The 230,686-nt window shown below is 48.8% G+C and carries 205 protein-coding genes and 1 tRNA gene (2 of these 206 cut by a window edge); 96 read left to right on the top strand and 110 right to left on the bottom strand.

The window, feature by feature from the left end:
* From alaS to ugpQ, 3 genes are all read right to left on the bottom strand, one after another.
* Positions 1–375, bottom strand: the beginning of a protein-coding gene (gene alaS / locus ACO0LB_RS01765; protein ID WP_423045862.1) for an alanine--tRNA ligase. 2,238 nt of this gene lie to the left of the window's left edge; the window shows 375 of its 2,613 coding nt (coding positions 1–375); its start codon is at positions 373–375; its stop codon lies beyond the left edge, outside the window.
* Positions 376–695: 320 nt separating this feature from the next.
* Entirely contained in the window at positions 696–1,037 is a 342-nt protein-coding gene (locus ACO0LB_RS01760) for a hypothetical protein (RefSeq protein WP_423045860.1), read from the bottom strand.
* A 385-nt stretch (positions 1,038–1,422) separates the two neighbouring features.
* Positions 1,423–2,172: a glycerophosphodiester phosphodiesterase gene (gene ugpQ / locus ACO0LB_RS01755; RefSeq protein ID WP_423045859.1), complete on the bottom strand. Its 750-nt coding sequence runs from the start codon at positions 2,170–2,172 to the stop codon at positions 1,423–1,425.
* A gap of 33 nt (positions 2,173–2,205) precedes the next feature.
* Between ugpQ and ACO0LB_RS01750 the strand changes: the two genes are divergently transcribed.
* The 5 genes from ACO0LB_RS01750 to ACO0LB_RS01730 all read left to right on the top strand — a co-directional run bounded on the left by ACO0LB_RS01750 (position 2,206) and on the right by ACO0LB_RS01730 (position 7,347).
* On the top strand, positions 2,206–3,447 hold the full coding sequence (locus ACO0LB_RS01750) for a CaiB/BaiF CoA transferase family protein (protein ID WP_423045857.1): 1,242 nt from the start codon (positions 2,206–2,208) through the stop codon (positions 3,445–3,447).
* Between the two features lie 328 nt (positions 3,448–3,775).
* Positions 3,776–4,942, top strand: a complete 1,167-nt coding sequence (locus ACO0LB_RS01745) for a sensor histidine kinase (protein ID WP_423045855.1) — start codon at positions 3,776–3,778, stop codon at positions 4,940–4,942.
* A 102-nt stretch (positions 4,943–5,044) separates the two neighbouring features.
* Positions 5,045–5,872, top strand: a complete 828-nt coding sequence (locus ACO0LB_RS01740; RefSeq protein ID WP_423045854.1) for a LytR/AlgR family response regulator transcription factor — start codon at positions 5,045–5,047, stop codon at positions 5,870–5,872.
* A gap of 34 nt (positions 5,873–5,906) precedes the next feature.
* Complete coding sequence (locus ACO0LB_RS01735; RefSeq protein ID WP_423045852.1) at positions 5,907–6,380, top strand: GNAT family N-acetyltransferase; 474 nt, start codon at positions 5,907–5,909, stop codon at positions 6,378–6,380.
* A 55-nt stretch (positions 6,381–6,435) separates the two neighbouring features.
* The gene (locus ACO0LB_RS01730; protein ID WP_423045850.1) at positions 6,436–7,347 is read left to right on the top strand and encodes a sulfurtransferase; all 912 of its coding nucleotides are present in this window, start codon (positions 6,436–6,438) and stop codon (positions 7,345–7,347) included.
* Between the two features lie 372 nt (positions 7,348–7,719).
* On the opposite strand, the gene ACO0LB_RS01725 is transcribed toward ACO0LB_RS01730, so the two are convergent.
* Both ACO0LB_RS01725 and ACO0LB_RS01720 read right to left on the bottom strand, forming a co-directional pair.
* Positions 7,720–8,289, bottom strand: coding sequence for a flavodoxin family protein (locus ACO0LB_RS01725; protein ID WP_423045848.1), 570 nt, complete (start codon positions 8,287–8,289; stop codon positions 7,720–7,722).
* Between the two features lie 330 nt (positions 8,290–8,619).
* Entirely contained in the window at positions 8,620–9,321 is a 702-nt protein-coding gene (locus ACO0LB_RS01720) for a pirin family protein (RefSeq protein WP_423045847.1), read from the bottom strand.
* Between the two features lie 109 nt (positions 9,322–9,430).
* On the opposite strand from ACO0LB_RS01720, the gene ACO0LB_RS01715 reads away from it, so the two are divergent.
* The gene (locus ACO0LB_RS01715) at positions 9,431–10,348 is read left to right on the top strand and encodes a LysR family transcriptional regulator (RefSeq protein WP_423045845.1); all 918 of its coding nucleotides are present in this window, start codon (positions 9,431–9,433) and stop codon (positions 10,346–10,348) included.
* 90 nt (positions 10,349–10,438) lie between these two features.
* Positions 10,439–11,464 carry a tRNA glutamyl-Q(34) synthetase GluQRS gene (gene gluQRS / locus ACO0LB_RS01710; RefSeq protein ID WP_423045844.1) on the top strand — a complete coding sequence of 342 codons (1,026 nt, stop codon included), beginning with the start codon at positions 10,439–10,441 and terminating at the stop codon, positions 11,462–11,464.
* A gap of 106 nt (positions 11,465–11,570) precedes the next feature.
* Here gluQRS and ACO0LB_RS01705 read toward each other — a convergent pair whose 3' ends face one another.
* Positions 11,571–12,854, bottom strand: coding sequence for a glycosyltransferase (locus ACO0LB_RS01705; protein WP_423045842.1), 1,284 nt, complete (start codon positions 12,852–12,854; stop codon positions 11,571–11,573).
* Positions 12,855–13,061: 207 nt separating this feature from the next.
* Here ACO0LB_RS01705 and ACO0LB_RS01700 point away from each other — a divergent pair, with 207 nt between their 5' ends.
* On the top strand, positions 13,062–13,514 hold the full coding sequence (locus ACO0LB_RS01700; RefSeq protein ID WP_423045840.1) for a hypothetical protein: 453 nt from the start codon (positions 13,062–13,064) through the stop codon (positions 13,512–13,514).
* Positions 13,515–13,705: 191 nt separating this feature from the next.
* Here ACO0LB_RS01700 and ACO0LB_RS01695 read toward each other — a convergent pair whose 3' ends face one another.
* Positions 13,706–14,530: a DUF2189 domain-containing protein gene (locus ACO0LB_RS01695; RefSeq protein WP_423045838.1), complete on the bottom strand. Its 825-nt coding sequence runs from the start codon at positions 14,528–14,530 to the stop codon at positions 13,706–13,708.
* 356 nt (positions 14,531–14,886) lie between these two features.
* Here ACO0LB_RS01695 and ACO0LB_RS01690 point away from each other — a divergent pair, with 356 nt between their 5' ends.
* Positions 14,887–15,681: a type IV pili methyl-accepting chemotaxis transducer N-terminal domain-containing protein gene (locus ACO0LB_RS01690; protein WP_423045836.1), complete on the top strand. Its 795-nt coding sequence runs from the start codon at positions 14,887–14,889 to the stop codon at positions 15,679–15,681.
* Between the two features lie 33 nt (positions 15,682–15,714).
* Here ACO0LB_RS01690 and ACO0LB_RS01685 read toward each other — a convergent pair whose 3' ends face one another.
* Genes ACO0LB_RS01685 through ACO0LB_RS01675 form a run of 3 tightly spaced genes read right to left on the bottom strand, consistent with a single transcriptional unit; the run spans position 15,715 to position 17,930 of the window.
* On the bottom strand, positions 15,715–16,326 hold the full coding sequence (locus ACO0LB_RS01685) for a TMEM175 family protein (RefSeq protein ID WP_423045834.1): 612 nt from the start codon (positions 16,324–16,326) through the stop codon (positions 15,715–15,717).
* A 56-nt stretch (positions 16,327–16,382) separates the two neighbouring features.
* Positions 16,383–16,763, bottom strand: a complete 381-nt coding sequence (locus tag ACO0LB_RS01680; protein WP_423045833.1) for a tautomerase family protein — start codon at positions 16,761–16,763, stop codon at positions 16,383–16,385.
* Between the two features lie 57 nt (positions 16,764–16,820).
* Positions 16,821–17,930: a DUF2855 family protein gene (locus tag ACO0LB_RS01675; protein WP_423045831.1), complete on the bottom strand. Its 1,110-nt coding sequence runs from the start codon at positions 17,928–17,930 to the stop codon at positions 16,821–16,823.
* 280 nt (positions 17,931–18,210) lie between these two features.
* On the opposite strand from ACO0LB_RS01675, the gene ACO0LB_RS01670 reads away from it, so the two are divergent.
* The 4 genes from ACO0LB_RS01670 (at position 18,211) to ACO0LB_RS01655 (ending at position 22,069) form a co-directional block, all read left to right on the top strand.
* On the top strand, positions 18,211–19,563 hold the full coding sequence (locus tag ACO0LB_RS01670; protein WP_423045829.1) for a hypothetical protein: 1,353 nt from the start codon (positions 18,211–18,213) through the stop codon (positions 19,561–19,563).
* A 286-nt stretch (positions 19,564–19,849) separates the two neighbouring features.
* Positions 19,850–20,446 carry an RBBP9/YdeN family alpha/beta hydrolase gene (locus tag ACO0LB_RS01665; protein WP_423045827.1) on the top strand — a complete coding sequence of 199 codons (597 nt, stop codon included), beginning with the start codon at positions 19,850–19,852 and terminating at the stop codon, positions 20,444–20,446.
* On the top strand, positions 20,443–21,303 hold the full coding sequence (locus ACO0LB_RS01660; RefSeq protein WP_423045826.1) for an EAL domain-containing protein: 861 nt from the start codon (positions 20,443–20,445) through the stop codon (positions 21,301–21,303). Before ACO0LB_RS01665 ends, ACO0LB_RS01660 begins: the two co-directional genes overlap by 4 nt.
* A 196-nt stretch (positions 21,304–21,499) precedes the next feature.
* The gene (locus ACO0LB_RS01655; RefSeq protein WP_423045824.1) at positions 21,500–22,069 is read left to right on the top strand and encodes a hypothetical protein; all 570 of its coding nucleotides are present in this window, start codon (positions 21,500–21,502) and stop codon (positions 22,067–22,069) included.
* Between the two features lie 66 nt (positions 22,070–22,135).
* Here ACO0LB_RS01655 and ACO0LB_RS01650 read toward each other — a convergent pair whose 3' ends face one another.
* The 6 genes from ACO0LB_RS01650 to aceE form a co-directional block, all read right to left on the bottom strand.
* A complete protein-coding gene (locus ACO0LB_RS01650; protein WP_423045822.1) occupies positions 22,136–23,158 on the bottom strand; it encodes a diguanylate cyclase in 1,023 nt (340 codons plus the stop codon).
* A 140-nt stretch (positions 23,159–23,298) separates the two neighbouring features.
* Positions 23,299–24,405: an HD domain-containing phosphohydrolase gene (locus tag ACO0LB_RS01645; protein WP_423045820.1), complete on the bottom strand. Its 1,107-nt coding sequence runs from the start codon at positions 24,403–24,405 to the stop codon at positions 23,299–23,301.
* A 298-nt stretch (positions 24,406–24,703) separates the two neighbouring features.
* A complete protein-coding gene (tmpT, locus tag ACO0LB_RS01640) occupies positions 24,704–25,366 on the bottom strand; it encodes a thiopurine S-methyltransferase (protein WP_423045818.1) in 663 nt (220 codons plus the stop codon).
* 89 nt (positions 25,367–25,455) lie between these two features.
* Positions 25,456–27,573 (bottom strand): dihydrolipoyl dehydrogenase, encoded by a 2,118-nt coding sequence (gene lpdA / locus ACO0LB_RS01635; RefSeq protein ID WP_423045816.1) that lies wholly within the window; start codon positions 27,571–27,573, stop codon positions 25,456–25,458.
* 14 nt (positions 27,574–27,587) lie between these two features.
* A complete protein-coding gene (gene aceF, locus ACO0LB_RS01630; protein WP_423045814.1) occupies positions 27,588–28,910 on the bottom strand; it encodes a dihydrolipoyllysine-residue acetyltransferase in 1,323 nt (440 codons plus the stop codon).
* 132 nt (positions 28,911–29,042) lie between these two features.
* Positions 29,043–31,748 (bottom strand): pyruvate dehydrogenase (acetyl-transferring), homodimeric type, encoded by a 2,706-nt coding sequence (gene aceE / locus ACO0LB_RS01625; protein WP_423045812.1) that lies wholly within the window; start codon positions 31,746–31,748, stop codon positions 29,043–29,045.
* Positions 31,749–32,252: 504 nt separating this feature from the next.
* Between aceE and folD the strand changes: the two genes are divergently transcribed.
* The 6 genes from folD to ACO0LB_RS01595 all read left to right on the top strand — a co-directional run bounded on the left by folD (position 32,253) and on the right by ACO0LB_RS01595 (position 38,071).
* A complete protein-coding gene (folD, locus tag ACO0LB_RS01620) occupies positions 32,253–33,098 on the top strand; it encodes a bifunctional methylenetetrahydrofolate dehydrogenase/methenyltetrahydrofolate cyclohydrolase FolD (protein WP_423045811.1) in 846 nt (281 codons plus the stop codon).
* Positions 33,099–33,100: 2 nt separating this feature from the next.
* Complete coding sequence (locus tag ACO0LB_RS01615; protein WP_423045809.1) at positions 33,101–35,161, top strand: M3 family metallopeptidase; 2,061 nt, start codon at positions 33,101–33,103, stop codon at positions 35,159–35,161.
* 10 nt (positions 35,162–35,171) lie between these two features.
* Positions 35,172–35,795 carry a glutaredoxin family protein gene (locus ACO0LB_RS01610; protein ID WP_423045807.1) on the top strand — a complete coding sequence of 208 codons (624 nt, stop codon included), beginning with the start codon at positions 35,172–35,174 and terminating at the stop codon, positions 35,793–35,795.
* 3 nt (positions 35,796–35,798) lie between these two features.
* Positions 35,799–36,218, top strand: a complete 420-nt coding sequence (locus ACO0LB_RS01605) for a DNA polymerase III subunit chi (protein ID WP_423045805.1) — start codon at positions 35,799–35,801, stop codon at positions 36,216–36,218.
* A 1-nt stretch (position 36,219) separates the two neighbouring features.
* On the top strand, positions 36,220–36,624 hold the full coding sequence (locus ACO0LB_RS01600; protein ID WP_423045803.1) for a hypothetical protein: 405 nt from the start codon (positions 36,220–36,222) through the stop codon (positions 36,622–36,624).
* 142 nt (positions 36,625–36,766) lie between these two features.
* Positions 36,767–38,071, top strand: coding sequence for a D-amino acid dehydrogenase (locus ACO0LB_RS01595; RefSeq protein WP_423045801.1), 1,305 nt, complete (start codon positions 36,767–36,769; stop codon positions 38,069–38,071).
* 262 nt (positions 38,072–38,333) lie between these two features.
* Here ACO0LB_RS01595 and ACO0LB_RS01590 read toward each other — a convergent pair whose 3' ends face one another.
* The gene (locus ACO0LB_RS01590) at positions 38,334–38,843 is read right to left on the bottom strand and encodes an Lrp/AsnC family transcriptional regulator (protein ID WP_423045800.1); all 510 of its coding nucleotides are present in this window, start codon (positions 38,841–38,843) and stop codon (positions 38,334–38,336) included.
* Positions 38,844–38,989: 146 nt separating this feature from the next.
* On the opposite strand from ACO0LB_RS01590, the gene ACO0LB_RS01585 reads away from it, so the two are divergent.
* Positions 38,990–40,135, top strand: a complete 1,146-nt coding sequence (locus ACO0LB_RS01585) for a branched-chain amino acid ABC transporter substrate-binding protein (RefSeq protein ID WP_423045798.1) — start codon at positions 38,990–38,992, stop codon at positions 40,133–40,135.
* 111 nt (positions 40,136–40,246) lie between these two features.
* On the opposite strand, the gene ACO0LB_RS01580 is transcribed toward ACO0LB_RS01585, so the two are convergent.
* Positions 40,247–40,558, bottom strand: coding sequence for a c-type cytochrome (locus ACO0LB_RS01580; protein ID WP_423045796.1), 312 nt, complete (start codon positions 40,556–40,558; stop codon positions 40,247–40,249).
* Positions 40,559–40,684: 126 nt separating this feature from the next.
* Here ACO0LB_RS01580 and ACO0LB_RS01575 point away from each other — a divergent pair, with 126 nt between their 5' ends.
* The 6 genes from ACO0LB_RS01575 (at position 40,685) to ACO0LB_RS01550 (ending at position 46,594) form a co-directional block, all read left to right on the top strand.
* Positions 40,685–40,918, top strand: coding sequence for a TIGR04438 family Trp-rich protein (locus ACO0LB_RS01575; protein ID WP_423045794.1), 234 nt, complete (start codon positions 40,685–40,687; stop codon positions 40,916–40,918).
* A 117-nt stretch (positions 40,919–41,035) separates the two neighbouring features.
* The gene (locus ACO0LB_RS01570) at positions 41,036–41,962 is read left to right on the top strand and encodes a LysR family transcriptional regulator (RefSeq protein WP_423045792.1); all 927 of its coding nucleotides are present in this window, start codon (positions 41,036–41,038) and stop codon (positions 41,960–41,962) included.
* Positions 41,940–42,743 carry a prolipoprotein diacylglyceryl transferase gene (gene lgt / locus ACO0LB_RS01565; RefSeq protein ID WP_423045790.1) on the top strand — a complete coding sequence of 268 codons (804 nt, stop codon included), beginning with the start codon at positions 41,940–41,942 and terminating at the stop codon, positions 42,741–42,743. Before ACO0LB_RS01570 ends, lgt begins: the two co-directional genes overlap by 23 nt.
* 681 nt (positions 42,744–43,424) lie before the next feature.
* On the top strand, positions 43,425–45,137 hold the full coding sequence (leuA, locus tag ACO0LB_RS01560; RefSeq protein WP_423045788.1) for a 2-isopropylmalate synthase: 1,713 nt from the start codon (positions 43,425–43,427) through the stop codon (positions 45,135–45,137).
* 335 nt (positions 45,138–45,472) lie between these two features.
* Entirely contained in the window at positions 45,473–45,934 is a 462-nt protein-coding gene (locus ACO0LB_RS01555) for an OsmC family protein (protein WP_423045786.1), read from the top strand.
* Entirely contained in the window at positions 45,935–46,594 is a 660-nt protein-coding gene (locus ACO0LB_RS01550; RefSeq protein ID WP_423045784.1) for an FMN-binding negative transcriptional regulator, read from the top strand.
* 136 nt (positions 46,595–46,730) lie between these two features.
* Here ACO0LB_RS01550 and ACO0LB_RS01545 read toward each other — a convergent pair whose 3' ends face one another.
* The 3 genes from ACO0LB_RS01545 to nirB form a co-directional block, all read right to left on the bottom strand.
* Entirely contained in the window at positions 46,731–49,487 is a 2,757-nt protein-coding gene (locus tag ACO0LB_RS01545) for a molybdopterin-dependent oxidoreductase (RefSeq protein WP_423045782.1), read from the bottom strand.
* A 189-nt stretch (positions 49,488–49,676) separates the two neighbouring features.
* Entirely contained in the window at positions 49,677–50,018 is a 342-nt protein-coding gene (gene nirD / locus ACO0LB_RS01540; RefSeq protein ID WP_423045780.1) for a nitrite reductase small subunit NirD, read from the bottom strand.
* A gap of 310 nt (positions 50,019–50,328) precedes the next feature.
* A complete protein-coding gene (gene nirB, locus ACO0LB_RS01535; protein ID WP_423045778.1) occupies positions 50,329–52,758 on the bottom strand; it encodes a nitrite reductase large subunit NirB in 2,430 nt (809 codons plus the stop codon).
* 137 nt (positions 52,759–52,895) lie between these two features.
* Here nirB and ACO0LB_RS01530 point away from each other — a divergent pair, with 137 nt between their 5' ends.
* From ACO0LB_RS01530 to ACO0LB_RS01520, 3 genes are read left to right on the top strand one after another with little or no spacing between them, the layout of a single operon-like run.
* On the top strand, positions 52,896–53,126 hold the full coding sequence (locus tag ACO0LB_RS01530) for a hypothetical protein (protein WP_423045776.1): 231 nt from the start codon (positions 52,896–52,898) through the stop codon (positions 53,124–53,126).
* Positions 53,127–53,154: 28 nt separating this feature from the next.
* Positions 53,155–54,369 (top strand): nitrate/nitrite transporter, encoded by a 1,215-nt coding sequence (locus tag ACO0LB_RS01525; protein WP_423045774.1) that lies wholly within the window; start codon positions 53,155–53,157, stop codon positions 54,367–54,369.
* Between the two features lies 1 nt (position 54,370).
* Positions 54,371–56,083 (top strand): protein kinase domain-containing protein, encoded by a 1,713-nt coding sequence (locus ACO0LB_RS01520; RefSeq protein ID WP_423045772.1) that lies wholly within the window; start codon positions 54,371–54,373, stop codon positions 56,081–56,083.
* A gap of 229 nt (positions 56,084–56,312) precedes the next feature.
* Here ACO0LB_RS01520 and ACO0LB_RS01515 read toward each other — a convergent pair whose 3' ends face one another.
* Positions 56,313–57,623 carry an aspartate aminotransferase family protein gene (locus ACO0LB_RS01515; RefSeq protein ID WP_423045770.1) on the bottom strand — a complete coding sequence of 437 codons (1,311 nt, stop codon included), beginning with the start codon at positions 57,621–57,623 and terminating at the stop codon, positions 56,313–56,315.
* A gap of 211 nt (positions 57,624–57,834) precedes the next feature.
* Between ACO0LB_RS01515 and ACO0LB_RS01510 the strand changes: the two genes are divergently transcribed.
* Positions 57,835–59,283 carry a PLP-dependent aminotransferase family protein gene (locus tag ACO0LB_RS01510; protein WP_423045768.1) on the top strand — a complete coding sequence of 483 codons (1,449 nt, stop codon included), beginning with the start codon at positions 57,835–57,837 and terminating at the stop codon, positions 59,281–59,283.
* 133 nt (positions 59,284–59,416) lie between these two features.
* Here ACO0LB_RS01510 and ACO0LB_RS01505 read toward each other — a convergent pair whose 3' ends face one another.
* The 4 genes from ACO0LB_RS01505 to ACO0LB_RS01490 all read right to left on the bottom strand — a co-directional run bounded on the left by ACO0LB_RS01505 (position 59,417) and on the right by ACO0LB_RS01490 (position 63,586).
* Positions 59,417–60,229 carry an ABC transporter ATP-binding protein gene (locus ACO0LB_RS01505; protein ID WP_423046132.1) on the bottom strand — a complete coding sequence of 271 codons (813 nt, stop codon included), beginning with the start codon at positions 60,227–60,229 and terminating at the stop codon, positions 59,417–59,419.
* A gap of 11 nt (positions 60,230–60,240) precedes the next feature.
* Positions 60,241–61,233 carry a nitrate ABC transporter permease gene (gene ntrB / locus ACO0LB_RS01500; protein ID WP_423045766.1) on the bottom strand — a complete coding sequence of 331 codons (993 nt, stop codon included), beginning with the start codon at positions 61,231–61,233 and terminating at the stop codon, positions 60,241–60,243.
* A gap of 9 nt (positions 61,234–61,242) precedes the next feature.
* On the bottom strand, positions 61,243–62,493 hold the full coding sequence (locus ACO0LB_RS01495) for a CmpA/NrtA family ABC transporter substrate-binding protein (RefSeq protein ID WP_423046130.1): 1,251 nt from the start codon (positions 62,491–62,493) through the stop codon (positions 61,243–61,245).
* Positions 62,494–62,944: 451 nt separating this feature from the next.
* Entirely contained in the window at positions 62,945–63,586 is a 642-nt protein-coding gene (locus ACO0LB_RS01490) for an ANTAR domain-containing response regulator (RefSeq protein ID WP_423045764.1), read from the bottom strand.
* Positions 63,587–63,797: 211 nt separating this feature from the next.
* On the opposite strand from ACO0LB_RS01490, the gene tsaD reads away from it, so the two are divergent.
* The 3 genes from tsaD (at position 63,798) to ACO0LB_RS01475 (ending at position 69,494) form a co-directional block, all read left to right on the top strand.
* Complete coding sequence (gene tsaD / locus ACO0LB_RS01485) at positions 63,798–64,826, top strand: tRNA (adenosine(37)-N6)-threonylcarbamoyltransferase complex transferase subunit TsaD (protein ID WP_423045762.1); 1,029 nt, start codon at positions 63,798–63,800, stop codon at positions 64,824–64,826.
* Between the two features lie 373 nt (positions 64,827–65,199).
* Entirely contained in the window at positions 65,200–67,032 is a 1,833-nt protein-coding gene (locus ACO0LB_RS01480) for an NEL-type E3 ubiquitin ligase domain-containing protein (RefSeq protein ID WP_423045760.1), read from the top strand.
* A 530-nt stretch (positions 67,033–67,562) separates the two neighbouring features.
* Positions 67,563–69,494 (top strand): NEL-type E3 ubiquitin ligase domain-containing protein, encoded by a 1,932-nt coding sequence (locus tag ACO0LB_RS01475; RefSeq protein WP_423045758.1) that lies wholly within the window; start codon positions 67,563–67,565, stop codon positions 69,492–69,494.
* Between the two features lie 353 nt (positions 69,495–69,847).
* On the opposite strand, the gene plsY is transcribed toward ACO0LB_RS01475, so the two are convergent.
* Together plsY and ybaK are read right to left on the bottom strand one after the other, a co-directional pair.
* Entirely contained in the window at positions 69,848–70,453 is a 606-nt protein-coding gene (gene plsY / locus ACO0LB_RS01470; protein WP_423045756.1) for a glycerol-3-phosphate 1-O-acyltransferase PlsY, read from the bottom strand.
* A gap of 135 nt (positions 70,454–70,588) precedes the next feature.
* Positions 70,589–71,080 (bottom strand): Cys-tRNA(Pro) deacylase, encoded by a 492-nt coding sequence (ybaK, locus tag ACO0LB_RS01465; protein WP_423045754.1) that lies wholly within the window; start codon positions 71,078–71,080, stop codon positions 70,589–70,591.
* Positions 71,081–71,627: 547 nt separating this feature from the next.
* Between ybaK and ACO0LB_RS01460 the strand changes: the two genes are divergently transcribed.
* Positions 71,628–74,366 carry a TonB-dependent receptor gene (locus tag ACO0LB_RS01460; RefSeq protein ID WP_423045752.1) on the top strand — a complete coding sequence of 913 codons (2,739 nt, stop codon included), beginning with the start codon at positions 71,628–71,630 and terminating at the stop codon, positions 74,364–74,366.
* Positions 74,367–74,550: 184 nt separating this feature from the next.
* Here ACO0LB_RS01460 and ACO0LB_RS01455 read toward each other — a convergent pair whose 3' ends face one another.
* From ACO0LB_RS01455 to ACO0LB_RS01430, 6 genes are all read right to left on the bottom strand, one after another.
* Positions 74,551–78,189 carry an AAA family ATPase gene (locus ACO0LB_RS01455; protein ID WP_423045750.1) on the bottom strand — a complete coding sequence of 1,213 codons (3,639 nt, stop codon included), beginning with the start codon at positions 78,187–78,189 and terminating at the stop codon, positions 74,551–74,553.
* A gap of 37 nt (positions 78,190–78,226) precedes the next feature.
* Positions 78,227–79,159, bottom strand: coding sequence for a site-specific tyrosine recombinase XerD (gene xerD / locus ACO0LB_RS01450; RefSeq protein ID WP_423045748.1), 933 nt, complete (start codon positions 79,157–79,159; stop codon positions 78,227–78,229).
* A gap of 12 nt (positions 79,160–79,171) precedes the next feature.
* Positions 79,172–79,702: a methylated-DNA--[protein]-cysteine S-methyltransferase gene (locus tag ACO0LB_RS01445; protein ID WP_423045746.1), complete on the bottom strand. Its 531-nt coding sequence runs from the start codon at positions 79,700–79,702 to the stop codon at positions 79,172–79,174.
* A 461-nt stretch (positions 79,703–80,163) separates the two neighbouring features.
* A complete protein-coding gene (locus ACO0LB_RS01440; RefSeq protein WP_423045744.1) occupies positions 80,164–81,444 on the bottom strand; it encodes a TRAP transporter large permease in 1,281 nt (426 codons plus the stop codon).
* Entirely contained in the window at positions 81,441–81,992 is a 552-nt protein-coding gene (locus tag ACO0LB_RS01435; protein ID WP_423045742.1) for a TRAP transporter small permease, read from the bottom strand. The genes ACO0LB_RS01440 and ACO0LB_RS01435 overlap by 4 nt, the downstream gene beginning before the upstream one ends.
* A gap of 297 nt (positions 81,993–82,289) precedes the next feature.
* A complete protein-coding gene (locus ACO0LB_RS01430; protein ID WP_423045740.1) occupies positions 82,290–83,294 on the bottom strand; it encodes a TRAP transporter substrate-binding protein in 1,005 nt (334 codons plus the stop codon).
* A 126-nt stretch (positions 83,295–83,420) separates the two neighbouring features.
* On the opposite strand from ACO0LB_RS01430, the gene ACO0LB_RS01425 reads away from it, so the two are divergent.
* The 3 genes from ACO0LB_RS01425 (at position 83,421) to ACO0LB_RS01415 (ending at position 87,281) form a co-directional block, all read left to right on the top strand.
* Entirely contained in the window at positions 83,421–85,412 is a 1,992-nt protein-coding gene (locus ACO0LB_RS01425) for a sensor histidine kinase (protein ID WP_423045738.1), read from the top strand.
* Positions 85,413–85,560: 148 nt separating this feature from the next.
* Positions 85,561–86,151: a response regulator transcription factor gene (locus ACO0LB_RS01420; RefSeq protein WP_423045736.1), complete on the top strand. Its 591-nt coding sequence runs from the start codon at positions 85,561–85,563 to the stop codon at positions 86,149–86,151.
* A 239-nt stretch (positions 86,152–86,390) separates the two neighbouring features.
* On the top strand, positions 86,391–87,281 hold the full coding sequence (locus ACO0LB_RS01415) for an AEC family transporter (protein WP_423045734.1): 891 nt from the start codon (positions 86,391–86,393) through the stop codon (positions 87,279–87,281).
* A 111-nt stretch (positions 87,282–87,392) separates the two neighbouring features.
* Here the strand turns inward: ACO0LB_RS01415 and queG are convergent, their stop codons facing one another.
* Entirely contained in the window at positions 87,393–88,514 is a 1,122-nt protein-coding gene (queG, locus tag ACO0LB_RS01410) for a tRNA epoxyqueuosine(34) reductase QueG (RefSeq protein WP_423045732.1), read from the bottom strand.
* Positions 88,515–88,593: 79 nt separating this feature from the next.
* On the opposite strand from queG, the gene tsaE reads away from it, so the two are divergent.
* Positions 88,594–89,079: a tRNA (adenosine(37)-N6)-threonylcarbamoyltransferase complex ATPase subunit type 1 TsaE gene (tsaE, locus tag ACO0LB_RS01405; RefSeq protein WP_423045730.1), complete on the top strand. Its 486-nt coding sequence runs from the start codon at positions 88,594–88,596 to the stop codon at positions 89,077–89,079.
* On the top strand, positions 89,043–90,503 hold the full coding sequence (locus ACO0LB_RS01400) for an N-acetylmuramoyl-L-alanine amidase (RefSeq protein WP_423045728.1): 1,461 nt from the start codon (positions 89,043–89,045) through the stop codon (positions 90,501–90,503). Before tsaE ends, ACO0LB_RS01400 begins: the two co-directional genes overlap by 37 nt.
* Positions 90,504–90,539: 36 nt before the next feature.
* Here the strand turns inward: ACO0LB_RS01400 and ACO0LB_RS01395 are convergent, their stop codons facing one another.
* Together ACO0LB_RS01395 and ACO0LB_RS01390 are read right to left on the bottom strand one after the other, a co-directional pair.
* Entirely contained in the window at positions 90,540–90,887 is a 348-nt protein-coding gene (locus ACO0LB_RS01395; protein ID WP_423045726.1) for a hypothetical protein, read from the bottom strand.
* Between the two features lie 16 nt (positions 90,888–90,903).
* A complete protein-coding gene (locus ACO0LB_RS01390) occupies positions 90,904–91,551 on the bottom strand; it encodes a VTT domain-containing protein (protein ID WP_423045724.1) in 648 nt (215 codons plus the stop codon).
* Between the two features lie 79 nt (positions 91,552–91,630).
* Here ACO0LB_RS01390 and mutL point away from each other — a divergent pair, with 79 nt between their 5' ends.
* The 8 genes from mutL to ACO0LB_RS01350 all read left to right on the top strand — a co-directional run bounded on the left by mutL (position 91,631) and on the right by ACO0LB_RS01350 (position 98,608).
* Positions 91,631–93,538, top strand: a complete 1,908-nt coding sequence (mutL, locus tag ACO0LB_RS01385) for a DNA mismatch repair endonuclease MutL (RefSeq protein WP_423045722.1) — start codon at positions 91,631–91,633, stop codon at positions 93,536–93,538.
* Positions 93,539–93,621: 83 nt separating this feature from the next.
* On the top strand, positions 93,622–94,557 hold the full coding sequence (gene miaA / locus ACO0LB_RS01380) for a tRNA (adenosine(37)-N6)-dimethylallyltransferase MiaA (protein WP_423046128.1): 936 nt from the start codon (positions 93,622–93,624) through the stop codon (positions 94,555–94,557).
* A gap of 115 nt (positions 94,558–94,672) precedes the next feature.
* A tRNA-Met gene (locus tag ACO0LB_RS01375) sits at positions 94,673–94,749 on the top strand.
* Positions 94,750–94,844: 95 nt separating this feature from the next.
* Positions 94,845–96,179, top strand: coding sequence for a tyrosine-type recombinase/integrase (locus ACO0LB_RS01370; protein WP_423045720.1), 1,335 nt, complete (start codon positions 94,845–94,847; stop codon positions 96,177–96,179).
* A complete protein-coding gene (locus tag ACO0LB_RS01365; protein ID WP_423045718.1) occupies positions 96,176–96,712 on the top strand; it encodes a hypothetical protein in 537 nt (178 codons plus the stop codon). Before ACO0LB_RS01370 ends, ACO0LB_RS01365 begins: the two co-directional genes overlap by 4 nt.
* 129 nt (positions 96,713–96,841) lie before the next feature.
* Entirely contained in the window at positions 96,842–97,114 is a 273-nt protein-coding gene (locus tag ACO0LB_RS01360; protein WP_423045716.1) for a helix-turn-helix transcriptional regulator, read from the top strand.
* A gap of 293 nt (positions 97,115–97,407) precedes the next feature.
* Positions 97,408–97,722 carry a hypothetical protein gene (locus tag ACO0LB_RS01355; protein ID WP_423045714.1) on the top strand — a complete coding sequence of 105 codons (315 nt, stop codon included), beginning with the start codon at positions 97,408–97,410 and terminating at the stop codon, positions 97,720–97,722.
* A gap of 10 nt (positions 97,723–97,732) precedes the next feature.
* Positions 97,733–98,608, top strand: coding sequence for a hypothetical protein (locus tag ACO0LB_RS01350; RefSeq protein ID WP_423045712.1), 876 nt, complete (start codon positions 97,733–97,735; stop codon positions 98,606–98,608).
* Positions 98,609–99,790: 1,182 nt separating this feature from the next.
* Here the strand turns inward: ACO0LB_RS01350 and ACO0LB_RS01345 are convergent.
* Positions 99,791–100,054 (bottom strand): DUF2249 domain-containing protein, encoded by a 264-nt coding sequence (locus ACO0LB_RS01345; protein WP_423045710.1) that lies wholly within the window; start codon positions 100,052–100,054, stop codon positions 99,791–99,793.
* Between the two features lie 379 nt (positions 100,055–100,433).
* On the opposite strand from ACO0LB_RS01345, the gene ACO0LB_RS01340 reads away from it, so the two are divergent.
* The 11 genes from ACO0LB_RS01340 to ACO0LB_RS01290 all read left to right on the top strand — a co-directional run bounded on the left by ACO0LB_RS01340 (position 100,434) and on the right by ACO0LB_RS01290 (position 111,442).
* The gene (locus tag ACO0LB_RS01340; protein ID WP_423045708.1) at positions 100,434–100,859 is read left to right on the top strand and encodes a c-type cytochrome; all 426 of its coding nucleotides are present in this window, start codon (positions 100,434–100,436) and stop codon (positions 100,857–100,859) included.
* 134 nt (positions 100,860–100,993) lie between these two features.
* Complete coding sequence (locus tag ACO0LB_RS01335) at positions 100,994–102,373, top strand: cbb3-type cytochrome c oxidase subunit I (protein ID WP_423045706.1); 1,380 nt, start codon at positions 100,994–100,996, stop codon at positions 102,371–102,373.
* Between the two features lie 41 nt (positions 102,374–102,414).
* Entirely contained in the window at positions 102,415–103,026 is a 612-nt protein-coding gene (locus tag ACO0LB_RS01330) for a cytochrome c oxidase subunit 3 family protein (protein WP_423045704.1), read from the top strand.
* Positions 103,027–103,066: 40 nt separating this feature from the next.
* Positions 103,067–103,318 (top strand): cytochrome C oxidase subunit IV family protein, encoded by a 252-nt coding sequence (locus tag ACO0LB_RS01325; protein ID WP_423045702.1) that lies wholly within the window; start codon positions 103,067–103,069, stop codon positions 103,316–103,318.
* 50 nt (positions 103,319–103,368) lie between these two features.
* Positions 103,369–104,187: a CbbQ/NirQ/NorQ/GpvN family protein gene (locus tag ACO0LB_RS01320; protein WP_423045700.1), complete on the top strand. Its 819-nt coding sequence runs from the start codon at positions 103,369–103,371 to the stop codon at positions 104,185–104,187.
* Positions 104,188–104,197: 10 nt separating this feature from the next.
* The gene (locus tag ACO0LB_RS01315) at positions 104,198–104,578 is read left to right on the top strand and encodes a hypothetical protein (RefSeq protein ID WP_423045698.1); all 381 of its coding nucleotides are present in this window, start codon (positions 104,198–104,200) and stop codon (positions 104,576–104,578) included.
* Positions 104,569–105,579 (top strand): 4Fe-4S binding protein, encoded by a 1,011-nt coding sequence (locus tag ACO0LB_RS01310; RefSeq protein WP_423045697.1) that lies wholly within the window; start codon positions 104,569–104,571, stop codon positions 105,577–105,579. Before ACO0LB_RS01315 ends, ACO0LB_RS01310 begins: the two co-directional genes overlap by 10 nt.
* Before the next feature lie 50 nt (positions 105,580–105,629).
* A complete protein-coding gene (locus tag ACO0LB_RS01305) occupies positions 105,630–107,552 on the top strand; it encodes a nitric oxide reductase activation protein NorD (RefSeq protein ID WP_423045695.1) in 1,923 nt (640 codons plus the stop codon).
* Positions 107,553–107,746: 194 nt separating this feature from the next.
* A complete protein-coding gene (locus ACO0LB_RS01300) occupies positions 107,747–109,486 on the top strand; it encodes a cytochrome D1 domain-containing protein (RefSeq protein ID WP_423045694.1) in 1,740 nt (579 codons plus the stop codon).
* Between the two features lie 55 nt (positions 109,487–109,541).
* Positions 109,542–109,877 carry a c-type cytochrome gene (locus ACO0LB_RS01295; protein WP_423045692.1) on the top strand — a complete coding sequence of 112 codons (336 nt, stop codon included), beginning with the start codon at positions 109,542–109,544 and terminating at the stop codon, positions 109,875–109,877.
* 353 nt (positions 109,878–110,230) lie between these two features.
* Entirely contained in the window at positions 110,231–111,442 is a 1,212-nt protein-coding gene (locus tag ACO0LB_RS01290; protein WP_423045690.1) for an HPP family protein, read from the top strand.
* Positions 111,443–111,576: 134 nt separating this feature from the next.
* Here the strand turns inward: ACO0LB_RS01290 and hemN are convergent, their stop codons facing one another.
* The 22 genes from hemN to ACO0LB_RS01180 all read right to left on the bottom strand — a co-directional run bounded on the left by hemN (position 111,577) and on the right by ACO0LB_RS01180 (position 141,290).
* Positions 111,577–112,974 (bottom strand): oxygen-independent coproporphyrinogen III oxidase, encoded by a 1,398-nt coding sequence (gene hemN / locus ACO0LB_RS01285; protein ID WP_423045688.1) that lies wholly within the window; start codon positions 112,972–112,974, stop codon positions 111,577–111,579.
* Positions 112,975–113,100: 126 nt separating this feature from the next.
* Positions 113,101–115,467 carry a TonB-dependent hemoglobin/transferrin/lactoferrin family receptor gene (locus ACO0LB_RS01280; RefSeq protein ID WP_423045686.1) on the bottom strand — a complete coding sequence of 789 codons (2,367 nt, stop codon included), beginning with the start codon at positions 115,465–115,467 and terminating at the stop codon, positions 113,101–113,103.
* Positions 115,468–115,857: 390 nt separating this feature from the next.
* Complete coding sequence (locus tag ACO0LB_RS01275) at positions 115,858–117,003, bottom strand: NnrS family protein (RefSeq protein ID WP_423045684.1); 1,146 nt, start codon at positions 117,001–117,003, stop codon at positions 115,858–115,860.
* 366 nt (positions 117,004–117,369) lie between these two features.
* Positions 117,370–117,768: a putative zinc-binding protein gene (locus tag ACO0LB_RS01270; RefSeq protein WP_423045683.1), complete on the bottom strand. Its 399-nt coding sequence runs from the start codon at positions 117,766–117,768 to the stop codon at positions 117,370–117,372.
* Positions 117,768–118,214, bottom strand: coding sequence for a ubiquinone anaerobic biosynthesis accessory factor UbiT (ubiT, locus tag ACO0LB_RS01265; RefSeq protein ID WP_423045682.1), 447 nt, complete (start codon positions 118,212–118,214; stop codon positions 117,768–117,770). The genes ACO0LB_RS01270 and ubiT overlap by 1 nt, the downstream gene beginning before the upstream one ends.
* The gene (gene ubiV / locus ACO0LB_RS01260; protein WP_423045680.1) at positions 118,211–119,143 is read right to left on the bottom strand and encodes a ubiquinone anaerobic biosynthesis protein UbiV; all 933 of its coding nucleotides are present in this window, start codon (positions 119,141–119,143) and stop codon (positions 118,211–118,213) included. Before ubiV ends, ubiT begins: the two co-directional genes overlap by 4 nt.
* Positions 119,144–119,153: 10 nt before the next feature.
* Positions 119,154–120,194, bottom strand: coding sequence for a ubiquinone anaerobic biosynthesis protein UbiU (gene ubiU, locus ACO0LB_RS01255; RefSeq protein WP_423045679.1), 1,041 nt, complete (start codon positions 120,192–120,194; stop codon positions 119,154–119,156).
* Positions 120,195–120,327: 133 nt separating this feature from the next.
* A complete protein-coding gene (locus tag ACO0LB_RS01250; RefSeq protein ID WP_423045677.1) occupies positions 120,328–121,020 on the bottom strand; it encodes a Crp/Fnr family transcriptional regulator in 693 nt (230 codons plus the stop codon).
* Positions 121,021–121,336: 316 nt separating this feature from the next.
* Positions 121,337–123,367, bottom strand: a complete 2,031-nt coding sequence (locus ACO0LB_RS01245; RefSeq protein ID WP_423045675.1) for a methyl-accepting chemotaxis protein — start codon at positions 123,365–123,367, stop codon at positions 121,337–121,339.
* A gap of 623 nt (positions 123,368–123,990) precedes the next feature.
* The gene (locus ACO0LB_RS01240; protein ID WP_423045674.1) at positions 123,991–124,635 is read right to left on the bottom strand and encodes a response regulator; all 645 of its coding nucleotides are present in this window, start codon (positions 124,633–124,635) and stop codon (positions 123,991–123,993) included.
* Between the two features lie 58 nt (positions 124,636–124,693).
* On the bottom strand, positions 124,694–126,619 hold the full coding sequence (locus ACO0LB_RS01235; protein ID WP_423045672.1) for a type IV pili methyl-accepting chemotaxis transducer N-terminal domain-containing protein: 1,926 nt from the start codon (positions 126,617–126,619) through the stop codon (positions 124,694–124,696).
* A 192-nt stretch (positions 126,620–126,811) separates the two neighbouring features.
* On the bottom strand, positions 126,812–127,480 hold the full coding sequence (locus tag ACO0LB_RS01230) for a carbonic anhydrase (RefSeq protein ID WP_423045671.1): 669 nt from the start codon (positions 127,478–127,480) through the stop codon (positions 126,812–126,814).
* Between the two features lie 24 nt (positions 127,481–127,504).
* Positions 127,505–128,488, bottom strand: a complete 984-nt coding sequence (gene moaA, locus ACO0LB_RS01225; protein WP_423046126.1) for a GTP 3',8-cyclase MoaA — start codon at positions 128,486–128,488, stop codon at positions 127,505–127,507.
* 93 nt (positions 128,489–128,581) lie between these two features.
* A complete protein-coding gene (locus ACO0LB_RS01220; protein WP_423045669.1) occupies positions 128,582–129,916 on the bottom strand; it encodes a hypothetical protein in 1,335 nt (444 codons plus the stop codon).
* 23 nt (positions 129,917–129,939) lie between these two features.
* On the bottom strand, positions 129,940–130,413 hold the full coding sequence (locus ACO0LB_RS01215; RefSeq protein ID WP_423045667.1) for a hemerythrin domain-containing protein: 474 nt from the start codon (positions 130,411–130,413) through the stop codon (positions 129,940–129,942).
* A gap of 185 nt (positions 130,414–130,598) precedes the next feature.
* The gene (locus ACO0LB_RS01210) at positions 130,599–131,357 is read right to left on the bottom strand and encodes a peptidylprolyl isomerase (protein WP_423045666.1); all 759 of its coding nucleotides are present in this window, start codon (positions 131,355–131,357) and stop codon (positions 130,599–130,601) included.
* A gap of 101 nt (positions 131,358–131,458) precedes the next feature.
* Complete coding sequence (narI, locus tag ACO0LB_RS01205; protein WP_423045665.1) at positions 131,459–132,142, bottom strand: respiratory nitrate reductase subunit gamma; 684 nt, start codon at positions 132,140–132,142, stop codon at positions 131,459–131,461.
* A gap of 26 nt (positions 132,143–132,168) precedes the next feature.
* Positions 132,169–132,840 (bottom strand): nitrate reductase molybdenum cofactor assembly chaperone, encoded by a 672-nt coding sequence (gene narJ, locus ACO0LB_RS01200; RefSeq protein ID WP_423045663.1) that lies wholly within the window; start codon positions 132,838–132,840, stop codon positions 132,169–132,171.
* Positions 132,841–132,884: 44 nt separating this feature from the next.
* Complete coding sequence (narH, locus tag ACO0LB_RS01195; protein ID WP_423045661.1) at positions 132,885–134,438, bottom strand: nitrate reductase subunit beta; 1,554 nt, start codon at positions 134,436–134,438, stop codon at positions 132,885–132,887.
* Positions 134,435–138,163 carry a nitrate reductase subunit alpha gene (locus tag ACO0LB_RS01190; RefSeq protein WP_423045659.1) on the bottom strand — a complete coding sequence of 1,243 codons (3,729 nt, stop codon included), beginning with the start codon at positions 138,161–138,163 and terminating at the stop codon, positions 134,435–134,437. Before ACO0LB_RS01190 ends, narH begins: the two co-directional genes overlap by 4 nt.
* A gap of 464 nt (positions 138,164–138,627) precedes the next feature.
* A complete protein-coding gene (locus ACO0LB_RS01185) occupies positions 138,628–140,010 on the bottom strand; it encodes a NarK family nitrate/nitrite MFS transporter (RefSeq protein ID WP_423045658.1) in 1,383 nt (460 codons plus the stop codon).
* Positions 140,011–140,045: 35 nt separating this feature from the next.
* A complete protein-coding gene (locus tag ACO0LB_RS01180) occupies positions 140,046–141,290 on the bottom strand; it encodes an MFS transporter (RefSeq protein ID WP_423045656.1) in 1,245 nt (414 codons plus the stop codon).
* Positions 141,291–141,690: 400 nt separating this feature from the next.
* Here ACO0LB_RS01180 and ACO0LB_RS01175 point away from each other — a divergent pair, with 400 nt between their 5' ends.
* The gene (locus ACO0LB_RS01175) at positions 141,691–142,062 is read left to right on the top strand and encodes a hypothetical protein (protein ID WP_423045654.1); all 372 of its coding nucleotides are present in this window, start codon (positions 141,691–141,693) and stop codon (positions 142,060–142,062) included.
* A gap of 48 nt (positions 142,063–142,110) precedes the next feature.
* On the opposite strand, the gene lnt is transcribed toward ACO0LB_RS01175, so the two are convergent.
* The 7 genes from lnt to ACO0LB_RS01140 all read right to left on the bottom strand — a co-directional run bounded on the left by lnt (position 142,111) and on the right by ACO0LB_RS01140 (position 149,089).
* On the bottom strand, positions 142,111–143,682 hold the full coding sequence (gene lnt / locus ACO0LB_RS01170) for an apolipoprotein N-acyltransferase (protein ID WP_423045652.1): 1,572 nt from the start codon (positions 143,680–143,682) through the stop codon (positions 142,111–142,113).
* Positions 143,675–144,553, bottom strand: a complete 879-nt coding sequence (locus ACO0LB_RS01165; protein WP_423045651.1) for an HlyC/CorC family transporter — start codon at positions 144,551–144,553, stop codon at positions 143,675–143,677. Before ACO0LB_RS01165 ends, lnt begins: the two co-directional genes overlap by 8 nt.
* Before the next feature lie 170 nt (positions 144,554–144,723).
* Positions 144,724–145,629: an ion channel gene (locus ACO0LB_RS01160; protein WP_423045649.1), complete on the bottom strand. Its 906-nt coding sequence runs from the start codon at positions 145,627–145,629 to the stop codon at positions 144,724–144,726.
* A gap of 123 nt (positions 145,630–145,752) precedes the next feature.
* Positions 145,753–146,217, bottom strand: a complete 465-nt coding sequence (ybeY, locus tag ACO0LB_RS01155) for an rRNA maturation RNase YbeY (protein WP_423045647.1) — start codon at positions 146,215–146,217, stop codon at positions 145,753–145,755.
* Positions 146,201–147,298 carry a PhoH family protein gene (locus tag ACO0LB_RS01150; RefSeq protein ID WP_423045645.1) on the bottom strand — a complete coding sequence of 366 codons (1,098 nt, stop codon included), beginning with the start codon at positions 147,296–147,298 and terminating at the stop codon, positions 146,201–146,203. The genes ybeY and ACO0LB_RS01150 overlap by 17 nt, the downstream gene beginning before the upstream one ends.
* On the bottom strand, positions 147,298–148,638 hold the full coding sequence (miaB, locus tag ACO0LB_RS01145) for a tRNA (N6-isopentenyl adenosine(37)-C2)-methylthiotransferase MiaB (RefSeq protein ID WP_423045644.1): 1,341 nt from the start codon (positions 148,636–148,638) through the stop codon (positions 147,298–147,300). Before miaB ends, ACO0LB_RS01150 begins: the two co-directional genes overlap by 1 nt.
* Positions 148,639–148,717: 79 nt before the next feature.
* Positions 148,718–149,089, bottom strand: coding sequence for a hypothetical protein (locus ACO0LB_RS01140; protein ID WP_423045642.1), 372 nt, complete (start codon positions 149,087–149,089; stop codon positions 148,718–148,720).
* 160 nt (positions 149,090–149,249) lie between these two features.
* Between ACO0LB_RS01140 and ACO0LB_RS01135 the strand changes: the two genes are divergently transcribed.
* Together ACO0LB_RS01135 and ACO0LB_RS01130 are read left to right on the top strand one after the other, a co-directional pair.
* Positions 149,250–149,765: a flavin reductase family protein gene (locus tag ACO0LB_RS01135; RefSeq protein ID WP_423045639.1), complete on the top strand. Its 516-nt coding sequence runs from the start codon at positions 149,250–149,252 to the stop codon at positions 149,763–149,765.
* Entirely contained in the window at positions 149,762–150,022 is a 261-nt protein-coding gene (locus tag ACO0LB_RS01130; RefSeq protein ID WP_423045636.1) for a SemiSWEET transporter, read from the top strand. The genes ACO0LB_RS01135 and ACO0LB_RS01130 overlap by 4 nt, the downstream gene beginning before the upstream one ends.
* A 208-nt stretch (positions 150,023–150,230) precedes the next feature.
* On the opposite strand, the gene ACO0LB_RS01125 is transcribed toward ACO0LB_RS01130, so the two are convergent.
* The 9 genes from ACO0LB_RS01125 to ACO0LB_RS01085 form a co-directional block, all read right to left on the bottom strand.
* Positions 150,231–151,277 carry an L-threonylcarbamoyladenylate synthase gene (locus ACO0LB_RS01125; RefSeq protein WP_423045634.1) on the bottom strand — a complete coding sequence of 349 codons (1,047 nt, stop codon included), beginning with the start codon at positions 151,275–151,277 and terminating at the stop codon, positions 150,231–150,233.
* Positions 151,274–152,491, bottom strand: a complete 1,218-nt coding sequence (locus ACO0LB_RS01120; RefSeq protein ID WP_423045632.1) for a 5-(carboxyamino)imidazole ribonucleotide synthase — start codon at positions 152,489–152,491, stop codon at positions 151,274–151,276. The genes ACO0LB_RS01125 and ACO0LB_RS01120 overlap by 4 nt, the downstream gene beginning before the upstream one ends.
* A gap of 697 nt (positions 152,492–153,188) precedes the next feature.
* Positions 153,189–153,686, bottom strand: a complete 498-nt coding sequence (gene purE / locus ACO0LB_RS01115; protein ID WP_423045630.1) for a 5-(carboxyamino)imidazole ribonucleotide mutase — start codon at positions 153,684–153,686, stop codon at positions 153,189–153,191.
* A 2-nt stretch (positions 153,687–153,688) separates the two neighbouring features.
* On the bottom strand, positions 153,689–154,585 hold the full coding sequence (locus tag ACO0LB_RS01110) for a phosphoribosylaminoimidazolesuccinocarboxamide synthase (RefSeq protein ID WP_423045628.1): 897 nt from the start codon (positions 154,583–154,585) through the stop codon (positions 153,689–153,691).
* A gap of 88 nt (positions 154,586–154,673) precedes the next feature.
* A complete protein-coding gene (gene fba, locus ACO0LB_RS01105) occupies positions 154,674–155,738 on the bottom strand; it encodes a class II fructose-bisphosphate aldolase (RefSeq protein ID WP_423045626.1) in 1,065 nt (354 codons plus the stop codon).
* Positions 155,739–155,766: 28 nt separating this feature from the next.
* The gene (pyk, locus tag ACO0LB_RS01100; RefSeq protein ID WP_423045625.1) at positions 155,767–157,200 is read right to left on the bottom strand and encodes a pyruvate kinase; all 1,434 of its coding nucleotides are present in this window, start codon (positions 157,198–157,200) and stop codon (positions 155,767–155,769) included.
* A gap of 302 nt (positions 157,201–157,502) precedes the next feature.
* The gene (locus ACO0LB_RS01095) at positions 157,503–158,693 is read right to left on the bottom strand and encodes a phosphoglycerate kinase (protein ID WP_423045623.1); all 1,191 of its coding nucleotides are present in this window, start codon (positions 158,691–158,693) and stop codon (positions 157,503–157,505) included.
* A gap of 327 nt (positions 158,694–159,020) precedes the next feature.
* Positions 159,021–159,344, bottom strand: a complete 324-nt coding sequence (locus ACO0LB_RS01090; RefSeq protein ID WP_423045621.1) for an AzlD domain-containing protein — start codon at positions 159,342–159,344, stop codon at positions 159,021–159,023.
* A complete protein-coding gene (locus ACO0LB_RS01085; RefSeq protein ID WP_423045620.1) occupies positions 159,341–160,063 on the bottom strand; it encodes an AzlC family ABC transporter permease in 723 nt (240 codons plus the stop codon). The genes ACO0LB_RS01090 and ACO0LB_RS01085 overlap by 4 nt, the downstream gene beginning before the upstream one ends.
* Before the next feature lie 163 nt (positions 160,064–160,226).
* On the opposite strand from ACO0LB_RS01085, the gene ACO0LB_RS01080 reads away from it, so the two are divergent.
* Genes ACO0LB_RS01080 through ACO0LB_RS01065 form a run of 4 tightly spaced genes read left to right on the top strand, consistent with a single transcriptional unit; the run spans position 160,227 to position 162,476 of the window.
* Positions 160,227–160,439 (top strand): zinc-finger domain-containing protein, encoded by a 213-nt coding sequence (locus tag ACO0LB_RS01080; protein ID WP_423045618.1) that lies wholly within the window; start codon positions 160,227–160,229, stop codon positions 160,437–160,439.
* 54 nt (positions 160,440–160,493) lie between these two features.
* On the top strand, positions 160,494–160,925 hold the full coding sequence (locus ACO0LB_RS01075) for a YybH family protein (RefSeq protein ID WP_423045616.1): 432 nt from the start codon (positions 160,494–160,496) through the stop codon (positions 160,923–160,925).
* A 7-nt stretch (positions 160,926–160,932) separates the two neighbouring features.
* Complete coding sequence (locus tag ACO0LB_RS01070) at positions 160,933–161,877, top strand: YheT family hydrolase (protein WP_423045615.1); 945 nt, start codon at positions 160,933–160,935, stop codon at positions 161,875–161,877.
* Positions 161,877–162,476 carry a DUF2946 family protein gene (locus ACO0LB_RS01065; protein ID WP_423045613.1) on the top strand — a complete coding sequence of 200 codons (600 nt, stop codon included), beginning with the start codon at positions 161,877–161,879 and terminating at the stop codon, positions 162,474–162,476. The genes ACO0LB_RS01070 and ACO0LB_RS01065 overlap by 1 nt, the downstream gene beginning before the upstream one ends.
* Positions 162,477–162,544: 68 nt before the next feature.
* Here the strand turns inward: ACO0LB_RS01065 and ACO0LB_RS01060 are convergent, their stop codons facing one another.
* The 7 genes from ACO0LB_RS01060 to ACO0LB_RS01030 all read right to left on the bottom strand — a co-directional run bounded on the left by ACO0LB_RS01060 (position 162,545) and on the right by ACO0LB_RS01030 (position 168,992).
* Positions 162,545–163,564: a Rieske 2Fe-2S domain-containing protein gene (locus tag ACO0LB_RS01060; RefSeq protein WP_423045611.1), complete on the bottom strand. Its 1,020-nt coding sequence runs from the start codon at positions 163,562–163,564 to the stop codon at positions 162,545–162,547.
* Entirely contained in the window at positions 163,561–164,205 is a 645-nt protein-coding gene (locus tag ACO0LB_RS01055) for an acetyltransferase (RefSeq protein WP_423045609.1), read from the bottom strand. Before ACO0LB_RS01055 ends, ACO0LB_RS01060 begins: the two co-directional genes overlap by 4 nt.
* 2 nt (positions 164,206–164,207) lie before the next feature.
* Positions 164,208–164,966 (bottom strand): SDR family NAD(P)-dependent oxidoreductase, encoded by a 759-nt coding sequence (locus ACO0LB_RS01050; RefSeq protein ID WP_423046124.1) that lies wholly within the window; start codon positions 164,964–164,966, stop codon positions 164,208–164,210.
* On the bottom strand, positions 164,966–166,030 hold the full coding sequence (locus tag ACO0LB_RS01045) for a 3-oxoacyl-ACP synthase III family protein (protein WP_423045607.1): 1,065 nt from the start codon (positions 166,028–166,030) through the stop codon (positions 164,966–164,968). Before ACO0LB_RS01045 ends, ACO0LB_RS01050 begins: the two co-directional genes overlap by 1 nt.
* A 1-nt stretch (position 166,031) precedes the next feature.
* The gene (locus ACO0LB_RS01040) at positions 166,032–166,256 is read right to left on the bottom strand and encodes an acyl carrier protein (RefSeq protein ID WP_423045606.1); all 225 of its coding nucleotides are present in this window, start codon (positions 166,254–166,256) and stop codon (positions 166,032–166,034) included.
* A 13-nt stretch (positions 166,257–166,269) separates the two neighbouring features.
* A complete protein-coding gene (locus ACO0LB_RS01035) occupies positions 166,270–167,319 on the bottom strand; it encodes a 3-oxoacyl-ACP synthase III family protein (protein WP_423045604.1) in 1,050 nt (349 codons plus the stop codon).
* A gap of 317 nt (positions 167,320–167,636) precedes the next feature.
* Positions 167,637–168,992, bottom strand: coding sequence for a M48 family metalloprotease (locus ACO0LB_RS01030; protein WP_423046122.1), 1,356 nt, complete (start codon positions 168,990–168,992; stop codon positions 167,637–167,639).
* Between the two features lie 241 nt (positions 168,993–169,233).
* Between ACO0LB_RS01030 and moaC the strand changes: the two genes are divergently transcribed.
* Positions 169,234–169,749 (top strand): cyclic pyranopterin monophosphate synthase MoaC, encoded by a 516-nt coding sequence (gene moaC / locus ACO0LB_RS01025; protein WP_423045602.1) that lies wholly within the window; start codon positions 169,234–169,236, stop codon positions 169,747–169,749.
* Between the two features lie 165 nt (positions 169,750–169,914).
* Here moaC and ACO0LB_RS01020 read toward each other — a convergent pair whose 3' ends face one another.
* The 17 genes from ACO0LB_RS01020 to ACO0LB_RS00940 all read right to left on the bottom strand — a co-directional run bounded on the left by ACO0LB_RS01020 (position 169,915) and on the right by ACO0LB_RS00940 (position 189,518).
* On the bottom strand, positions 169,915–171,507 hold the full coding sequence (locus tag ACO0LB_RS01020) for a Wzy polymerase domain-containing protein (protein ID WP_423045600.1): 1,593 nt from the start codon (positions 171,505–171,507) through the stop codon (positions 169,915–169,917).
* Positions 171,508–171,714: 207 nt separating this feature from the next.
* Positions 171,715–172,836, bottom strand: a complete 1,122-nt coding sequence (locus ACO0LB_RS01015) for a DegT/DnrJ/EryC1/StrS family aminotransferase (protein WP_423045599.1) — start codon at positions 172,834–172,836, stop codon at positions 171,715–171,717.
* Positions 172,836–175,250 carry a tetratricopeptide repeat protein gene (locus ACO0LB_RS01010; protein WP_423045597.1) on the bottom strand — a complete coding sequence of 805 codons (2,415 nt, stop codon included), beginning with the start codon at positions 175,248–175,250 and terminating at the stop codon, positions 172,836–172,838. The genes ACO0LB_RS01015 and ACO0LB_RS01010 overlap by 1 nt, the downstream gene beginning before the upstream one ends.
* A 38-nt stretch (positions 175,251–175,288) precedes the next feature.
* Complete coding sequence (locus ACO0LB_RS01005) at positions 175,289–175,594, bottom strand: hypothetical protein (RefSeq protein WP_423045595.1); 306 nt, start codon at positions 175,592–175,594, stop codon at positions 175,289–175,291.
* A gap of 106 nt (positions 175,595–175,700) precedes the next feature.
* Entirely contained in the window at positions 175,701–176,462 is a 762-nt protein-coding gene (tfpZ, locus tag ACO0LB_RS01000; protein ID WP_423045593.1) for a TfpX/TfpZ family type IV pilin accessory protein, read from the bottom strand.
* A 107-nt stretch (positions 176,463–176,569) separates the two neighbouring features.
* Positions 176,570–176,995, bottom strand: a complete 426-nt coding sequence (locus tag ACO0LB_RS00995; protein ID WP_423045591.1) for a pilin — start codon at positions 176,993–176,995, stop codon at positions 176,570–176,572.
* 174 nt (positions 176,996–177,169) lie between these two features.
* Complete coding sequence (locus tag ACO0LB_RS00990; protein WP_423045589.1) at positions 177,170–177,775, bottom strand: FHA domain-containing protein; 606 nt, start codon at positions 177,773–177,775, stop codon at positions 177,170–177,172.
* A gap of 29 nt (positions 177,776–177,804) precedes the next feature.
* Positions 177,805–178,611 (bottom strand): Stp1/IreP family PP2C-type Ser/Thr phosphatase, encoded by an 807-nt coding sequence (locus ACO0LB_RS00985; RefSeq protein WP_423045587.1) that lies wholly within the window; start codon positions 178,609–178,611, stop codon positions 177,805–177,807.
* Between the two features lie 246 nt (positions 178,612–178,857).
* Positions 178,858–179,739 (bottom strand): succinate--CoA ligase subunit alpha, encoded by an 882-nt coding sequence (gene sucD, locus ACO0LB_RS00980; protein ID WP_423045585.1) that lies wholly within the window; start codon positions 179,737–179,739, stop codon positions 178,858–178,860.
* A gap of 18 nt (positions 179,740–179,757) precedes the next feature.
* Complete coding sequence (gene sucC / locus ACO0LB_RS00975; RefSeq protein WP_423046120.1) at positions 179,758–180,939, bottom strand: ADP-forming succinate--CoA ligase subunit beta; 1,182 nt, start codon at positions 180,937–180,939, stop codon at positions 179,758–179,760.
* A 43-nt stretch (positions 180,940–180,982) separates the two neighbouring features.
* Positions 180,983–181,549 carry a DUF2889 domain-containing protein gene (locus ACO0LB_RS00970; RefSeq protein WP_423046118.1) on the bottom strand — a complete coding sequence of 189 codons (567 nt, stop codon included), beginning with the start codon at positions 181,547–181,549 and terminating at the stop codon, positions 180,983–180,985.
* Positions 181,550–181,725: 176 nt separating this feature from the next.
* The gene (recX, locus tag ACO0LB_RS00965; RefSeq protein ID WP_423045584.1) at positions 181,726–182,187 is read right to left on the bottom strand and encodes a recombination regulator RecX; all 462 of its coding nucleotides are present in this window, start codon (positions 182,185–182,187) and stop codon (positions 181,726–181,728) included.
* A 100-nt stretch (positions 182,188–182,287) separates the two neighbouring features.
* Entirely contained in the window at positions 182,288–183,337 is a 1,050-nt protein-coding gene (gene recA / locus ACO0LB_RS00960; protein ID WP_423045582.1) for a recombinase RecA, read from the bottom strand.
* 350 nt (positions 183,338–183,687) lie between these two features.
* Positions 183,688–185,565: a potassium transporter Kup gene (locus ACO0LB_RS00955; RefSeq protein WP_423045580.1), complete on the bottom strand. Its 1,878-nt coding sequence runs from the start codon at positions 185,563–185,565 to the stop codon at positions 183,688–183,690.
* 101 nt (positions 185,566–185,666) lie between these two features.
* A complete protein-coding gene (locus tag ACO0LB_RS00950; RefSeq protein WP_423045578.1) occupies positions 185,667–186,347 on the bottom strand; it encodes a response regulator in 681 nt (226 codons plus the stop codon).
* 2 nt (positions 186,348–186,349) lie between these two features.
* Positions 186,350–187,921, bottom strand: a complete 1,572-nt coding sequence (locus ACO0LB_RS00945; protein ID WP_423045576.1) for an ATP-binding protein — start codon at positions 187,919–187,921, stop codon at positions 186,350–186,352.
* A gap of 244 nt (positions 187,922–188,165) precedes the next feature.
* The gene (locus tag ACO0LB_RS00940; protein ID WP_423045574.1) at positions 188,166–189,518 is read right to left on the bottom strand and encodes an MFS transporter; all 1,353 of its coding nucleotides are present in this window, start codon (positions 189,516–189,518) and stop codon (positions 188,166–188,168) included.
* Positions 189,519–189,663: 145 nt separating this feature from the next.
* Here ACO0LB_RS00940 and cyoA point away from each other — a divergent pair, with 145 nt between their 5' ends.
* The 19 genes from cyoA to ACO0LB_RS00845 all read left to right on the top strand — a co-directional run bounded on the left by cyoA (position 189,664) and on the right by ACO0LB_RS00845 (position 210,700).
* Positions 189,664–190,686: a ubiquinol oxidase subunit II gene (cyoA, locus tag ACO0LB_RS00935; RefSeq protein WP_423045572.1), complete on the top strand. Its 1,023-nt coding sequence runs from the start codon at positions 189,664–189,666 to the stop codon at positions 190,684–190,686.
* Positions 190,687–190,688: 2 nt separating this feature from the next.
* The gene (gene cyoB / locus ACO0LB_RS00930) at positions 190,689–192,695 is read left to right on the top strand and encodes a cytochrome o ubiquinol oxidase subunit I (protein ID WP_423045570.1); all 2,007 of its coding nucleotides are present in this window, start codon (positions 190,689–190,691) and stop codon (positions 192,693–192,695) included.
* A complete protein-coding gene (gene cyoC / locus ACO0LB_RS00925; protein ID WP_423045568.1) occupies positions 192,688–193,323 on the top strand; it encodes a cytochrome o ubiquinol oxidase subunit III in 636 nt (211 codons plus the stop codon). Before cyoB ends, cyoC begins: the two co-directional genes overlap by 8 nt.
* Positions 193,320–193,814 (top strand): cytochrome o ubiquinol oxidase subunit IV, encoded by a 495-nt coding sequence (cyoD, locus tag ACO0LB_RS00920; RefSeq protein ID WP_423045567.1) that lies wholly within the window; start codon positions 193,320–193,322, stop codon positions 193,812–193,814. The genes cyoC and cyoD overlap by 4 nt, the downstream gene beginning before the upstream one ends.
* A complete protein-coding gene (locus ACO0LB_RS00915) occupies positions 193,811–194,647 on the top strand; it encodes an SURF1 family protein (RefSeq protein WP_423045566.1) in 837 nt (278 codons plus the stop codon). Before cyoD ends, ACO0LB_RS00915 begins: the two co-directional genes overlap by 4 nt.
* 129 nt (positions 194,648–194,776) lie before the next feature.
* A complete protein-coding gene (locus tag ACO0LB_RS00910; RefSeq protein WP_423046116.1) occupies positions 194,777–196,045 on the top strand; it encodes an ATP-binding protein in 1,269 nt (422 codons plus the stop codon).
* Positions 196,046–196,060: 15 nt separating this feature from the next.
* The gene (locus tag ACO0LB_RS00905) at positions 196,061–196,597 is read left to right on the top strand and encodes a response regulator transcription factor (protein WP_423045564.1); all 537 of its coding nucleotides are present in this window, start codon (positions 196,061–196,063) and stop codon (positions 196,595–196,597) included.
* Between the two features lie 201 nt (positions 196,598–196,798).
* On the top strand, positions 196,799–197,827 hold the full coding sequence (locus ACO0LB_RS00900) for a LacI family DNA-binding transcriptional regulator (RefSeq protein WP_423045562.1): 1,029 nt from the start codon (positions 196,799–196,801) through the stop codon (positions 197,825–197,827).
* A gap of 307 nt (positions 197,828–198,134) precedes the next feature.
* Positions 198,135–198,665, top strand: coding sequence for a gluconokinase (locus ACO0LB_RS00895; RefSeq protein ID WP_423045560.1), 531 nt, complete (start codon positions 198,135–198,137; stop codon positions 198,663–198,665).
* A 43-nt stretch (positions 198,666–198,708) separates the two neighbouring features.
* Positions 198,709–200,016, top strand: coding sequence for an MFS transporter (locus ACO0LB_RS00890; protein ID WP_423045559.1), 1,308 nt, complete (start codon positions 198,709–198,711; stop codon positions 200,014–200,016).
* Between the two features lie 207 nt (positions 200,017–200,223).
* Complete coding sequence (locus ACO0LB_RS00885) at positions 200,224–201,291, top strand: porin (protein WP_423045557.1); 1,068 nt, start codon at positions 200,224–200,226, stop codon at positions 201,289–201,291.
* 424 nt (positions 201,292–201,715) lie between these two features.
* Positions 201,716–202,522 carry a response regulator gene (locus tag ACO0LB_RS00880; protein ID WP_423045556.1) on the top strand — a complete coding sequence of 269 codons (807 nt, stop codon included), beginning with the start codon at positions 201,716–201,718 and terminating at the stop codon, positions 202,520–202,522.
* Complete coding sequence (locus tag ACO0LB_RS00875; protein ID WP_423045554.1) at positions 202,519–204,054, top strand: sensor histidine kinase N-terminal domain-containing protein; 1,536 nt, start codon at positions 202,519–202,521, stop codon at positions 204,052–204,054. The genes ACO0LB_RS00880 and ACO0LB_RS00875 overlap by 4 nt, the downstream gene beginning before the upstream one ends.
* Positions 204,026–204,319, top strand: a complete 294-nt coding sequence (locus tag ACO0LB_RS00870) for a DUF4212 domain-containing protein (protein ID WP_423045552.1) — start codon at positions 204,026–204,028, stop codon at positions 204,317–204,319. Before ACO0LB_RS00875 ends, ACO0LB_RS00870 begins: the two co-directional genes overlap by 29 nt.
* A 5-nt stretch (positions 204,320–204,324) precedes the next feature.
* Complete coding sequence (locus ACO0LB_RS00865) at positions 204,325–206,361, top strand: sodium:solute symporter family protein (protein WP_423045550.1); 2,037 nt, start codon at positions 204,325–204,327, stop codon at positions 206,359–206,361.
* Between the two features lie 188 nt (positions 206,362–206,549).
* Positions 206,550–207,974, top strand: coding sequence for a circularly permuted type 2 ATP-grasp protein (locus tag ACO0LB_RS00860; RefSeq protein ID WP_423045548.1), 1,425 nt, complete (start codon positions 206,550–206,552; stop codon positions 207,972–207,974).
* 1 nt (position 207,975) lies between these two features.
* Positions 207,976–208,929, top strand: a complete 954-nt coding sequence (locus tag ACO0LB_RS00855) for an alpha-E domain-containing protein (protein ID WP_423045546.1) — start codon at positions 207,976–207,978, stop codon at positions 208,927–208,929.
* Positions 208,930–208,948: 19 nt separating this feature from the next.
* Positions 208,949–209,782, top strand: a complete 834-nt coding sequence (locus ACO0LB_RS00850; RefSeq protein ID WP_423045545.1) for a transglutaminase family protein — start codon at positions 208,949–208,951, stop codon at positions 209,780–209,782.
* A 42-nt stretch (positions 209,783–209,824) separates the two neighbouring features.
* A complete protein-coding gene (locus tag ACO0LB_RS00845) occupies positions 209,825–210,700 on the top strand; it encodes a peptidase (protein ID WP_423045543.1) in 876 nt (291 codons plus the stop codon).
* Between the two features lie 119 nt (positions 210,701–210,819).
* Here the strand turns inward: ACO0LB_RS00845 and ACO0LB_RS00840 are convergent, their stop codons facing one another.
* Positions 210,820–211,365: a DNA-3-methyladenine glycosylase I gene (locus ACO0LB_RS00840; RefSeq protein WP_423045542.1), complete on the bottom strand. Its 546-nt coding sequence runs from the start codon at positions 211,363–211,365 to the stop codon at positions 210,820–210,822.
* A 150-nt stretch (positions 211,366–211,515) separates the two neighbouring features.
* Here ACO0LB_RS00840 and ACO0LB_RS00835 point away from each other — a divergent pair, with 150 nt between their 5' ends.
* A complete protein-coding gene (locus ACO0LB_RS00835; protein ID WP_423045540.1) occupies positions 211,516–213,723 on the top strand; it encodes a DUF4214 domain-containing protein in 2,208 nt (735 codons plus the stop codon).
* 336 nt (positions 213,724–214,059) lie between these two features.
* On the opposite strand, the gene purM is transcribed toward ACO0LB_RS00835, so the two are convergent.
* Positions 214,060–215,103: a phosphoribosylformylglycinamidine cyclo-ligase gene (gene purM / locus ACO0LB_RS00830; RefSeq protein ID WP_423045539.1), complete on the bottom strand. Its 1,044-nt coding sequence runs from the start codon at positions 215,101–215,103 to the stop codon at positions 214,060–214,062.
* Positions 215,104–215,258: 155 nt separating this feature from the next.
* Between purM and ACO0LB_RS00825 the strand changes: the two genes are divergently transcribed.
* The 9 genes from ACO0LB_RS00825 to ACO0LB_RS00785 all read left to right on the top strand — a co-directional run bounded on the left by ACO0LB_RS00825 (position 215,259) and on the right by ACO0LB_RS00785 (position 222,250).
* Complete coding sequence (locus ACO0LB_RS00825) at positions 215,259–216,344, top strand: AI-2E family transporter (RefSeq protein ID WP_423045538.1); 1,086 nt, start codon at positions 215,259–215,261, stop codon at positions 216,342–216,344.
* Complete coding sequence (gene hda, locus ACO0LB_RS00820; protein ID WP_423045536.1) at positions 216,341–217,015, top strand: DnaA regulatory inactivator Hda; 675 nt, start codon at positions 216,341–216,343, stop codon at positions 217,013–217,015. The genes ACO0LB_RS00825 and hda overlap by 4 nt, the downstream gene beginning before the upstream one ends.
* Before the next feature lie 17 nt (positions 217,016–217,032).
* Positions 217,033–217,710, top strand: coding sequence for an HAD family hydrolase (locus ACO0LB_RS00815; protein ID WP_423045535.1), 678 nt, complete (start codon positions 217,033–217,035; stop codon positions 217,708–217,710).
* Complete coding sequence (pcnB, locus tag ACO0LB_RS00810) at positions 217,707–219,089, top strand: polynucleotide adenylyltransferase PcnB (protein WP_423045533.1); 1,383 nt, start codon at positions 217,707–217,709, stop codon at positions 219,087–219,089. The genes ACO0LB_RS00815 and pcnB overlap by 4 nt, the downstream gene beginning before the upstream one ends.
* The gene (gene folK / locus ACO0LB_RS00805; protein ID WP_423046114.1) at positions 219,089–219,562 is read left to right on the top strand and encodes a 2-amino-4-hydroxy-6-hydroxymethyldihydropteridine diphosphokinase; all 474 of its coding nucleotides are present in this window, start codon (positions 219,089–219,091) and stop codon (positions 219,560–219,562) included. Before pcnB ends, folK begins: the two co-directional genes overlap by 1 nt.
* 73 nt (positions 219,563–219,635) lie before the next feature.
* The gene (locus tag ACO0LB_RS00800; protein WP_423045531.1) at positions 219,636–219,983 is read left to right on the top strand and encodes a DMT family protein; all 348 of its coding nucleotides are present in this window, start codon (positions 219,636–219,638) and stop codon (positions 219,981–219,983) included.
* Positions 219,984–220,061: 78 nt separating this feature from the next.
* Positions 220,062–220,874, top strand: a complete 813-nt coding sequence (gene panB / locus ACO0LB_RS00795; protein WP_423045529.1) for a 3-methyl-2-oxobutanoate hydroxymethyltransferase — start codon at positions 220,062–220,064, stop codon at positions 220,872–220,874.
* Positions 220,875–220,883: 9 nt separating this feature from the next.
* Complete coding sequence (locus ACO0LB_RS00790) at positions 220,884–221,591, top strand: ABC transporter permease (protein ID WP_423045527.1); 708 nt, start codon at positions 220,884–220,886, stop codon at positions 221,589–221,591.
* Positions 221,588–222,250 (top strand): ABC transporter ATP-binding protein, encoded by a 663-nt coding sequence (locus ACO0LB_RS00785; RefSeq protein WP_423045525.1) that lies wholly within the window; start codon positions 221,588–221,590, stop codon positions 222,248–222,250. The genes ACO0LB_RS00790 and ACO0LB_RS00785 overlap by 4 nt, the downstream gene beginning before the upstream one ends.
* 16 nt (positions 222,251–222,266) lie before the next feature.
* Here ACO0LB_RS00785 and ACO0LB_RS00780 read toward each other — a convergent pair whose 3' ends face one another.
* The 8 genes from ACO0LB_RS00780 to grpE form a co-directional block, all read right to left on the bottom strand.
* A complete protein-coding gene (locus ACO0LB_RS00780) occupies positions 222,267–222,962 on the bottom strand; it encodes an SDR family NAD(P)-dependent oxidoreductase (RefSeq protein WP_423045523.1) in 696 nt (231 codons plus the stop codon).
* 8 nt (positions 222,963–222,970) lie between these two features.
* Entirely contained in the window at positions 222,971–223,201 is a 231-nt protein-coding gene (locus ACO0LB_RS00775; protein ID WP_423045521.1) for a TIGR02450 family Trp-rich protein, read from the bottom strand.
* Between the two features lie 237 nt (positions 223,202–223,438).
* Positions 223,439–223,585, bottom strand: a complete 147-nt coding sequence (locus tag ACO0LB_RS00770) for a DUF2256 domain-containing protein (protein WP_423046112.1) — start codon at positions 223,583–223,585, stop codon at positions 223,439–223,441.
* Between the two features lie 245 nt (positions 223,586–223,830).
* The gene (gene can, locus ACO0LB_RS00765; RefSeq protein ID WP_423045519.1) at positions 223,831–224,499 is read right to left on the bottom strand and encodes a carbonate dehydratase; all 669 of its coding nucleotides are present in this window, start codon (positions 224,497–224,499) and stop codon (positions 223,831–223,833) included.
* 164 nt (positions 224,500–224,663) lie between these two features.
* Positions 224,664–225,269 carry a chalcone isomerase family protein gene (locus ACO0LB_RS00760; protein WP_423045517.1) on the bottom strand — a complete coding sequence of 202 codons (606 nt, stop codon included), beginning with the start codon at positions 225,267–225,269 and terminating at the stop codon, positions 224,664–224,666.
* 416 nt (positions 225,270–225,685) lie between these two features.
* The gene (dnaJ, locus tag ACO0LB_RS00755; RefSeq protein WP_423045515.1) at positions 225,686–226,804 is read right to left on the bottom strand and encodes a molecular chaperone DnaJ; all 1,119 of its coding nucleotides are present in this window, start codon (positions 226,802–226,804) and stop codon (positions 225,686–225,688) included.
* Between the two features lie 120 nt (positions 226,805–226,924).
* Positions 226,925–228,865 carry a molecular chaperone DnaK gene (gene dnaK / locus ACO0LB_RS00750; protein ID WP_423045513.1) on the bottom strand — a complete coding sequence of 647 codons (1,941 nt, stop codon included), beginning with the start codon at positions 228,863–228,865 and terminating at the stop codon, positions 226,925–226,927.
* Positions 228,866–229,016: 151 nt separating this feature from the next.
* Entirely contained in the window at positions 229,017–229,589 is a 573-nt protein-coding gene (gene grpE / locus ACO0LB_RS00745) for a nucleotide exchange factor GrpE (RefSeq protein ID WP_423045511.1), read from the bottom strand.
* A 596-nt stretch (positions 229,590–230,185) separates the two neighbouring features.
* Here grpE and rfbB point away from each other — a divergent pair.
* Positions 230,186–230,686 carry the beginning of a dTDP-glucose 4,6-dehydratase gene (gene rfbB / locus ACO0LB_RS00740; RefSeq protein ID WP_423045509.1) on the top strand. The gene runs 567 nt beyond the window's last position, so only the first 501 of its 1,068 coding nucleotides appear in the window; it begins with the start codon at positions 230,186–230,188; the stop codon falls past the right edge of the window.

Here is a 230,686-nt window from a genome sequence, read left to right as displayed (position 1 = left end):
GGTCAGCTTGTCCTTTGGCAGTCCATAAACTGAGGTCAGCAATTCCCACGCATAGTGAATTGCGTCTTTCTTGAAATAATCGCCAAAAGAGAAATTACCCAGCATTTCAAAGAAAGTATGGTGACGCGCTGTGTAGCCGACGTTTTCCAGATCATTATGCTTACCGCCGGCACGGACGCTGCGTTGCGCTGTCGTGGCACGGGTATAGGCACGTTTGTCCTGACCAAGGAACACATCCTTGAACTGCACCATGCCGGAATTGGTGAACAGCAAGGTCGGGTCATTACCTGGAATCAAACTGGAAGAGCGCACACGGGTATGGCCCTTGGATTCGAAAAAGCTGAGGAATTTATCGCGGATTTCTGACGAGTTCATAGAGAGATAGTTCTAAGCTGAAAAATGGGTGTAACTTCTGATTATACGGTATAAATTCGACCGCAAACCGTCAGCCGCACACTGGTGGTCAGCATGTCAGATGTACAAATTGGTAAAAATGAAATATTTATTTTAAAAGCAAAAAAGCGCTCCGCCGAATGAAATGAAAGCTACATTCAGAAAAACGCTTTTTATATCTGCCTTACCTTACTACACGAATTACCCGCACCAATGGTTCCATGAACAAACCGTTTCTGCTTTGTAGGGGAAAATAAAAACAAGCTCACATGTCAGAACTGGGCTGTCGCCAGACTCAGGGATTATTGAGTATTACTTGTGCTGCTGGCGATATTGGCATTATGTTTTTTAGCAAAAATTCTTTTACTGGCACGGTTTTCCTCGTGTTCCAGCTTTACTTTTTCTGATTTGGTGACAACACCATCCGATTTTGCAGCTTGCTTATCGGCCTCAATTTTTGCCTCACGCTTCTCCAGGTTGGCAGATTCCTTCGCTGTCAGCGCGCCACTATCAATACCCTTTGCAATTCTTTTTTGCTGTCTTTCCTGACGCTTTTCTATGCGAGGTGTGTCCGTACTTTGTGCAAATACCGAACCTGCTAATAATGTGATGACCAGTGCGCTCGCAAATTTGATGGATTTCATGGTTAAGCTTTCTAAACGTATCGTGAATAAAATCAGTCTGTCGTCAGTCTGAAAAGAGAAGTAAATGACTGAACTTAAACAAAATTATCCCGAAAATGAATTGCATGGAAGCGAAGACAGTATCTGCTTCCATAGCGCCGCCGGGTCGGTTTTGCGTAAGTCCTGAGTGATATCAACTCGTGAGAATATAACGAGGTTGGACCTGCTCAGGCTGACCGAAAAAATGTAACCATTGTAAGCATTCGTAACGTCGATACGGTTACTACGATTACTACAGTTAATGACGTAGTATTGCGCAGCAATAAACTGCGCTTCGCCCTCTCCGTCTACTCCGATCGCCTTATCTGTATCCGTATATATTTCTGTGCACGACATTGCATCGCTGTTAAAAATCTGCAGAAATCAGGTCCAGACGATCAGTACATAAAGCATCCCCCCCCCATGCCAACACTTCGCTGGCACGCTCGGGAGTATTCACGGTGTAACACAACATTCCATAGCCGGCATCCTTGACCTGCCGGATCAATACCGGATTAAGATATTGGTGATTGGCATGCAAGGAGCGAGCGTCCAGCTCCTGTAACTGCGATTTCCAGTCGTGGCCAATACAGTCCATCAGCAACCCTCGGGGAATGCCTGGAGCAGCGTGTTTGGCGGCCATCAATGCAGTAAAAGAAAATGAAGAAAACAAAGGCAAATGCAGGATATCCGTCACCGCAATGTCGGAAAACAAGGCCTTTGTCAGTTCCGCAACGATGTTGCCGGTAGCAACTTCTGCCCCCTTCGATGGCTTGATTTCCACGTTCATCCAGATACCATGCTGACGGCAAAAACGTACGACATCGGCATACAAAGGAACAGGTTCACCCGTAAATGTCGCTGAAAACCAGGTGCCTGCATCCATACGGCATAAATCGATCGCCAGCGTCTCTGCAACACTCCCTGCTGCGCGTATCGTGCGGCCAAAGTATTCATCATGCATCAGCACAGGAACGCCATCCTTTGATAACATCACGTCAAACTCTACAGCAGCAAACCCGCATGCATGGCCGCAGCGCATTGCCGCAAGCGTGTTTTCGGGTGCGATGATACCGCCACCGCGATGAGCGAGTATCTTAGGATAGGGCCACATCATGCTCTCCATTTAAAACAATCAGGATAATCGAAGATGCCAACAACGTCCCCACAAAAAACTGCTCTTGGTCATATCCGTGTGCTGGACCTGACACGCATACTGGCTGGTCCCTGGTGCTCACAAAACCTGGCTGATCTCGGTGCCGAAGTGATCAAGGTTGAGCGTCCCGGCAGTGGCGACGATACGCGCAGCTGGGGGCCGCCATACCTGCGCGATGCAGCAGGCAACAATACAACAGAAGCTGCCTACTATCTGGCGGCCAATCGTGGCAAACAGGCTATTACGGTTGATATCGCCAGTGCCGAAGGTCAGGAAATCATCCGTGCGTTAGCAGCGACAGCCGACGTAGTACTGGAAAACTATAAGGTAGGCCAGTTAAAAAAATACGGGCTCGATTATGAGTCGCTGAAAAAAATCAAACCTGACCTCGTATATTGTTCCATTACAGGCTTTGGTCAGGATGGCCCCTATGCACATCGGGCAGGTTATGACTTTATTTTGCAAGGCATGGGTGGATTTATGTCGATTACCGGGGAGAGAGATGATTTACCTGGCGGCGGGCCGCAAAAGGCAGGTATCGCCATCACCGATCTGATGACGGGCATGTATTCCACCATCGCCGTTCTGGCGGCGTTGACACACCGCGACCGGACCGGTGAGGGGCAATATATTGATATGGCTCTGCTGGATGTGCAGGTCGCCATGATGGCAAATATGAACACCAATTATTTGTCGAGTGGTGTCGTTCCAAAGCGCTGGGGCAATGCCCATCCGAATATCGTTCCTTATCAAACCTTCGCCACATCTGATGGGCACATCATCGTGGCAGCAGGCAATGATGGCCAGTATCGCAAATTTGTGCAGGCTGGCGGACAACCGGCACTGGCCGATGATACTCGTTTCAATACCAATCCGGGACGGATCGCTCATCGCGATATTTTAGTGCCGTTACTGGCCGACATGGTCAGACAAAAAACCAAACATGAATGGATCGATTTGCTGGAAGCAGCGGGCGTTCCCTGCGGTCCTATCAATCAAATCAATGAGGTATTTGAGAATCCACAAGTGATTGCCCGCGATATGCAACTGACCCTGCCGCATCCAACGGCAGGAGAAGTGAAGCTGGTTGCCAGCCCGATGAAACTATCCACAACTCCTGTGCAATATCCAGCCGCACCGCCGCTGTTGGGACAGCATACTGACCAGATTCTGGGAAGCATTCTGGGGTACAGCGACGAGCAACTCTCTGCACTCAGACAGAAAAATATCATCTGAGTTTATTTTTGCGGATTCTCCGAGGGCGCTCTCAGAATTCGCATGCTAATGTCACCAACATAAAAGCACGCGAAACACAGATTGGCAATGTTGCGCCAGTCCTGATGCGCTGAAATAAATACCGTGCAATCTGCACTTCAACATACCATCAGACCCGCATCGACAGCATATCGGCACAAATCACCACCGGCACCGGCATTGGCAGCGCTGGCGCCGGAAATCCTGCCTTTCGTCATATTCCGCTATTCGTTTTTGCAGACATTCGCTACCATCGTCAAACCGATGACTTCTGATCAATGCCACCTACTCAGGTCTTGCACCTCGCACAATGACAAGCTCTCTTGACAAGCTCTCACAAGGTTTTCAACACTATTGCCAGACCCGGCTAGATTTCGACCGGAAAAAACTGATCCAAAGAATCATCGGCGATGCGCCACGCATGCTGATCATCAATACCTTATGCGCGTTGTTGGTGACCTACATATTGCATACCGGTCACGGCCTGTTTGAAAACTGGGTATTTTCCATGTGCATAGGCATCACCGCCTATACTCTGGTCTCAGTTTCAAAGTATCTGGTCTGGGGCGCAGGCAATCCCAACACACTGGTGTATTACCTGATGTGCCTGATCTTAGGACCAGTCGCATTTTTCATTGGATCGGTCATTGCGGCAATGTTGTTTGGTTACCCGTGGATCGCCGTGCTGCATTTTGAACTGCAGTCAGCCGGAACGTTTATCACGGTCACGATTTTTGTCAGCTGCATCTCGGCATGGTTTTTCTGGAATCGCATCCGCATGGCAGAACTGGTCGCAGCGGCCGAATCAGAGAAAGCTAAAGCCGCCTCGATAGAACGACAAGCCATGCAGGCGCAACTGCAACTATTGCAGGCACAGATTGAGCCACATATGCTTTTTAATACGCTGGCAAATTTGCAAGGTTTGATTGCCATTGATCCAGAGCGTGCGCAACACATGCTCGCACAGCTGATCACATATTTGCGAGCCACACTCAGCTCATCCAGAGCAGAATCGACGACGCTGAAACAAGAATTCAGCCTGATGCAGGCATATCTCGAACTGCTGACGATACGCATGGGGCGACGCCTCAGCTATCAACTGGATTTACCCGCCGAGATGGACACCATCGAAATCGCACCGATGCTGTTGCAGCCGCTGGTAGAAAACGCCATCAAACACGGACTGGAACCTAAACTCGATGGCGGGCATATTCACGTCACCGCATACAGAGACGTCAACTTTTTACATCTGCAAGTGACCGACACAGGGCTGGGTTTGCCTTTCGATTACGATGACCATACAACACAGCCGACAACGACAGGACATCATGTGGGCAACGCCAATATCCGTGACCGTTTGCTGGCACTGTACGGCAGCAATGCCAGTCTGGAATTAACAGCGCACCAGCCTCAGGGAACCGTTGCGCACCTGCGGATTCCAACCGCAGCTCCCACCAACGAAAAATGCAATGGATAATGCAACGGATAATGCACATCATGACTGACAAATATCTGCAGCCACATTGACTCTATTTTTTATACGATACTTTTATCAGACTTCATTCCAGAACCGACCATCATGCTAACTAAACGCGCACTGATCGCAGAAGACGAACCCATCTTATCGTTGACCTTACAAAAAATGCTGGAAAAACTCTGGCCAGAACTACAGCTCTGCGCCATCGTGGACAATGGTGTCGCGGCGGTTCATGAAGCATTGAAGCAGTTGCCGGATATTCTGTTTCTCGATATCAAAATGCCGGGACAGACAGGACTGGAAGCCGCGCGGGAACTGGCAGAGGAATGGCCGGAGGACAAAGCTTTCCCGCTGATCGTGTATGTCACGGCATATGATGAGTTTGCCTTGTCGGCATTTGAACATTCAGCGGTTGACTACGTATTAAAACCAATCAGTGAAGAAAGAATGAGCAAGACCGTACAACGTCTGCGCTCCAGACTGGAAGACAGTTCCCAGCAAGCGACGGAACTCGAACGGGTGCTGGGCCAATTACGCCATTTGCTGCCCGGCAGCGCCGGCAATAGCAACAATACCGACCTTGCCACGCAATTTCAGCCCACAGAACGTCTGAGCCTGATCCGTGCTGCTGTTGGTAATCAGATACGCATGATTCCCGTTGAAGAGGTCTTGTACTTTGAGGCAACAGATAAATATATTAACGTTGTCACTGCCGAACATTCCTCCCTGATACGCAGCAGCTTGCGGGAACTGTTGCCACAACTCGATCATCATGTGTTTTGGCAGATACATCGCAGTACCGTGGTCAATAGTCGCCATATTCATCTCGCCAACAAGGATGAAGCCGGTAAAATCACCCTCAGGCTGCGTGGCAGCGACGATAAATTATCCGTCAGCAGGGTCTATGCCCATTTGTTCAGACAAATGTAAACGTTTCCCTGCTGCGATCTGACTGTTTGATGATATGAAAAAATCCCTGACGCAATTACGCTGGCAATGCAAGGCATTTGCCGATCTGAGCAATACCCAGCTACATCGCATCTATGCGGCAAGAAATGCCGTCTTTATTGTGGAGCAAGCGTGTCCATATCAAGACATCGATCACAAAGACCCACTCTGTCATCATCTGATTGCCTGGGATGAAGAAGACCAGATCGCCGCTTATCTGCGCATCCTACCGGCCGGCATCAGCTTTGACGAAGCATCACTGGGACGGGTACTGAGCACAAAAGCGTGGCGTGGCAGTGGCGTTGGACAAGCGCTGATGAGCAATGGTATCAAGGCGCTCCGGCAATTATATCCGGGAGCGGCGGTACGAATAGGCGCGCAGGCGTATCTGGAAAAATTTTACGGCAGCTTTGGTTTTCAGACTGTCAGCGCAGTGTATCTGGAGGACGATATACCGCATATCGACATGCTTCTGCCGGCGGCTGAGTGATTTCACGGGTAAATCGATTATAATGCTGTCAAATCAATGACTTACTGAACTTATTATGCCGGTAGCAACACTTTCTCCAGAAACACCTTACGTCAATATCTCCGCTTACAAATTTATCACTTTCGACGACACAGCAGAAAAGCGCCAGTCGTTCATCGATAAATGCCAGGAACTCAATCTCAAAGGTACGATTTTACTGACACCAGAAGGCATCAATATGTTTCTCGCTGGCCTGCGCCACGAGATCGATGCCTACATGGATTGGCTGCATCAGGATGCGCGTTTTGCCGATATCGTTGCCAAAGAAAGCTTTTCTGATCGTCAGCCTTTCACCAAATTACTGGTCAAGCTGAAAGCAGAAATCATCACCATGCGCATGCCACTGATCAAACCGGAAGACGGTCGCGCACCGTCCGTCGATGCGCATACACTCAAGCGCTGGCTGGATCAAGGACATGATGACAACGGCAAACCCGTTGTGATGGTCGATACACGGAATGACTTTGAAGTCGATGTGGGCAGTTTTGATAACACGATCGACTATCGCATCAGCAAGTTCACCGAATTCCCGGCTGTGATCGAGGAAAACCGTGATGCGCTGAATGACAAGACGGTGGTGACGTTCTGCACTGGTGGTATCCGCTGTGAGAAAGCCGCAATCCACATGCAAAATGTTGGCTTCAACAGCGTGTACCAGCTGGAAGGCGGTATTCTCAAGTATTTTGAAGAAGTCGGCGGTGATCATTATCACGGTGACTGCTTCGTCTTTGACTACCGTACCGCGCTCAATCCCCAACTCGAAGCAACCGATACCAAGCAATGCTTCGCCTGCCGCGCTGTCGTCACTCCACGCGAACAATTATCCCCTTGGTATGTTCCCGGCAAATCCTGCCCACACTGCCAGAAAGAAACAGCGGTCGCTGCGTCAGCATCAGATACGTCAACCAGGCATTTATCGGCAGATTAATCAGCACTTCATCCGCCCGCGAAATTGTGCCTGAGTCGTGTCTGGATGCTCGTCTGGATTCGTTTTTGCTTGATGTCCGCTTGATGGTTGATTAGTACGCTAAAAATACGATGCTGCCAAAAAAAACTGCCCGCTATGGGCAGTTTTTTTTGGCGCTTTTATTTAGCTGCACTCCGCTACACCTATCTCCAGATACGCATTTAAGATGTGCGCCCTGGTTGCTGCATTCACCTCAGTATTTATTTGCTTTTTACTTCGCTTTTACTTCACTTTTACTTCTCGTCAGCTTCTTACATTACTCACTTGTAGCCCGATCGCATCATCTGAATACCGATACATTCGGCATTCAGATAAATCAAATGGTCAGAGGTATTAACGCAGTTTTTGCGCTACTTCAGCAACACGTTGACCAAACAGTTTTGCGGTTTCCAAGTCGCCTGGCAGTGGGCCTTCTTCTGGTGACGAGTCGGACGGAGACTGTGTCATCAAACCACTGAAGCTGGCAATATAATTGATATCGTTACGCTGAGCCGCTTTGCTGTTGGATGGCATCAGACCTGTTCCCACCCAGATCATCGAATGTTGTTGCGAGAACGTGAACAGATAATTCAAGGTAGACAGTTTGTCGCCATTCATTGATGCCGAGTTAGTAAAACCAGCAGCGATTTTGTCTTTCCATTGCTGTGTGTACCAAGGCTTGGAGGATGCATCGGCAAACTTCTTGAACTGCCAGGAGACGGTGCCCATGTAGGTTGGAGAACCAAAAACAATCGCATCCGCCGCCGCCAGGCTTGCCCATTGTGCTTCGGTGATATTGCCCTCAGCATCAATCAAAATCAATTCTGCCGCAGCGCCAGCGGCCGTGGCACCCGCATGTACTGCTTCTGCCGCTTTTGTTGTGTGGCCATAACCTGAGTGATACACAATTGCTACTGTTGCCATGTTTTTCTCCTGAAAAATAAAATAAAGATGCTGCCTGTTTGCCCATCAACACCAAGAACAGGACTTACGCAAAATTGTCCCGGCAAGGCGAAACAAGCTTCCTGTTCTTTGAGAAACATCACTGGCAAGTGATGTTCGTTTCGCCAGCAGGCAACATGTTGCCTGCAACCCTGGCTACACCATGGCGACGAAGGCCATCGTTTGTACTCTGTGCTTGTACAGGGTACAAACTAAGAAGCCATAACACCGCCGGTGCGGTTTTTCGTAAGTCGTGGCAAGTCTTGAAGAGCGATTTGCTCCTGTTGATCTACGACGGTTTGAAATACCCCATCAACGAGGAAGATCAAATACCAGCACTTCTGCCGCTTTTCCTTCACGCAGACTGAGCGACGCTTCATCGCTCAGCTGCATGGCATCACCTTCTTGCAAGGCAATGCCGTTCACCGTCAAAGCACCACGCGCCAGGTGCACATACGCCAACCGCCCGGCAGGTAAATTCAGCTCCGCATGCTGACCTTCATCGAACAAGCCAATATACAAACGGGCATCCTGACGAATACGAATAGAACCTTCAGCGCCATCGCCAGATACGGCGAGTCTTAATTGCCCCTGCTTTTCTTCGCGGCTGAATGCTTTTTCGCTGTACTGCGGCGTAGCACCAAGCACGTCAGGCTGTATCCATATCTGTAACAAACGCGTATGTTCGTTCGCTGCCGGATTAAATTCCGAATGGCGCACGCCAGTACCGGCGCTCATATACTGCACATTGCCCGGACGTATGGTGCTGCCATTACCCATGCTGTCTTTATGCGCAATCGCGCCTTCCAGTACATAAGTAATGATTTCCATATCCTTGTGCGGATGCGTGCCGAAACCCATTGCCGGCGCAATCCAGTCGTCATTGATCACCCGCAGCGGGCCAAAACCCATATGCTGAGGATCGTAATATTCAGCAAAGGAAAAACTGTGATACGACTTTAACCAGCCATGCTCGGCATAGCCGCGTTCTTGTGATGGTCTGAGTGTGATCATGTGTTACTCCTATTCAAAATATCTGATGCATGCAGCGCAGTATAGATAAGCGGGATTGCTAAGATAAGGGTAAAATTTCCGACATCTCATTCAAATTAATTGAATAAATATGAATTTGACTCTGGAAGCGCTTCAAATCCTTGACGCAATCGCCCGCAAAGGCAGCTTTGCAGCCGCGGCTGCGGCACTGGACAAAGTCCCTTCGGCAATTACCTACAGCATCCGCAAGCTCGAGGATGACCTTGATGTCTTGCTGTATGACCGTCGTGGTCACAAGGCAAAACTGACGAATGCAGGTGAAGAACTGCTGATGCAGGGCCGCCATTTGCTCAATGCGGCACAGGAACTCGAAAATCGCGTCAAGCGTGCCGCCAGCGGATGGGAAGCAGAATTCAGAATCGTACTGGATGGCGTGATCCGCTTTGACGATCTGATCCCTGTCATCAAAGAATTTGAACGACAGGGCTGCGGCACGAGAATACGGATTTCGCAAGAAATACTCTCCGGCGTTTGGGAAAGCATGGTCAGCGGTCGTGCTGATCTCGCCATTGGAGCCGCCTACGATGGACCGGATGCCATCCGTATGCAGGGTGAATTTCAAAGTCGTCTCCTGAGCGATATCGAATGGGCATTTGTGGTCGCACCCGATCACCCGCTGGCCAGCGCAGCAGAACCACTGGAACCCACCACCATACAAGCGCACCGCGCCATTGCGGTCGGCGACACGGGATTAACACTTCCCTCGATCACTGCCGGATTACTGAGCGGGCAAGATACGCTGACCGTTCCCTCCTTGTCCGCCAAACTATCGGCACAACTGGCGGGGCTGGGCTGTGGTCATCTGCCTCGACGATTGGCGTTGCCTTATCTGCAAGCTGGCACTCTGATAGAGAAACAGACCATCGCCAGTCGCCCGATCGGCAATAATCGCATCGTCTGGCGCAGTGCCAACAAAGGTAAAGCGCTGCAATGGTTTTTACAAAAATTACAAGATCCAGTCGTACAAAGAATGCTGACCGGAAGTTAAATCTCCATACCAGCGATCGTTACGCCGCTCAACTGATTTACCACGCTCACATCACACAACAACGTCCACGCTGACACAGAGAAAATAGCGATGACAGACAACACTCCCGACACCCACGCAGCCATCGGCAATCACCTCAACACGGCGATAAACACCTACATCGGACGCTTTGCGCCCTCTCCCACCGGACCATTACATCTGGGTTCGCTGGTCGCCGCCATGGCGAGTTATCTGGATGCCCGCGTACATCGTGGCAAATGGCTGTTGCGCATCGAAGATCTGGACTTTGATCGTAACGTCAAGGATGCCGCCCCACACATCATTCACTCACTGCAACGCTGCGGCATGCACTGGGATGGCGACATCAGTTGGCAAAGTCAGCGGCAAGCTTTGTATGAGCAAGCATTGCAACAACTGGGTAACCATATCTATGCCTGCGGCTGTTCCAGAAAAGAAATCGCCGACTCGCGCTTGCGCACCGGCGAGCCGGCGAGCCAGATTTATCCGGGTACTTGCCGTCATGGGCTGGCACCAGGCAAAACAGCACGGGCGTGGCGTCTGCGGATATCGGGAGAAAAAATATCAGCAGAACAAGGAGAAACAACAGAACTGACGAAGTCAAAAGAGTCAAAAGAGTCAAAAGAGCCAACGGAGCGAACAGAGCCACAAAAAATCATTCGCTTTCAAGACAGATTCTGCGGCTGGCAACAGCAGAACCTCAGTACAGAAGTCGGGGATTTTGTCCTCAAACGTGCTGATGGTTTCTGGGCGTATCAACTGGCAGTCGTTGTCGATGACGCAGCACAAGGCATCACGCATATTGTGCGCGGTGCAGACCTGATCGATTCCACCGCCCGGCAATTGTATCTGCAAGAATTATTGCAACTGCCCACGCCAGCGTATCTGCATGTTCCAGTTGTGACCAACGCAGATGGAGAAAAACTCTCCAAACAAACTGGCGCAATGGCATTTGATCGTGGCGAAAATGATTTACTGCATGAGGCATTGATTCCCGCAGCGCGCTTGCTGGGTTTGCCGGTCAGCCTATCGTTGACGGATATCACCAGCTTCTGGGCGGAAGCTTCGATACTCTGGGAAAACAAACTGAACTTCTGAAGCTCATCTGACGCAATACATCAAATACGCCCACGAGCGTTACGGAGAACACGGCTGCTGTAAACAGTACACCACAGCAAACCACAGCAAACTACAGCAGAACAATTTACACCACGAATTTCTGCTGTATTAATTTGACTGCCTCGTTGACGCCATTTTCCATGCGCATGGCATCCGCAATGGTGTTTGCTTTGACGCTGAGTCCGGGGGTATTCAAGACGTATTTAATTTGCCTGGCGAGTTGCGATGAACTCAAACTGCGCCGCCGAAGAAATTTCCCCGCAACACCCATGCGACGTAATTCACGCCCCCAATGTTCCTGTTCGCTCAGGTGCGCAACGACGATCGACGGTTTACCTGAGCGTGTTGTTGATTGCGTGGTGCCCGCACCACCGTGATGAACGATCGCATGGCAATGCGGAAAAATAGCATAGTGCGGTGCGGCAGAGAGATAGAACACTTGATCGTCAGACGCGAATCCGCAATCTTGCCAGGAGGGACTTTGAATAATGGCGCGACATCCGGCGCGTTTTGCCGCGTCTGTGAGTAAGCGCAGCGTAGTAGTTTGGCTGGCAATATCATGTGGCATCCAGCTACCAAACGTCATGTAGACCGGCGGCTCACCCGCATCAAGAAAAGCCTTCAGTGAAGGCGGAATAACTCCTTCTATCGTCAGATTGCTCAGATCGGGCGTGTCCAGAAACCCGCATACCTGCACTGACGCAGGCCAATCTGGCTGACGTTGGCAAAACTGTGGGCTGACCGCCAGTAAAGTCAGGTGCGGAGACATCCAGACTTGCGTCAGGATATCTCGTGTTGGTGGCATGCACAATTGCTTACGCAGACGGTTAGGATAATGCAATAAGACGCGATTAATGCTGAATCTGGTGATCCACCATATCAAGCGATGTCCCCACTGACCCAGACCATTAAAACCGAGCGGATTGCTGTAGACACTTGGCACGACGATATTGGCGAGTACCACACTGATATAGGGTTTTTGCTCTTTTTCAGCGGCTATTTGTAGCGGATGCATGAAGTAGTGAGCAATCAACAGGTCGTTGTCTTTACTCAGTTGCTGGGCTGCTGCAAACATCTGATCTTCGACGGGTTCAAAGCCGCGCTGTAAAATGGTCGCAACTTGTTTCATCGGATCGCGGATACCATAGACCAGCCTGGAGATTTTTTCAGCTTCTTCAACACTGATCACAGGTGACGCGATGAGTTTAATGTTAACGCCATTGATTGAGGTGACGGTGGAGTAAATCGCGCTGTCAAAACACGTCATCAATAATGTCACTTCATGACCAGCCGCCTGGAGTCCTTCGGCAAGTGCCAGAAATGGGCGGATATCCCCATGACTACCCCAGGTTTGCATACCTATCTTCATTGTTTCTCGCAGTCAGCAGAGTGGAAAATCAGCGCATTGAACGTCAGATGCCGATGAACGATCAAAGTGGATTCAAATTATCTGACATTTTCGGCACCCGTTGTTTGAAATCCAGCATCGTTTTTCACCTATGCTCTCTATCTGCTGAGATGCCATGCCTGTAAAATTCGCCATTCGTCGTTATTTCATATTTCACCCACTCACATCATGCGGCAACATCTGACCTTATTTAAAACTGCGCTCATCGGTCTGTTACTTGCCATCAGCGCCCTGATTTTTGGCGGCCCCTGGGTTTTGTACCAAATGGGACTGACACACCTGGAAGGCAAACCCACCTTGCCTGAAAACATGATCCATCTGGCCGAACAACGCCAGCTATGGCAGCAGGCAGGCTATGCGGGGGAGCCAGAACTGGAGGAGCTTAATCCCGTGTCGTATCTGCTGACAGCGGGGAATCAGGAGGCTCCGCCAGCATCGACCATGTTCGCCTGGCGTATCGTCTCGGCATACCAACGCGAGCGCGCTGGTCATGATGGCATTTTCTGGAAACAGGTATCAGGCAGCGCACTGGCGATCTGGGTCACACGCCACTGGACGATAGAACAAATCCTGTCAAAAGTCGCCGCCCAGCAAGGCGCTGCAACGCAAAACAACAAATGACGACAAGAAGGAAAAGCATACGTCATGAAGGCTAGTGCGGGGTGGTATATCATCCGGATGGCTGACACGGGTGATCCGGCCCAATGTCATCAGAGTCATTCCAGCCGGGGTCAGCCACATGCAGATGGATATGCTGATTCATACCGTATAGCATCACCACGCCGAGATGAAGGCGGAAGCTTATAGCTCTCTCAGCTTCTGTCAGAATGCCGCCCGACCACATCTTTATAGGCATGCCAGGTCGCATGACCGACGATAGGCATAGCGATGATGAAGCCAAGATTCCAGCTCATAAAGCCCAGCACCACGAAAGCGACAATCATGCTTGCCCAGACCAGAGTAGCGGGGACGTTTACGAACAAAGACACGCAGCTGATGATCATAGCGGTAATGGCATCGGTATCGCGATCCAGCATCAAGGGGATGGATACCCAGCTGATGGCAAAGACGATGCTGGCAAATACAAAGCCGATACAAGCATAGACCATCACAAATTCCAGATTACTCAACGAAAATAATTGCGATAAAAATCCATGCATCGTTGGCATACCCTTGTTATAGAACAGAGCAAACACCACCAGCGACGCCCTTGCCCACACCATCATAATGACCGCCAGCACCAACGCGAGCACACCAATATTGCTCCAGCGTCCACGCATCGAAAACACGCTCCCCAGCAAACCCGAACGGACATTTTCAATGCGTCGGCTGATGTCATACAAACCCAGTGCCAGCAAAGGGCCGATCAGCAAAAATCCGCACGTCAGCGCCGACACATATTCCGGCGCATGACTGAGGATGAGATTCAGCACCAATCCCATTGCGGCAAAACAAACGCCATAAAACAAACTGGCGCCACCCGATGCACGGAAATCCTGCCAGCCCAGCTTCAACCAGACCAGCGGTCGGAACATGCCGATTCTGCGAATAGGTGGAAAAGGCGATTCATGGTCGATGATGGTCTTGATATCAGGAGGTGCACTATCACCTCCTCTGCCCTGCGCCTGATTTGACATGGTGTCTCCGAATGTCATTGACTTGCGGGTTGCGGAACTCCGGTCATTTTTATAATGAATACATGATCTGGATCAAGTCCATCCTAAGGCAGATATGCTCGATTTGGCAATCAAGTCAGTGTTTCAATGCTATTTTTCTTGTCAAATCAAGATACTCCCCCCAATAAAAATGAAAAACCATGGGTAATCAACGAATTTAAAGGCATAAAAATAGATACTCCTGCCAGTATATTTTCTATGCCAAATCACTCTGTTATTTTTGCGCTACGCCAACCGGGCTGGAGATTAGTTCTTTTGACGAATAGGCATGCTGCACTTTGTCGGCTAGCATGCTAGCCAACATCACTGGAGGCAGCATGAAACGCAGAGCATTCATCAATAGCAGCATGATTCTCGCCAGCGGACTTTTACTTCCGCTGGCCGCCAAAACTCAGGTCGTTAATCTGGGGGACGCCATCAACAAATCAGGCAGACAACGCATGTTGTCGCAGCGACTGGCAAAAGCCTATTGCCAGATTGGTCTGAACATTGAAACCGACAATTCAAAGAAAATTCTGGATCAATCGCTCTCGCTGTTTGACCGTCAACTGGTCGAGTTACGGGCATTCGTCAGCACAGCAGAATTACGTTCGGGTCTGGCAGCGATGGAAAAAAACTGGCTCGATTACAAGCAACTGCTGGTGGGCAAAGCGCCGAACAAACATGATGCAAAAACGGTCATCAGTCTGAGTGAAGATATTTTGCTGATGGCAGACAACTCCACATCGCAACTGGAAAAACAGGCAGGCAATAGTGCCAGCAAGCTGGTCAATCTGGCTGGTCGCCAGCGCATGTTATTGCAACGCATGGCCAAGTATTATCAAGCCATTCAATGGGAAGTGGCCCCCTCGGATGCGATCAGCATTCTCGAAAATACCCGCAAAGAATTTTCAGTGGCGATGAACAATCTCAATGCCGCTGGCAGCAACACAGCAAAAATCAAGGATGAACTGATGCTGGCACAAACACAGTGGGTATTTTTTGATGCTGCGATCAAACAGGCGAATGATGCGAAAACGCACCGACAATCTGCGATCAACGTTGCCACCACGAGCGAGCGGCTGTTGGAGGTCATGGACAGAGTGACTGGCCTATATCAGCAAATCGCCTGAAGTGTGCCGTTGCTGCGGTCGTCTTTACCGATGTTACCTGTCCTCATGATGCTCATCGTGCCCGGTATGTAAATCATGCAGGGCACGTTCGATGCGGCGATCAGGAATCAGCCAGATCATCGCTACCAACACGTATAAGGCCAGTGACAACTGCGGCAGCACATTGGCACACAGAATTCCGGCCAGATACGCGACGGGAGAGAATTTACCTTTCCAGTCCTTGCCAATCGCCTGTCTGAGTACGGATGAAGCACCTTGCGATGCAATAATCAGATTCTGCAATATCACATACGCAATCGCCGCCATCAGCAATACCAGGCCATATAACGCCGTTGGTGCTGGCGTAAAGTGGTTCTCCCCCATCCAGCCGGTAGCAAATGGAATCAAGGACAGCCAGAACAGCAAATGCAGATTTGCCCACAACGTCGCCCCGCTGACCTTATGCGCTGCATGCAGCAGGTGGTGGTGATTATTCCAGTAAATGCCGACATAAATAAAACTCAGAACATAGCTGAGAAACACAGGAATCACAGGCAGCAATGCGCTCAGTGTTGCGCCATGGGGTACTTTCATTTCCAGCACCATGATCGTGATCAGAATCGCAATCACGCCATCACTGAACGCTTCCAGCCTTGTTTTCCCCATGTCTATCCTTTCGTTTGTCGGCTATCTCTCAGATTTCGCAGATATCCTCAGGTATCTCAGGTATGAATGAGGCGTCCGCCAGCAAATGACCAGTTCTCCCAGGAAGTTTCCTTGAAAACGACCATTACGTTTTCAGGATTCAAGCCTTGTGCGGCAAGACGGTTCATCAGACTTTCGAGTAATTTCTTTTTGATTTTGACGCTGCGACCTACCGACCACAGTATCTCTATCAGCACAAAATCCTGATTGCGGTCGGATTGCGCATCAGGATAACGGGCATCAAACCGGAAATCTTCTTCCTCCAGCGACAACACGCGCTGAAACACATCTGCCTGGGGCACGCCAGATTCGACCAGAGCATCATGTACTGCATTCAGTACGGCATCCTTGAATTCCGCCGTTTTGGGTTTGCGGACAGTCATCGTAACTAAGGGCATATTGTTTCTCCAGATAATCTGATCAAAGGTTCATGCATCAATTTTTACGGCAAGTAATCAAGACAAACTCAGTACATGCCCCTCATCCGGCGCAGCGCCGCCTTTGAGCATGGTCTGGTAGACCGACTGTACCGCTTCTGGCCCTGTACCATGTATGACCCGCATCCACGGTTGTTCGGATAACATCAGCGGCTGCATGAACTGATGCCATGCTGTTGCCAGTCTGGCCTGTACTCCGCCAGGCCCCCAGTCCGTTGCACGTTTCTTGATTTGTGCAGGTGCAAAAAACAAGGTCGGACGCGCACCAGGCAAATCGCCAGCGCCACTCAATTCTTCCCAGTGCGTGCCACCGACAGCACAACTGTATTTCATATTATCCTGAAAGTGATGATGCAGCTTGCTGCGCAATGTACCATTCCCCGCCATGTCTACGTAAACCACAGCCTGATCAGCTGCCAGCGTTTCCACCTCGTCATAACCAAGCACCTGATCGTAAATACCCAGACTACGAACAAATTCCAGATTGCCAGCCGATGTCAGCCCCACGATGCGATAGTGCCTGTCCTTCCGCAGAGATAACAGGAACGCCAGTCCATATGCGGTCTTGCTTGATGCACTGGAAATAATCACGGTCGTCGCGCCAAACAGCTGATTGTCTTCGATAAAATCGTCGATCATGAATGATGTAATAAACAAAGGACGCAGTAAAATTTGTGCATCTTCTGAGTCGGCTGTATAAGCAGGATCAGCACTCGATCGCAGATATTGGTTATATAAGCCATGCATTTCCTGCCGGTGTTCAGCGCCATCAGTAAACCCCGCCGCCGTGACGCGCACTGGCGTTACCAATACATGGGATGCCATCGGAAAATACCCGTAAAATCGCTCCCCGACATCTACGCCATACACCCCGGATGCGACAACATCCGCAAATCCCCAGACAGGAATATTCCCCCATCCTGCTTCTGTTGGAAAAAAATTCCAGTATTTCATCGCCTTACCAAACGCCGCATAAGTCACATTATTGGACGTAAAAGCAAATTTATTGACATTCAGCAAAACTTTACCGGCCGGCAATTGCTGCGCATCGGGCAAGGATAAAGGCGTGAATTTACTTTCCGGCAAATGGGATTGATTGACGATGAATTCAACAGGGTGTTTTTGCATGGTAGTTTCTCGTTATGGTAAGTCATCAGCAAGAATGAACCGCGATGGAAAATACTCAGTAGTATAAAAAAGATCCAGTATTACACACATTGTCATCCTCGATATGGTCCCCCCGTAACAGGTCGCCGCATCTGCGTCCAGATAGAAACCAATAACGACCGCAATTTTGCACTATGATGAAATGGCAAAGGATTTGTCACTCTGGCGTCAAAACGTTGGCGCAGTATTGTGTCGTCCTGTTATCGGCATTGTTGATGTTTCACCTATTAAGGAGCTACTCATGAAGCTGTTCGTTGCATCTTCCCTCGCGCCACGTTGCCATCCCACGAAGATGGTAGCCACCTCCCTGTCGGTATTATCAGGCTTAGTGTTATCCGCAAGCGCCGTCGCCCAGAACAAGGCAGTGACTCAGGTTGTTAAACCACCGATTGCCCTGGCGTATATCGATGTTGCTACGAATGCCAGCGACCTTCCTGGTGGTGGCATGATGGGTGCCGCTGCGCAGGGGGGACAATCCGGAGGATTTTTTGGTGCATTAAGCGGACTGGCTAAAGGCGCAGGCAATAGCATCAGCGAACGGGGAAATCAATTCGGTAATACACATAACATGATGGGGTTTGGCAGCGGCAGATACATCGATGTGTCGGTGCATACCAACCAGTTTCCATCACTGACCGAGGCAGTGCAAAGCATCCCAGCCAATATGAATCTGGGTGCCAGTCTTCCCCTGCTGGCGATCACGCCGGATAAACCGATTTCTGGCAGCGTAGATGAATCTCCGGTAGAACCACACTACGAAAAACCCAAAGGAAAAATTTCCATCTACTGGGGTTGCGGAGAAAATATTCGCCCCGGACAACCACGCACACTGGATGTCGCCAAGGCATCTCCGGACGACTATGCCAGATTTTTTACCATGCGCGGAAAAACGACCAAAGGTGCGCGCGCAGAGCCGGGGCATCCCTCCTGGCCAAATAAAAATGATGATCGGAAAATCCCTGACAACGCTTCGCTACAAGGGCAACATAGCTTCAGTGGCAAGGGGATTCCGGATAATTTTAAATTCACGCTGAATGCCGCACAAGATCTGATGCCCGCCATCGAACTGCAACAAACCAAGCGCGATCAGGGTGTCAGTCTGGAATGGAAAAATATTCCCTATGCACGCGGTTACTTCATCAGCGCCATGGGCGGTCAGTCTGGCGATTCGGATCGTGGCGAGTTAATACTCTGGACTTCCAGTGAATTACCGGACGTTGGCTTCGGGCTGGGCGACTATCAATCGAATACGGATATCGACCGCTGGATCAGTGAAAAAATCATCCTTCCGTCCACCACGACACGTTGTGATATTCCTAAAGGTATTTTTGGAGCGCAGGCAGGTGGTATGTTGCGCATGATTGCTTATGGCTCTGATGCTTATTACGCTTATCCGCCACGTCCAGCTGATCCAAAAATCGCATGGCAACCCGACTGGCAGGCAAAAATCAGAATCAAATCGACATTCAGTTCGATACTGGGTGGCATGGGCGACAACACTGACATGCACCGTAACCGGCAAGAGCAAAATAGCAGCAAGGAAGAAAATAAAATATCTCCCACTGATATTCTGAAAGGCTTATTTGGCCGTTGATTTGGTGACGGATCTGCAATCGATAAAAAGTATATGAAAGCGATGGGAAGGTAACAGGAAAATCATCGTTCAATAAGGAGAGGATCATTTGAACGCGATGAGCGAGTGCTGGAATGCCATTCGCTCATCACTGCAATAAAGGCAGACAGTGACTCAAGCCAGACGCTGCACGCTGATAGCATCAGGTGATGCTGATAATTTTCGATTTTGCATATCTGTTTTTATCAGTGTTCTTTCTCTGCAGAGTCATTTACAGTCAGATTTCACTGTCTCTGGAGAATCTGCGATGCTACCCTACTACACAGATTTTGATTTCATCATACAACCAGGCTGGAATAATTCTGGCCCGGATCACTGGCAAACACACTGGCAACAAGCACTGGATGCACGCCGGGTATCGAATCACAGCTGGGATCAGCCTCAGCTGGAAGACTGGCTGCGTCAACTCGACATATTGGTTGATGCTTCAACCCGCCCTGTCATCGTCATTGCACACAGCCTCGGATGCGCTACGGTTGCACATTACGACGCACGCTACCCTGACAAACTGGCAGGTGCGTTACTAGTGGCACCTGCCGATGTAGAGCGTCCATTCGTGCCTGCGGCATTACAGTCCTTTGCTCCCCTGCCACGAAAAGCGCTGAGCATTCCGGTAAGGATGATTGCCAGTACCAACGATCCTTTTTCCACCGTCTCACGCACTAAACGCATGGCCCAAATCTGGCAAGCGCCGCCGGTATGGCTCGACAATGCAGGACATATCAACGTCGCGTCTGGTCACACGCAATGGCAATCGGGTTTTACACAACTTGATGCCTTACTCAATGCAGTACACTTTCTCAAACAACAAGAACAGTCACAAGCACTGTGGCGCATCCAATGATGCAGGTACAAAAGCTGGTCGATTATTTTCAGGAGTGGTCTGCCAGCACCAAAACATCATCGCACCTGTTTTTTGGCGATAAAGGCGCTTCTGGTCAGTTTGGTGTGTTGACGCTCAACAGCGCGTTTCAGCCTTTGCTGGACGCACGTCATATGCATACAATTGCGTATGAGGCCTTGTTGCGTGTTACCGATCAATCAGGACGGGCTATTGCACCGGACTCAGTATTCAAATCGCTGTTTAATAACAGCGGTGTCGTTGGACTGGATCGTCTTTGCCGAGTCATCCATTCGATTAATTTTTACTCCCAGATCACGGAACCTGCATCCTTGTTTTTAAACGTGAATGGCAGACATCTGCTTGGCATCCAGAAAGGACATCATGGTTCGGCATTTGAAACATTACTCAGCTATTGCGGCCTGACTCCCTCACAAATCGTATTAGAAATACTGGAATCCAAAGTCGAAGAAATAGACAATGTGCAGGAAGCCATTACTACTTACAAAAGCAAAGGCTTCAGGATTGCGATTGATGATTTTGGTGCTGATCACTCTAATTTTGACCGTCTCTGGAAGCTCACTCCGGATATCGTCAAAATCGATCGCAGCCTGATCGTTCAGGCTGATCACAATCCACGGGCGGCAAAAATGTTACCGCATCTGGTCAGGTTGATACACGAACTGGGCGCACAAGTCGTATGTGAGGGTATTGAAACTTATGTTCAGCACGTCCGCTCGCTCGACAGCGGTGCCGATATATTGCAGGGCTACTATTATGCGCGCCCGGATTCACAGCTACCGCAGGTAGATTCTTCTTTTATCCAGCAGCCATTATTAAAAGCATCGGGCTTCAACTAAGGTACACTTCTTTTTTTTTTTAATCGGACTGACGTAAAACCTTCCCCGCGGTGTGATGGTTTATTGCTGTACAAGCGCTATAAAAGCCAAATACACGCTATATACAAGCACCTACGACCTGTATGTCGTACCTTGCCGGAACAATATTGTGTCAGTCCTGTTAACGTATGCCTGATGGCTGTTTCAGTGAAAGAGAATGATGTCTGCAAAATCCCACGTCGATGCGAATTATCGCTTCATTGCTGCCTATAACGAAGTCAACAGTCGTATCGCCCAGCGCCATCAGGCGTTGACGCTGTACGTCACATTGGTAGTCAGTCTGCTGGCTGCGTTGGTGGCATTAAAACCCGGTGAAGCAAACAGCAAGCTACCGATAGAATGGCTGGTCATGGGTTTTCCAGTCGCATCGACTTGCCTGGCTTTTCTGAATTACAAAGCCGAACGGGCGATTACCAATCTGCGACATTTTTTGTCAGCGCTGGAGCGTCTGGATGATGCACATTTACGCTTACCAAGCTATAACACCGATCCGGTCTGGGCAATGGGAGCGAACAAGGCGCGTCGTTTTCAGGACTATGCCAGCGCAGTGCTGGTCGCGGGTGGAAATGCCATCGGGCTGGGCGCTGTGATTAAAATTTATCCGGAACGTATTGCCGCTAACTCATTTGTTATCTGGATCACGGCCGCCATTGCGATTGCTTCGCTATGCGCGTTATTGTTTATTCCAAGCTGGAGTTATCTGCCGGAGTCAGAAAACAAGACATAAAAATACAGCACAACAAAGCCACCATCAAGATGCTCTCTGGATCATTCAGCATCATTGATAAGTGGTTTATGAATGTTTCAATGTGGTTGATGCGGGTGCGATCGAGAGTGCATCCGCATCAACAGACTCTTCCGCGACGCGCACTCTGTTACGCCCCGATAACTTGGCGGCGTACAGCATGCCGTCAGCGCGTAAAAACCAATCCTCTGCAGTTTCTTCAGGCAGTTTGTGGGCAACCCCAATAGATACCGTGACAGGGTAATCGGGCAACAGTTTGCTGTTTTCTGTCATTAAACGCAGTTCTTCAGCAAACCTGGCGGCCGCGACCATATTCATGCCGACTGCAATCACCGCAAACTCTTCTCCGCCATAACGATACAAACGATCCGTCGCCCGTATACGCGAGCAAATCAGAGACGAGAATTGCACCAGTACCTGATCGCCTGTGGCGTGACCGAACTGGTCATTGATTTTTTTAAAATGATCGAGATCGAAAATCAGCAGGCAAACATCATCGGCGGGAGAGTCCACTTGGGATAACTCGTTTAATTTACGATCAAATGCGCGACGGTTACCAGCACCTGTCAGAAAATCATTTTTTGCCTGACGATTTAACTCGTTATGTTGCAGGTTGGTACTATGAGAAAAAATATATGAGAATAAATTAATTAAGGTCAGCGTGATGGCCAGACTGGATAAATCGAGCAAGCTTGTTTTACCTTGCAGCATGCCAATCAAGACGATCAGTGAAACACTATTAAGCAACAGGGCTTCACCGGCACGCAAAATAAAAAAGGCAGAAATCATCGTCGGATATGCCCAATACAACACTGGCTGCCCATTGACATACACCGACAGTAGCATACCAGCAGAATAAAATATCGTCACTGCAATACTGGCAAGACGTATGCGACGGGTACGAATCACAAATACCATCAGCGCCAGCATACCTGTGACGATTCCCATATCCACGGCAGCCAGCAACCAGCTTTTCTGTATCAGTCGAATGATGCCAAAAGGCAAAATACTAGGAATACTCAAGCCACAGAGCAAGAGCAATATCACCTCTTCTTTTGAGCGTTTTAGCATTGATTGACGTCGTCTTATTGATTTCAGAAATAAAAATTTTCAACAAAGGAAAGTAATATTGAAAAGAGAACATCAGAGAACAAAGGCTCGCACGTCATAATAAAAAGCAATTTAATGTTGTGTTTAGCACGCAATCAGACTCACAGCCTCATGATTAACTTGCGAACCACATCATTAAATACATTCACCATCGCTGGATCAAATTGTATGTGGCTATTGGCATTGATTTCAGAAATCGCGCTCAGCAAACTTTTTTTATAACTGCGATCTGAGCGCTCGTTGGTGATAGAGCAAAAGGTATCCACAATCGCCAGCATACGCGCACCGGGATGAATTTGCTCACCTTTGAGCGCATTAGGATAGCCAGACCCATCATAGCGCTCATGATGATCAAGTACCATGCGTGCAGCTTCATCCCATCCACCAAAGCGCAACAATAACTGACTACCGATCACAACATGTTCCTGAATGATGCGCACCTCTTCTTTAGACAGGCTGCCTTCTTTATTGAAAATAGTATGAGGAATAAAACTCATCCCGACATCATGCATCCATGACGCTGCTTTTAACTGTTGTACATCCAACGGGAGACCGAGCGCTTCATTTAACGCTTCAATTAATTGCACCTGCTGATCTGTCCGGTTTTTACGATAAATACTTAAATGATCGATCTGCAATGCCAGCTTACGCATAAACTCCAGATCCGGTAGCAGTTCCAACAGTATTTTATGGGCTTTCTCGACCCCCTCTTTGTCAGCCAGCTTGCCACCGAGTTGCTGAATCGCATCGCGAAAATGTTCGGGATACAGATTATCACTGCTGCTTTTCTGCAACGCCTCGCAAAGGTCATACAGTTTTTGCCTGCGCACATGGCTCGTGCTACCTTGCGCAATCAGCTCATTGAGTAAGTCTTCGACCTCATCCGTTGCCAGCAACAAAAATTCGCCTAACTCCGGAAAGTAACGCTCAGGATGGGCCCGCACCAGAGAAAAAATTTCTTCTATTTTATGCAATAAAGAAGTGAATGGTGTCAAACCAACCATCTGGCAATTCCCCTTGAGGGAATGCAATGAACGGAATAGTCGATGAATATAGTCAGAACCACCATGTTTATTAAGTGCTTTGACGCAAGTTTCTGCCTCATCACAACACTCACGCGTGCAATCGACAAAATCGTCAATGATGGCTCGCTCCATCGCCAGGAACTCGGGACAGCTAAAGGTTGCTCCGGAAATAACGGTAGTCATGATGGCGTGTCCCAAGTTGATTTGCGGCAATAATGATGTAAAAAGTATAGCCGACCCATCTCCTGATTAAAAAAAGTTGACAGAATTTATCATTGAGAACGACAGTCTGTAGCACGATACGCACTCGCAAGCCGCCAATGTATCTGCCTTTACTGGGGCGGAGAGGAGCCATCAGGCCAGCGATGCTGAGTAGCAGACATTTTTTATTGTCCGTCTGCTATTGATCATCGACCGTGATGATCGATCATTTATCATCCATAATTCAACATCCACCGCTGAATATCTGCAATGCAGCCTTTTATTCTCCACTCAAGTCAGTACCCGCCCTTTCACACAAATGCCATACGGATTCTGACGCTGGGACTTTCCCTTTCATTCCACCTGCGACATCCTGACGTACGAGTTGTGTGAGCTGATAACTGTCGGAGTAGTGTCGCAGTACCTCGTCTGCCACAACTGAAAACGGAGGCCCATCCACTTTCGTCTGATCATATTCATAAGTAATGAGTAGCTGATCAGCGGTATGCGTGACTTGGCGCAAATGTGCTGCATAGTCCAATCTCATCGCTGCTGGCAACGCCACCATAGCAGCACGATCATAGATCGCATCGACCTTTTGCAAAATATCGCCAGATAACCGGAAAAAATCCCCGACAAACATATTGATATCAGTGGATTTGAACTGAAGTAGCCCTCCCAGATCCTGCACCTCAGGTGTGATGCCTAATTCACTGAACAAAGCACGAATCGCGACTTCACTCAGATCAATCCCCACCACACGATATCCGGCATCCAATAACCAATGAATATCCAGCGTTTTGCCGCACAATGGCAAAAAAATCCGACTATGTGGCGACAATTGCAAGGTATCGATATGCTTGACTAACAAGGGATTCACATCAGCGATATGAAAACCGATATCACCACGCTCCCATTTTCCATGCCAAAAATCGGCTTCCATAGATGCACTCCTGTTTATTGCTGATATGAAAAAAGCCGCGACCTGAATCGCGGCTTTATTAATAACACAAGGTCAAAATTACTTCTTAATTACTTCTTACGTTGCGGAGGTAAATCGGTACAGACGCCTTTGTACACTTCTGCAGCCATACCAATCGATTCGCCTAATGTAGGGTGTGGATGGATGGTTTTGCCGATATCCACCGCATCTGCGCCCATCTCGATTGCCAGTGCGATTTCACCGATCATGTCACCAGCATGCGTACCGACGATGCCGCCGCCGACGATGCGTTTGGTTTCTGCATCAAACAGCAATTTAGTGAAGCCTTCGTCGCGGCCATTCGCGACTGCACGGCCAGAAGCCATCCACGGGAACAAGCCTTTTTCGACTTTTATGCCCTTGGCTTTGGCTTCGTCTTCGGTCACACCAACCCATGCGACTTCAGGATCAGTGTAAGCGACGGACGGAATCACCTGCGCGTCGAAGTAGGCTTTTTCACCAGCAGCAGCTTCGGCAGCCACATGTGCTTCATGCACGGCTTTATGCGCCAACATAGGCTGACCAACCAGATCACCGATCGCAAAAATATGCGGCACATTCGTACGCATCTGTTTATCGACGTTGATGAAACCACGATCAGTCACGGCAACGCCTGCTTTGTCTGCCGCGATCTTCTTACCGTTAGGACTGCGACCGACAGCCACTAACACCAGATCGTAGACTTGCGGCGCAGGGGCAGCTTCGCCTTCAACCGCAGATGCAAACGTGACCTTGATGCCTTCCGGCAGCGCTTCGACACCGACCGTTTTGGTTTTCAGCATGATGTTGTCGAAGCGTTTTTCGTTGTGCTTCTGCCAGACTTTGACCATGTCGCGATCCGCGCCCTGCATCAGGCCATCCATCATTTCAACCACATCGATGCGCGCACCGAGGGTCGAATACACTGTCGCCATTTCCAGACCAATAATGCCACCACCGATCACCAACATGCGTTTTGGCACCTGACGTAATTCCAGTGCACCGGTGCTGTCAACGATGCGCGGATCAACAGGGACAAATGGCAGATTCACGACGGAAGAACCAGCCGCGATAATCGCCTGCTTGAACTGCACTACTTTTTTCGTACCGTCTGCAGCAGTGACTTCAATGTGGTAAGGGCTAAGGAATTGGCCGACGCCTTGCACGATATTGACCTTACGCGCTTTTGCCATGCCAGCCAAGCCCGTCGTCATTTTTTTGATGACGCTTTCTTTGTAGCCGCGCAGCTTGTCGATATCAATCGCCGGTTTCGCAAATGTCACGCCCAGCGCTTCCATGTGCGAAGTTTCATCGATCACCGCAGCAACGTGCAGCAGCGCTTTCGAAGGAATACAACCGACATTCAGGCAGACGCCGCCAAGTGTAGAATATTTCTCTACCAGCACCGTATTCATACCCAGATCGGCAGAACGGAAGGCAGCGGAATAACCGCCGGGACCAGCACCGAGTACCATCATGTCGCACTCGATATCGACCTGACCCGTGTAGCCGGATGCGACCGGCGCAGGCGTGGCTGGAGCAACTGAGGCAACTGCGGCCACAACTGGTGCTGCAACAGCAACCGCTGCTGGCGCGGAGGCACCAACGGATTCCACCAGCAGCAACAACGAGCCTTCTGCCACTTTGTCGCCGACCTTGACTTTGATTTCTTTGATCACACCGGCGTGGCTGGAAGGAATCTCCATACTGGCTTTGTCCGATTCCACCGTGATCAGAGACTGATCAACCTTGATCGTATCGCCGACTTTGACCATGACTTCGATGACTTCAACTTCTTTGAAATCGCCGATGTCCGGCACTTTGACTTCCACAATACCGACTGGCCCGGCAGGTGCTGCGACAGCAGCCGGGGCTGGAGCGGCAGCGACTGGAGCTACAGCAACTGCTGGGGCTGCAGGTGTTGCGCTCGCTGCTACAGTTCCAACTGCACCTTCCGCCTCAACCACCAGCAAAATACTGCCTTCAGCGATTTTGTCGCCTAACTTGACCTTCATTTCCTTAATCACACCGGCGTGACTGGCAGGAATTTCCATGCTGGCTTTGTCGGATTCGACCGTCACTAAGGACTGATCGACCTTGATCGTATCGCCGACTTTGACCAGTAATTCAATCACTTCGACTTCTTTGAAGTCGCCGATATCAGGAACTTTAACTTCGATTGTGCTCATCGTATTGTCTCCGCTCACAGCAAGGTTTTACGCAGATCAGCCAGTACGTCGGCCAGATAGGCTGTGAATTTCGCCGCCATCGCGCCGTCGATCACGCGGTGATCGTAGGACAGTGACAGAGGCAGCATCAAGCGTGGCTGGAATGCCTTACCGTCCCAGACTGGTTTGATACTGGATTTAGACAAGCCCATGATCGCTACTTCAGGTGCATTGATGATAGGCGTGAATGCTGTACCGCCAATACCACCGAGGGAAGAAATAGTGAAGGTTGCGCCTTGCATATCAGCAGGTTTCAGCTTGCCATCACGTGCCTGAGCAGACAACTCGCCCATTTCAACAGCGATTTGCGAGAGAGTTTTTTGATCTGCATTTTTGATGACAGGTACCACCAGACCATTTGGCGTATCCGCAGCAAAGCCGACGTTGTAATACTGCTTCAGGATCAGGTTTTCACCGGTGGCATCAAGCGAAGAATTAAATGCCGGGAATTTTTTCAACGCAGAAACACTGGCCTTGATCACGAACGCCAGCATGGTCAGCTTGACGCCGGATTTTGCCATCGCTTCGTTCGATGATTTGCGGAAGTCTTCGAGGCCGGTGATATCGGCTTCGTCGAATTGCGTGACGTGCGGAATCATGACCCAGTTACGATGCAGATTCGGTCCTGATAATTTCTTAATACGTGACAAAGGCTGTGTCGTCGTGCTGCCGAATTTACTGAAATCCAGCGATGGCCACGCCAGCAGATTCAACCCTGAACCGCTGCCATTTTGCGCAACAGGTGCGGCAACTGCGGCAACCGCAGTACTGCCAGCCATGATGCCTTTGACAAAATTCTGTACATCTTCTTGCGTAATGCGACCTTTGGGACCCGAACCAGCAACGCGGCCCAAATCCACACCAAGTTCACGCGCAAATTTACGAATGGATGGCGACGCATGTGCTTTGCCAGCAGACGCAATCGGCGCTGATGCTGTTGGTGCAGTCACTGGTGCAGCAGGCGCTGGCACTGGTGCAGCGGCGACCGGTGCGGCAGGTACAGCAGGTGCAACAGCCGGCTGAGCTGATGCACCTGCGGGTGCAGGAGCTGCCACATCGCCACTGGCCTCCACGATCACCAATAAAGAACCTTCTGCGACTTTGTCACCGACTTTGACCTTGATTTCTTTGACCACGCCAGCATGACTGGACGGGATTTCCATACTGGCCTTGTCAGATTCGACGGTGATCAGCGACTGATCAACTTTGATGGTATCGCCAACTTTGACCATCAGTTCAATGACTTCCACTTCTTTGAAATCACCGATATCCGGTACTTTAACTTCCACGTTACTCATAATTTGGGCTCCGTTATTTCAGGTAGGGTGCGCCGAGCGCACCTTGATTTGGTGCGCTCGGCGCACCCTACGTATTCTTTGGTCAGTTACAAATTCAAAAAGAGGCGCGCCATGCGCACCTCTCTCATACTGTTATACAGTTACCGGATTTGGTTTGTCAGCATCAATGCCGTATTTTGCAATCGCCTGAGCCACGACAGAAGCAGACAACGCACCTTCATCAGCCAAGGTTTTCAATGCAGCGACCACGACAAAATAACGATTGACCTCAAAGAATTCACGCAGTTTGGCACGAGAATCAGAGCGACCAAAACCATCGGTACCCAAGACTTTATAGCTACGGTCTTTCGGAATGAACGCACGTACCTGCTCTGCGAATGTACGCATGTAATCCGTTGATACGACGATAGGGCCAGTCGTGTCTTTCAGGCATTCAGTAATATATGGCAAACGTGCATTTTCTGTCGGATGTAGCATATTCCAGCGTTCTGCGTCCTGACCATCACGCGCCAGCAAGGTGAAGGAAGGCGCGGACCAGACGTCGGCAGCGATGCCCCAGTCGTTTTGCAACAATTCAGCAGCAGCGATGACTTCGCGCAAAATCGTGCCGGAACCCATCAACTGTACACGGTGCTTCGTCGTTTCTTCGGCTTTCTGCAATAAATACAGACCTTTGATAATGCCGTCTTCCTGTCCAGCTTTCAGACCCGGATGGCTATAGTTCTCATTCATCAGTGTGATGTAATAGAACACGTCTTCCTGATTCGTCACCATACGGCGCAGGCCGTCATGCATGATGACCGCGACTTCATGCGCAAAGGTCGGATCGTAAGGAACGCAGTTCGGAATTGTCGATGCCAACACATGGCTGTGACCATCTTCATGCTGCAAGCCTTCGCCGTTCAGCGTCGTGCGACCAGCTGTACCGCCGAGCAAGAAACCACGTGCACGCATATCGCCCGCTGCCCATGCCAGATCGCCAATACGTTGCAGACCGAACATCGAGTAATACGTGTAAAACGGAATCATCACGCGGTTATTGGTCGAGTAGGAAGTCGCCGCAGCGATCCAGGAACTCATACCACCGGCTTCGTTGATGCCCTCTTGCAGAATCTGACCGGCTTTATCTTCGCGGTAGTACATCACCTGATCTTTATCGACCGGCTCATACAACTGACCAACCTGGCTGAAAATACCGATCTGACGGAACAAGCCTTCCATACCGAAAGTGCGGGACTCATCCACCATGATAGGCACAACACGAGGACCCAGACTAGCGTCACGCAACAATGCTGTCAGGATGCGGACATAGGCAGCGGTAGTGGAAATTTCACGACCTTCAGCCGTTGGCTCCAGCATCGCCTGGAATGCGGTTAATTCTGGCACAACCAACGCTTCGTCCGCTTTCTGACGACGTTGTGGCAAGTAACCACCCAAGGCTTTACGACGCGCTTGCAGGTATTGCATTTCTGGCGTGTCATCAGCTGGTTTATAGAAAGGAATCGCTGGCAAATCAGCATCCGAAATCGGTAACTGGAAGCGGTCGCGCATGGCTTTGATCGCTTCGTCGTCGAGCTTCTTGGTGTTATGCGCGGTATTACGTGCTTCACCAGATTTACCGAAACCAAAGCCCTTGATACTTTTCGCCAGAATCACGGTTGGCTGGCCTTTGTTTTCCTGTGCTACTTTAAATGCAGCATAGATTTTGTGCGGGTCATGACCACCGCGGGTCAGACGCCAGATATCGTCATCCGACATTTTGCTAACCATTTCCAGCAATTTCGGATGCTTGCCAAAGAAGTGTGCACGGACATAAGCACCATCTTTTGCTTTGTAGTTCTGATATTCACCATCCACGGTTTCCATCATGACTTTTTGCAAAATGCCTTCTTTGTCTTTTGCCAGCAACTCATCCCAGCCACTACCCCAGATGACTTTAACGACATTCCAGCCGGCACCACGGAAATCAGATTCCAGTTCCTGGATAATTTTGCCATTGCCACGTACAGGACCATCCAGACGTTGCAGGTTACAGTTGACGACGATGACCAGATTGTCCAGTTGCTCGCGCCCTGCCATACCAATGGCGCCCATCGATTCTGGTTCATCCATCTCACCATCACCGCAGAATGCCCAGACTTTACGTTTTTCAGTGTCAGCAATACCGCGTGCGTGCAAATATTTCAGGAAACGTGCCTGATAAATTGCCATCAATGGACCAAGGCCCATCGACACGGTTGGAAATTGCCAGAAATCAGGCATCAGTTTCGGATGTGGATAAGAAGACAGGCCTTTACCATCGACTTCGCGACGGAAATGCAGTAGTTGTTCTTCCGTCAGACGACCTTCCAAGAAAGCGCGGGCATAAATACCAGGAGAAGAGTGGCCCTGGATATACAACAAATCACCGCCATGCTCTTCAGTAGGTGCATGCCAGAAATGGTTGAAACCGATACCTAACATATTTGCCAATGAAGCAAAACTGGACAGGTGACCGCCCAGGTCACCATCAACACGATTCGCCTTGACCACCATTGCCATCGCATTCCAACGCATCATGGAGCGCAGCTTTTCTTCGATTTCCAGATTACCCGGGCAGTGTTCGCCCTGATCAGCAGGAATCGTGTTCACATAGGCTGTATTGCTGGAAAAAGGAATATGCGCACCACGACGACGCGCCAGATCAACCATGCGCTCCATCAGATAGTGGGCGCGTTCTGGCCCTTCGTTTTCGATGACGGACTCGAGCGCATCCAGCCACTCGTTAGTTTCCATCACATCGGGATCATTAACGGCTTGCGCCAGAACTTGGTCTATCTGGGGTGACTGGATTGACATCTACATGGTCTCCTGTGAGTGCGCTTTCATCACGAAGCGCGTGGGCAAATCGAGAAATAAGTGCTTGTTTTAAATCAGTGTAATTGCGAGCGAAAGCATTTTAACAGCACTTTTTAATTTTTCAAATAGCGATATATGATTCCATATTATGAAATTTTGTTTGCATCGCAAAAAATATTTTTCTTTTAGAAAATAAATTTCTCACTACTCACCACTAGTTCAGGCAGTCCCTGCCTGAAAGATTCCCTTCTGTTCCACAACAGCTGATTTGTGCACTGCAAGATAAAGCAGATAAATTCATCCATCGCCGTAAAAAAGTTCATCTGCCATATCGCTTATTGCGAACACATAGCGAAGTTTCCATCCAAAAAACACCAAAAACACTTCATACAACATTAACCACTTCTGAATAAATCAGGAAAAAACATTCCTCTACGCTTTGTTCTCCGGCGGCACGGCGCATAATTTATAATCTCGGCTTGATCTTATTTTGCAAAGCCCACCATGACAGCTCAAATCATCAGCGGAACCGAACTCTCCAAACAAATCCGTGCCGAGGTCACGCAACGTGCAGCGACCCTTACAGCACAAGGCAAACAGCCAGGTCTGGCTGTCATATTGGTGGGTGAAAACCCGGCGTCGCAAGTGTATGTTCGCAACAAAGTCAAAGCATGCGAAGACTGCGGCTTTTATTCTGTATTGGAAAAATATGATGCTGATCTGAGTGAAGATGCTTTGCTGGCGCATATCGATCGCCTCAATAACGACAGCAAAATCAATGGCATTCTGGTTCAACTTCCCTTACCTGCGCATATCGATGCGAACAAAGTTATTGAAGCAATTGCCGCAGAAAAAGATGTTGATGGTTTTCATATCAGCAACGCAGGGTTACTGATGACGGGGCAACCATTGTTCCGCCCATGTACTCCATACGGCGTCATGAAAATGCTGGAGTCGATAGAGTATCCGGTGCGCGGTGCTAACGCAGTGGTTGTCGGCGCATCGAATATTGTTGGAAAACCTCAGGCAATGCTGCTCTTGCAAGCAGGCGCTACCGTCACCATCTGCAACTCCAAGACCCGCGATCTGGCAGCACATACACGCAATGCAGACATTCTTGTCGTGGCAACGGGTAAACGCAACATCGTTACTGCAGACATGGTCAAACCCGGTGCTGTCGTACTGGACGTTGGCATGAACCGTGACGACGAAGGCAAACTCTGTGGCGATGTGGATTATGCCAATGTCAAAGAAATTGCGGGCTACATTACTCCTGTACCAGGTGGCGTCGGTCCGATGACGATCACCATGTTGCTGGTTAACACCATTGAAGCTGCTGAAAGAATCTGACTATGACACAAGCCAATCCATTGCTCGATTTTAGCGACCTGCCGCATTTTGCTGATATTCAGGCGGAACACGTCGGCCCTGCCATTTCTACCTTGCTGGAAGCAGGTCGTTCGGTGATAGAACAACTGACCAGCCAACAGGCAGAAGTCAGTTGGGAAAACTTTGTCGAGCCATTGGAGAATGCTACTGAAAAACTGGGACGGGCATGGGGTATCGTCGGACATCTGAATGCAGTTGCAGACACCCCGGAAATGCGTGCTGCTTACAACGAAAATCAACCGGCCATTACCGAATTCTGGACAGAACTTGGTCAGAATCTGGCGCTGTTTGAAAAATACAAAGCATTGCGTGCCCAGCCAGGTTTTGATGCCTTACCTGTCGCAAGAAAAACGATCATTCAGAATGCCATTCGTGACTTCCGTCTCGGTGGTGCAGAATTACCGGAAGACAAAAAGCAGCGTTATGCTGAAATTCAGGAAAAACAAGCTGCGCTGTCCACTAAATTTTCTGAAAATGTGCTTGATGCTACGAACGATTATGGCTTGTTTGTAGAAGATATCAGCGAGCTGAGTGGTTTGCCTGACGATGTGATTCAGGCAGCGAAAACCGCTGCTGAAAAAGACGGTAAATCAGGCTACAAATTCACGCTGCATTTCCCCTCCTATTTCCCGCTGCTGCAATATGCCGATCAGCGCGATTTGCGCGAAAAAATCTATCACGCGAATGCAACCAAAGCATCTGAATTAGCTGGCAAGCCAGAGTGGGACAATTCAGCGATCATTGCTGAATTGTTACAATTACGAAAAGAGGAAGCTGAACTGTTGGGTTATCGCAATTTTGCAGAAGTTTCGCTGGTCAGTAAAATGGCGGAGTCGCCCGCGCAGGTCAGCCATTTTCTCGAAGATCTGGCACAACGTGCACGCCCGTTCGCTGAACAGGATTTGCAAGAATTACGGCAGTTTGCGGCAGAGCAACTGGGTATCAGTGAATTGCAATCCTGGGACTCTGCCTACGCATCAGAAAAGCTACGTGAACAACGCTATGCCTTCTCTGAACAGGAAGTAAAACAGTATTTCCCTGAACATCAGGTAATCAGTGGATTATTCCGCGTGATACAAACATTATTTGATGTGCAGATTCAGGCAGACACGGCGACTACCTGGCATAAAGATGTCAAATTTTATCGTATCGAAAAGGCAGGTGTTCTGATCGGACAGTTTTATCTCGATTTATATGCCCGTAACGGCAAACGTGGCGGCGCATGGATGGACGATGCCAGGGGTCGCCGTCTGACTGCGAATGGCGTACAAACTCCAGTCGCTTACCTGACCTGTAACTTTACAGAACCAGCATCTATCGATGGTGTGACAAAACCTGCCTTATTCACGCATGATGAAGTGATCACCTTGTTTCATGAATTCGGCCATGGGCTGCATCATTTACTGACAAAAGTCGATGATTTATCGGTATCCGGAATTTCCGGGGTTGAATGGGATGCAGTGGAGCTGCCATCTCAGTTCATGGAAAATTTTTGCTGGGAATGGGATGTACTTCAACATATGACTGCCCATGCAGAAACAGGAGCACCATTACCGCGTGAACTGTATGAGAAAATGATCGCTGCAAAAAATTTCCAATCTGGTTTACAAACCTTGCGTCAGGTCGAATTCGCCTTGTTTGATATGCGCCTGCATGATCATTTTGATCCCCATGGTACACAGTCAGTGCAGGACATTCTGAATACCGTCAGAGAACAGGTGTCGGTGTTTACGCCACCTGAATTTAATCGCTTTCAACACTCTTTCGGACATATTTTTTCCGGCGGCTATGCAGCGGGTTATTACAGCTATAAATGGGCAGAAGTTTTATCCGCCGATGCGTATGCCGCATTTGAAGAAACTGCCGTATCCGGTAATAGTCTGTCGCGACAGGCAGGAGAAAAATTTCAGACAGAAGTTCTGGAAGTAGGTGGATCGCGCCCTGCCCTGGAATCCTTTAAGGCATTCCGTGGGCGCGAACCCGCGATTGATGCTCTGTTGCGCCATAGTGGCATGACTCAATAAGGAGAGATGAATGATGACTTTGCCTGTCAAAACACTGACTTGGATAGTCCTGCCAATGACTTTATTGGCGGTACAGGCTCACGCCGAACTATATAAGTGGGTGGGGCCAGATGGCAAAGTCAATTACAGCGATCGTCCACCTGCTGACCAGCAAAAAAATCTGGAAAAGAAAGCCTTGCCAGAGATCATGACTGGTGTCGCGTTGCCACCTGATCTGGCAGCAGCTGTCGCTCAGAATCCAGTCACGCTGTACACCGCGGATAACTGCAATCCTTGTAATGATGGTCGGAATTTACTGAAAACGAATGGAATTCCATTTGCCGAAAAAACGATCAAAACGAACGAAGACATCAACAAATTACGACAAGTCAGCGGTGATTCGCAGGTACCGTTTGTCGCCATTGGCCCAGGAAAACTGTTCGGGCTCGATAGCGAGGCATGGAAAAATGCGCTGACTTCAGCAGGTTATCCCTCCACAAATAAACTGCCGAAAGAATATCACTATCCGGCGGCAGAGCCAGCTGCTCCTGTTACTCCGGTTACACCAAAAACCAGCGCCCCGGCCAGCTCCAAAATAGCACCAGCACCGTTACCGGTAAAAAAACCGACCAATGACAATGGCTTCCGGTTTTAAGCCATGACACGTATCGATTTTCATAGCAACGTTGCAGATAAACTGGCATATACCTGTCGCCTGATACGCAAGGCAAATGCTGCCAATTGCAAAGCCGTTGTCTTTCATACGGATGCTGCGATATTGCGACGTCTTGATGAAGTACTCTGGACTTTTACGGAAGCTGATTTCCTACCGCATGTGATGATGAATCACCCGTTAGCATCAGTCACTCCGATTGTGCTGACCGATGACACCAGTATCCATTGCCCTCATTATGAATTGCTGATCAATCTGACCGCTGTCATTCCCGAGAATTTCTCTGCATTTCAACGCATGATAGAAATCATCTCTGATGACGAAGGTGATAAAACAATCGGCCGCGAGAGATATCGGCAATATCAGCAACAAGGCTATCACCTCAGCCATTCTGTCGCCAAATAATATGACCTCCTCCAATCAAATTGATGCCAGCATCCCCGTTCTGACCGAGATTATTTATCCAGATCCTGCCGCAGAGAACATCACATCTGCTGCTCCTGGTACCTCAATCGCTACCGATCAGCTGAATCAAACGCAAACTCCGACAGCGACAGAAACCTCAAGAGAAATCAGTCCGGAGGAATGGCAGGCCATTGAACAGACATTAAAAGAAAACGTTCTGCAACAGGTTTTGGCAAGGATAGATTTTGTGCTGGAACACCGTGTACGCGATAGTCTGGCCGATGTTTTGCAAACTGCAGTTGAGAATTTATCGTCCGATATACGGACCGGATTACACAAAACACTGGAAGAGGTGATTACACGGGCAGTTACTCAGGAAATCTCCAAGGTAAAAATCTCAAAATAATCAAATTTTTTAAAAAAACTTTGATTTATAAACATACGAATTTATTTTTATTTTAAAAATAAAAATATTTAATAGTTTATTGATTACACAGAAAACCGTTCTGTTTCTACAATCTCCCCATACCCAATAGGAGATTTCCCTCATGAAAGTCATCGTTCTCGGTTCAGGCATCATCGGCACATCCTCTGCATGGTTTTTACGCAAGCAAGGCTATGACGTCAGCGTGATTGAACGTCAACCCGGTGCGGCACAAGAAACCAGTTTTGCAAATGGCTGCCAGATTTCAGTCTCACATGCCGAACCTTGGGCAAATCCGTCAGCACCTTTAAAAGTTTTAAAATGGCTGGGCAAAGAAGATGCTCCTTTACTGTTTCGTCCTCGCGCTGAGTTATTGCAATGGATGTGGGGATTAAGCTTTTTGCGGGAGTGCACACAAAAACGCACCGATGACAACATTCGCCAGATCGTTGCGATTGCCGAATACAGCCGTCAGACATTACAAGCAGTCAGGGCTGAAACCGGGATTGATTATGACTGCCTGACCAAAGGTATTCTGCACTTTTATACCGATCAAAAAGAATTTGACGCGTCCCTGCCAGCAGCAAAACTCATGAGGGATCTGGGGTGTCCGCGTGATTCCATCAGCGCCGATGAAGTGGTCAGCCGTGAGCCAGCACTGGCAAGCATACGCAATAAAATCGTGGGTGGAGATTATACGGAAACGGATGAATCCGGCGATGTCTACAAATTCACCTCAGGCTTGGCAAAAAAGGCAGTCGAGGCTGGTGTCGATTTTCAATTTAATACAACCGTTACCCGTTTATTAACCGACGGCAGCGGCAATGGTGCCAGAATCACCGGAGTCGAAGTGATTGATGGTGAAGGTCGCCATAAAGTCCTGAAAGCAGATGCGTTTGTGATGGCAATGGGTAGTTTTTCTCAGCCATTGCTCAAACCATTAGGTGTCAATCTGATGATCTATCCCGGCAAAGGATATTCTGCGACCTACCAGATTACCAACCCAGATCAGGCTCCAACAGTATCACTGACGGACGATGGCTACAAACTGGTGGTATCACGCCTTGGTGATCGTCTGCGTGTTGCAGGTACTTGCGAAGTGAATGGTTATTCACGTGAACTGAATACCGCACGTTGTGAAGCCATCACGCGCAGAACCCGCGAATTATTTCCACATGCCTGTAATTATGATGATCCAATTTACTGGACAGGCTTACGTCCATTAACACCATCGAATGTTCCGTATATTGGCAAAACGCGTTATAGCAATTTGTATTTGAATACGGGACATGGAACGCTGGGATGGACTATGGGTGCTGGCTCTGGTCGGGCAATCGCTGATATTGTTGCCGGCCAGGTACCAGACATTGATTTCGCCTTTACCGGCATGCAACGTCGTCAGGCGAGCAGCATTCTGGTCCCAGCCTGAATAAACATGACAGCGGAAAGCCTGCATTGAACAGGCTTCGTCAGCCACCACTGCGAACTCCCATACGAACTATCCGATAACGTTGCGCTTCGTACGCGTACAAACGACATACAAACTCCAGGCTGGTACTTACCTTGTTTCCCTCACGCGAGCTGATTGTCTGACTTTAGCAGTCAATCACTCGCGTATTTTTTTATTGCCTCATATAAATATCAAAGACAACAATACCAGCCTAATACTTAATCAAGATGGCCGGATAATGCTACTTGGTAATCCGTACCGGTAACTCCGCCACTTTTTCATCAAAAGCAATCGCTGTCGTAAATTTGGCACGTTTCATCGGAAAACGTGAATGAAAATGCTTGACGTTTCCAGAGCCAGAAATGGCGCGCCGCACAAATTGATAGTACGCATCCATGTCAATCACATGTACCACCAGGAAATAATCATACTCACCTGAGACAAAATAACATTGCATGACTTCCGGCTCTTTATTCATACAGGCTTCAAACGCCTGCATATGTTCATCTGCCTGATTAATGAGGGAAACCTCTAAAAAGGCCGACATCCCGTAGCCAAGAGCAAAAGGGTCCACCATACCAACCTCGGCGCTGATCACGCCGGCCTCGCGTAATTCGCGAATACGGCGCAAGCATGTGGGCTGCGACAGATGGAGTTTATCTGCCAGAGTTCGGGTCGGTATCTGGTTGTTCTTTTGCAGCAAGTTCAGCAGCTTACGATCAACCTTATCAAGTGTGCGATATTGGGGCATATAAAAATCGTTAGTTTGAGAAAAAAACCGCACAAAATATCTATGCGAAAAAAAATTTCTGTTGTACCTTATTCACCATTCAGTTATCTGAATAAGTTCGCGACGAAAGTAAATCGTCCTACTTTTTAAACCTTAGGAGTATGTTCATGTCGTTCAAAACTAAAATGATTCCACTGGCCGGCGCAATCGCGTTTGCATTTGCTGGTGCTGCGGCAGCTCAAGAAATGGTAGTAAAAATCGGTCACGTCGGTCCAATCTCTGGCGCCATCGCCCATCTGGGTAAAGACAATGAAAACGGCGCCAAAATGGCGATCGAAGAATTGAACGCAAAAGGCGTTTCCATCGGCGGTAAAAAAGTCAAATTCGAATTGCTGGCTGAAGATGACGGTGCGGATCCAAAACAAGGCACAACCGTAGCACAAAAACTGGTTGATGCAAAAGTTAACGGCGTTATCGGTCACCTGAATTCCGGTACAACAATTCCAGCATCCAAAATTTATAACGATGCAGGTATTCCACAGATTTCTCCTTCTGCAACTAACCCAAAATACACACAACAAGGCTTTAAAGGCGCATTCCGTGTTGTAGCGAATGATGGTCAGTTGGGCGGTACTTTGGGCCGTTTTGCAGTTCAGATCAACAAAGCGAAAAAAGTTGCAGTCATCGATGACAAAACAGCATATGGCGAAGGTGTTGCTGCTGAATTCATCAAAGGCGCAAAAGGTAAAGGCGCTGAAGTTGTTGTGCAAGAGCATACAACTGACAAATCCACTGATTTCAGTGCGATCCTGACCACAATCAAAGCAAAAAATCCAGACGTGATTTTCTTCGGCGGTATGGATGCAGTTGCAGGTCCTATGTTGCGTCAGATGAAAGCACTGGGCATCACAGCAAAATTCATGGGTGGCGATGGCATCTGTACAGCTGACTTAGTCAAACTGGCTGGTGATGGCATTGGTGAAAACCAAGTTGTCTGCGCTGAAGCCGGCGGTGTTCTGGAAGCACAAAAGAAAGTCAACGAAGACTGGAAAGCTGCTTACAAGAAAAAATTTGGTGTAGAAGTTCAGATCTACGCACCATATGTTTATGATGCTGTCATGACAATGGTTGATGCAATGGTTCAAGCTAAATCTGCTGAACCAGCAAAATACCTGCCAGTTCTGGCTAAAATCAAGCACAAAGGTGTGACTGGCGATATCGAATTTGATGCAAAAGGCGATATCAAAGACGGTACTCTGACTTTGTACACATACAAAGGCGGCAAACGTGAACTGTTGCAAGTTGTGAAATAATTATCTTGCGGTAAAAAGCTGCGTGCTTCTCACGCAGCTTTTTATGAGTGAGCCAAATAAAAAGCCGGTGAATATTTCACCGGCTTTTTTAATTCTTGAAAAGAATATAAATTATTTCAGAGCCAAAACCCACTTAACCAAGGTTTTTGCTTCTGCTTCTGTCACCTGTGGATTTGCAGGCATTGGAATAGCACCCCAAGAGCCGCTGCCACCCTTCATTACTTTTTGTACCAATTTTGCTTCAGCAGTTTTGTCGCCAGCATATTTTTTCGCTACATCTTTATACGCAGGGCCAACTACTTTTGCGTCAACAGAGTGACAAGCCATGCAATTTTTTGCCTTTGCCAGATCTGCATTTGCCATAGCAGAACCAGAAGCTAACATAACCAGGGATGCTGCACCTACCAATAAAGAATATTTCATTGCTTTCTCCGTGTTAAAAACCGTTGATCATTCTACCGCCTTTTAAGCAGATATAACGATCAGAACTTGTTCGTGGTTGACCTGAGACAAAATTCGCTCTAGTCTTATTGCAAAGGAAACGACATCATGCTGATAATTGTGACACTGTTTTTGTTGCTGGTACTAAAACTGGCAGATATCTGGATTTTTGCGGATATGTCCTGGTGGTGGATCATTGGACTGGCCATTGCTGGATTCATCTGGTTTGATTTTTTAGAGCGCATGTTAGGTCTGGATAAAAGAAAAGACCAGGCTTACTTTGAAAAAATGAAAAAAGAGCGAGTGAAAAGAGCCTTTGACAAAAAAACCGGACGTCGTTAAATCGTAATATCCTCACATGTCAATCATCCGTTGGCTATCGACAGTCTGCGACGGCAGATACGTCTGGCTTTTCGACAATTCATTTCACAGCATCTATCCCCCGATTTGACTATTCCTATGCCACATTCAGAACTCCGACAACTGGAACTCCGGCAGTTGCGGTATTTCATTACTGTTGCAGAGGAAATGCATTTTGGTCGTGCTGCCGCCCGGTTGAATATGACCCAGCCGCCCTTATCGCAGGCGATACAGGCGCTGGAAGCGATACTTGGCAGTCAGCTGTTCGTCCGCAATACCCGCAACACAGAGCTGTCGCCAGCGGGCCTGGCACTGCTGCCTGAAGCCCGGCGCATACTACAGCAAGCAAATGCGCTGCCGCAGCTGGTACAGCGTGCAGCGTCAGGAAACAGCGGTCATTTGTCATTGGCGTTCGTTTCTATCGCTGATTACAGCATCCTGCCGCCAATGCTGAGAGAATTTCGCCTACGTCATTCTGGCGTCAATATAGAACTGCAAGAAGCAACTACGGATGTGCAGCTCGACGCACTGGAAAAAGGAAATCTGGACGCTGGCTTTATGATTCCTCCGGTCGCAGAAAAACTTCAACATCTGATTTATTACCGCAAAGTTCTGACAGAGCCATTAATACTTGCAGCACCAGAAAATCTGTTTGCAGACCAGGCAGTCGTCAGCCTGGAAAATTGCCACGATCTGCCATTGATTCTGTTTCCACGCAAAATTGCACCAGCACTGCATGATGCCATCCTCGGCTACTTTCATCGTGCAGGCCTGACACCTGACATAGGCCAGGAAGCGATACAAATGCAAACCATTATCGGTCTGGTGTCCGCTGGCATGGGAATCGCACTTGTGCCACAATCCGTGTCGAACTTGCAACGCGCTGGCGTCGCCTACCATCATTTGCCAGCAGGAGCACCGCTGGTAGAAATTGGGATAGCCTGGCGTAAGGATAATCCATCGGCGGTTCTGCAAGCCTTTTTGCATCTCTTACAAACTGAATATGCTGATACACCCAAACCCTGATCCCGTCGCCTTTACGCTTGGCCCCTTGTCTGTACATTGGTACGGCTTGATGTATCTGGTTGCTTTTGCTCAATTTATTCTGCTCGGCAGGGTACGTATCAGGCAACCGCATATAGCCGCACAGGGCTGGACCAAAGAACATATTGATGACATGCTGTTTTATGGCGTGCTTGGTGTGATTCTCGGTGGGCGTTTAGGAGAAGTATTTTTTTATGGCTTTTCATATTACATGTCGCATCCATTGGAAATTTTTGCGGTGTGGAAAGGAGGCATGTCTTTTCATGGTGGATTTATTGGCGTATTGATTGCGATGTCTTTATGGGCCAGAAAAGTAAAGATGCATCTGGCCGATGTGTATGACTTTATCGCACCACTGGTTCCACTCGGATATGCGGCAGGACGTCTGGGAAACTTCATCAATCATGAATTGCCAGGCAGAATTGCACCCGCTGATTTGCCTTGGGCAATGCAATGGCCAGGTATCGCCGTTCCGGTGCATCCGTCACCAATTTATCAAGCACTGGTCGATGGTGTATTGCTGTTTGTGATTTTATGGCTCTATGCCCGCAAAGCAAGACCACGCCTTGCAGTTGGCGGATTGTTTGTTGCACTGTATGGCTGCGCGCGCTTTGCCACGGAATATTTCCGCACACCGGATTACGAGGTCAGCGCTGCTGGCATCACTATTTCGGCGGGACAAATGCTGTCCTTACCGATGATTCTAGCAGGCGCTGTCATCGTTCTGTTTGCGTATCGTAAGAGAAACCGGCAACCAAGCTGAATGCGCGTCATGGTACGGATACCATCAATCATTGCGTCGATATGAATTGGTCGCGGAGTATGATTGTGGTATCAGTGTCATTGAAAGTGCCATTGGATCAAAACTGTCATTAAAAAATGCTTGACCTCAGCAAGACTTTTCTCTTACATTAGATACATGACTTCTCCTTTCACATCATTGCTGACTGCAACAAAAACAGCTGACAGGCACTCCCTGACAGCGTTGCCACCATGCATGCTAGTGAATACCACCACCCTACTACTATCGCTATAAATGTCATGCCATTTATTTGGCAAATACGACTGGCAGCAATCAAGTAGCCGCAATAGCAGTAACATACGCAACACTATTCCACTTTTGTAGTACCAGCATCAGTCAAAGACTGACGTTGTTAATCGAGCAGATATCCGTGATGAGCAAGAACATGATCTTCAACGTTGCATCAGCCTGTGGCGCTTCATACGCCGCTGTGTTGTTGCGTACGTCTGTCATGTGCTCAGCAAGCCCACTATTCTTCATAGTGCTACGACTACCGATCGGTTAACCGGCCTCGCGTTATTTTTTGTGGCTGCCGGTTAGCCCTGCATCTGTAGGCCACTGATCCCGAATTATCAACACTACTATCAGCACCTCATCCGCGAGATGCTGAGGTCGTCCTTCGTTTAAACAGTGAGAATCGTTATGTTCACCAAGCCGTCTACAAAATATCAAGCCTTCCCTGTGGTTCAGTTACCAAACAGAACCTGGCCAGATCAGATCATTTCCAAACCACCCGTCTGGATGAGCACTGATTTGCGAGATGGAAATCAAGCTCTGATCGAGCCCATGAACGCGACAAAGAAATTACGTTTTTTTGACATGCTGGTTCGCATCGGCATCAAAGAAATTGAAGTCGCTTTTCCATCCGCATCGGACACGGATTTTGATTTTGTACGACAGTTGATTGAAGAAAAGCGAATTCCTGATGATGTGACGATAGAAGTGTTGACACAATCGCGAGAAGATTTAATTCGCAGAACCATTGATGCAGTCCAAGGAGCACGCCGCGCAATTGTTCATTTATACAACCCGATCGCTCCGGCGTTCCGACGCATTGTGTTTGGAAAATCACGTGCAGAAGTCAAACAAATCGCCATAGATGGCACACGCCTGATCCGGCAACTGACAGACGAACGCCCAGAGACAGAGTGGATATTTGAATACTCTCCCGAAACCTTCAGCATGACAGAACTGGATTTTTCTAAAGAAGTATGTGATGCCGTTTCAGAAATATGGCAGCCGACACCAGAACGCAAGATGATCATCAACCTGCCTTCCACAGTGGAATGCAGCACACCGAACGTCTATGCAGATCAGATTGAGTGGATGCACAGGCATCTGGCACGTCGTGAAGCGATCGTCCTCAGTGTTCACCCACACAATGACCGTGGAACTGCTGTCGCGTCAGCAGAACTGGCGGTCATGGCAGGGGCGGATCGGGTAGAAGGCTGCCTGTTTGGTAATGGTGAACGGACGGGGAATGTTGATCTGGTCACGCTGGCCCTGAATCTGTACACCCAGGGAATCGATCCGGGCCTGGATTTTTCGGATATCGACAGCGTTCGTCAATGTGTCGAAGACTGCAATCAATTACCGGTACATCCGCGTCATCCGTATGCCGGTGATCTGGTATTCACGGCATTTTCCGGGTCACATCAGGATGCCATCAAAAAAGGCTTTGCCCAGCAACAAGCCGACGCCATCTGGGAGGTACCTTATCTGCCGATTGACCCCGCCGATCTTGGCCGTAGCTATGACGCAGTGATTCGCGTCAACAGCCAATCCGGTAAAGGCGGAATGGCATTTTTGCTGGAACAGGAATCCGGTATCAGTCTGCCACGTCGTTTACAAATTGAATTCAGCCGCGCAGTACAAGCCTTGGCCGACACCAGTGGAAAAGAAATGAGCGCCGCGCGCATACATTCGCTTTTCCAGCAAGAATACTTACCAGTTAACCCGAGTTTTGCCTATCAGGCTCATCATGTTTTGGAACACAAAACAACGCCATCTGGTTTATCGCAACAATCCTTGCGCATAGACTTGCTGATCCATGGACAACCACAAGTCATTCATGGAACAGGCAGTGGCATGATTGAAGCTGTCATGCATGCCTTTGAACACATAGGGTATGCATTCCAGTTAATGGATATTCAGGAACAAATACGTCAACACCAGCACGAAGCAAGCCATATCTGCATCATTGAAGGGCGTGTCAATCATAGCAATCAGAGTCATCAAGGGAATACGCAGTTTGGCGCAGGTGTGGCTAAAGACGCCTATGCTGCCTGCATCATGGCGATCTGCCACGCCATACACCGGCACACGCAGGCACCAGAAAAAGCCCACGCAGCCTGATGCAGAAAACAGCCGCGGCATCTGAATTTCTTGCGTGAATGTGCTGCAATCTGAACTAGTTTTCACATACTTCGCTGGTCAGTGATCAGCGAAGTATGTACTTGAAACTGATTGCCCTTGATTGGTGATAACTGACAGCAGTTAATACTCCACATATCATTGACTATCACTGAACACCACTAAGCACCTATAAGCGCCTCTCAGTGACTATCCATCGCCACTCTTGATTCTCAATGATCATCTACCATTGCCAGAATATTCTGCACTACAATAACTTGTAATCACTCACAGACAATATCGTCGTGACTACACCAATGACGATAGAAAGGAAACTCATGCATCAGTATTTTGCTCAAGTAGCGTGGCAGCGCGGTGATCAGGCTTTTTCTGATAACAAATACAGTCGCGGGCATCAATGGACATTTGATGGAGGACTCTGTGTTCCGGCATCGTCTTCGCCATTATCCGTCCCCTTGCCACTCTCCGTGGAAGCCAACCTCGATCCCGAAGAGGCGCTGATCGCAGCACTATCAAGCTGCCATATGCTGTTCTTTCTTTCGTTTGCTTGCAAACAAGGCTTCCGTGTGGATTCTTACGAAGACAAAGCAAGCGGCATCATGGAAAAAAATGCCGCCGGAAAAATGGCGATCACACGCATTACACTCGCGCCGCATGTCGTTTTTTCAGGCGATAAACAACCCACCAGAGAAGACATCGATACCTTGCATCATCAGTCGCACGAACACTGCTACATCGCGAACTCCATCAACGCCGAAGTCATTATTGAGGCCGTATAAATGTACATGCCACCTCACTTTTCCGAAAACAGAATTGCGGTATTGCAAGGACTGATACGCCAACATCCTCTTGGTACGCTGGTGACGCAGGATAGCGAGGGATTACAAGCCAATCACATTCCTTTTCTGATTTCTGAGCCGACCGCAGATGCACCTTTTGGCATATTGCGAGGCCATGTCGCACGACAGAATCCGGTATGGCAGCAAACGACATCCGAATCACTGATCGTATTTCAGGGAGCCTCTGCCTATATCACTCCCAGCTGGTATCAAGAAAAGCAACTGACGGGCATGGTCGTGCCGACATATAACTATGCTGTTGTGCATGCCCGTGGTGATATCAGGACAATCGACGACCCACAAAAGTTATTACTACTGTTGCAGGATTTAACCCGGCATTTTGAAGCCTCCCGCCCAGCTCCATGGAAAGTCAGCGACGCTCCAGAAGAGTATCTGCGCAATATGATGGAAGCGATTGTGGGGATAGAAATTCCACTGACAAGCATCAATGGAAAATGGAAAAACAGCCAGAACAAGTCAGCAGAAAACCAGATGCGTATCGCTGAAGGATTACGGGAAGAAAACACGTCCGCCAGCAAAGAACTGGCAGACATGCTTGAGCAGCAGATGTTTGCGATACCAACGCCCGCGCATCAATAAATCAGGCTGATAAAAACCCGTCCCAGTAGTTTGGGAGGGAGTGTCGGCATTCACGACTATTCCCTCCTGAAAAGACAATCAGGCCAAACCAATTCAAATCAAACTCGATCACACCAACTCTTCCAGACCAAAGAAATCAGGCAGCAGGCAACAATTGATGTACGCGTATCATTTTCTTTAGTTCTGGCACGCAAGAGCCGCAATTGGTGCCACATTTCAGACGCGTCTGCAAACCCGCCAGTACATCATCAGGCTCACCAGAGAGACTGCTTAACGCCGTATTTATCTCGGTGTCTGCGACATTCAGACAACTGCAAACCACTTTCCCTCTTGCGGTAAATCCTTGTGGTGCACTGGCTGTTGGCATCAACAGCAAGCGTCCAAGTTTGGCAACAGATTCACCATCGACCAAATAAGCCTTCAGCCAACTTTCTGCTGAAATGTCGCCGGCCAGCGCAACAGCAGCCAGAAGCCCATCGCGAACAATGAGATGCCGTGAGTTACCACGACGCTGATCGTCGTAACGCAAGACATCTTTACCTGCAATACCGAACAGCGTTTCGATTTGCTGCAAGACATCGCTACCTATAGCATCTTCATGTGCGGCACGGAACAGAATGCCGGTTTTTTCACGTCCAAACGGAGTGCATGAAGCATAGGTAAAAGCGCGCATCAAAGGACGTAATTGCTGTTGCAATTGTAAAGCCTGTTCTTTATCAACCCATGCAAAAACCAGGAAGCGCCAAGGCAAATCAGCCTTAATGATCTTGACGGCAGCAGCTTTCAGCTCCGGTTGCTTGGAACTTGGATCAATCGCAGGCGATGTCAGCGAATTCACACCATACGCCGCATGGCTGCCATGTCCTTTTCCAGAGACATACTCTTCGCCCCAGTGCATCGCAATGAAAGCCTGTCCGGCACGGATTTCATCGCTTTCGATCACTGGTAAAACCTGCGTTCCGCGCCTGCTGCTGACATGCACAAAATCGCCGTTCTTAAAAAAACGTCTTTCCATGTCCGTACGCTCCATCGCAATCGATGGTTCAGCTGCATGGGAAAACAATTGCGCCACCGTTCCAGTACGGCTCATACCATGCCATTGATCACGCAAGCGCCCGGTATTGAGTGCGAACGGATAACGTGCATCCACACTGTCTTTGACTGGTTGATACACCGTATTGACGAAGCGGGCGCGTCCATTTGCAGTCGGGAAAATACCATCTTCGTACAAGCGCTGCTGGCCAGTCGTTGCGCCCTCAGGATATGGCCACTGCTGAGGCCCCTGCGCTTCCAGAATGGCATACGACAAACCGGTGATATCAAGATCACGGCCACGTGTGGTTTCGCGGTGCTCATTCCAGATCTGCTCTGGATTATCGTATGTGAATGGCACAGCAGATTTACCCAACATCGGTGCCAGTCGTTGTGCGAAAGCCGTAGCGATGTCCCAATCATGTCGCGTCAGACCAGGCTTATCCAAAGCAGCACGAACGCGGGAAATGCGTCGTTCAGAATTAGTCACTGTGCCAGTCTTTTCTGACCATGTTGTCGCTGGCAGCAGCACATCGGCATAAGGAACGGTCGCTGTACTGGTATAGGCTTCCTGCACAATGACAAACTCAGCCGAGTTCAGTGCATCGCGAATCAGATTCTGATCTGGCATTGATTGCGCCGGATTGGTACAGACGATCCAGAGAATTTTTATTTGCCCCTGGCGCACTGCTTCAAATAATTCGACTGCCGTTTTACCCGGTGTGGCAGGTACGCTTTCCACGCCCCAGAGTGCGGCGACTTCAGCACGATGTTCAGGATTCGATAAATCACGATGTGCCGACATCAGATTCGCCATGCTGCCAGTTTCACGCCCCCCCATCGCATTGGGTTGTCCTGTCAGTGAAAACGGGCCAGCGCCAGGCTTGCCGATCTGATGTGTTGCCAGATGCAGATTGATCAACGCTGCATTTTTTGCAGTACCGGAGGCGGACTGATTCAAGCCTTGGCAATACAGCGACAAACTGGCTTTCGATTGTCCAAACCAGCGTGCGGCCTGTACCAGATCAGCTTCGTTGATCCCGCAGGTACGGGCAACAAAAGCCGGTGTGTAATCACGTACGGTCTGCTTGAGTTCTGCAAAACCTTCGGTGTGTTCATGAATATAAGAGAGATCAACCAGATCTTCCCACAGGCACAGATGTAACATGCCATTGAATAATGCCACATCCGTTCCGGGCAATACCGGTAAAAACAGATCGGCTTCACGGGCAGTATCAGTGCGACGTGGATCAGCCACAATCACTTTTAATTGGGGATTAGCCTTGCGTGCATCTTCGATGCGACGGTACAAAATCGGATGCGCATAAGCTGTGTTGGAGCCAACAATAAAAATCACTTCGGCAAGTGCAATGTCGTCATAACAGGCCGGCGGCGCATCTGCTCCCAGAGTCTGCTTGTAACCCGCGACCGCACTCGACATACATAGCCGTGAATTACTGTCGATGTTGTTAGTACCGATTAAGCCTTTGGCTAGTTTATTAAAGACGTAATAATCTTCTGTCAGTAATTGTCCGGAGACATAAAATGCCACGCTGTCAGGACCGTGTTCGGCAATGGTCGTGGCAAATTTTTCTGCCATTGTCTGTAATACCTGATCCCAGTCGGCTTGCTCCCGAGGCTGATCGCGACTGTTGCGCAACTCTGGATACAGCGCTCTTACCTGGCGTTGTATGGCGCCGTCGGCGGATAAATGCAAAGTGCTGCCTTTGCTGCACAAACGGCCAAAATTGGCAGGATGATCGGGGTCACCGCGTACGCCAAGCACTTGCTGGCCATCTGTCTGGATCAGCACACCGCAACCCACGCCGCAGTAACAACAAGTGGCTTTGGTTTCAGTCATATTCGAGCCTTTAATCATACTCTACCCTAGTATTATTTTTATCCGCTTTATTTATATGGCGGAGAAGGTGAAATCAGCAATTAATATAGGGGAGTATCTTGTTGTATTTCACATTCGCACCATTCTTGCAGATGACGGCGATCGCATCATCGAGTGATCGTCGCACTCTGCAAATACGTCCGGCAGGATTTAGTCCAGCGCCTGGGTACGCAACTCTTCTACATCAAGATAAACCTGATCGGCATCAATTTTGACGCTGAATTTCTGGGTACATCCTTCGTCCGGAGATACTGCGCAACCGGTTGGCAATTCGATGTTCCAATTGTGCAACGGGCAGGCGACGCGTTCGCCAAATACGATGCCTTGCGATAGTGGGCCGCCTTTATGCGGGCATTTATCTAACAGGGCAAAAATCTTGTTTTCACTATTTCTGAAAATGGCGACATCTGGCTTCGCGGAGCGTGTAACCACGCGCGCGCCCAGAACCGGGATATCGTCCACTTTGCAAATCGGTTTCCATTGTTCGGACATGGTATTTCCCTCATATAAATCTGTAGATATTCACTCGTCTGATGAGTGAATAAAAAATCAGCGACAGATCAAAAAATGCACGATGTGATTCTGCTCATGCAATGCCACAAATACAGTCGTCTGACTTTTTATTGCCCTTCCGTAGAAGGGGTGGTTAATAATGGCGGGAGTTTGTGGCCGTACTGTTTGTATCAGCCATCGTGTCTCCAGTGATGACATAACAATCGTCACTATCAGGCGGCGGGAAGCTGGTATGCATCGCCCGCCCTTCCCGCCGCTTCACATCATCCCGCCATATATCGCTGATATGTTACACAGACAGCATTTCAAATTGACGGGTATCAACCTGCGCTTTTTCTGGCTCATGCCAAGGATCGCTTTCCCCTTCCAGCGCAAATAACAGACGTTGATACAGCTCTTTGCGACGCTCTTCGTCTTCCAGCACAATTTTTTTCACATGTTCTAAACCGACACGTTCCAGATAATGAACGGTACGTTCCAGATACCAGCCTTCTTCACGATATAGCTGCAAGAAGGCACCGGTGTATTCCATGACTTCTTCATGCGTTTTAAGTTTGACAAAGAATTGTGCGACTTCGGTTTTAATACCACCATTGCCGCCGACATAAATTTCCCAGCCAGAATCCACGCCAATCACACCAACGTCTTTAATGCCAGCTTCAGCACAATTTCGTGGGCAGCCAGATACTGCCAGCTTCACTTTGTGCGGCGAATACATCCGCGCCAGTTCACGCTCTAACTGTTGGCCCATCAATGTCGAATTCTGCGTCCCCATACGGCACCATTCGCTACCAACACAGGTTTTCACCGTACGCAAACCCTTGGCGTACGCCAGGCCGGACGGCATGCCAAGATCATGCCAGACCTCGCGCAAATCTTCTTTTTTGACGCCAAGCAAATCGATACGCTGACCACCTGTCACTTTGACAGTCGGGATTTTAAATTTATCGACTACGTCTGCAATCCGGCGCAGTTCTGACGCATTCGTCTCGCCACCCCACATACGCGGAATCACCGAGTAAGTGCCGTCTTTCTGGATATTCGCGTGGGAACGCTCATTAATAAAACGTGATTGCGGATCATCTTTTGCTTCACGTGGCCAGGTCGAAATCAGGTAGTAATTGATGGCAGGACGGCAGCTGGTGCAACCATCCGGCGTGCGCCAGTTCATGAACTTCTGGGTGCCAGAAACGGTCAGTAATTTATGCTCCCTGATCGCATCGCGAACTTCCTGATGAGTATGATCGGTACAGGAACACATGGCCTTGACTTTGGCGCTGTCACTATAATCACTACCAACCGTGAACATGATGATCTGTTCAACCAGACCGGTACAGGAACCACAAGATGCCGATGCTTTGGTATGTTTGCGCACTTCATCGAGTGTCAGCAAACCCTTTTCCTTAATGGTCTTAACGATCGTTCCCTTGCAAACGCCGTTACAACCACAGACTTCCGCCTCATCTGGCATCGCGGCTGCTTTGGTAAAACCTTCGTGTCCAACGTCACCGGTATTAGATTCGCCAAACATCAGGGAATCGCGAATTTCGGCAATATTTTTACCTTCGCGCAGTAGCTTGAAATACCAGCTACCGTCTGCAGTATCGCCATACAAACATGCACCGATCAGCTTGTCGTCTTTCACTACCAGTTTTTTGTACACGCCACCTATAGGATCGGACAAAATAATTTCTTCAGTATCTTTTCCACCCATAAATTCACCGGCAGAAAACAGATCAATACCTGTGACTTTCAGCTTGGTGGAAGTGACTGATCCTTGATAACGCCCGATACCAAAATTGGCCAGATGATTAGCGCAAACTTTCGCCATTTCAAATAGCGGCGCTACGAGGCCATACACCGTGCCGCGGTGATTCACACACTCGCCAACGGAGTAAATTCGAGGATCATACGTCTGCATCGTATCGTTGACGACGATACCGCGATTGCAATACAGCCCCGCGGATTCAGCCAGCGCCGTGTTAGGACGAATACCGACAGCCATCACGATCAATTGCGCAGGAATCTCAAGCCCGTCATTAAAGCGAATGCCTTTTACATGACCTTGATCATCGCTCAGAATCGCTTCTGTATTTTTCTCCAGCAAGAAATTCAGGCCGCGGTCTTCCAGGGATTTTTGCAGCATTTTGCCGGCGACAGGATCGAGCTGACGCTCCATCAACCAGCCCGGCAAATGCACAACGGATACTTTCATTCCTCGCATCATCAAACCATTGGCAGCTTCCAGCCCCAAGAGCCCACCACCGATCACGACGGCATGTGTATGCTTGGACGCAGCCTCGATCATGGTGTTCGTGTCATAGATGTCGCGGTAGGCAATCACTCCCTTCAGATCTTTGCCCGGTACAGGCAACATGAAAGGTGTCGAACCTGTGGCGATCAGCAAACGATCGTATTCTGTTTGCGTACCATCGTCAGCAATAACGACGCGCTTCACACGGTCGATCTTGACGATCGTTTTACCCAGATGCAGGGTAATATTATTTTCTTCATACCAATCGACATCATTGAGCATAATGTCTTTGATTGTCTGCTCTCCCGCCAATACTGGCGACAGCAAGATACGGTTGTAATTGGCATAAGGTTCAGAACCGAATACCGTAATATCATATAAATCAGGAGCGATCTTTAATAACTCTTCAAGAGTGCGAACACCAGCCATCCCGTTCCCGACCATCACCAGCTTTAACTTTTTCATACCAACTCCTTTGCTTGTCTCCCTCGTCTATAAGCAAGAGCGATGCCAGTTTTTCCGGCACACAGATTCGCCGTGTCGCGCCTGCCTGGACATTGCCGCATGCTGATAGCTCTTTTCAGAGGGAGGCAGCGCACCAAATGAAAGAATCCAAAGGAAATAAAGCACCAACATCGTTATTCATCACCATCTATGCATCAGCATCGTCCGAAAATGAAAAGCAACTCACCAAAGCATCACAACAACACCTCAAAGAAGTGCAATGCACCACAAAATTTATAAAATGCACAGTTTTCGAGCGCACCATTTCTTTCCATGAATGCCTACTACGCGCGCACTCTGCACAATCTGATGGCATGGCACTTGCATAAGACAAACTCATAATCAACAGGAGTTATCATGCAAAAAACCTCGTTCTGGAAAGTGGGCCACACACCCACCCTGCTCGCTGCATTCTTTTATTTTGATCTGAGTTTTATGGTCTGGGTGCTACTCGGGCCGTTGGGCATTCAGATATCAAAAGATCTTGGTCTGACGGCGGCCCAGAAAGGGCTGGTCGTGGCAACACCGTTGCTGGCTGGTGCCTTATTGCGTATCGTCATGGGCATGCTGGTCGATCATCTGAAACCTAAAAAGGCGGGACTGATCGGTCAAGTTGTTGTTCTGGTCGGCTTATGCTGGGCATGGCTGGGGGATATCCACAGCTACGAACAGTTGCTGTTCCTGGGCATCATTTTAGGTGTCGCCGGATCTGCATTTGCGGTTGCACTGCCGCTGGCTTCACGCTGGTATCCGCCAGAGCATCAGGGTACTGCGCTCGGTATTGCTGGCGCTGGTAATTCCGGCACTGCCTTTGCTGCTTTATTTGCTCCGGCACTCGCAATTGCTTATGGCTGGCAAAATGTGTTCGGTCTGGCGTTGATTCCCTTGCTGATTGCATTGTCCGTCTATCTGGTATTTGCCAAAGATGCACCGGGCGAAGTGCAGAGTAAATCATTAACAGAATATCTGGCAGTGCTGAAGGATAAGGACGCGTGGTGGTTCATGTTCTTTTATAGTGTGACTTTCGGCGGCTTCTCTGGTCTGGCATCATCCCTGACCATTTACTTCAACACTCAATATGGACTGACGCCCGTGACTGCCGGTTATTTTACTGCAGCCTGCGTTTTTGCCGGCTCGCTGGTGCGCCCTATGGGTGGCCGGATTGCTGACCGTATCGGCGGTATTAAAACCTTGTCGGTCATGTATGTCATTGCAGCGAGTTTCCTGTTCATTGCATCCACAGGCTTACAATCAGCAACAGCTGCCGTCATCGTTTTCGTGATTGCGATGCTGGCGCTGGGCACAGGTAACGGTGCCGTATTTCAGCTAGTGCCACAACGCTTTCGCAAGGAGATGGGTGTGATGACAGGTCTGGTCGGTATGGCTGGCGGTATCGGAGGCTTTTATCTCGCCGCGAGTATGGGTTATTCTCGCCAGATGACAGGTAGCTATCAGCTTGGTCTTTCTATTTTTGCCGGACTGGCAGTAATTGCCTTACTGGGATTATCCATGGTAAAAAAACGCTGGCGCACGACATGGGGCTCTGCTGCCATGACCACAGCAAAAATCTGATATGCCGCTCATCGCCTCCACTGGACACCAATCTGTTGCGGGAATCCGTTCCCGCAACGAGGATTTTATCGGCATGGTCACACCGGATGAACCTGAGCGGTCCAGTAAAGGTCTGATCATGGCGATTGCCGATGGCGTCTCCGGTAATGAAGGTGGGCGCGAAGCCGCAGAGTATTCAGTACGCGGATTACTGACCGATTATTACGCCACCCCGGACACGTGGGAAATCACGACAGCGCTGGAAAAAGTGCTGGTCGCCATTAATAGCTGGGTACAGCAACAAGGCTCTATCCGGCGCGAACTGGCAGGCATGGCTACGACCCTGACTGCGCTGGTGCTGCGCGGGCGCATGTACTACACGGCACATGTCGGTGATACGCGTTGCTACCTTTACCGCGACGGCAAGTTGCAAAAACTGACGCAGGATCATGTCTGGGACCGTCCGGAAATGCAGCATGTACTCACGCGCGCCATCGGGCTGGACAATCGTCTGGCGATTGATCACGGCATGGGTGAAGCACGTGTGAACGATGTCTTTCTGCTTGCCAGCGATGGTGCCTGGGCATCGATGACGGAATATGATCTGACCGATTATCTGAAACAAGTCAGTCAGCAAATCCTGAGTGCAGAAGAAGCCAGCATCGCGTTATGCGACGCCGCCTTGAAAGCAGGTTCGCAGGATAACAGCAGTGCGATCGTCGTCAGAATAGAAGAATTACCGGAAGGCGATCTGCGCGATGCGCTCAACGAATTACATGCACTACCATTACCTCCGCGTCTGAAGCCGGGGCAGATACTCGATGGTTATCTGGTCGAAGAAATGATACACAGCTCACTGACCACCATCCTGTACCGCGTCAGTGATTCTGTGCATCATCGTAAGCTGGTGCTCAAGACCTTGCATCCGGATCGTGACAACGATGCGCATGAACGCTCTGCATTTGCGCACGAAGCCTGGCTCGCCAAGCGGGTCGTGGCACGTTTTTTCCCGCAGGTAATCACTCCGGAGCAGCGGAACTATTTGTACTATCTGTCCACCTGGCATGCCGGTGACTCATTACAAAAACGACTCGATTCCAGCCAGCATTTTACGATCCCGGAAGCAGTCAATTATGCCTGTAAGCTGGTACGTGCCGTTGGTGCCTTACATCGCCGCAGTATCTTGCATCGCGATATCAAACCAGCCAATGTACATCTGGGTGACGATGATGAAATCCGGATTCTCGATCTGGGCGTTGCGCAATCGGGGCTGGATAGCAAAGATCTCGAAAACCGTACTGGTTTCAACATGGCAGGCACACCGTCATTTCTGGCGCCAGAACAATTTGACGGTGCAGTACCCGACCGCACCACCGATATTTATGCCACTGGGGTCACCATTTATAATTTGCTGACCAGACATTTCCCCTACGGTGAAGTGGAGCCGTTTCAGCATCCAAAATTTGGTGAGCCTGTATCGCCAGGACGCTATCGTCCCGATCTGCCGGTCTGGCTGGAAAACGTGCTATGCAAAGCGGTGGCACGCGATCCTAAGGACAGATTCGAAACCGCTGAAGAATTTTTATTAGCACTGGAACGGGGTGCTGCCCGGCCTTTGCCACCACCAGTCACCAAGCCACTGATGCAACGCAACCCTGCCGGACTATGGCGACTGATTGCGGTAGCATCCATCGTCCTGAATCTATTGTTGCTGTATGTTTTTATCGCGCATTGAATCGCATATTCAGCTGTCACGCACGACGCATTTCTCATTGTGCATTACGCATTACGCTTATTTCAGTATGGCAGTATTCCGAACACATACAGATACATGACGATTCACAAAACACCGGAAAAATAAAAATGCAGGTGACATTTTATTCACCTGCATTTTTTAATTACTCGTTGTAACGGTCTGGTTTATTCATCATTCATTGATCGTTTATTGATCGCTTATTGATGATTCAGACCGTGCTTTTGAGTATGTCTGCGAGCTTGCCGAACAATTCGTCGATATGTTTTTTCTCCAGAATCAACGGCGGCGACAAAGCAATAATATCGCCAGTCGTGCGTACCAGCACACCTTCTGCAAACGCCTGTTTATAAACGGCCATCGCACGCGCGCCGACTTTACCAGGAATAGATTCCAGCTCAATCGCGCCAATCAGCCCGACATTACGTAAGTCAATCACATGCGGTAAGCCTTTCAGTGAGTGCAGCGCATCTTCCCAGTAGGCGGTCATGCTTTGAGCGTGTTCCAGTATTTTTTCTTCCTTAAACACTTTGAGAGACGCAAGGCCAGCAGCGCAAGCCAGAGGGTGACCAGAGTATGTGTATCCGTGGAATAACTCAATACCAGCAGGTCCTTGCATCAAGGTGTCGTAAATACTGGAGTGGCTGAACACAGCTCCCATTGGCACAACACCGTTCGTTAAACCTTTTGCGGTCGTCATCAGATCGGGTCTGACATCGAAGTAATCTGCGGCAAATGGCGTCGCCATACGTCCAAAGCCAGTAATCACCTCATCAAAAATCAGCAAAATACCATGCTTGTCACACAATTCACGCAAACGTTTCAGATACGCTTTAGGCGGCAAGATCACACCGGCAGAGCCGGACAATGGCTCAACGATGACGGCTGCAATCGTGGATACATCATGCAAGGCAATCAGACGCTCCAGATCATCTGCCAGATGCGTGCCGTATTCTGGCAAACCGCGCGTGAATGCATTTTTTTCCAGATTATAGGTATGCGGCAGATAATCAACGCCACCCAACAAATTGCCAAACTGCTTGCGGTTACCCGGTAAGCCACCCAGCGACATCCCGCCAAATCCGACGCCGTGATACGCTTTTTCACGACTGATAAAACGGGTACGCTGCGCTTCACCACGGGCGCGGTGATAGGCCAGTACCATCTTCATCGCCGTATCCACCGCCTCGGAGCCGGAATTGGTGTAAAACACTTGCCCAAATTGATTGCCGCTGTAATCAATCAGCTGTTCTGCCAATTCAAACGCAGCGGGATGCCCCATCTGGAATGCTGGCGCGTAATCCAGCGTGGCGACTGCCTCTTGCACTGCCTGTACGATCACAGGATGTGAGTGCCCCAGAGGAACGCACCATAACCCAGCAGTACCATCCAGAATCTCGCGTCCGTGCTGATCGCGATAATACATACCGGATGCAGAGGCAACAATCCGTGGTGCTTCTTTATAATCCCGATTTGCCGTGAACGGCATCCAATAGGCATTCTTTTGTTGCTGAGTCAGCATTTTCATCCTCCGAAAACAATGTACCAAGTGGTAAAAACAGACTGAAATAGTATTAAAGCAGCGATGGTAAAGACATATACAGCCATTGCCATTCCACCCAACCGTATTGGTTAATGAAACTATACAGTTGATGTCGCGATCAGTATAGTGTCGGCATGGCATAGATATAACAATAAAGTGATGGTCAGCGCAGTTTTATTCTGAGGAAAATATGGAAGTTGCACAGCATGCCTCGTTTTTACACAGCACATCGGAATGGCCGCAATTGCAGCTGGAGCGAGGACGACAAACCAGCCTGGTCGAACAGATCGTGGAACAGGTAACGCATCTGGTATATCAGAACGACCTGATCGTTGGCGCCAAAATGCCCTCTGTGCGTCAGTTTGCAAAATGCAATGCCATCAGTACGTTTACGGTCGTTGAATCGTATGAGCGTCTCATTACACTGGGGCTGCTGTGCTCCCGTCGCGGCTCAGGTTACTTCGTCAGCAAACCGGCTGGCCTGCCTGTCGCCACCGCACAAGCCGAGTTACCAAATTCATTAGATGCCTTGAATCCGGATTTGTATTCTGGCGTTTCCAGCGCATTACCCGCAGGCTCAGGCTGGTTGCCGCCGGAATGGTATGGGGACGATATTCTTCTGGATGCAGTGCGCCAATCCATGCGCATACCGACGCAACGTCTGCGTGGCTATGGTAATGCTCTGGGCTTTACCAGCCTGCGTCAACACCTCGCCAGACATTTGTCTGCGGAATTATTCGCGGTGGATGCCGAACAGATTTTGCTGACACACGGCGCGACTCACGCCTTTGATTTAATTCTGCGCACCTTGTGCAAACCCGGTGATACCGTGTTCGTCGAAAATCCGGGGTACAGTAATTTGCTGTCGCTGATTCGTCATTACGGTTGCCATCCAGTCGGCATCCGTCGTAACCGGGACGGCCTTGATCTTGACGACCTGTTGGCAAAAGCGTTGCAACACCCGCCGAAACTCATGTTCGTCAATACGGTATTGCACAATCCACTGGGAACCAGTCTGTCGCAAGCGCAAGCACATCGCCTGTTAGCGCTGGCAGAGCAATTTGATTTCTGGCTGGTAGAGGATGATATTTATCGCGAGCTCTGTCCGCGTCCTGAACCATCTCTGGCAGCGATGGATGGTTTGCGACGCGTCGTGCGTGTTGGTAGTTTTTCAAAAACGCTGTCCCCCACATTGCGGGTAGGCTCCGTCTGCGCAGCCGCTCCGTTGATCAGCGAATTACTGCGCGTCAAAATGCTGACCGGCCTGACCACATCAGAAATCAATGAACGCGCAGTCTTGCATGCCATCAGCTCTCGCCTGTACCGCCGCATGTTAGACAAACTCAAACGGCAACTCGATATCTCGCGCAACGCCAGCATGAACTTGCTGCTCGAAGCTGGACTGACACCACTGGCAGAACCGCGTGGCGGTATGTTCATCAGCGCTGGCTGGGATCACAGCGCCGTCACTGCCAGTGACATCGCGGAGCAAGCCCTGCAATTCAGAATATTACTGGCACCGAATGATTTTTTTACACTGACACCCGATCCACAACCATGGTTCCGCTTCAATATCGCGTATAGCAATACGGCAGAGCTTCTGGCATTTTTCCGAAGTGTCAGACACTCTTCGCTTTGAAGATTGATGCAGATGACCGGTGTGGACTACGGTTACAGTGTATTGATATCACCGTAGTGCTGTTACCATGTTGATGCAGCCATATCGACTCCATATCGATCATCTGTGTCATTGACATCGGCTCCCCAGTTTGTCAGGCAGCATCCTTGGCTGGATGCGACTGGCGATGATACAAAAACTCCAGCACTGAGCTACGATATTCAGAGTAAAGCGGATCCTGTGCCAGCGCAACGCGGTCACGCGGGCGTTCTAACCGTACATTCAGAATTTCGCCGATAGTCGCTGCTGGTCCATTGGTCAGCATGACGATACGATCAGACAATAACACCGCCTCATCAACATCGTGCGTCACCATCACGACAGTGGACTGTGTTTTAGCGACAATTTTCAACAACTCGTCCTGCAAGTGAGCGCGGGTTAACGCGTCCAATGCGCCAAACGGCTCGTCCATTAACAAGACTTTCGGCTCTATCGCCAAAGCGCGCGCAATTCCTACGCGTTGCTTCATACCGCCAGAAATCTCGTTCGGCCGTTTTTTCTCGGCATGCATCAATCCCACTAAAGCTAAGGCATGCATCGTCCGCTTTTGTAATTGTGTGCTATTTTCCGTGGCACCAAATACGCGCTCGACAGCCAGAAAAATATTTTCATAGCACGTCAGCCACGGCAACAATGAATGGTTTTGAAATACGACACCACGCTCAGGAGACGGCCCTGCAATCTCGCGGTTAGCACACAATAGCGTCCCGGAACTGGCTGTCGTCAACCCGGCAATCAGATTCAGTAAAGTGGATTTACCACAACCGGAATGGCCAATCAGGGTAATAAATTCGCCTTTGCGTACATTCAGATTGATATCTCGCAAAGCATGAAAACTCCCCTTCTTGGTGTTAAATACCATCTCGACCTGATCGATAGCAATATATTTTGCGTCTGCTTCTGTCATATGAGTCATGATCATGCTCCTACGTCTTCGTATGTAAATGCGCGTGCAATCGCCACCAGGATTTGCTCCAAAATCAGACCCACCAGACCAATCACGATAATCGCAATGATAATGTGCGGCACGTTCAGATTATTCCACTCATCCCAGACCCAGAAACCAATTCCTACGCCACCTGTCAACATTTCTGCTGCCACAATCACCAACCATGCAGTACCGATCGCCAAACGGACACCAGTCAACATGTAAGGCAACACTGAGGGAAACAGAATCTTGGTGATAATTTTCCATTCCGACAAATTCAGCACACGGGCGACATTCATGTAATCCTGCGGCACACGTTGCACACCGATGGCGGTATTAATGATCATTGGCCAGATGGAGCAAATGAAGATAGACCAGATCGCAGCAGGATGAGCAGACTTGAACACCAGCAGGCCAATAGGTAACCATGCCAGCGGCGACACCGGTTTGAGCAGACTGATGATGGGATTAAACATCCCGGATAAAAACTTAAATCGTCCTATCATGAAGCCAAGCGGAATACCGACTGCAGCGGCCAGACCAAAACCGACCGCAACACGTTTTAAAGAAGCATAAATATTCCAGCCGATTCCCTGATCGTTCGGTCCACGCTGATAAAAGGGATCAGAAAATACATTGATCGCTTCTTGCAACGTCACCCACGGTGAAGGAAATGTCGAATTCTTCACAGCGATAATTTCCCAGATCAGAATCAGGAAACAAATCCCCATCAATGGCGGTAACACACTGAGAAAAAAGGGACGTAATACGCTAGCTTGCTTCACTACTGCTTTCGTGGCTGTGTTTGTCGCTGTCTTAGTGGCTGTTTTAGTAGCTGTATTAGCTGCTGTTTTCACTGTTGCTCCTTCTGCCGTTGTCACTGCAGGGACGGTAGTGGCATGACTCGATAGTGTGCCACCGGCCTTCTCCGCCAGATCGTTCGCGGGACTGCCGCCTGTCATACCATGTACGATCGTACTCATGACGACTCCTTAAGCTTTGATTTTGAACGAAGCGGCATACGCAGCAGGATTTTTGCCATCCCATACGGTGCCATCCATCAGCTTGCTGCTGCGCATTGGATCTTTTGGTACGCTGACTTTCGCCATCGCTGCTGCATCCTTATAAATATCGATACGATTCACCGCCTTCGCCACTGCCAGATAATCAGGATCTGACTTCAGCAAACCCCAGCGTTTATGCTGAGTCATGAACCACATGCCGTCTGACAGATAAGGGAAATTCACCGCACCATCATTAAAGAATTTCATGTAATTCGGGTCATCCCAGGTTTTGCCCAGACCGTTCTGATAGCGACCTAAAATCCGTTGATTAATGACATCGACTGAAGTGTTCACATACGATTTGTCGGCAATCGTTTCTGCCATTCTGGTTTTGTTCGATAAGGACGCGTCAATCCAGCGACTTGCTTCCAATATCGCCGCGGTCATCGCGCGCGCGGTATTCGGATATTTTTTGGTAAATTCGTCAGTAGTGCCGAGCACTTTTTCCGGATGGTCTTTCCAGATGTCTTGTGTGGTTGCTGCCGTGATGCCGATACCATCAGCGATGGCACGATGATTCCATGGTTCACCGACACAATAGCCATCCATATTGCCTACGCGCATATTGGCTACCATTTGCGGTGGCGGCACAGTAATCACCTTCGCATCTTTCAAGGGATTAATACCATTGGCGGCCATCCAGTAATACAGCCACATCGCATGCGTCCCGGTAGGAAACGTCTGTGCAAATGTATATTCGCGCTTATCAGTCTGCATCAGCTTTGCCAGACCAGGGCCGTCTACTGCACCTTTGTCTGCCAGTTTTTTTGATAAGGTGATGGCCTGACCATTATTGTTGAGTGTCATCAACACAGCCATGTCTTTTTTATTGCCACTGACGCCCATCTGCACGCCATACAGCAAGCCGTACAACACATGTGCGGCATCCAGTTCGCCATTGACCAGTTTGTCACGCACGCTTGCCCAGGAAGACTCTTTGGTTGGCACGATTTTAATGCCATATTTTTTATCAAATCCCAATACAGATGCCATCACGACGGAGGCACAGTCTGTCAGAGGAATAAATCCTATACGCACTTCTTCTTTTTCAGGTTTGTCTGAACCGGCAGCCCATACGCCGCCTGTACTTAGTCCCATCATGCCAGCTCCGGTTGCCAGTGCCGCTGTTTGCAGAAAGCTGCGGCGGTTAAGTGTCGGTTGTTCATCTTCATGTTTCATTACAGGGCTCTCAGGTTTCTTGGTTGGATCTTGATTAAACATGTTGGTGCTCCAGCAAATGTTGGACATAAAAAAAAGGCGTCTTTCCACATTGATCAAACAATGTAGACAGACACCTTTGTCTTGGGAACCGACCGCCGTTAGCCTGATTCTCCGTCGCGCCAGCGTTGGCGCATATTCACTACTAAGCAAACACTGTGCCAGAGATTTTCTTTGTTAGCCGTGGATCACTTATGCAGGATTTATATCGGTTTAGTACGTGTTTCAGGCATGATTTGCCTGAGGACAGAATCACAGGAGATTTGCTATACGGAATAAACGTCTGGAACATGCCCACAAGTTACATTGAGATACATATTCACGCACCAGAAAAGCGCAACGCATTCTTTATGTGCACATCAGAAGCGCAAAACTCAGCGCGGGTATCTTTGGTGATGTGTCGGGAATCTCTTTAACCACCCAGAAGATCGGCGACATCCAGCACGCGCTGCGCCAGATCGACCAGACGCAGATTTTTTTCCATTGCTTGCTTGCGGAGCTTTTGATAAGCGTCGTTCTCGGACAGTTGATGGCGCTCCATCAACAAGCCTTTAGCGCGTTCTATGGTTTTCCGTTCAGCCAGTTTGGCTTTGGTATCAGATAACTCAGAACGCAAACGCTGATCTGCATTAAAGCGGGCCATTGCCACATCCAGCACTGGCTTGATCCGATCGGATTGCAAACCAGCAACAACGTACGCAGATACACCGGCCTCCATCGCAGCGGCCATATTAGTCTGGCTGCCATCTTCGGTAAATAATACGATGGGGCGAGGTGCATCGCGGGTCGCGAGTACCATGTGTTCCAGCACATCTCGCGAATCGGATTCTGCATCGATAATGATCATGTCAGGTTGTAATTGAGCAATTCTTTCGCTCATAAACATGTCACCAGGAATCACCGCCATGATGTTGTAGCCCGCCTGCAAAAGGCCAATCCGCAAGGCCCGTGAACGCGCCAGTTGCGCTTGTGCGTCATCATGCTGCTCATCCTCAGTAGCAATGACAGTATTCACCACCACAATTTTCAGGCTGGGTGATGTGAGTTCAGGCATTGTCTTATCAGTGGGTTTGGCACACATTTGTTATCGCAGGCAGATATAATCTTATTTTCTCTGGTGGTATCTTAAGCAAGATTCACACCACTTTTAGCATTATCTTACTCTCAGTTCCTGACTGGCACCCGGCTGGCGACATCGCAGCTTGTGCGCTGCGCTTTGGTTTGCGGCTAGCCACACGAACTGTATTTACCTGAAAAGCAGCTTCATGATAGTTCTAGGCGTTGAATCTTCCTGCGACGAAACCGGTCTGGCCTTATACGATACAGAGCATGGATTGTTGTCGCATGCGCTACATTCCCAGATTGCCATGCATCAGGAGTATGGCGGCGTGGTGCCTGAACTGGCATCACGCGACCACATCCGGCGTGCCCTGCCCTTGCTGAATGAAGTGCTGGAACGCGCTGCCATCAATAAACATGCGATCGATGCGATTGCCTATACGCAAGGACCCGGATTAGCAGGCGCGCTGCTAGTCGGCGCTTCAGTTGCATGTGGTCTGGGTATGTCGCTCGACAAGCCTGTATTGGGCATCCATCATCTGGAAGGACATTTATTGTCGCCACTGCTGGCAAGCCAGCCGCCAGAATTTCCCTTCATCGCGCTGCTGGTCTCGGGTGGTCATACGCAGCTGATGCGGGTGGATGGCGTTGGCTGTTATCAACTCCTGGGAGAAACACTGGATGATGCAGCGGGAGAGGCCTTCGACAAATCTGCCAAACTGCTGGGACTGTCGTATCCGGGTGGCCCTGCTATTTCCAGACTGGCGGAATTTGGTGATCCTTCCGCCTATCAGCTACCGCGACCGATGTTGCATTCCAAGGATTTGAACTTCAGTTTTTCTGGTTTAAAAACTGCGGTACTGACTGTCGTTAAAAATCATTCGAGCAATATCTGCGAACAAGATAAAGCCAATATCGCCCGTGGCTTTGTCGATGCGTTGGTCGATGTGCTGGTGGCTAAATGTGTCACCGCCCTCAAACAATCAGGCTTGAAACGCTTAGTGATTGCCGGTGGCGTCGGTGCCAATCAGCAATTGCGTGCTGGCCTGAATGCGGCAGCGGCCAAACGCCGCTTTCAGGTGTATTACCCGGAACTCGAATTTTGTACCGACAACGGCGCCATGATTGCTTTTGCAGGTGCCATGCGACTGAAAAAAAATCCCGCAGCTGCAACACGGGATTATGGCTTTAATGTACGCCCACGCTGGCCGTTGCATGAACTGGAAGCTGCCTGATGCAATCCCTTTGATCGTACCGCCTGAAGGAACTGAATGAGGGCATTTTTCCGCGGTGTCAAAAATTCATCCGATTAAAAGATATAGGACTGACGCAAAATTGTTCCAGCAAGGCATGGCGACGAAGGCAGTACATGCTGTACGACAAGGAGCCATAACGCCGCTGGGGCGGTTTTGCGTGAGCCCTAAGAAAAACATTCAACCCCGTATTGTTCAGCCAATACCAAACTCAGCAGCAATGGATTCGGCTACTTTTTTTGCATGTATCCGCATGAATAATCGAAATGGATGGTGCGCTGCAACTTATCAATGGAACTATTTCGCTCAAATTTTTCACTCATAAAAATCGATTACTCCCATTTTTATGAGGCTTATGATGAGCAGAATCAACTCCAATTCATTCAATTTCTTCGGTAACTGCTGCCGACAAGATGATGTGCTCGCATCTGCGCATACCCACAGACCACAAGAAGGGGCAAGAGGAAACCCTCAACGAGGGGCTCAGCGAAGAAATGCCAGACAAGAAGCGATTCTTTCACAACTGAATGAGACTGCATTACATGATTGGGCAGAAAACGGAAGTCAGGGTGAAAATCGTGCTGAAGCTGTCTCCACCATCATAAACTGGGTGCGTAGTAACAACGCTGCACCCCACCCTCAGCCACTCATATTACGTAATCTGGGTTTAACAGCTCTGCCGGAAGAAGGGCTGCCAAGAAATGTACAAATACTTGACGTCAGCGGCAACCGTCTCCGTCAACTACCAAGACAGTTACCAGCCAGCTTAAAGAGCCTTGATGCCAACAATAACCGATTGACAAGCCTGCCGGAGCGACTACCAGCAAACTTGCAAGAACTGCATGTAGGTCACAACCAGTTGACAAATCTACCTATGCTGCAAGAAGGCTTGCACTACATCGCCCTTAATAACAACCTATTAACCAATCTACCGCATCTTCCACAAAGCCTCCGCTCTCTTGAAGCCTGTGATAATGGATTAGTTCTTCTGCCAGATAATATTCTTACCTTGCCTCGTCACTGTACCATTCGTTTCAATGGCACACGCTTACCGATAAGTACACGTGATCAATTGATCGCAGCAACGCAAGCAGAGGGTTACAACAACGCCCGTATCATGATGGAGATGGATCACATGGAAAATTTACCTCCCCCGCCATTGCAGGATTCAGTATCAGCATGGGAAAAAGAGGCCGGTAAGACGACTGCTACCGATTGGAGTGCTTTTGCAGGAGAAGAAAGTGCGTCTTCATTTTCAGATTTTTTAATCCGCTTACGTGAGACCAGCGAATATGACAATACCACGACACGCCCCCACTTTCAGCAACGCGTCTTTCATATTTTAGAGCAAATTGGACAAGATTCCGATTTACGGAAAATAGTTTTCACAGAAGCACATGAGGCAATGAATTTCTGTAGTGACCGGGTGGCCACAGGAATATTAAACATAGAAAATGCTTGCCTGAACCAGCGCGTATTGACAGATATTCAAGTGGGAAAGTATGACAATGCCCCGCATGAGGTAGTGGAACACTGCAAAGCACAATATCGCCAAGAAAAGTTACATGAAGCCACATCAAACAAACTGATCGCGTTGAGAGTCACTAATCCTGAGTTTGACGAAGATATTGAAGTTAATCTTGGTTTTATCGTGGCGTTTAGTCAAGAGTTTACATTGAATGCACCAATAAAGAGCATGCGCCATGCAAGTTGCAGCATGATCACACCTGAAGATGTCGCCGACATTAGAAAAAATTTGACCAATCAAGATTTTACCCAGGACACGAAGAAATTTTACGAACCATTTTTTGTAGAATCCCCAGATCACACCAATCGCTTAAATGCTTTACCTGCTTATCAACTCGAAGATTCAGAAAAAGAACAAAATAATGCTGCTTTCGGTCAATTTCTACGAAAATCGGATCAAATGACTGCGTTATTAGCAAGAAAATACCCGAATGCAGACTCCAATTACAAAAATGAAATCGCAATAGCAGAGACGACATATGAGAATGGGATAGAGAACTTGGAGCTTAGCGATCCAGAATACAATCGCAAAATCACTTTGATAAAAGACGAGTATTCCGAAGCGTGTGAAACGGCGAAAGAAAAAATGGCATCCTTATTTGATCATTTTTTTGCAAACAACAAAGATCAAAACGGCAAAAATCTCATCAACATAGATTAATGTCATTTCAATCTATTTAAGAACGTGCTCACGATCTAAGGTGCTGGCACGCACGGTCTGGATATGGCAAGCGGCTAGCAGCACACTTACTGAACAGAAATAAGTGCCGCAATCACCCTTTTCTCCGTTTAACCCGCAAAGATCATTCTTGCGGGTTGATTTTTTGACGTTAGTCTTATTCGACAAATACCAGGCTGTGCAGCAATTAACTCGGCTGCTCTTTGAGTCTGCATTCGCATACATGATCCAGGTGGATAAGTGCAACAAATGCGATAAGCACGCGGCGGTTTGCCAATGGAACCATTCCTCAAAATTTTCCACTTATAAAACCCGACAAAACGCATTGTTACGCAACTACTATGACCAGACTCAATTCCAATCGCTTCAATCCACCCAATTCTCCTGCGCCCCACGAACATCACGATCACAATACTGCATCGAACAGCACTGGGCTTCAAGAAACTTCATCGGCGCTTTCACCCCAATCGACTGGTGGTCACAACACTCCGTTATCCCCTCGAAGGAATGCCATGCAAGCATCCATTCTTGGGCAATTCAACACAGCAAATCCATCATCACCTTCGAACCGCGCTGCTGGTCACCAGACTCCTTTGGAGACTCGCCAGAAAAGTAAAGAGGAATATTTTGCAGAATGGGATACTTGGGCAAAAACAGAGCACAATGGCTCTGTGGCCGCGAACAGAATGAGAGCATGGCTAGATCAGAGTCAACCTGATCAACCACTCATATTGAGTGGTCTTCGCTTGAGGAGTCTACCGGATAATCTACCAGCTAACTTGCGTATCATTAATGTGAGTAACAACCGACTGGATAGCCTACCGGATAATCTACCGACAAATTTGCACACCATTGATGCCAGTAACAACCGGTTAATCACTTTACCGGAAAATCTTCCTGCAAACTTACACACCCTCAATGCCCACGACAACGAGTTGAATAGTTTGCCGGAGAATCTGCCTGCGAACTTGCACACCCTTGTTGCCAGTTCCAACTATTTGACTCATCTCCCGGCAAATATGCCAGCGAGCTTGCAAAATATCGATGTCGGCGGGAACGCATTGACCCATCTGCCGGAAACTTTACCGGCAAACTTGCGCACACTTGATGTTAGTTGCTGCGAGTTGGAGAGTTTGCCGGAAAATCTGCCTGAGAGCTTGTACACCATTGAGGTAGATGATAATCAGTTGACCAGTCTGCCAGCGAATCTGCCGAGAACCTTGACCAGCATTGATGCCCGCGGCAATTCATTGACAAGTCTGCCGGAGAATATTCTTACTTTACCCAATACATGTACCATTTATATCGATGCCAGTCACTTATCGGAAGCGGTGCGCAATAGATTGAACGCGGCAATGAATGCGCCTGGTTACGATAACGTTCAGATCGATTTTTATCTAGGCAATCTGAACCACGTAGAAGTTCGTCCGTTGCAAGAGGAGGTATCTGCATGGACGCAAGAAGCTGGCCATACGGACTCCACCGATTGGAGTGAGTTCCAATCAGAGCAGCATGCAACGCAATTTTCACAGTTTTTAGGTCGTCTGCGTCAGACCAGCGAATACAATAATGTTAATACACAACCCAACTTTCAGCAGCGTGTAGGGAATCTCTTGCAGCAGCTTCAGGGCGATCCTGAATTGCGGGGAGCATGTTTTAACCTGGCAGATGATGCTGTGAATACCTGTGGTGACCGGGTAGCCTTGCGAATGTTGAACATGGAAACGGTTTGCCTTGACAAGCGCATGGAAACAGATATCAAAGCAGGAAAATTTGACCATCATCCTCAGGCTGTGGTGGATTATTGCAAAGCAGAATATCGTAACCAAGTATTGGATGATGCTGCATCAGCCAAAATTAGATCGCTGAATTTTTGCGATGAGATTGAAGTCAGACTCGGTTACATCGTTGCGTTTAGTCAGGAATTCAAATTGAACGCAAAAATGGATACGCTACTCTATGGGGCTTGCAGCAATATCGTTCCGGAAGATGTGCTCGAGACCAGAAAAAAAATGACAAATCACGCCTTTACCAAGGATACGAAGGAATTTTACAGGCCATTCTTTAAGAACCTCCAGAATAGCATCAACCGCTTGAATGCTTTGCCGGCTTATAACAAAGCACCATCAGATATAGCGCAAGATAATCATGCTTTCAGTCATTTTTTGCTGAATTCGCCTGCAATGCAATCCTTCTTGTTAAGGAAATACCCGCAAGAAGCATCTTCTTTACACGAATATATCGAACAGAACACGGGGAAAAGACAAAAGGAAATATACGATCAGTTAGATCTGTTGGACACTAACGATCCAGCGTATCGTGAAAAATGCAACTTGTTAATGCAACAGCATAACGATGCACCTAAAGAAGTGGAAGCAGAAATGAAACATTCCTTGTTTCAGAAATTTTGCTCGGAAAACCATGTTCGTGCCGTCATGGATTAAAGCAATGTCAATCGCATCAAGGTGCCGGCAGCACGCTTGCTAGTCGGGCATGATCCTCTCAAGGAATTTGGGAGGCATTTGCTTGGCAAGGCATGGTGACAAAGGTAGTAGGCGCCTGTATGTTGCCGGTGCAGTGGTGGTACAACTGCTACTTATACGTCACCGAAGCGACTTTGCATGAGCTGGAAGCTGCCTGATGCAATCCCTTTGATCGTACCGATTGAGGGGAGCGAATGAGTGTATGGAATGATGCAGCCTCACGATGAGGCTTCCTATAAGAGTATTTGCAAGATTCAACGCACCGCAGCGTCGCGCTTATCGCACCGTCGCAGCGCTGAGTCTTGTACACCGTTTTATTTCTTTTTACTACCAAGGCGGCTTTCTTTACCATTGATCAGGTTGCCAATATTCTGGCGATGGCGATAAATCAATAAAGCACTCATCACAAATACTGCCAGTAATTTGATATCCGGACCAAACAACAGCCCGTAATAAAACGGTGCAAAAATGGCGGCGATCAATGCGGCCAATGACGAGTAGCGAAACGCAAACGCGACAGCGAGCCAGGTCACCATCGTACCGATACCGAGCCAGAGATTAAGACCCAACAGAACTCCGGCGGCAGTCGCCACGCCTTTCCCGCCAACGAATTTAAAAAAGATTGGCCATAAATGTCCAAGGAAAACAGCAATCGCGACCAGTGCAACTGCACCGTCATCAAGCTGTAATTGGGGAGCAAAATGCATCACCAGCCAAACAGCGAGCCAACCTTTAAACGCGTCACCGATCAGCGTCAGCACTGCCGCCTTTTTATTCCCACTCCGCAATACATTCGTTGCCCCGGGATTTTTGGAACCGTAAGTGCGGGGATCGGCAATGCCAAACAGTTTGCTGACCACTACTGCAAACGACAATGAACCCAGCAGATAGGCAATGACGCCCGCCAAAATTGTAATCATGGATATCCTGAAAATGCTTAAAAATAAAAAATACTCAGCGGGAGTATATTTTAATGTCGTTTAAATAAAAGAGAGAAATACGCCATTTCTTAGCATACTCCCTCTGATTCTAGTTATATGTGCTGCTATCTCTGCCTATTCATCCAGCGCACACTCTACCGGACGTGCCTGCAGCAAAGTGGTCAATAGTGCCGGAGCAATCCCGACAAGATAACCACGTCGGCCACCATTGATATAGATTTTAGGAAGATCAAGTATGCTGCGCTCCACATACACTGGCATAGCTTTACGGGTTCCAAACGGCGACGTGCCGCCAACCAGAAAACCAGAATGTTTTTGCGCCACTTCCGGCTTGCATGGCTCTACCGATTTGCAGCCGATCTGGCGCGCCAGATTTTTTGTGGAGACCTTGCAATCACCGTGCATCAGGACGATCAGTGGTTTTGCAGCCTCATCCTGCATGACGAGTGTTTTAACCACGTCGTGTTCGTTGACGCCAAGTTCCCGCGCTGAAACAGCAGTGCCGCCATGCTCTTCGTAAGCATAGGGATGTTCTGTAAATTCCGCCTTATGCTTGCGCAACAACTGCGTGGCCTGCGTTTCGGACACATGTTCTTTCTTTGCCAAGTCTATCCTCGCTATGAAAACATTCACAATAGGTGTGAATTATATCCTGTGTATATCCTGTGATTTTTCATCCAAGGTCAACAAACGCGACAGAGGTAATGATGGCGGCAACAATGGCCGCTGATTGACAAGCTGCCGACCACCAATTGCGGTTCATACAGCGAATCCACACCGACACCATCTTCATTCAGATTCTTAGTAATGCCCTTAGTAAGGTAATTAGTAATGGTTAGCCACATCTGCTACTTCTGAACACCTCTGGCAAGTTGCAATCGTGTGCGACGGGATATTGCCCCACTAATTATGAAAACTATTTTTCATAATTAGTGGGGCAAATGCAACAAAATATCCCATTCACTGTAACAAACTGTTTCATCTTCCTACATTATTTTGCATAATGGATTGCCAATTCGAAAAGTACACCCTGTTTTTCGGATGTCCGGCCTCTCCGTCTCATTGCATCCATCCGAGGTTCGTATGCTCGTTACCAGCCTTCCATAAAAAATGAAAAGCAGTTGCGACGCATTAAAATATAAGGAAAATAAGAATGAAATTTAAAGAAAAAGCAGTTGTTCAGTCTGTACGGCTGGCATTAGGAGTATTCACAGGTACCTTGTTATTGACTGGGTTGGCACAGGCTCAGGAAGCAACTGACGCTGTGCAAAAAGTAGAAATTACTGGCTCCAGTATCAAGCGTATTTACAAAGAAGGCGCATTGCCTGTACAACAACTGACCAAAGAAGCGATTGCCCGTACTGGTGCAACAACGGTCGCGGACCTGATCCAGAAATTGCCTGCCATGCAGGGTTTTTCGTCGACCACCACTGCTGTCGGTACTAATTCCGGTGGTAACGTCAGTGCCTCCATTCACAACATCGGCGACGCATACACACTGGTACTGCTGAATGGCCGCCGTGTAGCACCTCAAGGTTCTGGCAGTGCGGTCAATCTGAACGCCATTCCTATGAGTGCAGTGGAGCGTGTCGAGATTCTGACAGACGGCGCTTCTGCGATCTATGGTTCTGATGCCATTGCCGGTGTCGTCAATTTTATTCTGAAGAAAAACGAACAAGGCGGCACGATTGAAGCCGGTTACAGCTATCCACAAGAAGGTGGCGCTCAGTCTTACAATGCCAGCCTGACCTATGGTTTCGGTAATTTTGAACAAGACCGTTTTAATGTTCTGGCCAGCTATCGTCACGATGACCAGCAGCAATTAAAAGCGACTGACCGCGATTTCGCGAAAACAGCTTATCTGCCATTCACCCGTAATGGCACCAATTATATTTTTGACCGTACCAGCGGCTCCACTGCACCTGCAAACGTGTCTGTCGCATTTAACGGTTTAGCCGGTATTACCTTCAATCCTTATCTGAAGAAAAACGGTTCTTGCCCGACGCAACATTTTGTCAGCCTGAATAACCCTGCAACTTGTGCCTATGACTTTGCTACCGCCCTGGAAATCATTCCGGTCGCCAAACGCGACAGTCTGTTTACAACGGCCCGCTTCAAACTCAATAACGAATGGACGTTGTTCTCCGACATCGCTTTGTCCCGTTATGATCTGATCGCACGTATTGCACCAAATCCTGTACCAGTGACGGTAGACAAAACCTCCGGCTACTATAGAGACAATGTCCTGCCTTACCTGACACCAGAACAGGCTGCTGCCGTGAAATCCGTATCTGCCAGCTACCGTATGGCTGACTGGGGAACACGTGACAGCAATACCATCACTGACTCCAAACATTTTGTTGCTGGTGCTGATGGTGAAGTCGCTGGCTGGTCTTTGAATACAGCGTTCACTTACTCCAAAAATGCGATTGATGAAAAATATGTCGGTGGCTATGTTCTGGACAAACAATTCCGCGACATGCTGGCATCACGCTCGTTTGACCCGTTCGCACCAATGGGACAACAAACAGCCGCAACACAACAGTTGATCAAGAGCTCACTGTTCAATGGCTCTATCCGTACTGCATCCACAACACTCAAAGGCGTTGATGCACGTGCTTCTAAGGAAGTATTTGCCTTGCCAGGTGGTAATGCCAGCGTAGGTGTGGGTGCCGACTATCGCCAATATGCCTACGTACAGACACCATCTGATGCCGCCAAAAACGGTATGGTGTACAACCTTGCCACACCACCAGCGTATGACATGACGCGCTCTGCATACGGCGTGTTTACCGAGTTGCTGGCGCCAGTGACGGACAAAGTAGAACTGAGCGCAGCGGCACGTTACGATCAGTACACCTCCATTGACAATGGCATCAACAACACTAAAGTTGGCGAAGGCAAGAGCGCTGCGACATATAAATTGTCGATCCGCTATCAGCCTACCCATTCACTGCTGTTGCGCGCGTCTGCCGGTACTGGTTTCAAAGCCCCGTCCATGCTTGACATTGCTCAACCGTTGGTCTCTGCTGGTGTCACTAATCAATGGCCATGCCCTATTCCTAGCGCCGATCTGTGCAAACCAGGCGTTGCACAGTATGACCGTCTGACAGGTGGTAACGACAAACTGAAACCAGAAAAATCGACACAATTCTCGATTGGTTTCCGTCTCGAACCAAGTGCTGATTTCTCTATCGGTATGGATCTGTGGGATGTTCAGATGAAAGATCAGATCTCGTCCATCAGCCAACAGCTGGCGTTCGGTGATCCAGTCAAATACCGTGATCTGTTCACTGTCTCCAAAGAAGTCGCCACCGGCAACTCTTACTGGGCGTATAAGGATTTGTCCGTAAATATCGGCCGCTCCCATAACCGTGGTATCGACTGGGATATGACGGGTCGCACCAAACTGGGTTTCGGTACGCTGACAGGTGTTCTGAGTGGTACTTACATGATGAAATCTGACTTCACCAAGCCAGGTTCTGACAGTGAGTGGGATACCGATCTGGGCAAATTTGGCATTTTCAACAATGTAGGCTTCCGTAACATCATTACGGCAACTGCAACGCTGGAAACCGGTGCATTCACGAACTCACTGAGCCTCAACTATCGTTCCGGTTACCTCGATGCAGAAGCGACTGCTCGCAATTTAACGACAGGTAAAGACGAAACCTTCCGTATGCAGGTTCCATCTTATACAACGTTTGACTGGCAAGGTCGTTACAACTACAGCAAAGCAGTAGAACTGCGCGCTGGTATTAAAAACCTGTTTAACACCACACCACCAATGTCCCTGCGCTCCGCAGGCGGTGGTCAGCATGTTGGCTACGATCCACGCTACACAGATTCTCTGCTGCGTACGATCTATGTCACAGGTAAATACAAGTTCTGATTCAGGTAGCGATGGCTGAAAAAAGAGCCGCCATCTCGTACTGACCAGTAAAAATCCCGCCGGAGCAATCCGGCGGGATTTTTTTTCATACCTGACAAAAAGCGATGTGCAACGCTAATCGACTCCATTGAACGTGGATGCAAAACTGCGTTGACAGCTAACTTACACTGTACTCAGACTGCACTTAAACCGATAGACGCTGAATAGCCAGAGTGATTTTACGTATCACGCCAAGCGCGCCCTGATGCTCAGCAATTTCCAGCCCTTGCCTTAAGGCCTGCAATGCTTCGCTCACCTGCCCCTGTTGAACAAGACACATACTGTACAAACGCAATAAGTCCGCATGACAGTAGTAATCTTCATACACATCAATATCGCGTATGCTTTGCTCCAACAATGCTTGCGCCTGTTCCCAGCAGCCAAGATGCACCAGCGTGTCTGACAGCACCCAGCGCGCGGTGGTGGTACCAGCCCGATAGGCGTCCCTGAGGCTTTCAGCAGCATCGAGTGCAGGACGCGGGTCTGTCAACTGCTGCTTGCGGGCCTGAGCGGAAAGATAAAACAGGCTATTCATGCTTTGCCACAAAGGAAAACCAAATTGCGTTCCGAGCTGCACACCCTCCGCTGCCAATAAGGCAGAGTCATCGGAGCGCTCATCAGTCCAGCACACACCGGCAGCAAAAGTCAGCATGAAACATAGAGCATGACTTTTTTTCCGGTCGCGTGCAATCGCAATACTTTCCTGCATCAGCGTCTGTGTGGCAGTATCACCGAGAAACCAGTTATTCCAGCTGAGAAAAGCACGAATCAGTACTTCCATGTCTTCCCGCCAGTAGCGCTGCCGCTCATCTGCGGAGAGCCGTCCGGCAATCTGAACGCCTTCCTGCTGATAATGCAGGGCATCGACAAAACAACCGCGCCAGAACAATGAATTGCCCAGTGCAAAGCACGCCATCAGGCGCTTTGCGGGTGTATCCGCACGCTCCTCCAACCGACGCGCAATCATCAGGCCATCATTTTTACCCTGCGAACTACCGCCCATATACAAGCCACTGAGTGCTTGAAACAGTGCCTCATTTTGTGCTTCATTTAATGACGTTTGCTGGTTCAGCGCATCACATACAGCCAGAAATTGTCGATGCCCAAGTTCTGACCCATAACCCTGACACAACAAAGCCGCACTGCCGACCGACAAACGCAAAGCAATGACGTGCTCATGCATCGGATGAGAGGACGTTGGAGCAATATCCAGCGCAATGTCGAGTGCCCGCTGGAAGTGATGTAGCGCATCCATTGCGAACTCATTACGCAAAGCCAGCTCGCCACTGTGTGACCACCATTGCAGCGCTTGTGGCCATATCGCCGCCTGATCAAAATGATGCGCAATTTCTGTTGGTACAGCGCTGCCATCGGACACCAGATATTCAGCAACACGCTGATGCGTTGAGCGCCGCTGTTCTGGTGGCAAACTCTGGTAGGCGGCATCGCTGATCAGCGCATGCGAGAAATGGTAATAGCCATCATGCTTACCCGACTGTATCAGACGATACGCCACAGCCAGCTGCAACGTCGCCTGAACCTCCTGCCCGGGCAACAGTATCTGCAACATTGGCAAACGAAAATGCATGCCGATCACAGCTGCTACCTGGATAATATTTTTGAACGGACCAAGACGATCCAGTTCCCGCTGCAACAGTTCTTTGACAGGCACCAGATGATGACTTGCATCGTCCAGCAGGCTGCGGGTCAGGCGTTCGATAAACAAAGGAATACCGCCACAGTCATTGGCAATACTCACGTATTGCTCCTCGGATAGTTGATGATACACGTCGCACATGGCAACCATCTTTACGGCATTACCGACAGGTAGCGGCGATAATTCTATTGTCGCTGGCGCCGCACCAGCGTATTCAAGTACAGACTCAGGACGCGTTGTGACCAGCAGCAGCAAACGTTGCGAGTCAAAATTACCGGCATATCTGGCCAGCAACTCGCGTGTTGCGAAGTCCGACCAATGCATATCATCAATCACGATCAAACATGGCTGATTACGGCAGAAAGCATCCAGCAACCAACTGATGGCATTGAACAAGAGATTTTTGTTGTCTGCTTCTGTCGTCACCAAAGAAGAATCAAACAGCGACATCAATGTATGCAGCAACGCGGGGTCGATATCAACGCCTGGTAAATAGGAGCGCAGGCAGGCAGCTATTTTTTGCATACCCTGTCCGACAGCGCTATTGGCAGATATTCCAAATAATTCAGCCAAAGCACGTCGCACAGGTGCCAACGACTGATGCTGGTATTCCAGTGTGCAATACATACGCAACACCGTATGTCCGGGCAGATCCAGCATTTGCGACAACTCGGATGCCAGGCGTGTTTTGCCGATACCGGCATCACCTTTCAGAATCAACCATTGTGGCTGGCCTGCCCTGGCAAGTTGCCAGTGCTGCATCAAGGCGGCCACTTCTTCCGCACGACCAACCAGAGCGCAAGCCTGTAATGCCTCCGGTACTTGCAATACGGCTGCCAGCGCGTAGGTATTAAGCGGTCCGTCTGGCACAGTATCAAATGCTATCTGCCCTGCACTACGGTCCACAATCATCTGGTCGACCTGTAGCTGACCTGCCTGACCATGCCAGCATAGCTGCTGCGCACGCCGTGGCAAAGGACCGGGGAAATGCTGTTCATCAGCTCGGCATTCCACATGTCCGGCACACAAACCTATCCGCAAATACGAACGCGCCTGATCCATGTGAAGGATGTCCTGCGCAGCATAAATACTGCGCAACACCGCTTGCTCGGGTTCAGATTGCAAACCAAAAACAGCATGAAACCCTTGCCCCAGCGTGGCAAGGCAGCTTCCTCCCCAACGTCGGATATGCTCTTCTGCCTGCGATAACATGGATGCCATCAGTGCCCATGTCGTCACATCCTGAATCCCGGCATCCTTCGCCTGTGGCTCAAACTCGACGTACATGATTGTCAGCCAGCGAATTTCAGGGACGGACTGCAATGATCGCGGAACGCTCGCCACAGACTGAGAAACTGCCTCTGAAGGACGCGAAAGCAAAGCCCGGGTGCTGGAGGAAGCACGGGTTCCAAAGGCAGACAGTAGCTGTTGATCCAGCGAATTGAGAACGAAATCAGCACGTTTGATATCACCACAGGCGAGCAATAGTTGTATCAGTGTTGCCGCCGCATGCTCGTTCAGAGCATCCTGTTCCCACAACTGGTTTGCTACCAGGACCGCAGAGGCAATGCGACCGGCTTGTTCCTGCTCACGGCACAATCGCGATAACAGACTATGCCAGCGTTCCCGCAACTGTCGGCGTGTCAATTCCAGCCAATGACGTAATTCTGTATTGGGGCCCAGCTCTGCTCTGGCGAGAAAATCCTGATTCAGATGATGTAATTGTGGCTCCAGTTCTTTTGTCAGCCATCCTTTGAACGCGGCACTGACATCATCGATATTCCACTCGTTGAACAGTAGAGCAATGTCCAGCTTCACCTGTGGATGTGGCATAAAAATAATACTGTCACGTTTTCCCTGAATGACAGGAGCGCCAGCTGCATCATTAATGACTTTGGCCAGATTACTGAGTACCTGCCGCAAATTGGTCAATGCCGCTTCTGTGCGCAAATCCGGCCATAACAAATCAGCCAGTTGCTCACGCGCTATCCAGCGCCCGCTGGATACGGCAAGGCATGCCAGCAAGTAAATGCCCTTGCGATATTTAATCTGACGGGAAATATCAACACCATTACAGCTCAGCTGAAACAGGCCTAGTAAAGAAATGGCTAAATGCGGTGTGGGCATGACTCAGTATTGACTCGGTATTGACTCTGGCACATCCTCAACCACGTGGATGATGTTGGGCATGTAACTGTTTTAAACGTTCCTTGGCAACATGCGTATAAATTTGCGTAGTAGAAATATCCGCATGTCCGAGCAGCAATTGTACTACCCGCAAGTCAGCTCCGTGATTGAGCAAATGGGTGGCAAATGCATGACGCAAGGTATGCGGTGACAACTGAGCGCCGATACCCGCCTGTAAAGCATATTTCTTGATTATGACCCAGAACATTTGCCGGGTCATGGCGCCGCCACGCGCCGTCACAAACAAGGCATCATCAAGCTGTGAGCCCAGGATTTCTGCCCTCGCCTCGCGCAGATAACGCTCCAGCCATTGGCGGGCAATTTCGCCAAAAGGAATCAGGCGGGTTTTATCCCCTTTGCCTGTCACACGTAAAACACCTTCATTCAATCCCACATCCAGCGAGCCTAATTGCACCAACTCAGTGACACGCAAGCCGCATGCATACAACAGTTCCAGCATCGTTTTATCACGCAAACCCAGTGGCGTATTCACGTCCGGCGAGGACAACAGCGCTTCCACCTGCGTCTCACTCAAGGTTTTGGGAATCCGTACTGATGCTTTGGCAGATTTGATCCGCTCACAGGGGTTTTGCGATATCTGCTGACGCTGACAAGCCATCAGATAAAAACGCTTTAATACACTGAGGCGACGATTGGCTGAGCTACTCTTGGAATCAGCGTGTCTGGCTGCGATATAGTCACTGATATCCTGATGAGCTACCTGTAACAGATGCATGGAGGATCGGGCATGCCACCATTGAGCAAACAAGCGCATATCGCGCCGATACGCTTCAATGGTGTTTTTTGCAAGACCATCTTCCAGCCATAAAGTGTCACAAAATTGATCAATCTGAGAAAGCAATGCTTCCGGCAACGGAGTGGATACTTCTTTCAACAAAGACTTCTTCACGCGCTCACACCCTCACACCTTTGCGCACAAGACGCTTCCTGCATTGCCGACATACTCAGGCACACCTTCGTGTCCCAGTAACCATCGTTTGACACCAAGATGAAACCCGGTTTCATCATCATGATGTGCGAAGCCGCCCAAGCCTCCTGCCGCAGTAACACGATGGCAAGGAATCAACAACGGATACCAGTTGGCGCCGCAGGCTTGACCGACGGCACGCGGCGCAGAACGGAGATGTTTGGCGATTTGTCCGTAAGTCAGCACCTGGCCACGGGGAATTGAAGAAATTGCTTGCCAGACCCTGCGCTGAAAGTCCGTACCGACAGGTTTAACCGGAAGATGAAATGGCGCATCTGGATCGTTAAAATAACGCTCAAGCTGCTCCGCTGCAGCGTTGCTGACACTATCCTGCGGGGATTTTTCTGGAAAACGAGGAGGAAGATAAACCAATTCAGATATCAAGCTACCTTCTGTCCGGATACCCACTGCACCAAACGGTGCATGGACAATCGCAGAAAATATCGCCGATTCACTGCTGCTCATGATTTCCCTTATAAATGCATTATGTCTGTCACTAAATACTTGCCATTAATAACACAAAAACAAAGAAAAAAGGCGCATCATCTGATGCGCCTTTAAAACATCTTTCGCGTTTTCGGCTGTTTAGTCTCTATGTTTATCACAGTAACTCAGCTTGTAATAAAAACGCGCGTCTCCTCAGTGTGTACGGTATCAATACCGTTTTTTCTCACTACCGCCTTTTATCTCGTGTCGTGCAAAAAACTGAACTGACAGGAATATAGCATGAGCTGAAACAGCTTACAAATCCAATATGTGCAAAAAAGGTGCACTGTTGCATATATGTACAAGATGCTCATTTTAATAAAAAATGTGCTAAGCAATACCAATTTTAATTTTGCCATTAAAGAAAATGCCGTATTTCCTTGAGGGGAATACGGCATTTTCAAAAAATACAACTGTCTATCTAGCTCATATTAACCATGCTACTTATAAATCAGATTAGGTAGCCACATCGTGATCTGGGGAACATAAGTCACAATTAACAAAAAGCCTATCATCGTCAACAACCATGGCATCACGGCGATCGTTAACTCGGTAATACCCATTTTGGTAATGCCTGAAGCGACATATAAATTCAGACCGACAGGTGGATGACACATGCCAACTTCCATATTCACCACCATGATGATGCCAAAATGCACAGGATCAATTCCCAGTTTCATCGCTACCGGAAACAGAATCGGCGCCATGATCAGCACGATGGAAGAAGGTTCCATCACATTACCAGCAAGCAATAACAAAATATTGACGACCAACAGAAAACTGATCACGCCAAAGCCTTTGTCCATAATCCAGCCAGCCATCGCCTGTGGAATATTTTCGCTGGTCATCAAGAATGAGAACAGTACCGCATTCGTGATGATGTACAACAGCATGGCGGACATGGACGCAGAATCGAGTAAAACTTTCGGCACTTTCTTCAGCGTCATGTCTTTGTAGACAAACACTGCGATGATAAAGGCATAGACTGCTGATACTGCCGCCGCTTCAGTGGGTGTGAACATACCGGTATAAATACCGCCCATCACAATCACAATCAATAGCAATCCCCAGGCACTCTTCTTGAAAGCGGCTAACCGCTCTCCCCAGCTTGCTTTTGGCATGCGTGGGTAATTATGTTTTTTTGCCAGTACCCAGGTTGTCAATCCCAACAAAAATGCCAGCACCAGACCTGGTACCACGCCAGCCATAAACAACTGACCAACGGAAGTATTCGTCGAAACGGAATACATCACCATCACAATCGACGGCGGAATCAAAATCCCCAGCGCACCTGAGGTGGTGATCACGCCAGCACCAAATCCCTTTGGATACCCCTGCTTGACCATCGCCGGCAAAATAATAGAGCCGATCGCCACAACGGTGGCGGGTGATGAACCCGATACGGCAGCAAACAAAGCACAGGCCATCACACCAGCAAGCGCCAGACCACCATGCCAATGCCCCACCATCGACACTGCAAAATTAATCATACGGCGGGCAACACCACCATGCGTCAGGAAATTACCCGCCAGAATGAAAAATGGAATCGCCATGATTTCGAATTTTTCTATGCCAGTAAACAACTTCAATGCAACTGACTCAATCGGCACCTGCGTCATGGTAAAAAGAAAAGTCAGGACGGTCAGGCCAAGAGAAATAGAAATCGGCATGCCTGTCAGCATTAATGTCAGCAACAAGATAAAGATAATGGCGGCGTTCATGCTTTTACCTCCTCTTCGAGTCCGTCCACATGGGAGTGATCATGCTTAGGCAATTCACCTGTCTTGATAAAATTCCACGCCACCTGCAGAAAACGGAAACACATCAGGTAAGATCCCAGTGGTATTGCCATATAAACCCACCACATTGGGATTTCCATATCGGCGGACGTCTGATCTGTATGAGCAATTTCCCAGACAAAACTCCCGCCCAGAGTACCGACAATACCTGTAAATAAGGCCCCTGCAAGCAAGCCCAGCACCACAAACTGATGGCGTCGCTTTGGCTGAAGTTTGTTGATCAGCACATCGACGCCAACGTGAATACCAGTACGGACACCATAGGCAGCACCAAATTTTGCCATCCAGACAAACATATAGATGGTCAGCTCCTGCGCCCAGCTGGTATTCATTTTCAGCAAAGCATCCTGAACGTAGGGAATGTCAAATCCGGAAAGATAGCGATGGACTACGGCGGTAAAGGTGACAAGCGTCGCCAGTGCCATCAGAGTCGCAATCAGCCACTCTTCCAGATGGTCTAGAAATTTCATAAAAGTCTCCTGTGGTACTCGTTGAGCCAAACAGACAAACTGCACGATGCTTGCGTTGCCAGCGCATACCAACATCTTGCCAATATTTGCCGCCGCCTCGTCATCAGATCACGTTACTTTGCGAACTGATGACAAACCGACGTCGAATCTATAACAAATCTATGACAAAGACATTGCAACCGTACTGCGATCTTCTGATGATCGCGACAGACAACAAGGGTGTGTATGACAAAACAACATGTTCTGTCATACACCACAGTAAAGTTGATCTATTGGCTGAGAGTGATTATTTTTGTTTTATTTTGTGCCGAGTTTGGCAGCTTCTTTATTGACATTGGCAATCAGGTCTTTGCCGATGCGGTTTTCCATTTCTTTCTGAACTGGCAGCAAGGCTTTGCGCCATTCTGCTTTTTCTTTATCGTTCAGTACATAAATCGTGGTTTTGCTAGATTTTTTGACAGCTTCCAGCGCATTATCATTTTCTTGCTGTGCAATGGCGTTCGCATATTTGGTCGCGGCTTTCATGGCACCATCCAATTCGCCACGAATGTCTGCAGGCAGGCCATCCCAGAATTTCTTATTCACGATGACGGCATATCCAAGATAACCATGATTCGTCACAGTGACATGCTTCTGCACTTCGTGCATTTTTTGCGTGTACAGATTGGATGGTGGATTTTCAGTGCCATCAACGACACCAGTCTGCAACGCCTGATATACCTCAGAAAATGCCAGCACTTGCGGATTGGCACCCAGCGCGCGCATTTGTGCATCCAGTACTTTGGAAGACTGTATGCGCAGCTTCTGACCTTTCATGTCTGCAGGAACATGCATAGGCTTATTAGATGACATGACTTTAAAACCGTTATCCCAAAAACTGAGCCCAGTAATGCCTTTACTCTCAAGTTTTTTCAATAAATCCTTACCGATCTGCCCTTCTGTCACGCTATACAGGACATCTTTTGAAGGAAAAATATAAGGCAAGTCAAATACTTCAAATTCTTTCACGCCCAGTGGACCGAACTTGGCAAGCGAAGGCGCGAGCATCTGTACCGCCCCCAATTGCAGAGCCTCTAGTTCTTCTTTATCTTTATACAGAATACTGTTCGGATACAACTCAACCTTGACGCGTCCCTTGGTCGCTTTTTCGGCCAGTTCTTTGAATCGTTCAGCCGCTTTGCCTTTAGGCGTATCGCTGGCAACAACATGGCTGAATTTAATGATAATAGGTGCTTGTGCAAATGCAGCACCGCTGACGACAGCACTCGCCATCATGGCGAACAGCATGGATTTGATTTTCATCGTTGTCTCTCACTTTTTATAAAATTTTTTTCATTCTGCATAGCAAGTACCCCACCGGCAATTGTGGAAAACCACTAGCAACAGATGTCGCAGACGTTAACTACTACCCTCAAGTATACTGGTAGTATGAGACATTTATACAAGACACAGGCTTGGCCCAATCAAAAATGGCGCTGGATTTTGCCCATTTTGTTGGTCTCGCTGTTTTTGGCGACGCTGATCTGGCTCCCTTGGCAAGCGCAGAGAATGGAAGCCAATGAACGTCAGGAACAGCTGATTGCCGATACTTTATGGGTAGAACAGGCGATTCAGTTCCAGCTCAACCGTAATGATGAAATGCTGCGGCAGATAGGCAGTGAAATGATGAGCCTGCATCTGTCTGTTGATACGGTGCGCGAGCGCTTCCGTACTCTCATCAAAAATAATCACGAAATTTACAGCATCCTCTGGCTCGACAGCCGCGATGCCATGATCGCCGCCAGTCCGGAGCTGCCTCAATTATCAAAAAACGTCTTATCCATCCAGCACTCCGCCTCTGGCGCGGTTGATTTCGATAGCAAAACACGCTGCTTCAGTCCCATGCTGGAAGCTGATTCGAAGAATATGTATCTGCTGCGATGCCAGATTCCGCTGTTTCAGGAAAACCGCTACACCGGCAGCATTGTCGTCATTTATCGCACAGCAGGCATACTTGATGAACTGGTTCCGTGGTGGTTTGCGCAGGAAAACCAGATTATGCTGATCGACAATGACGAAAAAATGTATGCCAACCGTGCAGCTGGTGGTATCGGGAAAAATGTCTACACGCATAATCGCACTCTGGATTTACCAGGGCTGCAACTGATCTTGCGCACCAACAGCAATAAAAGCGAGCCTAAGCTGCTGTCGAATCTGCTGGTACTGACAGTTATCCTACTCTCGCTGGGATTAATCTGGAGTTTGCTGGCATTGTGGCGCGATATCAGCCGACGACTCGCTGCCGAGGGTGCGCTGCGCCAGCAAGTCACCTTCCGTACGGCGATGGAAAACTCGCTGGTCACCGGTTTGCGAGCGCGCGACATGGAAGGACGCTTGACGTATGTGAATCCGGCGTTTAGCCGTATGGTCGGTTATCCGGCAGAAGAGATTATCGGACGACTGCCCCCCATGCCTTACTGGGCGCCGGAAGCGATACAGGAATATCAGGGACGCTTCACTCAACTACTCGCAGGGACTGTGCCGTCAGAAGGTTTTGAAACGATATATCAGCATGCCAGCGGGCAAAGAATTCCGGTGCTGATCTACGAATCACCGCTCATTAATGAGCATGGTTTACAAACCGGCTGGATGAGTTCGATTCTGGATATTTCTGAGCTCAAACGTGCTCAGGAGCTGACCCGGCGTCAGGAAGAAAAACTCAATGCCAGCGCCCATCTGGCGTCCATGGGAGAAATCGCCTCAATGCTGGCGCATGAGCTGAATCAGCCACTGGCTGCCATTTCCAGCTATACCACCGGGGCAATCAACCTGATCAAGGCTGGTGACATCAATCCGGAACTGCTGCAAAGCGCGCTGGAAAAAGCCAATACACAGGCACAACGCGCAGGCCACATCATCCGCAGCGTGCATGAATTTGTCAAAAAGAGAGAGCCGACCCGGCATTCAGTCGGCATTCCTGATCTGATCGCCAGCGTCATGCCACTGGTTGAAATGCAGGCACAGGCGGGACATATTAACCTTCAATGGGATCTGGCCCCGGCGCTGCCACCGGTGCTGGCAGACAAAATTCTGTTGGAGCAAGTCTTACTGAATCTGACTCGCAATGCCATTGAAGCAATGCAACAGACTCCACCTGAAAAACGCATCCTGCGCGTGCGCACGAGCGCAGACAGTGCGCAGAATCTGGTCGTCGTGGAAGTCATCGATCAGGGACATGGTATTTCCGATGACGTTGCCAATCAATTATTTTCGCCGTTTTTTTCGACCAAATCGACAGGGATGGGGATGGGACTCAATATCTGCCGTACTGCGATAGAATTTCATGGTGGCAAACTCTCGCATACCGATAATCCCGCCGGTGGTACTATCTTCCGGTTTGCCTTGCCCGCAGCAGATTATAAAAAAAGCCCTGTGGAATAAGATCAGGACTTGCGTCAAATCGCCCCAGCGACCTTATGGCTCCTTGCTTTACAAGCCTGTACCGCCTTCGTCGCCATCCCTTGCCGGGACGATGTTGCGTAACCCTGAAGTTACCTGAGATTACGTTATCTGAACAACTGGAGACCGCATGCTACACATCATTGACGACGAAGAAGTAATCCGGGATGCCCTATCGTGGCTGGCGCGCTCGCGACAGATACCGGCAACGGTATATGACAGTGCAGAAAAATTTCTCGCGGCGCTGGAACGCTCGCTCGCTTTTGATGCGCAGGGTGATTGCCTGCTGCTGGATGTGCGCATGCCCGGCTTAAGCGGCACCAGTTTGTTTGATACCTTAGCCAGCAAGCAATTAACAAAGCGTTTGCCTGTGATTTTTCTGACCGGTCATGGTGATGTACCGATGGCCGTAGATACCTTAAAGCGCGGCGCTTTCGATTTTTTTGAAAAGCCCTTCAATGACAACAGCCTGATGGACAGAGTGCAGGAAGCAATGGCCCAATCAAGAGAAGCCGGCGTTGTGGCCGCCGTTCACGAACGTCTGGCAACCTTGTCGGCCAGAGAAAAAGAAGTGCTGGATTTAATTCTGCTCGGCAAAATGAACAAAGTCATCGCTGATCAGCTCGGTATCAGTATGCGCACAGTCGAGGTACACCGTGCCCATATTTTCGACAAAATGCAGGTCAAGACTGCGGTGGAGCTGGCAGGAATACTCAAATAAAACAAACTGAATGCGTTGTTTCGCCAGTGCCTGAACGCAGATCGTCTAAGACACGGATGGCGCAGATGGCACAGATGAGCGGAATGCCTGGCATCACAGGCAGGCAAACCTCAGTAATACAGCAAGCGCCACTGAGCGCATCAAGAAACCAGAAAATCAACAAAAAAACGGGGGTATATCCGATTTCCCTGCTTTTTGACGATATATTTACAAGCATGTTTTAAAATACACCCCCCAGTATGTCAATACTCACTTTACTCGTTCCCGACTTCATGCTGATCCTGCTCGGCTTTTTACTGGCCCGGCTATCGCATTGGGGTGGGCACTTCTGGGCAGGCGTGGAAAAAATCGTTTACTACATCATGTTCCCTGCATTGCTGTTTTACACCACGGCAAAAACACCATTCGATTTCCACACCACCGGCCGCTTATTGCAGACAGCCCTGATCGCCACTGCCAGCGGCATGGTGCTCGGAGGGCTGGCAAAATATCTGTTCAAGACCGCGCCGCGTATTTTTGAATCCGGTGTGCAAACCGCATTCCGTTTCAACTCTTATATCGCGCTGGCAATTGCGTCCCGACTTGCGGGGGAACAGGGGACAGCGCTGATGGCCTTGCTGATCGGCTTTCTCGTTCCTTTGTGCAATATGGCAGCGGTGTACGCGCTGGCGCATCAAAGCGGTCGGTTACTCAAAGAAATCGCCAGCAATCCGCTGGTCGTAGGAACAGCCAGTGGCGTGTTATTCAGCCTGTTGCAAATTCCATTGCCCGAAGCGGTCGGTGCGACCTTATCCAGATTGGGTAATGCCTCGATTGCGCTGGGCTTGCTGGCGGTGGGTGCTGGCATGAAATTATCTGCGCTGCATGAAAGCAAGGGGATCGCCAGTTATTTCCTGACGATTAAACTCCTGATCCTGCCATTGATCGCGTTGCTGCTGGGGCGCTGGCTGGCGCTGCCCTTGTTACAGTTGCAGATCGCGGTCGTCTTTTGCGCTTTGCCTACGGCGTCCAGTGCTTACGTTCTGGCGGCACGCATGGGCGGCAATGGCCCGTTTGTCGCGTTCCTGATTTCTGCCAGTACCGTATTGTCCGTGCTGACCTTGCCTTTCTGGCTGGCGTTAGTGCATTAACAGGCCAGCTGGCAGAGCGATATCGGTGTTCACGCCGATATCGCTCTGCGAGAGTCTGATATCGCCCGCAAAGTACGAAAGAGCAAAAAAGCACAAAAGGTCAGGCAAACGCTAGCAAGCATGTTGCTCCAGTGCCCACAGCACATGCTCGCGCACGACCTCAGATGAATGTGTCAGCCGGTTTTGTAAGGCCGCCACGATCACAGGGTCACCGCGTAGCTGACTGGCGGCATTCCCAAGACCCACGGCAATATTGCGTAACCAGCTTTCGTGTCCGATACGACGTATCGGGCTCCCCTCCATCATGCGCAAAAATGTTGCCTCATCCCAAGCGAACAAATGCACCATGCGGGCATGATCCAGGCCGTGCCTGACTGCAAAATCATCGACGAGTGCTGGTTGCGCAAATTTGTTCCACGGACAAAACAACTGACAATCGTCGCAACCATAGATGCGATTACCAATCAGCGGACGCAATTCGACGGGAATACTGCCATGCAATTCGATGGTCAGATAAGAAATGCAACGCCGCGCATCGACTTGATACGGCGCCACAATGGCCTTGGTTGGGCAAACGTCGATACACGACGTACATTGACCGCAATGCGCGCCTGTCGGCGTATCGACTGGCAAGGGAATATCCACCAGAATCTCGCCCAGAAAAAACATCGATCCCGCTTCGCGACTCAGTAGCAGTGTGTGTTTGCCACGCCAGCCCAGCCCGGCCTTTTCCGCCAGAGCAACCTCCATTACCGGCGCAGAATCCGTGAATGCGCGATAACCGAATTCTCCTGTGCGCTCCCGGATTTTATCGGCCAGCTGCTGTAAGCGTTGACGCAGCACTTTATGGTAATCGCGTCCTCTGGCATATAAAGAAATAACGGCAGTATCCGCCGCATGCTGACGCTCCGCCGTACGCCAATCAGGGTCTTCAGGCAGATAACTCATGCGTGCCGAAATCACGCGCACCGTTCCCGGCACCAGTTCGGCAGGACGGCTGCGCTTAGTTCCATGCGCTGCCATATACTGCATCTCACCATGATAACCAGCATCCAGCCACGCCTGCAGCCCGGCTTCTGCATGGGACAAATCCACATCCGTCATACGCACCTCAGCAAAGCCAAGCTCCCTGCCCCAGATTTTTATCTGTGCCGCTAACGCCACCAACGCATCGTCAGTGAGCCGAGGCGGTGGGGAAACAGGAGAGTTTTTCTGTGGCTCTGCGGCATTCACGCCAGCCTCCGGTGTAAATACACAAGGAAAGAGCAATATGCTATGTTAGACAAATTCATGAATGAAGAGTAAGCAGGAAATGTCACATTATAAAACCACACTGGCCAATGAGGCGGCAACACTGGCGCTGGGCAAATGTCTGGCCCATGCCTTACAACCTGGCCTGAGTATTTTTTTGCACGGCGACCTCGGTGCGGGTAAAACTGCGCTGACGCGCGCCATGATTCATGCTGCCGGCCATAGCGGCCATGTCAAAAGCCCGACTTATACGCTGGTGGAGCCCTACCTGATCCGCTTACAGGAGCGTAACGTCAATATCATGCATTTTGACCTGTATCGCATGAGCAGTGCTGAAGAATTTCTGGATGCCGGCTTTCGTGAAGAATTTAACGAACACAATATCTGTATCGTCGAATGGCCAGAAAAAGCCGACGGCGTATTACCAACGCCGGATCTGAATATATTTTTGCGCGTCGCCGGTGACGGTCGTGAGGTAGAATTGCACGCGTTGTCCGACAAAGGTATCGCATGTCTCGCACTACTCCAGTTTGCCCCCAATCTTTAACTCCGGTCGCCAGATCGGGGAAACGTCGCACGCTGCTCAAAGCGGGCGGTACCCTGCTGCTTTCCGTCTTTACACCGGCCATATCACATGCGGCGCAGATCATGGCTGTCCGTGTCTGGCCGGCAGAGGATTACACACGGGTGACGCTGGAAAACGACAGCGAGCTACGTACCAATCACTTCACGGTCAAGAATCCTGAACGTCTGGTGGTGGATATTGAAGGGCTGGAACTCAATCCAACGCTCAAGGAACTGGTCGCCAAGATACAGTCCAATGATCCGTATATCAAACAAGTCAGGGTAGGACAAAATCGTCCGAATGTCGTGCGCCTGGTGTTTGATCTGAAAGAAGAAGTCAGTCCGCAGGTATTTACGCTGAAGCCAATAGGCAATTACAAGCACCGTCTGGTATTTGATTTGTATCCGGCCAATCCTGTCGACCCGCTGACCACCCTGATAGAAAAAGGCGAATGGCACACCGATACGCCGCTCGCTCAGGTTGCACCAACCACGCCACAATTGAGGCCAGAAATACGACCAGAGACCAGAGCGGATATCAAGGACACAAAACCGGATACCAGATCCGAAGCCCGTCCCGATCCCAGGGCAGAAGAGAAATCACTGGCCCGGGCAGAAGCTGCTATGGCAGATAAACCCACCGATAAATTTGCAGACAAGTCCGCAGATAGATCCACAGATAAGCCACCGGTCATGACGCGGATGATCACCATCGCCATTGATCCGGGGCATGGCGGTGAAGATCCCGGCGCGCTGGGTCGTGGAGGCAGTCGTGAAAAAGATGTGGTGCTGTCGATTGCGCGACGTCTGAAAGCAAAAATAGAACAACAACCCAATATGCGTGTCATGTTGACCCGGGATGGCGATTATTTTGTGCCGCTGAACGTGCGCGTACAAAAAGCCCGTGCGGTGCAGGCTGATTTGTTTATGTCGGTTCACGCTGACGCTTTTGTCAACGCCAGTGCGCGTGGTTCATCCGTATTTATTTTGTCCGACAAAGGCGCCAGTTCCACAGCCGCACGCTGGCTGGCGGATAAAGAAAATGCTGCCGATCTGATTGGTGGTGTGAATATCAAAACACACGACCGGCAACTCGCCAGTGTTTTACTCGATTTGTCCACCACTGCGCAAATTAATGACAGCATGAAACTCGGTAAGGTCGTGCTGAATGAAATCAGCGGTATCAACAAGCTGCATAAGGGGTCTGTCGAGCAGGCCGGTTTTGCTGTGTTGAAAGCACCGGATATTCCCAGCATCCTGATCGAAACTGCATTTATTTCTAATCCGGAAGAAGAAGCAAAACTGACCGATGATGCCTATCAGGATCAGATGGCAGATGCAGTCATGAAGGGGATTAAAAAATACTTCTCCAAAAATCCGCCGCTGGCAAAAAACCGCCTGACCTGAGCAATGCATGACATGTGGCATCGGCAGCCGCCAGCGTCAGGAAGGACCAGGCTCGCTGGATGGAGCAATAGCAACTTCGGCATCAGAATCACAACCTATACCGGCAGCAATCCATCTGTTGATCATCTGGCTGAAGCGGTACTGCCACGCCAAAGGTAGCCAGCGCAGATAGTAGGCTGGCTGTATCAACATGCCACATTGATAACGCATGTGATCGGCATTCCAGATCAGCGCGCGACAGGCTCCACGGTATTGCCATAAAAAAACCCTGGCCACCGGACAGGGTTCTGCTGCACAACAGACACCACAACCATTGCAAGACTGTCCCAACTCCGGCTTCATCGGCGCCTGTGGATGCAGCCAGATGGTTTTCGTGGAAGACACAGGCCAGCCTTCGTGATTAAGCGGATTTGCGCGGCTTCTTAAAAATTTTCCAGAGGCCACCCAGCACCACTGGTACCACCGCAGCGCCAACACCGATCAGAACGATGGCATTCAGATGATCGCGTACCAAAGGAATATTCCCAAAGAAATAACCGCTCAATACAATGCTGAGAACCCACAGTAAAGCACCGACCACGTTGTACACCTGAAAAGTACGGTGCGTCATGTCGGAAATACCGGCAACAAACGGCGCAAAAGTTCTGACCAAAGGAATAAATCGTGCCAGTACAACGGTTTTACCGCCATGTTTTTCATAAAAAGCATGGGTCTTTTGCAATGCGCCTTTGTCCAGCCATTTACAATCACGTTCCAGTACCTTGTGACCGATCATACTGCCAATCCAGTAATTGACGGAATTGCCGGTAACCGATGCCACGATCAATAACAAAATCAAGAACGCCGGATTCATCGCACCAGTCGCACTGAAAGCGCCGGCGATAAACAACAGGGAGTCGCCCGGTAAAAAAGGAAGAATGACGAATGCTGTTTCACAAAAAACAATCGCAAACAATACAAAATAGACCAACGTACCGTATTGCGTAATCACTGCGCCCAACATTTTGTCGACATGCAAAATCATATCGAGGAGTTGCATCAAGTCCATTATCGTCCCAATGAGATAAACCGCCGCAATCATACACTAAGCCACTGCCTGCACAAGTCGGCACAGGTATAATCTTGCGATGAACCCGAATGCACCTACTTTTCGCCCCATACAGGCATTGCCTGATCATCTGATTTCCCAGATCGCCGCTGGCGAAGTTGTGGAACGCCCCTCGGCCGTTGTCAAGGAAGTGCTGGAAAATGCGCTTGATGCCGGAGCCAGCAACATCAGTATCCGCCTTGAAGAAGGCGGGATGAAGCGCATCGCCATCAATGACAATGGTCGAGGCATACCACCGGAACAGCTACCGCTTGCCGTTGCGCGCCATGCGACCTCTAAAATCGCTTCGCTGACGGAACTGGAAAATGTCGCTACGCTGGGTTTTCGCGGCGAAGCACTGGCATCCATCGCATCGGTATCCTTGCTGACACTGACCAGCCGTAGTGCCGATATGCCTCATGCGTGGCAAATTGAAAACGGCAAAGTATCCCCAGCTTCCGGTGCTCAGGGCACCACGGTTGATGTGCAAGACTTGTACTACAACACACCAGCCCGCCGTAAATTCTTAAAGTCGCAACAAACTGAATTTGGTCACTGTGCAGAAGTGGTGCGTCGTATCGCACTGGCACGTCCGGATGTCGCGTTTTCACTCACACATAATGGCAAAGCTGTTGATCACTGGAACATCAGCGCCATTGATAAACGCAGCGCACAAATCCTCGGCGACGCATTCTCATCCGCGCGCTTACCACTGGATGAAAACGCTGGTCCCTTGCGTCTGCATGGTTTTGCCGGCTTACCAACGGCATCAAAAGCCAGAGCAGACGCGCAGTATTTTTATGTGAATGGTCGCTTCGTCCGCGACAAACTGCTGACCCACGCCGTCAGAGCGGCTTATCAGGATGTATTACACGGAGATCGTTATCCATCCTACGTGCTGGCGCTCGATCTTGATCCGGCACTGGTCGATGTGAATGTGCATCCCTCCAAAATTGAAGTCCGCTTCCGCGACAGCAGGGCTGTTCATCAGTTTGTTTTTCATGCTGTCAGCCGTGTACTGGCGCAGACATCCGCCACCGCATTCGGTACCGTTCCTGCGCCAGCGACTGCTGCCTCCGCTACAAACTTTTCTGCCGGAAAGCCCATGCCGTGGATCAGTGGCGAACAGGCGTCGTTTTCCACACAGTTCGCCACACCGGCGCTGTATGACAACGCTCCTCAAAATACTACCGATAGTGGTTTAACTCATCTACCTATCGTTAACCCTTATACCAACGCGTTCAAGCAACCGACCGCAGCAGGCGTTGCTCAAAGTCTGCAAAACTACGGCGCCATGTTTCGCGAGACAACGACAGCAGGCTATCCCGCCACGCCGCACGCTGCCACGCCCTTGCCCGATGATGAGCACCCGCTCGGTTTTGCGTTAGCGCAGTTACATGGGGTTTATGTGCTGGCACAAAACAGCAAAGGCCTGGTACTGGTGGACATGCATGCGGCACATGAACGCATATTGTATGAACAACTGAAAAACGCACTGGACGACAACAGCATTCCGGTACAACCAATGCTGATTCCAGTCACGTTTTATGCCGACGCAATCGAAGTGGGTACAGTCGAAGAACATCAGGATGTCTTGCAGACTCTGGGGTTTGACATGACGGCCATCTCGCCGACCACGCTCGCAGTACGCGCCGTACCTGCCTTGCTCAAAAACGCAGACGCGCAATCGCTGGCGCGTGATGTTCTGCGTGAAATCAGAGAGTTTGGCGGCTCACGGGTACTGATTGATCGACGCAATGAGTTGCTGGGCACACTGGCCTGCCATACCGCAGTCCGTGCCAACCGCAGCCTGACAGTACCGGAAATGAATGCCTTATTAAGACAAATGGAACACACCGAGCGCGCCGATCAGTGCAACCACGGCCGTCCGACCTGGGTGCAACTTGGGCTGAATGACCTCGACAAAATGTTCCTGCGTGGGCAATAAACATGACAACAACTTCACCGTCTGTTGACTCCGCTTTTTCCGCAGAATCAACAACGACAAGCCAGCATACAGAACAATACCGAATGAACCATCAAGTCATTGCCATCATGGGGCCGACCGCCTCTGGCAAAACAGCCGCAGCACTAGAAATCGCCCGCCATTTCCCAGCAGAAATCATTTCCGTGGATTCCGCCCTCGTCTATCGTGGCATGGACATAGGCACAGCCAAGCCCAGTGCGGCAGAACTGGCTGCCGTCCCCCATCACCTGATCGACATCATCTCTCCGGCGCAATCGTACTCAGTGGCACAATTTCGCAAAGATACTGCGCGACTGGTCGAAGACATCCAGTCCAGAGGTAAATTACCGCTGTTGGCCGGCGGTACCATGATGTATTTCAAAGCACTGATGAACGGACTGGATGACTTGCCTGGCGCCGATCCTGCCATCCGTTCAGAATTGGATGCAGAAGCAGCTCGGATTGGCGTTCCCGGCTTGCATGCCAGACTAGCGATACTCGACCCGGAAACCGCCGCTCGCCTGAAGCCCAACGACAGCCAGCGCATACAACGCGCACTGGAAGTCATCACCCTGACGGGTCAACCCATGTCAGCGCTATTGGCAAAACAAACACCCACCGCTCCAGCATTTGACATGCTATCCATCTCGCTGGAACCCTCAGACCGCAGTGTCTTGCATGCTCGCATCGCCAAACGCTTTGATCTGATGCTGGATCAGGGTTTCATGGATGAAGTCCGCTGGCTGAAACAACAACCTGACTTACACGCCGATTTACCCTCTATTCGCTGCGTAGGCTATCGCCAGGCATGGGATTATCTCGATCAGCGCTGCAGCTATGAAGAGATGCGCGAACTCGGCATCATCGCCACACGCCAACTGGCAAAACGCCAACTGACCTGGCTACGCTCCATGCCAGACCGCATCATCATCGATTGCCTGCAATCAGATGCAACAACGAAAATCCTTGAAATTGTCAGAAACAACCAGCAACAACATTGATATTTCATTTTCAAATAAACAACATCAAGCCTTCCGCAAGAAGCAAATTTCTTCAAAGAACCTGCGCTTAAGCATTGACAGAAAAAAAGTAAGCTGACATAATCTCAGGCTTCTTGGTGATATAGCTCAGTTGGTTAGAGCACAGCACTCATAATGCTGGGGTCGGTGGTTCAAGTCCACCTATCACCACCAGATTAGCGTTCAAAGAGCTTCTTTAACGTCTTAAAACCCGCCTTACTCACCATGAGAACGCGGGTTTTTTGTTCTCTAAAGGGTTTTAACGTTCGTTGACTTCCAGATTTTATGTTGGTATTTTTGTTGGTACATTTTCATACCAACAAAAAAATACCAACAAAATGCCAAAACTAGCCAAGCCACTCACAGACGTACAGCCAAAAAATGCCAAACCAAAGGAAAAGCCTTACAAGCTACCAGACGGAGGCGGGCTTTATCTACTGGTTAATCCCGATGGCTCTAAGTATTGGCGGCTTGCTTACCGCTTCGCTGGTTTTCAAAAACTTCTAGCCTTTGGCAAGTATCCTGAAATTTCACTAAAAAGTGCCAGAGAAGCAAGAACCGTCGCACGAGAACAAATTCATGCCGGAATAGACCCTTCCCAAACCAAACGCATTAAAAAAATAACAAAAGCAACCACCAACGCCAACACGTTTGAAGCAATTGCGCGTGAATGGCACGAGAACAAGCTGAACTCTTGGCAAGAAAGAACGGCGTCCAATGTTCTACACCGATTAGAAAAAGATGTTTTTCCGCTAATCGGCAAATTACCAATTACGGAAATTAAAGCCCCAGCAATGCTGGATGTCTTAAGGCAGATTGAAAAGCGCGGCGCTGTAGAAATGGCAAAACGGCAAGGCCAAGTATGCGGTCAGATATTCCGTTACGCCATTGCATGTGGGAAAGCAGAAATTAATCCTGTCCCCGATCTACGCGGCGCGCTCAAAGCAACAGAAAAAGGACATCATGCGGCAATCACGCCTGACGAGCTACCCGATTTTATCCGCGCGTTTGAAGCTATCGAAGGTCGGATGTATGCGCCAACAAGAATCATGTTCCGTTTAATGATGCTGACTTTTGTACGTACCAGCGAGCTAACCACGACAGAATGGTCAGAAATAGACCTCGAAAATGAAAGCTGGATAATCCCGTGGCAGCGCATGAAAATGGGAAAGAAAAAGATCAATCCGCGTAAAGTTGATCATCACGTTTTTTTACCAACGCAAGGCTGGAAGCTGCTTCGCGAATTGCATCAATACACCGGCAATAACAAATACCTTTTCCCTAATCTGCGCGACCACGAAAAACCAGCAACGAACTTCGGCATACTCGCAGCAGTTAAACGCATGGGCTACAAAGGCGAAATGACTGGTCATGGCTTCCGGTCACTTGCTATGGGCGTGATTAAAGAGCGTTTGGGCTACCGCCATGAGGTCGTAGACCGTCAACTGTCTCATGCATCAGGCGACACCTACGGCGAAGCCTATGACCGCGCCCAGTTCCTTGATGAACGTAAAGTGATGATGCAGCAATACGCGGACTACTTAGACAACGCGACAAGCGCAAATATTATTCTTGGAAAATTTGGAGTGAGAAAGACAGCATGATTGACAGCCCTAAAGATAATTTTGATGAGTTATTCGATGAAAAAGATTCTAATTTTCTAAATAACTCAATTCTTTCAGATCAAATTCAAGGGTTAAAAGACGGCATAGTTAGCTACGGAGATGGCAATTTAGCAGAAAAAGCAAAATATATCCTCGAATTAGGTATTCAACCGATTCTCAGAGGAGAAACCCCTTCTCCTATTTTTCTAACATTTGTGGCAGATTCAATTCGCAAAGTGCTGGAAGGTGAAGAAAAAACGCTTGATGATGCTTTTGGTTTGAAATTACCACGCGGAAGGCAAGCCAAAGACCCTCAACTTGAAGATAAAGAAGTTGAGGCATATAACAGCACTATGGTAAACAAAAGGGATTTTCCAATAGACGAAAGACGTAAAGAATCATTAGACGCAGCTTTCAAAGCCCGCTATCAAATATCTATTGATGAGTTGAGGGAACGTGGCTTTGATGAAAAATCTATTAATGATCGACAGACTGAATTAAAAAGAACCCTAAAGAAGCGCGGGGTATTGTAGGGCTAACCGGATTTAAATCTACATATTTAAATCCGGTTTTTAAAAAATATAACCTCCGTAATAATCCTTCCTGTACCGAAATGCACCGCATGGAGCGGCTGTAAACGGGCATTCTCTACAGGAGTTTTCATGAAAAATGTATTACCGATTCAACATACATCAAGCAGCACTGGGCGCAATCTTGGCAGCGCGTCAATTGACCAAGTGTTCCGCCTTCCGCAAGTCAAAGCATTAACAGGGCTTGGTAAATCATCAATCTATGCAGCAATGCGTCAAGGGAATTTCCCTGCCTCACGCTCACTTGGCGCAAGGGCTATCGGCTGGTTTCAATCAGACATTATAAATTGGCTTGAATCACGCAAACCCGCCAAACCATCCCATCATCATAAAGAGGTTGCATAATGCCTAAACTGTCACTTGAAGACTTCCACGCTGTTGACTATGCGACATGCAAGCAGACGATTGCAGAATCGAAGCTTGAACACTCGATTGATATGGGGAGTTTTTCCATACACCACGGCACAAGATACGCCCGGCCTATCGTCATAGTAGAACACCACAACCAAAAAGCGGACGAATTGTCTGCTGTCTGGTATTCCGACGTGCCAGTTAGCCTCTAATGTCACGGCTGCCGACCACGACCGCTGACCACACACAAACAGGATGCAACCTACTTATTGACGATTGGAAAAAAGATGAAATTTAGACTTGACGAAGATACGACAGAAATCATTGTTAAATTAGCTGGATTGTCCGGTTTAACGCCTGACGACCTGTTGGATAAACTAATTGCGTCCATGCTTGCCGGACTGTATGAAGTTGAGGCATTGCTGGAAGTCCTCCCAAAATCAACGCCCACACGTGACGCTGCATTGAATTTGCTCCAGAGTTTCGGGCATGGCGAAACTTTGACAGAGGGAGTAAAACGCCTTGCCCCTGATGGATACCTGACATTAGAGCAGCGGTTTCTGCATCAGATCATGAGTCCGATTCAACGCCAGCCCGCTTAAAAGGCTTGTAATGGCATTCACTTCCAAACCTACAGGCGCGGATAACTTCTCAGAAAAAACGCCCGAAAGGGCGTTTGAGCATTCTGGTACGCCGCCCTTTGAACCATTACACAAGTTACTGAAGAAGGTTAATCCAGAGAAATTAATTGAAGCGCGGAACGCCCTTTCCAGCATGAATAAAGAAGAGCTAATACTGCGGTTTAATACAGCGTTCCGGAAAAAACAACGATTGAACGCCTTCGTTCTTTCTGAAGTCTTGACCGCTACCGGAGTGCCTCCAGAGTCCCGCAGAAGTCACTCAAAGACCGCTTACAGTATTGAGCAGGAATTTGACTTGCTAACATACGACCTGCGTTGGTTGCGCTCAGCATATCCAAAGCAGAGCGGCGCGATTAAGTATGAACGCTTTAGGGAAGCCTTTAGTCGAGACGATACCCGCGCCCATAAGGCGGCGGAATATATATTCTACTTTAATGGTAAAGAGAGACGGGCAACGTGGAAAATCGTCAAAGCGTTAGCGATGACGGATGAGATGTGCTTTGACTGCTATCAGCTCAAGTCGCAACCGGTAAAGAAGCGGGAGGAGGCGACAAGAGAAATGCGTAACAGCGTGTTTTCTAAGTTAGAGGAATACACGAGGGCAACAAGACTCACGCGAGTATTTACCAAAGAGGACGCAAAGGCGACTCTCAACAGGCGCATGAACCTTTGGGTTTGCGAACGCATGAGCGACGGGACGAACCGCGAAATAACCCGCCGTTATCAGTTGCTGACAGGTCAGGTAATAACCGCTCAGATAGCCTCAAGGCAGCTTGGTATTGTGCGTGAAATTCTGAAGAAAAGCAGGAGCGAAAACAGAGCAGAAAGCGAGACACAAAACGAATAGAAATGGGGATGACGTACCCGACTCAAGGAATGAAATTCCTTGGGTTTTTTAATACAGGTCAAGAGTCTTTATCCATGCGGTTTTTGACCTGTTAAGAAAGTGAATACAATTGCGCCAAAAATATCTTAACAGCTTAACAGGTCAACCTTATACATTCGTAACAGGTCAACCTTATACATTCCGGTCTCATTTCTAAGGAAAAAAAAGTAAGCAATAAGTGTTAATAAAACAAGTACACTTATGCAGTTCTATTCCATTTTAATTAACAAAACGAAGAGTAAGGCCAACGTGAAACAAATAACACTTGAACAATTCTGCGACCTTTTAAAAGTCATGACCATCACCCAATCAATCGACAATGGGTTTGCTATTACACATCACGGTCACGTTGAAGGCGTATCGACAATCGCAATCTCAACATGTCGCGGTAACGGCGTTTGCTTCGTACTTCAATAATCATCAACAAGTAGGACAACAAGGAAAGCGGAACATCCCACTTCCCTTGTTGCCTTGCAAAGTAAGTCACTACTGACTTAACAGCTACCGGAAAGTGAAAGTCCTAGAAAATACACACTACCCCGAAGGGGCAGTGTTCATCGTTCGCGGACTGCCAGCACCAATCCTTATAGAAAGAGCTTTTACTATGAAGAATATTTTTGTTGGTATTTATGATGGTACAAATTAAAATAAAAAAAAGAAAATCCAATACAGGCAACTCTTTTAAGAGATTATACAACTCCACCTATCCCAGATTAGCGTTCTGACTAGTTCAGAAACGTACAAAGAACCCGCTTCTAGCTTAGGCTACAGCGGGTTTTTTGTTCTCTAATCTTAACGTTCGTTGAAATTGACTTCTGTTGAGAATATGTTCGGGCACTTCCAGATACCGCCAAAACAAATACCTGCGACATATCCAAACCCGTTATTGCGCGCGCATCACATATGAGTCATACGGATAAAAGGTTAATCCCCAAAAAACGCGGCAAATTTTCGGATGGTAGCAACATATATATTGCTACCGTAACCATGACTCAAAGTTGTACTCGTGCAAGTCAAGCAAGCAGAAAAAACCATCTTGCTTTCGACAGCGATCCTTAAGTACCTCGTTAGAAATGCATTGAATGAAGAGTATGCGGGGCACCTCAGGTGCAGCGCCACTCATCTTTTGTTCACTGCGACGCTTCAGGCAGTCACCAGAAAATCGATCACGATTTCGCCGGGGTCGCGTGAGATATATGCCATTTTTATAGTGTCGCCAAAACGGTCACCGATCTGGTGTAAGAGCGGGATAGGGTCGTGGTCGTTGCAAAAACGCATGGTTTCGCCGGGCTCGAGAGAGGCGAGAGCTCCGAAAATAGCGGCATGCCGGAAGCGTTTGGCGACGCCGCGTGCATCAAAAGCATAAATTCCTTGCGCCGTCAGTGGGCGCGCGCAGTCATGTGACATGATCATTTCCTCTTTGATGAAAACTGATAAATGGATCTGATACGAGTCGATGTCATGGCACCTTGAAACCATGCTGGCGTCATCTGCGAGATAGCAAAGCCCGTCGTATCAGGCATACACCATCGTACGGAATTTCGGCACCATCTCAACCAACTGTCGGTAATGGCTCTGGATTTACTTGATGGTTGTCAATTCAGCGATAACTCTGTGCGGAAACATTACTTATTTTGATCTCTTTTCGACAATCTTTTTTTCGTTGACCGCAGTCAAGGAAAAAATATTGCGCTGCACCTACCATCGTCCTCGTGGCGGAACCATCATCACGTCATGGATTGCAGCGGTTCCTGATGATTTAAAAAATAAAAGGGGTTAACTCGACATGAGCTCAACGTTCACCAAGTCAACCGCCAGGAATATTTTCTATGGCGGTTCGGTATTTTTCTTTCTGCTATTTCTCGGATTGACTTTCGATACCATGACCACCATGCCCAAGCAGGATAACAGTGCAAATCTGACTGAGGGTGTTGCCCGTGGCAAAAAAATATGGGAAACCCGCAATTGCATCGGCTGCCATACGCTGCTTGGTGAAGGTGCGTATTTTGCGCCTGAGCTGGGCAATGTCTATAAACGCCGAGGTCCGGAATTTATCAAGGCATGGATACAGTCGCAGCCAACTGGCGCGCCCGGTCGCCGCCAGATGCCACAGTTTCATTTGAAGGATCAGGAATTGAACGATCTGGTCGAGTTCCTTAAATATTCGTCTGAAATCAATACGAATAAATGGCCTCCGAATATCGAAGGTTGATTCAGGTTCCTATGAAACGATCACTGCCTTGTCTGGTTTTAGCGTGTCACAGCAATGGCTGTACCGGACATGGGCTCCATTCCTGAATCGGAATGGGCGGCAGGCAAGTCTCATCATTAAGCGGAGAAAACTCTATGCAATATAAATCACAGGCTGTCGCGAAGCCCTATTTCATCGCGGCAATCGGCCTGTTTCTCGGGCAAATTCTGTTTGGCCTGATTATGGGTCTGCAGTACATCATCGGCGATTTTTTATTTCCGGCGATTCCTTTTAACGTCGCCAGGATGGTGCATACCAACCTGTTGATCGTCTGGTTGTTATTCGGCTTTATGGGGGCTGCATATTATCTGGTGCCAGAAGAATCCGAGCGCGAACTGCACAGCCCTAAATTAGCGATGCTGATGTTCTGGGTCTTTCTGGTAGCAGGTGCTCTGACAGTGATTGGCTACCTGACTGTTCCTTATGCGGATCTGGCGCGTATGACTGGCAACGATCTGCTGCAAACAATGGGGCGCGAATTCCTTGAGCAACCGCTGCCAACCAAGGTTGGTATTGTTCTGGTCGCGCTGGTGTTCCTGTTTAATATTTCGATGACAGTATTAAAAGGAAGAAAAACCAGTATCAGTCTGGTGATGCTGGCGGGTTTGTGGGGTCTGGCGATTTTTTTCCTGTTTTCTTTTTACAATCCAAGCAATCTGGTCAAAGATAAGTTTTACTGGTGGTGGGTGGTACATCTGTGGGTCGAGGGTGTCTGGGAATTGATTCTCGGTGCGATGCTGGCTTTTGTTTTGATTAAAGTAACGGGCGTTGATCGTGAAGTAATCGAAAAATGGTTGTATGTAATTATCGCGATGTCACTGATTTCCGGCATCATCGGTACAGGTCACCATTACTACTGGATCGGTGCGCCGGAATACTGGCAATGGTGGGGTAGCGTGTTTTCTGCACTGGAACCTATTCCATTCTTCATGATGACAGTATTCGCATTCAATATGGTCAATCGTCGTCGTCGCGATCACCCTAACCGTGCTGCCACATTATGGGCATTAGGCACAGGTGTGATGGCCTTCCTGGGTGCTGGCGTCTGGGGCTTCCTGCATACACTGGCTCCGGTGAACTATTACACACACGGCACCCAGATTACAGCAGCGCATGGTCATATGGCGTTCTATGGTGCCTATGCAATGGTGGTACTGACCATGATCAGCTACACCATGCCTATCATGCGTGGCCGTGCCGCCAATAGCAATAAGGCGCAGGTGGTAGAAATGTGGGCATTCTGGCTGATGACGGTTTCTATGGTCTTCATTACCCTGTTCCTGACTGCTGCGGGCATTCTGCAAGTCTGGCTGCAACGTGTGGCAACAGCACCGATGTCGTTCATGGCAACACAGGATCAACTGGTGATTTTTTACTGGTTGCGTCTGGGGTCGGGGGTGATTTTCCTGATTGGTCTGCTGCTCTACATCATGAGCTTCTTCATCAAAGGCGAGAGCGTCGATACTGCACGCTAAGCTATACCGACAACGCCTGATGTAAATCAGGCGTTTGAGTTATGCAAACAGAGTTACATATCGGGCACGCCCTACATCAGACCGACATTGCTGGCGGCAAACCAGCATTGCCTGGTGATCTGGCCATGTGGTGCTTCATTCTTGCCGAACTGCTGGTGTTCGGCATCTTTTTTTTAGCGTATGCCTACACGCGTTCACGGCATGTAGCAATGTTTAACGCTTCACAATCAGAACTCGACAGAGTCAGTGGCGCAGTCAATACCTTATTACTGATTACCAGCAGTTATTTTGTAGTCCGTGCGATCAATGCAATACGACACGATGCCGCAAGAATCGCTTCTTTCTGGCTGATGGCAGCGATGAGCTGCGGACTGTTTTTTGTCGTGCTCAAGTTATTGGAATTCGCCAACAAAATACAGGCTGGAATCAGCATGTCGACCAACCTGTTTTATATGTTTTATCTGTTTTTGGCTTTTTTCCATTTCATGCATGTCATTCTTGGCATGATCATTCTCGGTGCCGTCGCACTGAAAGCATGGAAAGGCGCTTACCACTCAGGTGATTACCACGGTGCCGAAACCGCTGCGGCCTACTGGCATATGGTTGATCTGGTCTGGATTATTTTATTTCCACTGGTGTATGTCTTGCACTGAACTCTGCATCCGCAAAGCGTCACTTTGATCAGGAGACACGATGAACAATACGAAAGCAGCAACATGGTACTGGCTGGCGCTCCTACTGCTGACCGCATCCAGCGTGGCATCTGCTTACTGTGGATTACCCAAAACCGTATTTGTATTTTCTGTCCTGCTGATCGCATTGATCAAAGGTGAAATCATCATTGATCGCTATATGGGCTTGCGTTACGTCGCCGGTCCGTGGCGTGCCATCGTTTTTGGCTGGCTATTCATCGTCATTGGTGGCATCAGCCTCAGTTTTTTATAAGTATACGACAACGTTGCCGACTCACTCCATATCCGCTCTGAAAACACATCATGAATGACCTGACTCCACACAATTTTTTGGCCGATGACACAAAAATCCCGTTTTACCAGCCTGTGGGAAACGAATGCGCGCTGTTTGAATATGCCTATCAGCACCAGTTGCCATTGCTGATCAAAGGGCCAACCGGTTGCGGCAAAACCCGCTTCGTGGCACACATGGCTGCCAGATTAATGCGCCCACTGATCACCGTCGCCTGCCACGATGATCTGACCTCTGCAGATCTGGTGGGTCGCCATCTGATCGGTGATGGCCAGACCTTGTGGTCTGATGGGCCGCTGACACGCGCAGTCCGGCAAGGTGGAATCTGCTACCTGGATGAGATTGTCGAAGCACGCAAAGACACGACCGTGGTTCTGCATCCACTGACCGATGACAGGCGGATTCTGCCTATTGAGCGCACAGGTGAAGAATTACAAGCACCGGAAGAATTCATGCTGGTTGTTTCTTATAACCCCGGCTATCAGAATTTACTGAAAAATCTGAAACCCTCCACGCGCCAGCGCTTCATCGCCATTCAGTTTGATTATCCGGCAGCAGCACAGGAGCAACAGATATTGATGGCAGAAAGTGGCATTGACAGTGACATGGCGCGCCGATTGGTGCATCTGGCGAATCAATTCCGCCAGCTCAGACATCATGATCTGGAAGAAGCCGCGTCAACACGTCTGCTGGTCTATGCCGCTACCTTAATTCAGGCTGGGTGTGACCCGGTGATGGCATGCAAGGCTGCTATGGCAGAACCGCTGAGTGATGATGCCGACACCATCGCCGCTTTATACGAAGTCATCAAAGCCAGTTTTGGTAAGTGACAAGAGCATCATGAGTGATCCAGCGGACCGTCGTATTGCAATCGAGGCAGAACTTTTGTATCTGCTCAATCTGCTGCTCTTGCCAGGATTCGCTTTTGTCATGCTGTTGTGGCTCGCGCATCAACACCGGGATCGGATATCCACTCTGGCACGTTGCCATCTCCGGCAAACGATCTTTGCCAGCCTCTGGGCCGGAACCTTGTTACTGCTGGTGACAGTGATCATCATCGCTTTGGGTGGCTTCCAGTCTCCGATGACCTGGGTTGTATTGATACTGTATTTTATTTGCTGTCACTCTCTATTCATTTTGTTGGGTGTATTCGGTTTGTCACGCGCCATGGCGGGGCAGCCTTATATCTATTTTCTTCCGGGAAGTCAGCGATGGAAGTAAAAAGAAAACTACATCGCGGCCTGTCAGGTATTCGGGTGCAGCGCTGGCGCCAAATCACGCAGAGCAGCTTTTTTTTGTTGTTCGTTCTGGCGCCCGTATTTGATATTTTCCGGCTGGATTTACATCTGCATCATTTCATTTTTTTTGGCATGGACTGGACGCTTGGTTTAAATACGCAGGCATCAGGTAATAACAATGCAACAGAAGCAGCACTCACATTATTATGGCGCGTCTTTTTGCCAGTGCTGACTGCAGGCGCATTACTGATCTATGTCAGCTGGAAATGGGGTCGGCTATATTGCGGCTGGTTGTGCCCACATTTCTCTATTGTAGAAACGATCAATCAAACATTGCGACGTGCCATTGGCAAACAAAGTCTGTGGGATCAGGAAAAATTATCCGAACAAAATCCCGATGGCAGTCGCATTAAAGCCGATCCGATCTGGTGGCTGGGAGTCATACCGCTGGTTATTCTGTGTTCCGTTTTATGGGCAGTGGTGTTACTGACATATCTGCTGCCGCCAGCCGAAATTTATAGCAATATCTGGCATGCCACACTGACCCGCAATCAGACTATCTTTCTGAGCGTGGCGAGTCTGGCCTTTTTTATCGAATTCATGTTTGCGCGTCATCTGTTCTGCCGCTATGCCTGCGCCGTCGGACTTTTTCAAAGTCTGGCATGGGTGGCAAACGATAGCGCGATGGTGGTTGGTTTTCAGCGCGAACGCGCCAAAGACTGTTCAAGTTGTTTCTCTGCCTGCGACCACGTCTGCCCTATGCGACTACAACCGCGTAGCGTCAAGCGCATGATGTTTGCCTGTGTCCAATGCGGTCAATGTCTGGATGCCTGCCATCAAACTCAGAGCGATAACCCGGATGGCAGCTTGCTGACTTGGGTACATCATGCCAGAGCCGAATCTGAAGCCGCGCTCACCGGCAGTCAGGCCAGAACGATACAAATCAAACTGATCCGCGATGATACCCGCTCGCCGCAAGAGTAAATCATGAATCATGTCCAGATCAGTCAGATAATCAATACAGAAAGTAAGTAATGGAAGAATATATCGGTGGTTTATGGGACAAACTGATTACCCGTGTCGCCTATCGTGGCTATCCTGAAGCGCGTGTGGAACTGGGGCAGATCGCCAAAATAGCGCCGGTTTTTTTTCGTGCGCTGGGTGGTGATGCCGGACTGAATATACAGGCAGGCAGCACCAGCAGTCACGGTGCGCGGCGTCACTGGCTGGAAAGGATTGCCGGTACCGGAGAAAAAACTGAGCTGGCATGGGCAGATGAGCAGACCTTGCATCTGCCAGCCTGGATAGAATACTTTCCAGATATAGAACTGAACCGCGATTTATATCTGTGGCTACTCGCTTTATCTGCTCATAGCGATACCCCTAATAATACTCAGAATGGCACTTATAGCAGCACCAGTAGAGACAATCCTGGCAACAATCCTGGCAACAACGAGGACAGCTGTCAGGATACGAGCTGGATCATCCGAAATCAGCAGGCAAGTCTGAGCGTACTGTCACACTTGCCGGGTCTGCGTTCACGTTATCAACGATTGGTAGAAGCCACGCTGGCGCTACGCCCTCTTCCTTCGACTCTGCCAGCACAAGAGGCACGGGCAGAACGTATAGTGCGTCAGGCATTGCGGGACCCCGGCAGCGTGACAAACTACACGCCCGGACGCAAACCCTGCGCACCGGTCATGTTATGGCTACATCCGAATCCGCCATCGGCCATGGGGCAAAGTAAGAAAGCCAGTCGCCTGCAACCGCAACAACCAGAAAATAACACGACAAAAAAAGACCAGGAGGCGCGCAAACGACGTGCCGAAAATGTGGCCATGCCCGACAGCAAAAGTCCGTTTATGTTGTTGTTCCGGGCAGAAAGCCTGTTCTCGTGGGCGGAATTTGTGAAGGTCGATCGACCACTCGACGAGGATGATAATGAGGATGCGCAAAAAGCGGCAAATGATCTGGATTTTTTAAGTCTTGCTCAGGATGGAAAAACGACTGCCAGCCGTGTACGCTTCGATCTCGATCTGCCAGCAGAAGCCGACGATGATCTGGTGCTGGCAGACGGTATTTTGTATCCGGAATGGCATTACCGCAAACAACAACTATTGCCTGCACATTGCCGGGTCCAGATGCTGCTCGCCAGAGATGCCATCGCTTGCCCATTACCACCGGTGCTACGTGCCAGCGCACGCCGCCTTCGTCAGCAATTCCAGTCACTGACACCGCAACATACACGTCTGCGGGCACAGGCAGACGGTCATGATCTTGATCTGGATGCCTGCGTGCGTTTTGCCTCTGAAAAAAACTGCGGAATTCCGGTCGCTAGTCCGGGCTTGTATATCGATACCCGGCGACAGTTACGCGATCTGTCCTGCTTGCTGCTGGCGGACCTGTCATTGTCTACGGATGCCTGGGTCAGCAATTCGGCACGCGTTATTGATGTGATACGTGACAGCCTGTTCCTGTTCAGCGAAGCGCTGGCCGCTACTGGTGACAAATTTGCCTTGTATGGATTTTCTTCTGTCCGTCGTGAACATGTCCGCTGCCATCTGCTCAAAGGTTTTGATGAGCGCTATGACGATCAGATACGCGGTCGCCTGCAAGCGCTGAAGCCCGGCTATTACACTCGTATGGGTACCGCGCTGCGTCATACTGCCGCAATTTTGAATCAACAAAAAACCAGTCGTCGCTTGCTCTTGATCTTGACCGATGGAAAACCAAATGATCTGGATCAGTACGAAGGCCGCTATGGCATAGAAGATACCCGTGTCGCCATACAAGAAGCACGACGTCTTGGATTAACACCATTTTGCGTTACCGTCGATGAGAAAGCCGGAGATTATCTGCCGCATTTATTTGGTCACAACGGTTTTGTGGTCGTCAAGAACGCCGCTGAATTACCGCAAGTATTACCTCGTCTGTATATGCAACTGACAGCGCATTAACGCGTTAACACTATTACGGCACTGGCAAGTCATGTTTGTGATCCGGTGGGCAAAAACAAACAAAATCGGAACAGGCATTGATCTGGCACAGACAATATCCAAGTCCTTTTTCATCTTGATAACCATCAAGGATTTTCCCGATAGGCCAGCGTAGGCTTGTTATATTGTTCATCAACCAAGAGGGGAAATACAACATGAAATCAAGATTCACACTACCTTTGATGCGTCCTTTAGTTGCCTTACTCGCAGCGCTCCCTTTGGCAACAGGTATCGTGTACGCAGAAGAAAAAAAAGAAGATAAAACACACGGTGCTGCGGAACTGAAATACCAGGCTGGTGGATCTCCGCTGGCAAGCGAAGCCATGCATCAGAACATCAATCCAAAAGCGCCGCCAATGACAAAAGCGGAGTTTGAGGCAGGTAAACAAATTTACTTCCAGCGTTGTGCCGGTTGCCACGGCGTGTTGCGCAAAGGAGCCACGGGTAAGGCACTGACACCCGATATCACTCTCGACAAAGGTACTGATTACCTGAAAATCTTTATCAATTACGGCTCTCCTGCCGGCATGCCGAACTGGGGTACATCTGGCGATTTATCAGATAAAGAAGTCGATCTGATGGCGCGCTATATTCAGCAAGAGCCACCCGTTCCGCCTGAGTTCAGTATCAAGGACATGATGGCAACCTGGAAAGAAGTCATTCCTGTTGCCAAGCGCCCGCTCAAAAAGATGAACAACTACAATATTGCCAATATCTTCTCCACCACCCTGCGCGATTCCGGCGAAGTGGCGTTAATTGACGGCGATACCAAAAAAATCATCAATATCGTTAAAACTGGATATGCAGTTCATATCTCGCGTACCTCGGCTTCCGGTCGTTATCTGTTCGTGATTGGCCGTGATGCACGCATCAACCTGATTGATCTATGGATGGAAAAACCAGATACCGTCGCTGAAATGAAAGTCGGTCTGGAAGCACGCTCTATCGAAACATCAAAATTCAAGGGCTTTGAAGATAAGTACGCCATCGCTGGCGATTACTGGCCACCGCAATTTGTGATCATGGAAGGCGATACACTCAAACCACTGAAAATTGTCTCTACCCGTGGCATGACAGTCGATAATGAATACCATCCTGAGCCGCGCGTGGCATCCATTGTGGCTTCGCATTATCGTCCTGAGTTTGTCGTCAATGCCAAAGAAACCGGCAAGATCATGCTGGTCGACTACAAAGACATCAACAACCTGAAAATGACAACGCTGGATGCGGCTAAATTCCTGCATGATGGTGGTCTGGATTCGACTGGCCGTTATTTCCTGGTCGCCGCCAATGCCTCCAACAAAATCGCGGTTGTCGATACCAAAGAAGACAAAATGGCAGCTATTGTCGATGTCGGCAAGACACCGCATCCAGGTCGTGGCGCTAACTTCGTTCATCCAAAATTTGGCCCCGTCTGGGCAACCAGCCATCTGGGTGACGAAAGTATCTCCATGATCGGTACAGATCCTGTCAAACATAAAGCACAGGCATGGAAAGTCGTTGACACCATCAAAGGTCAGGGCGGTGGCTCGCTGTTCATCAAAACACATCCAAAATCCAAAAACCTGTGGGTGGATACGCCTTTAAATCCGGATACCAAACTGAGTCAGTCGGTTGCAGTCTTTGATATTGATCACTTTGAAAAAGGATATGTCACATTGCCGATCGCAGAATGGGCCGGTCTGGGTGAAGGTGCTAAACGTATCGTACAGCCTGAATACAATAAAGCCGGTGATGAAGTCTGGTTCTCGGTATGGAGCGCCAAAGATAAAGAATCAGCGATTGTCGTGGTAGACGATAAGACCCGCAAACTGAAGGCAGTGATCAAAGATCCTAAGCTGATCACACCAACGGGTAAATTCAACATCAACAATACACAGCACGACGTGTATTAAGACACATGATGACATCACATTTGATACGAACCTAATACAGAAGAAGGAGATCAGCATGAAATATCCATCCGCACTGGCATTCGCTACCGCTATTGGTGTCGCAGCACTTGCCTTTACGGCCAGTTCTTCGTATGCCGCGACAGGTGCAGAACTGACCCAGAAAAATGGCTGCATGGCATGTCATGGTGTTGATAAGAAAGTCCTTGGCCCGGCTTTTCAGGAAGTCGCAAAAAAATATAAAGGTAATGCCGATGCCGTCGCCTTGTTATCGAAAAAAATCAAGGAAGGCGGCAGCGGCGTCTGGGGTCCTATTCCTATGCCTGCCAATGGCCCGAAAGTCAACGATGCGGATATCAAAACGATGGCGGAATATGTGCTGACGACCAACTGAATCGGGTTTGAGTCACAGGCGCATCAGATTGTTCATCAGACTGCTCGTTATTCTGATAAACAAGCCCTGATGCATAGGCTTTAATCAATCGCCCCACAAAAACAAGGCGCACCGCTCGCAACAGCGGTGCGCCTTTTTCGTCGTATAGCAATCAGACTCGATTGAAAAAGTAAGCACGATGCTTGCAGCTCGTACGTCTGCAGCAATTGCTGACATTGCTGAAATTACTGAAATTGGTAGCTTGCTATATTGAAGGTGAATGAGCTGGCATGAACCTCTCAGCACCCCATCGCACGCACCAAAATAATGCAGCTCCTGTACACTTTCACTTTTATATCCACTGATGCCTGATCATGCGTAGAAAATGGTCTTTATTGGAAATGAGTCTCGCCTGGCTCAGGACTTTTTTACCTGCTGGTATGAGTATCAGCCATCTGGAACGTCTGCGCGCCTGCGCCGGAATGCTGGCAGGCTTATTACTGACAGGGCTGGCGACCCAGTTCATGCTGGGCTCTGTTTTCCGCGTCCCCATGTTGCTGGCACCGATCGGCGCTTCGGCTGTCTTGCTGTTTGGTGTGCCTTCCAGCCCGCTGGCACAACCGTGGTCTATCGTCGGCGGCAATATGATCTCCGCACTGGTGGGCGTCACCTGCACACATTTTCTGGGTGCCTCCATGATGACGGCAGCGATTGCCACCAGCCTTGCGGTAGGAGCGATGTTTTTCTCCCGCTGCCTGCACCCTCCGGGCGGCGCAGTCGCGCTGACAGCCGTATTAGGCGGCCCGGTCATCCTTGGACTGGGGTATCAGTTCGTCGTCTTCCCCGTTCTGCTCAACTCCTTGTTACTGATGCTGTTTGCTCTGGCCTATAACAACGCAACAGGACGACGTTATCCGCATGCTTCGCAGCCAGATCACAGCGGCACCCACGGTACTGCGGATGCCCGTCCGATTGACCGTCTGGGCTTTAGCTCGCGCGATCTGGATGAAGTGCTTCAACGATACAATCAGGTACTGGATGTCAGCCGTGATGATCTGGAATCACTGTTCCTGCAAACCGAAATGCATGCCTACCGCCGCCGCTTCGGCGAGATTATGTGTAGCGATGTCATGTCCCGCGATGTGATTACGGCAGAGTTCGGCACCACGCTGGAAGATGCCTGGACATTGTTGCGCCAACACAGAATCAAAGCCTTACCGGTAACCGACCGTGCCCGTCGCGTGATTGGTATCGTAACGCTGGTAGACTTTATGAAGAATGCCAATCTGGATGTTTATGAAAAATTCGACGAAAAACTGCGTCAGCTGATACGCCGTACCCGCGAACTACATTCCAGCAAACCCGAAGTGGTTGGGCAAATCATGACGCAGCCCGTCAAGACCGCGCGTCATGATATGCATATCGTGGAATTAGTGCCCTTATTGTCTGATAAGGGGCTGCATCATATTCCCATCGTGGATGATGAGAGACGTCTGATCGGCATGCTGACGCAATCAGATCTGATCGCTGCGCTGTATCGCGGCAAACTCAGCGATACAGAAATAAAAACCGAAACTGTCAGTTAAAAAAATCCCGCACAGACAAGACAAGGCGGGCTTTCGTTTCACGACTACGGCAACAACATGCAAACAGTTGAACATCGATGCGTTCGTCAATCGCAGCCGCGCTTAACAAGCATCACCCGCCGCCACTGGTCATCTCAAATCAACTTGGAATACGTTGCCGTCGTGACTTTTTTCAGATATTTGTCAAACACCATGGCAACGGCACGGACAAACAAGCGGCCTTTTGCAGTGACGCGAATCGCATCTGCATCCACCGTGATAAAACCAACGTCTTCATACTGCTGCAATTGTGCCAGCTCTTCTGCAAAATACTGATTGAAATCAATCTCATAGACGCGGTTGATGTCATCCAGTTGTAGCGGCATACTGCACATCAGGGTCATGATGATGTCACGGCGCAACAGATCATCTTTGTCCAGCGCAATGCCTTTTTCTACCGGTAAATGTCCGGCATCCAGCAATTGATAATATTCCTTGATGGTGCGCACCGACTGGCTGTACGAATGGCCGACCTTGCCGATCGATGACACGCCAAAGCCAATCAAATCACATTCAGCGCGAGTGGTATAACCTTGAAAGTTTCGGTGCAGACTCTGATCCTGACGTGCCTTGTTCAGCTCATCATCTGGCTTGGAAAAATGATCGAGGCCGATATACACATAACCCGCATCCAGCAAACGGCGTGTGGACATCATAAAAATCTGCAAGCGCTCTTCTGCACTTGGCAAATCAGCAGAAATAATCTGCCTCTGTGCCTTGAAACGACTAGGCAGATGCGCATAGTTATACAGGGCGATCCGGTCTGGTGCCAGCTGAATCAAATGATCCAGTGTCTGACTGAAACTGACCATCGTCTGTTTGGGCAGACCGTAAATCAAATCAGCGTTCACAGACTGGAATTGCTTTTTACGGCTCTCGGTGACTGCTGCCTCGACCATTTCAAATGGCTGGATGCGATTAACGGCCTGCTGTACGGCGGGGTTAAAATCCTGCACGCCAAAGCTGTTGCGGTTAAATCCCAGCTCTGCCAATACGGACAGAGTTTCTGGTTTGACGGTACGCGGATCAATTTCCACCCCCAGTTCCGCATCATCAGTAAAAGTAAAATGCTGACGTATCATCGCCATCAACTGACGTAACTCATCTGAACTGAAAAATGTTGGAGAACCGCCTCCCAGATGCAATTGCACGGTCTTTCTATCAGGCCCGATGCGGGATGCCACCATCTGAATTTCTTTTTCCAGATAACGCAAATACTCCGTCGTGCGGCTATGGTCTTGCGTGATGATCTTGTTACAGGCGCAGAAATAACAAAGCGACTCACAAAACGGCAGATGAAAATACAGCGACAAAGGCGGGTTATCTGTTTTACCGGCACGTTGCTCCAGATAATGCAGATAATTCTGTTCCGTAAAATCGGTATGAAAACGATCTGCCGTCGGATATGACGTATAACGAGGACCAGATTTATCAAATTTGCGAATTAATTCTTCGGATAACTCAATCTCATCGATTGGCTGTACTGTGCTCATAACATTCTCTCTGTGCATTCTTTCTGCGGTTCTGTAGCAGATCAATAGCGCTATTGTAGGCAAGCAACGGCGCGGGATGTGGATCTATATCAATAATCCGTCGCCGCCATTGGCGTCAGAAATGTGTCAAAAATCCATGATCAATGATACATCCATATGCCGCCCCGGCTGCGTATACGCGTCTGTCACGACTGAACTGGCGGCCAACCCCTGCACATCTGACCAGTTCCAGTATTTTTTGTTGGTCAGATTACGGATACTGGCGTTGATACGCAGATTTTTCTGCACCCGCCATTGCCCAGACAAATCCAGCGTCAACGCCGACGGGATGGTGAACTGGGCAACACGTGGTGGTGTTGCCGGTTTGGGCAGGTAAGGACTATCCAGATCAGTTGCCATTTTGGCGTCCTGATGTAATGCCAGCAAACGTACATCCCAGTCGTGTCGGGCATAGCTGATACCGATGCTGATTTTGGCCGGATCAATCGCATTGAGCGGCAAACCCGTGCTGTCGTCGCTGCCATGTGTGATGCCATACGAAAACGGTGTACTGACTTTGCCACCGGCAAATTCGCCCCACTGCATACTGCCCTTGATCTCAAAGCCACTGATCGTCGCCTTGTCCACATTCACCGTCTGGAAAATCGCCGGATCACCGATAATGCCTTTGCCGCCCAAAGGTTTTTTATCAATAATCAAATTGTCATACTTACCTTTGAATACCGCGACATCCAGACTGAGTCTGTCGAGCATGGCACGAATACCAATCTCCACATTCCTGCTTTTTTCAGGTTTCAGATCTGGGTTGGATAATAAAACGGCAGGTACGGTCGTGCTATCGAATACACCGTTGATCTGCTGGGCATTCGGCGCACGGAAGCCGCCGGCATAATGCGCAAACAGATTCCAGTCCGGCGTCAGGCGATACACTGCACCCAGCTTGGGTGACACAGCAGAACCCGATAAAGATTTGGCGGGTGTCTTGGCCGGTGGCGCAAATCCAGCCTGACTGCTGACATCAAGATCGAAACGGTCAAACCGGACACCTGGTGTAATAATCCATTGACCGATAAACATTTCGCTTTGCAAATACACAGCCTGACTGGAATCGCGGGTATCAGGAAAATATTTTCTCGGAACAAAATCAACATTGCCAGGATCAACGCCATCGAACATGTTACTGATATCTGCACGTGCCAGATCGATACCGTAACTGAGTCGTTGCGACCACGATGGTGACATCGTCCATAATTTATCTGCCTGAATATTCAGTTGCCAGCTACGTTCACCATAGCTGACATCACGTATCCGATCTGCCAATGCATTGCGGTGCGTGACTCCATATTCACGTGACTGGGTATCCTGAAAACTCACAGAGGTTTGCAGATGATCGGCATACGGTACAGCAAGCGTATAACGGTCGGTGAGCAAGATACGGTCACGCGTCATCTTCTTGCTGGCGTTTTCGCCACTGACCGCCGACGCTGACGTATAGGGCAATTTGGCGCGGCTGGAGAGCAATTCATCGTCACTCTCTTTATCGACATGCTCCAGCGTCAATACATGCTTTTGACGTGCATCAGGTTGAAATACGAGTTTCGCCAATAGCGATTGTCCATGATCGGTATGTGGATTGGGAGTCGTTCTGTCGATATTGGCAAGATTATCATTGCCCATGTTTTGCATGGCGCCAGCATGATTGGCACTGATACTGAGCAAGCCTTCGAGTTGTGGCGTGATGCGGCTTGCCAGCGTGGTACCGAGCGTAAAATTTTTGTTATCGCCGTTATAGGCGAATGAAAGTTTGCCACCAACATTACGCTTTGCCTCTCCCTGGCGTCCCAGAATATCGGCAGGTTCCAGCGTAATAAAGTTGACCAGTCCTGCGAGCCCATCGGAGCCATACAACACCGATGCCGGGCCTCGTACAATTTCTACCTGACGGATCAGATCCAGCGACAGGGAATCGCGGCCAAACGCATTACTGCCGTTGATATAGCTGCGTGGCAAACGAACTCCATCAATCAGCATCAATACGCGATTACCATCTTGTCCGCGAATATTGAACCCTGCATTGTCGTCGCGCCCGGTCGCATTGCCAACACCGGTCACCGTAAAGCGGGCGGGCGCACGTTTGACAGACACATTCGGCAGGTTTTTCGCCAGATCATGAATATCGGCGATATTGCCGCTATCAAGCTGATCACGGCTGATGACATCCATCGACAATGGCAAATTTTCGATGAACTGTTCATAGCGAGCACCGCTGATCACGACAATCTGGGCTGGCAGTGCAGCCAGCAGTATTGGCGCCTTCGGTGCTGTTGGTACTGTTGGTGCTTCTGAAGTGGTTAAAACTACTGGTGCCGGTATCTCTCGATTACTGGTCTGTGCCAGTACAGAATTGCTGCCGGCACAGATCAGAGCGATCAATACACTGAGTCTGCGGGGTGATGGAAAAAACGGAGTAAATAAACCAGTAGGCGTTTTCATGAACAATCCGGCGAAGAAGAAATAACGTCAGTCTAAACACTGACATCAGATGGTCAATACGCATTCTGGCTAGCGAACTAGCCTGTTGGAACTAGGCGCGAGCGCCCTTTACCTCATTGAGCATTCCAGAACCTGCGCATGTTTTCTGCCGTATCAGAACTCTTGAAGGTGCATATCACTTCACCACCATGCTGCATGATATTTTTGCAGATGCCTGATTGATGTTGAATAAGGTTGAATGAGGTTGAATAAGGTTGAATAAGGTTGAACGGGTAGTATTGATTCGGCGCTATATTTCCGACGATATGCGTCCGTCAATGCACGGATTGCCTTTACTCATCCCGACTCCACCGCTGCTTGCACATGCATCAGGCTGATTATCCAAGCTGACTAACCCGGCTGACCATCAGCGCGGGCGCGCAAATAAACAGGGAGCATTTGTGCCACCCAGAGCAGTAACAGCAGCAGCCATAAACTGGCCGACCATGTCAGTAGCTGCGGCAAAGCCCACACACTGGCGATCACGCGCAGCAAAGCCGCCAGATGCAATCCCAGATACAGTGCCCACAATCCGTTGCTCGCCTGCAAAGGGCGTCCGCTGTGACCGTACGTCACACGGCTGACAAATCCCACCAGCATGGTGCCCATAAATCCCAGACCCAGCGCATGAATGGCTGCCGAGCCCATCTCCATTCCCAGTGCAGTCAACGCCTGTAAGCCAAATACGATACTGAGCCAGGCAAAAGATAAATGCAGCATGGCCAGCAAGCGATTCTGCAAGCAGCGGAACAGTCCCCAGCGCCACGAGGTATACGCAAAGCTAAGGCACAGAGTACTCGCCGCGAATACCTCCAGCAGCCAGATACCCAGGCTGCCCGCCAACGCCAGCAGATAGCAGGCCGCCAGCCACAACGCCAGCAACCAGCTTGGACGCCATGCGGTGTAAGGCACCAGTACATTGCTGCTGAAGAATGGCAACATGCGATGGCAAACGGTCAAAAACACGGGCAGCAGAAAGCCGAAAAACGCCAGTTGCCGCGCAACACCCCAGGCGGCATGCCATCCCATACTCCAGAGTACGGCACAGCCTAACGCCGCTGCGCCGCCACACATGGCAACGGCGATTCCGAGTGCATGCTTTTTATCGCCGGAACGACTCTGGCGCACCAGACTTCCCCAGCGCCAGGTAACTGCCAGCCAGGCACTCAGCATCAGGGCAAAACCGGATGTACGTAAAGGTAACCAGCCCAGCATAGATGCCAGCAACACCAGCAACAGACCGCAAAAATAAGTTCCGCCATGGAGTAAGAAATCATGGTCGTCAGCCTCTACACCCAGCCAGCGCGGCCCGGCCGTAAAAGTAAAACCGAGGATAAATAATGGAAACACACCTAGCGGCATGATGAGCGCATGCAAAGGCACGGCTAATGTACGGCCGCTTTGCAAGTACAGCCACCACCACGAAAACAGCACCAGCAGCGACAATGCTCCCAGAAAAAAATACAGGCGGTGAGGTGCGAGTGTCAGACGTTTCATGATGGTTTACCTGGTCAATGAGGAGTGCAGATGCTGTATATGCCCAAACGGCTTAAAATATACACCCCGGAGTATTGTTTTTCCCCGCTTTAAATCTATAGTCGACAGCGCAATTTGAGTAAAATTGAGGGGGAGTATGTCTTTTTCCATCAAAATCACTGTCTTTACTGTCGTCGTTATCATGAATGTCATCGCAACATTGTCATGACAATCGCTTCGATGTCTGCGATCGATATTGAAACAACACGCAAACGATAATCCACTCTTCTCCGGCGAATACGCAACTCAGCCTCAACTCAGATTCAGCGCATATTCAACACACATGCAGCCAGTGTTATGTCACCGCATTTCCGGCAATGTCTGGTGTCAGGCTTTTTGCAATTTCTGCAAACCCAGCAACACCACTTCCCACACCTGTGCGACTTCGCTGTCTGTCGCATCGTTATGAAAACGTTTGCTGGCGCCTTCGCGGTTCAACACCAGATGCTGATCCGCCACCACACCGGCTTGTTGCAGACAGGCCTGCACACATGCCAGAGCACATCCATCCAGCGCCAGTATGGGGCGCCCTGACTGTGCTAACCGGACCAACGAGGTCACGCCACCGCCCACGCCACTAATACACGACATCTGCGCCATACCTTCACGATCCAGCCTGATCGCACAATCGTTCGCCAACTGGGCGACACTGGAGCAGCCGGAACAGGCATACACCAGCGGCAATAGCGTCGCAGACGTCATGCCGGAGGTGGGCGTGGAAGACATCAGGTGGTTCCTAACTTCTCAGCCATATGGCGCAACCACGCAGGTCGCTCAGTGGCATCAATCCAATATTTAACGGCGACACCGAGTTCCGTATCGCCCTCCATTTTCAGACGACGACGGAAAAATAAGGTATCGGCATCTTCCATACCAGAAGCGAGCTTAAAAAAGTCCATCGCACTCGCCGCCAACCGCACATCCGGCATCTGCGCCTTTGCCTGATACTGCGGTTTGAATATTCCCTGATGACAGACAAAAGACAAATCCAGCCCGAGGTCTTCAATGTGCATCAGAAATGTTTTTCCATACAGCGTTTCGGGTGCCGTAAGCCATTGACGACGGCGTGCCACTTCCAGCATCAGGAGCAAAGGTGAGCTGGCGACTGGCGCTGGCAATAAGCGTCCCAATCTGGACACTGGCGCAGGGAAACGAAAATCCGATAAATTCATGATGCAGTATCCTGAGGCTGAGAACCAATCACATCCTGCCATTGCATACCCGGTTCGGCACGCCAATAGCCATTGCTGCGGCTGGCATGTTCCGGCAAATAATCAGGCACGACCCTGGCATTGCCGCCGACCCGGCGAGCGGCGTCAAATTCGGCAATGATGTCAAACATATGACTGGATTGCGGCTGCAAGCGGACGATATCGACGCCCAGCGTCTGCAGTTCCGGTAATTGCGCGCCCAGATCAAGGCAAGTTGAACTCTGGGTCTGGATACCGTTAATGGTCAAAAAATCTTTACCATCGCGTGTTGCCAACCCCAGACCATCCGGGTATATACCGCAGCGGAATTCGCAATTATCTTTGGTCAGACGATGATGCCGCGCCGTAAAACAACGCGAAGAAAATGCCAGCGCCATACGCCCCCAGACCTGTACCTCGGTCTGCATGCCAACAGGCCGCGTCTGTTGCAATGCCGCCAGATCATCACGTGCCAGCTCTATCGGTGGTGAAAAACGGCAAGCACCCAATTCAGACAGCCAGGCTAACGTACCATCGTGATACACATTCAGGTGTGGCCCAGCCACGAATGGTTGCCCCTGCATGGCTCTGACCGCGCTGAAATCATTTGCTTCAACCAGCACGCCCTCCGCTCCCGCCTTGTCAATCATCCGATGCATATTGCGGCGATCTGCTTCGCTGTCGATCAGCGTCATGCTGGACATGACAACTTCTTTGCCTGCATCTCGTAATTCCAGTGCCAGTGCCAGCCAATCATCGAGCTTCATCACATGCCGGCGCGAGCAGACTACTTCGCCGAGATACACAATATCCACCTGCGATTGCATGGCTGTGCGATAAAAATCGAGTGTGGTTTCTTTCGTCCAGTAATATGCCAGTGGCGCCAGAGAAATTTTTAATAGATTCATCATTTACTCCGGCTCATTTCCAGGGACGCTCAAATGCGCCTTGCGTCACTTGCGCACCTTCGGCATGACGGGCCAGCGTGGTCTGCCAATCAGATCGGGCCGAATAGCGCTCGGGATCGCGTTGCGCCGCATCCAGCGCAGCCCGCAAAGTAGCCACCACTTGCGACACATACACCGGGCTGCGCTGACGCCCTTCTATTTTGATCGCTGCCACGCCCATGTTGACCAGCTTAGGCAATAATCCAATCGCATTCAGACTGGTTGGCTCTTCCAGTGCATAGTCAGTTTCACCTGCCACATCGAAACGGCCTTTACAGAGAGTCGGATAACCCGCTGCTTCATCCGGTCCGTAACGATCAATCAGTGTGCCACTTAAGCGGGCATACAAAGTGCTGTCCTTTTCTTCCCAACTCACTGCATGGGCTGGCGAACAGACACCTTTATTATTCGGTGAGTCTCCGGTGACATAGCTCGACAACAGGCAACGCCCTTCGGCCATCACGCATAAACTGCCAAAGCCAAACACTTCGATTTCTACGCTCGTCTGACGGATAATTTTTTCAATTTCCGATAAGGTCAGCACTCGCGGCAATACGGCACGACGGATGTGAAATTGCTCACGCATCAATTCAATCGCATCCAGCGTCGTGGCAGAACCCTGTACAGACAAATGCAAACGCAGATCGGGATAACGGTCACGGGCATAGGCCATCAGCCCGGGATCGGCCAGAATAACGGCATCGGCACCCATCGTCACGGCAGTATCAATCGCGGCCCGCCACTCTGCTACCGCTCTGGCTTGCGGATAGGTATTAATCGCAAACAGCACTTGCCTGCCGCGCGTATGAGCATATTCCACGCCCTGATGAATATCGTGTTCAGTAAAATTCAAACCGCCAAAATTACGGGCATTGGTCGCATTGCGCAAGCCCAGATAAACAGCGTTAGCTCCTTTGTCCACAGCCGCTTTGAGAGCGACCAGACTACCGGCAGGAGCAACCAGATCAAGTGATTTCATGGAGAGGAAAGCCTGTTCTACAAATGACAGTGCCATGATGCTAACGAGATTTTTATGGTGGGTCTTTGTCCTGAGTCAAAGGAAATCCAGTCAATGAACTTCTGTCCGATTCCTTGACGAGGATCATCCCATCACGTGATTCCACTCTCGTTGGTCACGCACTTTTGCCTCAGTTCATCATTGCCGATCCAAGCTGATAAGACTTCAATGCATCAGGGCAATCAATCTGGATCACCGAGCCAGATACTTTGATGAGTTGCTCATCCGTCAGCTGGTGCAATACTCTGGATAAGGTTTCCGGCGACAGATTCAGTAAAGACGCCACCAGATTTTTTTTCAGCTCCAGCCGGATTTCGTTGGAGCGCTGTAGCAAGGATATCTGCAGCAGATAATCGATCACTCTCTGCGTCGCATTTTGTAATGAATAACGCTCTACGTTCTGGATAAAACCAAGTAAGCGATACGATAACCCTGACATCATCTGACGCGCCATCAGAGGAGAATTTTCCAGTAGTCGCAACAAAGAATTTTTAGGAATCTTGAGCAGTAAGGTATTTTCCAGCGCCTCTGCATAAAACGGATAAGGCTCCTCCAGAAACATCATGGCTTCACCGAAACACTGGCCGGGACGTATCAGTTCCAGCAATTTGTCGTTTCCCTGAGAGGACGGAATACTGAGCTTGATCAGCCCATAGACCACGATATACGTCCCTTCCGCCACATCCCCTTTGCGGAACAACATCAGACCTTTATCCAGCTCCATCTTGATCACTTCTCGCTGCAATAACTCCAGCTCAAATGGTGAGATGTGCCGGAACAAAGACTGATTCAGTAATAAGCCACCGAGATTAAGCTTGGTCATGACAGATCTCCTGCAGATGAATTGATAGAGATCAAGTGTAGGAGAGATAGTGCGTGACGACCATACGCCAGAAGGACTAGAACATCGGTGCAAATGGACAAGAAATCATGAAGCCATGTTGCCTTCAGAAGAGCTTTGCCTCAGTCCTGATTAAAAAAGCCCGTTTGTAGCGAATACGAACGGGCTTTGGATTTGCAGTGCTGTTTCTGCATTCCAATCATTGAAATACATGCTGGCGCTCATGAGCGCGACAGACGGCCACGTGAGTGACGGGAGAGTATCGCTCGGGCAGCGTGGAAACCATGCCCAGGCGTCATCAGCGCGACGGAAGAAATTTGGATGCCGCTGGTCGCTGTCTGGCTGAAGTGATTTTTGCAGCACGATGCGCAGTATTCGGCGTGACCGACACCGGTACATCCAGTTTGAAGATACTGATGACGCGAACCAGATTTTGCGCCTGATCATGCATAGACTGTGCAGCCGCAGCTGCCTGCTCCACCAGCGCCATGTTTTGCTGGGTGACTTCGTCCATCTGACCGATGGCCTGATTCACCTGTTCTATACCGTGGCTTTGTTCACTGCTGGCATTCGTGATTTCACCCATGATGCACGCCACGTTAGCGATACTGTTAACGACATCATGCATCGTCGTTCCTGCATCGGCAACCAGATGGCTGCCTTTATCCACGTTCGACACAGACTCATCTATCAATGCTTTGATCTCTTTTGCCGCCGACGCTGAACGCTGTGCCAGATTGCGCACTTCACTGGCAACAACCGCAAACCCACGCCCCTGCTCACCCGCTCTGGCGGCTTCCACAGCCGCATTCAGGGCCAGAATATTGGTCTGGAATGCAATGCCATCAATGACGCTGATAATATCGACGATTTTTTTAGACGAAGCCGTAATCATCTCCATGGTGGTAATCACTTCGGTCACCACGGCACCGCCTTTTTCTGCCACTTGCGAAGCCTCAATCGCGAGCTGATTGGCAGTTCTGGCATATTGATCATTTTGCTTGACTGTCGCCGTCAGCTCCTCCATTGCCGATGCAGTTTCCTGCAAGGAACTGGCCTGGTCTTCGGTACGTGAGGACAAATCCATATTACCGGCAGCAATCTGTTCCGAGGCAGTCGCAATCGTCTCGCTCCCGCGATTTACTTCACCAATAACAGTCGCCAGCTGATCGCGCATCATCTTCATCGCATGCAGTAAGCTAGAATCGTCATTATCTCCGGTGACGATCTCTGTTGATAAATCACCAGCGGCAATGCTGCGAACGACTCTGGCTGCATATTCTGGCTCGCCACCTAATTGACGCATGATACGGATGATCACCAGATAACCAAAAATTCCTCCCAACAATCCCAATCCCAGAATCGTTCCAGACAGCACAAATTGATGAGTCCGTAACTGCGAGGCCCGTTGCTCCAGCAATCGGCTAAGTTCTTCAAACAACATTTCATCCAGCTTGAACTGGGCATTAATTACTGCCGTGATTTTTGTAAAATACTCGGTCGAGGAATACTCAGGCTGCTCTGTAGTCCCGATTTCTTTTTTCGCCAGGGCCAGTATGTCGTTGGTGGTTTGCAATACCAGCGTACTTTGCTGATTCACCTTTTCTTTAAATTCTGGCGTTGTAATCGCTTTATCCAACGCATTCTTCAGTGAATCAAAATGATCATTCGCCTTGTCTGTCAGTGACATGATATCCACCCGCTGTTCCGGCGATGATGTTTTGGCGGCAAGAATCGCCGTTCCTCTGGCACGCAGACGCCCCAGCGTTTCGGTCAGAGTTGGCATCTGCATCAATGCAGCATCGACCAGATAAAAACTATTGGTTTCCGGGTCCAGATTCAGCAAAAAGTAATCCAGAACCAGATCATTAATTTTCAGTAATTTAGAGATCAAGGCGGTATGCGCCTGATTACTGGCTTTGGGATCTAACTGAGCCTGCGATACTTTAGCGCCGAGTTCTTTCCATTCTGTTTTGTATTCACCCCAGGAGGCCAACAGTACAGTGGCTTTGGCATGTGCTTTCAAGAGCGTATCAAGCGTAGTGACCGCCTGCTCCACTTCTGTCATTTTGGCGCTGCGTTCGGAAGCGGAAGCCGCATTTCCGGACAATAATAAGGCCGACAAACCGCGATGCTGCTGCGTCAGCTGCAATAATTTCAACAATTGATGCGATGGCGCGATACCTTGCACTTCCATTCTGGCAACATTAATCGTCTTATTCGTTTCCTGTATATAGAGGCCAAAAGGCAGCATGACCATGAACATGCCGAAAACAGCGAGTATGGAAAACTTCTTCCATATTGCAAGACGATTGATCACATCATTCATACTGACCTCAGATAACAAGTGGTGTCTGACAACGCGATGCGGATACGCGCGTGACCGGAAATTGGCGAAAAAAATACTTTCGCGGCGAGTGAATCATTCAACTTTTTTTGAACATATGAAATATCGGATAATTGACGATCATTTACCTTTGCAATGATCACTGTGTTGATCCATGTCGGGCGAGAGTGTAAATCGACTCATCAAAAATGCCTATCCGTAAAAAGACCTAGTTCTATGCTTAGGTTTTGCTGAGGTTTTGCTGAGGTTTGGTCTAATTTATGGCGTGGTATTCAGCTCAATTTTCGTCTCAGTTTGCTACTTTTCGTTAATAGCTAATTAGTAGCAGCAAAAAACATGCCGTAGCTGATTCATTATGGGTATGTATTTGATATATATCTTCTCAGCGATGAATAATGCCGCTGCCATGTGCAGGGAGCGACATACGGAATAGGAATAACTCAGCATTTCCTATTCAATTTCTATACTTTACCGGAATCATCGTTCAGTCAAATACTGACGGGCAGCCTGAGCTGGGCAGGACATGTTGTACCAAAAAAGTACAATTAAATGCAAATAGCGAAAGCGATGCAGAGAAATACAAAAAATGAAATCGAATGTATCGCTTACTTATCCAGACCGTGTTCAACTGCGTACACCGCAATTTGCACACGGCTGGTCAGATTCAGTTTTTTGAGAATATTCTGTACATGGATTTTGACCGTACTTTCGGCTACATCCAAATGACGGGCGATTTCTTTATTGCTTTCACCGCGCGCCAGGCACACCATGGTTTCGCGCTCTCTGGGGGTGAGTTTTTCACGCTCTGGCGTGCTGCTGACATTATTCCCCGCACGGAATTGCATGACCAGCTTGGCCGTCATGGAATCGGCAATCACGGCTTCACCTGCGGCAGCACGTTTGATCGCCTGAGTCAGATAATCGGCCTCGATATTTTTTAACAGATAGCCACGCGCTCCATTTCTTAGCGCCGTGGTCAGATCTTCTGCTTCTTCTGATACCGTCAGCATCAGCACTGCTGTATCGGGCAAATCTTCGACGATCAACTGCATCGCTTCCAGGCCGGACAGGCCAGCCATATTCAGATCCATCAGCACAACATCTGGTCGCAATTGTTTCGCACGTTTCACACCTTCCAGACCATCGGCAGCTTCTCCAACAATCTCAAATTCCGGATTACGTTGCAACAGTAATCGGATACCACTGCGAAACAGGGTGTGATCGTCGACCAGAAGTATTTTAATTGTCATGCAATTCCTTTTTGTAATGCGAAGCTGTTGGCAGATCGTCAGACTGATTCAGATTAACTCAGGCAACCAGTCGTTCTTCTCTTGGCAAATGCAGGGAAATCGTTGTTCCATGACCTGGTGTGCTGGCAATATCGAGTTGCGCCGACAAACGCTGCGCTCTTTCGTACATGATGCGCAAACCGACATGTGCTTCTGATTTTTGTTCGGCTTCCTGCATGGAAAATCCATTACCATCATCCGTCACCGTCAAGGAAAAGTCACGCGTATTATCAACCCTGACCCTGACGGAATGCGCCTGTGCATGTTTTCTGATATTCGATAATGCTTCCTGCAAAATAAACAGTACCTGTAATTGCTGTTCGGGTGCCAGCGGCGCACCACTGCCCACAATCTCAATCTCGCCATGCACGCTACTCTGGCGTTCAAACTTTGCCAGCACGTTCCGCATTTCAGATTCCAGATTGCTGTCTTGCAGACGCGTGCGGAAATTCAGCAGCAATTCACGCACATCTTCATAGCTTTCTTCCACACCGGCACGCAACAGAGGCACGATATCGGCGATTTCCTGCATTTGCTGCCGCTTCATTGAATCTTCCAGCATTTGTACCTGCAAATTCAGAAAATTCAGCCCTTGCGCAATACTGTCATGCAAACCCTGCGCCAACAGATTACGCTCCTGTGATACGGCAAATTCTTTCTCGCGAGCGATCAATCGCTGGTTTTCTATTGCGATACCAAGATTTTGTCCCAGAGTTTCGAGCAAGCGACATTCTTCTCCGGTCACACTGCGCTCTTTATCAAAATGCAGAGAAAAAGTGCCTATCACTTGTTGTCTGGCGACGATCTGAAATACCGCAATCGAAAAAAATCCCTCATCCTGGCAGCGGTAAATTTTTTGCTGATTCAGTTGCCTGAAATCTTTTACAAGCACGACACCTTGCGTGACTGCAGAACCACACAAACAGTCATCTTTTTTGATGCAATGCTCTTCTTCTATCATCTGTTCAGAAATGCCTTCATGCACCGTAATATGCATGTTGTCATTCACGACATCCAGAATACGTACGGTACCACCTTCGGCCTGTATGCGTTGCATAATACGATGCAAAAATCCCCGACAGAGTTCTTCTATCGGATGCTGACCAGCCAGAAATGCGGCGATCTCATACAAGGTACTGACTTCATGGTTCTGCGCCTGTAATTTTTGCGTTTTATCCATCACGCGCTGTTCCAGCGTACGCTGCGCGCTTTGAACGTGGTCTGCCATTTTATTGAAGGCGAGTGCCAGCACACCAAACTCATCTTCGGTCTCTACCGGCAAACGCACACTGAGATCGTCTTCACTCATGCGCGCAATCCCGGCCTGCATACGATTGACGGGACCGATAATCCAAAGATACAGCAGATACAGCATGGCAATGCTGGCTGCCAACGACATAAAAATCAGTATGGTCTGGCACAGGCGTAACCAGGTTGTCTTGCCTGCCAGCTCCACTTCCACCATTGACACCAGTCGATTGATGTCATCAACAAAAGGCGGCAAAGCCTCACGGAATTTAGTCACAGCAGCGATGCGTCGCTGCGCATCCTGCTCATGCAAGGCTGTCACGGCATCTTTCTGCATATGCTCTTGCCAGCCTTTTTGCACCTTCTGCATCTGCACCATGATGTCTGTATTGGCGGGCAAAAACAGGGGGCGCTTGGCATCGCCGCTATTCAGATCGGCGATGGTGCTGTTGAACTGCTCAAGTTCAGTTTCGATTTCCTGCCGCTGCTGTGCGTGCTCCAATGTGAGTGCCAGACGAAATGAACGCATACGCAAACTACCAGCCTCGTTGATGGCAGCTGCACCACCTTCCAGTTGCCACGAGAGCAGCAAGGTATAGCCGATCGCGATCAACGTCATACTCAGACCAATGATCGTCGTCATCAATATCCGGAAGGTAATGCTTTTACTCACCGGCAAGAGTGCGGGATTGCTCATCAGTAGATGCTTTGGTCGGATAAAAACATAGTGTAATCCTTTACAGAGCAGGACTTACGCAAAACTGTTCCAGCAAGGCATGGCGACGAAGGCAGTACGTGCTGTACAAAGTTTCGTACAATAAGGAGCCATAACGCCGCTGGGGCGGTTTTGCGTAAGTCCTGTAGAGTATTCATTTGATGAGACTGACAATCAAGACTCCGGATGTGCAACACCCAGTGGGCACACCATAGGCAAAAAACTGTCTGATCGTTCAGAATAAGCCAGTAAAGCGCCCTGACTCATATCGAAATACCAGCCATGCAAAGCAATTTCACCACGCTCTTCTCTTTCTGATATCCACGGGAAGCTGCGCAAATTATTTAATGACATGATGATCGCACCAAGCTCACAGGCACGATTTTGTTCGGCTTCAGAGTATGTGCCTAATTGCTGTAAAACTTGCTGTTTGACAGGCTCAACGATTTTCATCCAGCGGCCGATAAAATCAATCTTGCGGCTGGGTTTATATCCCTGCATCAATGCGCGGATACCTCCGCATTTTTCGTGTCCCATGACAATCACACGCTGTACATTCAGCGCTTCGACGGCAAACTGTATCGCTGCACTGACGCCATGTTGTTGCGCCGATTCGTTACAAGGCGGCACCAGATTGGCGACATTGCGCACCACGAAAATATCACCGGGATCACAATCCAGCAGCAGCGCTGGATCAACACGGGAATCGCAACAGCCGATTAACAAAGTCGTTGGATTCTGACCATGATTCAACTTGGAATAGAGGGCATCCTCACCACTGAAATATTTGCTCTGAAATCGTTGAAAACCCTCGATAAATTGATGAATGTTTCTGACTTCCATAAAACTCTCCGATTGATGCTCTGTTCAACCTCCGGTTTGCGACATAAAGCGGATAATTTTATGTCGCTGCGAATTGAACTCATGACGTTCAGGCTTCAATTCTATCGCATTCCGAATGGCCGATTCCAACTCAGCATCGCTGACACCCGCTCTCAGCAAGGGTCTCAACTCAAACTTCTCCTCCTGACCAAGGCACATATACAGTGTGCCATCCACTGACATTCGCACGCGGTTACAGGTGGCACAAAAGTGCTGACTGATCGGAGAAATAAAACCAATAGTCCCTTTTCTGTCTGCGGTGCTCCAGTATCGTGCAGGACCGCCTCCCAGCTCTTCGGCCGCTGGCGTGAGCTGGAATGCCTTGACCAGTTCATCACGGATTGGACCAATATCCATATACTGGCTGTTACGTCCGGTATCGCCCATCGGCATGGCTTCGATCAGACGCAAAATAAAACCCTCATCAAAACAGAATTGCGCCATCCGCATGATTTCATGGTCGTTAACGCCGCGCATCACCACCATATTCAGCTTGACCGGAGAAAATCCAGCCTGTTTTCCTGCTTGAAGGCCAGCCATGATGCTGGAAAAACTGTCCCGGCCTGTGATTTTTTCCATGCAGGCTTTGTCCAGACTATCCAGACTCACATTGATGCGACGCACACCTGCTGCATACAAAGCCTGTGCGTGTTTATGCAGTTGTGTTGCGTTGGTCGATAAAGAAATATCCCTGACACCGGGCAATACCGCCAGTTGCGACACCAGTTGCGGTAAATGTCTGCGCAATAAAGGTTCGCCACCAGTCAGGCGTACCCGCCCAACACCCATACGCGCAAACGCGGCGACAACACGTGTTATTTCATCAAAACGCAACCAGTTTTCTGGCTCTTCAAAACCAGAAAATCCTTTAGGCATACAGTAACTGCAGCGAAGATCGCAACGATCCGTCACTGATAAACGCAGATAGCTGATGCGACGACCAAACCTGTCCGTCAGCGAAGGCTGCATCTGGTGTGCGGATAAAAGGGCGGCGGGAGTTTCCATTGCTGCATTGTGGCTGTTCATCACCAGCAATACAATTCGCCGCCAAGCCAGATATACCTAGTTCGTTTGGGGGATATCCAGTGCGGTACGGGTGAGAAACAAAGAACGTAACTCTTTGCGATAACGCAACAACGTCAGTAATAGAAGACTCCCCATATAAGCCTGGGACATGGCAAAGACTATACCCGCTATCGGTGCGAACATTGCTGGCGCAACCGGCAGCACTAGTAACAGACACAATGCCGATAACACGAGCCACGCTTGCCAACGCAAACGTTGTGGCGGTAATACTGCCTGCATGGTTGGAACGCGACGACCGGACGGAATCTGGCGACGCAAATGGAGAAACACCAAAAATGGAATAATTTTTCCCAGCATGGCATTGACAGGTAAAACCGCACCGCCAACCAAACTGAGCACACCTATCCACCAAGGCATGCAGGCAGTCAACGACTGCGGCAAATATGTTGGGAAATATGCCGATGTGACAGACATCAACATCGTCATGGCAGCAGCCAGCAACCAACTACAGGTACTGACCAGCCACATGATCCATGCCGGATCAAAGCGACGCTTGGCGCGCCACAATGCACGTAGCGCCAGTAAACCAAAACCCCACATCAACAGACAGGCACAGGACAATGCTGCGAGCCATAGTGATGGCAGCGACGCGAAACATAAAGGGAACAGAAAGATCGCCGGCAAACTGCGCTGCCACCTTGCATCCGGACGCCGGGTTTGCCAGAACATAGGAACCACTGTTGAGGCAACCCCCGCTACCAGTGCTGCAATCCAGCCGTATAGTCCCCATGCAACATGCAAATTCAGCACCGACATCAGATCGATATGCCACCAGCCGACAAGATTACCTGCGAGGGTGACACCGAATGCAATCACCGCAGCAAATGCGATCGGAATATAGCGCAAGGTACGTGTTGTCGCATCAGTCACCGTGATACGCCAGGCAGTTGTTGCCAGCGCCAGTATGACCGCCCCATACAACATTACGGCCAGTACGGCGGCCAGTATAAAACCCAGGCGCTGACCTTTCAAAAAACCAATGGCCAGCCCTGACGCGATCAATGCAGACCCCAGTGCGACAAATGGCGCAATCCATCGTGCTGCTCTCACTGTCTGTCCGGCAACCACGGGCATCAGCTGAAATAAAGCGCCAATCATCACTGGCGTCAGCATCCCCAGCACCAGCACATGTGTCAGTGCCAGTGTTAACGGAGAAAAACGATCCGGCAAACCGGATAAGGAGGTCGATAAAGGAACGAATACCAGCAATAATCCAGCAACCATTCCTAGCCACGGTGCCGGTAACAAACAACCGAACACCGTCGCCGGCGAAGGCGCCAGTTCATAGTTAAGGATATTGTTCGCTGCCAAGGCTAGTGTGTCAGCTGTAAAATTTATACCGTCTCCAGCTTGGCGGCTTCCGCGCAAGAACAGGCACCGCCACATCCTCCCATGCCCAGTACGGACATCAGATGCGGTATGCTGCCGCCACACATTGGATACAGGATATTTTCTTCTTTGACATTGTGCTGTTGTATCAGCACATTCAACGTATCGATCGCGGCCAACGCTTCATCAATCTGTTCCGCCTCAATCGCCGCATATGCTTCATCGCGCAACTGACGGATATCTGCATGCTCGCTACGCATCACGACGGTCGGGCCGTTACTCATTCCTGTGGCTTTTTCAAAGGCAGGAAACAGACGATCTTCTTCCAGCATGAAATGATGATCCAGCTGCTCACTGAACAATCTGAAATTGCGCCCGGCAGACGGCATATCTCGTCGATGTAACGCTGCCTCCACACGATTTAACTGCTCGTCACATTCCATGTGCTGACGAACCATTTCTTTCATTGCTTGTGACATGATGTTATTCCCTCCAGAAAACGGTGTTGATCGCCCGGATTGTCATTGGCAGTTGATGTTAGTCAGTGACAATCCGAACCCTGATACCCAATGCTACAGCCGCCGTTGTGCTTACTGTTGTTATTACTGTTACAGCTACTGTACTAACGACTTGATACCTGCTCCATTCCTACTGATTTTTCCTGCTATTGCACCAGCGGACTATCTGCACCTGGCATATCAATACCGGAAATACTGGCGCGTCCAACCAGTAATTGCAGATATTGACGCACTGCATGATCGTGACTGGCTTGATGCATCGCTGCTGCAATACGTGACTCAATTTCGTCAAAAGGCAACAAACGCCCCTCCACCTTGCGTCCCAACTGGATGATATGCAAACCAAACCGGGTTTCTACCAGTTGCGGAATAATGCTGTTGGGTTCTGCTGCAAATAGCGCGCGCTCAAATTCAGGTACAGTTGCTCCGCGTCCTATCTGCCCCAGACTACCGCCGACTTCGCTGGAAGGACAATTCGAATTGGCCTTTGCGCACTCGGCAAACAGGGCAGGGTTTTCCTGTACATCTGCCAGCACAACGGCAGCATGCTTGCGCAAGGCATCCAGATCTACTCCTGGTGTCACCTGAAATAAAATGTGACTGGCTTCGGCCAATTCACCCACCGTAAAACGATCCGGATAAGCCTGATACTGACGCAGACACTCATCGCGACCGGGCACCGGAACCTTGACTTCTTGTTGTAACAAGGCGTCTACCAGCGCATCTTCATCCTGATTTCCATCGTCGTGCTGCAAACCCAGCTGACGTGCTTCATCCAGTAAAACACGTCGTAATACCAGCGCGGTCATTGCGCTTTTCATCGCATCAGGTGCATCCTGATGCGCAGGTAATTCGCGCTCCATGTCGGCATCGGTCAGCTCATATCCATTGATTATCACTGGCATGTTATTCTCCACAATCCTTCAACGTGATTGGCATGCTTCTGATTGCCAATCACTCTCGTCATCCCAATCACCCAACTCACATTCATCACATCCACGACTGATCAGCGAGGACGAACCAGCTGCCATGCGCGGCTGAGGTATGTCACCGAAGCAAAACCACTCCAGACATGTACCAGACGTGTCAATGGAAAAATCACGAACAGGCTCAGTCCCATGAACAGGTGCAACTTGAACAGCAGCGGTGCAGCAACGATGAATTCAGCAGCATCGCCACGGAAAGTCACGATATGCTGCGCCCATGTCATCAGCAATACCATCATGTGACCATCGCTGTGATTGGCAGATTCGGCGATGGTAGATAAACCCAGACCCAGTGTCAGGAAAATCCACAACAACAATACCTTGTCGCCCGTTTTAGTTACCGCAGCAATACGTGCATCTGTCAGGCGACGATGTAACAGTATCAGCAAACCGGACATGCACAAGGTACCGAATACACCGCCGGCCACCATCGCAATCATCTGTTTGACACTGTGGGTAATACCCAGCGTGTCCCAGACGATCACTGGCGTCAGCAAACCAACCAGATGCCCGAAAAATAATCCGAGGATACCTAAGTGAAACAGAATATTCCCTGTACGCAAATTGCCGGTATGCAGCATCTGCGAGGAATCACTTTTCCAGGTGTATTGTTCTCGTTCAAAACGCGCCAGACTACCGAACAGAAAAATCGCCAGTGCGATATACGGATAAATTCCGTAAATAAATTGATGCAGATAAGTCATGATCATCTCCCTGTTGAACGTGGTATTTAGCGTGGTACTGCAACACCACTAACAGCACCTGGCTGCTTAGGATAAAAATGCAGAGGCTGTGTCGCCGACAGATTCGGCTTTAACAATGGTTCGACACCATCCGCGCCAGGGCCAAAGGTTTCCATGGCATCATCCATATCCCGTACCGGTGGCTCACCCTGCTCTTGTGGAACCACATCCGTCAGCGTGGTGAGTAACAAAAACAGATTGCTATAAGGACTGCCATTGCGTTGCAGTCGCATGCCAATCGCTGCAAGGACGTGGATTGCCTCGCCCAGTAATTTTTCAGACGTCGCTTCGTCCATCAGACTCAGAAACTCCAGAAACAACGGTACGTAATCAGGTAATTCACTGGCCTCTGGCTCAAAGCCATGCGAACGGTATTCCTCAATCAAATCCACCATTGCCTGTCCACGATCGCGGCTCTCGCCATGTATGTGTTCGAACAAGTGCAATGACAGTGAATGAGTACGGTCAAAAGTACTGACATAGTTTTCTTGCAGCGTGATCAGATCATTCGATTGAAGATACGTCAGCAAAGTGTGCAAAGGCGCCAGAAACTCTTCTCCTTCTGCTGTTTCCAGAGCTTGTGTAATTTCAGGCAAAGCTGCAATCAGTTCCGGCTGGGGATAACTGAGCAATGCCGACAGAATGCGATAAATTTGCATACGATTTCCTTTCATGCAGAGTGTGCACTGCACACTCTGTCTGGTTATTCCGTGGTGGAAAGTTTTTTGCGTGATTTCGGCATATCGACAAAAATCACACTACCCTGTGGCTTCTTGCCAAACAATGCGCCATCTGACGTTCCACCCGAACAACCATTGCCAAAAGTAAATCCGCAACTACCTTTTTCATTGAAACTGTCCTCTACCATTTCCTTATGCGAAGATGGGATCACGAAGCGGTCTTCGTAGTTCGCAATCGCCATGGTCTGATACATATCTTCGACCTGCTCTGCCGTCAGCCCCACTTGTTTGAGCACAGCCTCATCGCGCAATCCATGCACAACTTCAGAACGTTTGTAAGCACGCATCGCCAGCATTCTGTCGAGTGCTTTGAGCACAGGTTCTTCTTTACCCGCTGTCAATAAATTCGCCAGATAACGGACAGGAATCCGCAAGGACTTCACGTCGGGAATAATGCCGTTCATACCCATATGACCTGCTTCTGCGGCTTTTTGAATAGGCGACAGTGGCGGCACATACCAAACCATCGGCAGCGTGCGATATTCAGGATGCAGCGGGAACGCAATTTTCCATTCCATCGCCATTTTATAAACAGGAGATTTCTGGGCTGACTGTATCCAGCTCTCAGGAATACCATGCTTGCGTGCCTCTGCAATCACGGCAGGATCATGCGGATTCAGGAAGCAACCGAGCTGTGCCTCATACAAATCCTGCTCATCAGCGACTGATGCAGCGGCCTCTATCTTGTCGGCGTCATACAATAAAACACCCAGATACCGGATACGGCCTACGCAGGTTTCTGAACAGACAGTCGGCTGGCCTGCTTCAATCCGTGGATAGCAGAAAGTACATTTTTCTGCCTTGCCAGAACTCCAGTTATAGTAAATTTTTTTGTAAGGGCAACCAGAAATACACATGCGCCAGCCACGACACTTATCCTGATCGACTAATACGATACCGTCGTCTTCACGTTTATAAATCGAACCGGAAGGGCAGGAAGCCACGCAAGCCGGATTCAGACAGTGTTCGCACAAACGTGGCAAATACATCATGAAGGTGGATTCAAAGGTGCTGTACATCTCTTTTTGAATACCTTCGAACAAAGCATCTTTGCTACGGGCGCTGAATTCACCGCCCAGATCATCTTCCCAGTTTGGGCCCCAGACGATCTTGTCCATTTTTTTGCCGGTGATGACAGAAACGGGACGCGCAGTGGGTGGCGTCTGCAGTAATGGCGCATTCTGCAAATGTTCGTAATCGAATGTAAATGGCTCGTAATAATCGTCTATCGACGGTAAATTAGGATTAGCAAAAATATTTGCCAAGATACGCAGCTTGCCGCCTTGCTTAGGCTCCAGCTTGCCCGCGTCGTTACGATGCCAGCCACCCTTCCATTTCTTCTGGTTTTCCCACTCTTTCGGATAACCGATACCGGGCTTGGTTTCGACGTTATTGAACCATGCGTATTCGACGCCGTCACGACTGGTCCAGACATTTTTACAAGTCACGGAACAGGTGTGGCAACCAATACATTTATCCAGATTCAGCACCATGCCTACTTGTGCACGAATTTTCATGATGCTGACTCCTCTTCCAGTTTGCCTTCTAACCAATCTACTTTTTTCATCTTACGTAACACCACAAATTCATCCCGGTTGCTACCGACCGTACCGTAATAGTTAAAGCCGTATGCCAACTGAGCATAGCCACCAATCATGTGTGTCGGTTTCAACACTGCGCGGGTCACTGAATTATGAATACCGCCACGTTTGCCGCTGAGTTCAGCACCTGGTGTATTCACGATTTTTTCCTGAGCGTGATACATCAGACACATGCCTTTCGGTACACGCTGACTAACGACAACACGGGCAGTCAAGGTACCGTTGCTGTTGAAGACTTCCACCCAATCGTTATCCACCAGACCGGCTTCTTTTGCTTCTGTTTCCGATACCCATACGTGCGGACCACCACGAGAAAGCGTCAACATCCGCAGATTGTCTGAGTAAGTGGAATGAATACCCCACTTCTGATGCGGCGTGATGAAGTTCAACACGATTTCTTTTTCACCATTCGGTGACTTGTTCAGCATCGGTGCGACTGTCTTGGTATCAATTGCCGGTTTATAGACGCACAGTCCTTCACCGAAATCCAGCATCCAGCGATGATCCTGATAAAACTGCTGGCGACCGGTCAGCGTGCGCCAAGGAATGTATTCATGCACATTGGTGTAACCAGCGTTGTAGCTGACTTCTTCCGATTCCAGACCTGACCAAGTTGGTGCAGAAATGATCTTGCGTGGTTGTGCCTGTACATCGCGGAAACGGATCTTGTCATGCTCACGGCCCACGGCCAGATGCGTATGATCACGTCCCGTAATTTTGCCCAGCGCTTCCCACGCTTTGACTGAGACATGACCGTTAGTTTCCGGTGCAAAGGTCAGAATCATTTCGCAGGCATCAATCGCTGTTTCCAGACGTGGACGACCTTTGGATACGCCGTCTTCTGTCACGACTTTGGTGATACCACCAATCTCATGCACTTCATGTTCGGTATTCCAGTTGATGCCCTTACCGCCATTGCCGAACTTATCGAGCAAAGGACCGATCGACGTAAATTTTTTGTAGATATCTTTGTAATTGCGTTCGACCACAATAAAGCTAGGCGCAGTTTTTCCTGGAATCAGATCGCACTCGCCTTTTTTCCAGTCTTTTGGTTCAAACGCCTGACCAAGCTCGCCTGGTGTGTCGTGCATCAGCGGCTGCAACACGATGTCTTTGCGGGTACCCAAATAATCGCCACCGATTTCGGTAAATTTTTTGGCGATGCCTTTATAGATTTCCCAGTCAGTTTTACTTTCCCACAAAGGCTGTACCGCTTCACTCAATGGATGAATGAATGGGTGCATATCGGAAGTGTTCAAATCATCTTTTTCATACCATGTTGCTGTTGGCAACACGATGTCGCCATACAGACAAGTGGTACTCATACGGAAATCGAGCACAGTGAGTAAATCGAGCTTACCTTCTGCGGCTTCTGCACGGAATTTTACTTCGGAAGGCTTGATGGCCTCATCAGGATCATCAAACAAAGCATTCTGCGTACCCAATAAATATTTCAGAAAATATTCGTGGCCTTTACCGGAACTTCCCAGAATATTCGAACGCCAGACAAACATATTGCGCGGGAAATTTTTTGGATTATCCGGATCATCACAACTCATATTGATACTGCCGGATTTCAGTCCGTTTTTCAGGTATTCCTGTGGTTCCTGACCTGCCGCAGCAGCGGCATCACAAACATCCAGCGGATTGGTTTCGAGTTGCGGCACAGATGGCAACCAGCCCAGACGTTCAGACTTGGCATTCATATCAATCATGCTCATGTGACTTATTTTGGATTTATCTGCTGTCGGAGCAAGAATTTCATCCATCGCCAGTTTTTCATGACGCCATTGGCTGGTGTGTGCGTAGAAGAAACTGGTGCCATTCATCTGGCGTGGAGGACGAGTCCAGTCGCTGGCAAATGCCAATGGTGCCCAACCAAACTGTGGACGCAGTTTTTCCTGCCCCACATAATGTGCCCAGCCACCACCCGACTTACCAACACAGCCGCACATCATCAGCATATTGATGATGCCGCGATAAATCATATCGTTGTGGTACCAGTGATTCAGCGCAGCGCCAACGATCACCATGCTCTTGCCTTGTGTGTCATGGGCATTTTGCGCAAATTCGCGCGCCACCTGAATCACCAGATCACGTTTGACACTGGTATGTTTTTCCTGCCATGCCGGAGTATAAGGAACATCATCGTCATACGATGTTGCAACCGCACCACCAAGCCCCTGATCAACACCGTAATTTGCCATCGACAAATCATAAACCGTCGCTACCAGCGCAATACTGCCGTCGGCTAGGGTGATTCGTTTTGCTGGTAAGTTACGCAACAGCATGTCGTTGGCATCGGTTCCGCCAAAATAACTGAACCCGACGCTGACCACTTCATCATGCTTGCCGATCAGACTCAGTTGTGGATCAATTTCACGACCTGAATGACCATCTTTGGATTCCAGATTCCAGCGACCAACTTTAGCGCCATCATCAAATTTTCCTTCCCCCCAACGATATCCAATTGAACCGTTTGGCGAAATAATTTCGCCTGTCAGTTCATCAATCGCCAAAGTTTTCCAATCAGGATTGTTGGCTTCATTCAGATTGCCCGGCAACTGTGATGCGCGTAACATCTGATCTGGCACATAGGAACCGTTTCGCTCCACCAGTCGTACCAGCATAGGCATGTCGGTATATTGTTTGACATAGCTGCGGAAGTAATCAGACTTGCCGTTCAGATGGAATTCTTTGAGGATCACATGGCCCATCGCCATAGCCAAAGCCGCATCCGTACCTTGCTTAGGCGCCATCCAGATATCGCCAAACTTGACCATCTCACCGAAGTCAGAAGACACAGCAACGGTCTTGGTACCTTTGTAGCGTACCTCTGTGTAGAAGTGGGCGTCTGGTGTACGTGTTTGAGGTACGTTCGAGCCCCAGACCATCAGGTAAGTGGAGTTGTACCAATCAGCAGATTCAGGTACGTCAGTCTGTTCACCCCATACTTGCGGGCTGGCTGGTGGCAAATCGCAGTACCAGTCGTAGAAAGACAAGCAAGCGCCACCGATCAATGACAGGTAACGTGCACCAGCAGCGTAAGACACCATCGACATCGCAGGAATTGGTGAGAAACCAACCACGCGGTCTGGACCGAATTTTTTGACAGTAAAAGCATTCGCCGCAGCAATGATTTCTTGCGCAGTATCCCAATCAGCACGTACAAAGCCACCAAGGCCACGTACGGATTTATAACGCTTGGCTTTCACCGGATCCTGGCTGATGGATTCCCATGCCTGAATCGGACCCATGGTTTTACGGGCTTCTTGCCACATTTCCATCAGACGACCGCGGATCATCGGGTATTTGACGCGTTGCGCTGAATACACATACCAGCTATACGAAGCACCGCGTGGGCAACCGCGTGGTTCATGGTTAGGCAGATCAGGGCGAGTACGTGGATAATCAGTCTGCTGGGTTTCCCAGGTAATCAGGCCATTCTTGACATAGACCTTCCACGAACAAGAGCCCGTGCAATTCACGCCATGTGTTGAGCGCACGATTTTGTCGTGCTGCCAGCGGCTGCGGTATGCGTTCTCCCATTTGCGGTCTTCTTCCACCACAGCACCATGACCGTCGGAGAAGGTAGACTTCACCCGCGACATGAACTTCAATCTATCCAGAAAATGACTCATCGTAAACTCCATATCAGGTGAGCGAAGTGCCCACGTCATCGATTTGTTCTATATGAGGAGTGTATGAATTTATGCGTCAGACGAACATTCTTCGGTGCGATAGAAAATCGTCTGCATTGGCACTAGACCAGCTAGGTCTAAAGAACTAGGCCATCATTGCAGCGAACGGCATCAGGTCATGCTGCATTACCATCCAAGGCTAAGAATAATCACGCTCTGGAACCTGAGTGGTGTGAGGGATTGTGCAAAATCGGCAATAACGATCGGCAATAACGCGATGACTTTTTGAGGAAGAAGGTGCTATGGCAGATGCGCTTGTTTCAAGAATTTTTTCGTATGTCGATACGTCACACAATTCATAAATTACATGACAGGTCGTGAAGAGGAGGTAACCAGGACAGCATAAAAAAAACCTCCATTGTCAGACAACAATGGAGGAAAGGTGAGATCTAAAAATATGTCGCTCAACAAGGCATTTCTGCACCTTTACGTGAGTAATACCACCAGGTAATCGCCATGCAACTGATGTAAAAGGCGATGAACACATACAGCGCCATATCTGGTGCGCCTGTCATTCTGATGGAGGTACCAAAACTCTGCGGAATGAAAAAACCACCGTACGCACCAATCGCACCAGAGAAGCCGAGTACTGCAGCGGATTCTTTAGCCGCATCCAGCCGCGCCTGCTTCAATGCCGCATCACTTTGCCCTGCGACAGCACGCTCTCTTTCTGTCATGAAAATAATCGGGATCATGCAGAAGGTGGAACCATTACCCAATCCTGTCAGGATGAACATACCAATGAAGGACAACAAGAAAATCATAAACTGATGTTCATGTAATGCTGGCAATATACCCAGCACAATCACGGCCACCATCGCAGCAAATACCCACAAAGTCAGGCGTGCGCCACCGATTTTGTCAGAAATCATGCCGCCGACCGGGCGAGCAAGTGCACCTGCCAGAGGTCCGAGAAATGCAAATTTGGCGACATCGACTTCTGGAAACTGCGCTTTGATCAACATCGCAAACCCAGCTGAAAAGCCAATAAATGAACCAAATGTACCGATATATAACCAGCACATCAGCCAATTATGTTTCCGCTTAAAAATCACTGCCTGATCCGCAAATGACGCTTTAGCAGAGGCAATATCGTTCATGCCAAACCAGGCAGCCAGTGTGGCAGCAACAATAAATGGCACCCAGATAAAACCCGCATTCGACAACCAGAACATTTTATCGGCGTTGGTTTTAACATTATGAAACAGGTAACCGTCACCAGAGATCACCGCGCCAAACATGGCGGAGGAAATAACCAGCGGCGTCAAGAATTGCACAACCGAAACTCCCAGATTACCGATACCAGCATTCATCCCGGTTGCGTAGCCTTTACGCGATTTTGGGAAAAAGAAACTGATATTCGACATACTGGAACTAAAATTACCGCCACCAAATCCACACAGCAAGGCCAACACCAACAAGGTGGAATAACTGGTTGTTGGATCTTGTAATGCTATTCCCATGCCTATCGCAGGAATCAACAGGGTGGCGGTGGACAAGGCGGTCCATTTACGACCACCAAAAACAGGAACGAGAAAGGAATAAAAAATTCTAAGTGTTGCACCGGACAAAGCTGGCAACGCAGTCAGGAAAAATAACTGATCTTTCGTAAAATGAAATCCTGCCTTATCCAGATTGGCAGCGACCACACTCCATAACATCCATACAGAGAAGGCCAGCATCAGACAGGGAATCGATATCCACAAATTGCGGTTCGCAATGCCACTGCCTTCTTTCGTCCAGAAATCGCTGTTCTCTGGCTCCCATCGCGTTAATACATGACTCATGTTGTACTCCTTTTCAATAATCGGTAGATCACGGCTCAGACAGGCAATACAGCTTGGGCAGCCAGCATGCCTTCTCTGCGAAACTGGAAGTGCATCCATACCAAAGAGACACATACCGTTCCATAAAGCAGCATGAAGCAGGAGCTGCGCACGCCAGTGATATCAACAATCGCGCCGAACAGAATAGGCAAGATAAATCCGCCCAGACCACCAGCAAGACCAACGACACCGGACACCGCGCCAATATTGCTGCTGTAATCATCTGAAATAAATTTAAAGACTGATGCCTTGCCAACTGCCATCGCAATACCCACGACAAACAGAATCGACGTAAACAGCACAGGGGTCAGACCGATATGGAATGTTTGCATGCCATTGATGGTTTTAATGCTGAAATCCGTTTGTGGATAAGACAACAGAAAGAATGCTACCCAGCACACCCACATCACCCACCATGTGACTTTATAAGCACCATATTTGTCAGATAACCAGCCACCAAACGCGCGCAATACGCCACCTGGCAAAGAAAAGCAGGCTGCCAGCAGAGCCGCGCTCTTGATATCAAAACCGTATTCAGTCACGTAGTATTTGACCATCCACAAACTCAGCCCGACATACCCACCGAAAACAACCGAGTAATACTGGCAGTAGCGCCAGACTTTCGGGTCTTTCAGCATTTTCAACTGCGCCAGAAAACTGATATTCGATTTGACGTTATGGCTGGGATCAGTCGCAGAAAACACCCAGAAAATCAGTGCGGCTGACAACATCATGACGGCATAGACTTTGGGTACCAAAGTCCAGCCAGCCGCAGCGATCAAGACTGGCGCAATAAACTTGTTGACTGCGGCACCAGAGTTACCCGCACCAAAAATTCCCATTGCCAGACCCTGACGTTCTTTCTTGAACCAGCGTGCAACATAAGGAGTACCTACAGAAAATGAACCTCCGGCCAGACCGACAAATAAGCCCAGTACCAGAAAATGCCAGTAAGTAGTTGCATAGCTGATCAGATAAATAGGTAGCACTGTTGATAGCATCAGCAGGAACAGCACAATGCGACCACCAAAACGATCGGTCCAGATGCCGAGTGGTACGCGTATCAACGAGCCAGTCAGAACGGGCATTGCCGTCAGCAGGCCAAATTCTGTTTCGTTCAGATGCAAACTGGCCTTGATCGGGATACCGATCACACCAAACATCATCCAGATCGTAAAACACACGGTAAAAGCCAGGGTACTGGCCCCCAGCACCGAGTAGGCTTTGCCTTCACTTGCCATGATCAACTCCTGTTGCTTTTATAGGTGCTATAAGCTTAAGGAGTGTGGGGTTATTTAGAAATTCGCCTGAAGGTCAACTCTTCTAAGGCAAAAGGATGGGGAGGCTAGCCGAAAGAACTAGATACGTGATCATTGATGATGAAAAATCAGGTAGCGGATTACATTGAACCAAAGATGAAAATTGATCTATATCAATACGCCCGAATGCTGAACCGTATAAACCTTGCTTCATTTTTAAGCATAGATGAAATCAGAAAGCCTGCCCTATGTTATATTCCGGTCAAACTCACATCATCGATGTCAGTATTGGCAGTATCCATACCAGGAAGGCAACTCGGTCGATTGGAGTTACTCTCCTTATTTACAGAATCAGATTATTTCATATCAACAGAAAGCAGCAATGAGTCACAAATTAAGTATCGATGAATACGATGCGCTGGAACAAGTCAGCAAGCTCGCCAAGATGGCAAAACCAAGCGCCTGCATCAGCCGGAATGCCAAACGCCTGACAGGTATCAAATTACTTACCTATCGCAAAGATGGCACACTGGAGTTGACTGAAAATGGGCGTCAGACGCTATTCATCAAGCAATGCATTGATGGTCTGCGCGCCATTGCCAATAATCCGGAAGTAGTACTATCCGGCACAGTGGCGACCTTTCTCGGCAAAAAGGGACATGTGATGCAAAATGAAGAAACAGGACGTCTGGAAATCAGCCCGCGTGGTCGTGAGTGTCTTGCGGATATTGACGCGAATATCATCAATAAATAATTCACGGACAGCAGAGCTCACGCTGCAGCCCGCAGCGCTGACGTCCACTCAGACGGTAGCAGACCGGTGCTGCCGTCCACTCCAGACAGCGGGCAGCAAACTCAGAAGAATCAGCAACAGCACGCTGGCGTTACCAAACAGAAGATAGGGTGTTTTTCCTGAACGCCCCTGCACTGTTGCATGTAAAGTTCCACGCGTCAGCGGCAACAGCTGGTCAATAACAACACCATGAATATCAATCACTGCCGTAGCGCCGGTATTGGTTGCCCGCAGCATGGGACGTCCGGTTTCCAGTACACGCATCTGAGATATCTGCAAATGCTGATCAATCGCAATCGAATCGCCATACCATGCCAGATTTGAGGTATTGAGCAACATATTTGCCACCGGTCCACCTGCTGAAATCTGTGCCGACAATTGCTGCGCAATTTCTTCTCCGAACAAATCTTCATAACAGATATTTGGCATGACCGACTGATCACGCACCTGCATCGGCGCCTGCATCAAGCCCGCACTGGAGAAATCTCCGAGTGGGATATGCAGCATATCAACAAACCACCGGAAGCCGAAAGGAACAAATTCGCCAAACGGTACCAGATGATGTTTGTCGTAGCGATACGCCCGCTGCTGGTGCAGTGGGGAGAATCCCAGTACGCTGTTTGAGTAGCGCTGACCGCCATCATGGACACCAAGGCCCAACACCACCGCGCTATGCGTCTGCTGTGCAAAAGCATTGATCATGGGCAGGTAATCAACGGGTAATTGGGAAGACAACACCGGCAATGCGGTCTCTGGTGTGACAACCAGATCAGCAGGCGCTGCAAGAATCATGTCGTGATACAGACTCAGCGATTCGACAATATGATCCGGGTCGAATTTCATATCCTGAGCGACATTCCCCTGCAACAAACTCACGCTCAAGGAGTGTCCGTACGGCAGAGTCCATTCTATTTTTCCCAAAGCCCATCCGGCAATGAACAGGCACAAGGCTATTACCAGAGGAAATGCTTTTTTTCTGACGATCATTGTGCTGGCACACATTCCTGCAATCAACGCATTCAGCCACGATAATCCCAGTACGCCGAACACCGGAGCGAATCCAGCCAGCGGACTTGCGGTATGGGCATAGCCGGAAATAACCCAGGGAAAGCCGGTCAGCAGCCAGATGCGCAGCCACTCAGCCAGAGTCCAGGCAGCAGGCAGGACAAGCAACACAAATACGGTTGAAGTGAAATGCCAGCGTTGCCTGAGCCACTGAGCCAACCATACCAGCAGTCCCGCATACGATCCGAGGAACGCTGCCAGCAGGCTCACCGCCAGCAAAGCGACTGGCATAGGCAAACCGCCATAACGTGTCAGCGCAATCAGTAACCAACTGACACTGGTCGATAGCCAGGCAAAGCTGTATGACCACGCCAACCACATGGATTGACGCTGCGTGAATGCCGATGTTCCCTCGCGCGCCAACAATGAAAACAGTAACATCAGGCCAGCTATCTGTAGTGGCCAACAATGAAAGGGGGCAAAAGAAAACACGTTCAACCCACCTGCAATGAGCATCAGCAGGATGGACGAACGGTAAGACAACGATAACAGGAAAGGCTTCTCCTGTTTATTCATCGGAGAATGATGCTGGCAATTGCTCAACCAGAAGCATCTGCACCTGGCGCGCATCAGCTCGCAAGACTTCAAACCGCAGATTACCGATATCGAATTCATCCCCCTTGTGTGGAACACGTCCAAGGTGGCTGGCGACGTATCCACCTATCGTATCAACGTCTTCATCGGATAAGGAAGTTCCCAGCACGGTGTTGAACTGCTCGATTTCTGTCAGGCCTTTGACACGCCAGCGTTGATGTATGTCCTTACTATCGAGGACCAGAATGTTATCTTCTTCTTCGTCGAAGTCATACTCATCCTCAATGTCACCAACGATCTGTTCAAGTACATCCTCAATCGTAATAAGCCCTGCCACACCACCATATTCGTCAACGACCATCGCAATATGATTGCGGTTAGCACGGAAATCACGCAACAGGATATTCAGCCGTTTTGACTCAGGAATATAAATCACCGGGCGCAACATGTCGCGGACCTCAAATACTTCTTCCGCGTAGTAGCGTAATAAGTCTTTTGCAAGCAAGATGCCAACGACTTTATCGCGGTCGCCATCAATCGCCGGAAAACGAGAATGCGCGGTCGATAACACTTCGGGCATCCATTCTTCTATCGGCTTGGAGATATCAATCACGTCCATCTGGGAGCGTGGAATCATGATGTCGCGGGCGGACAAATCAGACACCTGAAATACGCCCTCGATCATTGCCAAAGCATCAGCATCGATCAGATTACGTTCTTGCGCATCGTGCAATACTTCCAGCAGTTCAGCGCGGTTCTCAGGTTCGGGAGAAATCAATGCGGTCAATCGTTCAAACAAAGACCGATGGGGTTTAAGGTCAGATGATCTGACCTTACTAGAGTGCTCTTGCATAGTGGGCGTAACGCCGTTGTTTCAATCCTACAGAATACAACAAAGTGCGTCATTTCCAAAATTTTGTTGGTTTTTAAGTAGAAAATACGACGAAAAACAATGATTTATACGCTTCTGGCAGTATTGTCTGAATCCTCGGAACAACCATACGCCTCCATCTTGCTGATGGCTTAAAGTTCATCCGGTTCCGGCTCTGGAACCTCTTCAGAATCATGAAACCGCTCATAATGAATCTTCGGGGTACGATTACTGGCGCCAGAAAAAATATCGACATACCGGTGATTCCAGCGAATCAGGTTGCAGGGATAGTAATGTCTGGCACGCTGAGTCTGGCTAGTGGTATCGTCCACGCCTTCCACACTCAGTATCAGTGCTGCCTGCATGGCCTTGAGCGATTCGGGGGTATGTCCATACAAAGGACTGTCGGCATCGATCACATGAATAACCGTCCATCCCAATACAAAAATGGGGTGCTGTTCACGCTCAAGTTTCATATCGACGATTTTGCGAAAACTCCCCATCGTCGGTGAAACCTCATTTTTCATCAGCCTCAGTTTTGCAGAGGCTTCGCTGATAATATTCATACGGGCATTCGCCATACGAATCAACAGCACACGACGACCTTCAGATACATGACTTACGGGATGGTCTGCAAAAATAATACTGGATCGCGGCCTGGAAAACCGCGCAAACATGACGCCGGTAATCAACGCGACACTGGCCATGCCAACAAAAATCTCTATCGTGGCAATACTGTGCCCGTACACCGTCTGCGGATGCATGTCACCGTAACCGACAGTCGCCAGTGTTTCAACACTGAAGAAAAAAATACCCAGAAAATTATCTGGCGTCAGGTTGCCAATCGGGTGATCGCCTAAAGAATATAAGCCGGCAAAAAGAACATTAAACAAGACAAAGACGATAGCGACTGCAGCAAAAAATACCGGCCAACTGGAGGTCATCGAATAATAATAAATATCTTGCCAGAACTGGGTGCGCAGTCCATAGGCGACAACATCTCGGCCACCCATGTTAATTCGTCGTCCGCGCCTTGGTTTTCGCAATATGCTTGCCATGTCGGCGCTCCACTATGCGCTAGGGTAAATAAGTCGATATAGGTCGATGAAATGCATGCAGGGTCTTTTCCCGGGATTCAGGAATAATGCCAACCAGACATCAGACTCTGCAACGGCAATTGTTTAAAGATAAGGATTGGCCAATCCCAGCGCTGCCAGAATTTGGATCTCCAGTGCTTCCATTTCTTCGGCTTCTTCATCAGTTTCGTGATCATAACCCTGCGCATGCAACACACCATGCACAATCAGATGGCGAGCATGATCTGTGACTGATTTTTTCTGTTCCTGTGCTTCTGTCTGCAGAACATCCGTACACAAAATAATGTCTGCCTGAGTGACTTCGGCATCTTCATCTTCGGTGTAGGCAAAGGTCAGCACGTTGGTTGCATAGTCTTTCCCACGATAGTCGCGGTTCAGAACGCGCCCCTCTTCCGCATCAACAAAGCGCAGCGTTAACTCGGCAGGAAAATACAAGGCAGCCTGTACTGTTTTACGTAACAGAGGACGCGGCAATAGCTCCTGCAAACGTGTATCAGCATATTGCACGGAGAGGGAGAGTTTGGGTGTTGGATTATTTTTTGCGACCATGATGAGCATTCAGATGTGTAGCATTTTTTAGCAGACCGATAGCAGCACTGTGCTCGCTGGCACTGACATTAGCGGCTTCATAAGCATCGACGATACGCCCGACCAGAGGGTGGCGCACGACGTCCGCACTACTAAACTGCGTAAAAGCAATCCCACGTACATCGTGCAATATCTGACACGCATCAATCAGGCCACTTTTTTGTCCGCGCTGTAAATCTACCTGAGTAGTATCGCCGGTCACGACTGCTTTACTGCCGAAACCTATGCGCGTCAAAAACATTTTCATCTGTTCAGGAGTCGTGTTTTGCGCCTCATCCAGAATGATGAAGGCATGATTGAGTGTGCGTCCACGCATGTAAGCCAGAGGCGCAATTTCTATCGCCTGTTTCTCAAACATTTTCTGGGTGCGATCAAACCCCAGCAAGTCATACAAAGCATCGTATAAGGGGCGCAAATAAGGATCGACCTTCTGTGCCAGATCGCCAGGCAAAAAGCCCAGTCGCTCCCCGGCCTCCACTGCGGGGCGTGTCAGTACAATACGCTTGACGGCATCACGTTCCAGTGCATCAACAGCACAGGCAACCGCGAGATAGGTTTTACCCGTACCTGCCGGGCCAATACCAAAGGTAATATCGTGCTCGACAATGGCTTTCAGATATTGGTTCTGGTGCGGTGTGCGGCCACGCAGATCGGCACGGCGTGTTTTTAATACCGGGCTTTCAATTACTTCTGGCTCGTCGTTTTCAGCGATATCAACAACCGCTCGCGATTTTGCATGAGTCGCTTCTTTGACGACAGGTTTGGCAGAATGATTCGCACGCTGCTCCACCAACGCCAGTTGAACTTCATCGATCGAAATCACTTTTTTCGCCAGCGCGTAAAAATGCTCCAGTAAGGCCTGTGCACGCTCGCCATTGTGACCGCTGATAATGAATTTCTCTCCACGACGAAAAATGGTGACATCCAGCGCCGCAGAAATCTGACGTAGATTTTCATCAAGTGGTCCGCACAAATTTGCCAGTCGGTGATTATCCAGAGGCTGCGGAATGAAATGAGATACAGGCACGGGAATGTTTGCCATTATGCTGCCACTGCCTCTTCGACTAATTCGCCACGTAAAGAATAATTGTAGGACTCAGTAATGCGCGTATTGACCAGAGTACCGATCAATGACTGTGGTCCGGCAAAATTAACCACCCTGTTATTTTCTGTGCGCCCCTGTAACTCATTCGCATCTTTGACGGAAGGGCCTTCAACCAGAATGCGCTGTACCGTGCCGATCATGGCATTGCTGTATTTTTTAGTATTGGCATCGATCACTGCCTGCAAGTGTTGAAGCCGGCGCAGCTTCAGTTCTGCCGGAGTGTCATCTGCCAGATTAGCTGCTGGTGTGCCTGGACGTGGACTGAAAATAAAACTGAAACTATTGTCAAAGCCAACATCATCAATCAGCTTCATCAACGCGTTAAAGTCTTCATCTGTTTCGCCGGGAAAGCCGACAATGAAATCGGACGATACAGAAATATCAGGACGCACCTGCTTTAAGCGGCGCAATACCGATTTATATTCGATGGCGGTATAACCGCGCTTCATCGCTGACAAAATTCGGTCAGAACCGTGCTGTGCTGGCAGATACAGATGATTCACCAGTTTGGGAACCTTGGCATAACAATCGATCAAGCGTTGGGTAAATTCTTTAGGATGACTGGTCACAAAACGGATGCGCTCTATCTGTGGAAACTCTGCTATATATTCGATCAGCAAAGCAAAGTCGGCGATTTCGCCATCTTCCATCACACCGCGATAGGCATTCACGTTCTGTCCCAGCAAGGTGATTTCCTTCACGCCCTGCTCTGCCAGACCGGCCACTTCTGCCAGCACGTCTTCGAATCGACGTGACACTTCTTCGCCACGGGTGTAGGGAACGACACAATAACTGCAATATTTGCTGCAACCTTCCATGATCGATACAAACGCCGTCGCCCCCTCTACTTTCGCTGGCGGCATGTGGTCGAATTTTTCAATTTCAGGGAAACTGATATCGACCTGAGAGCGACCTGAGCTGCGGCGTGCGTCGATCAATTGTGGCAACCGGTGCAAGGTCTGCGGACCAAACACAACGTCAACGTAAGGTGCACGCTTGATGATCGCCTCACCTTCTTGCGAGGCGACGCAACCACCAACACCGATCAGTAAATCTGGCTTTTTACGCTTGAGCTCGCGCAAGCGGCCAAGATCAGAAAATACTTTTTCCGATGCTTTTTCGCGTACGCTACAGGTGTTGAGCAGAATGACATCTGCATCTTCGGGAGTATCCGTTTTCACCAGACCATCGGCTAGGTTCAATACATCGGCCATTTTGTCGGAGTCATACTCGTTCATCTGGCAGCCAAAGGTTTTGATAAAGACTTTTTTTTGCATAATCATTCTGAATTGTTCTGAAAAACTAGGTCTAAAACAGCTTAATAACTGATCGGATTTTGATGGATATTGATGAGTTCTATGGATTTTTAAACGGAATCGCTTTCCATACTTCTACTGGCGGCAGCACTTTGTCGATTTCTGCTTGCGTCAATATCCAGATTTTTTCGATATCGCCATAATTACTTTCCGTGTAATTCACAACGATATTGCTCGCGTTCAGGCTTCCGACGGTGACCATCAGGTTTTCTGTGGTGTAGATACGTAATCCTGGCGCAATATTTCTGATTTTTTTGTCCATCATCACATCGGGATAAGCAGACATATCCAGCACGCCACGCTTGGTATTCGCCGGAAAATTACGCGTCGCAGGCACTTGCGCCAACACGCTGGCACTGACGCCGGACAGCATCAGGAGCATAGCGGTACGGCGGGACAGCAGCTGATTCATAAACGTCGCCTTCTACAAATAAAGTAAAAAATTCAAATAAATCAATTACTTAAACGAAAAAACCAGAAAAAGACAAGAGCGCAAGTTTAACACAGAGCGCTTTCATCAACCAAAATGTGGAAATCTGGGATAATGGCAAAAAAAGAACGATGGAATACCGATGCACACCCGCTCTCCCCGCGCTGAAAAGCGCGATTTTGATACCCGTCATTTCCGTAATGCGCTGTCCCAGTTTGCTACTGGTGTGACTGTCATCACGACACGTCTCGAAGATGGCACTTTTCTTGGTCTGACCGCGAGTTCTTTCAACTCTGTCTCGCTTGATCCTCCGCTGATACTCTGGAGCCTGGGTAACACAGCCAACAGTATGCAGGTTTTCAGCGGTAATTCGCATTATGTCGTGAATATCCTGTCTGAAAAGCAGGCGTGGTTGGCGGAGCAATTTGCCAGTCGTAAAAAAGATCGTTTTGAAAACGTCGCATTTACCTTGTCGCGCACCGGTCATCCGATTTTAGAAGGTGCCTCGGCATGGTTTGAATGCCATAATCGCAGCCGTTATCCGGAAGGCGATCATGTGATTTTTGTGGGCGAAGTCGAACACTGCGAATTCACGCCACAAGCACCGCTGATTTTTCACTCAGGTCAGTTTTTACAGTCCATCTCTCATTCGCAATGACTATTCTCAATGCCGATGTCGTCGGCTACTTTGCCGCCTGCATGACAACCACCGCCTTTATTCCTCAAGCCTGGCTGACCTGGCGTCGCAAACGGGCCGAAGGTATTTCGCTGGGTATGTATATCATTCTGGTCAGCGGTGTTTTTCTATGGATGGTGTATGGGATTCTGTTGATGGCATGGCCGATTATCATTGCCAATAGCATTACACTCGGACTATCAACCTTCATTCTGGCAATGAAGCTGATCTACAAATAAAGTCGTGCCGGCGTTCTGCCTGCACATCGCTGCTGATTCTATGGTGATTCTCTGCTGATTGTCTGTCCGCATGTCCCGGCAAGACTGGATCTGCTTAGTAGATTTGCTTACTGAATCTATTTAGTAACTCTATCTGCTCAATCAGCAATGAACAGGCAATCAATAGACAATCAATTGAGGTAAGCAATTGGTTCTATCAATGACGTCATTAATCAGCACAGAGTGTCTGCACGATATGGCGGGAATCAAATGCTGCACGTCGCAAACGATCGTTGATACCTTGCCAGGCTTTGTCCTGCGGCAACGACTCCACCAGAATCACGTCGGCATGCGCATGATCCAGATCGCGTAACGCAGCGTATAGATCATGTGCGTAGGCAACAGGCTCCGCAGGCATCTGGCGATGTGCCAGCAGTTCGTCAGTAACGGTCTTCTGCATACTCATGACGGCGATTTTTTTATTCTTTGCGCATAATGTTGCAATCAAGGGCAAAAGCTCGGAAGCGGAAACCTGCGCAACAGGTGTCTGCGGCGCATAATGGGCGTCCAGAGTGCCCGAGGCACGTGGCGCTGTGGCATCCGGGCTGGCTGGCATGATTCCTGTCACTTCTGCCAGCTGCGCTGCGCTGATATGGCCAGGGCGCAACAATACCGGGCCATGCGTCGCCAGGCGGCTCAGATCAAGGATGGTTGACTCTATTCCGACCTCACTTTGCCCTCCATCAAGCACACTGGCAATCAATCCGCCTGGCAATATTTCTTGTGGAAATTCCTCTTCCACATGCTGCGCAGTCGTCGGGCTGACATGGCCGAATTTATTCGCAGACGGCGCAGCAATACCACCTTTGCCAGCTTTAAACGACGACAATAATGCCTGCGCAACAGGATGCGAAGGACAACGCAAACCAACAGTATCCTGCCCGCCTGAAACGGCATCTGGAATATGCGCAGCTCGTTTGACAATCAGGGTCAGAGGGCCGGGCCAGAATGCGTTAATCAGTTGTTCTGCCATTGGCGGAATATCCGACGCCCAATAATGAATATCGGCTCCGGGTGCCAGATGCACAATCACAGGATGATCGGAAGGACGCCCCTTGGCCTGATAAATACGCGCAACTGCGGCCGGATTTTCTGCATCGGCACCAAGGCCATAGACTGTTTCGGTAGGAAAAGCGACGAGGCGACCTGCTTCCAGTGCCTCTGCCGCTTCAGCAATGGCAGAAGCGGCAGAAGTGGTAGGGGCGACAACGCTCATACCTGCTCCGGTACGGCAATTCCCAGAATCAGGCAAGCCTGTGTCAGCGAAGACTGCGCCTGTTCCAGCGTCGGAGCAACGAAGGTGACATGCCCCATCTTACGTCCACGACGCGCCTCCGCCTTGCCATACAAATGTAACTTGGCACCCGGCAACGCCAGTACCTTGTCCCATGCCGGTGTGCGCGCAATATCCGAATGCACATCAAACCAGACATCGCCGAGAATATTGAGCATCGCGGCCGGAGAATGCTGGCGCACATCGCCCAGCGGCAATTGGGCCAATGCCAGAACTTGCTGTTCAAACTGACTGGTCACGCAGGCATCTATCGTGTAGTGCCCGCTATTATGTGGACGCGGTGCCATTTCATTGACAACCAGCGAGCCATCTTGCAAGACAAAAAATTCTATACACAATACACCGACATAGCCCAGTTCAGCGATGATGGCAAGCGCCGCTTTCTGGGCTTTATCCGCAATCTCATCCGACACATGTGGACTAGGAACGAGGGTCGTGAACAAGATACCATCGCGATGCACGTTTTCTGCAATCGGATAGACAACAGACTGACCATCAACACCGCGTGCCACCAGTACAGAGACTTCGTAGGCCAGGGGCAACATTTTTTCCAGTACGCAGACCTGCCCTTTCATGTCGGCAAAAGCAGCCGCCAGTTCTTCACGAGTTTTTACCCTGACTTGTCCTTTGCCATCGTAACCCATGCGGGCAGTTTTCAAGATGCCGGGAAATAAATCCTGCTTGGCACTGGCAACATCATTCTGGTTAGCAATTCCCCAGTGTGGGGCGGGATAAACACCCGTCTCTATGGCACAACGAGTAAAAAAATGCTTTTCGACCAGTCGATCCTGAGCAATGGAAACGCAAGCTGCGGCAGGCGCGACAAATCCGGTGTTTGCCAGAAAACTCAGGCTGCTGGCGGGGACATTTTCAAACTCAGTCGTCACGGAAGCCGCCAGCTTGCTCAAAGCCGCCAAGCCGTCTTCATTATCGTAATCTGCCTGCAAGTGATGATTGGCGACCTGAGCAGCCGGACAACCAGCCTCAGGCTCCAGCACAGCAACGCGATATCCCATAGACTGGGCAGCTTGCGCAAACATGCGTCCGAGCTGACCGCCCCCCATGATACCCAGCCAGCTTTGATCGGTATTGGGTAAGAGAGAATGCCGTTGGCGTACTTGCTTGTCGATAGTCATGATAGTCAAAATTGAAATAGTGCCAGATACTTTACTCTACCGTGGCATCAAAAATATGTGGAACAGGAGATACTCCCCCCTGAAAATTCAGTTATCCCGCCATTCCCCTGATATTACAAGGCACAGAAAAGCATACTATGGGGAGTATATAAACAGCTTATTTCGTTTACTGCGGGGCAACCAACATCATGTCTGGTCTGCTGCCATGTCAGCACAAAACAAATCTACTCTTGTAAAGCAGATAATCACTACAGCAAAAAATTCATCCATACGCGCATTGAAGCCATCTTCATTGAAGCCATCTTGATACACGCTTCAGCAGAGTGACAGCAGTGGGAATCCGTCAACCCATCGGATTGAAACTACTGCATCTGGCGTACGAATCAGCGCCACGAATCAGAGTTAAATCAACCTTCAAATCGATCCGCAAAGCAGTCTTTCATCAGCTTTCCAAACGCTACGGCGTAGGGGACAGGTATAGCATCCGGAATGACCGCGATTGATGAGCAAAGATCAATAACTTGTGACGACTGACTGATGAGCCATCGCTTATTCATGAGAGTTGATCAAAGAGCAAAAAGCCGCCATCGTCGTCTTCATTGCCATCGTTATCGTGGTTTTTGCTCATTTTTTGCTCATCGATTGCGCATCAAGAGGGTCGCCGTTAGTCTGGTGCTGGCAAACCCCTGTTAACCGCTTATACCGGCAACACCATGTCGCGTGCGACCTGTGTTTGCTTCGCCCGGAAATCCAACAGTTGTTGCGCCAGTGCATCATCCGTCGTCGCCAGCATGGCAATCGCTGCCAGTGCGGCATTCGCTGCGCCCGCTTCGCCAATCGCGAAGGTCGCCACCGGGATGCCTTTTGGCATCTGCACTATCGACAACAAAGAATCTTCGCCACGCAGATATTTGGATGGTACCGGCACACCAAACACCGGCACAATGGTTTTTGCTGCAATCATGCCAGGCAAATGTGCTGCACCACCGGCACCAGCGATGATGGCGCGAATTCCACGTTCACGCGCTGTTTCAGCATAGGTGAACATATCGTCGGGCATACGATGCGCTGAAACAACCTGCGCTTCAAACGGAATGCCAAACTCTTTCAGGATAGAAACGGCATTTTGCATGACGTCCCAATCCGAAGAGGAGCCCATCACAACACCAACAAGGACTTTATCTGCTTGTGCCATGCTCATGCCTTTAAGGTTTCGCCCGTCAGACGCTCAAGCGCTTCGCGGTACTTGGCTGCGGTTTTCTGCACAACATCATCCGGCAGACTTGGCGCAGGTGCCGTCTTGTTCCAGCTGGTAATAGTTTCCAGATAATCACGCACAAACTGCTTGTCAAAAGAAGGTGGCGAAATACCGGTTGCATACGAATCTGCAGGCCAGAAGCGTGACGAATCAGCCGTCAATACTTCATCCATCAGATGCAATACGCCGTTGTCATCCAGACCAAATTCAAACTTGGTATCAGCAATGATAATGCCACGTGTTGCGGCATATTCAGCGGCTTCCGAATACAGCTGGATACTGATATCACGGATCTTCGCTGCCAGTTCGGCACCAATACGCTGTTCCATTTCAGCATAGCTGATATTTTCATCGTGCTCGCCCATGTCAGCTTTGGCAGCCGGTGTGAAAATCGGCGCTGGCAATTTTGCCGCTTGTGGCAATCCGGCAGGCAATGTGATTCCGCAGATGGCGCCGCTATCCTGATAATCTTTCCAGCCAGAACCGATGATATAGCCGCGCACTACTGCTTCGACCATAATCGGCTTCAGGCGTTTTGCCACCACTGCACGACCACGAACCTGCTCCACCTCATCCGCCGCCACCACAGATTCCGGTGCAACGCCAGTCAGGTGATTTGGCACAATATGGCCAAGTTTTTCAAACCAGAAATTTGCCATCTGGTTCAACACACGACCTTTGTCCGGAATAGGTTCAGACATGATGACATCGAACGCGGATAAACGATCACTGGTCACGATCAGCAATTTGTCGTCGCCAACAGCGTAGTTATCACGAACTTTGCCACGGCCTAACAGAGGCAGGGAATGGAGTGTGGAGTTGATTTGGGTAGTCATGAGTTTTCAATACTTTTCTGGTACAACCATGTTGATTCTGCAAAAATGTTCAGGGCGCGATCGTTGCGCCCTGAAGGATCACATCAGCTTAGTTGACGATTTGAGCCAGCGTGCCTTTTTTGTACTGCTCGGCGATTTTTTCCAGTGCAACGGGTTTGATTTTTGCAGCCTGACCTTCGCAACCGAAAGACAGATAACGTGCTTTACAAACCAGTTTAGCGGCTTCACGTGCTGGTTTCAGATAGTCGCGAGGATCAAATTTACCTGGATTCTCTGCCATATAACGACGGATCGCACCAGTCATCGCCAGACGGATATCGGTATCGATGTTGATTTTACGTACACCATTCTGAATACCGATGATGATTTCTTCTACGGGTACACCGTAGGTTTCTTTCATGTCGCCGCCGAATTCACGGATTTCAGCCAGCAGTTCCTGAGGAACTGAAGAGGAACCGTGCATCACCAGATGTGTATTCGGAATACGCGCATGGATTTCTTTGATGCGGTCAATCGCCAGAATATCGCCAGTTGGCTTGCGAGAGAATTTGTACGCACCGTGGGAAGTACCGATCGCAATCGCCAGCGCGTCACATTGGGTTTGTTTCACAAAATCAGCCGCTTGCTGAACGTCAGTCAACAACTGTTCACGCGTCATTTTACCATCCGCGCCGTGACCGTCTTCTTTGTCGCCCATCATGGTTTCCAGGGAGCCAAGTACACCCAGTTCCGCTTCGACTGTCACGCCGATTGCATGAGAAAATTCCACTACCTTACGTGAAACTTCTACGTTGTATTCGTAACTGGCGACCGATTTGCCATCTTCCATCAAAGAACCATCCATCATCACGGATGTGAAACCGGACTTGATCGCTGCCATACACACGGCTGGCGACTGGCCATGATCCTGATGCATCACCACAGGAATGTGTGGATAAGCTTCGACTGCGGCTTCAATCAGATGGCGCAGAAACGCTTCACCTGCATATTTGCGAGCACCGGCAGATGCCTGCATGATCACGGGCGCGCCGACTTCATCAGCGGCTTGCATGATCGCAGTCACCTGTTCGAGGTTGTTAACGTTGAACGCTGGTAATCCGTAGCCGTTTTCGGCGGCGTGGTCCAGCAATTGACGCATGGATACGAGAGGCATAATAAACTCCAGAAGTACTATAAAAAAATCAGTTGTCGCCGACCTTGACGATTTTCATTGCATTTGTTCCGCCTACCTGTCCCATCGGCTCACCCCAGGTCACGACAATCATATCGCCCTGGTTGACAACGCCGTTTTCGAGCAAAACCGTTTCTGCCGATTTCAGCACCAGATCACGATCAGCAATCGATGGCAGGGTAAAAGTACGGACATTGCGATACAACGCGGCCTTACGCTGGGTAGCGACGCTCGGTGTCAGCGCAAACAAAGGCACATTAATACTATGACGACTCATCCACAATGCTGTGGAGCCAGATTCAGTCAATGCCACAATCGCCTTGACACCAAGATGATGCGCAGTAAACAGTGCGCCATAAGCAATTGACTGGTCAATACGGGTGAAGGTCAGATTTAAAAAATCAGCATCCAGTTTATATTCCTGGAATTTTTCCGCCTCAAGACAAATAGCAGACATCGCCTCTACTGTTTCGATAGGATATTTTCCGGACGCAGTTTCAGCCGAAGTCATCACCGCATCGGTGCCATCCAGCACGGCATTGGCAACGTCAGATACTTCAGCGCGCGTTGGCACGGCATTCACGATCATGGACTCCATCATCTGGGTCGCCGTGATGGCCAGTTTGTTGGACGCACGTGCCATTTTGATCATGCGCTTTTGCAAAGCAGGTACTGCCGCATTGCCAACTTCCACAGCCAGATCACCACGTGCAACCATGATGCCGTCAGATGCGTCCAGGATTTCTTGCAACAATGGAATAGCTTCTGCGCGCTCGATTTTAGCGATCATCATCGGCTTGTGATTATATGGCTCACCAGCAATATTCGATAACTGGCGCGCCATCTCCATGTCTGTCGCATTTTTAGGGAATGAAACGGCGATATAGTCTGCCTGGAAAGACATCGCTGTTTTGATGTCCTCCATATCTTTGGCGGTCAGTGCAGGAGCAGTCAACCCGCCCCCCTGTCGATTAATCCCTTTGTTATTCGACAGTTCCCCGCCGATTTTTGTGACGGTATGAATTTCGTTGCCGATAATTTTTTCGACTACCAGCACGATCAATCCATCGTTCAATAACAGAATATCGTGTGGTTTGACATCACGTGGCAACGCCTTGTAATCAAGCCCGACACGTTCCTGATTGCCCATGGTGCAATCAGCATCAAGAATGAATTTGTCACCATTCTCGATCTGGATACGATTGTGCTCAAATTTGCCGATCCGGATTTTAGGACCTTGCAAATCCGCCATAATCGCAACTTCCCGACCACAAGCCGCCGCCGCTTCACGCACCATACGGGCGCGTTCAATATGATCGTTCGCTTTACCATGCGAAAAATTCAGACGTACCACGTTCACGCCCGCGTGAATCATGCGAGTCAGCGTTTCCAGATCGTTGGAAGCGGGGCCTATCGTAGCAACTATCTTGGTGGCACGTAACATCTGGTCTCCTGAATTTTTATAGTGGCAAAGCTTGTCTGTTGTCGAGGCTATCGCAGGCAGCACGCCGATCTGCGCTGCGTGTTTTGCTACGCATCATCTTACGTCGCATCACGCTGCATACATCATGTTGTAGTTCGCGTTGTAAATTTGCGCTGTATTCACGTTGCATTACGTCGCATTGTGTCGCTGTGTGCACTTAGTATGTACTCAGTGTGCGCTTTATCCATGCTTATACATCACAAATTAGGTATAACGAATCATGTGCAGCAATTGGTGCTGCACATTAATCGAAATACTGGTACTCAAACAGCACGTTTCAATAAAATCTCAACTGCCGGCAAAGTTTTTCCCTCCAAAAACTCAAGGAAAGCACCGCCACCTGTTGAGATATAGCCGATACGATCAGCAATCTGATATTTGGCAATCGCTGCCAACGTGTCGCCTCCGCCTGCAATAGAGAAACCGGAGGATTCGGCAATGGCATGTGCCAGTACTTTTGTACCGTTTCCAAATTGATCAAATTCAAAAACACCGACTGGACCATTCCAGACAATCGTACCGGATTGTTTGATCTGCGTAGCCAGCAATGCCGCAGTTGCAGGGCCGATATCCAAAATCATGTCATCGTCTTCAACATCAGCCACCAGTTTGACGGTCGCTACCGCAGTTGCGGAAAATTCTTTCGCGCACACCACATCGGTAGGAATAGGCACTGAAGCACCACGTTTTGCCATCAAGTCGATGATCGCTTTTGCCTCATCGACCAGATCCGCCTCGGCCAGGGATTTGCCTATTTTCAGGCCAGACGCCAGCATGAAGGTGTTAGCAATACCACCACCGACGATCAGATTGTCCACTTTGTCCGCCAGAGACTTCAGAATTGTCAGTTTGCTCGACACTTTAGAACCTGCCACGATGGCGACCAGCGGACGTGCTGGCTGACCGAGCGCTTTGCCCAGAGCATCAAGTTCGGCAGACAGCAAAGGCCCAGCACAAGCGACAGGTGCAAATTTGGCGATACCGTGGGTGGTAGCCTCAGCACGATGTGCCGTCCCGAAAGCGTCATTCACATAAACGTCGCATAATGCGGCCATTTTCTGCGCCAAGCCGTCGTCATTTTTCTTTTCGCCTTTGTTGACACGGCAATTTTCCAGCAAGACCACTTGTCCTGGTGCAACTTCTACACCGTCCAGCCAGTTCTGCTTCAGCTCAACCGGCATTCCCAGCAACTCAGACAGTCGACGAGCAACCGGTGCCAGGCTGTCTTCCGGTTTAAATTCACCTTCGACCGGACGCCCAAGATGAGACGTCACCATCACTGCTGCGCCCGCCTGCAACGCTTGCTGAATTGCGGGAACAGAAACGCGGATACGGGTATCTTCGGTGATCTGACCGGCATCGTCTTGTGGAACATTAAGATCTGCGCGAATAAATACGCGCTTACCCTGAAGCTGATTGGCTGCGATAAGATCGCTGAGTCGGTTGAATTGCATCGTGATATGAAATGATAAAAACGGCAAGATTGATGGAAGAATAATTGCTGACGACACGCAGAAAGCGCCAGAAAATTATCTCAGGATAGATACAGAATCATTCCAACACGACAACCACGACCTGGCTATCGCATGTATGCCGCTTCCCCACCAGCCCTCTGCCAGCAACGTGTGCAGACAAAGACGAGCACCTGGAAAAGTAAGCAAGCAACAACAAAATGATGTTGTATCTATCCTCAATCCGCTATTTTACCAAAGCCGCCATCACTACCATATTGTTTACAGGGATTTGTCGATAAATTGTACTGATCAGACACTTTTTATCCACTATAGACCCAGACGAATATAGGTAAACACGGCCATACCGAAAAAAATCGTTTGCAACATATTTCTGCGTACCAGAAAAAATGCAGTGGCAAGCAGGCCTGCCCATAATTTGGGATTATGGCTACTGACATCAGGCACGCCTCCGGATAACAGCAAATCTGGCACGACAATCGCCGCCAGAGCACACGCAGGTGCGTATCGGAGTGCTTCCTGCACACGCGGCGGCAATTGCACGCGATGTCCCAGTAGCCAGAATCCGCTGCGGGCAATAAACGTCGCCACCATCAGTAAAAAAATAACTGCCCAGACTTCCCAATCGCTCATGATGCTTCCTTATCTGCGATCTTGCGTGAACTGATTTTTTCATCCCATATCATCGCAGTTGCCATTCCAAGAATAACCGCCAGTAGCAAGCCAAGTTTATACGGGACATTCACCGCCATCACCCCCACTACGCTGGCAACCAGAACGCCGACAAAGGCAGCGCGATTGATAATCAGCGGTAACATAATGCATAAAATAGCCAAAGTCCCGGCAAAGCCCAGGCCCCAACTGGCAGGAATCTGGCTGCCAAGCAAAATTCCGATAATGGATCCCAGCTGCCATGAAGTCCAGTTCGGAAATACCAATGCTTTCAGGAACGCGAGTTTTCCCTGTTCATCAATCGCCGACGGATAGCGCTGCATAAAAAGCCCGACAGAAATATCTCCGCTCAGATAACCAAGCCAGCCACGGGTGCGCCAGGGCAAATACGCAAAATGAGGAGCGAGGATCGCAGAAAAGATCACAAACCGTAAATTCACAACCAGCGCAGTAACGAAGACAACCCATAACGGCGCGTTTGCCGCAATCAGCGGTAACGATGTCAATTGCGCAGACCCGGCAAACACCAGAAGAGTCATACCAAGCGCCTGCGGCACCGTCAAGCCAGCCTTGATCATCGCCACACCGACGACTAATCCCCATGCTCCGACACCAAACCAGGTCGGCATCCCTACCCGCATTCCTTCCTTAAAAGCCGCTTTATCGATATCAGATTGCATGAGGAAGTGTTGTTATGATGAAAGCATCCATTTTAAAGCCGAATGCAAATCACTGCTAATCAGGCCGCAGAGACTGCTAAAATGTGCGTTTGCTGATGTTCGCAGAAGTACGTCGAACATCAAAGTTTGATCGCACCTTACTGTATTTAATACCGGAGTCATTATGTCCAGCACTACTACTGCAACCTCTACTGCAAATAATGTTGTTGAATTACAAGCCAAAGACTTGCCTGCGCACTGCCCCAACCCTGCGATGCCGCTCTGGTCTTCACATCCACGCGTCTATCTGGATTTGTCACACGGCGGCTCTGCAACCTGTTCTTACTGCGGCACGCAATACAAGCTAGCACCTGGAACAGTCATCAAAGGACACTAAGAACACCTTCAGCAACTCATCACGACGCTGACACTCATCTTCCGGATCAACATCATGCCAGCAAAAAAGCAACTCAACGGTAGCGCGGACGAAGTCGAGATCGCATTTTATGACGCTCTCAGCCGCGCTGATCTGGACACACTGATGTCCTTGTGGGCAGAAGATGAAGAAATTGTCTGCATTCATCCAGGGGCATCCCGCCTGATAGGTCATGCAGCGATCAGAAGTTCATGGGAAGCGATTTTTGAACGTGGTAGCGTACATATTCATCCCGTTCAATTACATGCCACTCACAACATGTTGACGGCGGTACACAGTGTCATTGAAGAAGTTCAGCACCAGACGGACAGCGCTCCGGAAGCACATGTACTGGCCACCAATGTCTACGTAAAAACACCTCACGGCTGGCGTATTACGATGCACCATGCGTCAGTCGCCGTGGGCAAACCGCCACTGGATTTATTCAAAGCCAGCGTTTTACATTAGTCACTCGATGAAATACCAGTCTCCAAGATGGCTACCGGGCGGCCATCTGCAAACGATCTACCCGGCCATCGGCATTGCAAAACCGGTAGTTGCATTCAGACGTGAGCGCTGGAGTACGCCAGACGGCGATTTCATTGATGTCGATTTTGTTGATGGCGATGCAGACAAGCCGTTTGTCGTGCTGTTTCATGGACTTGAAGGCTCCAGCGACAGTCACTACGCCAGAGCACTGATGTCGGCCATCAAAGAACGAGGCTGGTCGGGAGCAGTTCCACATTTTCGTGGCTGCTCAGGTGAACTCAACAAAGCGCCACGCTTTTATCATTCTGGTGATGCCGAGGAAATTCACTGGATTATTCAACGGCTGCAACAAAAACGTCCATACAGTTATTTTTTTGCAGCTGGAGTTTCACTTGGTGGCAATGCGCTATTACGCTGGTTGGGGGAGTCACAACATCAGGCCGAGAATATTCAGGCTGCCTGCGCCATTTCCGCTCCGGTTGATCTTGCACAGGGAGGAGCATCGCTCTCCAGTGGTTTTAACATGCTCTACACTCACATGTTTCTGAAAACGCTGAAACCCAAATGTCTGGAGAAACTGACACAATTCCCCGGTTTGTTCGATCAGCGCGCCATGTTGAACGCCAAAAATTTATACGATTTCGACAATATCGTCACAGCACCGCTGCATGGCTATCGCGATACCAACGATTACTGGAACCGGGCAAGTGCCCGTCATGTGATGACCGACATCACCGTTCCTACGCTGGTATTAAATGCACTTAACGATCCATTCCTGCCTGGTCAGCACTTACCCCGGCAAGCCTCTGATAGTGTTACTCTCGACTATCCCGAACACGGTGGACATGTCGGCTTTGCCAATGGCAATATTCCAGGAAAACTAGACTGGCTACCAATGAAAATCCTAACCTTTTTTGAAAAGCAGATGTAATGGACGACATCGTTAAAGCCGCCATGAATAAATGGCCAAATGTCCCACATTGCTACGGCTGGCTGGCACTGGATGCACGCGGCCAATGGCGCATGCGCGATGAACGCTGCCAAACACTCGATCTACCCGGAGACGTCATCCGCCATCCTGCATTGATCAACTTCATCAACCGCAACTACACCGTTGATGAACGCGGCTGCTGGTTTTTTCAGAATGGGCCTCAACGAGTATATGTTGATTTGGAAACGACGCCGTATATTCTGCGCACGACTCCAGAAGGATTAATTAAACATACTGGTGACTTGCTGCGTCAACCCGACCAAGCATATCTAGATGAAAATGGACGCTTATTTATAAAGGGAGATGGCCTGATTCACATAATCGACGACAGAGATTTGATGAATTGTGTAGACTCAATTCGCATTCATTCGCAGAGTGGTGAGAATATTTTGATGGCTTGGCTGGATAGTGATGAGACTACAGGAGCAGTACTCAATGTAGTTGAGAGTCAAATTAAATTGGCCCTTCTAAGAACTACTTGGCAAGAGATACGGAATGAATGTTTTTTTGTGACCGCCCCAAAAAGCAATCAAACATAAAAAGAACTATCATCTAAAAAGAGCACCTCATTAACTGACATACGTTGGTATTAACCACATTCATGCAGTTAATATCTTTCCTGATAATCCAGACTTTGCAAGCTCTGGCGAAAATGAACAATTTTTTCCTCATCTACCGATAGCATTCGAGTCTGAAAAATATCGTAACCACTCATATCTATTTGCTGACAAATCACGTGATCTTCTTCGAATACCTGACGATTTACTAATGCAGTTGAAGCAAAAAAATGATCCATTCCTGATGGTGGAAAACTCGGTGCCAAATTAGACTTCAACAAACGACTGTAGAAGTTTGTTCTATTTCTCTCTCTCGCAGGAAAAAAATTTTGCAACGAATACGAATATCCAAAAGTAGATGAAAGCATAGAAAAAGGAAATAGATATAAACTCATATAACCGTCATACTGCTCGCCAAGTTGAAATGCTTTGCTCGCCCTACGTAATTTTTTCTCATACGACGCATCTAAAATGCGAAAATAAACTGCCGAATTCTTATTCATATACTCATCTTTTGGCTCGGACAAGTTAAGACGACCAAGAGATGTAGGATGCACAAACGGGGCATGCAAAGCATCCAACGCATTTTCTATAGCGATCTTCCAATTACATTCGTAAGAATAAGCGTTCCAGTCTGCCCTACCATGAATATCCATAGAAATAGAAGCTAGCTTATCAAACAATCCTGCAAGTTGACTCTCTAACGTTACTAAAGGGCGAGGACTGACAAATAAAAAATCCCCACACCAGTCTGACTGCCATTGCCGCAAATTCACATCTCGCAAATCATCTTGCGAGAATTTTTCGATACAAGGAATATGTAGATGCCCATTCTGAAAACTCCAGCCATGATATGGACAGGAAATTGGCGCATTGCCATGAAATTCAGAGAAAAATCTTGAGCCACGATGTGGACATAAGTTATCAAAAACAAGTAAATTATCCGCATCATTACAAACGACAATGTCTTGCCCCAGCCAATTCAGGCGTAAGAAATCCCCTTGCTTTGGCAACTCAGAGCGATGACAAATCAAATGCCAGAATTGATCACGTAAATCTAAATCGTTCATGACAAGCTCCTGGCCGGTGGTGTAAAAACCGTTACATTCTCTTTAACGTTTCTGACAACAATAGAGCCTGCCCCAACCTTCGCATAGTCTCCCACCTGAACATGCGGCAAAACAGATGCATGAGAACCTACCAGCACCGCCTTACCAATCTTCACATGGCCAGTAAGATCAACATGCGCACAAATAACGCTTGCCTCTCCGACATAAACGTCATGCCCAGCTCCGGAGTGACAATTGATTACAACAAAATCTTCTAGTTTGGTATTTGCGGAAATTAAAGAAAAGGGATAAATAATTACGCCCTCGCCGATTTGTGCATTGTGTGCAATTACAGCATTAGGATGAATATAATTATAAAATTTTGCGCCCTTTTCCCGTAAATTTTGCGCAATTTTCAGTCTGGACTGCGGCTCTCCTATAGCTAAAATGAGTTCTGTGCCAGAAACGGGTTGATAATCGGCAATACCTCCTAAAACAGGGTAAGGATAATCGACATGAAAACATGCCCGCGGACTAATCGTATCGTCAATAATTCCCTGAATAACAATTTCGCCCTGCTGCTCTAAAGGTTTTAGTAAAGCCATCACCTCTTGCGCCATGCCTCCGGCACCGACAATCACAATATTATGTTTATGTACCATCGCTATCTCACTGTATATCCGCCATCAAGTACCAGGCTCGCTCCAGTCATCCAGCGCCCTGCATCGGACATCATGAACGTAGCAGCATGAGCAATATCTATCGCTTCACCAAAACCTAAAAGATGCTTTCCTTCGTACTCAGCAACAGATTCCGGTGATAATCCCTGAACTAGACGCGCATGCATTTCTGTCTTAACAGCACCAGCAGCTATTGCGTTCACACGTATCCCACGTGGTGCAAACTCAACCGCAAGAGAACGACTTAATCCTTCTATGGCTGCTTTGGCTGAAGAATACAAACTCATTCCAGCTTGTCCTCGAACCGCTGCCACAGACGACATTAGAGTAATCGAGCCACCATTATTCATTACGCCTTTTAATGATGCTGCACGCGCCAATGCAACAGCTGATTTAATACTTGACGTAAAAACCTCATCGAATTGCTTTTCCTTAGAGAGCTTAACGGGACGTACCATACTAATACCAGCAGCGTGCAGAATCCCATCTAAACTTTCAGCATCCCTAACATGGTCTTGAATCAGTTCTACCACATGATCACTACCGTCCAAATCGCAAAGCAACATCTTATGCTCTTTCCCATGCAACGATGATAAGGTGGCCAAAAGTCGCTCCTGATCACGCCCACATATAAGTAATTGTGCTCCACAAGCGGCAAACATTTGCGCACATGCTCGACCAATTCCAGAAGAAGCACCTGTCACGAGAATACGTTTATCTTTCAAAGAATTTTCTTGAAAAATCATACTTCTCCAACCTCAATTAAACGGCACGATAACATTGCATCAAAATTCATTACGGTCGCTGCCCACGAGTAACCGACACCAAATCCAGCCATCACCTGCATACCAGACATAATCTGAGTTTCTCGCAATTCTGAGATTAATAAGGGAATCGATGCACTAGATGTATTACCAAAGCGGCTAATATTGATGGGGACTTTTTCTGTCGGCAATTTCAACTTCTTCGCTATATGGCGAATCATAAAAGTATTAGCCTGATGAAATAGAAATTGATCAACTTGATCGATCTGTATATCTGCAAATGCAAGAACATCACTGATCAAGGAAGGAATACTACGCAAAGTAAAATTAAATACTTCGGCACCATCCATAAACAAAAAATCCGGATTTACATTTTGCATTCGCACGTCGAGCTTCGACTTACTGCGATATAAGCTATTTGGTATTATCAAATTTCGTTCACCTTGACCGTCAGTGCCCAGCACAAAATACGATGCCATTGCATCTGCACTAAACTCCAATGCTGTCGCAGTACCCGCATCACCAAATAGCATAGCAGTAGCACGATCAGTGGGATCTACGGTTTTACTGGTAGTATCGCCGACTAGAAGTAAAACCCGTTTCACTGCGATACCATCAATTAAGCGTGATGCAAGCCATAAACCGTATACATAACCAGAACATCCAAGGTTCACATCCAAGGCTGCACAATGTGTAGCCAACCCCAGACGTGCCTGCAATGCGCAAGCTGTTGCGGGAAGGCGATAATCCGGGGTCTGTGAAATAAATAAAATAGCGTCAACACTGTCACTTTCCCATTGCAAGTCGTGCATCAACTGCCGTGCAGCAGCTTCACATAAATCAGCCGTTGTCTGGTCGGTACCAGCAACCCGGCGTGTTTGAACACCGGTCATTTTGGAAACTTCTGCAATGACTTGCTCATCGAAGACATCCATAAACTCAGAATTTTGTTTAACTCTGGAAGGAACTGCGCTAACAATTCCTCGCAATGCTACCTTCTCTGTGAGTATGCGCATACCTTTCGAGGAGTGATGAGTGGTCATGTCAATCCTTTCTAGCACCTTCTATTAAGGCAACAATGTCCGCAACACTTAAGCATTTAGAAAGAGATTGGCCATCCAACATGACAGAGAAAATATCATCCACCAAAGCCATGGTAGAAACTACTGCCAAAGAGTCCCATGCATAATCTTGCAAGTGTAATTCTGGCGTCACAAGCGCAACATCAATTTCTAAAATTTCTGCCAAACCTTCAAAAAATTCCTGCATTTTATTTCCCTCGTTATTTGTGCATAATCGTTAATTGTTGGTTTAGCCTAAGAATGCATGATCCCCAAGAATAACCCACACCAAAACCTGTCAACATTATCGTCATAGTCCCTGCGACCTTCCCCCTCTCCACCCCAATAGCTAATGCCAGCGGAATTGATGAAGAAACAGTATTACCTACATATTCCATCTCAATCAAAAATCGATCAGCAGGAATCCGTAATTTCTTACGCAGCGCCTCTAACAAGAAGCGATTTGCCTGATGAAACACTATGCAGTCCAACTGATCCCATGATAGCTTGGCTTGCTGTAATATTTGAGTGCAAAGACTAGGTATGCAGGTCAGCGTAAATTTCATAATCTCAGGGCCATCCATGTATAAATGTCTGGCAGAACGCTCTAGCCCTGCATGATCAGTGAACGTTTCTGACGTGTGCGTTCCCATTGCGCGACATGCACTGGATGGCACGATAAGATTGTCTGCGCCTGCTCCGTCTGTGCCTAGAATCACAGGGCCAATCAAGGGGATGTTTGACTCCTGCACTGCAATCCAACTAGCTGTTGCGGCATCACCAAAAAGTGGCCTCACACTTCTATCCTCAGCATGTAACAGCTTACTGTAGGTGTCGCCTGTCAATAGGAGAACACATTTCGCCATACCTGATTCGACAAGAGCTTTTGCCATTGATAAACCGTAGATGTAGCCAGAGCACCCCATATTTAAATCCAAGGCAGCACAGTTCTTCCTTAAACCTAATCGCTGATGAATTAAACAAGCAGAGGTCGGCAAGAGATAATCGGGCGTCTGCGTACAAAATAACAAATAGTCCACATCTTCGCGATTAAATTGGTCATTGATAAAAAGCAGATCAGCAGCTTCCACCGCGAGATCACTCGCAGTTTGTTCAGGATGCGCAATACGTCGCTCACGTATTCCCGTTTTTTCAAAAATCTTTTCCGCAGTCCATTCTGGAAAACATTCTGATAAATCTTGATTGGTCAAGACGGGGTCTGGCAATGAGTAACTTATTGCTTTCAGGCTAGCGACGAGACGTAGACTCATTTCACATTTTCCGAACCAAGTATCAACATATATAAAAGCCAATTTTATTTGGGCTAATTTTCTTATTTTTATAATTTTGAAATACTTCAACGAAAACTAAACGAAATTACGTTTTGACAACTATCGCTGAAACACGAAATAGACTTTATGAAACGACAATCTATTACTCATTTACATTGTACCAACTACGTAATACGAAAATCGTTAATTCAATGAATAAATATCAGATATGGGACGCAAACCCAAGACAGCTTGGACACTTGTCTTATGTCATGTCAAAAACCAAAAATGTCGCAATTGCAACCCATCACTGGTTTTCATTTAATTTTCTTTTCTTGCAATTCTTCTTTATGTAAAACCGACCATTCTCGTTCACGTGCATCAATGACGGATTGCTCGTAATACTGAGCATCCTTTTCACGTCTTGCGATATCCAGTTGTTGCATCGCAGCCCTCCAATTCGCCTGAATTGCATATGCTTCCGCCAAGGCGATATGCTGCAATGCTTGCTTACCTTGGATTTCGTACACTTTCGCCAGCAGATTCTGTAGTTTTGCATCTTGGCGATATAAAACGAGTTGATCCCGCAAATAGCTTTCTGCCTGCCCTACTTTTTGTGCAGCAAGCAAAGCCTCCACATATTGGTACACGAGCCCTCGTGACAAAGGAAGTTGCTCTATCGATTTTTCGGCTTCACGAATCGCGTAATCATATTTTTTTTCGGCTATAGCGATATCAATTGAAAGGCTACTGAATACACTGCTACGAGTCAAAATGGGCTGTAATACTGGATTATTTTCGACCTGTTTTTTAACGTCAGAATATAAACTGTCTGCTTTCAGATAATCTAATTGTTTTAGCGCGACAAAAGCTAAGCCATATTTAGCCGCAATTTTATCCTCAACTCTTTCCGACTTCATTTGCAAATCAAATGCAAGCTTACTATCCAGTAAGCCTTGTACTGTCGGATCCTGCAACACCCGGATCCGTGCTTTCATCAAAAAAAAGTCGAGACTGTCAGAAATTTGCTTATACCGCTGATCTAATACTCTCGTCTGAATATCGGCAATACGTTCGCTAGTTAAAGGATGACTGCGCAGATACGCCGGTGCATTATCATTGTAATTTCGCGTAGAAGCCTGTAACCGGCCAAAAAAGCTGACCATACCGTTTGCATCAAAACCCGAATCACGCAAAATCTGAAAACCTATACGATCAGCCTCTCGTTCTGCCTCTCGACTGAAGTTGAGTTGTTTTTGTATTGCCAGCCCCTGGCCACCTGCCGCCAGTGCAATGGCAGCATCTGGGCTGGAGCGCGAGGCGAGGACTGCTAACGCTAATGCAGCTAAGGGGATGAGCGCATCATACTTTTGACTACTCAGCATTCTTGCTATATGACGTTGAGCGACATGGCCAATTTCATGACCCATGACAGAAGCAAGCTCAGACTCAGACTGTGAAGTCAGTATTAATCCAGAATGAAAACCGATAAATCCACCTGGAAACGCAAATGCATTCAGCACAGGATCTCGTACGGCAAAAAATTCAAAATCATAACGCTGCTCACCGCGCGCGTCAGGGCTGGCATCCAGCAATTTATTGCCAAGCCGGTTCAAGTATTCGGACACAGGACCATCATCAATATAGTCTGGATCCCGCCGAACAACATTCATAATCTGCTCGCCCAACTTACGTTCCGCGAGTGGTGATAATTCTTCGCGTGCAGTATCTCCTAAGGTAGGAAGGTTCTGCGCTACCGCTAGCTCCGAGCATATTGAGGAAGTACAACAAAGTGTAGTCGCCAGCAGAATTTGTATGAAACGTAAACGCAACACATTTTTTTTCGTTGCGATCGCACTATGATGCTGCGCTGCTGGATATACTCCGAACATCTTCAACTGATCTCCTCACGCTATGACGACAGAAACTGCAGCAACTGGCCTAACCCATTTTGATGAAACAGGACAGGCACATATGGTCGATGTTATAGAAAAACAAGATACACATCGCATGGCAATTGCCAGCGGCGCTATTCGCATGCGCCCTGAAACACTTGCCATCATACAATCGGGTAATGCAAAGAAAGGTGATGTGCTCGGAATTTCCCGCATTGCCGCCATCATGGGCGCAAAACGTACCAGCGATCTGATTCCTTTGTGCCATCCTCTGGCTCTGACTAAGGTTGCTGTCGATTTTAACATTATGGAAGAAAAAGCAACGATAAGCTGTACCGCACAAGTTGAAACGTTTGGTAAAACTGGCGTGGAAATGGAAGCATTAACAGCAGTACAAATTGGTCTATTGACAATTTATGATATGTGTAAGGCCGTTGATCGCGGAATGGTGATGAGCGATATACGTGTTATGGAGAAGCATGGGGGCAAATCGGGCGACTGGATCAGTCTGATTGATGATGCTGGGGAAAACTAGTTCAGTATGCGTTTCCCCTGCGTGCTGTTGCGCTACTCATTTGGTCAAAGTCATTTTTACCGATCATGTGAATACCAGTAAAAATGACCGCCCACAGTTTCTTTCTTCTGTAACGGATGAATCCAGAGAACATCTGGTTCTGGTGACATTGGATCAATAGAAAATTTATGGTGAGTTACGTGGCAGCATTTTTTTAAACACATTCATATATCGCGGATCCATTGCTGCTTTAGCGCGCCAGTAGTCAAAATATTCCGGGTAACCATCTGGATGCAAGCGTTGTAATGTGCGCATTACCTGAATAGCTTGATCTTGTCGGCCATTCAGAACACACGCCTCAGCTAGTTTGTTTAAATTATGCATAAAACCAAACCGGTACGTAGCACTCTCTATAAAAGCAATTTCATCATCATGCATCCCTTCTGTGGGAACGATACTCATCAATTTAAAATAATCGTAAAACTGAGGAAATATGGTGATAGCAGGTTGCTGTAACGATTTCTGATTTTTAGCGCCCTCGGATCTTAATACATCAAATGCCTGCACTACTCGACGATAATCCAAGCTCAAAACGACGATAAGCGCCAATGTAATCAATGCTCCACTGATAACCAACACTGAAGGTAACACCACACCGTTTGCCGGCCAGCGATTTTGTTGCAGCATACCCATTAGCATAGCGACAGGTAGCAAAATGTAGGCATACCAGAGCGGAAACTCCACCATGCTATGCACCATGACTGCCAATAAGCAAAAGCTGGCAAAACGCACAGCCAAACTTTGCCCGCTCAAAACGCATGTCTGATATACCCACCAGGATAGAAACGCCAATAGGATAATAGTAAACGGCCAGCCCATTTCTGCTGCAAGATTCAACACCACATTATGACTGTGTTCAGCATAAGTAGATGAGGGGAAATTAGCGGCAATACGCACCTGCTCCTCCCCAAAACCAAACCATCCAATCCCTACCCAAGGGTGATGCGATGCTATATGCCATGCTTGTTGCCACAAAGCAGCGCGCTCTGAACGGACACCACCAATGCGCTCAATCACAGAGCCGCCCTGCCATCCTAATAATCCAACAATATGAGACTCAAAAAATACGAGAAAAAAATAGAGACATACATAGCCCAACAAAATAGCGCCGGGAACAGTCTTAGGATGTTCATCTTTGCGCAACAAGAAGAGAGCATAGGCTGGAATGATAATCCAACCTATGCGTGATTGCGTCATGACCAGACCGAGCAATAACATGATTGCACTGATAACCGTCAGTATGTTGGATAAACGCTGTACTCGATATAAAAAAATTAAACCCGCCAAGCCAAAGCAAAGTATTAATGCAAGCTGATTAGGCTGTGCAATATTGCCGTAAGGACGAGGAAAAATCGTCGTTTTCCCCATGTACATTACGACAGGTGCCAAAGACAGCCCAGAAACCTGAAGAATTTGAATAACCACAGACAACAGGCTGGCGATAAAAAATGCACTCGCCATCATCAGCGCCAAATGATCTCTCTCCGTTCTACTCTGCGAGAGAGACGTACCAATCACTGTGGCCAAAGCAGCAAGAAAAAAATAAGCTACTGGTAATAATAAATCCGCCCAAGATTGATGCTGAAAAAACAAATATTGAATCAGCATCAATAAAGGAAAGCACAGAAACAATTTTGTTATTGCATGTCCATGCCAGGAAAATGCATTTTCCCTCGCTAATATGGCAGCCGCCACAATGAAGGAAACGATGATTGCCACATCATTCACGTAGGAACGAAGTGGATGTAAATGGTAAGGAATCAGAAATGAAATTACCACACCCATAGCCAGTAGCAATATGGGAAAACGATGTTGATGAATCACTTGTCAATTAATTAGGTTGGTCAATAGTTGGAGGCGCTCTTCATCTGTCCTTGCATATGTCACACATCAGCAATATGCAGTGCAGCGATACACCATCTGAATTTATGTTACATCAGCAATAATATCGACAATATTATCCACATCTGACATTGATAAATCTGGGTAAATAGGTAAGCAAAGCACCATTTCGGAAGCATGGTGGGCAATGGGTAGGCCTATTTTATCTGCGGATGCCAGTTTGCTGTACATCTCAAATTCTGAAATCAATGGATAGAAGTAGCGGCGCGGATGAATATTGAAAGACTTCAATTTCAGGTACAGCGCATCCCTGCTCAAGGGAAAATGAGCTTCGATTAATAAAGGAAAATATGAATAGTTAGAGCGTTTTTGCCCATTACGATCCAGACATCTGACGCCATTAATTGAACTTAATTTTTCTCTGTAACGCGCATCAATTTGTCCTCTCTTTACAATTGCTTGATCAACATACTTTAATTGCAGTAGGCCAAGCGCTGCGTTCATCTCGCTCATCTTGCCGTTGATCCCAGTGGCAATAACACTGACTTCATCCTCAAACCCAAAATTTTTCAGATCATCAATCAGATGTTTCATTGCAGGATCAGCTGAAATAATCGCCCCACCTTCAAATGTATTAAACACTTTGGTGGCATGAAAACTCAGAACCGAAAGGTCTCCCTCGTTCAGAATACTGCCATGGTCTCCCACAACACCAAATGCATGGGCCGCGTCGTAAATTACTTTTAATTTATATTTATCGGCAATTTTCTGAATTTTTTCAACATCACATGGATGTCCGTAGCAATGTACAGGCAAGATCGCCGACGTCTTTTCTGTAATCGCTGCCTCAATTTTGTCAGGATCAAGATTTAAAGTAACAGGATCAACATCTATAAAAACAGGCGTGAGGCCATTCCACAGAAGCGCGTGCGAGGTGGCAACAAAAGAATAAGGCGTCGTAATAACCTCACCCTCGATATGAAGCGCCTTAAACGCAGCAAGCAACGCGATCGTCGCATTGGCAAATAAAGAGATATAGGGCACCCCTAAGTATTGACACAAAGCCGTTTCCAACTGCTGGTGAAATGGTCCACAATTAGTCAAAATCCGGCTTCCCCACATCTTCTCCAGGTAAGGAATAAATTCATCCAAAGGAGGCAACTCGGGTCGGGTCACATAAATAGGGGTGACACTATGTTTCGGCATCAGATAAATTCCTTGATATCAAACTGCGTATCTTTTTTGATTACTTCAAATGTCGCAGGTGCTAAATCTGCACACCAACGTTTCCACATATGTCGTAACGCATACTCGAAAGAATCCGCAACCAGTCCCTGCTGACAAAAGGCAGAATCAAGAAAGCGTTGCCGCAATCCCGTACGAATTTCTGATAGCTCTTGGTGTTGCATCGCAATAGCCCTACCCTTGCTGACAAAGTCGTCAGGCCCTTCAGCAACAAATATTGACTGCAAACCAACGTGAGAAAGATTACTCGCTCCTTGTCGACCTGAAATTGTTGCGCCAGTCATCGTTAACGTGGGAACACCCATCCACAATGCATGATTCGTCGTCGTACCACCGGTATAAGGGAAAGTATCAAGACAGACATCAACTTTGTGATGGAGTGCAAGGTAATCTCGCATATTAGTACGCTGATACAACGTCAATCTATCTTCAGAAATTCCTTCCTCCGCCAACCATTTCAGCAACTGTTGGCAACTTTCTCTTGCTGGCAAGCCACCAAAAATCATTCTGGATTCCGGTATTGCTCTCAATAATTGCCCCCAAAGCGCAATCACTTCCCGATTGATCTTATCGATCCGGTTAAAACTACCGAATGTTATGTAACCATTACTTAACGCAGGCAGAGAATTCACATCAGGAGCATCATGCTCTGGCTGGAACGTAATTGAAATTGGAATAATTGCCAGCTTTTCGACAAATTGCTGCGCTACCTTTTCTGGAGGAATAAAGTAACGATCACCGATGTAATAATCCATCGATGTCAGGCCGGTTGTTCCTGGATATCCGATCCAACTCGCTTGTATGGGAGCTGGCTTCCTCGCAAACGTCAGAAGTCTATTCATTGCAGTATGGCCGGAGAGATCGATCAGAATATCAACTTTATCTCCATGGATCATCTCTGCAAGTTTATCGTCCGATAAATTAGCTACTTTCAGCCAAGAACGTACATACGCTTTCATTCGCTGTGTAACGTTATCTTCTACAGGATTGTTGCTATACACATAAATATGTAATTTTGTTTTTTTTGCGAGAGATGCCAGTATTGGCTCAAAAAAAGATGCGACAGCGTGATTAAATAAGTCTCCAGACACAAAACCTATTTTTAAAAATCGTTCTGTGTCAGCAGTGCTATCGTACTCAAACTTCTTATCGCTGAGAGAGGCTTCATATTGAGCTCCAAATCGACAATGTTCATTGAATAATTCATTCGCAGTCACCGATGTCTTATGACTTAAACAAAATAAATAATTACTATATCCGCCATTAAACTCTGGATTTAGCTCCACTGATTTTTTGAAGCTATCAACCGCATTATCAATTTGCCCACTGTCTTTATAATATGCTCCTAAATTGTTGACTGCCATAAAAAATTCAGGATTTATTTTTAATGCCTCTTTTGTAGATTTGATCGCTTTCTCAAGATCACCACGGGCAGCGTGAACATTTCCAATGTTTACAAAATAATCTGGTGTATCACTTGAGTAAAGTACAGCAACCTCAAAGCTTTTTAAAGCATCGTCTAGTTGCAATAAACCGAAGTAAGCTAAGCCCAAGTTATTATGAATATCAGCGATGCTATCGTCACTGGCTAAAGCACGTAAAAGAGATTTTTTTGCGTCGGCATAATCGCCTTGACTATTTAATTCGCGTCCAACCGCATTCAACAACTCGACGCTAACAAGTGGTATTTGTACAATCTGACGAAACGCAGCCTGTGCACTGGCAATATCTCCGCTAGCTAGATAGAGATTTCCTAAGGAAAAAAATGAATTAGCATCATTAGGATTCGACTTAATCGTGTTATTTAATATTTTAATAAACTTGTCATGTTTTCCTAATTTCAGTAAAACGGTCGCAAGATTACTATACACATCAGTCGACCCTGGGTTAAATTTTAGTGCCTGCTCATAGGAATCTATACCCTCTTCGTGCCGATCAACATCAATCAAAACATTTCCTTTGGCTACCAATGCCTGAAAGAAAATAGGATTATATTTCAGTGCAATGTTGTATGCTTCTATAGCGTCGTGCTTACTTCCAAGCTTCGCCAAAGCATTGCCTTTATTGTAATATGCGGCAGCATAAGAATGGTCAAGTTCAATAGCTGTGTTATATGACGATAAAGCATCAGAAAAACGCTCCATTTTCATGAACACGTTACCTTTATTCAGGTGTGCCCGAGCCATTTGAGGATAGATAGTCAACAGATACTCATACGTAGATAATGCCTGATCAAAGCTACCTTGATCTTCAAAATCATTTCCCTCTTTTAAGATTAATTTCGCCCTGTCATCACCTACTGTTGCCGTATTTTTTGGTTCAGAAGGTGCTCCCAAAATACGTTTGATCCGTTGTAAAAAACCTTTTTTTTCCATTGAGGGCTCTGATATTGTCGAATGATTCTCGAGTTCAATTATTTCAAATGATGCATCAACCATTGGGTCAAGTCATCGACATACTGATCTGTATAACCGACCTCCAATAATTGCCACTTAAATACGTTACCTAACTGCGCTTTTTTATACACGTTCAGCTTGTTTTGCAGCTTGAATTCTGCAACTTTTTGTTCCATTTTTAGCAAAAGTTCTTTTTGCCTGCGTTCAAATTCCTTTTTTCCTTTGTTGCCTGATTCTGTTTTCTTCTCGCGTTCAGCGTAAAAATTTGCTAGCGCAATACCAAACTCCTTCGACTTACCCGCATCGAACCAATCAAAAAACATAAAACATTCTTCCTTTCCTCAAAATGTATCTAACCAACACTATTCATATTAAAAAAGTGTTATTTCGTCTCACGAGTTAAAACAGGTAAAAAGATTACAAATTTTTCTAAAAAAATGCGTCTTTGGGAACAAAACCGATCATTTCAGCAGTATCTTTATTCAATAAAACAGTCCAACTATTGCGAGTAGAAACAATTGGGAGAAAAATAACCTGACTCCTATTAATGCCAGACTTTGCTATCTGCTCGTCAATTAAAGCGGTATCGGCCGGATATTGTTTATATAGATCATCAACACTGCTGGCTTCACGCACAACCTGATCTTTTGATAATGCATAGTCTTGCCAAAACGCGGGCATTGCACCTCTTAATTGTCCCGTCACAGATAACACCATCAAATCCATGCGCTCGCTCTCACTTTTAGCGGCACGCATGCTCAACAGGCGAGGACCTGTCAGTGATAATCGACGGAAATCAGGAGTTGCATCAAATAATTTATCTTCGGCAATTTGAACCTGTGTAATAACGTCGAACTGCTTTCCATTAAACACAACGGCTACTGGCCTCGCCAAAAAAACGGTATGCATGCCATATAACAATCCTATTAATTGCAATAGTCCAACAATCGCCAAATCTCTTATCAATTCTCTCTTATTCTTTTTTAAGTCAAACACGACAAATGTCAACAAAGGACCGAGAATTAGATCAACCCCTATTACCAAAAATAATAACGATAAGCCTCCACATAACTGATCATAAGGCGTCGGATACCAGAGTAACGTCACAATTAGCGTCACTACTGCAGCAACACAAAGTGATATCAGCCCGTGAAAAACAAAGGCTCTGAATTTAAGGCAGTAGATATTCATATTGCAAAAAAAATTTAAAAAATATTTCCAAGTATACCTAATTAAACATAAGCAAAATACAATAAAAAAACCCGCCCAAAGGCGGGTTTTTAATAACATCAACCAAATTAACGGCACTCAGCTGGAACAAATTTTGCCTGTGCAGCACTGGAAGTACAGGTCCAACTTATAACGCCACTGCCTGCAGAAGGCTTCAACGTTAAAACAGCAGATTGAGCTTTCGCTGTACCAGTTCCAGTTAAAACACCACTTCCAGTACATGTAACGGAAGCAGTGTTTGTTGTTGCAGTAGTGATATCAGTAATCCCTTTACAAGCTGTTGCTGAATCAATCACGCCGCCATTTGAGGCAATATTCTCAGAAATAGTTGGTTTAAAACCAGTCATCAAACCCAAAACTTCAGTAACACGACCACGCGTTGTGTAGTCTTGATAAGCCGGCAAAGCCACTGCAGCCAGAATACCGATAATGGCAACAACGATCATCAATTCGATCAGTGTAAAACCTTTTTGTACTTGTTTCATAACTTTCATATTACCTCCGGATTAGGAACAAAAAAATGACCACAACTTCATTTAGCAAACGTCGTGCCAATAAACTTAAAGACGTGCGCCTGACGTAAACAATCAATATCAGTGACAAATATTATATTTCAGCCATTTTTCGTCAGATAAACTGACAATTTTTGACACTTACGTAACATGATGTTAAGTGCAGACAAATTTCATCTGCGTACCAGCCAACTCGACAACATCTCCCGAACGCAATGTTTGTTGCTGCCCCTGGATATCCACACCATTGACTTGAGTGGCAATTTTGCCTTCTACATGGCGTATTGCGTAATCATTACCTTGTCTTGTGATCGCAATAACCTGAACGCCTGGGCTACCGATTGTTGTCACTGGCTTTGTCAACGACAATTCTTTACCTGCATTGCTACCATTTAATACTTTCACTTTTGCCAATCTTACTACCTGTGGAGACTCTTTCGCGCCAGAAGAAGCAGAAGGTGCGGACGGATTTTTTTTATCTTCCTGAAATCTGAGTTTGTACTTGCCAATATCAATAATATCGTCCTGCTGTAAAAGATGTTTTTTTACAGGCTGGCTATTAACCATCGTTCCGTTAGTACTTCCCAGATCAAGTACAAAGCATCCATTTGGCGTGGTATCAATCGCGGCATGTTGTCCGCTGACAGTCAGATGATCAATGATCAAATCATTGCTTGGTCTGCGTCCAATCGTAATGCGCTGCTTCGTGATTGCATATTCCTGTTGAACCAAGCCATTAAATGTGACGATAATTTTCGCCATAAATCTCTCATTCACTTAAATTAATCGTATTACCGAAAAAATATTTTTTGCAACAGGGAGGAGCCTTGCAAGGTTTCAGCCTTAAAGAGCACAACGGAAGAATTATCCATTCCGCCGTTTCTGTTTGCGCTATCAATCAGAGATTGACAACATTCGCTTAAATTTGTTGCTTGCAACCTGAGTATGGACTGAATTTCATCATGGCTTAGCATATCGGTCAATCCATCCGAACAGATCATATACAAATCTGACTCCCGCATGGGATGGATACTGACATCAACATCAACGGTAGCTTGCGTGCCCACTGCACGAGTAATCAGGTTACGAATATTAGAGAATCTTGCATCTGCCTCACTGATATGACCAGCATTGATCTGCTCCTGCAATACAGAGTGATCCTGAGTCATTCGTTCCAATACACCGCTTCGATAACGATACACTCGAGAGTCACCAACATGTGCAACAATCAATTTATCGTGCAGGCAACACGCGAGTGCAATAGTCGTTCCCATGCCGACACACGCGGCATTATTTTGCGCCGCCAACATCACTTGACGGTTCGCCAGTGCGATAGCATCAATCACCCAATGCGCAAAATGCGCAGGACGTAATCCCCATACTGGGAACCAAATTCCATCGAGCTTATTACAAAGAAAATCAGCCACAATTTGCGCTGTCATCGCGCTTGCAACTTCTCCTGCATTGTAGCCCCCCATACCATCAGCCAGAATCACACAGCCGTAGTCAGAGCAAACAACAATTGCATCTTCGTTATGCTCTCTGACCAATCCCGTATCAGATAAGGCTGCAAACTCTATAAAACGCTGATAGACCATGGATTAAATTATTTCAATCTTATGCATCCGATTATGTCGAACAAGGGTCAAAAAAATGTCAATTTACAAAATCTCTTAAAAGCGATCACGATAACGTAAAGTTCATCATTTGATTTATACCGCAGATAGCTATGAAGAAGCTTAACATTAAGAAAACCAGTTTGCACTTGATATCCCTACTGGGCAAAATAACCGAAAAAAAAGCCGCGAAAACGCGGCTTTTTCAGCAATATACATCTGTAAATATTACAGCATCGCTTTTAACAAACGCGCCATTTCAGATGGATTCTTAGTTGCTTTGATACCGCATTCTTCCATGATGTCCAATTTCGCTTGCGCAGTATCAGCACCACCGGAGATCAATGCGCCAGCATGACCCATACGTTTGCCTGGAGGTGCAGTCACACCAGCGATGAAGCCAACAACCGGCTTCTTCATGTTGTCACGTACCCAGTAGGAAGCATTCGCTTCATCTGGACCGCCGATTTCACCGATCATGATGACAGCATCTGTATCTGGATCATCATTGAACATCTTCATGACGTCGATATGTTTCAAGCCGTTGATTGGATCGCCACCGATACCAACTGCAGAAGATTGACCTAAGCCAAGCGCTGTCAATTGACCAACCGCTTCATAAGTCAATGTACCAGAGCGGGAAACCACGCCGATACGACCTTTACGGTGGATGTGACCTGGCATAATACCGATCTTAATTTCGTCTGGTGTGATCAGACCTGGGCAGTTAGGGCCGAGCAATTTTGTCTTGCTACCAGCTTTAGCCATGCGGTCTTTCAACATCATCATGTCACGGACAGGGATACCTTCAGTGATACAGATTGCCAGATCGAGGTCCGCTTCAACTGCTTCCCAGATCGCTGCTGCTGCACCTGCTGGTGGAACATAAATAACAGATACTGTTGCACCAGTTGCTGCTTTTGCTTCAGTAACGTTCGCGTAGATTGGAATACCTTCGAAGTCTTCGCCAGCTTTCTTAGGATTGACGCCTGCAACGAAACAGTTTTGACCGTTTGCGTAATCACGGCACATACGGGTATGAAACTGGCCTGTTTTGCCAGTAATACCTTGGGTAATGACTTTAGTGTCTTTATTAATCAGGATGGACATAGTGATTCCTTGCGATAATTAAGCTTGAGCAGCAGCGGCAACAACCTTCTGCGCTGCTTCTTCCATCGTGTCAGCTGCGATGATAGGCAGACCGGATTCAGCAAGCATTTTCTTGCCGATATCTTCGTTTGTGCCTTTCATACGTACAACCAAAGGTACTTGCAATGACACTGCTTTAGACGCAGTAATCACGCCTTCTGCAATCACGTCACAACGCATAATGCCACCGAAAATATTCACCAGGATGGCTTTCAAGCCTGGGTTTTTCAACATGATCTTGAATGCTTCAGTCACTTTTTCTGCTGTTGCACCACCACCTACGTCGAGGAAGTTGGCAGGCTCGCCACCGAACAGTTTGATGGTATCCATGGTTGCCATGGCCAGACCAGCACCGTTGACCAAGCAACCGATATTGCCGTCGAGGGAGATGTAAGCCAAGTCAAATTTGGAGGCTTCGATTTCTGCCGGATCTTCTTCATCCAGATCGCGGTAAGCAACGATTTCTGGTTGACGGAACAAAGAGTTTGCATCGAAATTGAATTTCGCATCCAAAGCGATCACTTTGCCAGAACCAGTCAAGATCAAAGGATTGATTTCGGCTAAAGAGCAATCTGTTTCCATGAATGCTTTGTACAAGCCTTTTAACTGAACGCGTGCGTCTTCGATAGAGCCTTCTGGCACACCGATTTTGCGGGAAATATCGTCCGCTTCTGCATCTTGCAAACCAGCAGTCGGATCAATCGCGATGGAATGAATCAGCTCTGGATGGGATTCAGCCACTTCTTCAATATCCATGCCGCCTTCAGAAGACGCCATCAATACCACGCGTTGGCTAATACGGTCAGTCACCATACTCACGTACAGTTCTTTCTTGATGTCCGCACCTTCTTCGATCAACAGGCGACGTACTTTTTGGCCTTCAGGGCCAGTTTGATGCGTCACCAGTTGCATCCCCATGATCGCATCTGCGTATTCACGCACTTGCTCGATGGACTTAGCAACTTTAACGCCGCCGCCTTTACCACGGCCACCAGCGTGAATCTGCGCTTTTACGACCCAAACTGGTCCGCCCAGAGTTTCAGCCGCTTTGACTGCTTCTTCAACGGACATGCATGGGATACCGCGCGGTACGGTCACTCCGTATTTACGGAGGATTTCTTTACCCTGATACTCATGGATTTTCATACGACTTCCCTTCAGACACTGAGGTATAAATAATTAAATAAACAAACTAGCTGGGTGATTATGCATCAGGCATTTTTTTTGCCCAACGCGGGTAATATTGCACAACCGCTGGCCCATCGAGACGAAGTGCATGGCAACGATCAAGCTGAAACGGTTGTTTGGTTTCTTTGGAATCACTCGCGCCGTCGCGCGTGTCGATCACGTCCCCTGCAAAGGCTTGCATTGCAGCGGTAGGAAGAATTTGTGCCAACTCTGTCAAATGTGTACACCCATGAATACCTGCCATACGCTCCTTAAGCTTTTGGCGAAACTGTTGCATTAAGTTGAGACCAATGAGTTTTCGGTATTCGGGAGAGATCGTTTCGCAGTAACCTGGATAAGGAACCGCATCAGAAACGGCGTTAACATCAACAATATTCAGTTGCAAATCAATAGTAATGCGCAGGGTAAGGTTGTGCAAAGCCTCGCCATTCTGGCGAATGCCTGAAGCCAAATGTATGTCACGAGGCTTGTGATCAGTAATGCGTGCATCAAGATCCCACAATCCATCATCGCGCGAATATGCATCGATGCAGATTGCGCGTGTGTGTCTCAATGTGCGCTTTGTCGGTGAAGATAATGGCATCATGCCTGCTGGCGACTATAGATATAAGTAGCCACAATTGCGTGTCGTTACCGCAGTTTCTACGATAACAGCCGCTCCTGCGGCGCTGCAAAAAACCTCAGGATTTTAGCACAGCTAATTCAGGAACTCACTTACCACGCTTATTTTTTACGCTACGTAAGTCTATATAAGCCGATTTATGACAACGCCTCATCCTCAAGACGCCCTGCACGCAAGGCTTCTTGTATGGCTCGACCTGAAAATCCGCGTTGTTGTAAAAATCTGGATTGCTTTAATTTCTCAGTCTGATCTATCGGGGCAACTGGAAATTTTTTATGCAATACATCAATTGCCCTACTCGCCTCTGTTCCAATTAAGACCTGCCTGACCCGGTTGACATCTTCCTCATGGAGTTGATGACTTTGCAGCTCTGCCAAAATACGATGGTTACCAAATCTGGATGAGCGCCTATGAACCAGAGAATCAGAAAATCGCTCAGAGGAAAGAAATTGTGATTGTTCCAGCCAATTCAGTATTGAATCAATATCATCAGTTTCTTCAACATAAGATAATAGTTTGCGCCTTAACTCAAGACGACTGTGCTCACGCATAGACAAATATCTGAGCGCTCTGGCTTTCAAACTGATTTTTGGTTTCATGGAGAAAATTAAAAACCGGCATTATTTAATGAAAAATAATGCCGGTTAATATTTATTTGATACTTATTTAATAATTAATGCTACATCCCAAAAACATTGATCAGGCAACACTGCCTTCTATATTGATTGGTGGCAGAATCGGTACACCAAGATGGGCACGTACTTTATTTTCAATTTCATATGCCAATTCAGGATGCTCTTTCAGGTAATTACGCGCGTTGTCTTTACCTTGGCCAATGCGCTCCCCATTGTAGCTATACCAAGCTCCCGCTTTTTCCACAATTTTTGCATCCGCACCTAAATCGAGAATTTCACCTTCACGCGATGTACCTTCGCCATACATGATATCGAAATGCGCTTCTTTGAAAGGAGGTGCAACTTTATTTTTAACCACTTTCACTTTTGTTTCGTTACCAACAACCTCGTCACCTGCCTTGATTGACCCTGTACGGCGAATATCCAAACGAACAGACGCATAGAACTTCAGTGCATTACCACCTGTGGTTGTTTCAGGGCTACCAAACATAACACCGATCTTCATTCGGATTTGATTAATAAAAATCACGAGCGTATTTGTACGCTTGATACTGCCAGTCAATTTACGCAATGCCTGAGACATCAGACGTGCTTGCAAACCCGGCAAGGAATCTCCCATGTCGCCTTCAATTTCGGCACGTGGTGTTAATGCTGCTACCGAGTCAATGACAACAAGATCCACACTGCCGGAACGTACCAAAGCATCAGTAATTTCTAATGCCTGCTCGCCAGTGTCTGGCTGAGAAATCAAAAGATCATTTAAATTGACACCCAGTTTTTGCGCATATCCGACATCCAGGGCATGTTCAGCATCAATAAAGGCGCAAGTGCCACCCAATTTTTGCATTTCAGCAATAGCTTGTAGCGTGAGAGTTGTTTTTCCCGAAGATTCTGGTCCGTAAATTTCGACAACACGTCCTCGTGGCAAACCACCAACGCCCAAAGCGATATCCAAACCTAATGAACCAGTAGAAACAACTTGTATTTCTTCCACTACTGCACCATCGGCCATACGCATCACTGAACCTTTACCGAACTGCTTTTCGATTTGTGCTAGTGCTGCAGCCAGTGCTTTGCTCTTTTCAGAGTTGTTATCCGGTTTCTTATCGTCCATAAATTCTTTCGTTTGATGAGCCGCGTAATAGAGAGATACAGAGAGATTCGAGATAAATACAAGATCGTTTCTGCGTTTTTCAGTACTGTATAAAAAAACAGTACTTTATGCAAGCGACATTTTAAAAATCTCTGCTATCAAGAATCGGTGCATGCATTCAAAACTGAATATTGAGAAGAAAGTGTAATTTTTATGCGGTCTTCGAAGCAAAAATCATTTACAACCAAACTCGTGTTATTTGTCAGCTTACTTCACACACAAACATTAATGCCGCCGATAACTAGTGTCATCTGGCGGCATCTGCTCTCAAAACCACGCTGGCGTTGATTTGAGACGGGGCAACTGCAGTATCAGATTTGGACTCTGGTACCTAATTCAATGACGCAGTTATTTGGCAAACGGAAAAAATCCACCACACTGCCAGAATTGCGCGACATGATGGCGAACAATATTTCTCGCCAGTGAGCCATGCCCGTACCCTTGGTTGGCACGACGATTTCGCGACTCAAAAAGTAGGAGCTTTCGAACAAATTCAACGCCAGCCCGTGCGCCTGGCACAATTCAAGTGCCTTAGGTATGTCAGGCGTGTTTTTAAAACCGTAATTGATTTTAACGCTCCAGAAACTTGGTGCCAATGGCTCAACCTGAACCCGTTCCTCAAAAGGAATCCACGGCACATCATGAAATACCACCGTCAAAATCAGATTTCGTTCATGCAATACCTGATTGTGCTTGAGGTTATGAATTAATGCCTGCGGGACAGTTTCAGGATTCGCTACTGCATAGACTGCTGTGCGTGAAGAGCGTGGAATACTATCGCCAGACAAAGCGGTAATGAAGGGCAACAATTCTGGATCATTATGCCGAATACTGTCGATCAGCAATTCGCGGCCGCGACGCCAGGTTGCCATGACAAGGAAAATCGCTCCTCCCATTGCCAGCGGAAACCAGCCGCCCTGAAAAAATTTCAGAGAACACGATAACACCAGCAAAATATCGAGTGTCAAAAATACTGCTGTCGAACTGATTGCGATTGGCAAGGGTAATTTCCAACCGTGGTGAATCACAAAGAAAGTCAGCATCGTAGTGATTAACATGGTGACGGTCACAGCAATACCATATGCAGCAGCCATTGCCGATGAGTTGCCGAATCCCAGCACCGCCAACAGCACGCCAGCCAGCAAGACCCAGTTAACGCCCGGCATATAGATTTGGCCGATTTCCTTGGCAGAGGTGAAGTTGACTTGCATGCGAGGCAGCAAACCCAGTTGCATCGCCTGCTTCGTCATGGAATATGCGCCAGAAATCACTGCCTGCGATGCGATCACTGTCGCCACGGTTGCCAGCATCACGGCTGGTATCAGTAAACCAGAAGGGAAAAGGCGGAAAAATGGATTTTCAATCGCTGCCGGATCGCGCATTAATAAAGCACCCTGCCCCATGTAATTGATCGCCAGCGAAGGTAATACCAAACCAGCCCAGGCCAGTTGAATCGGACGCTTTCCAAAATGTCCCATATCCGCGTACAAGGCTTCGGCACCAGTGAATGCCAACACAATTGCACCGACAACAACAAAAATATGCCATCCTTGCGATGTCAAAAACCGGATGGCATATAAAGGATTGAGCGCAGCCAGTATGGCAGGTTGCTGAATAATTTCGACAATACCCGTTGCTGCCAGCACACCAAACCAGACAACAATCACAGGACCAAACAATTTACCAACGACAGCCGTACCGTAGCGCTGCACACCAAACAAGCCAATCAGAATAGCAATAGAAATCGGCAAAACGTAGGGTTTAAAGCTGGTTGAAGCGACTTCCATACCTTCGACAGCACTGAGAACAGAAATTGCCGGAGTAATAATGCTATCGCCATAAAATAAGGCAGCACCAAACACACCGGTCAACAATAGCACCACGCGTTGCTGGCCAGTTCCACCTGCGGCCTTTGCTGCGAGCGCTGTCAGTGCCATGATGCCGCCTTCACCACGATTATCTGCCCGTAGTATCAGCAAAACATATTTGAGACTGACAACCATCATCAGGCCCCAGAAAATGACCGACACGGCACCAATCAGATGCACCGAATCCAGAGGTACCCCCGTAGCGGGACTAAATACTTCTTTCATGGTGTACAAGGGACTTGTACCGATATCACCATACACCACTCCCAAAGCGCCCAGAGTGAGTGCTGCAATACTTTCGCGACCAGAATGTTTACTCATAACTATCCTGAAAAATTGATCAGATTGCCACTATCTGCGCATCGGTATTAGGAAAGCATAAGGAAAATCTGAAATGCTCACTCCACCGAAAACCGTTGCGACTACACCACAGCCAGACGATAACCCACGCCTGTATCAGTAAGCAGGTAGCGAGGTTCCGCTGGGTTGATTTCGATCTTGGCTCTTAATTGCGCCATATACAGACGCAAATAATGCGTGTGATCGACATATTCATCCCCCCATACGTCAAGCAGTAATTGCCGGTGCGTAACGACCTTGCCACTACTGCGGACCAGGCGCGCAAGCAGATTGAATTCTGTTTTTGTCAAATGCAAAATTGCCTGTCTGAGAATCACCTGGCGCGTATTCAGATCTATCTGCAAATCATCGAGTTTGTACTCAGTCACCGCTGCAGATAGTGCAGTGCCACGGTGCCGCAGTGCGACGCGTATACGCGCCAGTAATTCACCAATACTGAAAGGCTTGGTCAGATAATCATCAGCACCGACATCCAGCAACTGAATTTTTTGTGCTTCCTGATGCCTGGCCGAGATGACCAGAATAGGAAAACTATGCCGCTGACGAACTTCCCGCACCAAATCTGCACCATCACCATCAGGTAACCCGAGATCGAGCAGCAACACATCTGGCACAGCGTTATTCAACATGGCAGTTGCTTCACTCAAAGACACCGCCGTTTGAACATCGAAGCCTTCGACAGACAAGGATGCCCGCATCAAAGCACGGATTTCTTTATCATCCTCGACAATCAGCACACGCATGCTCACAGCCTATCCTCCGCTGCGACTGGCTGAGCAGCATCCACTGGCAAACTAACAATAAAACTACTCCCCCCCCCGCTACGGCGCCGCAAGACCAAATCGCCCTGATGGGCTTGCGCAATCGCTCTACACACCGCCAAGCCCAATCCAGAGCCACGTTGGGTGGCCCGATCCGCATGGTCTCCACGAGCATAGGGTTCAAAAATATGCTGTTGCTCCTGTTCAGAAATTCCAGCTCCCCGGTCTTTTACAGCAATCAGCATCCATTCTTGTCCAGAATCATCTTTCGACAAACCAACCGTCAGATAAACACTTTGCTCTGTATATTTCAATGCATTGTCGAGTAAGTTTGTAATTAATTGCGCAATCAACACGGGATCAAGTTTAAGCAAGGGCAAACCATCCTGTAAACGGCATACTATGCGTCGCTCAGGGTCATGCTGACGTAAACGTGCCAGAACAGTGCCGATAATTTCTTCCATTGATTCCCAGTCACGTCGCAATGTTTGTGATGAATTCGACAAACTAACCAGTTGCAAGGTATTTTCAGTCAGTGTCGATAAGTGCGCCGCTTCGCTGGCAATACTTGCTAACAGACGTTCTTGCTCATCCGCATGTAATTTATCGTGTTGCAATTGCAAAGCGGATGCGGCTCCGACAATCACCGCAAGTGGCGTGCGCAGATCATGAGAAATTGCTGCCAGAAAAATACCCTGCAATTGCTGCCGCTGGGCTTCACCACGTGCAATCAGCATCGCAGACCGGAGCTGCAAACGCGATAATGCTTGCCCCAGGATAGAACACAAAGCCGATGCGTGCTCCCTGCCACTCTCATCTTCTGCTGACACCTGTTGTATACACACTGCGCCAGCAGGCGCAACACCGCGAGCAGACTCACCAAGCGGTAAATACCACGCATCCAGTTCAGACCAACGGCCGGTACCAGCGCCGATCACTGCCACTTCTTGCATACAACAAGCAAGCCCATCACGGATTATGTCGCTGACTGCCGACGAATTTGATCCTGTCGACGAGGCCATCGTAATAACAGCGGGCTTTCCATTAGTTCCGGCCAACAAAATAACGTGCTCACCAGCAAATGCTTCTGTCAGTGCCTTTTTCCCCAAAGCCACAACATCTGCCGGCTCATTCGCCTCTGCTAATTCAATCGCCAGGCGCTGCAACTGCCGCGCTCGTCGCTCATTCAAACGTGCTGTTTCCGTTTCACGTCTCATCCCTGAAGACAAGCGATTAATCACTAATGCAAGTACCAGCATCGTTGCCAATGCAATCAGATGTTCTGTATGCTCAACCTGAAATGTCCAGCGTGGGGGAACAAAAAAGAAATTCAATGCGGCAACAGCACTCAGCGCGCAAACAATCGCCGCGCCCCATCCCAGATAGTACGAAGCAATCACAACGGCCAGCACATAAAACATGGACTGGCTGACCAATGACACTGCGTGGTCAAGGACGAAACTGATGAATGTTGCTATTGCCAGCAACAGAAGCAGCAAGAAAGTATCGCGCAAAAAACGATACTGCAATCGGAGCAGGGAGGCTAATTTCTTCATATATTCAGGCTACCATAGCCGACAGTAGAATCTCTTAAGGAATGAGAGTAACGACAAAAAAGTGCTGATCACACCTTGAGACGCCGTATAAATCACACCCTGACATGAAAAATGCCCGACATTCATTGTCGGGCATTTTATTTTATTGAACCGTTACGTTATCGGAGTTTTTTTAAGTCTCCCAAAAAGCCAAACGGAATCACCTACATTCTTCACAATGAGTCAGTTCCTGCTGAGTCCATGCTTAGTTCCGGATCTCCAGCGCACGATTCAGGCTTAATGCAGCCAGTGAGCAGGCTGCGCCAGACAAGAGATAAAGGCTGACATATTCCAGACCAAAGTGTGAAGATAAACCAAGTGCAACCAGCGGCGCAAAACCCGCACCGACCAACCAGGCAAGATCAGATGTCAGTGCAGCACCAGTGTAACGGTATTTTGTCGAAAAATTTGCCGTCACAGCACCGGATGCTTGTCCATAAGACAATCCCAGAACAGCAAACCCCATGAGGATGAACACATTCTCACCGATATCACCGGCGCTGAGCAGCGTTGGGACAAAGCCACTCAAAATCGCAATCAATAATGCAATACTGCCCAGTGTACGCCGACGCCCAAAACGATCCGCCACAATTCCAGACACCACCACACCGACAGCCATTAACGCTGCGCCAGCCATTTGTATCATCAAAAAGCCACTCAGAGAGCGCTCGGAATAAATCGTAATCCATGACAGTGGAAATACGGTGACCAAATGAAACAAAGCATAACTAGCCAACGCAGCAAGCGCACCAATCAAGAGATTACGGCCTTGAGAGCGCGTCATTTCGACAATACCGGTTGGTTCCAGCTCCCGTTCATCCAGCAAATGACGGTACTCATTCGTAGAGACCAGTCGCAAACGCGCAAATAAGGCGACAACATTGATCGCAAAAGCAACATAAAACGGATAGCGCCAGCCCCAATCTAAAAAATCTTCAGTAGAAATATTGGATAAAAGATAAGCAAACAAACCTGCTGCGATCATAAAGCCGACTGGCGCCCCAAGCTGCCCTAGCATGGCATACCAGCCTCGCTTATTTTCTGGGGCATTTAATGCAAGTAACGACGGCAAGCCATCCCATGAGCCCCCCAGAGCCAGCCCCTGCCCTATGCGCAACAGGGACAACAGAATCAAGGAAGTCATGCCCAGGTGCGCAAACGTAGGCAAAAAGGCAATCCCTGCCGTTGAGAGCCCGAGTAAGAACAACGCCATGGTCAATTTGGCCTCACGCCCCAGTCGTCGCTGGATTTCCATAAAAATCACGGTACCAAATGGACGTGCCAGAAAAGCGAATGAAAAAATGACAAACGAATACAGCGTTCCTTCAAGTTTTGGCTCAAATGGAAAAAAAACCGAAGGAAATACCAGTACCGATGCAATCGCATAAACAAAGAAATCAAAGTACTCGGAAGCGCGTCCGATGACGACACCAATCGCGAGTTCCCCTGGAGCAATTGATGAGTGGTCTGATCGGGTGTTTCTGGCAGGCTGAGTCGAATTCGCAGAGGAATTTACCTGAAATTGTGTGTGCAGTTCGTTGCTGCTGATGATGGCCATAATTGTCTCTGTATTTTTAGTTAAACAATCGACGAATGCCATCCTTTCCAGGTGCTCAGAAAGGTAGGACAAAACGTCCAATCGCCAAGGTATGCCCGTAAGAGTACATTAGCACAAATTTTTATACGTATTGATATATCTCAACATGACTGCATTATTCGCTCGTCGCGGATTGGCTCTCTTGACTATCGGTTTGTTGGCAGGATGCAACACCGTCGTCATGAACCCTTCTGGCGACATCGCTGCACAGCAAAGCCACCTCATCTGGGTCTCGACACTGTTGATGTTACTGATCATCGTGCCGGTTATCCTGCTGACCATCTTTTTTGCCTGGAAATACAGACAAAGCAATACCAGCGCTCCCTATGAGCCTGACTGGGATCACTCAACGCAGCTTGAACTCGTGATCTGGGGCGCTCCGCTTCTGATCATTATTGCGCTGGGGCTGATTACCTGGATCAGCACCCATACGCTGGACCCTTACCGTAAGTTGTCACGTCTGGATGAAAACCGGCCTGTCACTGCTGAAACGAAGACCTTAAATGTGGAAGTCGTCGCACTTGACTGGAAATGGTTGTTTATTTATCCAGATTTGGGGATTGCGACGGTCAACGAATTGGCAGCGCCAGTCGATATGCCTATTCGCTTCAAAATCACTGCCTCCAGTGTCATGAACTCGTTTTACATTCCAGCACTGGCAGGGCAAATCTATGCAATGCCGGGTATGGAAACAACATTGCACGCGGTGATCAACAAACCTGGTGAATTCGAAGGCTTTTCAGCCAACTATAGCGGCGCTGGTTTCTCTGACATGCACTTCAAGTTTCACGGCTTGAGCAATGAAAAGTTTGATCAATGGGTTGCACTGAACAAAGCCAGCACAACAACACTGAACCGTACAGGTTACCTGGATCTGGAAAAACCAAGCATCCGTGATGCCGTACGTCGCTACGGAAAAGTAGATGCCGATCTGTATCACGCGATCGTCAATCGCTGTGTCGATGGCAATCAGATTTGCATGGACAAAATGATGACCATGAACGCTAGGGCTAACGCCAACTTCAGCAACATGTATGCAAGTAATAGCAAGCAAAACACGATGGCGCGTTTTTCTGCAGAGACAGACGCCGAAGTATGTAGCGCGACCGCTTTTAATATCGGGAAATAAAGATGCAAGACCATATTGATTTAACAAAGCTGATACTTGGCCGTCTCAGCTGGGAGGCGATTCCCCTCCATGAACCTATCCTGTTAGTCACCTTCGCAGCCGTTGCACTGGGTGGCATTGCTTTGCTTTCTGCAATTACCTACTTCCGCCTCTGGGGCGTGCTGTGGCGCGACTGGTTCACCAGTATCGACCACAAGCGTATTGGTATCATGTACATCATATTTGCCATCGTCATGTTGCTGCGCGGCTTTGCCGATGCGCTGATGATGCGCTTACAACAGGCAATCTCTTTTGGTGACTCCACTGGCTTCCTGCCACCGCATCACTATGACCAGATTTTTACGGCACATGGCGTTATCATGATTTTCTTTGTCGCCATGCCTTTGGTGACTGGTCTGATGAACTACGTTGTGCCTTTGCAAATCGGCGCACGTGACGTTGCTTTCCCTTTCCTGAATAACTTCAGTTTCTGGATGACCGCTTTTGGCGGCATGCTGGTGATGGCTTCTCTGTTTGTCGGTGAGTTCGCCCGCACAGGCTGGCTGGCATATCCGCCACTGTCTGGCATTCTGTCTAGCCCTGATGTGGGTGTGGATTACTATATCTGGTCATTGCAGATCGCGGGTGTCGGAACATTGCTGTCGGGTGTCAATCTGATTGTCACGATCATCAAAATGCGTGCGCCTGGCATGAATATGATGAAAATGCCAGTATTCACATGGACTGCATTGTGTACCAACGTGTTGATCGTCGCTGCGTTCCCTGTGCTGACGGCAGTATTGGGGATGTTGTCACTGGATCGTATGTTCGGCACCAATTTTTTCACAAACGACATGGGCGGTAACTCCATGATGTACGTGAATCTGATCTGGATCTGGGGTCATCCTGAGGTGTACATTCTGGTCTTGCCAGCGTTTGGTATTTTCTCTGAAATCGTTTCTACCTTCTGTTCAAAACGTTTGTTCGGTTATACCTCCATGGTGTACGCAACCGTTGTGATCACTATCCTGTCCTATCTGGTATGGCTGCATCACTTCTTCACAATGGGTTCTGGAGCAAGTGTTAACTCGTTCTTTGGTATTACCACGATGATTATCTCGATCCCAACTGGAGCGAAGATTTTCAACTGGTTATTCACCATGTACAAAGGCCGCATCCGTTTTGAATTGCCGATGTTGTGGACGATTGGTTTCATGATTACCTTCGTTATCGGTGGTATGACAGGTGTATTGCTTGCAGTTCCACCAGCAGATTTTGTTCTGCACAACAGTTTGTTCCTGATTGCTCACTTCCATAACGTGATTATCGGTGGCGTATTGTTCGGTATGTTTGCCGGTATCAACTACTGGTTCCCGAAAGCATTTGGCTACAAGCTTGATAATTTCTGGGGCAAATGCTGTTTCTGGTTCTGGACTATCGGTTTCTACTTCGCTTTCATGCCTTTATATGTATTAGGTCTGATGGGCGTTACCCGTCGTCTGAGCCACTTTGAAGATCCTTCTTTGCAAATCTGGTTCCAGGTCGCTGCGTTTGGTGCCGTCCTGATCGCACTGGGCATTGCTTCGTTCATCGTTCAACTGGTTGTCAGCTATATGCGCCGTGACTCCTTGCGTGATTTCACTGGTGATCCATGGGGTGGCCGTACGCTGGAGTGGTCAACATCTTCGCCACCACCAGCATATAACTTTGCTTTCACACCGCGTGTTTACGACAATGATGCGTGGTCAGAAATGAAGAGCAATGGCTATCGCCGCCCAAAAGAAGGTTTTGTATCGATTCATATGCCTAAAAATACAGGTGCGGGCTTCATCATCGCCGCTATCAGCGCAGCTCTGGGCTTTGCTCTGATCTGGCAGATGTGGTTGCCAGCAGTTGCAGCATTTGTCGTCATGATGATCGCCATCATCGTACACACCTTTAATTACCATCGTGATTACTACATTCCTGAAGATGAAGTAATCCGTACAGAAAATGAGCGTACCCGTTTGCTGGATGCCAGTTATGTCTAATACAACACATTTTTCTCACAACGCGGCGAGTGTTCTGCCAGACACTCATTACAACGTCAAACATCATCATCCTGAAAACGGCACCCTGCTGGGATTCTGGATTTATCTGATGAGTGACTGCCTGATTTTCGCCTGTCTTTTTGCAACTTATGCCGTCTTGGGTCGCAGCTATGCCGGCGGCCCGACTGGCGCAGAACTATTTGATCTGCCGCTGGTTGCCATCAATACGTCACTGTTGTTGCTGTCATCGATTACATATGGCTTCGCCATGCTGGAAATGCAGCGCAAACGCAGTCGTGCCACACTCATCTGGCTGGCGGTGACCGGGATTCTCGGTGCCTGCTTTATCGGACTGGAATTGTATGAATTCATGCACCTGATACATGAAGGTGCAGGACCTCAGCGCAGTGGCTTCCTGACCTCGTTCTTCGCATTGGTCGGAACACACGGTCTGCACGTCAGCTTCGGTATTATCTGGCTGATTACGTTGATGTTCCAGATTGGCAAGCACGGTCTGACAGCAGAAAATAACCGTCGCCTGATGTGCCTGTCGATGTTCTGGCACTTTCTGGACGTGGTCTGGATTGGTGTATTTACCTTTGTTTATTTGATGGGAGTGTTGCCATGAGCGCGCATCATGATCACGCGGATTTGGCCTCCGGACACGGTCACCATGGACATGACCATCACGACAGCCACGATGCACATCACATGCATGCCGATCATGGCAGCCTGAAAAGTTATGCTGCTGGTTTCATTCTGTCAGTCATACTGACGGCGATTCCATTCTGGCTGGTGATGGGTAAAGTGTTTGATAAATCCAGCACTACAGGCCTTGTTTTGCTTGGTTTTGCTGCGGTTCAGATTGTGGTACACATGGTGTATTTCCTACACATGAATGGCAAGTCAGAAGGTGGCTGGTCTATGCTGGCGCTGCTGTTTACGGCAATGCTGGTACTGATCATGATGAGTGGATCGCTTTGGGTAATGTATCACCTGAACCACAACATGATGCCAGGCATGATGCACGAAATGGAAACCAAACCGGAATCCATCACAACCACTCCGACTATGCCTGCTCCTGCTGGCGAAATGAAAAACATGCGCACCATGCCATGAACTCGCCGGATCTGAGATCAGACCAGGCTGAACCGACTGACAGTGCAGCGCCCGACATCAGTCGGGCCTCCACGGTCTCCCGCAAACCATTAAGGCTACTGCTGTTGGCCTTAATGGCTTTGTCGTTTATCAGCTTTCTCAGTTTAGGAACCTGGCAGATCCGACGTTTGCAATGGAAGCTTGACCTCATCGAACGCGTAGAGCAGCGCGTACATGCATCCCCTTCTCCTGCTCCTGACTGCAGGCAAACTGTCAACGCACAATCTGATGAATACAGACATGTGATCGTTGCGGGAAAATTTCTGCCACATAAAAATACGCTGGTGCAGGCATCAACCCAATTCGGCAGAGGCTTCTGGGTATTGAGCCCACTGAAAACAGATAACGGCTGCATCGTGCTGATTAATCGTGGCTATATCCCAGAAAAAATGGCATTGCAATATCAACATGAGCAGCATACACAACAGACACAACAGCAACATGACGATATAACGCCACCTTCACAGGTAGTCGGTCTGCTCCGCATCAGTGAGCCGGGGGGCTCATTGTTACAGCGTAATCAGGTATCTGCCAACAAATGGTTTTCACGTGATGTGACCGCAATTGCCAATAGTCTGAGCCTGTCTGATACAGCGCCCTATTTTATCGATGCCGATGCAAGCAGCTTGCTGACATCAGATCTGCAAAAACAGGACAGCAGTTCTCCTGTCGGTGGTTTGACGGTTGTTCAGTTCCATAATAATCATTTGGTTTATGCTGTTGTTTGGTATTCTCTCGCGCTGATGACAGCCGCGGCTTGGCTATACATCGTCAGGCAAGGACGCAGAAGCTAAACCTTCCGCAAAAGAGATAACAGCAGTAGTCGACACAGAAAAATAAGATGACCAAAGGATATGGCGGGAATGATACATAGTTCAGGGCTACCCGATAAAACCCTGGCGGCTGCTCATGCGCAATCAGCCATGGCAATCGAGTACGAAAAATCGGCTGGCCATAAAAATATGTTGCAACTGATCCAGTTACGCTGGATTGCCGTATTCGGTCAATTGTCCACCATATTGATTGTGACGGCGCAGTTCGGCATTCCCCTGCCGCTGGTAAAAATGTTGTATGTGCTGATCTGTCTGATCGGCTTTAACATTGCCAGCCATTTGCGCTGGCATGAGCGGCAATTTGTCACGAATGGTGAGTTATTATTCGCGCTACTGATCGATGTTGCCAGTCTGACTGCGCAATTGTATTTCAGTGGAGGAACGACTAACCCTTTCGCGTTTTTGTACCTCCTGCAAGTCATTCTCAGTGCGGTATTGCTTGCGCCCTGGTCTACCTGGATCATTGTCATATTTTCTAGTCTGGGATTGGCTGGGCTATCCGTGTTTTCTGAGCCATTGCTACTGCCTCACGGCGACGAAGGCAGACTGTCGAACCTGTATGTGGCGGGCTTATTGATCTGCTTTATGCTCAATGCTGCATTGCTGGTATTTTTTATCACCCGCATCGGTCGCAATCTGCATGCACGCGATGCCCAACTGGCAGATTTGAAACAACAATCAATCGAAGAAGATCATATCGTTCGCATGGGATTGCTGGCATCCGGGGCAGCGCATGAACTGGGAACACCGCTGGCAACCCTCTCCGTCATTCTCGGTGATTGGCGACGCATGCCGGAATTCAGTAAAAATCCCGAGCTACTCGAAGAAATCAGCGAAATGCAGACTCAGTTGCAACGCTGTAAAAGTATCGTCAGCGGTATTCTTCTATCAGCAGGCGAAGCACGTGGCGAATCTGCTGTCAAAACCACGATCAAACGTTTTCTGGATGAACTGACAAACGAGTTTATCGCTACACGACCTGTCGTCCATTTTGAGTTCGACAACCAGATTGAAACCGATGTCCCTATCGTATTTGATACCGCGTTCAAGCAAATGATCTGCAATCTGCTGGATAATGCGCTGGAAGCATCGCCTGAATGGCTGAAACTGGAAGTCAGACGTGACAACGACCAGCTAATACTGGAAGTCCGTGATCATGGTCGTGGCTTCTCTGAGGCCATCTTGCCGCGTATCGGCGAACCTTATCAGTCGACAAAAAATCGCCCTGGCAGCGGCCTTGGTTTATTTTTTGTCGTCAACGTCGCACGCAAACTCGGCGGTCAGATGCAGGCACAAAACTGTGCAACTGGGGGTGCCATGGTCAGCCTGACCCTGCCCCTCTCCGCCATCATGCTTTAACACCGGAAAATGACTATGCCAGAAAGTCGCCTCCTGCTCATCATTGAGGACGATACCGCTTTTGCCCGTACGCTGGGGCGTTCATTTGAGCGCCGCGGCTATGCCGTATTGCACGCAACAAGTCTGGAAGATGCTGAAAAAATCCTCGAAACACATACGCCTGCCTATGCTGTCGTTGACTTAAAGCTCAATGGCCACTCATCCGGTCTGGCCTGCGTTCAATTGCTGCGCAAACATCATCAGGACATGCTGATTGTTGTTCTGACAGGCTTTGCCAGCATTGCTACCGCGGTGGAAGCAGTCAAACTGGGAGCCTGTCAGTATCTGGCCAAACCGTCGAATACGGATGATATTGAAGCGGCATTTGGTCATGTTGCCGGCGCGGCTGACATTGAGCTGACTAATCGCTCCACCTCCATCAAAAATCTGGAATGGGAGCGCATTCATGAAGTGTTGGTCGAAACCGATTTTAATATTTCAGAAACTGCCAGACGTTTGGGCATGCATCGCCGCACATTGGCACGCAAACTGGAAAAACAGCGTATCAAATAATATCGATACCGGCATTACAAACGTTATAAAAGCGACAGACCAGATACGGCAACAACACGATCACGACTACGCCATACCAGCAGCGATGGCGCTATCCGGTAAAAACATTCACCGCAAAGCGGAACATGGGTGTTAACATTTCTATGATGAATAAACACCTGCATTATTAATGTTAACGCTATCAAATTTACATATCACAAGATGAATAAGCCCTCCCCCATCAAAGGACGTGCCAGCGGGAAAATCACGCTGGCAGATGTCGCTATCAAAGCAGGTGTTGCCATGATGACGGCTTCGCGTGCACTGAGTCAGCCAGACATGGTTTCTGCTGTTTTGAGGCAACGGGTTGAGCAGGCAGTCTCTGAATTAGGCTATGTGCCAAACCGCGCCGCCCGCGCCCTGGCAACAGCGCAATCGAACGTGATTGTCGTGCTGGTGCCATCACTGTCAAATGCCGTGTTTACTGATGTGCTGGCCGGCATCCAGGATGCATTGGACAAAGATCATTATCAGATACTCATCGGCAATACACGCTATTCCGATGCTGAAGAGGAGAAGTTACTTAGGATTTACCTGCAATCTAATCCGGATGGAATTTTATTATCCGGCATGAGCCATAGTCCACGCGTTCAGCAAATACTCGATGACTCGCAGATTCCTATTGTATCCATGATGGATTTAGCGACGGATAAGGATCAATTTTCTGTTGGCTTCTCGCAATTGCAAGCTGGCTACACGATGACTCGCTATCTGATCGATAAAGGACATACGCAGATAGGATTTATGGGGGCGCAACTGGACGAGCGAACGCTGAAACGCGCTGAAGGCTATCGCAAAGCCATGCAAGAGGCAGGCCTTTTTGACGCCAGACTGGAGCTGATGGTGCCAGACCCATCGACCATCGCGCTCGGCGCAGAATTATTAGGCAGGATGCTGGCAAATACGCCTGGCTGCGATGCGATTTTTTGCTGCAATGACGATCTGGCGCATGGCGCCATTTATCAGTGCCAGCGACGTGGCATTGCCGTACCCGAGCAGATGGCGATTTGTGGATTCAATGACCTACCCGCATCCGCATGGATGAAACCCTCCGTTACCACCATCAGCACCCCGCGCTACCGGATTGGATTTGAAGCTGCAAATCTGCTAAGGGCAATCATTAAAAAAGAACTGCCAGCCAACACCAAAATTGATCTTGGATTCACCTTGATGGCACGCGAAAGCGCTTAATACGCTTGCTGACAAGCCCACCGAATCGATCAATGAGACAACCAATGAGACGGTCAGCGATATAGCAGCCAACTGACCACGAAGATCGTCGCCATCAGCCATGGCGGCACGTCCTCCGTCTAAGTTCAGACATCGACACATTCGTTCTGCAAGCATCCCACCTTTTTGATCGCCAAAATTTCCCTCTGGCGAACGTGAGCTTTGCTGCACAGCAGCATCACTTTTTCTTTACAAATATTGGCGGCTCATTAAAATGATCATCAAATGTTAGCGCTAACAAATAAATTCCTTCAGATGAAAGATAATTGTGGTCGATACGATAAATATTTCAGATACCCCTCTTGCCCGCCAACAGCGCTGGGTCATCATGGGTGTCTGCGGTTGTGGCAAAAGTGAGATCGGGCAACGCCTGGCGCAACAGCTGAATGTGCGCTTTGTTGAAGGCGATGCCTATCACACCACGGCGAATGTCGCAAAAATGGCAGCAGGAATCCCGCTGGATGACAGAGATCGCGCGGAGTGGCTGCAATGTTTAAAGTCTGAGCTTGCCAGCGCCAAGTCCGATAACGCCGGACTGGTGCTTTCTTGCTCGGCACTGAAACGCGCTTATCGTGATCTGTTACGGGAAGCTGATGCTGATTTATTTTTTGTACATCTGCATGGCGACCGACAGCTCATTGCACAGCGCATGCAAGCGCGTGGCAATCACTTCATGCCCACCTCCCTGCTGGATAGCCAGTTGCTGGCATTGCAGTTACTGGATACCGACGAGCAAGGAATCCAGCTGGATATCAATCCTGCCCCCGATGTACTGATTACTCAAATCCTGTCGGCCTGACGCTGATACATATAACAAATCCCCCTCATTCAAGGAGACAAACATGGATGCAGTTCCTACTCAGAAAATTCCACGCCGACGCTGGGGCATAGGCGCCCTGCTGGGTGTTGGCGTATTGATTAACTATATTGATCGCATCGGCTTGTCAGTTGCCGCACCACAAATACAGGAACTTTTTAAACTTAGCCCCGTAGAGCTTGGCTTGCTGTTCAGTGCGTTTGCCTGGTCATATGCCACGCTGCAGATCCCGGTCGGCATGGTACTGGATCGATTTGGCCCCACCCGTGTTGGTCGCTGGGGTGCATTTTTATGGGGTGTAGCATCCACCATCACTGCTTTTTCCAGCGGTTTTGCGGGAATTTTTATTGCTCGTATTCTGTTGGGTGTGGCGGAAGCGCCAGCGTTTCCTGTCAGTTCAAAAGCAACTGGCTACTGGTTTCCGCGCAGCGAACGCGGATTGGCTACGGCGATTTTTGATGCTGCTGCCAAATTTTCGAATGTGATTGGCGTACCGCTGATCGCTGTCACCATTGTAAGTTTTGGCTGGCGCTGGGGTTTTGGTATTACTGCTGTGTTGAGCTTTTCTTACTTCATTCTGTTTTATGTGTTTTACCGCGACCCAAGCCAGGATAAAAATCTCTCCAAAGTAGAATACGATTACATCAAACAAGGTGGCGCAGCACCTGAAGGAAAAGCAGATACCAGTGCGATTGGCATGTTGGGTTATTTATTAACGCAAACAAAAGTCTGGGGTCTGACGATTGGTTTTGCGGCTTACGGCTACTCATTTTATCTGTTCCTGACTTGGTTGCCTGGCTATCTGGTGCAGACCATGCACATGAGCATCTTAAAATCTGCCGGCTATGCAGCAATCCCTTGGGTATTTGCCACGATCACAGACTTATTCGTTGGCGGCTGGCTCATCGATCATCTGGTATCTCGTGGATTTGACGAATCCAAGGTACGAAAAGGTGTACTCATCATCGGCATGCTGTTTGGTCTGGCCGTGTTTGGGGCGACACAAACAGTCGATCCGGTCTGGGCTATTTTCTGGATTTCAATCGCATTGGGTGGGCTGGCATCGGCAGCACCGGTAGGCTGGTCATTACCATCCCTGATCGCCCCTAAGGGCGGCGCGGGAACCATCGGTGGCATCATGAATTTTGTGAATAACCTGATGGGCGCAGCGGCACCGATTGTAACTGGCATGATCGTCGGCGCTACCAATTCTTTCACCAATGCATTTTTTGTAGCCGGTGTCATTCTTTTAATTGGCATCATTTCTTTTGTCTTTGTTCTCGGCAAAATTGAACCTATTCCCGATCCAGTCAGCACCGCATCGACACACTGACCGCGCTCTGATCTGACAGCAGATTTTCTTAGTACATATCTGCTGTCAGATGACTAAGCAACAGCAAGCAAACTCAAGCAGCAGCCTGCATCAGCATTCATATACCTCGGCGGCGATAACAATATCGCTGCACTTTCAAAAAAATAGAAACGAGTCCACAGGGCAGAGGATACCTGCGCTCTTTTCAATCATCCTCAGGAGACATTCATGAAAAAACTGACCTTCGTCATCAGCACCGCCATCAGCGCTGGCATCATCAGCAGTTCAGCATTTGCACAATCAGCCCTCACCATATATGGCGTGATGGACGTTGGTGTCTCGGTTGATCAGGGTGGCGTCAGCGGTACCTCCACCCGATTGACCAGCGGCATGGCAACCCAGAGCCGGTTTGGCTTTCGTGGCAATGAAGACCTGGGTCAGGGACTCTCTGCGCTATTTGTTCTTGAAGGTGGAATCCACGCAGATAATGGCAGCTCGACGCAAGGCGGCACCTTGTTTGGCCGTACCTCGATTGTGGGATTAAGTAATCATCTGGGAACGATCACTCTGGGCTTGCAAGATACTCCTTTCTTCACCACGCTCAATACCGTCGTCGACCCCTTACGCAATGGTATCGCCCGCTCCAATAATCTGATGGCTGCGACCGGATTTCGTGCTGGTAATTCTGTGTTATTCAGAAGCGCCCCTATTCAGGGTTTCAGTGGTGATCTGATGATAGCCGCCGGTGAAGTCGCTGGTGACAATGCGGCTGGTCGCGCAATGGGCGCATCGTTCGGCTACAGCCAAGGACCGCTGACATTCCGTCTTGCTTATCACACAAAAAACAATGACACTGCGGCAATCAAAAATACCAGTTCTGCAAAAAATACCTTGCTGGGCGCCAACTATGATTTTGGTGTCGCCAAATTGTTTTTTGGCTATGGCGTCAACAAAGGAACGAACAGCGCTGCACTGAATAATACTGCCGCCAGTTTTGGCGGCATCGCACCAACAGCGTCAACCGATAGCACTGATCTGATGCTGGGCGTCTCTGCGCCATTTGGAGCAAGCACCGTCGTTGCCACGTATATTCGTAAAGATGATAAAACCGCATTGAATCAGGATGCGCAGCAATATGCCCTGGCGTATATGTATGCCTTGTCGAAGCGCAGCGATTTGTATACCTCTTACGCCGTTATCCGCAATCACAACGGTGCTGCTTATACAGAAGGCAATAGTGAAGAGCCGGGAATCGGCAACAAACAGTTCACCATCGGCCTGCGCCACCGCTTCTGATAACGTCGCCAGTCACCACTTTTGCGTGACTGGTCGGTAACCGTCACGCCTGTATTACCACTTCTGAGTTCATCGTGCCGCTGCTCCGCTAGCGGCCTTTTCTGCTTATTTTTTCAGCACCTTGCAAGTAAACGCGGGTAGCACGTCTGGTGCTTGCCTGTCAATCAGGGTATCTATGATGAAAATATATCCTCGATAGATATTCGCTTAACAAGGTAATCACGCCGTATTTGCGTTAGCATCCCTATTCAAGGGAATGTGCGCACATTACAATCCCGACAGGATGACTGATACACAAAAATCGCAGTGTCTGCTTCACTGAACCGGTAACACCATCAGTATGAAACAAACCCCCTTGTGATCATCGCTATGGCGGTGTCAGCATCAATAACAAGAGACAAATTACATCACTTTCATAGACATCATGCGTATTTTGCTTGCAGAGGACGATAGTGTTCTGGCGGACGGACTGACCCGCTCACTACGACAATCTGGTTATGCTACTGATTGCGTCAGCAATGGACAGGAAGCCGATTCTGCGCTGTCCACACAGGATTTTGACTTACTCATTCTCGATCTCGGTTTGCCCAAGATGAGTGGACTGGAAGTGTTACGTCGCCTGCGTGCACGCAATTCACACTTGCCTGTACTGATACTGACTGCTGCTGACTCTGTTGAGCAGCGAGTCAAAGGGCTGGATCTTGGCGCAGATGACTATATGGCAAAACCCTTTGCACTGTCTGAACTGGAAGCCCGGGTGCGCGCTCTGACCAGACGTGGCGCAGGTGGCGGGCCGACAGTCATCAAACACGGGCCGCTGACATACGATCAGGTTGGGCGTATTGCCTACATCCATGAACAGATGCTGGATTTATCCGCACGCGAACTGGGTCTGCTGGAAGTGTTATTGCAACGCACCGGCAGACTGGTTTCCAAAGAGCAACTTGTTGATCACTTGTGCGAATGGGGCGAGGAAGTCAGTAATAATGCGATCGAAGTGTATGTGCATCGTTTGCGTAAAAAAATTGAAGTTGATGGTGTACGCATTGCCACAGTGCGCGGACTTGGCTATTGCCTGGAAAAATTCTTCGTCCCTCCTGCTGCCACTGTGCCAGTGACAGCACCAGCAATGGTAACGACATTAACACCCACAATGGCGCCGACAACAACAGCGGCTTCAACCGGTTCCGCAACAACCACGACCGACGCCACAAACACTGAACACCCATGACTGAAGGCGCAAAAAAGGCACTGGAAACATCACCGCCTGACAATGCGCTGCTGAGCCAGGCACAGGAAAAAACTCAGCGATCTCTGTTTGGTGAAATTCTGGACTGGATGCTGGCACCACTTCTGCTGCTCTGGCCTATGAGTATTGCCATCACCTATCTGGTGGCTAAATCCATTGCCAATCAACCGTTCGATCGGGCGCTGGAAGACAACGTATTAGTACTATCGCAACAAGTCAGAGAAATCGACGGCAAAATCCAGACCCAGCTCTCAAATCCGGCACGCGACATTTTGCGTGCCGATGATCTCGACAGTATCTATTTTCAGATCAAGGATGTCCGCGGAGATATTGTTGATGGTGACCGGGACTTGCCCTTGCCTGCGGACGATGACAAGCCTTTGGCTGGCACGATACAACTACGCAACGATAATTTGCGGGGAATTGATATCCGTGTTGCCTATGGATATATCGATCTGAACAAAGGCCGCCCTTTCGCAACTGGTAAAGAACAGCAGGAACCGCGGCTGGCGCTGGTACAAGTCGGCGAAACGCTGGAAAAACGCGCCGTCCTGGCGAATGAAATTATCAAAGGCGTGATTCTGCCGCAATTCATTATTTTGCCGATTGCTCTGGCGCTGGTCTGGTTTGCGCTGAGTCGTGGTTTGTCTCCTCTGGCCGAGCTGCAACAACGTATCCGAGCTCGCAGACCTGACGATCTGAGCCCTATTGACTCGCGCCATGTTCCGGAGGAAATCACACCACTGGTGAAATCCCTCAATGAAATGCTGGAACGTCTGGCGCAAACCATCGATATCCAGAAACGCTTTATCGCTGATGCTGCGCACCAGATGAAAACGCCACTGGCCGGCATGCGCATGCAATCAGAATTAGCCCTGCGACAAACGGATCAGGCTGAGATACATCGCTCATTAATACAACTCGCCACCAGTTCCGAAGCGGCAACCCGTCTGGTGAATCAGCTACTCACCTTGGCGCGTGCAGAAAATCAGACCCCCGCCACTAAACCTCTGGAAGCCGTTGATCTGAATGCACTCGCGCTTGGCGTAGTACGCGACTGGATACAGACTTCATTTGCCCAAAAAATTGATCTCGGAATAGAGCAGGCAGAGTTTCCTGTCATCATCTTTGCCAATCCACTGATGCTCAGGGAAATGCTCAGCAATCTGATTGACAATGCCATTCGCTATACCCCGCAAGAACATAGTGTGACGGTCAGAGTCAGTATCAACGAAGAACAGGCATTGGCCATACTGGAGGTCGAAGACAATGGCCCGGGCATCCCAATAGCAGAGCGCGAACATGTGTTTGAGCGTTTTTACCGGATACTGGGTACGAACGTACAAGGAAGTGGTTTAGGCCTGGCGATTGTGCGCGAGATTGCACAGCAACATGATGCGAAAATCGAGATCAATGATAATCCGCATCACGAAGATCCGGCATATCCCGGTTGCGTATTCAGGATATCGTTTCGCCTGAATCCTTATGATGAGTTCATCGATGAGGCAGGCTGACATGGATAAACCGCTCAAAAAAATCAAAAGCCCATATTGGCGACAAACCAGAAGGCTGACCACGTTACTGCTATTTTTCTGGGCAGCACTCAGTTTTGGAGTTTTATTTTTTGCACGGGAATTATCCAGTGTCACTTTTTTTGGCTGGCCATTTTCTTTTTACATGGCGGCTCAAGGTCTGACATTAAGTTATGTATTCATCCTTGGAATCTATTCGCTTTGCATGCACTACATTCGTCACGATGACACTAAAAGGAAAGAATAAAGTTCATGGCACAACGTGGATTTACTCAAAAACTGACGCTGTATTATCTGTGGTACACCCTGCTCTTTTTCGTATTCCTGATCAGCCTGGCAATACTTGAAAAAGAAGGAGTTCCGCGCGCCTGGATAGGCTATCTGTTCATGTTTGCCACGATCGTTTTGTATGCTGGGATCGGCGTTGTCAGCCGCACCTCTGATATCTCCGAATACTATGTCGCCGGACGCCGGGTGCCAGCTGTATTTAATGGCATGGCAACAGCCGCGGACTGGATGTCTGCCGCCAGCTTCCTGAGCCTGGCTGGTGGCCTATATCTGCAGGGTTTTGATGGATTAGCCTACATCATCGGATGGACAGGCGGATTTTGTCTGGTCGCCATGCTGATCGCACCATATATCCGCAAGTTCGGGCAATATACGATTCCGGATTTTCTGGGGACGCGCTTTTCGGGCAATCACGACAGCAACATTGTCCGTATTCTGGCGGTGTTCGCTACGATTTTTATCTCTTTTATTTATGTCGTGGCACAAATTTATGGCGTGGGGCTGATCACTTCGCGTTTTACCGGAGTGGATTTTTCAGTTGGCATTTTTCTGGGATTAGCGAGCATTCTGGTATGTTCTTTTTTGGGTGGAATGCGCGCTGTCACGTGGACGCAAGTAGCGCAGTACATCATCATCATCATCGCCTTCATGATTCCGGTGGCATGGTTATCGGTCAAACATACACATAGCCCATTCCCACAATTATCGTACGGTGCGGTTTTACCGGAATTGGTGAATAAAGAAAAATTATTTGCCAATGATCCCAAGGAACAACAAGTACGCGCCATTTATCGCGAACGCGCCGATGTGTTTCAGCGAAAAATTCAACGCTTACCTCAATCGTGGGAAGAAGGACGGTTTGAGCTACAACATCGCTTGGATGAACTCAAAGCCGGCAATGCCTCGCTGATAGACATTAAAACCGCAGGACGGAATCTGGCCAATTATCCGAAATCCCCACAAGAAGCGCAGCAGCGCTGGATAGATGCGCGGAATACCTACATGAACAAGGCACAACCCGGATTTTCGCAATACACGCCCTATGCGGCAAAAGATAAAAACGAATCCGATATCAAACGGAATAATTTTATGGCGCTGGCCTTATGCCTGATGATGGGCACGGCAGCACTTCCGCACATCCTGACACGTTATTACACCACGCCCTCAGTCAGCCAGAGCCGTGATTCGGTGTTCTGGTCCCTGTTCTTTATCATGCTGTTGTACATCACGATTCCGGCGCTGGCGATTCTGGTTAAATACGATATTTACACCTCACTGGTTGGCAGTGAATTTTCTAAACTCCCCTCCTGGGTTACTTACTGGGCCAGTATTGACCGTGTCAATCCACTGGTTAACATTACCGATATCAATCACGATGGCATAGTGCAACTGGCAGAAATTATTATTGATGGCGACATTGTCGTGCTGGCCACACCGGAAATTGCCGGATTACCCTATGTTGTTTCAGGTCTGGTCGCTGCGGGTGGACTAGCTGCGGCGCTATCGACAGCAGATGGTTTATTACTGACGATTTCGAATTCTTTATCACACGACATCTATTACAAAATCGTCGACCCGGAAGCCTCGACGCAAAAAAGGGTCACGATATCAAAATTACTCTTACTGGTTGTCGCATTGATCGCCGCGTATGTGGCCTCACTCAAACCGGCAGATATCCTGTCATTGGTGGGTGCCGCTTTTTCTGTCGCGGCATCAGCATTATTTCCTGCACTAGTTTTGGGCATTTTCTGGAAACGTGCCAATCAACAAGGCGCTATTACCGGCATTATCCTGGGATTTGTGGTCTGTATTTTTTATATGCTGTACACCCACCCCATGTTTGGCGGGAGTGCCTCGAATCAATGGTGGAATATTGCGCCTATTTCTGCGGGTGTCTTTGGGGTTCCGGCCGGATTTTTCGGCATTCTGGTTGTCAGTCTTCTCACCCCTCGCCCAGATCAAAAAACCACGGAACTCATTGATTACATTCGGGAACCTTGATCCGCCCCATGATCGACATCATGACAGAAAGAAGTTGGGCCATATGCAGATGCGGGAAATCAGTGTATGCAATAACAACAGCAACAAATGAAGCGTATTACCCGAAAAATTGCTCGATATCAGCTCCTCAATACTGCTGGCACACTTCTTGATAGTCACAGATACATCCGCAACAGTGAGATTTGAACATGGCAAAATTCTTTAATGAAATGACTGCTGATGACGCAGGTACGACCGGCTCTACGCGAGAACATTATCGCGAGTTTTCTCACTGGCTCTCCCAGCAATCTGCGGACACCCTGCAGCGCAAACGGGCGGAAGCCGATCTGACGTTTCGTCGCGTGGGCATTACCTTTGCCGTCTACGGTGATGATGCCGGTACCGAGCGCCTGATTCCATTTGACATCATCCCGCGGATTATTCCGTCAGGGGAATGGAGTCAGTTACAAAAAGGACTGGTGCAGCGAGTGCAGGCGCTGAATATGTTCATTCACGATATCTATCATGATCAGAACATTATCAAAGCGGGCATTATTCCTCCTGAACAGATTTATAAAAATGCGCAATATCGCCCCGAAATGCAGGGTATTTCAGTCGCATCAGATATTTACGCACATATCGCTGGTGTTGATATTGTCAGAGCTGGTGCAGGCGAGTTTTATGTACTGGAAGACAACTTGCGTGTTCCCTCCGGCGTGTCTTATATGCTGGAAGACCGCAAGATGATGATGCGCCTGTTCCCGGAATTGTTTGCCCGTAACAAGATTGCGCCTGTCGATCATTATCCGGACATGTTGCTGGATAACCTGCGTTCTGTCGCTCCAATGGGCGTCGATGATCCGACGGTGGTTGTCATGACACCAGGCATGTACAACTCAGCCTATTTTGAACACGCATTTCTGGCACAGCAAATGGGTGTGGAATTGGTAGAAGGACAGGATTTATTCGTCAATGACAACGCTGTCTTTATGCGTACCACACGCGGGCCTAAGCGGGTGGATGTGATTTATCGTCGGGTGGATGATGATTTTCTCGACCCGCTGGCATTCCGCCCTGACTCGTCTTTAGGTGTGCCGGGCTTGTTGTCGGTATATCGCGCCGGACGCGTGACGTTGGCAAATGCAATAGGAACCGGCGTTGCCGACGATAAATCGATCTATCCATTTGTTCCGGACATGATCAAATTCTATCTGAGCGAGCAACCTATCCTCAATAACGTACCGACATACCAGTGCCGCAAACCTGAAGACCTGGCGTACACCCTTGCTCATCTGCCCGAACTGGTAGTCAAGGAAGTACATGGGGCTGGCGGTTATGGAATGCTGGTGGGTCCGGCGTCCAGCAAGCAGCAAATCGAAGATTTCCGTCAGCGTCTGTTGGCAAAACCAGACGGCTATATAGCACAGCCGACATTGGCCTTGTCCTCTTGCCCCACGTTTGTAGAAAACGGCATCGCACCACGTCATATCGATCTGCGGCCATTTGTATTGTCCGGCAAAACCATTTCCATGGTTCCCGGAGGGCTGACGCGGGTGGCATTGCAAGAAGGCTCGCTGGTCGTCAATTCGTCACAAGGTGGCGGTACAAAAGATACCTGGATACTGGAGAACTAATATGCTGAGCCGCACCGCAGATCATTTATTCTGGATGGCACGCTATACCGAACGTGCTGAAAACACTGCCCGTATGCTGGATGTGAATATACAAACTTCCATGCTGCCACAATCAGCGCAAGACGCCGAACAAGGCTGGCGCGCCATGTTGGGTATTTCCGAGTTACAAAGCGCATTCGATCATCAATATGGCATCCTGACCAAAAAAGATGTTCTCGACTTCATGGTCAGAGACACGATGAATCCCTCATCCATTGCCGCCTGCCTCACCGAGGCCAGGGAAAATGCCCGCGCTGTACGCGGTACCTTGACGACGGAAGTATGGGAAACACAGAATGCAACCTGGCTGGATATGCAAAAAAAACTATCCAGCGGTTTGCTCGAATCTGATCCCAGCCAGTTTTTTGAATGGGTGAAATATCGCTCTCATCTGTCTCGCGGCGTCACCATCGGCACCATGCTGAAGGATGAAGCCATTCATTTCATTCGGCTTGGTACATTTATTGAACGTGCAGACAATACGGCCCGGATATTAGACGTGAAGTTTCATGGAGCAAAAAATACAATGCAACAAGGCGCTCCTTTGCAAAAGGATTTTTATTATTGGGCCGCCTTGTTACGTTCAGTCTCCGGTTTTGAAATCTACCGCAAGGTGTATCGTGACGTGATAACGCCGGAACGAGTGGCAGAACTGCTGATGTTGCGCGGCGACATGCCACGCTCCCTGCTGGCCTGCATGGATGAAGTCGTTGAAAATCTGCAACAGGTTCGCAATGACATTTCCGCCGACACAGAGCGCTTTGCCGGAAAACTGCATGCAGAACTGCAATTTGAGCGCATTGAAGACATTCTCGCGGCAGGCTTGCATGACACACTGACGGAATTTTTGGAAAAAATTTTTGAGCTGGGCAACCGTATCAGCCGCGATTTTCTGGTGCCGTTAGTCGCTGCCTGAGCAGAAGCAACGACAACGCATGCAACTCGCTATACGACACCAGACGATTTATCGTTATTCAGCACCGCTGACTTATACGATACAACAACTGCGTCTTACGCCACGCACTGAGCTATTACAACGCGTGCTGTCATGGCAGATCAGGACTGGCGGACATCAACACGCTTATACCGATGCCTACGATAATCCTTCTCATATGCTGACCATCACCGGTCAGCATCATGAGGTCGCCATCATTGCAGAAGGTTTGGTGGATGTTCGCAGGCCTTACCGGGGCAGGATGACGGATTACCAGCCTTTGTCGCCACTGATATTTACGGTGGCAACCAGACTGACAGAACCGGGGCAACAGATCACGGATTTCGCCAGACAGCATCTGCAATCAGGAACCAGCATAGACACTTCGACACTACTGAATCTGGCGGCGCACATTTGCGGTGCAGTTTCTTACCAATCTGGTGCAACCCTGGTGACCACCACCGCCAACGATGCGCTGGCGCTGGGACAGGGTGTTTGCCAGGATCATGCCCATGTATTTTTAGCCTGTTGTCACGCCCGCAACATCCCCGCGCGCTATGTTTCCGGCTACATCGATTCCGGCTCCAGTGGGTATGCAGAAAGCCATGCGTGGGTCGATGTCTGGGCGGAAGAAAGCGATTACTCAGGGTGGATCAGTATTGACGTGACGCATGCCTGCCTGATGAGCGATGCCTATTGCCGTCTGGCCATCGGCAGAGATTACGATTCCGCCGGCCCTGTGCGCGGTGTGCGTCGCGGTGGCGGCAACGAAACATTATCGGTCATGGTCGAGGTGACGCCCACCGCAACGAACGGAGACATGCTAGTCGAATAAGGTAAAATCCCTCCTTTGTTTTAAATTATTCCCATTTCTGATATGACTTATTGTGTTGGCATGCGCCTTAACGCCGGGCTGGTGTTTCTCTCCGATTCTCGAACCAACGCGGGGGTCGATCAGGTGGGTACTTTCCGCAAAATGTCGGTCTTTGAAAACCCGGGTGAGCGCACCATGGTGTTGATGACAGCTGGCAATTTATCCATATCCCAATCGATACGCCAGCTTGTTTCTGAGCATGTTGACGTGAATGGTAACAGCATCTGGAACGCGCCGAATATGTATGAGGCTGCCCGTATTCTGGGTGAAGCGGTGCGCGCGATTCACCAGCGCGACGCCAAAGCACTGGCCGACTTCGGTATTGATTTTAATGTCAGCCTGATTTTTGGTGGACAGATCAAAAATGAACGTTGCCGCTTATTTCAGATTTATGCAGCAGGTAATTTCATCGAATCACACAATGAAAATACTTACTTCCAGATAGGCGAAGCCAAATACGGAAAACCGATCATCGATCGTGTCGTCAACCCATCGACTCCATTAGACGAAGCAGCCAAATGTGCGCTCATTTCGATGGACTCCACATTACGTTCCAATGTCTCGGTAGGCTTGCCTCTGGATTTACTGGTCTATGAAAGTGGACGTCTGGCAGTCACCCGGTTTGTCACAATAGACGAAAAAAATCAGTATTTCAGAATGATCCGGGATTCCTGGGGAGAGCAGTTAAAAAGCGTTTTTGAAGGTATCGATGACCCCGTCTGGGATGCTGCACCAGACACTGATCACAATGTTCTTTCCTACACGAATATGCACAGCAAACCCGTTTTTGTCACGCCACCGGAAAGTCTCAATAGCACACATAGCCCGGCAGCATTGCAATCGTTAGCGGAGCAGGAACAATCCAATAAGCAATTATGATGTTCGGAACGCCTTCACGGAAGGGGACATGATTACGGCACAGATTGCGACACAGATGGCGAATCAATCTGACGGATATTCAGTCCACAGTTAAGGCAACTCATCTGTGCAACTCAGGATCAGCGCCAGTCGCAATCACTGGCATGATCCTGTACCATCCCGATCGCCTGCATGTAGGCATAAATGATGGTGGAGCCAACAAACTTGAAGCCTCGTTTACTCAGATCTTTAGAAATCCTGTCAGACAAATCCGTTTTGATAATGCGTTCGCCATGATTGTGTATTGGCTGACCATTGACATACGCCCACAGGTAGCTGTCGAGGCCGCCACATTCTTCACAAAGCCGCAAGTAAGCATGTGCGTTGGTAATCGTGGCAGCAACCTTAAGGCGATTGCGCACGATTCCGGGGTTGGCCAGTAATTCAGCCACTTTATCGGAACCGTAAGTCGCGATGATATGCGCATCCCATTGATCAAATGCAATGCGGTAATTATCACGTTTATTTAAAATGGTTTCCCAGCTGAGGCCGGCTTGCGCACCTTCAAGGTTGAGCATTTCAAACAAACGACGTTCATCATGACAAGGAACGCCCCATTCCTGATCATGATAAGCAAGGTACAGAGGATTTGCTGGATTAGCCCAGGCGCAGCGTTTAGTTTTCATTCTCGTCATTAAAAATTGAACAGCCGTCTTCACGGTCTGAATCATGAATAAAGACAGCAAGCAATCAGGTTTCTGTTGCCAAAAGATGTCAATTGACTTTCCTGCGACATCTTTTAGAATCAGTCTCTGTCTCTGCCATCTGAAATCAATATGATACGTTGTCGTTCACGCAAATACCTGAGTTTTGTCATTGCAGCAGCGTTACTGTTGTTGTCTGCATGCGGCGGCAGTAACGACGCAGCATATCAAACCAGCCAACCGATGCCAGCGCCAGCGCCCTTGCTCGCAGCTATTTCCACTACGGCGAATATTGCCAGTTTCCCGGGGAAACGGGAAAACTATCTGATCACTAAAATCAGCAATGCTTATATCGTTACAGATATCACTGGCGGTGGTTCCAGCACCACTTACACGGGGATCACAGCAATGCAATTTGCCGATTTCCGGGTCAATCTTGGTATCAGTGATCAGGCCAAAGCGATGAATGTCAATGACGTATCGAGTCTCATAGAACTGTATCTGGCATTCCTGAACCGTGTACCTGATGCCGATGGTTTGTCTTACTGGATGGACAGGTTAGCGGCGGGTGCACCAATAGAGCAGATTGCAGAAAGCTTTTATGCCGCCGCCATTCAGCAACCCGTGCAAACGGGTTATATCGCTGACATGAGCAACGCGGATTTCATCCGCAACGTCTATCTGCGCGTACTCAGCCGCACGGGAACTACTTCGCCGGATAGCAGTGAAATCAATTATTGGTCACAACAACTGGATGCAGGACAATCGAAAGTCTCTGTCGTCAAAACCATCTTGCAGGCAGCGCATGAATATGCGGCAGATCCTCGCTCGGCCTGGGTGAGTCGTATCTTGGATAATAAAATCAACGTCGCCTATCTGTTTGCAGTGCAACAAGGTCTGAATCTGAATTCTGCAGACGAAGCGAATAATCAAGCTACGGCAATTCTGGCCGCCGTGACCAGCGACGATACTTCGCGGGCCATCGGGCTGATCGGCATTCAGGGACTGACGCTGTATTCGGAACTCAGCGGCTCATCTGGCAGCCTGGCCAATCAATGTTCACCTGACGCTCAGAAAAGCTGGGTGCGCTTGCATCTGGATGACGTGTACCTTTGGTACAAAGAAATCATCGATACCTCTCCCGCGCTCTATAGCACTGCGGCAGATTATTTTTCATCGTTGCTGGTTAGATCCAAAGATCGCTTCAGCTTTACGTCTAGCCAGTCGGGAATTGATGATTATTTTCAGAATGGTCAGGATGTCAGCTATGGTTATACGCTGCTGCGACAAGGCAGCCAGTTGCGCGTAGTGTATGTCCAGCCTAATTCTCCTGCGGATCTGGCACAACTAAAACGTGGTGCCACCATCACCGCCATTGATAACACCTCGCTGGCGACGCCTGCGAATGCCACACAATATAACGCCTTGTATCCGACGCAAAGAGAGAGCCATCTTTTTGATATCAAAAATCCTGGTTCTCAACAGACACGCCAAATACGCATGACTGCTGGCACGGTTGTCAGATCACCCGTATTACAAAATACGGTACTTAACAGTGGTGGAAAAAAAATTGGCTATCTGGTGTTCACGGATCACATTGCGACAGCAGAAGCACCACTGGTCGCCGCATTCAAACAATTTCAACAAAATGGGATTGATGAACTGGTGCTGGATTTACGCTATAACGGTGGCGGCTACCTCTACATCGCCAATGAACTCGCGGCAATGATCGGAGGCAAAAAAGTCAGCAATCAGATTTTTGAGCAATTGCAATTCAATGACAAACATCCGGAAAAAACCAACAGCAATGTTGATTATTTTTATGATACAGATTACAACAACGCACCTTTGCCACAACTCAATTTGCCACGCGTGTTTGTACTGACCGGCGCCAACACCTGTTCTGCCAGCGAATCTGTCATCAACAGCTTGTCTCCTTGGATGGAAGTGATTCTGATCGGTGGACAGACTTGTGGTAAACCGTACGGATTTATTCAGCAAAACAATTGTAGTACGGCGTATTTTGCCATTCAGTTTTCGGGCGTCAATGCAGTCGGGAAAGCCGATTACATCAATGGTTTTACGCCGCGCTGTCAGGTAGCGGACGATCTGGAGCATGAATTAGGCAATCAGAGCGAATCCCGACTATCAGCAGCTTTGGCATACGCACGGACAGGAAGCTGTCCGGCTCAAGCGTTAAGCCCTTTACCAATACCAGCGACACCACAATCGACACCCGCCGAAACCCCGGCTGAACATGATCCCTATCCGTGGCGGAATATCCGCCTGATGAAGTCCCCCTCAATGTCATTACCAAACATATCGCGAATATCGCGATAAAGTTTTGAGCACTGTGAGTGCATTGAGTGCATTAGGTGCATTGGGTGCATTGGGTGCATTGGGTGCATTGAGTATCTGGATCGAATAGGCACACTGATCACATTGATGACATCAATCACGCAAGGCACATCAACAGAGGCATCAGGTGTGACCAATATAAAAAAGCGCACTGCCGGAAGACAGTGCGCTTTTTTTCAGAAATCAGCTGAACTTCAGATCAGGCTAACTGAGTCATGAGGTGCAATTCATGTTACGCATGTTCACGTTATGCATGAATGATATCCCATGACCGATGTTTATCCACCGAGACCTATTTACCGCTAATTGTCATGCAGATCAGACAACGATAGTAGGATGCTCATTGCCTTCACGGGCACGAATTTCACCGATGCGGTATACAGACTCACCAGCAGCCGTTAATTGTGCCATCGCGGCATCTGCATTCTCTGCAGAAACAATCACCACCATACCGATACCGCAGTTGAAGACGCGATGCATTTCTGCATCGGCAACGCCGCCGTGTTGTTGCAACCAGGTGAACAATGGTGGCAATGTCCACGCGTCTTTGTGCAGAACTGCCGTCAATTGATCGCCCAGAACACGAGGTACATTTTCTACCAGACCACCGCCCGTAATGTGCGCCATTCCTTTGACTTCGAGGGACTCCATCAGTGCCAGCAGGGGTTTGACGTAGATACGGGTTGGTGCCATCAATGCGTCGCCCAGACTGCGACCATGAAAATCAGCATTCAGATCAGGCTTGGCGACTTCAATAATCTTGCGTACCAGAGAAAAGCCATTGGAATGAATACCTGAAGACGCCAGTCCCAGAATCACATCGCCAGGCTGGATCTTGCTGCCGTCAATGATCTTGGATTTTTCTACTGCACCAACGGCGAATCCTGCCAGATCGTATTCACCGTCAGGGTACATCGAAGGCATTTCGGCGGTTTCGCCACCGATCAACGCGCAACCAGCTTGTTCGCAACCAAAGGCGATACCCTTGATCACATCTGTCGCCGTTGCCACATCCAATTTGCCACAAGCGAAATAATCAAGGAAAAACAGAGGCTCAGCACCCTGTACCAGAATGTCGTTCACACTCATGGCCACCAGATCCACGCCTACGGTATCGTGCTTATTCAGATGAAAAGCGAGTTTCAGCTTGGTACCCACACCATCGGTGCCAGAAACCAAGACTGGTTCCTTGAATTTTTTACTGACTTCAAACATCGCGCCAAAGCCACCGATACCAGCCATGACACCTTCACGCATGGTGCGTTTGGCAAAAGGTTTGATCGCATCGACGAGTGCGTCGCCGGCGACCATATCGACACCAGCGTCGGCATAAGAGAGAGAAACAGGGGTAGAAGTGCTCATGATATTCGGCAGTAGGGGCAGTGAGGCGGTAAAATAGGGAAATTGCCAGAAAACTCCGGCAAAACCGCTATTTTAACAAAATGACCGCGGATTGACCGATTTTTGGACAATGCGTAATAAACTAATCATTTTTTAACCGACAAGCATCCCTGCCAATGCCATTTTCTTTCACCACTGAGCAAAAACAATCCATGCTGTGGCTCGCGGTCGCATGTGCGCTATTGTTACTGTTGTCGCTGCTCGGTCCTGTGCTGATGCCGTTCATCGTTGCAGGCATTCTGGCGTATGTACTCAATCCCTGGGTAGATAAACTGTGCTCGATCCGTTGCGGAAAATTTTCCCTGCCACGTGCGGTGGCATCCACGCTGCTGTTGGTGGTGTTGGTCGCGGCGGTACTGGCGATGCTGCTGATCATGACCCCGATCTTGCAAAAAGAAATTCCTCAGTTGCAGGATCAGATTCCCCGCTTTCTCGATAAGCTCGATGAAATGCTGGTGCCGATGCTGTCAGAATTCGGCATCCATGTCCGCCTTGACAGCGCCGGCATCAAAGCGTTGTTGACAGAGCAAATGTCGAACAGCGGCGATGTCATCGGTAAAGCGGTACTGTCTTCCATCCGTGTTGGGGGAACGGCGCTGCTCGGTATGGTAGCAAATCTGTTGCTGATTCCGATTGTGTTGTTTTATCTGTTAATGGACTGGCACTCTCTGATCACGCGACTGGGTAATTTCATTCCCCGACGCTGGGTGCATGGCACCAGTAATGCGGTAACAGAAGTCGATGACATTCTGGCGCAATATCTGCGCGGACAGATACTGGTGATGATCGTGCTGGCAGCGTATTATTCGATCGCACTCAGTATTGCCCGTTTTGATCTGGCATTACCAGTGGGGATCATTACCGGATTTCTGGTATTTATCCCTTACCTTGGATACGGGCTCGGATTGGTACTGGCAGTGATCGGCGCCATTCTGCAATTCAATGACTTCAGCGGTCTGATCGCTGTTGCCATCATTTATGGCATAGGACAGATGCTGGAATCATTTTTCCTGACCCCGCGCCTGGTCGGTGAACGTATCGGTCTGCACCCACTGACCGTCATTTTTGCGTTAATGGCGTTCGGTCAGTTATTTGGTTTCATTGGCATTCTGGTTGCACTGCCTGCTTCCGCCATTATTTCAGTCGCAGTCAAGCATTTGCGAGCCTCTTACCTTCACAGTACTTTTTATCGTCAGTCATGAGGCAATTACTTCTGGATCTGGATGCGCAGAAACTGCCATCCCTTGATACCTTTGTCGTCGGCCAGAATGCCGAACTGGCGCAATTGCTGGGTCTGTTCTCGCAGCGGATCACGAGCCAGTACGGCGAACGTTCGGTGTATATCTGGGGCGAAGCCGGCGCCGGAAAAACACATTTGCTGCATGCGCTGGCAGATCATCCGGCATCCCGCTACATCGCAGCAGATGCGCCAGAGCAGGCATTTGATTTTAGTGACAATGTCAGCCTGTATTTACTCGACGATTGCGACCGTTTGCCACCACTGAATCAGATTGCTGCATTTAATCTGTTCAATGAAACCCGCGCGCATGGAGGTTTTTTAGTGGCGGCAGGCAATCATCCTCCGATGATTCTGAACGTCCGCGATGATCTGCGTACGCGATTCGGTTGGGGATTAATTTATCAACTGCATGGTTTGACAGACGAAGATAAAATTGATGCGCTGGAACGTGCGTCCCATTCCAGAGGGATTCAGTTATCTGCCGGCGTGTTACCCTATCTGATCACGCACTATCCAAGAGACATGCGCTCCCTGTCCGAAATGCTGGATCAGCTTGATCATTATTCGCTGGAAACCAAACGCCCGATTACCCTGCCGCTGCTGCGTGAACTGCTGTTGCGACAACAAACCTGACCTACTACATCATCAGCATGCGTAATATTGCCTTATTTGATCTTGATCACACCCTGATTCCTATCGATTCTGATTATGAATGGGGCCAGTTTTTGTGTCGTGTCGGCGCGGTGGATGCGGATGCATTTGCCAAACGCAATGCCGATTTTTTTGCGCAATATCAGGCGGGAACCCTCGATCCGGTCGAGTACCTGGAATTCGCGCTCGGTACGCTGGCGCAGTTTCCCCGCCAACGACTCGATGATCTGCACGCACAATTCATGCAGGAAGTAATTCAACCGGCATTGCTGCCCGCCGCCTACGATCTGCTGAAACAACATCAGGATCAAGATGACCTGATTGCCATTATCACGGCCACCAACCGCTTTGTCACAGCACCAATTGCACAAGCATTAGGCGTCCCACACTTGCTGGCGGCCGAACCCGAGCTTGACGCGCAGCAAAACATCACCGGAAAACTGGTCGGCGTACCAACATCGGGGCGCGGCAAAGTGATTCATTTACAGAACTGGCTGACACAACAAGAAAAACAACTCAGTGATTTTGGCAGTAGTCATTTTTATAGCGACTCACATAACGATATCCCTTTACTTGAGGTTGTGACCCACCCGGTCGCTACCAATCCCAATGCCAGACTGAGCGCACATGCGCTGGCGCATGGATGGCCTCAAATCAACCTGTTTGATAAACAATGATCAAGAAATTTATTCGTAAAATACTCGGCGTGAAAAGTAGCTCCGAGGTAACAACGGCAAAAAGCAATCGTCATCCGGTTGCGTTGGGGCCGAAAGAACATGGCATTAATCCGCAACTGGTGTCTGCCAACGCCATCCGTATTACGCAGACGTTGCAGGAAAATGGTTTTAAAGCTTTTGTTGTTGGCGGTGCTGTGCGCGATTTGCTGACCGGCGTCAAACCAAAAGATTTTGATATCGCCACCAATGCCACGCCAGAACAGGTAAAACGCCTGTTTCGCCGCGCCTTTATTATCGGGCGGCGTTTTCAGATCGTGCATGTGATGTTTGGTCAGGATTTGCTGGAAGTCACGACCTTCCGAGGCCCATCGTCGGAAGGTGCGCAAAAAGATGAGCATGGACGTGTATTGCGTGACAACACGTTTGGCGAACAGCATGAAGACGCCGCGCGGCGCGACTTCACGATCAATGCGATGTACTACGATCCCGCCACTCAGACGGTGCTTGATTATCACGGTGGTATCAAGGATATCCGTCAAAAAACCCTGCGCATCATTGGCTTGCCAGAAGCACGGTATCGTGAAGATCCGGTGCGGATGTTGCGCGTCGTTCGCTTTGCCGCCAAATTGCAATTCACCATTGATGAGGCAACACGCGCGCCGATCGCGGTGATGGCGCCGCTGATCAACAATGTTCCGGCGGCCCGTGTCTTTGACGAGATGCTGAAACTGCTGACCAGCGGTCATGCCATGGCGTGTCTGCAACAGTTACGCAAAGAAGGTCTGCATCACGGCCTGATGCCGCTGCTTGACGTGGTACTGGAGCAGCCGATGGGCGAAAAATTCGTCACGCTGGCGTTGTCGAATACCGATGAACGGATACAGCAAGGCAAGCGGGTATCGCCCAGCTTTCTGTTTGCCGCTCTGCTCTGGCATCAGGTGCTGGAAAAATGGGAAGCCTACAAGGCCGCTGGCGAGTTTCCGATTCCGGCATTGCATCTGGCGGCCGACGATGTACTGAACAAACAAACGGATAGTCTGGCGATACAGCGCAAAATCGGTTCTGATATGCGCGATATCTGGGCCATGCAACCGCGCTTTGAAAAACGCATCGGCAAAACGCCTTACAAAATGCTGGAACATCAGCGCTTACGCGCAGGCTATGATTTCTTGCTGTTGCGTTGCGCTTCCGGCGAAATTGATACCGCCATCGGTGAATGGTGGACCGCGTTTATCGAAGGCGACGGAGCCCAGCGGGAACAGCTGATTAATCAGAAATCCAAACCCGCCAGCACAGGCGAAGGTGTATCCGGCAGCGTGATCAAGAAGCGCAAACCACGTCGCCGTGCGCCACGTAAGGCTGCTGCGGCACAAGAATGATGCTGGCGTATATCGGAATCGGCGCCAATCTGGGCGATGCCAGCGCGACGGTACGTTCAGCAATGACCCGGCTTGACAGCATGACGGGGAGCCGTCTGCTGACGGCATCATCTTTGTACAGCAGCACGCCCATCGACTCCAGCGGTGATGACTATATCAATGCCGTCGCCGCCATTGAAACGACGCTGGAAGCGCCTGCGTTGCTGTCTTGCCTGCAAGCGATTGAACAGGATTTTGGTCGTGAACGTCCGTATCGCAACGCTCCGCGCACGCTGGATCTGGATCTGCTGCTCTATGCCGATCATTGCATTCTCAGTGAGACGCTGACTGTCCCTCATCCACGCATGAGCGAACGTGCCTTTGTCCTGTTGCCTTTACTGGAAATTGCACCAGACATCGTGATCAGCGGCCTCGGACCAGCGCAAGCCTTCGTCACTGCGGTGGCAGAGCAAGGCATCTTCAGACTCCCTTAAAATACTCCCCCCAGTATATTTATACCTGCCTTATATTCTGCGGACGTCAGGCCGATTTTAATAGGATACTCCCATGCAAATACCCGTTATCGTACAAACTACCGGATTATTAATCATGTCTAATGTCTTCATGACAATCGCATGGTATGGTCACTTGAAAAACCTGTCCGGCAAAGCTTGGTGGGTAGCTGCACTGATCAGCTGGAGCATCGCCCTGTTTGAGTATCTGCTACAGGTGCCCGCTAATCGTATCGGTTACACTGCGTACAGCCTAGCGCAGCTTAAAATTTTGCAGGAAGCGCTGACGTTGATTGTCTTTGTCCCGTTTGCGATGTTTTACATGGGACAACCGTTCAAGCTCGATTACGTCTGGGCCGGTTTATGTCTGGTCGGTGCTGTATATTTCATTTTCAGAAATTGATTATAAAAACAGGGTGTGGCGGAGACAAAACCTGCTGGCAACAAAAAACACAAGACAGCATCACCTTTGGAGAAAAAAATGGCGGAATATTTGCAAGACCGTAAGGCTGTCAGCATCCCGACTCTGGTCACGATGCGTGAGCAAGGAAACAAAATCAGCATGCTGACCTGCTACGATGCCAGCTTTGCGGCATTGATGGACAGATGTGGCGTCGAAGTGCTGCTAATTGGCGATTCGCTCGGCATGGTATGCCAGGGTCACTCATCGACACTGCCTGTCAGCATTGCTGATATTGCCTACCACACAGCATCTGTGGCACGTGGCAATCAAAAAGCGCTGATCGTTGCCGACATGCCTTTCGGCACTTACGCGACACCGGAAAGCGCATTCAATAATGCTATGCAACTGGTGCAAGCCGGTGCGCAAATGGTCAAACTTGAAGGGGGAACTTGGTTGCTGCCGGTGATTCAATTCCTGACCGAGCGTGCGATCCCCGTCTGTGCTCATCTGGGACTGACACCGCAATCCGTACATCAGTTAGGCGGCTACAAGGTGCAAGGTAAAACCAGTGCTGCTGCCGATTTACTGAAAGCAGAAGCGCTGGCGGTACAAGCTGCGGGTGCCAGTCTGCTGGTACTGGAAGCCATTCCGGCCACATTGGGCAAAGAAGTGACCGATTCGCTGCACATCCCGACCATCGGCATCGGCGCGGGTGTGGACTGTTCTGGTCAGGTATTGGTCATGCATGATTTACTGGGCGTATTCCCGGGTCGCAAAGCGCGCTTCGTCAAGAATTTCATGGACGGACAAACCAGCATTGACGCCGCAGTGCTAGCCTATGTAGCAGCGGTCAAAGATCAGTCTTTCCCAGCACCGGAACACTGTTTCTGATCAGACTACGTGAATATCAGCGCAGCCATCCATGATGCATTTGTACTGCTGTTCAGTGGCGACAGTACACTCTGGAGCATCATCTGGGTCTCTTTCAAAACCTCGATACTCGGGCTGGCAATGGCCACACCGCCAGCCATCCTGACAGGTTACCTGATCGCCAGCCACGCCTTTAGCGGGCGACGTGTTGCCATCTGGCTGGTGCAGGCTGCGCTCTCTCTACCGACGGTGCTGATCGGTTTGTTGTTGTATCTGCTGTTGAGCCGTCAGGGTTTGCTGGGACATTGGCAATGGCTGTTCAGCCAGTCTGGCATTATTTTCGGGCAAGCGATCATCGCATTACCTGTTCTGACCGCATTTACCCTGAGCGCCGTCCAATCTGCCGACCCGCGTCTGGCGGAAACCGCCATTACCCTTGGAGCAGGTCGCCGGCAAGTCATGCTGACCGTCTTGTACGAGGTGCGTTTTGGCGTGATGGCGGCACTTATCAATGGTTTTGGCAGGGTACTGTCAGAAGTCGGTTGTGCGATGATGGTCGGCGGCAATATCGCCGGTGAAACCCGCACCATCACGACCGCCATTGCGCTCGAAACCAGCAAAGGCGAATTCGCCCAGGGCATTGCACTTGGTACCGTTCTGATCGTGCTGGCCTTGCTGATGAATGCGGCATTATTACTGCTGCAAGGGGATACCCGTAATGCGGAGCATTTACAATGAATCCTCTGCTGCAAATAACGGGGCTGCGCAAATCGTTTGGTGCACGTGAGCTGCTCAATATCGACGAACTGACCATTCAGGCAGCGCAGGCCTACGTGCTGACAGGCATGAATGGCAGTGGTAAAAGCACCTTGCTACGGATTCTGGCGGGCTTGGAACAGGCGCACACGAGGCAACTGATGTTTGCCGGAGAAGTCTGCAAACTGATCCCTTATCCACGTCAGTTACGAGAAGCCATTGTCTACGTGCATCAGCATCCGGTCATGTTTTCCGGCACTGTTGCCGATAATATTGCGTATGGTTTGCGCCTCAGAAAATCAGGTCAACTGCGCGAACAAATCGAACTAGTGGCACAAGCAATGCAATGGGCAGGTGTCACCCACTTGCAGCAGCATGCAGCCAGAACCTTATCTGGCGGCGAAAAACAGCGTGTGGCGTTAGCGCGCGCCAAAGTACTGCAACCACGACTATTACTACTCGATGAGCCCACTTCCAATCTTGACGGTGAAGCACGGGAACAAGTCATCGCACTGATACCGTCACTGACTCAGGCCGGCAGCAGCGTGATCATGGTCTGCCATGATCGTGAGCTGATTGCCTTGCCGGACATGCACAGACTCAAGTTACGCGATGGCAAACTGGAAGTTCGCACCACTTGAATCACAAAGCCATACGTCACCAAGGCAACTGCTCATCGCGGTAAGTGTAAAAACCTCCGGACTGTTCCGGCGATTTGCTATTCATCACGCGCAGCATGTCGGTAGCGGCATCCGTGGCCGACCGCGCAGCGCTACCACCTCTGAACGGTTGTGATAATGGCGTATGCACGGTTCCAGGATGCATGGCGAGCAACACAGCATTCGGATTGGTACGCTTTAATTCTATCGCTGCCGTCTTGATCAACATATTCAAAGCCGCTTTTGAAGCGCGATAACTGTACCAGCCACCCAGCCGATTATCTTCGATGCTGCCTACCTTGGCTGACAACATCATCATCATTGCACGCTGCCGATCAAGTAGTGGCGTAAAGTGACGCAAGAGTAATGCGGGGCCGAAAGTATTCGCTTCAAACGTCGCCCGCAACTGAGCGTAATGCAGATCACTGAGTTTTTTTTCTGGCATAAACTCTTGTGTATGCAAAAGACCGGCGGCGTTAATGATCAGATGAAATGGTGCGCTGCCAGCCAGCGCCTTAGCCGCATCGGCAATGCTTGATTCATTACTGAAATCAAGAACAATGGCGGAATGACGGTGTAGTTCGGTCACATCAGCACAATGGCTATCTGAGCGCAATAAGGCAACGAAGGCGGCACCTATTCCTCCCGAAGCCCCAATCACCAGCGCCCGATACTGGTCAGGTAAAGCAGACATAAGCTGAGTCACTTCCAGCCCCTTAGCCATCGACTTTCATCCTGTAATTCTCGCCACGAGATTTCTTGACGAGCCCTGGAGTAGACCGCTTCAATCTCCACGCTCTCTGGCGACGTCAGTTTATCCTCCAGCCCTTCCGGATAAATCAGTCTGGTCACCAGAAAATGCTTTTGTCGAGCGACGATTTCTACTGCAGTCCATTTCGACAATAATAATTTCTTCGGCTGTATGGCAGTCATATGCGCTATCGTAATCGTAATTGAATCGTATTGATGACAGCATTTGTTACCATTCGCATGGCACGCTTTATGTCTGTCGATGCCTTTGACTGTAGGCAAGTATGGGGGATTAAAGGTGATTAAAGATGATTAAGAATGATTCAAACTGATCAAGGCAGAGTACAGGTAGCCTGCAATAGTGAAAATATATACACGAAACCATTGCGTGTACCGGGTTGGAACGCTCATTACATCGTATTAACGCAGCGGTGACACGCCTTGACGCCGACAACGCTCTGAACAGTATTTCACCTCATCCCAGACTTTTTCCCATTTTTTACGCCAGCAAAATGGCAGGCCACATACAACACAGTTTTTTGTTGGCAAATCTGATTTTTTCCGCATTTTCATGCATTTCTCCAACGGCTAACGCATTCATGCACGCATCAAGTGAGCTTACGTAAGTTGTCCCGGAAAGCATGGCGACGAAAGCGACATTGCTATATCGGGCTATATACCAGGGAGCCATCACGCCGCTCGTACCATCTTGCGCCAGTGCTGATCAAGCATCCATATGCACAGGGCATTGCATCCTGTATTCAGATGCAATGCCTCCGCAAAAAATCACTATGGACAGTCGTTGAAAACCATCATTCCTGATAACGCGCCAGACTCGCCTCTACATGGGCCGCCAACATATCAGGAGAACTCACGGTCATGCCCAATTCGTGCAACAAACCATCTTGCAGCCCATATACCCAACCATGTACGGTAATGGATTGACCGCGCTCCCAGGCATCCTGAATCACGGTGGTCTGGCAAAGATTGACTACCTGTTCGATCACGTTAAGTTCGCACAGACGTTCACCGCGCTGTTTCAGATCCAGTGTCTCGCCAAGGTAACGCTCATGTTTCTGATGCACATCCTGCACATGGCGCAACCAGTTATCTGCCAGTCCGACACGGCGTCGTGTCATTGCTGCATGCACACCCGAACAGCCATAGTGGCCACAAATGATAATGTGTTTAACGCCCAGCACATCTACCGCAAATTGCAACACAGACAGGCAATTCAGATCGGTATGAACGACGACATTAGCAATGTTTCTGTGAACAAATAATTCTCCAGGTAACATGCCGAGTAATTCATTCGCAGGAACACGGCTGTCGGAACAACCTATCCATAGATATTCGGGACTTTGTTGTGACGCCAGTTTTTTAAAAAAATCGGCATCTTTGGCGCAAATGGCAGCAGCCCATTTACGATTGTTTTCAAATAATTGATCGGGGGTCAACTCCGTCTTTTTTTCGTCTGTCATCTTCTGGCCCAGAAATTGAAACAGGCGTGATTCTAACCCTTCTGCGAGGAGTGTGCAGAAGCAAAGCGGCACGCCAGACTATGTCAGCGTGCCGCTATGATCAATTTTTGTCAAAACTAACGAGTAGTGTTCAACTGAGCAATACTCTCATTGTATCTACAACATCAGTGCAGATTGCCTCTGTCTTCGTGTTCTGCCAGCATCGCTTTTTTCAGACCACTATCAACTGGCTTATCACCCAGCCATATCCGCAACAAGGCATTATTAAACGCGATGTCGGGGTAAGGCTCGCCCATGCGTTTACCGTTCAGGGACACCACAGTGCCGACACCTGGTATCCAGTCGTTGATCATGACATCGCCTTTTTTCAGCTCGGGTACGGAGGCAAATAATTCACCGAAACGCAGAAATTGTGCAGTCAATTTCACTTTTTCAGCTTTTTCCGTATTTTGTTGTATGCCCGACATAAAACCACGACCAAACTCTTCATTGCTCACATCGCGCAGCATTACAATCGTCACACGTCTCGGCCCTGTCGATGCCAATACCTCCGGCACTGTACTTTTTTTGTCTTTCAGATATAAAGCAGCGACATACACTTTAAAAATAGCCTTATAGCGAATACCGGCACCATTCAACTTCAGATCCACATTCGCTACCTGTAGCGTATCGTCCAACTTGACGCCTGCGACGTCTGTCGCAGCAAAGGCAGAAGTGAACATTCCTGCGGCCATTGCCATCCCCGCAAGCCATTGTTTGTAATGACGCATGATTACCAGTCTCCAGTGTATGTATTATCAAAGCGATGTCGCTTTTTGTTCTGACGCTAGATTACATGAAATGAAATCAACAAGCTGTCGGCTTTTTTAACCGTGTAAGCAGAGGGGCAGATCGTGGAAACCCGCAGTACAACCAACAGCATGTTCAACAAAAAGGGAAGTCTCTCCGTTACATGTTCGGGTTTTAGAGCGAGATCAATATCGCTTTTATCAATAGGTTTTGATAAGCATGTTTTATACATACCTTGTAATGCATGCGTTGCAATACTGCTTCGTCACAGATAAGGAATGCATCGCATGTAGATGCAAAAAACCCCTGCCGTTATGCAGCAGGGGTTTTGGGGACAGTCGCCAATTCAACTAATATTCAACTAACATTCAACGAATGGTCAAAGAGTATTGAACAACTATTCAAAGAATTTTTTAACCTTATCCATCCAGGTTTTGCTCTGAGGATTGTGCTTGGAGCCACCTTCGACTGTCAGTTTTTCAAAGTCCCGCAGTAACTCTTTTTGTTTCTCTGTCAGCTTCACTGGCGTTTCGATCACAACATGGCAAAACAGATCGCCAGCATAGCCAGAACGAACGCCCTTGACACCTTTGCTACGCAAACGGAAGGTTTTGCCTGATTGCGTGCCCTCCGGTACGGTAAACGAGGCCTTGCCACTCAGTGTAGGCACTTCGATATCACCGCCCAATGCCGCTTTGACAAAGGAAATAGGAATTTCGCAATGCAAATCATCGCCTTCGCGCTGGAATACCGGATGCTGCTTGATATGAATTTCTACATACAAGTCGCCCGGAGGCCCGCCATTCACACCTGGCTCACCGTTCCCGGATGAACGGATGCGCATACCATCATCAATACCGGCCGGAATCTTCACTTCCAGCGTCTTGTTGCGCTTAATGCGTCCAACACCTGAACAGGTAGTACAAGGATCTGGAATCATCTTGCCAGTTCCATGACATTTAGGACAAGTCTGCTGAATGCTGAACAAACCTTGTTGCATTCTCACCTGACCATGACCACCACAAGTGGTACAAGTGACAGGGGACGTGCCAGGTTTTGCACCAGAGCCGTGACAAGTGTCGCATTCATCCCAGCTCGGAACACGGATCGTGGTATCAAATCCGTTTGCAGCCTGCTCAAGGGTAATCTCAAGGTTATAGCGTAAATCGGCGCCACGATACACTTGTGGGCCGGCATTACGGCGACCACCGCCAAAAATATCACCAAAAATATCACCGAAAGCATCCGCAAAACCACCTGCGCCGCCACCGCCGCCCCCCCCCATGTTCGGATCAACGCCAGCATGGCCGTAACGGTCATAAGCATCACGCTTCTGACTATCCGATAACATCTCGTAAGCCTCTTTGGCTTCCTTGAATTTTTCTTCCGCAGACTTATTATCCGGATTGCGGTCCGGATGATATTTCATCGCCAGTTTGCGATAAGCCTTTTTAATTTCTTCTTCGGAGGCATTTTTACCAACACCGAGAATTTCGTAAAAATCACGCTTCGCCATCTCTTGTTAACCTTTTTCAATCGCCAGCTTAAGCGCAATACTTAAGCGCAAACGCCGGGCAAGCACCGCTAACGCGAGCCACCCGGCGCGTGATGACGGGAAACTCCCGTCAAACCATGATTACTTGCTGTCTTTCACTTCTTTAAAGTCAGCATCAACAACATCATCGTCCTTAGGTTTGGCATCTGCACCAGCAGCACCCGCGCCGCCAGCAGCACCTGCCGCAGCCTGTTGTGCCTGCATATCAGCATAGACTTTTTCGCCCAGCTTCTGCGATGCAGTAGACAATGCGCCCAGCTTGGTATCAATCTCAGCCTTGTCACCGGATTTCAGTACGTCTTCCAGTTCCTTGATTGCAGCTTCAATTTTCTCTTTTTCGCCAGCATCCAATTTATCGCCATGCTCAGCCAAGGCTTTCTTGGTCGAGTGCACCAAAGCGTCACCCTGATTACGGGACTCAGCCAATTCCTTGACCTTTTTGTCTTCTTCCGCGTTCAGCTCAGCGTCTTTCACCATTTTCTGAATTTCTTCTTCGGTCAAGCCAGAGTTAGCTTTGATGGTGATTTTGTTTTCTTTGCCGGTCGCTTTGTCTTTTGCGCCCACATGCAAAATACCATTGGCATCGATGTCGAAAGTCACTTCGATCTGCGGTGTACCACGTGCGGCTGGTGGAATACCTTCCAGATTGAATTCGCCCAGACCTTTATTACCAGCAGCAATCTCGCGCTCGCCTTGATAGACCTTGATCGTCACTGCTGGTTGGTTGTCATCTGCAGTAGAGAACACCTGACTGAACTTAGTCGGGATCGTCGTGTTTTTCTGAATCATTTTGGTCATCACACCGCCCAGAGTCTCAATCCCCAGAGACAATGGTGTCACGTCCAGCAACAACAAATCTTTACGGTCACCAGACAAGACAGAGCCCTGGATCGCAGCACCGACAGCAACTGCTTCGTCAGGATTCACGTCTTTACGTGGTTCTTTGCCGAAGAATTCTTTGACCAGCTCCTGCACTTTAGGCATACGGGTCATACCACCGACCAGAATGATGTCGTCGATATCAGATACTTTCACACCAGCATCTTTAATTGCCAGACGGCAAGGTTCTATCGTTTTTTGTACCAGCTCTTCTACCAGTGCTTCCAGTTTGGCGCGGGTAATTTTCAGATTCAGATGGACCGGAGCGCCATTTGCCATGGCAATGTACGGTTCATTGATTTCTGTTTGCTGTGCGCTGGACAATTCAATTTTTGCACGTTCAGCAGACGCTTTAATGCGTTGCAAAGCGATAGGGTCTTTGGATAAATCCAGACCATTGATTGTTTTGAACTCTGCAATGATGTAATCGATAATGCGTTGATCGAAATCTTCACCACCGAGGAAAGTATCGCCATTTGTGGACAATACTTCGAACTGCATTTCACCATCAACGTCTGCAATCTCAATGATGGAAACGTCGAACGTACCGCCACCCAGATCGTATACAGCAATCTTGCGATCGCCCTTTTCTTTTTTATCCAGACCAAACGCCAACGCCGCAGCTGTTGGCTCATTGATAATACGCTTGACGTCCAAGCCAGCAATACGGCCTGCATCTTTGGTTGCCTGACGTTGCGCATCATTAAAGTAAGCAGGAACAGTGATCACCGCTTCTGTCACTTCTTCGCCGAGATAATCTTCGGCAGTTTTTTTCATTTTGCGCAGCACTTCCGCAGAAATCTGTGGTGGCGCCAGTTTTTTGTCACGCACAGCAACCCATGCATCGCCGTTATCAGCTTTGGAAATGCTGTATGGCATCAAGCCGATATCTTTTTGTACTTCTTTCTCGTCGAATTTACGACCGATTAAGCGCTTCACTGCGTACAAAGTATTTTTTGGATTAGTAACAGCCTGACGCTTTGCAGACGCACCAACCAGAATCTCACCATCTTCCTGATACGCGATAATGGACGGCGTCGTACGCGCGCCCTCTGCATTTTCGATCACTTTTGGCTGGCCGCCTTCCATGATAGCAACGCAAGAATTGGTTGTACCCAAATCAATACCAATCATTTTTCCCATGATGTTTCCCTTAGAATATATTTTATTTGTCAATGTTGGTGAGTCTGCACAGCTGTCCTGCTCTGGCACTACCAAACAAACTCGTCTGTTTCGGATATAAGGTAAAAAACACGCATTTCAAGCATTTTTTACGTGTTTTTTTACACTTTTCTTACTTTCCTTGCGCTACAGTCACTAACGCCGGGCGCAACAGGCGTTCGGCGATCGTATATCCTTTTTGCAATACCGTGACTACCGTATTCGCATCTTGCTCTGCTGGCACCATAGAAATAGCCTGATGCTTGGTCGGATCCAGCTTTTCACCCTGAACAGGGCTGATTTCCAGCAAACGATTTTTCTCAAACGCAGAATTGAGCTGTTTGAGCGTCATTTCCACGCCTTCTTTCAACGATTCAATAGAGGGAGTGTCGATTTTCAAGGCCATTTCCAGGCTGTCTTTTACTGGAACCATGGCTTCAGCAAAACCTTCGATCGCAAATTTATGCGCTTTGGAAATATCTTCCTGCGCACGGCGGCGGATGTTTTCGCCATCGGCCTTTGCACGCATAAACGCGTCTTGCAACTCGGCGACTTTCGCTTCCAGCTGGGCAATTACCTGCTCCGCTGTGGGCGTAGCGACTGCCTCTGACTGAGGCGCAGCCTGGGCTGCCGCATCAACGACAGGCTCTTGCGCAGGGGCTTCGACTGGCTTGGATTCGGTTTGCTGATTCTCTTGTTCTTGCATTGTTACTCTCCCGTCAAAATACATTGTCAATTTAAGTTGGGTCAGAAACCTATGATTTCAAGGGTTATTCCTGCAGTTTTTTTTGTTTTAGTGCATAGCCAATCGCCGTTCGCAAGAACAAACACATTTCGTCACAAATTCCACACAAACTAATACAGCAATCTGTGTGTTGACGAACTACTATGAAGTTGCATGATTAGGACTTACGCAAAATTGTCCCAGCAAGGCATGGCGACGAAGGCAGTACAGCTTTGCACGACAAGGAGCCATAACGCCGCTGGGGCGGTTTTGCGTAAGTCCTGATGATTTGTTTCCCGAAAGGAGTCGTCATGATCAAACTTTCTATTGCTTCTTTGCTACTGGTTGCATACACCTTGGTAACGGTCGCCTGGATTTGTCTTTCTGACACGAATATTATCTGAACAAGCGACGTCAATGGTGATTGGCGAGTCAGATTCCGCCACTCATCTGACGCCTGTTCGTCGGTCACGACACCTGAGCAGATCACATTAACAGCATCAAACTGAACGAATATCCTCTCATCTCAAGTAAAATCGCTTGTTTTGTAGAAAAAAGCGATTGTAAAGGGGTAGTGCATGATTTTCGTTACTGGAGGTGCTGGTTTTATTGGCGCTAATTTCGTCCTGAACTGGTTAGCGCAGTCTGACGAGCACGTTCTGAACTACGATAAACTGACCTATGCTGGCAACTTGAATAATCTTGTCAGTCTGCGCGATGACGCCAGACATCTGTTTGTTCAGGGCGATATCAACGACACAGATTTGCTCCAGACCTTGTTTGCACAGCATCAGCCGCGCGCTATCGTGCATTTCGCAGCAGAAAGTCATGTTGATCGCTCTATTCATGGCCCGGCGGCGTTCGTGACAACCAATGTCAACGGGACATTCAGTTTACTGGAGGCCGCCCGCAGTTACTGGCAAACGCTGGATGTAGAAAAAAAAGCGGCATTTCGTTTCCTGCACGTATCGACGGATGAAGTCTACGGCAGCTTAGGTGCGGAAGATCCTGCCTTTACCGAAACGACCGCTTACGCTCCCAACAGTCCCTACTCCGCCTCCAAGGCAGCTTCTGATCAT

The organism is Undibacterium sp. SXout7W, assembly GCF_049339385.1.
In the GTDB taxonomy this organism is placed as follows: Bacteria; Pseudomonadota; Gammaproteobacteria; order Burkholderiales; family Burkholderiaceae_D; genus Undibacterium.
Note: the sequence above shows the minus strand (reverse complement) of the source record. Positions and strands in the feature narration are given on the sequence as shown.

Bases quoted from the DNA above. Each gene is read 5' to 3' on its own strand.
- ubiV (WP_423045680.1), bottom strand. From the start codon at position 119,143: ATGATGAATCTATTAAAAATTTCTCTGGCGCCACTGGCATATTACTGG.
- ACO0LB_RS01355 (WP_423045714.1), top strand. From the start codon at position 97,408: ATGAAATTTAGACTTGACGAAGATACGACAGAAATCATTGTTAAATTA.
- ACO0LB_RS01350 (WP_423045712.1), top strand. From the start codon at position 97,733: ATGGCATTCACTTCCAAACCTACAGGCGCGGATAACTTCTCAGAAAAA.
- ACO0LB_RS01720 (WP_423045847.1), bottom strand. From the start codon at position 9,321: ATGATCACACTCAGACCATCACAAGAACGCGGCTATGCCGAGCATGGC.
- ACO0LB_RS01645 (WP_423045820.1), bottom strand. From the start codon at position 24,405: ATGACTACCGTTATTTCCGGAGCAACCTTTAGCTGTCCCGAGTTCCTG.
- ACO0LB_RS01090 (WP_423045621.1), bottom strand. From the start codon at position 159,344: ATGAGCGATTGGGAAGTCTGGGCAGTTATTTTTTTACTGATGGTGGCG.
- ACO0LB_RS01660 (WP_423045826.1), top strand. From the start codon at position 20,443: ATGATGCAGGTACAAAAGCTGGTCGATTATTTTCAGGAGTGGTCTGCC.
- ACO0LB_RS01120 (WP_423045632.1), bottom strand. From the start codon at position 152,491: ATGACTATCGACAAGCAAGTACGCCAACGGCATTCTCTCTTACCCAAT.
- folD (WP_423045811.1), top strand. From the start codon at position 32,253: ATGACAGCTCAAATCATCAGCGGAACCGAACTCTCCAAACAAATCCGT.
- ACO0LB_RS01530 (WP_423045776.1), top strand. From the start codon at position 52,896: ATGAAAGAATCCAAAGGAAATAAAGCACCAACATCGTTATTCATCACC.
- ACO0LB_RS00825 (WP_423045538.1), top strand. From the start codon at position 215,259: ATGCCATTTTCTTTCACCACTGAGCAAAAACAATCCATGCTGTGGCTC.
- ACO0LB_RS01510 (WP_423045768.1), top strand. From the start codon at position 57,835: ATGGAAGTTGCACAGCATGCCTCGTTTTTACACAGCACATCGGAATGG.
- ACO0LB_RS01715 (WP_423045845.1), top strand. From the start codon at position 9,431: ATGAATTTGACTCTGGAAGCGCTTCAAATCCTTGACGCAATCGCCCGC.
- tfpZ (WP_423045593.1), bottom strand. From the start codon at position 176,462: ATGAATATCTACTGCCTTAAATTCAGAGCCTTTGTTTTTCACGGGCTG.
- cyoB (WP_423045570.1), top strand. From the start codon at position 190,689: ATGCAAGACCATATTGATTTAACAAAGCTGATACTTGGCCGTCTCAGC.
- sucD (WP_423045585.1), bottom strand. From the start codon at position 179,739: ATGTCCATCCTGATTAATAAAGACACTAAAGTCATTACCCAAGGTATT.
- mutL (WP_423045722.1), top strand. From the start codon at position 91,631: ATGAACCCGAATGCACCTACTTTTCGCCCCATACAGGCATTGCCTGAT.
- ACO0LB_RS01440 (WP_423045744.1), bottom strand. From the start codon at position 81,444: ATGAACGCCGCCATTATCTTTATCTTGTTGCTGACATTAATGCTGACA.
- ACO0LB_RS01650 (WP_423045822.1), bottom strand. From the start codon at position 23,158: ATGCTAAAACGCTCAAAAGAAGAGGTGATATTGCTCTTGCTCTGTGGC.
- ACO0LB_RS01610 (WP_423045807.1), top strand. From the start codon at position 35,172: ATGATGACTTTGCCTGTCAAAACACTGACTTGGATAGTCCTGCCAATG.
- ACO0LB_RS00885 (WP_423045557.1), top strand. From the start codon at position 200,224: ATGAAAAAACTGACCTTCGTCATCAGCACCGCCATCAGCGCTGGCATC.
- ACO0LB_RS01595 (WP_423045801.1), top strand. From the start codon at position 36,767: ATGAAAGTCATCGTTCTCGGTTCAGGCATCATCGGCACATCCTCTGCA.
- ACO0LB_RS01495 (WP_423046130.1), bottom strand. From the start codon at position 62,493: ATGAAACATGAAGATGAACAACCGACACTTAACCGCCGCAGCTTTCTG.
- tmpT (WP_423045818.1), bottom strand. From the start codon at position 25,366: ATGGAAGCCGATTTTTGGCATGGAAAATGGGAGCGTGGTGATATCGGT.
- recX (WP_423045584.1), bottom strand. From the start codon at position 182,187: ATGAAACCAAAAATCAGTTTGAAAGCCAGAGCGCTCAGATATTTGTCT.
- ACO0LB_RS01230 (WP_423045671.1), bottom strand. From the start codon at position 127,480: ATGGAAGTCAGAAACATTCATCAATTTATCGAGGGTTTTCAACGATTT.
- ACO0LB_RS01515 (WP_423045770.1), bottom strand. From the start codon at position 57,623: ATGCTGACTCAGCAACAAAAGAATGCCTATTGGATGCCGTTCACGGCA.
- ACO0LB_RS01655 (WP_423045824.1), top strand. From the start codon at position 21,500: ATGATGTCTGCAAAATCCCACGTCGATGCGAATTATCGCTTCATTGCT.
- ACO0LB_RS01665 (WP_423045827.1), top strand. From the start codon at position 19,850: ATGCTACCCTACTACACAGATTTTGATTTCATCATACAACCAGGCTGG.
- ACO0LB_RS00775 (WP_423045521.1), bottom strand. From the start codon at position 223,201: ATGACTGCCATACAGCCGAAGAAATTATTATTGTCGAAATGGACTGCA.
- ACO0LB_RS01075 (WP_423045616.1), top strand. From the start codon at position 160,494: ATGCCAGCAAAAAAGCAACTCAACGGTAGCGCGGACGAAGTCGAGATC.
- ACO0LB_RS01130 (WP_423045636.1), top strand. From the start codon at position 149,762: ATGACTATTCTCAATGCCGATGTCGTCGGCTACTTTGCCGCCTGCATG.
- ACO0LB_RS01210 (WP_423045666.1), bottom strand. From the start codon at position 131,357: ATGCCAGTGATAATCAATGGATATGAGCTGACCGATGCCGACATGGAG.
- ACO0LB_RS01270 (WP_423045683.1), bottom strand. From the start codon at position 117,768: ATGTCTTCCACGCCCACCTCCGGCATGACGTCTGCGACGCTATTGCCG.
- ACO0LB_RS01365 (WP_423045718.1), top strand. From the start codon at position 96,176: ATGATTGACAGCCCTAAAGATAATTTTGATGAGTTATTCGATGAAAAA.
- ACO0LB_RS01005 (WP_423045595.1), bottom strand. From the start codon at position 175,594: ATGTTTTTTGATTGGTTCGATGCGGGTAAGTCGAAGGAGTTTGGTATT.
- ACO0LB_RS01695 (WP_423045838.1), bottom strand. From the start codon at position 14,530: ATGTCAAATCAGGCGCAGGGCAGAGGAGGTGATAGTGCACCTCCTGAT.
- ACO0LB_RS01345 (WP_423045710.1), bottom strand. From the start codon at position 100,054: ATGTCACATGACTGCGCGCGCCCACTGACGGCGCAAGGAATTTATGCT.
- ACO0LB_RS01575 (WP_423045794.1), top strand. From the start codon at position 40,685: ATGCTGATAATTGTGACACTGTTTTTGTTGCTGGTACTAAAACTGGCA.
- ACO0LB_RS00800 (WP_423045531.1), top strand. From the start codon at position 219,636: ATGCAAATACCCGTTATCGTACAAACTACCGGATTATTAATCATGTCT.
- purM (WP_423045539.1), bottom strand. From the start codon at position 215,103: ATGAGCACTTCTACCCCTGTTTCTCTCTCTTATGCCGACGCTGGTGTC.
- ACO0LB_RS01675 (WP_423045831.1), bottom strand. From the start codon at position 17,930: ATGCAAAAACACCCTGTTGAATTCATCGTCAATCAATCCCATTTGCCG.
- ACO0LB_RS01055 (WP_423045609.1), bottom strand. From the start codon at position 164,205: ATGGTACATAAACATAATATTGTGATTGTCGGTGCCGGAGGCATGGCG.
- ACO0LB_RS01680 (WP_423045833.1), bottom strand. From the start codon at position 16,763: ATGCCCTTAGTTACGATGACTGTCCGCAAACCCAAAACGGCGGAATTC.
- ACO0LB_RS01590 (WP_423045800.1), bottom strand. From the start codon at position 38,843: ATGCCCCAATATCGCACACTTGATAAGGTTGATCGTAAGCTGCTGAAC.
- ACO0LB_RS00815 (WP_423045535.1), top strand. From the start codon at position 217,033: ATGCGTAATATTGCCTTATTTGATCTTGATCACACCCTGATTCCTATC.
- ACO0LB_RS01425 (WP_423045738.1), top strand. From the start codon at position 83,421: ATGAGACATTTATACAAGACACAGGCTTGGCCCAATCAAAAATGGCGC.
- ACO0LB_RS01670 (WP_423045829.1), top strand. From the start codon at position 18,211: ATGAAGCTGTTCGTTGCATCTTCCCTCGCGCCACGTTGCCATCCCACG.
- ACO0LB_RS01035 (WP_423045604.1), bottom strand. From the start codon at position 167,319: ATGAGTCTACGTCTCGTCGCTAGCCTGAAAGCAATAAGTTACTCATTG.
- ybeY (WP_423045647.1), bottom strand. From the start codon at position 146,217: ATGGTCGCAAAAAATAATCCAACACCCAAACTCTCCCTCTCCGTGCAA.
- ACO0LB_RS01190 (WP_423045659.1), bottom strand. From the start codon at position 138,163: ATGAGTCATTTTCTGGATAGATTGAAGTTCATGTCGCGGGTGAAGTCT.
- hemN (WP_423045688.1), bottom strand. From the start codon at position 112,974: ATGAGCACAGTACAGCCAATCGATGAGATTGAGTTATCCGAAGAATTA.
- ACO0LB_RS01735 (WP_423045852.1), top strand. From the start codon at position 5,907: ATGAAAAAATCCCTGACGCAATTACGCTGGCAATGCAAGGCATTTGCC.
- ACO0LB_RS01750 (WP_423045857.1), top strand. From the start codon at position 2,206: ATGCCAACAACGTCCCCACAAAAAACTGCTCTTGGTCATATCCGTGTG.
- recA (WP_423045582.1), bottom strand. From the start codon at position 183,337: ATGGACGATAAGAAACCGGATAACAACTCTGAAAAGAGCAAAGCACTG.
- ACO0LB_RS00950 (WP_423045578.1), bottom strand. From the start codon at position 186,347: ATGCGTGTGCTGATTGTCGAGGATGATAAAGAAATCCGTGCTTTGATG.
- ACO0LB_RS01275 (WP_423045684.1), bottom strand. From the start codon at position 117,003: ATGAAACGTCTGACACTCGCACCTCACCGCCTGTATTTTTTTCTGGGA.
- aceE (WP_423045812.1), bottom strand. From the start codon at position 31,748: ATGTCAATCCAGTCACCCCAGATAGACCAAGTTCTGGCGCAAGCCGTT.
- ACO0LB_RS00945 (WP_423045576.1), bottom strand. From the start codon at position 187,921: ATGAAGAAATTAGCCTCCCTGCTCCGATTGCAGTATCGTTTTTTGCGC.
- ACO0LB_RS01280 (WP_423045686.1), bottom strand. From the start codon at position 115,467: ATGAAAACGCCTACTGGTTTATTTACTCCGTTTTTTCCATCACCCCGC.
- ACO0LB_RS01095 (WP_423045623.1), bottom strand. From the start codon at position 158,693: ATGCAATTCAACCGACTCAGCGATCTTATCGCAGCCAATCAGCTTCAG.
- ACO0LB_RS01080 (WP_423045618.1), top strand. From the start codon at position 160,227: ATGTCCAGCACTACTACTGCAACCTCTACTGCAAATAATGTTGTTGAA.
- ACO0LB_RS01580 (WP_423045796.1), bottom strand. From the start codon at position 40,558: ATGAAATATTCTTTATTGGTAGGTGCAGCATCCCTGGTTATGTTAGCT.
- ACO0LB_RS00785 (WP_423045525.1), top strand. From the start codon at position 221,588: ATGAATCCTCTGCTGCAAATAACGGGGCTGCGCAAATCGTTTGGTGCA.
- ACO0LB_RS01390 (WP_423045724.1), bottom strand. From the start codon at position 91,551: ATGGACTTGATGCAACTCCTCGATATGATTTTGCATGTCGACAAAATG.
- ACO0LB_RS01250 (WP_423045677.1), bottom strand. From the start codon at position 121,020: ATGACCAAGCTTAATCTCGGTGGCTTATTACTGAATCAGTCTTTGTTC.
- ACO0LB_RS01165 (WP_423045651.1), bottom strand. From the start codon at position 144,553: ATGCAAGAGCACTCTAGTAAGGTCAGATCATCTGACCTTAAACCCCAT.
- lgt (WP_423045790.1), top strand. From the start codon at position 41,940: ATGCTGATACACCCAAACCCTGATCCCGTCGCCTTTACGCTTGGCCCC.
- ACO0LB_RS01435 (WP_423045742.1), bottom strand. From the start codon at position 81,992: ATGAAATTTCTAGACCATCTGGAAGAGTGGCTGATTGCGACTCTGATG.
- dnaJ (WP_423045515.1), bottom strand. From the start codon at position 226,804: ATGGCGAAGCGTGATTTTTACGAAATTCTCGGTGTTGGTAAAAATGCC.
- lnt (WP_423045652.1), bottom strand. From the start codon at position 143,682: ATGAATAAACAGGAGAAGCCTTTCCTGTTATCGTTGTCTTACCGTTCG.
- ACO0LB_RS01305 (WP_423045695.1), top strand. From the start codon at position 105,630: ATGGAAGAATATATCGGTGGTTTATGGGACAAACTGATTACCCGTGTC.
- narI (WP_423045665.1), bottom strand. From the start codon at position 132,142: ATGACTTATCTGCATCAATTTATTTACGGAATTTATCCGTATATCGCA.
- ACO0LB_RS01520 (WP_423045772.1), top strand. From the start codon at position 54,371: ATGCCGCTCATCGCCTCCACTGGACACCAATCTGTTGCGGGAATCCGT.
- ACO0LB_RS01420 (WP_423045736.1), top strand. From the start codon at position 85,561: ATGCTACACATCATTGACGACGAAGAAGTAATCCGGGATGCCCTATCG.
- ACO0LB_RS01140 (WP_423045642.1), bottom strand. From the start codon at position 149,089: ATGAATCAGCTGCTGTCCCGCCGTACCGCTATGCTCCTGATGCTGTCC.
- ACO0LB_RS01605 (WP_423045805.1), top strand. From the start codon at position 35,799: ATGACACGTATCGATTTTCATAGCAACGTTGCAGATAAACTGGCATAT.
- ACO0LB_RS00875 (WP_423045554.1), top strand. From the start codon at position 202,519: ATGACTGAAGGCGCAAAAAAGGCACTGGAAACATCACCGCCTGACAAT.
- ubiT (WP_423045682.1), bottom strand. From the start codon at position 118,214: ATGAATTTATCGGATTTTCGTTTCCCTGCGCCAGTGTCCAGATTGGGA.
- tsaE (WP_423045730.1), top strand. From the start codon at position 88,594: ATGTCACATTATAAAACCACACTGGCCAATGAGGCGGCAACACTGGCG.
- ACO0LB_RS01045 (WP_423045607.1), bottom strand. From the start codon at position 166,030: ATGACCACTCATCACTCCTCGAAAGGTATGCGCATACTCACAGAGAAG.
- ACO0LB_RS01290 (WP_423045690.1), top strand. From the start codon at position 110,231: ATGCGTAGAAAATGGTCTTTATTGGAAATGAGTCTCGCCTGGCTCAGG.
- ACO0LB_RS00910 (WP_423046116.1), top strand. From the start codon at position 194,777: ATGGCAATCGAGTACGAAAAATCGGCTGGCCATAAAAATATGTTGCAA.
- ACO0LB_RS00985 (WP_423045587.1), bottom strand. From the start codon at position 178,611: ATGGTCTATCAGCGTTTTATAGAGTTTGCAGCCTTATCTGATACGGGA.
- ACO0LB_RS01460 (WP_423045752.1), top strand. From the start codon at position 71,628: ATGAAATTTAAAGAAAAAGCAGTTGTTCAGTCTGTACGGCTGGCATTA.
- ACO0LB_RS01110 (WP_423045628.1), bottom strand. From the start codon at position 154,585: ATGACTACCCAAATCAACTCCACACTCCATTCCCTGCCTCTGTTAGGC.
- ACO0LB_RS00990 (WP_423045589.1), bottom strand. From the start codon at position 177,775: ATGGCGAAAATTATCGTCACATTTAATGGCTTGGTTCAACAGGAATAT.
- ACO0LB_RS01245 (WP_423045675.1), bottom strand. From the start codon at position 123,367: ATGAATGATGTGATCAATCGTCTTGCAATATGGAAGAAGTTTTCCATA.
- ACO0LB_RS00835 (WP_423045540.1), top strand. From the start codon at position 211,516: ATGATACGTTGTCGTTCACGCAAATACCTGAGTTTTGTCATTGCAGCA.
- narJ (WP_423045663.1), bottom strand. From the start codon at position 132,840: ATGCAAATTTATCGCATTCTGTCGGCATTGCTCAGTTATCCCCAGCCG.
- ntrB (WP_423045766.1), bottom strand. From the start codon at position 61,233: ATGAGTACGATCGTACATGGTATGACAGGCGGCAGTCCCGCGAACGAT.
- ugpQ (WP_423045859.1), bottom strand. From the start codon at position 2,172: ATGATGTGGCCCTATCCTAAGATACTCGCTCATCGCGGTGGCGGTATC.
- ACO0LB_RS00860 (WP_423045548.1), top strand. From the start codon at position 206,550: ATGGCAAAATTCTTTAATGAAATGACTGCTGATGACGCAGGTACGACC.
- nirB (WP_423045778.1), bottom strand. From the start codon at position 52,758: ATGAAAAAGTTAAAGCTGGTGATGGTCGGGAACGGGATGGCTGGTGTT.
- ACO0LB_RS01015 (WP_423045599.1), bottom strand. From the start codon at position 172,836: ATGCCGAAACATAGTGTCACCCCTATTTATGTGACCCGACCCGAGTTG.
- cyoC (WP_423045568.1), top strand. From the start codon at position 192,688: ATGTCTAATACAACACATTTTTCTCACAACGCGGCGAGTGTTCTGCCA.
- ACO0LB_RS01335 (WP_423045706.1), top strand. From the start codon at position 100,994: ATGCAATATAAATCACAGGCTGTCGCGAAGCCCTATTTCATCGCGGCA.
- ACO0LB_RS00770 (WP_423046112.1), bottom strand. From the start codon at position 223,585: ATGCGGAAAAAATCAGATTTGCCAACAAAAAACTGTGTTGTATGTGGC.
- grpE (WP_423045511.1), bottom strand. From the start codon at position 229,589: ATGCAAGAACAAGAGAATCAGCAAACCGAATCCAAGCCAGTCGAAGCC.
- nirD (WP_423045780.1), bottom strand. From the start codon at position 50,018: ATGTCCGAACAATGGAAACCGATTTGCAAAGTGGACGATATCCCGGTT.
- hda (WP_423045536.1), top strand. From the start codon at position 216,341: ATGAGGCAATTACTTCTGGATCTGGATGCGCAGAAACTGCCATCCCTT.
- ACO0LB_RS01010 (WP_423045597.1), bottom strand. From the start codon at position 175,250: ATGGAAAAAAAAGGTTTTTTACAACGGATCAAACGTATTTTGGGAGCA.
- ACO0LB_RS00905 (WP_423045564.1), top strand. From the start codon at position 196,061: ATGCCAGAAAGTCGCCTCCTGCTCATCATTGAGGACGATACCGCTTTT.
- ACO0LB_RS01030 (WP_423046122.1), bottom strand. From the start codon at position 168,992: ATGAATGTTGTTCGGCGGGATCCAGACTATATTGATGATGGTCCTGTG.
- ACO0LB_RS01545 (WP_423045782.1), bottom strand. From the start codon at position 49,487: ATGACTGAAACCAAAGCCACTTGTTGTTACTGCGGCGTGGGTTGCGGT.
- ACO0LB_RS01570 (WP_423045792.1), top strand. From the start codon at position 41,036: ATGCCACATTCAGAACTCCGACAACTGGAACTCCGGCAGTTGCGGTAT.
- ACO0LB_RS01700 (WP_423045840.1), top strand. From the start codon at position 13,062: ATGCGGCAACATCTGACCTTATTTAAAACTGCGCTCATCGGTCTGTTA.
- ACO0LB_RS01065 (WP_423045613.1), top strand. From the start codon at position 161,877: ATGGACGACATCGTTAAAGCCGCCATGAATAAATGGCCAAATGTCCCA.
- aceF (WP_423045814.1), bottom strand. From the start codon at position 28,910: ATGAGTAACGTGGAAGTTAAAGTACCGGATATCGGTGATTTCAAAGAA.
- ACO0LB_RS01360 (WP_423045716.1), top strand. From the start codon at position 96,842: ATGAAAAATGTATTACCGATTCAACATACATCAAGCAGCACTGGGCGC.
- moaA (WP_423046126.1), bottom strand. From the start codon at position 128,488: ATGCAGCCTTCGCTGACGGACAGGTTTGGTCGTCGCATCAGCTATCTG.
- miaA (WP_423046128.1), top strand. From the start codon at position 93,622: ATGAACCATCAAGTCATTGCCATCATGGGGCCGACCGCCTCTGGCAAA.
- ACO0LB_RS00780 (WP_423045523.1), bottom strand. From the start codon at position 222,962: ATGTCTGCTTTACCTGACCAGTATCGGGCGCTGGTGATTGGGGCTTCG.
- cyoA (WP_423045572.1), top strand. From the start codon at position 189,664: ATGACTGCATTATTCGCTCGTCGCGGATTGGCTCTCTTGACTATCGGT.
- ACO0LB_RS01310 (WP_423045697.1), top strand. From the start codon at position 104,569: ATGGAAGTAAAAAGAAAACTACATCGCGGCCTGTCAGGTATTCGGGTG.
- ubiU (WP_423045679.1), bottom strand. From the start codon at position 120,194: ATGGCACTGTCATTTGTAGAACAGGCTTTCCTCTCCATGAAATCACTT.
- leuA (WP_423045788.1), top strand. From the start codon at position 43,425: ATGTTCACCAAGCCGTCTACAAAATATCAAGCCTTCCCTGTGGTTCAG.
- ACO0LB_RS00940 (WP_423045574.1), bottom strand. From the start codon at position 189,518: ATGGCCATCATCAGCAGCAACGAACTGCACACACAATTTCAGGTAAAT.
- pyk (WP_423045625.1), bottom strand. From the start codon at position 157,200: ATGTTACGTGCCACCAAGATAGTTGCTACGATAGGCCCCGCTTCCAAC.
- ACO0LB_RS01730 (WP_423045850.1), top strand. From the start codon at position 6,436: ATGCCGGTAGCAACACTTTCTCCAGAAACACCTTACGTCAATATCTCC.
- ACO0LB_RS00955 (WP_423045580.1), bottom strand. From the start codon at position 185,565: ATGAGTAAACATTCTGGTCGCGAAAGTATTGCAGCACTCACTCTGGGC.
- ACO0LB_RS01745 (WP_423045855.1), top strand. From the start codon at position 3,776: ATGACAAGCTCTCTTGACAAGCTCTCACAAGGTTTTCAACACTATTGC.
- ACO0LB_RS01295 (WP_423045692.1), top strand. From the start codon at position 109,542: ATGAAATATCCATCCGCACTGGCATTCGCTACCGCTATTGGTGTCGCA.
- dnaK (WP_423045513.1), bottom strand. From the start codon at position 228,865: ATGGGAAAAATGATTGGTATTGATTTGGGTACAACCAATTCTTGCGTT.
- ACO0LB_RS01525 (WP_423045774.1), top strand. From the start codon at position 53,155: ATGCAAAAAACCTCGTTCTGGAAAGTGGGCCACACACCCACCCTGCTC.
- ACO0LB_RS01445 (WP_423045746.1), bottom strand. From the start codon at position 79,702: ATGAGCAGCAGTGAATCGGCGATATTTTCTGCGATTGTCCATGCACCG.
- folK (WP_423046114.1), top strand. From the start codon at position 219,089: ATGCTGGCGTATATCGGAATCGGCGCCAATCTGGGCGATGCCAGCGCG.
- ACO0LB_RS01070 (WP_423045615.1), top strand. From the start codon at position 160,933: ATGAAATACCAGTCTCCAAGATGGCTACCGGGCGGCCATCTGCAAACG.
- ACO0LB_RS01760 (WP_423045860.1), bottom strand. From the start codon at position 1,037: ATGAAATCCATCAAATTTGCGAGCGCACTGGTCATCACATTATTAGCA.
- ACO0LB_RS01455 (WP_423045750.1), bottom strand. From the start codon at position 78,189: ATGCCCACACCGCATTTAGCCATTTCTTTACTAGGCCTGTTTCAGCTG.
- ACO0LB_RS01505 (WP_423046132.1), bottom strand. From the start codon at position 60,229: ATGACAGAAGCAGACGCAAAATATATTGCTATCGATCAGGTCGAGATG.
- ACO0LB_RS01085 (WP_423045620.1), bottom strand. From the start codon at position 160,063: ATGCAATCTGATATCGATAAAGCGGCTTTTAAGGAAGGAATGCGGGTA.
- can (WP_423045519.1), bottom strand. From the start codon at position 224,499: ATGACAGACGAAAAAAAGACGGAGTTGACCCCCGATCAATTATTTGAA.
- moaC (WP_423045602.1), top strand. From the start codon at position 169,234: ATGACGACAGAAACTGCAGCAACTGGCCTAACCCATTTTGATGAAACA.
- ACO0LB_RS01150 (WP_423045645.1), bottom strand. From the start codon at position 147,298: ATGGCAAACATTCCCGTGCCTGTATCTCATTTCATTCCGCAGCCTCTG.
- ACO0LB_RS01125 (WP_423045634.1), bottom strand. From the start codon at position 151,277: ATGAGCGTTGTCGCCCCTACCACTTCTGCCGCTTCTGCCATTGCTGAA.
- ACO0LB_RS00995 (WP_423045591.1), bottom strand. From the start codon at position 176,995: ATGAAAGTTATGAAACAAGTACAAAAAGGTTTTACACTGATCGAATTG.
- cyoD (WP_423045567.1), top strand. From the start codon at position 193,320: ATGAGCGCGCATCATGATCACGCGGATTTGGCCTCCGGACACGGTCAC.
- ACO0LB_RS01550 (WP_423045784.1), top strand. From the start codon at position 45,935: ATGTACATGCCACCTCACTTTTCCGAAAACAGAATTGCGGTATTGCAA.
- ACO0LB_RS00900 (WP_423045562.1), top strand. From the start codon at position 196,799: ATGAATAAGCCCTCCCCCATCAAAGGACGTGCCAGCGGGAAAATCACG.
- ACO0LB_RS01135 (WP_423045639.1), top strand. From the start codon at position 149,250: ATGCACACCCGCTCTCCCCGCGCTGAAAAGCGCGATTTTGATACCCGT.
- ACO0LB_RS01600 (WP_423045803.1), top strand. From the start codon at position 36,220: ATGACCTCCTCCAATCAAATTGATGCCAGCATCCCCGTTCTGACCGAG.
- ACO0LB_RS01490 (WP_423045764.1), bottom strand. From the start codon at position 63,586: ATGCCTGAACTCACATCACCCAGCCTGAAAATTGTGGTGGTGAATACT.
- miaB (WP_423045644.1), bottom strand. From the start codon at position 148,638: ATGCAAAAAAAAGTCTTTATCAAAACCTTTGGCTGCCAGATGAACGAG.
- ACO0LB_RS01180 (WP_423045656.1), bottom strand. From the start codon at position 141,290: ATGGCAAGTGAAGGCAAAGCCTACTCGGTGCTGGGGGCCAGTACCCTG.
- ACO0LB_RS01240 (WP_423045674.1), bottom strand. From the start codon at position 124,635: ATGACAATTAAAATACTTCTGGTCGACGATCACACCCTGTTTCGCAGT.
- gluQRS (WP_423045844.1), top strand. From the start codon at position 10,439: ATGACAGACAACACTCCCGACACCCACGCAGCCATCGGCAATCACCTC.
- ACO0LB_RS01430 (WP_423045740.1), bottom strand. From the start codon at position 83,294: ATGAAAATCAAATCCATGCTGTTCGCCATGATGGCGAGTGCTGTCGTC.
- ACO0LB_RS01475 (WP_423045758.1), top strand. From the start codon at position 67,563: ATGCAAGCATCCATTCTTGGGCAATTCAACACAGCAAATCCATCATCA.
- ACO0LB_RS01320 (WP_423045700.1), top strand. From the start codon at position 103,369: ATGAATGACCTGACTCCACACAATTTTTTGGCCGATGACACAAAAATC.
- ACO0LB_RS00890 (WP_423045559.1), top strand. From the start codon at position 198,709: ATGGATGCAGTTCCTACTCAGAAAATTCCACGCCGACGCTGGGGCATA.
- ACO0LB_RS01235 (WP_423045672.1), bottom strand. From the start codon at position 126,619: ATGAGCAATCCCGCACTCTTGCCGGTGAGTAAAAGCATTACCTTCCGG.
- purE (WP_423045630.1), bottom strand. From the start codon at position 153,686: ATGGCACAAGCAGATAAAGTCCTTGTTGGTGTTGTGATGGGCTCCTCT.
- tsaD (WP_423045762.1), top strand. From the start codon at position 63,798: ATGATAGTTCTAGGCGTTGAATCTTCCTGCGACGAAACCGGTCTGGCC.
- ACO0LB_RS00845 (WP_423045543.1), top strand. From the start codon at position 209,825: ATGACTTATTGTGTTGGCATGCGCCTTAACGCCGGGCTGGTGTTTCTC.
- fba (WP_423045626.1), bottom strand. From the start codon at position 155,738: ATGCCTCTCGTATCCATGCGTCAATTGCTGGACCACGCCGCCGAAAAC.
- ACO0LB_RS01555 (WP_423045786.1), top strand. From the start codon at position 45,473: ATGCATCAGTATTTTGCTCAAGTAGCGTGGCAGCGCGGTGATCAGGCT.
- ACO0LB_RS01040 (WP_423045606.1), bottom strand. From the start codon at position 166,256: ATGCAGGAATTTTTTGAAGGTTTGGCAGAAATTTTAGAAATTGATGTT.
- ACO0LB_RS00840 (WP_423045542.1), bottom strand. From the start codon at position 211,365: ATGAAAACTAAACGCTGCGCCTGGGCTAATCCAGCAAATCCTCTGTAC.
- ACO0LB_RS01685 (WP_423045834.1), bottom strand. From the start codon at position 16,326: ATGGGGAAAACAAGGCTGGAAGCGTTCAGTGATGGCGTGATTGCGATT.
- ACO0LB_RS01690 (WP_423045836.1), top strand. From the start codon at position 14,887: ATGAAACGCAGAGCATTCATCAATAGCAGCATGATTCTCGCCAGCGGA.
- ACO0LB_RS00850 (WP_423045545.1), top strand. From the start codon at position 208,949: ATGCAACTCGCTATACGACACCAGACGATTTATCGTTATTCAGCACCG.
- ACO0LB_RS01585 (WP_423045798.1), top strand. From the start codon at position 38,990: ATGTCGTTCAAAACTAAAATGATTCCACTGGCCGGCGCAATCGCGTTT.
- ACO0LB_RS01330 (WP_423045704.1), top strand. From the start codon at position 102,415: ATGCAAACAGAGTTACATATCGGGCACGCCCTACATCAGACCGACATT.
- ACO0LB_RS00915 (WP_423045566.1), top strand. From the start codon at position 193,811: ATGAACTCGCCGGATCTGAGATCAGACCAGGCTGAACCGACTGACAGT.
- ACO0LB_RS01160 (WP_423045649.1), bottom strand. From the start codon at position 145,629: ATGGCAAGCATATTGCGAAAACCAAGGCGCGGACGACGAATTAACATG.
- ACO0LB_RS01215 (WP_423045667.1), bottom strand. From the start codon at position 130,413: ATGTCACAAGCAATGAAAGAAATGGTTCGTCAGCACATGGAATGTGAC.
- ACO0LB_RS00865 (WP_423045550.1), top strand. From the start codon at position 204,325: ATGGCACAACGTGGATTTACTCAAAAACTGACGCTGTATTATCTGTGG.
- ACO0LB_RS01705 (WP_423045842.1), bottom strand. From the start codon at position 12,854: ATGAAGATAGGTATGCAAACCTGGGGTAGTCATGGGGATATCCGCCCA.
- ACO0LB_RS01725 (WP_423045848.1), bottom strand. From the start codon at position 8,289: ATGGCAACAGTAGCAATTGTGTATCACTCAGGTTATGGCCACACAACA.
- ACO0LB_RS01480 (WP_423045760.1), top strand. From the start codon at position 65,200: ATGATGAGCAGAATCAACTCCAATTCATTCAATTTCTTCGGTAACTGC.
- panB (WP_423045529.1), top strand. From the start codon at position 220,062: ATGGCGGAATATTTGCAAGACCGTAAGGCTGTCAGCATCCCGACTCTG.
- ACO0LB_RS01415 (WP_423045734.1), top strand. From the start codon at position 86,391: ATGTCAATACTCACTTTACTCGTTCCCGACTTCATGCTGATCCTGCTC.
- narH (WP_423045661.1), bottom strand. From the start codon at position 134,438: ATGAAAATTCGTGCACAAGTAGGCATGGTGCTGAATCTGGATAAATGT.
- ACO0LB_RS00855 (WP_423045546.1), top strand. From the start codon at position 207,976: ATGCTGAGCCGCACCGCAGATCATTTATTCTGGATGGCACGCTATACC.
- ACO0LB_RS01400 (WP_423045728.1), top strand. From the start codon at position 89,043: ATGTCTCGCACTACTCCAGTTTGCCCCCAATCTTTAACTCCGGTCGCC.
- pcnB (WP_423045533.1), top strand. From the start codon at position 217,707: ATGATCAAGAAATTTATTCGTAAAATACTCGGCGTGAAAAGTAGCTCC.
- ACO0LB_RS01325 (WP_423045702.1), top strand. From the start codon at position 103,067: ATGAACAATACGAAAGCAGCAACATGGTACTGGCTGGCGCTCCTACTG.
- ACO0LB_RS01185 (WP_423045658.1), bottom strand. From the start codon at position 140,010: ATGAGTCATGTATTAACGCGATGGGAGCCAGAGAACAGCGATTTCTGG.
- lpdA (WP_423045816.1), bottom strand. From the start codon at position 27,573: ATGAGCACAATCGAAGTTAAAGTTCCTGATATCGGCGACTTCAAAGAA.
- ACO0LB_RS00870 (WP_423045552.1), top strand. From the start codon at position 204,026: ATGATGAGTTCATCGATGAGGCAGGCTGACATGGATAAACCGCTCAAA.
- plsY (WP_423045756.1), bottom strand. From the start codon at position 70,453: ATGATTACAATTTTGGCGGGCGTCATTGCCTATCTGCTGGGTTCATTG.
- ACO0LB_RS01740 (WP_423045854.1), top strand. From the start codon at position 5,045: ATGCTAACTAAACGCGCACTGATCGCAGAAGACGAACCCATCTTATCG.
- ACO0LB_RS00760 (WP_423045517.1), bottom strand. From the start codon at position 225,269: ATGCGTCATTACAAACAATGGCTTGCGGGGATGGCAATGGCCGCAGGA.
- ACO0LB_RS01615 (WP_423045809.1), top strand. From the start codon at position 33,101: ATGACACAAGCCAATCCATTGCTCGATTTTAGCGACCTGCCGCATTTT.
- ACO0LB_RS01300 (WP_423045694.1), top strand. From the start codon at position 107,747: ATGAAATCAAGATTCACACTACCTTTGATGCGTCCTTTAGTTGCCTTA.
- ACO0LB_RS01175 (WP_423045654.1), top strand. From the start codon at position 141,691: ATGAGTCACAAATTAAGTATCGATGAATACGATGCGCTGGAACAAGTC.
- ACO0LB_RS01340 (WP_423045708.1), top strand. From the start codon at position 100,434: ATGAGCTCAACGTTCACCAAGTCAACCGCCAGGAATATTTTCTATGGC.
- ACO0LB_RS00970 (WP_423046118.1), bottom strand. From the start codon at position 181,549: ATGCCATTATCTTCACCGACAAAGCGCACATTGAGACACACACGCGCA.
- ACO0LB_RS00880 (WP_423045556.1), top strand. From the start codon at position 201,716: ATGCGTATTTTGCTTGCAGAGGACGATAGTGTTCTGGCGGACGGACTG.
- ACO0LB_RS01060 (WP_423045611.1), bottom strand. From the start codon at position 163,564: ATGAACGATTTAGATTTACGTGATCAATTCTGGCATTTGATTTGTCAT.
- ACO0LB_RS01315 (WP_423045698.1), top strand. From the start codon at position 104,198: ATGAGTGATCCAGCGGACCGTCGTATTGCAATCGAGGCAGAACTTTTG.